The 187,025-nt window shown below is 49.3% G+C and carries 161 protein-coding genes, 1 rRNA gene and 2 pseudogenes (1 of these 164 only partly in view); 58 read left to right on the forward strand and 106 right to left on the reverse strand.

Annotation, left to right across the window (positions count from 1 at the left end):
* Positions 1–75, forward strand: partial view of a hypothetical protein gene (locus tag B8880_RS02075; protein WP_084255758.1) — the 3' end only. The gene continues 1,482 nt to the left of window position 1, outside the view; 75 of the gene's 1,557 nt are visible here — the last part of the coding sequence; its start codon lies beyond the left edge, outside the window; the stop codon is at positions 73–75.
* A gap of 14 nt (positions 76–89) precedes the next feature.
* Here B8880_RS02075 and B8880_RS02080 read toward each other — a convergent pair whose 3' ends face one another.
* The 10 genes from B8880_RS02080 to B8880_RS02125 form a co-directional block, all read right to left on the reverse strand.
* Entirely contained in the window at positions 90–581 is a 492-nt protein-coding gene (locus B8880_RS02080; RefSeq protein WP_084255759.1) for a YbaK/prolyl-tRNA synthetase associated domain-containing protein, read from the reverse strand.
* Between the two features lie 56 nt (positions 582–637).
* Entirely contained in the window at positions 638–1,573 is a 936-nt protein-coding gene (gene ftsX / locus B8880_RS02085) for a permease-like cell division protein FtsX (RefSeq protein WP_084255760.1), read from the reverse strand.
* A gap of 12 nt (positions 1,574–1,585) precedes the next feature.
* Positions 1,586–2,245 carry a cell division ATP-binding protein FtsE gene (gene ftsE, locus B8880_RS02090; protein WP_084255761.1) on the reverse strand — a complete coding sequence of 220 codons (660 nt, stop codon included), beginning with the start codon at positions 2,243–2,245 and terminating at the stop codon, positions 1,586–1,588.
* A gap of 19 nt (positions 2,246–2,264) precedes the next feature.
* Complete coding sequence (gene ftsY, locus B8880_RS02095; protein ID WP_084255762.1) at positions 2,265–3,851, reverse strand: signal recognition particle-docking protein FtsY; 1,587 nt, start codon at positions 3,849–3,851, stop codon at positions 2,265–2,267.
* A gap of 201 nt (positions 3,852–4,052) precedes the next feature.
* Positions 4,053–5,276: a peptidase T gene (gene pepT / locus B8880_RS02100; RefSeq protein ID WP_084255763.1), complete on the reverse strand. Its 1,224-nt coding sequence runs from the start codon at positions 5,274–5,276 to the stop codon at positions 4,053–4,055.
* 9 nt (positions 5,277–5,285) lie between these two features.
* Positions 5,286–6,842 carry an AbgT family transporter gene (locus B8880_RS02105; RefSeq protein ID WP_084255764.1) on the reverse strand — a complete coding sequence of 519 codons (1,557 nt, stop codon included), beginning with the start codon at positions 6,840–6,842 and terminating at the stop codon, positions 5,286–5,288.
* 130 nt (positions 6,843–6,972) lie between these two features.
* Positions 6,973–10,077: an efflux RND transporter permease subunit gene (locus tag B8880_RS02110; RefSeq protein WP_084255765.1), complete on the reverse strand. Its 3,105-nt coding sequence runs from the start codon at positions 10,075–10,077 to the stop codon at positions 6,973–6,975.
* 30 nt (positions 10,078–10,107) lie between these two features.
* Complete coding sequence (locus B8880_RS02115; RefSeq protein WP_084255766.1) at positions 10,108–11,301, reverse strand: efflux RND transporter periplasmic adaptor subunit; 1,194 nt, start codon at positions 11,299–11,301, stop codon at positions 10,108–10,110.
* A 42-nt stretch (positions 11,302–11,343) separates the two neighbouring features.
* The gene (locus B8880_RS02120; RefSeq protein WP_084255767.1) at positions 11,344–11,913 is read right to left on the reverse strand and encodes a TetR/AcrR family transcriptional regulator; all 570 of its coding nucleotides are present in this window, start codon (positions 11,911–11,913) and stop codon (positions 11,344–11,346) included.
* Between the two features lie 131 nt (positions 11,914–12,044).
* Positions 12,045–12,503: a DUF441 domain-containing protein gene (locus B8880_RS02125; RefSeq protein ID WP_084255768.1), complete on the reverse strand. Its 459-nt coding sequence runs from the start codon at positions 12,501–12,503 to the stop codon at positions 12,045–12,047.
* Positions 12,504–12,789: 286 nt separating this feature from the next.
* Here B8880_RS02125 and B8880_RS02130 point away from each other — a divergent pair, with 286 nt between their 5' ends.
* From B8880_RS02130 to B8880_RS02160, 7 genes are all read left to right on the forward strand, one after another.
* Positions 12,790–13,104, forward strand: coding sequence for a chaperone NapD (locus tag B8880_RS02130; protein WP_084255769.1), 315 nt, complete (start codon positions 12,790–12,792; stop codon positions 13,102–13,104).
* A gap of 43 nt (positions 13,105–13,147) precedes the next feature.
* Positions 13,148–15,628, forward strand: coding sequence for a nitrate reductase catalytic subunit NapA (gene napA / locus B8880_RS02135; protein ID WP_084255770.1), 2,481 nt, complete (start codon positions 13,148–13,150; stop codon positions 15,626–15,628).
* A 15-nt stretch (positions 15,629–15,643) separates the two neighbouring features.
* Positions 15,644–16,411, forward strand: a complete 768-nt coding sequence (gene napG / locus B8880_RS02140) for a ferredoxin-type protein NapG (protein WP_084255771.1) — start codon at positions 15,644–15,646, stop codon at positions 16,409–16,411.
* Positions 16,411–17,292: a quinol dehydrogenase ferredoxin subunit NapH gene (napH, locus tag B8880_RS02145; RefSeq protein ID WP_084255772.1), complete on the forward strand. Its 882-nt coding sequence runs from the start codon at positions 16,411–16,413 to the stop codon at positions 17,290–17,292. The genes napG and napH overlap by 1 nt, the downstream gene beginning before the upstream one ends.
* 47 nt (positions 17,293–17,339) lie before the next feature.
* Positions 17,340–17,738, forward strand: a complete 399-nt coding sequence (locus tag B8880_RS02150; RefSeq protein ID WP_115306449.1) for a nitrate reductase cytochrome c-type subunit — start codon at positions 17,340–17,342, stop codon at positions 17,736–17,738.
* A gap of 12 nt (positions 17,739–17,750) precedes the next feature.
* On the forward strand, positions 17,751–18,338 hold the full coding sequence (locus B8880_RS02155; protein ID WP_084255774.1) for a cytochrome c3 family protein: 588 nt from the start codon (positions 17,751–17,753) through the stop codon (positions 18,336–18,338).
* A 100-nt stretch (positions 18,339–18,438) separates the two neighbouring features.
* Positions 18,439–19,191, forward strand: coding sequence for a tetratricopeptide repeat protein (locus tag B8880_RS02160; RefSeq protein ID WP_159460706.1), 753 nt, complete (start codon positions 18,439–18,441; stop codon positions 19,189–19,191).
* Positions 19,192–19,264: 73 nt separating this feature from the next.
* Here the strand turns inward: B8880_RS02160 and B8880_RS02165 are convergent, their stop codons facing one another.
* The 4 genes from B8880_RS02165 to B8880_RS02180 all read right to left on the reverse strand — a co-directional run bounded on the left by B8880_RS02165 (position 19,265) and on the right by B8880_RS02180 (position 22,751).
* Complete coding sequence (locus B8880_RS02165) at positions 19,265–20,044, reverse strand: ABC transporter permease (protein ID WP_084255776.1); 780 nt, start codon at positions 20,042–20,044, stop codon at positions 19,265–19,267.
* Positions 20,045–20,047: 3 nt separating this feature from the next.
* On the reverse strand, positions 20,048–20,677 hold the full coding sequence (locus tag B8880_RS02170) for an ABC transporter ATP-binding protein (protein ID WP_143933385.1): 630 nt from the start codon (positions 20,675–20,677) through the stop codon (positions 20,048–20,050).
* 114 nt (positions 20,678–20,791) lie between these two features.
* Positions 20,792–21,739 carry a type I pantothenate kinase gene (gene coaA / locus B8880_RS02175; RefSeq protein WP_084255778.1) on the reverse strand — a complete coding sequence of 316 codons (948 nt, stop codon included), beginning with the start codon at positions 21,737–21,739 and terminating at the stop codon, positions 20,792–20,794.
* Positions 21,740–21,944: 205 nt separating this feature from the next.
* Positions 21,945–22,751 carry a Cof-type HAD-IIB family hydrolase gene (locus B8880_RS02180; RefSeq protein ID WP_084255779.1) on the reverse strand — a complete coding sequence of 269 codons (807 nt, stop codon included), beginning with the start codon at positions 22,749–22,751 and terminating at the stop codon, positions 21,945–21,947.
* 183 nt (positions 22,752–22,934) lie between these two features.
* On the opposite strand from B8880_RS02180, the gene B8880_RS02185 reads away from it, so the two are divergent.
* Positions 22,935–23,624, forward strand: a complete 690-nt coding sequence (locus tag B8880_RS02185; RefSeq protein ID WP_084255780.1) for a phosphoribosyltransferase family protein — start codon at positions 22,935–22,937, stop codon at positions 23,622–23,624.
* A 2-nt stretch (positions 23,625–23,626) separates the two neighbouring features.
* On the opposite strand, the gene B8880_RS02190 is transcribed toward B8880_RS02185, so the two are convergent.
* On the reverse strand, positions 23,627–23,977 hold the full coding sequence (locus tag B8880_RS02190) for a RidA family protein (protein ID WP_084255781.1): 351 nt from the start codon (positions 23,975–23,977) through the stop codon (positions 23,627–23,629).
* A gap of 157 nt (positions 23,978–24,134) precedes the next feature.
* Between B8880_RS02190 and nfuA the strand changes: the two genes are divergently transcribed.
* The 4 genes and pseudogenes from nfuA to glpQ all read left to right on the forward strand — a co-directional run bounded on the left by nfuA (position 24,135) and on the right by glpQ (position 30,120).
* Positions 24,135–24,716 carry a Fe-S biogenesis protein NfuA gene (gene nfuA, locus B8880_RS02195; protein WP_084255782.1) on the forward strand — a complete coding sequence of 194 codons (582 nt, stop codon included), beginning with the start codon at positions 24,135–24,137 and terminating at the stop codon, positions 24,714–24,716.
* Positions 24,717–24,937: 221 nt separating this feature from the next.
* Positions 24,938–27,110: pseudogene (locus tag B8880_RS02200) on the forward strand (Tex family protein); the annotation flags it as partial.
* A gap of 382 nt (positions 27,111–27,492) precedes the next feature.
* A complete protein-coding gene (gene glpT / locus B8880_RS02205) occupies positions 27,493–28,950 on the forward strand; it encodes a glycerol-3-phosphate transporter (RefSeq protein WP_084255784.1) in 1,458 nt (485 codons plus the stop codon).
* Positions 28,951–29,028: 78 nt separating this feature from the next.
* The gene (gene glpQ / locus B8880_RS02210; RefSeq protein ID WP_084255785.1) at positions 29,029–30,120 is read left to right on the forward strand and encodes a glycerophosphodiester phosphodiesterase; all 1,092 of its coding nucleotides are present in this window, start codon (positions 29,029–29,031) and stop codon (positions 30,118–30,120) included.
* A 472-nt stretch (positions 30,121–30,592) separates the two neighbouring features.
* Here glpQ and B8880_RS02215 read toward each other — a convergent pair whose 3' ends face one another.
* The 5 genes from B8880_RS02215 to asnA all read right to left on the reverse strand — a co-directional run bounded on the left by B8880_RS02215 (position 30,593) and on the right by asnA (position 36,404).
* On the reverse strand, positions 30,593–31,726 hold the full coding sequence (locus tag B8880_RS02215; RefSeq protein WP_084255786.1) for an N-acetylneuraminate epimerase: 1,134 nt from the start codon (positions 31,724–31,726) through the stop codon (positions 30,593–30,595).
* 233 nt (positions 31,727–31,959) lie between these two features.
* Complete coding sequence (gene glmU / locus B8880_RS02220) at positions 31,960–33,330, reverse strand: bifunctional UDP-N-acetylglucosamine diphosphorylase/glucosamine-1-phosphate N-acetyltransferase GlmU (RefSeq protein WP_084255787.1); 1,371 nt, start codon at positions 33,328–33,330, stop codon at positions 31,960–31,962.
* 111 nt (positions 33,331–33,441) lie between these two features.
* Positions 33,442–34,749, reverse strand: a complete 1,308-nt coding sequence (locus B8880_RS02225) for an ammonium transporter (RefSeq protein ID WP_084255788.1) — start codon at positions 34,747–34,749, stop codon at positions 33,442–33,444.
* A 174-nt stretch (positions 34,750–34,923) separates the two neighbouring features.
* A complete protein-coding gene (locus B8880_RS02230) occupies positions 34,924–35,262 on the reverse strand; it encodes a P-II family nitrogen regulator (protein ID WP_084255789.1) in 339 nt (112 codons plus the stop codon).
* A 149-nt stretch (positions 35,263–35,411) separates the two neighbouring features.
* Complete coding sequence (asnA, locus tag B8880_RS02235; RefSeq protein ID WP_084255790.1) at positions 35,412–36,404, reverse strand: aspartate--ammonia ligase; 993 nt, start codon at positions 36,402–36,404, stop codon at positions 35,412–35,414.
* A gap of 195 nt (positions 36,405–36,599) precedes the next feature.
* On the opposite strand from asnA, the gene asnC reads away from it, so the two are divergent.
* Together asnC and udp are read left to right on the forward strand one after the other, a co-directional pair.
* The gene (asnC, locus tag B8880_RS02240) at positions 36,600–37,061 is read left to right on the forward strand and encodes a transcriptional regulator AsnC (RefSeq protein ID WP_084255791.1); all 462 of its coding nucleotides are present in this window, start codon (positions 36,600–36,602) and stop codon (positions 37,059–37,061) included.
* 60 nt (positions 37,062–37,121) lie between these two features.
* On the forward strand, positions 37,122–37,877 hold the full coding sequence (udp, locus tag B8880_RS02245; RefSeq protein ID WP_084255792.1) for a uridine phosphorylase: 756 nt from the start codon (positions 37,122–37,124) through the stop codon (positions 37,875–37,877).
* 67 nt (positions 37,878–37,944) lie between these two features.
* On the opposite strand, the gene B8880_RS02250 is transcribed toward udp, so the two are convergent.
* From B8880_RS02250 to B8880_RS02305, 12 genes are all read right to left on the reverse strand, one after another.
* Complete coding sequence (locus tag B8880_RS02250) at positions 37,945–38,166, reverse strand: HP1242/YdcH family protein (protein WP_084255793.1); 222 nt, start codon at positions 38,164–38,166, stop codon at positions 37,945–37,947.
* 100 nt (positions 38,167–38,266) lie between these two features.
* Positions 38,267–38,725, reverse strand: coding sequence for a low molecular weight protein-tyrosine-phosphatase (locus B8880_RS02255; RefSeq protein WP_084255794.1), 459 nt, complete (start codon positions 38,723–38,725; stop codon positions 38,267–38,269).
* Between the two features lie 173 nt (positions 38,726–38,898).
* A complete protein-coding gene (locus tag B8880_RS02260) occupies positions 38,899–39,546 on the reverse strand; it encodes a bifunctional 4-hydroxy-2-oxoglutarate aldolase/2-dehydro-3-deoxy-phosphogluconate aldolase (RefSeq protein WP_084255795.1) in 648 nt (215 codons plus the stop codon).
* Between the two features lie 229 nt (positions 39,547–39,775).
* On the reverse strand, positions 39,776–41,044 hold the full coding sequence (gene nlpD, locus B8880_RS02265; protein WP_084255796.1) for a murein hydrolase activator NlpD: 1,269 nt from the start codon (positions 41,042–41,044) through the stop codon (positions 39,776–39,778).
* Positions 41,045–41,058: 14 nt separating this feature from the next.
* The gene (locus tag B8880_RS02270) at positions 41,059–41,634 is read right to left on the reverse strand and encodes a YqaA family protein (protein ID WP_084255797.1); all 576 of its coding nucleotides are present in this window, start codon (positions 41,632–41,634) and stop codon (positions 41,059–41,061) included.
* Positions 41,631–42,257, reverse strand: a complete 627-nt coding sequence (locus B8880_RS02275; RefSeq protein WP_084255798.1) for a protein-L-isoaspartate(D-aspartate) O-methyltransferase — start codon at positions 42,255–42,257, stop codon at positions 41,631–41,633. Before B8880_RS02275 ends, B8880_RS02270 begins: the two co-directional genes overlap by 4 nt.
* Positions 42,258–42,998 (reverse strand): 5'/3'-nucleotidase SurE, encoded by a 741-nt coding sequence (gene surE, locus B8880_RS02280; protein WP_084255799.1) that lies wholly within the window; start codon positions 42,996–42,998, stop codon positions 42,258–42,260.
* 33 nt (positions 42,999–43,031) lie between these two features.
* Positions 43,032–44,054 carry a tRNA pseudouridine(13) synthase TruD gene (truD, locus tag B8880_RS02285; RefSeq protein WP_084255800.1) on the reverse strand — a complete coding sequence of 341 codons (1,023 nt, stop codon included), beginning with the start codon at positions 44,052–44,054 and terminating at the stop codon, positions 43,032–43,034.
* Positions 44,051–44,530 (reverse strand): 2-C-methyl-D-erythritol 2,4-cyclodiphosphate synthase, encoded by a 480-nt coding sequence (gene ispF, locus B8880_RS02290; RefSeq protein WP_084255801.1) that lies wholly within the window; start codon positions 44,528–44,530, stop codon positions 44,051–44,053. The genes truD and ispF overlap by 4 nt, the downstream gene beginning before the upstream one ends.
* On the reverse strand, positions 44,527–45,210 hold the full coding sequence (ispD, locus tag B8880_RS02295) for a 2-C-methyl-D-erythritol 4-phosphate cytidylyltransferase (protein WP_084255802.1): 684 nt from the start codon (positions 45,208–45,210) through the stop codon (positions 44,527–44,529). The genes ispF and ispD overlap by 4 nt, the downstream gene beginning before the upstream one ends.
* The gene (gene ftsB / locus B8880_RS02300) at positions 45,210–45,494 is read right to left on the reverse strand and encodes a cell division protein FtsB (protein ID WP_084255803.1); all 285 of its coding nucleotides are present in this window, start codon (positions 45,492–45,494) and stop codon (positions 45,210–45,212) included. The genes ispD and ftsB overlap by 1 nt, the downstream gene beginning before the upstream one ends.
* 147 nt (positions 45,495–45,641) lie before the next feature.
* The gene (locus B8880_RS02305; RefSeq protein ID WP_084255804.1) at positions 45,642–46,463 is read right to left on the reverse strand and encodes a carbon-nitrogen hydrolase family protein; all 822 of its coding nucleotides are present in this window, start codon (positions 46,461–46,463) and stop codon (positions 45,642–45,644) included.
* A 287-nt stretch (positions 46,464–46,750) separates the two neighbouring features.
* Here B8880_RS02305 and aqpZ point away from each other — a divergent pair, with 287 nt between their 5' ends.
* From aqpZ to greB, 3 genes are all read left to right on the forward strand, one after another.
* Entirely contained in the window at positions 46,751–47,443 is a 693-nt protein-coding gene (gene aqpZ, locus B8880_RS02310; RefSeq protein WP_084255805.1) for an aquaporin Z, read from the forward strand.
* A gap of 124 nt (positions 47,444–47,567) precedes the next feature.
* Positions 47,568–47,948: a hypothetical protein gene (locus B8880_RS02315; protein WP_084255806.1), complete on the forward strand. Its 381-nt coding sequence runs from the start codon at positions 47,568–47,570 to the stop codon at positions 47,946–47,948.
* A gap of 59 nt (positions 47,949–48,007) precedes the next feature.
* On the forward strand, positions 48,008–48,493 hold the full coding sequence (greB, locus tag B8880_RS02320) for a transcription elongation factor GreB (protein WP_084255807.1): 486 nt from the start codon (positions 48,008–48,010) through the stop codon (positions 48,491–48,493).
* A 58-nt stretch (positions 48,494–48,551) separates the two neighbouring features.
* On the opposite strand, the gene B8880_RS02325 is transcribed toward greB, so the two are convergent.
* The 8 genes from B8880_RS02325 to radC all read right to left on the reverse strand — a co-directional run bounded on the left by B8880_RS02325 (position 48,552) and on the right by radC (position 53,126).
* Positions 48,552–48,989, reverse strand: a complete 438-nt coding sequence (locus B8880_RS02325) for a SoxR reducing system RseC family protein (protein ID WP_084255808.1) — start codon at positions 48,987–48,989, stop codon at positions 48,552–48,554.
* 2 nt (positions 48,990–48,991) lie between these two features.
* On the reverse strand, positions 48,992–50,017 hold the full coding sequence (locus B8880_RS02330) for a MucB/RseB C-terminal domain-containing protein (protein ID WP_159460707.1): 1,026 nt from the start codon (positions 50,015–50,017) through the stop codon (positions 48,992–48,994).
* A 72-nt stretch (positions 50,018–50,089) separates the two neighbouring features.
* Positions 50,090–50,665 (reverse strand): sigma-E factor negative regulatory protein, encoded by a 576-nt coding sequence (locus tag B8880_RS02335; protein WP_084255810.1) that lies wholly within the window; start codon positions 50,663–50,665, stop codon positions 50,090–50,092.
* A gap of 69 nt (positions 50,666–50,734) precedes the next feature.
* Positions 50,735–51,316 carry an RNA polymerase sigma factor RpoE gene (gene rpoE, locus B8880_RS02340; RefSeq protein ID WP_084255811.1) on the reverse strand — a complete coding sequence of 194 codons (582 nt, stop codon included), beginning with the start codon at positions 51,314–51,316 and terminating at the stop codon, positions 50,735–50,737.
* Between the two features lie 122 nt (positions 51,317–51,438).
* Positions 51,439–51,690, reverse strand: a complete 252-nt coding sequence (locus B8880_RS02345; protein WP_084255812.1) for an FAD assembly factor SdhE — start codon at positions 51,688–51,690, stop codon at positions 51,439–51,441.
* Positions 51,691–51,812: 122 nt separating this feature from the next.
* Complete coding sequence (rpmG, locus tag B8880_RS02350) at positions 51,813–51,983, reverse strand: 50S ribosomal protein L33 (RefSeq protein ID WP_034615495.1); 171 nt, start codon at positions 51,981–51,983, stop codon at positions 51,813–51,815.
* Positions 51,984–51,994: 11 nt separating this feature from the next.
* A complete protein-coding gene (gene rpmB, locus B8880_RS02355) occupies positions 51,995–52,231 on the reverse strand; it encodes a 50S ribosomal protein L28 (RefSeq protein WP_034615498.1) in 237 nt (78 codons plus the stop codon).
* A gap of 223 nt (positions 52,232–52,454) precedes the next feature.
* Positions 52,455–53,126 (reverse strand): RadC family protein, encoded by a 672-nt coding sequence (gene radC, locus B8880_RS02360; RefSeq protein WP_115306331.1) that lies wholly within the window; start codon positions 53,124–53,126, stop codon positions 52,455–52,457.
* Between the two features lie 202 nt (positions 53,127–53,328).
* Here radC and coaBC point away from each other — a divergent pair, with 202 nt between their 5' ends.
* The 6 genes from coaBC (at position 53,329) to B8880_RS02390 (ending at position 57,524) form a co-directional block, all read left to right on the forward strand.
* A complete protein-coding gene (coaBC, locus tag B8880_RS02365) occupies positions 53,329–54,549 on the forward strand; it encodes a bifunctional phosphopantothenoylcysteine decarboxylase/phosphopantothenate--cysteine ligase CoaBC (protein ID WP_084255813.1) in 1,221 nt (406 codons plus the stop codon).
* Positions 54,550–54,592: 43 nt separating this feature from the next.
* Entirely contained in the window at positions 54,593–55,048 is a 456-nt protein-coding gene (gene dut, locus B8880_RS02370) for a dUTP diphosphatase (RefSeq protein WP_084255814.1), read from the forward strand.
* Between the two features lie 5 nt (positions 55,049–55,053).
* On the forward strand, positions 55,054–55,677 hold the full coding sequence (gene slmA, locus B8880_RS02375; protein WP_084255815.1) for a nucleoid occlusion factor SlmA: 624 nt from the start codon (positions 55,054–55,056) through the stop codon (positions 55,675–55,677).
* A 7-nt stretch (positions 55,678–55,684) separates the two neighbouring features.
* The gene (locus B8880_RS02380) at positions 55,685–55,909 is read left to right on the forward strand and encodes a YheU family protein (RefSeq protein ID WP_084255816.1); all 225 of its coding nucleotides are present in this window, start codon (positions 55,685–55,687) and stop codon (positions 55,907–55,909) included.
* 42 nt (positions 55,910–55,951) lie between these two features.
* Positions 55,952–56,596, forward strand: coding sequence for a cAMP-activated global transcriptional regulator CRP (gene crp / locus B8880_RS02385; RefSeq protein WP_084255817.1), 645 nt, complete (start codon positions 55,952–55,954; stop codon positions 56,594–56,596).
* A gap of 166 nt (positions 56,597–56,762) precedes the next feature.
* Positions 56,763–57,524 carry a class I SAM-dependent methyltransferase gene (locus B8880_RS02390; RefSeq protein ID WP_084255818.1) on the forward strand — a complete coding sequence of 254 codons (762 nt, stop codon included), beginning with the start codon at positions 56,763–56,765 and terminating at the stop codon, positions 57,522–57,524.
* A 44-nt stretch (positions 57,525–57,568) separates the two neighbouring features.
* Here B8880_RS02390 and B8880_RS02395 read toward each other — a convergent pair whose 3' ends face one another.
* The 3 genes from B8880_RS02395 to tsaA all read right to left on the reverse strand — a co-directional run bounded on the left by B8880_RS02395 (position 57,569) and on the right by tsaA (position 59,171).
* Positions 57,569–57,937 carry a helix-turn-helix domain-containing protein gene (locus tag B8880_RS02395; protein WP_084255819.1) on the reverse strand — a complete coding sequence of 123 codons (369 nt, stop codon included), beginning with the start codon at positions 57,935–57,937 and terminating at the stop codon, positions 57,569–57,571.
* A gap of 22 nt (positions 57,938–57,959) precedes the next feature.
* Positions 57,960–58,262: a type II toxin-antitoxin system HigB family toxin gene (locus B8880_RS02400; RefSeq protein ID WP_084255820.1), complete on the reverse strand. Its 303-nt coding sequence runs from the start codon at positions 58,260–58,262 to the stop codon at positions 57,960–57,962.
* A 177-nt stretch (positions 58,263–58,439) separates the two neighbouring features.
* Positions 58,440–59,171 carry a tRNA (N6-threonylcarbamoyladenosine(37)-N6)-methyltransferase TrmO gene (gene tsaA, locus B8880_RS02405; protein ID WP_084255821.1) on the reverse strand — a complete coding sequence of 244 codons (732 nt, stop codon included), beginning with the start codon at positions 59,169–59,171 and terminating at the stop codon, positions 58,440–58,442.
* Positions 59,172–59,307: 136 nt separating this feature from the next.
* Here tsaA and B8880_RS02410 point away from each other — a divergent pair, with 136 nt between their 5' ends.
* The 3 genes from B8880_RS02410 (at position 59,308) to B8880_RS02420 (ending at position 62,480) form a co-directional block, all read left to right on the forward strand.
* The gene (locus B8880_RS02410; protein ID WP_084255822.1) at positions 59,308–60,240 is read left to right on the forward strand and encodes a 1,4-dihydroxy-2-naphthoate polyprenyltransferase; all 933 of its coding nucleotides are present in this window, start codon (positions 59,308–59,310) and stop codon (positions 60,238–60,240) included.
* Between the two features lie 60 nt (positions 60,241–60,300).
* The gene (gene rraA / locus B8880_RS02415; protein ID WP_084255823.1) at positions 60,301–60,810 is read left to right on the forward strand and encodes a ribonuclease E activity regulator RraA; all 510 of its coding nucleotides are present in this window, start codon (positions 60,301–60,303) and stop codon (positions 60,808–60,810) included.
* Positions 60,811–61,061: 251 nt separating this feature from the next.
* Positions 61,062–62,480: a DASS family sodium-coupled anion symporter gene (locus B8880_RS02420; protein ID WP_084255824.1), complete on the forward strand. Its 1,419-nt coding sequence runs from the start codon at positions 61,062–61,064 to the stop codon at positions 62,478–62,480.
* 51 nt (positions 62,481–62,531) lie between these two features.
* Here B8880_RS02420 and B8880_RS02425 read toward each other — a convergent pair whose 3' ends face one another.
* The 3 genes from B8880_RS02425 to B8880_RS02435 are packed head-to-tail and all read right to left on the reverse strand — an operon-like array spanning position 62,532 to position 64,708.
* A complete protein-coding gene (locus B8880_RS02425) occupies positions 62,532–63,095 on the reverse strand; it encodes an aminotransferase class IV family protein (RefSeq protein ID WP_084255825.1) in 564 nt (187 codons plus the stop codon).
* A gap of 15 nt (positions 63,096–63,110) precedes the next feature.
* A complete protein-coding gene (locus B8880_RS02430; protein WP_084255826.1) occupies positions 63,111–64,103 on the reverse strand; it encodes an aminodeoxychorismate synthase component I in 993 nt (330 codons plus the stop codon).
* Positions 64,100–64,708, reverse strand: a complete 609-nt coding sequence (locus B8880_RS02435; protein WP_084255827.1) for a Maf family protein — start codon at positions 64,706–64,708, stop codon at positions 64,100–64,102. The genes B8880_RS02430 and B8880_RS02435 overlap by 4 nt, the downstream gene beginning before the upstream one ends.
* Positions 64,709–64,786: 78 nt before the next feature.
* Here B8880_RS02435 and B8880_RS02440 point away from each other — a divergent pair, with 78 nt between their 5' ends.
* On the forward strand, positions 64,787–66,424 hold the full coding sequence (locus B8880_RS02440; RefSeq protein WP_167370571.1) for a DNA recombination protein RmuC: 1,638 nt from the start codon (positions 64,787–64,789) through the stop codon (positions 66,422–66,424).
* Positions 66,425–66,462: 38 nt separating this feature from the next.
* Here the strand turns inward: B8880_RS02440 and miaE are convergent, their stop codons facing one another.
* Positions 66,463–67,221, reverse strand: a complete 759-nt coding sequence (gene miaE, locus B8880_RS02445) for a tRNA isopentenyl-2-thiomethyl-A-37 hydroxylase MiaE (RefSeq protein WP_084255828.1) — start codon at positions 67,219–67,221, stop codon at positions 66,463–66,465.
* 73 nt (positions 67,222–67,294) lie between these two features.
* A complete protein-coding gene (locus B8880_RS02450) occupies positions 67,295–68,341 on the reverse strand; it encodes an extracellular solute-binding protein (RefSeq protein ID WP_084255829.1) in 1,047 nt (348 codons plus the stop codon).
* Between the two features lie 256 nt (positions 68,342–68,597).
* Between B8880_RS02450 and brnQ the strand changes: the two genes are divergently transcribed.
* Entirely contained in the window at positions 68,598–69,896 is a 1,299-nt protein-coding gene (gene brnQ / locus B8880_RS02455) for a branched-chain amino acid transport system II carrier protein (RefSeq protein WP_084255830.1), read from the forward strand.
* A 65-nt stretch (positions 69,897–69,961) separates the two neighbouring features.
* Here the strand turns inward: brnQ and B8880_RS14565 are convergent, their stop codons facing one another.
* The 4 genes from B8880_RS14565 to ilvC form a co-directional block, all read right to left on the reverse strand.
* Positions 69,962–70,141, reverse strand: coding sequence for a PIN domain-containing protein (locus B8880_RS14565; protein WP_208610875.1), 180 nt, complete (start codon positions 70,139–70,141; stop codon positions 69,962–69,964).
* Positions 70,126–70,380, reverse strand: a complete 255-nt coding sequence (locus B8880_RS14570) for a PIN domain-containing protein (protein ID WP_208610876.1) — start codon at positions 70,378–70,380, stop codon at positions 70,126–70,128. Before B8880_RS14570 ends, B8880_RS14565 begins: the two co-directional genes overlap by 16 nt.
* Positions 70,380–70,637, reverse strand: a complete 258-nt coding sequence (locus B8880_RS02465; RefSeq protein ID WP_084255831.1) for a hypothetical protein — start codon at positions 70,635–70,637, stop codon at positions 70,380–70,382. Before B8880_RS02465 ends, B8880_RS14570 begins: the two co-directional genes overlap by 1 nt.
* 136 nt (positions 70,638–70,773) lie before the next feature.
* Entirely contained in the window at positions 70,774–72,255 is a 1,482-nt protein-coding gene (gene ilvC / locus B8880_RS02470; RefSeq protein WP_084255832.1) for a ketol-acid reductoisomerase, read from the reverse strand.
* Between the two features lie 297 nt (positions 72,256–72,552).
* Between ilvC and ilvY the strand changes: the two genes are divergently transcribed.
* The 3 genes from ilvY to B8880_RS02485 all read left to right on the forward strand — a co-directional run bounded on the left by ilvY (position 72,553) and on the right by B8880_RS02485 (position 75,727).
* Entirely contained in the window at positions 72,553–73,428 is an 876-nt protein-coding gene (gene ilvY, locus B8880_RS02475; RefSeq protein ID WP_084255833.1) for an HTH-type transcriptional activator IlvY, read from the forward strand.
* A 59-nt stretch (positions 73,429–73,487) separates the two neighbouring features.
* Entirely contained in the window at positions 73,488–74,159 is a 672-nt protein-coding gene (gene hxpB, locus B8880_RS02480; protein ID WP_084255834.1) for a hexitol phosphatase HxpB, read from the forward strand.
* A 65-nt stretch (positions 74,160–74,224) separates the two neighbouring features.
* The gene (locus tag B8880_RS02485) at positions 74,225–75,727 is read left to right on the forward strand and encodes a helicase HerA-like domain-containing protein (RefSeq protein ID WP_084255835.1); all 1,503 of its coding nucleotides are present in this window, start codon (positions 74,225–74,227) and stop codon (positions 75,725–75,727) included.
* Between the two features lie 54 nt (positions 75,728–75,781).
* Here B8880_RS02485 and B8880_RS02490 read toward each other — a convergent pair whose 3' ends face one another.
* The 7 genes from B8880_RS02490 to B8880_RS02520 all read right to left on the reverse strand — a co-directional run bounded on the left by B8880_RS02490 (position 75,782) and on the right by B8880_RS02520 (position 84,536).
* Positions 75,782–76,981 carry an anaerobic sulfatase maturase gene (locus B8880_RS02490; protein WP_208610877.1) on the reverse strand — a complete coding sequence of 400 codons (1,200 nt, stop codon included), beginning with the start codon at positions 76,979–76,981 and terminating at the stop codon, positions 75,782–75,784.
* 65 nt (positions 76,982–77,046) lie between these two features.
* Complete coding sequence (locus B8880_RS02495) at positions 77,047–78,705, reverse strand: sulfatase family protein (protein ID WP_084255836.1); 1,659 nt, start codon at positions 78,703–78,705, stop codon at positions 77,047–77,049.
* A 465-nt stretch (positions 78,706–79,170) separates the two neighbouring features.
* Positions 79,171–80,238: an endonuclease/exonuclease/phosphatase family protein gene (locus B8880_RS02500; protein WP_084255837.1), complete on the reverse strand. Its 1,068-nt coding sequence runs from the start codon at positions 80,236–80,238 to the stop codon at positions 79,171–79,173.
* A 25-nt stretch (positions 80,239–80,263) separates the two neighbouring features.
* Positions 80,264–81,367 (reverse strand): ABC transporter ATP-binding protein, encoded by a 1,104-nt coding sequence (locus B8880_RS02505; protein ID WP_084255838.1) that lies wholly within the window; start codon positions 81,365–81,367, stop codon positions 80,264–80,266.
* 14 nt (positions 81,368–81,381) lie between these two features.
* Positions 81,382–82,245, reverse strand: a complete 864-nt coding sequence (locus B8880_RS02510; protein WP_084255839.1) for an ABC transporter permease subunit — start codon at positions 82,243–82,245, stop codon at positions 81,382–81,384.
* Between the two features lie 32 nt (positions 82,246–82,277).
* Positions 82,278–83,153: an ABC transporter permease subunit gene (locus tag B8880_RS02515; RefSeq protein ID WP_084255840.1), complete on the reverse strand. Its 876-nt coding sequence runs from the start codon at positions 83,151–83,153 to the stop codon at positions 82,278–82,280.
* Positions 83,154–83,228: 75 nt separating this feature from the next.
* A complete protein-coding gene (locus tag B8880_RS02520) occupies positions 83,229–84,536 on the reverse strand; it encodes an extracellular solute-binding protein (protein WP_084255841.1) in 1,308 nt (435 codons plus the stop codon).
* Between the two features lie 192 nt (positions 84,537–84,728).
* Between B8880_RS02520 and tamA the strand changes: the two genes are divergently transcribed.
* The 5 genes from tamA (at position 84,729) to B8880_RS02545 (ending at position 95,321) form a co-directional block, all read left to right on the forward strand.
* Complete coding sequence (tamA, locus tag B8880_RS02525) at positions 84,729–86,543, forward strand: autotransporter assembly complex protein TamA (protein ID WP_084255842.1); 1,815 nt, start codon at positions 84,729–84,731, stop codon at positions 86,541–86,543.
* Positions 86,543–90,466, forward strand: coding sequence for an autotransporter assembly complex protein TamB (gene tamB / locus B8880_RS02530; RefSeq protein ID WP_084255843.1), 3,924 nt, complete (start codon positions 86,543–86,545; stop codon positions 90,464–90,466). The genes tamA and tamB overlap by 1 nt, the downstream gene beginning before the upstream one ends.
* A gap of 62 nt (positions 90,467–90,528) precedes the next feature.
* A complete protein-coding gene (gene ppk1 / locus B8880_RS02535; protein ID WP_084255844.1) occupies positions 90,529–92,613 on the forward strand; it encodes a polyphosphate kinase 1 in 2,085 nt (694 codons plus the stop codon).
* A gap of 12 nt (positions 92,614–92,625) precedes the next feature.
* Complete coding sequence (gene ppx / locus B8880_RS02540) at positions 92,626–94,149, forward strand: exopolyphosphatase (RefSeq protein WP_084255845.1); 1,524 nt, start codon at positions 92,626–92,628, stop codon at positions 94,147–94,149.
* Positions 94,150–94,364: 215 nt separating this feature from the next.
* Positions 94,365–95,321 (forward strand): IS110 family transposase, encoded by a 957-nt coding sequence (locus B8880_RS02545; protein WP_425272992.1) that lies wholly within the window; start codon positions 94,365–94,367, stop codon positions 95,319–95,321.
* 259 nt (positions 95,322–95,580) lie between these two features.
* Here the strand turns inward: B8880_RS02545 and B8880_RS02550 are convergent, their stop codons facing one another.
* From B8880_RS02550 to B8880_RS02595, 11 genes and pseudogenes are all read right to left on the reverse strand, one after another.
* Positions 95,581–95,859: a barstar family protein gene (locus B8880_RS02550; protein ID WP_084255847.1), complete on the reverse strand. Its 279-nt coding sequence runs from the start codon at positions 95,857–95,859 to the stop codon at positions 95,581–95,583.
* Complete coding sequence (locus B8880_RS02555) at positions 95,850–97,892, reverse strand: ribonuclease domain-containing protein (RefSeq protein WP_084255848.1); 2,043 nt, start codon at positions 97,890–97,892, stop codon at positions 95,850–95,852. Before B8880_RS02555 ends, B8880_RS02550 begins: the two co-directional genes overlap by 10 nt.
* Positions 97,893–98,047: 155 nt before the next feature.
* Complete coding sequence (locus B8880_RS02560) at positions 98,048–98,281, reverse strand: hypothetical protein (RefSeq protein ID WP_084255849.1); 234 nt, start codon at positions 98,279–98,281, stop codon at positions 98,048–98,050.
* On the reverse strand, positions 98,278–108,009 hold the full coding sequence (locus tag B8880_RS02565) for a hemagglutinin repeat-containing protein (protein ID WP_482811874.1): 9,732 nt from the start codon (positions 108,007–108,009) through the stop codon (positions 98,278–98,280). Before B8880_RS02565 ends, B8880_RS02560 begins: the two co-directional genes overlap by 4 nt.
* Positions 107,995–109,221, reverse strand: a pseudogene (locus tag B8880_RS14820) (two-partner secretion domain-containing protein); the annotation flags it as partial. The gene B8880_RS02565 and the pseudogene B8880_RS14820, both read right to left, overlap by 15 nt.
* Positions 109,222–109,291: 70 nt before the next feature.
* Positions 109,292–111,106, reverse strand: coding sequence for a ShlB/FhaC/HecB family hemolysin secretion/activation protein (locus tag B8880_RS02570; RefSeq protein ID WP_084255851.1), 1,815 nt, complete (start codon positions 111,104–111,106; stop codon positions 109,292–109,294).
* Positions 111,107–111,455: 349 nt separating this feature from the next.
* Complete coding sequence (locus tag B8880_RS02575) at positions 111,456–113,477, reverse strand: dipeptide ABC transporter ATP-binding protein (protein ID WP_084255852.1); 2,022 nt, start codon at positions 113,475–113,477, stop codon at positions 111,456–111,458.
* The gene (locus B8880_RS02580) at positions 113,474–114,328 is read right to left on the reverse strand and encodes an ABC transporter permease (RefSeq protein ID WP_084255853.1); all 855 of its coding nucleotides are present in this window, start codon (positions 114,326–114,328) and stop codon (positions 113,474–113,476) included. Before B8880_RS02580 ends, B8880_RS02575 begins: the two co-directional genes overlap by 4 nt.
* A gap of 11 nt (positions 114,329–114,339) precedes the next feature.
* Positions 114,340–115,296 carry an ABC transporter permease gene (locus tag B8880_RS02585; RefSeq protein ID WP_084255915.1) on the reverse strand — a complete coding sequence of 319 codons (957 nt, stop codon included), beginning with the start codon at positions 115,294–115,296 and terminating at the stop codon, positions 114,340–114,342.
* A 52-nt stretch (positions 115,297–115,348) separates the two neighbouring features.
* Entirely contained in the window at positions 115,349–116,836 is a 1,488-nt protein-coding gene (locus B8880_RS02590) for an ABC transporter substrate-binding protein (RefSeq protein ID WP_084255854.1), read from the reverse strand.
* A 118-nt stretch (positions 116,837–116,954) separates the two neighbouring features.
* On the reverse strand, positions 116,955–117,836 hold the full coding sequence (locus B8880_RS02595) for a homocysteine S-methyltransferase family protein (RefSeq protein ID WP_084255855.1): 882 nt from the start codon (positions 117,834–117,836) through the stop codon (positions 116,955–116,957).
* Between the two features lie 149 nt (positions 117,837–117,985).
* Here B8880_RS02595 and B8880_RS02600 point away from each other — a divergent pair, with 149 nt between their 5' ends.
* Positions 117,986–118,867, forward strand: coding sequence for a DUF808 domain-containing protein (locus B8880_RS02600; protein WP_084255856.1), 882 nt, complete (start codon positions 117,986–117,988; stop codon positions 118,865–118,867).
* Between the two features lie 93 nt (positions 118,868–118,960).
* Here B8880_RS02600 and B8880_RS02605 read toward each other — a convergent pair whose 3' ends face one another.
* Genes B8880_RS02605 through B8880_RS02615 form a run of 3 tightly spaced genes read right to left on the reverse strand, consistent with a single transcriptional unit; the run spans position 118,961 to position 120,626 of the window.
* Positions 118,961–119,248, reverse strand: a complete 288-nt coding sequence (locus tag B8880_RS02605; RefSeq protein ID WP_084255857.1) for a YciI family protein — start codon at positions 119,246–119,248, stop codon at positions 118,961–118,963.
* A 19-nt stretch (positions 119,249–119,267) separates the two neighbouring features.
* On the reverse strand, positions 119,268–120,041 hold the full coding sequence (locus tag B8880_RS02610; RefSeq protein WP_159460708.1) for a putative quinol monooxygenase: 774 nt from the start codon (positions 120,039–120,041) through the stop codon (positions 119,268–119,270).
* Positions 120,042–120,062: 21 nt separating this feature from the next.
* The gene (locus tag B8880_RS02615; RefSeq protein ID WP_084255859.1) at positions 120,063–120,626 is read right to left on the reverse strand and encodes an NAD(P)H-dependent oxidoreductase; all 564 of its coding nucleotides are present in this window, start codon (positions 120,624–120,626) and stop codon (positions 120,063–120,065) included.
* 119 nt (positions 120,627–120,745) lie between these two features.
* Here B8880_RS02615 and B8880_RS02620 point away from each other — a divergent pair, with 119 nt between their 5' ends.
* Positions 120,746–121,642 carry a LysR family transcriptional regulator gene (locus B8880_RS02620; RefSeq protein ID WP_084255860.1) on the forward strand — a complete coding sequence of 299 codons (897 nt, stop codon included), beginning with the start codon at positions 120,746–120,748 and terminating at the stop codon, positions 121,640–121,642.
* A gap of 75 nt (positions 121,643–121,717) precedes the next feature.
* Entirely contained in the window at positions 121,718–122,647 is a 930-nt protein-coding gene (locus tag B8880_RS02625; protein ID WP_084255861.1) for a site-specific integrase, read from the forward strand.
* 35 nt (positions 122,648–122,682) lie between these two features.
* On the opposite strand, the gene B8880_RS02630 is transcribed toward B8880_RS02625, so the two are convergent.
* Positions 122,683–123,216 (reverse strand): restriction endonuclease subunit S, encoded by a 534-nt coding sequence (locus B8880_RS02630; RefSeq protein ID WP_084255862.1) that lies wholly within the window; start codon positions 123,214–123,216, stop codon positions 122,683–122,685.
* Here B8880_RS02630 and B8880_RS02635 point away from each other — a divergent pair.
* Positions 123,215–123,784, forward strand: a complete 570-nt coding sequence (locus B8880_RS02635) for a restriction endonuclease subunit S (protein WP_279626857.1) — start codon at positions 123,215–123,217, stop codon at positions 123,782–123,784. The two genes, B8880_RS02630 and B8880_RS02635, sit on opposite strands and share 2 nt — an antisense overlap.
* Here the strand turns inward: B8880_RS02635 and B8880_RS02640 are convergent.
* From B8880_RS02640 to B8880_RS02695, 12 genes are all read right to left on the reverse strand, one after another.
* Positions 123,781–125,379: a type I restriction-modification system subunit M gene (locus B8880_RS02640; protein ID WP_084255864.1), complete on the reverse strand. Its 1,599-nt coding sequence runs from the start codon at positions 125,377–125,379 to the stop codon at positions 123,781–123,783. The two genes, B8880_RS02635 and B8880_RS02640, sit on opposite strands and share 4 nt — an antisense overlap.
* Before the next feature lie 28 nt (positions 125,380–125,407).
* Complete coding sequence (locus tag B8880_RS02645) at positions 125,408–126,595, reverse strand: restriction endonuclease subunit S (protein ID WP_084255865.1); 1,188 nt, start codon at positions 126,593–126,595, stop codon at positions 125,408–125,410.
* Positions 126,596–126,724: 129 nt separating this feature from the next.
* The gene (gene rhuM, locus B8880_RS02650) at positions 126,725–127,324 is read right to left on the reverse strand and encodes a RhuM family protein (protein WP_208610878.1); all 600 of its coding nucleotides are present in this window, start codon (positions 127,322–127,324) and stop codon (positions 126,725–126,727) included.
* Entirely contained in the window at positions 127,321–128,352 is a 1,032-nt protein-coding gene (locus B8880_RS02655) for a virulence RhuM family protein (protein WP_084255916.1), read from the reverse strand. The genes rhuM and B8880_RS02655 overlap by 4 nt, the downstream gene beginning before the upstream one ends.
* A gap of 18 nt (positions 128,353–128,370) precedes the next feature.
* Positions 128,371–131,571, reverse strand: coding sequence for a type I restriction endonuclease subunit R (locus tag B8880_RS02660; protein WP_084255866.1), 3,201 nt, complete (start codon positions 131,569–131,571; stop codon positions 128,371–128,373).
* The gene (locus B8880_RS02665; RefSeq protein ID WP_084255867.1) at positions 131,564–132,142 is read right to left on the reverse strand and encodes a restriction endonuclease subunit S; all 579 of its coding nucleotides are present in this window, start codon (positions 132,140–132,142) and stop codon (positions 131,564–131,566) included. The genes B8880_RS02660 and B8880_RS02665 overlap by 8 nt, the downstream gene beginning before the upstream one ends.
* A gap of 281 nt (positions 132,143–132,423) precedes the next feature.
* Positions 132,424–133,605 (reverse strand): formate-dependent phosphoribosylglycinamide formyltransferase, encoded by a 1,182-nt coding sequence (gene purT / locus B8880_RS02670; RefSeq protein WP_084255868.1) that lies wholly within the window; start codon positions 133,603–133,605, stop codon positions 132,424–132,426.
* Between the two features lie 73 nt (positions 133,606–133,678).
* Positions 133,679–134,185, reverse strand: coding sequence for an S-ribosylhomocysteine lyase (gene luxS, locus B8880_RS02675; protein WP_084255869.1), 507 nt, complete (start codon positions 134,183–134,185; stop codon positions 133,679–133,681).
* Between the two features lie 162 nt (positions 134,186–134,347).
* Positions 134,348–135,937, reverse strand: coding sequence for a glutamate--cysteine ligase (gene gshA / locus B8880_RS02680; protein ID WP_084255870.1), 1,590 nt, complete (start codon positions 135,935–135,937; stop codon positions 134,348–134,350).
* Positions 135,938–135,961: 24 nt separating this feature from the next.
* Entirely contained in the window at positions 135,962–136,441 is a 480-nt protein-coding gene (locus tag B8880_RS02685) for a YqaA family protein (RefSeq protein ID WP_084255871.1), read from the reverse strand.
* On the reverse strand, positions 136,434–137,051 hold the full coding sequence (locus tag B8880_RS02690; RefSeq protein ID WP_084255917.1) for a beta-phosphoglucomutase family hydrolase: 618 nt from the start codon (positions 137,049–137,051) through the stop codon (positions 136,434–136,436). The genes B8880_RS02685 and B8880_RS02690 overlap by 8 nt, the downstream gene beginning before the upstream one ends.
* A gap of 8 nt (positions 137,052–137,059) precedes the next feature.
* Positions 137,060–138,070, reverse strand: a complete 1,011-nt coding sequence (locus B8880_RS02695) for an NADP-dependent oxidoreductase (RefSeq protein WP_084255872.1) — start codon at positions 138,068–138,070, stop codon at positions 137,060–137,062.
* A gap of 248 nt (positions 138,071–138,318) precedes the next feature.
* On the opposite strand from B8880_RS02695, the gene B8880_RS02700 reads away from it, so the two are divergent.
* From B8880_RS02700 to B8880_RS02730, 7 genes are all read left to right on the forward strand, one after another.
* Complete coding sequence (locus B8880_RS02700) at positions 138,319–138,708, forward strand: PRD domain-containing protein (RefSeq protein ID WP_084255873.1); 390 nt, start codon at positions 138,319–138,321, stop codon at positions 138,706–138,708.
* Between the two features lie 2 nt (positions 138,709–138,710).
* Positions 138,711–139,862, forward strand: coding sequence for a YhfX family PLP-dependent enzyme (locus tag B8880_RS02705; RefSeq protein WP_084255874.1), 1,152 nt, complete (start codon positions 138,711–138,713; stop codon positions 139,860–139,862).
* Entirely contained in the window at positions 139,855–141,084 is a 1,230-nt protein-coding gene (locus B8880_RS02710; protein ID WP_084255875.1) for a phosphopentomutase, read from the forward strand. Before B8880_RS02705 ends, B8880_RS02710 begins: the two co-directional genes overlap by 8 nt.
* A 9-nt stretch (positions 141,085–141,093) precedes the next feature.
* Positions 141,094–141,474 carry a DUF2620 domain-containing protein gene (locus B8880_RS02715; RefSeq protein ID WP_084255876.1) on the forward strand — a complete coding sequence of 127 codons (381 nt, stop codon included), beginning with the start codon at positions 141,094–141,096 and terminating at the stop codon, positions 141,472–141,474.
* 117 nt (positions 141,475–141,591) lie between these two features.
* Positions 141,592–142,935 carry a YhfT family protein gene (locus B8880_RS02720; protein ID WP_084255877.1) on the forward strand — a complete coding sequence of 448 codons (1,344 nt, stop codon included), beginning with the start codon at positions 141,592–141,594 and terminating at the stop codon, positions 142,933–142,935.
* Positions 142,936–142,947: 12 nt separating this feature from the next.
* Positions 142,948–143,835, forward strand: a complete 888-nt coding sequence (locus B8880_RS02725) for a phosphotriesterase family protein (RefSeq protein ID WP_084255878.1) — start codon at positions 142,948–142,950, stop codon at positions 143,833–143,835.
* Positions 143,817–144,911: an aminotransferase class V-fold PLP-dependent enzyme gene (locus B8880_RS02730; protein ID WP_084255879.1), complete on the forward strand. Its 1,095-nt coding sequence runs from the start codon at positions 143,817–143,819 to the stop codon at positions 144,909–144,911. The genes B8880_RS02725 and B8880_RS02730 overlap by 19 nt, the downstream gene beginning before the upstream one ends.
* A gap of 8 nt (positions 144,912–144,919) precedes the next feature.
* Here the strand turns inward: B8880_RS02730 and B8880_RS02735 are convergent, their stop codons facing one another.
* The 5 genes from B8880_RS02735 to B8880_RS02755 all read right to left on the reverse strand — a co-directional run bounded on the left by B8880_RS02735 (position 144,920) and on the right by B8880_RS02755 (position 152,169).
* Entirely contained in the window at positions 144,920–145,549 is a 630-nt protein-coding gene (locus B8880_RS02735) for a response regulator (RefSeq protein ID WP_084255880.1), read from the reverse strand.
* Between the two features lie 32 nt (positions 145,550–145,581).
* Entirely contained in the window at positions 145,582–148,122 is a 2,541-nt protein-coding gene (locus B8880_RS02740; RefSeq protein ID WP_084255881.1) for a class I adenylate cyclase, read from the reverse strand.
* A 176-nt stretch (positions 148,123–148,298) separates the two neighbouring features.
* The gene (locus B8880_RS02745; RefSeq protein ID WP_084255882.1) at positions 148,299–149,333 is read right to left on the reverse strand and encodes an ABC transporter ATP-binding protein; all 1,035 of its coding nucleotides are present in this window, start codon (positions 149,331–149,333) and stop codon (positions 148,299–148,301) included.
* Between the two features lie 16 nt (positions 149,334–149,349).
* Positions 149,350–151,020 carry an ABC transporter permease gene (locus B8880_RS02750; protein WP_084255883.1) on the reverse strand — a complete coding sequence of 557 codons (1,671 nt, stop codon included), beginning with the start codon at positions 151,018–151,020 and terminating at the stop codon, positions 149,350–149,352.
* A 135-nt stretch (positions 151,021–151,155) separates the two neighbouring features.
* The gene (locus B8880_RS02755) at positions 151,156–152,169 is read right to left on the reverse strand and encodes a Fe(3+) ABC transporter substrate-binding protein (protein ID WP_084255884.1); all 1,014 of its coding nucleotides are present in this window, start codon (positions 152,167–152,169) and stop codon (positions 151,156–151,158) included.
* A 243-nt stretch (positions 152,170–152,412) separates the two neighbouring features.
* Here B8880_RS02755 and argF point away from each other — a divergent pair, with 243 nt between their 5' ends.
* Together argF and B8880_RS02765 are read left to right on the forward strand one after the other, a co-directional pair.
* Positions 152,413–153,417 (forward strand): ornithine carbamoyltransferase, encoded by a 1,005-nt coding sequence (gene argF / locus B8880_RS02760; RefSeq protein ID WP_084255885.1) that lies wholly within the window; start codon positions 152,413–152,415, stop codon positions 153,415–153,417.
* A 63-nt stretch (positions 153,418–153,480) separates the two neighbouring features.
* Positions 153,481–153,870: a RidA family protein gene (locus B8880_RS02765; protein WP_084255886.1), complete on the forward strand. Its 390-nt coding sequence runs from the start codon at positions 153,481–153,483 to the stop codon at positions 153,868–153,870.
* Here B8880_RS02765 and B8880_RS14355 read toward each other — a convergent pair.
* Entirely contained in the window at positions 153,860–154,006 is a 147-nt protein-coding gene (locus tag B8880_RS14355; RefSeq protein WP_159460709.1) for a hypothetical protein, read from the reverse strand. The genes B8880_RS02765 and B8880_RS14355 overlap by 11 nt on opposite strands.
* A 215-nt stretch (positions 154,007–154,221) precedes the next feature.
* Between B8880_RS14355 and B8880_RS02770 the strand changes: the two genes are divergently transcribed.
* Both B8880_RS02770 and B8880_RS02775 read left to right on the forward strand, forming a co-directional pair.
* Positions 154,222–155,556 carry an NAD(P)/FAD-dependent oxidoreductase gene (locus B8880_RS02770; RefSeq protein WP_084255887.1) on the forward strand — a complete coding sequence of 445 codons (1,335 nt, stop codon included), beginning with the start codon at positions 154,222–154,224 and terminating at the stop codon, positions 155,554–155,556.
* A 133-nt stretch (positions 155,557–155,689) separates the two neighbouring features.
* Positions 155,690–156,601 (forward strand): glycerophosphodiester phosphodiesterase family protein, encoded by a 912-nt coding sequence (locus tag B8880_RS02775; RefSeq protein WP_084255888.1) that lies wholly within the window; start codon positions 155,690–155,692, stop codon positions 156,599–156,601.
* A gap of 64 nt (positions 156,602–156,665) precedes the next feature.
* On the opposite strand, the gene B8880_RS02780 is transcribed toward B8880_RS02775, so the two are convergent.
* From B8880_RS02780 to B8880_RS02810, 7 genes are all read right to left on the reverse strand, one after another.
* Positions 156,666–158,915 carry an esterase-like activity of phytase family protein gene (locus B8880_RS02780; RefSeq protein ID WP_084255889.1) on the reverse strand — a complete coding sequence of 750 codons (2,250 nt, stop codon included), beginning with the start codon at positions 158,913–158,915 and terminating at the stop codon, positions 156,666–156,668.
* Between the two features lie 136 nt (positions 158,916–159,051).
* A complete protein-coding gene (locus tag B8880_RS02785) occupies positions 159,052–160,746 on the reverse strand; it encodes a DUF4153 domain-containing protein (RefSeq protein ID WP_084255890.1) in 1,695 nt (564 codons plus the stop codon).
* Between the two features lie 32 nt (positions 160,747–160,778).
* On the reverse strand, positions 160,779–161,150 hold the full coding sequence (locus B8880_RS02790) for a DUF488 domain-containing protein (protein ID WP_084255891.1): 372 nt from the start codon (positions 161,148–161,150) through the stop codon (positions 160,779–160,781).
* Between the two features lie 141 nt (positions 161,151–161,291).
* Entirely contained in the window at positions 161,292–162,149 is an 858-nt protein-coding gene (locus B8880_RS02795; protein ID WP_084255892.1) for a DmsC/YnfH family molybdoenzyme membrane anchor subunit, read from the reverse strand.
* Between the two features lies 1 nt (position 162,150).
* Positions 162,151–162,768 carry a DMSO/selenate family reductase complex B subunit gene (locus B8880_RS02800; protein WP_084255893.1) on the reverse strand — a complete coding sequence of 206 codons (618 nt, stop codon included), beginning with the start codon at positions 162,766–162,768 and terminating at the stop codon, positions 162,151–162,153.
* 13 nt (positions 162,769–162,781) lie between these two features.
* Positions 162,782–165,190, reverse strand: coding sequence for a DMSO/selenate family reductase complex A subunit (locus B8880_RS02805; protein WP_115306330.1), 2,409 nt, complete (start codon positions 165,188–165,190; stop codon positions 162,782–162,784).
* A 183-nt stretch (positions 165,191–165,373) separates the two neighbouring features.
* Complete coding sequence (locus B8880_RS02810; RefSeq protein WP_084255895.1) at positions 165,374–167,803, reverse strand: DmsA/YnfE/YnfF family dimethyl sulfoxide reductase; 2,430 nt, start codon at positions 167,801–167,803, stop codon at positions 165,374–165,376.
* Between the two features lie 263 nt (positions 167,804–168,066).
* Here B8880_RS02810 and dmsD point away from each other — a divergent pair, with 263 nt between their 5' ends.
* Positions 168,067–168,684, forward strand: a complete 618-nt coding sequence (gene dmsD / locus B8880_RS02815) for a Tat proofreading chaperone DmsD (protein ID WP_084255896.1) — start codon at positions 168,067–168,069, stop codon at positions 168,682–168,684.
* Between the two features lie 16 nt (positions 168,685–168,700).
* The gene (gene napF / locus B8880_RS02820; protein ID WP_084255897.1) at positions 168,701–169,276 is read left to right on the forward strand and encodes a ferredoxin-type protein NapF; all 576 of its coding nucleotides are present in this window, start codon (positions 168,701–168,703) and stop codon (positions 169,274–169,276) included.
* Between the two features lie 18 nt (positions 169,277–169,294).
* Here the strand turns inward: napF and malQ are convergent, their stop codons facing one another.
* The gene (gene malQ, locus B8880_RS02825; protein ID WP_084255898.1) at positions 169,295–171,388 is read right to left on the reverse strand and encodes a 4-alpha-glucanotransferase; all 2,094 of its coding nucleotides are present in this window, start codon (positions 171,386–171,388) and stop codon (positions 169,295–169,297) included.
* Positions 171,389–171,419: 31 nt separating this feature from the next.
* Positions 171,420–173,816, reverse strand: coding sequence for a maltodextrin phosphorylase (gene malP / locus B8880_RS02830; RefSeq protein ID WP_084255899.1), 2,397 nt, complete (start codon positions 173,814–173,816; stop codon positions 171,420–171,422).
* Between the two features lie 196 nt (positions 173,817–174,012).
* Here malP and malT point away from each other — a divergent pair, with 196 nt between their 5' ends.
* Complete coding sequence (gene malT / locus B8880_RS02835) at positions 174,013–176,715, forward strand: HTH-type transcriptional regulator MalT (protein ID WP_084255900.1); 2,703 nt, start codon at positions 174,013–174,015, stop codon at positions 176,713–176,715.
* Between the two features lie 57 nt (positions 176,716–176,772).
* On the opposite strand, the gene B8880_RS02840 is transcribed toward malT, so the two are convergent.
* From B8880_RS02840 to malE, 4 genes are all read right to left on the reverse strand, one after another.
* Positions 176,773–178,821 (reverse strand): alpha-amylase, encoded by a 2,049-nt coding sequence (locus tag B8880_RS02840; RefSeq protein ID WP_418889019.1) that lies wholly within the window; start codon positions 178,819–178,821, stop codon positions 176,773–176,775.
* Positions 178,822–178,920: 99 nt separating this feature from the next.
* On the reverse strand, positions 178,921–179,811 hold the full coding sequence (malG, locus tag B8880_RS02845; protein ID WP_084255902.1) for a maltose ABC transporter permease MalG: 891 nt from the start codon (positions 179,809–179,811) through the stop codon (positions 178,921–178,923).
* Positions 179,812–179,821: 10 nt separating this feature from the next.
* Positions 179,822–181,387 carry a maltose ABC transporter permease MalF gene (gene malF, locus B8880_RS02850; RefSeq protein WP_084255903.1) on the reverse strand — a complete coding sequence of 522 codons (1,566 nt, stop codon included), beginning with the start codon at positions 181,385–181,387 and terminating at the stop codon, positions 179,822–179,824.
* Between the two features lie 81 nt (positions 181,388–181,468).
* Positions 181,469–182,656 (reverse strand): maltose/maltodextrin ABC transporter substrate-binding protein MalE, encoded by a 1,188-nt coding sequence (gene malE / locus B8880_RS02855; RefSeq protein ID WP_084255904.1) that lies wholly within the window; start codon positions 182,654–182,656, stop codon positions 181,469–181,471.
* A 390-nt stretch (positions 182,657–183,046) separates the two neighbouring features.
* On the opposite strand from malE, the gene malK reads away from it, so the two are divergent.
* The 3 genes from malK (at position 183,047) to malM (ending at position 186,548) form a co-directional block, all read left to right on the forward strand.
* Positions 183,047–184,165 carry a maltose/maltodextrin ABC transporter ATP-binding protein MalK gene (gene malK, locus B8880_RS02860; protein WP_084255905.1) on the forward strand — a complete coding sequence of 373 codons (1,119 nt, stop codon included), beginning with the start codon at positions 183,047–183,049 and terminating at the stop codon, positions 184,163–184,165.
* A gap of 169 nt (positions 184,166–184,334) precedes the next feature.
* Positions 184,335–185,603: a maltoporin gene (locus B8880_RS02865; RefSeq protein ID WP_084255906.1), complete on the forward strand. Its 1,269-nt coding sequence runs from the start codon at positions 184,335–184,337 to the stop codon at positions 185,601–185,603.
* An 87-nt stretch (positions 185,604–185,690) separates the two neighbouring features.
* Positions 185,691–186,548, forward strand: coding sequence for a maltose operon protein MalM (malM, locus tag B8880_RS02870; protein WP_084255907.1), 858 nt, complete (start codon positions 185,691–185,693; stop codon positions 186,546–186,548).
* A 259-nt stretch (positions 186,549–186,807) separates the two neighbouring features.
* Here malM and rrf read toward each other — a convergent pair.
* Positions 186,808–186,923 (reverse strand): 5S ribosomal RNA (rrf, locus tag B8880_RS02875).
* Between the last annotated feature and the right edge of the window lie 102 nt (positions 186,924–187,025).

A 187,025-nucleotide genomic window follows, 5' to 3' on the forward strand; every position in this document is an offset into this window, starting at 1 on the left:
TTTCTTGAGGCGGTGTCACAAGGCAACAGCGCACCATTGCCGCCGTTCGGCAGTGGTTTTTATCACAAATTATGAATGGTTGATTGTTTTTAGACGGCAGTGCAGATAAAACCAATTTGTTTTGGTTGGGCAATACGGAAATAATCTTGGGTGTTCAAAATAATCGAACGTTCCAAAGTGCCGGCGTTGAATGCCAATTCGGAATAACGTTCGGCAAGGCTGGGATCAGCGATTAATACTAACTGCGGATGAAAACTGAACGGCGGAATGGCACCGAATACGCAGTCGGTTAAGGCCATCACTTCCGCCGGGCTGGATAACGAAGCTTTATGCGCGCCGAACGCCGCGGCAATTTTTGCCAGATCCGCTTGCCGATCCGCCGGCAAGATTGCCAATACCATCTGTTTCACCCCGTTACCCTTCAGGGTACATACCAACGCTTTCGCCCCCTGTCCGAGCTCGGTGCCGCGCAGCTTCGCCACGTCCTCTGATTTTCCGGCGGAGAGGTGTTCAACCACGCGGTAACGGGCTTGGTTTTGCTCAAGCAATGCAACGACTTGTTGGAACGTATCTTGCGACATCATTTTTCCTGCGACGGGCTAAAGTGCGGTTTGAACAAGATAAAAGGAACAAATCATTATTGCCCTTCATCCAAACGGTTGATATGTTTCTTCGCCGCAATCCAAGCGCCGCACCAGCCGGTGAACGCCGCCAGCATGATGATAAACAGGGTTTCAATCAAATTGATCCCGTTCAATTCATATTTGACCGCGAAAATATCGGCGACATAGGCAATCGCCGTAGAAAAATAGGCTATCGTCACCGCACTTAACAGCGCCGCCAAGATGCCGCCGATAATGCCGTAGATTAAGCCGGTGTATAAAAACGGACGCAGAATAAAATGTTCGGTTGCGCCGAGCAGTTTCATCACTTCGATATTGGCACGGCTGCTGTACACATCGGAACGGATACTATTGCCGATAACCAAAATCACCGCCAACAACATTAACAGCGTGCACACCACCGCAATCCGCCCTGCCAGCCAAGTGATTGCGCCCAGCTTTTCCAGCCAGTCGCTGTCTAACCGCACTTCGTCAACGCCTTTGACTTTGGCAAGGCTCATGCGCAGATCCGCCAGCTTATTTGCCTGCTGATATTCCTCCTCCGGCGTGACCATCACCACCGCCGGCAACGGGTTATCGTCCAATAGCTCCAATTCACTACCGAAACCCGACCACGCACGGAACTCCTCCAAACTCTGTTGGCGTGAAATATAACTCAACGAAGCAACGCCGTTTTGTTGACGCAATTTGTCCGCCACCAGATTGGCATCGGCTTCGCTTAGGGTTTTATCCAAATACACGCTGATTTGCGACTCCGGATAGAATTCGGTTGCGGCTTGCTTGGTATTTTTCCATAACAAATAGCTAATGGTCGGAATGGTCAGCGAAACCGCAATCACCAACACGGTCAACAGCGTGCCGACCCGTTTTAACCATAAATCGGCAAACACCGATTTCAACACATACTGGGTTTGCATCCAAAAAGGCGCTTGTAAACGACGTGAATTCATCTGTTGCCACTCCTATTGAAACGCACGCAAATGCCCTTGTTCCAAAACAAGGGTCGGTTTCGGTTTTTGTTGAATAATTGCGTGATCATGGGTGGCGATTAACACCGTCACGCCGATGCGGTTGAATTCTTCAAACAGACGGAAAATTTCCTGCGACAGTGCCTTATCTAAGTTTCCGGTCGGCTCGTCCGCCAGCAGCAGTTGCGGACGATTCACCACCGCGCGCGCAATATCCACCCGTTGCTGTTCGCCGCCGGACAGATGTAACGGCAAATGGTTGGCACGGTGTAATAAACCGACTTTATCCAAGGCTGCCGACGCACGGCGTTTGATTTCGTTCGGATGCATACCGCTGATAATCAGCGGCAGCGACACGTTTTCCAATACCGAGCGGTCGGTCAGCAGACGGTAATCCTGATGCACCATACCGATTTGACGGCGCAAAAACGGAATTTGCTCCGGACCGATTCGGGTAATATCATGACCGTTGAAAAACACGTTGCCGCCGTTGGCACGTTCGATCCCCATTATCAGTTTTAACAGCGTGCTTTTGCCGGCGCCGGAATGTCCGGTCAGATAGCTCATGCTGCCCACCGGCAGATGAAAGGTCAACCCTTGCAACGCCTGTTTGCCGCCTAAATAGGCTTTGCTTACATTCACAAAACGGATCATGTTTTCTCTCTTTTATGCGTTATTCATTCTCATGACTAAACAGCGCGTCGATAAACTGCTGCGCTTCGAACGGGCGCAAGTCATCGATTTTTTCACCTACGCCGATATAGCGGATCGGCACTTTAAATTGATCGGCAATGGCAAAAATCACGCCGCCTTTTGCCGTGCCGTCCAGTTTGGTCAAGGTGATACCGGTCAAGCCGACCGCTTCATTAAACAGTTTTGCCTGACTGATGGCATTTTGTCCGGTACCGGCGTCCAACGTCAGCATAATTTCGTGCGGCGCTTGCGGATCGAGCTTCTGCATCACACGCACGATTTTTTTCAATTCGTCCATCAGGTTGCTTTTATTTTGCAAACGTCCGGCGGTATCTGCCAACAGCACATCGATATTCTTTGACTTCGCCGATTCCAACGCATCATACAGCACCGAAGCCGAGTCAGAACCGCTGCTTTGCGCCACCACCGGAATGTGATTGCGCTCGCCCCAAACCTGCAACTGCTCGACCGCCGCCGCGCGGAATGTGTCGCCTGCCGCCAACATCACCGATTTGCCTTCCGATTGGAACTGGCGCGCCAACTTGCCGATGGTGGTGGTTTTGCCGACCCCATTGACCCCGACCATTAAAATCACATACGGTTTTTTATCCGTAATCACCAACGGTTGCGCCACCGGCTGCAAAATCGCCGCCATTTCCTCTTTCAATTTTTGATACAGCTGTTCGGCATCACGCAGCTCTTTTTTCGAGGCGTGCAGGGTTAGATTATTAATAATTTTCGTGGTGGTCGGCATGCCGATGTCCGCAATCAACAACTGCTCTTCCAGCTCTTCAAACAGTTCATCGTCAATTTTTTTGCCGACAAACAGATTACGGAAACCCGAACCCAGATTCTGTTTGGTTTTGACCAAGCCTTTTAATAAACGGCTGAAAAAACCGCCTTCACTCGGTTTTTCCTGTTCTTTTGGCTGTCGTGCTGCTTGCTCCGCTTGCGCTGCCGCTTCCCGTGCTGCTTGTTCCTGCGCTAACCGCTCTTGTTCCGCTTGCGCTGCCGCTTCGCGTTCCGCCTGTTCTTGTGCCAACCGCACTTGCTCGGCTTGCGCTGCCGCTTCCCGTTCCGCCTGTTCTTGTGCCAACCGCACTTTTTCCGCTTGCGCTGCCGCTTCCCGTTCCGCTTGCTCTTGTGCTAACCGCTCTTGCTCGGCTTGCGCCGCCGCTTCCCGTGCTGCCTGTTCTTGTGTTAACCGCTCTTGTTCCGCTTGCGCTGCTGCTTCCCGTACTGCCTGTTCCTGCGCCAACCGCACTTGCTCCGCTTGCGCCGCCGCTTCCCGTTCCGCCTGCTCTTGTGCTAACCGCTCTTGCTCGGCTTGCGCTGCCGCTTCCCGTTCCGCTTGCTCTTGCGCCAACCGCTCTTGCTCGGCTTGCGCTGTCGCTTCCCGTTCTGCCTGTTCCTGCGCCAACCGCACTTTTTCCGCTTGCGCTGCCGCTTCCCGTGCTGCCTGTTCCTGCACCAACCGCTCTTGCTCGGCTTGCTGCTGTTCTTGTTGCTCTTTTTTGCCCAAGCCCAACCAAGACCAAAAGCCGCCCTTTTTCTTGTTATCCGTCATTGCTGTTCTCTCACTACTGCTGTGTCGATTCGGTTATGAATTCAAGTCTGTTCAAAGATAATTCAAATTGAGCGTTAGTTTATCACCGAACCGCTTTTTTTGTGAAATTTTCTCGACCAATCAGCCCATTCTCACGACAAAAGAAAACGGAATAACGTCCCACCATTATTCCGTTTTTGCGACCGCACTTTTAACGACGTCTTATCCGCCCGCCGCCTGTTTGATCAATTGCAAGGTCAATTCGCAGGATTTGACAAACGACGGCAACGGTAGAAATTCGAATTTGGAATGGAAATTATGCGCACCGGTAAAATAGTTCGGGGTGGTGATGCCTTTGACCGACAAAGCTGCGCCGTCGGTGCCGCCGCGCATCGGGGTGACTTTGGCGGCAATGTCGAGTTGCTGCATGGCGCTGAACAACAAATCGATCGAGCGGCGATCATCGCTTAAGGTGTTGGCGATATTGCCGTAAATATCGTTGATGGTGCATGCGATCGTAATTTGCGGATATTGCCGTTTGATCTTTTCCACCGCTTGCACAATAAACGCCTTGCGCTGTTCAAAAGCGCGTTGATCAAAATCTCGGATCGCGATTTGTAACTCGGCGCGGCTTTGATTGGCTTCAAATTGATTAAACCACCAATAACCCTCTTTCTGTTCGGTGCATTCCGGTGTTTGTTGGCGATCAAATTGACTGATTAAATCATGGGCGACCAAAATCGGGTTGACCATCACCCCTTTGGCGGACATCGGGTGGGCACTGATACCGTTAATCACAATCTTGGCTGCGGCGGCGTTGAAGTTTTCATACACCACTTCGCCCAATTCGCAACAATCGATTGTGTAGGCAAAATCCGGTTTGAAGCGGCTTAAATCCAGTAATTTCGCGCCACGCAAGCCGATCTCCTCGTCAGGCACAAAAGCAATGTAGATATCGCCGGTAGCGATATTGTGTTGCCGGATAAGCGAAAGTGCGGTCATGATGTTGGCGATCGCCGCTTTATTGTCCGCGCCCAGCACGCTGGTGCCGTCGCTGAAAATAATCTCTTGCCCTAAATAGGCTTGGATTTCAGGGTGTTCCGCGACTTTCAGCCAAATATTCTGGCGTTCGTTTAACAGAATATCTGCGCCGTCGAAGGTGCGTATTTGCGGATAAATCTCCGGCGAAAGCGCCACATCGACGGTGTCCATATGCGCCACAAAACCGATCGGCGTGGCATTCGGCACACTGCCGGGCAAAAGTACGGTCACGTTGGCGTGTTGGTCGATTTCCACCTTGCTTAAACCGAGCTGTTTCAGCTCTTCGGCAAGTAATTGCGCCATTTTCCACTGCCCGTCCGAACTGGGCACGTCGGCAACGGCGGCATTGCTTTGGCTGCTGATCGCCAAATAACGGAAAAAACGTTCGACTAATTGCTGTTGCATACTCTCCTCCTATACTTTCGGGTAGCTGTAGCCGCTGTCAAAGCCGAGCGGAATGCCCAGCCACCAATAGAGATACAGCACCAGTGTCAAGACGATAAATAAACCGATGGTATAAGGAATCATCATCGAACACAGTGTGCCGACACCGGTATTTTTACAATAACGTTGGCAATATGAAATTAACAACGGATAAAACGCAAACATCGGCGTTGAAACATTGACCACCGAATCACTGATGCGGAAAGCCGCCTGCGTCAGTTCGGGCGAGATATTGACCGACATCAACATCGGCACCAGAATCGAAGATAAAATCGCCCATTTCGAGGTGGCGGAGGTGATGATGATATTTAAAAGTGCGGTCAGGATTAATACGCCGAAAATCGTAATCGCCGACGGCATTTGCAGCGACTTCAAAAATTCCGCGCCCGACAAGGCGATCAACGTGCCGATTCCCGAACGGTTGAAAGAGTAGAGAAACTGTGCGCAAAAAAAGGAAAAGACGATAAACGGCACCAGCGTATAGGTGATTTTTTCCATTGATTTGGTGACGGTGCGCGTGTCGCTGAAGGTTTTTGCGATCACGCCGTGAATCAACGACGGCACGGCAAAAAACAGCAGTAACAGCGGCACGATCATCTGCATAATCGGAGCACTCGGGCTGGTCAGCGAACCTTCAGGCGAACGCAACAACGAATCCTGCGGTGCGGCGGCAAAGAACAGACCGGCCGCAAGCAACACAAAAACCGCACTTGCCCAGCGGAACGCTTTCAGATCCAACGGCGACGGCGGTTGAATTTCGGTGTGCTGATGGTCTAAATCGTTATCCAGCGGCATCGTTCTTTTCAAACGGGGATCGATAATGTTATCGGTGATATACCAACAAACGCCGATCACAAAAAAGGTGCTGCCGAAACTTAAAAAATAGTTGGCTAAGATATTCACTTCATAAGTCGGATCGATAATCCGTGCGGCATTTTGCGTAAAACTCTGCATAATCGGATCGATAATCGACGGGGTAAAACTGGCGGAAAAGCCACCGGCTAATCCGGCAAAAGAGGCGGCAATACCGGACAGTGGGTGTTTACCGACCAAATAAAACACCAATGCCGCGACCGGCATTAAAATCACATACGCCGAATCCGCTACGATATGGGCGAACACGGCCACGGTAATCACCGCCGGTGTCACAATTTTTTGCGGAATGATATTTAAGGCACGGCTCAAGCCGACATTGATAAAACCGCTTGCTTCGGCAATCCCGATCCCGATGGTCGCCACAATCGTAATCCCCAACGGTGGGAAATTGACGAAATTTTTGGTTAGCGCCGTAAAGAAAGCCAGAATTTCCGTCGGTTGGAACAAATTGACGATAACCAACGGTTGTTTGGTCACCGGATTGATATAATCAAAATCCAAGTAGGACAATCCCCAGGACAACAACCAGCAAATAACCAAAGCATAGATAAACAGCATGGTAATATCCGGCAGTTTGTTGCCGATATATTCGATTTTTTGCAGCCAATCCCGTTTTATTGCGTCTTCCGTCGTATTGCTTGTTTGCGGCATAATACTCTTCCCTTTTATCGGTTAAATCAGACAGTACTATTTGTAGCAGGCGGATCGATTTAGTCAAGCGCAATTCTTCAAACCAACAAAAAAGGAGCCGCAATTGCAGCCCCTTTTTGTTGTTCAAGCATTAATATTGTTGGTCCAATTGTCCGTGATCTTCGATAACCGGTTGGTTTTCGTCAAATTCCGGCAACGGTTTGTGTTCGCTGGCGATAAAGCTGTAGATCACCGGCAAGACAAACAGGGTGAACAGCGTACCGATGGCAAGACCGGAGATAATCACCACCCCGATACTGAAACGGGAAACCGCACCGGCTCCGGAAGCGTACAGCAACGGGATCAGACCGGCGATCATCGCGGCGGTGGTCATCAGAATCGGACGCAAACGAATACGCGCCGCTTCGGAAATCGCGTCAATCCGGTTTTTACCATGTAGCAATTGTTCCTCTTTCGCTACTTCACACATCAAAATCCCGTGCTTGGTGATCAAGCCGACCAAAGTAATCAAGCCTACTTCCGAGTAGATATTCAATGTTGTGCCGACAGCGCCCAAGAAACTGAGCAGATTTAACATCAGCAGAGCACCACTGATTGCCAGCGGCACTGACACCATAATCACCAGCGGATCGCGGATTGACTCAAACTGAATCGCCAACACCAGAAAGATGATGACAACCGCCAAACCGAAGGTTAGCGCCAGCGTATTTCCTTCTTGTACCAACTGCCGCGATTCGCCGCGGAAATCATAAGTATAGCCTTGCGGTAACATTTCCGATGCGGTGGTTTGGAACCAGCTGACCGCATCGCCGATCGAACCGGTCGGCACACCGCTGATCACCGCCGAATTCAACTGGTTAAAGCGTGGTAGGGTTAGCGGCTGGGTTTTTAACTCCAAGCTGATCAAACTGCTGAGCGGCACCGAGCGGCCGTCGGACGCGGTTAAGAAATAGTTGTTCATCGATTCCGGATTTAAGCGTTTCTTACGTTCCACACCGGAGATAATCCGATAGGCACGCCCGTCGATGTCAACCCGGGTAATGGTTGCGCCGGACAAGAAACTGCCTAACGTGGTACTGATTTGGCTCATGGTAATGCCGTAAGAGTTGGCTTTATCCATGTCGATACTCATGTTCATTTCGGCAGTATCGAAGTTCAAATCCAGATTGGTGACGATAAATTGTCCGGAACGTTGTGCCGCCTCCCACACCGATTGCGCAATCAAGACCAGATCAGTGTAGTTGTTCGGCGTAGTAATTACGAAAGAAACCGGCATACCCTGCTCGCCGGTATCAATTTCCGGAAACGGGAAACCGGTGACGGTTATTTCAGGAATGTTTTTGGCGCGGTTGTTCAGATCCGCCATAATTTCGGCCTGGCTGCGGCTACGATCATTCCAATCAATCAGGGTTGCAATGGCGATGGCATTGTTCGAGCTCGGCACGCCGGAAATCACTTGCGAGAATTGAACCTCCGGCGTCTCTTTCAGCAACTGCTCATAAGCCTTCATCGAATCCTGAATATAATCGACATTTTTATTGGCAGAGGTGGTGCCGATCGCCATCATCGCCCCTTTATCTTCGTTCGGTGTCAATTCGCTGGATAATGAAGTAAACAGAATCGGCAACGTAGCAAAAATCACTGCGGCAAAACCCAATACCCACATTCTGTTGGCCATCGTCAACGCCAGCAAAGTGCGGTAGCTTTCGGTCAATTTATGCAGGAAACCTTCGACACATTTCTCCAATCGGCTCGGGTTGGTGTGCGCTTTCAACAAATGTGCGCACATCATCGGTGACAAGGTGAGGGCAATCACGCCCGAAATCAGTACCGCACCCGCCAGAGTCAGGGCAAATTCCTTAAACAAAGTACCGGTGATACCGTCCATCAGTGCCATTGGCGAGTAAACCGCACACAGGGCGATCGTCATCGAAATAACCGGCACGGCAATTTCACGAGTACCGATAATCGCCGCTCGGAAAGGGGTTTCCCCCAGTTTGATATGTCGGTCAACATTTTCCAACACCACGATAGCGTCATCCACCACCAGCCCGATGGCGAGAATCATCGCCAGCAAGGTCATCAGGTTAATCGAGAAATCAAACGCCTGTAACAGCATGATTACCCCAATCAAAGAAATCGGAATAGTAACCACCGGCACGATCATCGCACGGAAAGAACCAAGGAACATGGTGATCACCACCAATACGATCAAGGTCGCTTCCAAAATGGTTTTTACCACTTCTTCAATCGAGCTGTTAATCGCAATGGTGCGGTCATACAACACCTTCAATTCAATACTTGGCGGCAAGTTATTTTCAATGGTTGTTAACAACGGATAAATATTTTCAATCACGGTCAACGGGTTGGCACTGGACGCCGGTTCGATCGACAATACCACCGCATTTTCGCCATTCGCGGCGGCACGGGCATTATCACTCTCTTTGTCTAATTCCACCGTGGCAATATCGCTCAGATGAACCAACTTATCACCATTGCCCGTAACCACCAGATTTCTCAACTGTTCAACGTCTGTGGTTGTCGTATTCACCTTGTTTTTCACAATGGTGTACCAACCGTTGGTACTTCCGGCGGCAGTCTGCACGTTATTACTGGAAAGCGCATTCATCACTTGCGGCGCGGATAATCCCAGCGCAGCCATTTTTTCCGGATCCAGCCAAATCCGCATTGCATACGGCGTACCGCCGAATACGTCCACTTTCGCCACCCCGGGCACGGTAAAGAACTGCGGCTTGACTACCCGCTGGATATAGTCGGTCACCTGACTCGGATCGAGTTGCTGTGAAGTAAAACTGACGTACATCATGCCCGATCCGCCGGTAGATGAGGTAATCGACGGGTCGTCAATACCGCTCGGCAAGGCAGAACGCACCGAGTTAACCTTTGCCAAAATATCGGCCAAAGCCGCATTCGGATCGGTATTCAGCTTCATTTTCACCGTAATCGTGGACGAGCTTTGGCTGCTGGAAGAGGACATATAATCAATATTGTCCGCTTGCGCAATCGCCTCTTCCAATTGCGAGGTGACAAACGCCTGAATCAAACTGGCATCGGCACCGGCATAAGTGGTGCTGACATTGATTACCGTGGTCGTCATTTTCGGGTACTCCCGCACTGTCAGCTTAGAAACGGCTTGCAACCCTAAGATAACAATCAGGATACTGATCGCCGCGGCTAAAACCGGACGGCGAATAAAAATATCAGTAAAACGCATATATTTTCCTATATTCCTGTTTGGTGCTGCTTATAACTTAGGCGTGCTCGCAGGTTGCTCGGTGCCGACACCGGCTTTATCCGAAACAACAACCAAACTACCGTTACTTAAACGTTGTTGTCCGCCGGTGACAATAATATCGCCGAACTGTAGTGAACCGCTCTTTAAGTGGGCGTAAATACCGCTACGCTCAAGGGTATTGACCGTCACCAGATTCGCGCGATACATTTTGTCCAGATTCTGATTGTCGGCATATTTTTCTTTGTCCTCATCGGAAAGTGCGGTTAAACGGTAAACACTTTCGCCATACATGTTGTAGGCAATCGCCACTTGCGGCAATACGATTTGATCGTATTCGGTGGTCAAGGCAACACGCACGCGGGCAAACATACCGGACAATAGTTTTTCACGGCTGTCTTCCACTGTAGCTTGCAAATCAACCAAACCGCTGGTCGAGGTGACCGCCGGTTCAATCGCCGAAATCTTGGCGGCAAAGGTTTCTCCGGCAAACGCATCAACCACTGCGGTGACTTTTTGTCCGATAAACAGATTTTCCAGATTGTTTTGCCCGATAGAGAAATCAATTTTGGTGGTGCTAATGTCTTCAACCCGAATCATCGCCTGACCGACCGTCACATATTCGCCGGTATTGACCTGAATAATTCCAGTTACACCGTCAAACGGCGCATAGATTTGACGACGGGCAATCGTGGCTTTGGCAGATTCGATATTGGCGACCAACGCTTTATAGCTGGACTCGGCATTGTCCAAATCACTTTTTGAAACGCTTTTACTACGGAACAAGGTGACATAACGCTGATAATTGGCCTGCACCGAAGTCAATTGGGCTTGGTAAGCCGCAAGATTGGCCTTTTCTACGTCAGAATCCAGTTCGATCAGCAAATCCCCTTTTTTAACCTGCTGTCCGGCTTGGACAAAAATGGATTTCACCGTCCCTGCCGCTTGCGAACTCAACATTGCCCCTTGATTCGGACGAATGATACCGGTGGCTTCAATCGCCGGTGTCCATTGTTGGGTTTGTACGGTTGTAACGGTAACCGGATTAATCGGTTCGGGCATATTGGCAAAATAAGCCGCCATTCCGCGCGCCTTTAACATTTGCAGCCCGATAACCGCTGCGAAAGCCAGAATAACAATGAGAAGAACCAATTTCATCACGAAAGAGCGTGATTTCTTAGGCTTGTTATTTTGAATGTCTGACATAAAAAACTCCATAGTAATAAGAGATAAGGGTTGATTCTATAGTTAGTTACAAATACTTTGCCAAGTTTTGCCAATCACGGTTTCCAGCACCTCGTCAGCATAACTTTCATCGTAATGCGCTTGGCGGAAAGCCAGTTTGGCCGCACTTCCCAGGCTCAAGGCAAATAAAACATCGTTCGGTAAGTTACATAAAATACGCTGCTTCTGCCCTTGCTTGACAAAGGTATTCCAAGGATCTTGCCGTTTATGACAACTTTTCACCAATTCGCTGAAGCCGGGCAAGCTGTCATATTGATAAAAATTCTTCAACACATGTGGATTTTGGTTAAAGAAATCCCAAAAGTTGCGCCACATTTGACGATATTGGTCAAATAAGGGCGCATCAGGATCATGATTGATACTCAATTGCGCATCAACACGGGCAAACAGGTATTTCGCCAAATTACTTAATAATTCATCTTTATTTTTGAAATAGATGTAAATCGTGCCGACCGAAATGCCGGCGGCTTTGGCAATTTTCTGCATGGATAAGGTATGCAAGCCTTGCTCGGCCATCAACTTTTCCGTCGCCAGCAGAATTTGCTGTGCCGTTTCAATCTCAGAATGTCGCATTAGTTTCTCAAGGCTCTCGAAATGAATGAACGTTCATTTTAGTGATTTTTGTGACGCAGTTCAAGAAATAAAACGGTTGTGCTCGGCTTTTTCTTGCCCTGCGCGATGAAAGGAAATGAAGGGAAGTGCGGTTACAGTTTACTGACGATAAGCGACAACATACCCGCAGCAATCAACGGCCCGACCGGAACTCCTTTGAAAAATGCCACACCGGCAATAGTGCCGATTAACAAGCCGGTGATAATCGACGGGCTTGCCGTCATCAGGGTCAATCCCCGACCACCGAGCCAAGCAACGAAAATCCCGACCACAATCGCCAAAATCATCTTCCAATTCAACAGCAGAATCGCCGGATTATCCAATTTGATTTTGCCGGAAACCAACGGACTGAGCACGCCGATGGTTAAAATGGTGATCCCGATGTGCAGACCGTATTTTTCCAGCCATGGGATATAGCTTTCCAGCGGACTCTGCTGCATCACCAATAACACCGCAGCAGAAAAGATAATCGAATTATTGTGGCTGAAATAGCCGAGAATAATCAGGAAAACCAAGATTAGCGCGGCAGTATTAAAATGAAAGAAAGACATGGGAACCCGAATTTAAACAGAATAGGACAGATAACCTCAATCTACTGACGGCAAGGGGAAAAAGCAAGTATTATGTATGAATATTCGCTATATAAAAAATAATACAACTATATTTTGAGCGAATTTAATTTGATATAGGTCAACAATCGATGAACTAAATCGCAAAATACCTCTTTATAGGCATTAAGACTATACAAAAAGCATGGATAATTTCAAATTGAATCTATGTCAATTGCTTTGCGTCTTATTTAAATGTCGCAGAAGCTGAATTTTCCGGGAATGAAACATGAATACTGCGGTGCATACAAAAGAAGTCACCTCAAAAGAAACAGCGGCTAACACAAATATCGACAATGCCAGCGAGTGGCATGTTTGCGGTGTGGTGGTGCAATGTCGTCCGGACGATATCAGTGCGGTCAAAACCGCTTTGCAACAAATGGAATATACCGATATCACTGCGGTTGACCAAAGTGCGGGTAAGCTGGTGGTAGTGATGGAATCACACCATCAGGGTGTTTTATTGGATCGTATGGAAGCTGCGCGCAATATTAAAGGCGTGTTGGCACTTTCTTTGGTGTATCACCAACAAGCTCAAGATTAATCCATCGGTGAAAACCGATGTTTGAAAAACAGTGGGGGAACAGATGAATCTAAGTCGTCGTGAATTTATGAAAGCCAATGCCGCAACCGCCGCAACTATGGCCGCCGGATTGAGCATTCCGGTAGTCAATATTGCCGCTGCGGATAACACAATCAAATGGGATAAAGCCGTGTGCCGCTTCTGCGGAACCGGATGTAGCGTTTTGGTCGGTACGCAAAACGGACGTGTGGTTGCCTCGCAAGGCGATCCGGATTCGGAAGTGAATCGCGGCCTGAACTGTATCAAAGGTTACTTCCTGCCGAAAATCATGTACGGTAAAGACCGTCTGACCCAACCGATGTTGCGTATGAGCAACGGGCAATACGACAAGCACGGCGAATTTACGCCGGTCAGCTGGGACGTTGCCTTCAACACAATGGCGGATAAATTCAAAGCCGCAATCGCCAAAAACGGACGCAATGCGGTCGGTTGTTTCACCTCCGGTCAATCCACCATTTGGGAAGGTTATGCGCTGAATAAATTGTTCAAAGCCGGTTTGCGCTCCAACAACGTTGATCCGAACGCCCGTCACTGTATGGCATCTGCCGCAGTGGCTTTCCTGCGCACCTTCGGTATTGATGAACCGATGGGTTGCTACGACGATATCGAACATGCCGACGCATTCGTGCTGTGGGGTTCGAATATGGCGGAAATGCACCCGATTTTGTGGTCGCGGATTACTGATCGCCGTTTATCCAAACAAGACAGCCAAGTATTCGTGTTATCCACTTTCGAGCACCGCTCTTTTGAACTGGCGGACTACGGACTGGTTTTCACCCCGCAAAGCGATCTGGCGATCCTAAACTATATCATCAACTATTTGATTCAAAATAACGCGGTTAACTGGGATTTCGTCAATAAGCATACCAAATTCAAGAAAGGCGATACCGATATCGGTTATGGCCTGCGTCCTGAAAATCCATTGGAACAAAAAGCGCAAAATGCCGGCAGCGGCAAAATGCATGACAGCAACTTTGAAGAGCTGAAAGCACTGGTTGCAGAATATACCTTAGACAAAGCGCACGAAATCAGCGGCGTGCCGAAAGATCAGCTGGAAGCGCTGGCAAAACTGTATGCCGATCCGAACAAAAAAATCGTCTCTTTCTGGACGATGGGCTTTAACCAGCATACCCGTGGCGTCTGGGTCAACCACTTAATGTACAACGTCCACTTATTGACCGGTAAAATTTCTCTGCCGGGTTGCGGGCCGTTCTCTTTGACCGGTCAACCGTCCGCTTGCGGCACGGCGCGTGAAGTCGGTACATTTGCCCACCGTCTACCTGCCGATATGGTGGTGACTAACGAGAAGCACCGTGACATCTGTGAAAAAGCATGGAAATTGCCGAAAGGCACGATTTCTGACAAAGTCGGCTACCATGCCATCGCCCAAGACCGCGCCTTAAAAGACCGCAAAATGAATGTGCTGTGGGTGATGTGTAACAACAATATGCAAGCGGGTCCGAATATTAACGAAGACCGTCTGCCCGGTTGGCGCGATCCGGAAAACTTTATCATCGTTTCCGATCCGTATCCGACCGCCAGTGCGCTGTCTGCCGACTTGATTCTGCCGACCTCAATGTGGGTGGAAAAAGAGGGAGCTTACGGTAATGCCGAACGCCGCACCCAATTCTGGCACCAACTGGTGCCGAAAACCGGCGATTCCCGTTCTGACTTATGGCAATTGGTCGAGTTCGCCAAATATTTCAAAGTAGAAGAAGTCTGGGAAGAAGAACTATTGGCGCAAATGCCGGAATATCGCGGCAAAACCTTGTATGACATTCTGTTCACCAACGGCCAAGTGGATAAATTCCCGATCAGCGATTGGGACGACAGCGTACTGAATGACGAATCACGTCATTTCGGTTATTACCTGCAAAAAGGCTTATTTGAAGAATATGCGGCATTTGGCCGCGGTCACGCGCATGATTTGGCAGACTTCGATGTCTATCATAAAGCGCGCGGTTTGCGTTGGCCGGTAGTGGATAACAAAGAAACCTTGTGGCGTTACCGTGAAGGTTACGATCCATATGTCAAAGCCGGCGAAGAGGTGAATTTCTATGGTCAGCCGGACGGTCGTGCCATTATTCTTGCCGTACCGTACGAGCCGCCTGCGGAAGCGCCGGATCAAGAATACGATTTGTGGTTATCCACCGGTCGTGTGCTGGAGCACTGGCATACCGGCACCATGACCCGTCGCGTGCCCGAACTGCACCGCTCTTTCCCTAACAACCTGCTGTACATGCACCCGTTAGATGCCAAAGAACGCGGCATGCGTCACGGTGACAAAGTCAAAGTGGTTTCTCGCCGCGGCGAAATGGAAACGTTCTTGGATACCCGTGGACGGAATAAAGTGCCGCAAGGTTTGGTGTATACCACCTTCTTTGATGCCGGTCAGTTAGCGAACGTGTTAACTCTCGACGCTACCGATCCGATTTCGAAAGAAACCGATTTCAAAAAATGTGCGGTTAAAGTGGTTAAAGCCTAATCGGCAGGTAAGGCAATGAGCAAGCTGTCCGTTAATCCGAACCGTCGCCGTTTTTTAAAAGATGCCACCCGTACCGCAGGTGGTCTGGCGGGAATCGGACTGCTGCTCGGCTTACAGCAACAACAAAGTTTGGCTCGTGAAGGCGTGGCTTTGCGTCCGCCTTTTGCCTTAGAAAACGAAAAAGATTTTGCCGCCGCCTGTATCCGTTGCGGACAATGCGTACAAGCCTGTCCGTACGACATGTTGCATTTGGCGTCGTTATTATCACCATTGGAAGCAGGAACGCCTTACTTTATCGCACGCGATAAACCGTGCGAAATGTGCGAGGACATTCCCTGTGCCAAAGCCTGTCCGAGCGGCGCGCTGGATTCAACCCAAGATAATATCGACGATTCCCGCATGGGCTTGTCGGTGTTGCTGGATCAGGAAACCTGCCTGAACTGGCAAGGGTTGCGCTGCGATGTTTGCTATCGGGTTTGTCCGTTAATCGACAAGGCGATCACGCTGGAAATGCAACACAATAACCGCAGTGACCGTCATGCCAAGTTTATTCCGACGGTACATTCGGACGCTTGTACCGGTTGCGGCAAATGCGAACAGGCTTGCGTGCTGGAAGAAGCCGCAATTAAGGTGCTGCCGCTCTCTCTTGCCAAAGGCGTGTTGGGCTACCACTACCGCTTGGGCTGGGAAGAGAAAGAAAAAGCCGGACAGTCGTTATTGCCGGACGACATGATTAAATTGCCGACCCGCTTGCCGGAACGCATTGCAACGGAGAATCCGTAATGGCGAATCCGATTAATCAGGCAGGGCGTGAAGCACGGCAAAAATTGGGTTGGTGGCACGCAAACCGTTTTCTGTTTTGGCGCCGCTTAAGCCAGCTGAGTATTTTGGCGATGTTTTTATCCGGTCCGTGGTTTGGTGTCTGGATTTTGCGCGGTAATTATAGCAGCAGTGTGTTACTGGATACCATTCCGTTATCCGACCCGCTGATGATGGCGGAAAGTATTGCAGCCGGCCACTGGCCGCATCTGACCGCACTTTTGGGTGGTTTGGTTATTATCGCGGTTTATGCCGTATTAGGCAGTAAAGTCTTTTGCGCTTGGTGCTGTCCGCTAAATGTTGTCACCGACAGTGCAGCATGGCTGCGACGGAAACTGAATATCCGGCAGAGTGCCAAACTGGACCGCTCTTTGCGTTACGCCATTCTGCTGATGATCCTGATCGGCAGTGCGGTCAGCGGCATGTTGTTGTGGGAATGGATTAATCCGGTTGCGGCATTCGGACGCGCCTTGATTTACGGTTTCGGCGCAACCGTTTGGTTACTCTTGGCGATCTTCCTGTTCGACCTACTGATCGTCGAACACGGTTGGTGCGGACATCTCTGCCCGATTGGCGCTGCGTACGGCGTAATCGGCGCCAAGGGCATTATGCGGGTCAAAGTGATTGATCGTAAACGTTGTGATCGCTGCATGGACTGCTTCAATGTCTGTCCGGAACCACAAGTATTAAGGAATCCGCTCTTCGGTAGTAAAGAAGAGGGAGAACAACAAAATTTATTAGTGTTATCAAAAGATTGTATCAGTTGCGGACGTTGTATTGACGTTTGCCCTGAATCCGTTTTTAAATTTACCACAAGATTTGATCATGCGAGGAGTGAGCGATGATTAAAAATACAAAAGTATTGGCATTGGCAGGTTTATTGTTAAGTGGAATGTGCAGTTCCGCATTGGCACAAGATATTCATCCGGTGGGGAAAGATATTGCCAGCTCCCCGGAAAGCACGGCACCGGCGTTTCACAACCAACCGAAAGAGAGTGAGCTCGCGGCATTGAGCTATGTCAACCAACCGCCGATGGTGCCGCACAGCACGAAAAATTATCAGGTCACCAAAAACACTAACCAATGCTTGAACTGCCACAGCGTGCAAGCTTCTCGCACTACCGGCGCAACCCGAATCAGCCCGACCCACTTCGCCAGCCGTGACGGCGTGATCAGCGGAGAAGTTTCCCCGCGCCGCTATTTTTGTGTTCAGTGCCATGTTTCGCAATCCGATGTTGAACCGATCATTGAGAATGAGTTTAAGCCATTACCGGGCTACGGCGACAAATAAGGAGCGAGTATCATGATAAAAAACCTGATTAAACGTTTTTGGCACTGGTTCCGCTCGCCGAGTAAAATTGCGGTCGGTACGCTGCTCGTGGTCGCTTTTATCGCCGGTATCGTCTCTTGGGTCGGCTTTAACTACGGCATGGAACAAACCAATACCGAAGAGTTTTGCGTAAGCTGTCACAGTAACGATGTTTACCCGGAATATTTGCACACCGCACACTATCAAAACCGCAGCGGCGTCAAAGCCACCTGCCCTGACTGTCATGTGCCGCACGAATTCGTGCCGAAAATGATTCGTAAACTGCAAGCCAGCCGCGAAGTCTATGCACATGTGATGGGCTACACCGACACGATTGAAAAATTCAACGCCCGTCGGTTACATATGGCAGAACGCGAATGGGAACGCCTGAAAGCCAACGATTCGCAAGAGTGCCGCAATTGCCACAACTTTGACAACATGGATTTCAGCCAGCAAAAGACCGTCGCCGCCAAAATGCATGAAAAAGCAATCAAAGACGGCAACACCTGTATCGACTGCCACAAAGGCATCGCCCACCAATTGCCGGATATGCGCGACGTGAAAAACCCGACGGCATATTAATTTTCGAATACTAATTTAAAAACCCAAGTTATTTTTTGACTTGGGTTTTTAGTTATTCAAAGATATGATAGAAATATCTCAACTTATTTTAGAAATGACAGTGTTTAAAAAGTTTATCATAAGTGTAATTACAATTCTTTCGATTATGAATGTTAATGCAAGAACAATTAGTGACCTATCTGTCGAAGAAAAATTAGAACTTAATACAGCATTGGTAGCCTATGAAAATAAACAATTTGATACTGCAATACCAATATTTAAGAAATATCATGACGTATTAGAGGCTCAAGAAAAATTAGGTAATATGTATCACTATGGTTACGGTGTTGATAAAAATTTAAGCTTAGCTGTTATTTTGCATGCTCAAGCTGGAATGCAAGGAGGACTTGGATCACAATTATATGTTGGCATGGCTTTTATGGTTGGAGAGGGTGTTCGACAAGATTATCAAGAAGCAATGAAATGGTATGAGAAAGCTGCATTACAGAATGACGATTCAGCACAATACTTTTTAGGAAGCATGAACTATTCTACCAAAAACTATATCGAAGCAGTAAAATGGTATAAAAAATCCGCTGAAAACAACTGTTCTAATGCTCAATTTGACTTAGCTAATTTGTATTTAGAAGGCAAAGGTGTTGAACAAAATTATCAATCGGCCATATTTTGGCTAGAAAAAGCTTCAAATCAAAATCATTATGACGCAATACGTTTATTAGCAAACTTATATGAACATGGCGACACAACGATAATAAATAAACAAAAAGCAAAAAGTTGGTATAAGAAAGCTTGTGAAATCGGCGACTATATAGGATGTGAAGGAGAAAAAAGAATGGAAAAATCCGGCTACTAAAATTGAATGAGTAAATAACAACAATATTGTGAAAACTATTTATAGTATATTGTTGTTATTTTATATCTTTAGATTAAATCATTCTTAAATCAATTTGATTACGTTGATTATACAACGTGCGGTGTCCAAAATAGAGTGCCATAAACAGTGCCAGACTGACGGCGGTGCAGATGGCGATCATAATCGCAATTTGATATAACACCGCGGTGCTGGGCAACGTGCCGGAGAGAATCTGTCCGGTCATCATGCCCGGCAGGGCGATAATTCCCATTCCCAGCATGGAGTTGAGCGTCGGTAAAAGTGCGGTTTCGACCGCTTGGTTGACATACGGCATTAAGATTTTTTCCGGCGTCGCACCGAAGTTTAACAGCGTGTTGATTTTATCCCGTTCCGTCGTCAGGCTTTCACGAAACGTTTTAATCCCTAAATTCAGTGCGGTCATTGAATTTCCCATAATCATGCCGCCGAGCGGAATCACATATTGCGGATTAAACAGAGGCTGATTGGTCACCACCACCACAAAAAACGCAATCACGCTCAGTCCGGCAAAGGTAATCGACAACGCGATCGCCGATTTAAAGCGGCGGTTCAAATTCAGATTTTTCGACAACACCCGATGAATGGCGAAAATCACCATCGCCGCCACATATAACACGGTGAAAATCGGGCTGGGGTGGCCGAAAATATAGGTCAGCACCCAACCGGCGATAATCAGCTGCACCGTCATGCGGATACTGGCAAGCAGTAATAAACGTGACTGCTGAATATGATTTTTCTTCATCACATACAACACGACCAACAACAAAAGATACACCAAACTGAAATTCAGTAGGTTCATACTGACATCGTTCATGTTCTAATCCTTACTGATGTGAATAATTTGATCGGCGTGTCGCTGCACCAGCGCGTGATCATGGCTGATCGCCAGCACGCTGATCCGTTGGCGACGGCAATAAAGCAAAATATCGTTCAGCACGTTTTCCGCCAAATCGGCGTCCAACGCCGAAGTCGGTTCGTCCAACATCAACAGCTTAGGTTGTAAACTCAGCGCCAGTGCCAAGAAAACCCGCTGTTGTTCGCCGCCGGACAGCGTGGCGCAAGACGTTTGCAGTGCAAAATCCGCATGGCACAATTGCAAGAAAGTGCGGATTTGCGCTTGTTCGGGCAGCGGTTTGTCCAAATAACGATAAAACTGTTCGAAATTTTGCAGAATGGTTTGCGGAAACAAAAACAGCCGTTGGTTAACCAGCAACAGCTCACGCCGCAGCTGCACCGTATCCAGTTGCGCAATATCGCGCCCCTGATACAGAATCCGTCCGCCGTTTGGGCTTGCCGTGCCGTTAATCAGCCTTAACAGCGTGCTTTTGCCGCTGCCGCTGGCGCCTTGTAAAAAAGTCACTTGTTCGGCGGTGATTTGCACATCGGGATACTGCAACAGCTGCTGCGCCTGAAAGGTCACGTTTTGTAATTCGAGAAGTGCGGTCATAACGATATCAAATGGAGAAATAATCGCCAAGTATAGCGGATAAATCGCAATTTTTCTATCGCATGCCTGACTCGATTTGTTCGGCGTTGCCGCAGCATTGCCGTGAGAGAAAGGCTATTTTCTCAATTTAACCCGTTCGATTGCGTGATTCGCCCCTTTGACCAGAATCAAATTGGCGCGCTCACTGCTCGGCAAAATATTTTGTTTTAAATTCAAGCCGTTAATCGTATCCCAAATATGGTGAGCGGTGGCGATCGCCTCTTGTTCCGACAAGGTGGAATAGTGATGGAAATAGGAGTTCGGATCGCTGAACGCCCCTTGACGGAAGGTTAAAAAGCGCTTGGTATACCACGTTTTCAGCAGTGATTCTTTGGCATCGACAAAAATGGAAAAATCGACGAAATCGGACACAAACAGCCGATCCGGATTATTGCTGTGATTGGCGCTGGTTTGCAGCACATTCAGCCCTTCCAAAATCAGAATATCCGGTTGATCAATCACATTGTATTGATCCGGCACGATATCGTAGGTCAAATGCGAATAAATCGGCGCTTTGACAGCGCTCTTGCCCGATTTGATATCGGAAATAAAGCGGATCAAACGCTGGGTATCGTAAGACACCGGAAAGCCTTTTTTCTGCAACAGATTCTGCTGTTGCAGCGTTGCCAGCGGATAGAGAAAACCGTCAGTGGTGAGCAAATCCACCTTGCGCTTTTTCGGCCAGTGGCTCAACAACGACTGTAAAATCCGCGCCGAGGTGCTTTTGCCGACGGCGACGCTGCCGGCAATGCTGATAATATACGGTACTTTCGGCGTTTCAATGCCCAAAAAGCGGTGTAATACGGTTTGCCGACGCAAATTTTCTTCGATGTAATAATTCACCAGACGTGTCAACGGCAGGTAAATGGTACTGACTTCTTCTAAGGAAAGTTCTTCGTTAAAACCGAGTAACGGCTCCAAATCCTGTTGGGTTAAGGTCAGCGGCACAGATTTACGCAATGCCGCCCATTGTTGGCGGTCAAATTCTAAAAACGGCGTAAATTTTTTCTGTTCGGATCCCATGCTTTGCTTTTTTCCTCACCTGACGGCTGGCTGTTGACAATGGGCGATATATTGCACGCATTAGCGCCGAGAAGCAATCGCCAATGCAGAAATAATCGCGCATTTTCGGCGATATGGGGTGAAACAACGGAAGCTTGCGCAACTTTTGAACAGTTGCGCTTTCGCTTGCCTTGTCATCACCCCGCCCAACCGCACTTCCATTCGGCTAATCGATCAAGCCCAATTGCTGCAAGCCTTTGTATAAACCGTCTTCGGCAATATCGGCGGTAACGTAATCCGCCAGCGCCTTCAATTCGGAATGGCCGTTGCCCATCGCCACCCCGAAGCCGACTTCGCGCAACATTTCCAAATCATTCAACCCGTCGCCAAACGCCACCGCGTTGTCCGGCGTGAGATTAAAATGCTGCAATACCGCTTGAATGCCGCGCGCCTTCGAGCCTTCCGCCGCCAGCAAATCCACCGAATAATCATGCCAGCGCACCACCCGCAAGTTCTCGCCTAAAACCCCTGAATCGGCGAGCAATTGATCCTGACTTTGCGTATAAAACGGCAACATTTGGTAAACCGCATGCGTCAAATAATAATCCGGATCAACGATATAGGTTTTCGTGATCGGATCCAGCGCGTCGGCGATTTCAGGGGTGATGCGGTTCACTGCCACGTCGGTTTCCGAGACAAAGGCATAATCAATCTCATGCTGCTTGAAAAAAGCAACCAAACGCTCGATATCCGCTTGCGCCAACGGATAGGTCTGCAACGGCTGCCCGCGATAGCTGTTGTATTGCCCGTTAATGGTGACGAACAACTCAATCGGCAACGCACCGATTAACTGTTTGATCTCCAACGGCAGAGAGCATAACGAACGTCCGGTGGCAATGGCAGGAATAATGCCCTTCTGCTGCAATTTCGCCAGCGCAACCGGCACTGACGGCGGCAGATACTGCTGATGTTTCATATACAGGGTTTCATCGATATCAAAAAATACGATTTTAATTTGTTGCGGATCTAACATACTGATTCCTAATTTAGCGGACGAATTTAAAAAATAGCGCTTAGTATAATATTTTTTCGATCCGGATCGAAGAAATAGTCTGCCGTTGCGGCATTAAAGTGCGGTTTGGTGGTATTTTGCCGCTTATCTTTCCTTTCTACTTACCTTTACTTTCTACTTATCTTTACTTTCTACGGAGCCATCATGCGCTGGTTGGAAGCCAAACTCGATGCGAGTTGTGTCTGTTGTAAAACGAAATTGGCGGTTGCGCAGCACGGATTATGCAGCCGCTGCGATCGCGAGATTCCGCGTTTTGCCTATTGCGGCCGTTGCGGTAACGAACTCACTGCTGATTTCGTACATTGCGGCAAGTGTTTAACTGATCCGCCGGCGTGGCAGCGCTTGGTGACGGTCAGCACTTTCCGCCCGCCGTTATCGGATTTGATCCACGCCTTTAAATTCCACCGCCGCTTCGAGCTTGACCGCACTTTGGCACGGTTGTTGCTGCTGGCGGTCAAACAGGCACGGCGCACCCACGCCTTGCCCTTGCCCGAAGCGCTGCTGCCGGTGCCGCTGCACCCTGTGCGCCAATGGCAACGCGGTTATAACCAATCGCTGCTGCTGGCGAAATGGTTATCCAAATGGCTGGAAATCCCGTGTGACAACCAACTGCTGCAACGGGTGCGTTATACTGCTGCGCAACGGCAACTCAGCGGCAAACAACGGCATAAAAATCTGCGCCGTGCCTTTGCCTTATCCCAAACGCCGAGCTATCGATCGGTGGCGATTATCGATGATGTCATCACCACCGGCACCACCATGCAAGAAATCAGCCGACTGCTGCAAAAGAGCGGTGTGCAAGATATTCAGGTGTGGAGTTTATGCCGCACCTAACGTCAGCACTGTAGCGCCGATACTTTGATTTCCACTTTCCATTCCGCTTTTGCCAGTTTGGCTTCGACACAGGCACGCGCCGGACTGTGTTGCGGATTGACCCATTCGTCCCAAGCGCGGTTCATGCCGGCATAATCCGCCATATCGGTGAGGAAAATCGTGGCTTCAAGCAGATGGTTTTTATCCGAACCGCACTTTGCCAGCCAAGCGTCGATTTGCGCCAACACATCGCAAGTTTGTTGATAAATATCCGCCTCGCTGTTTTCCGGCACCATGCCGGCAAGAAAGACAAAGCCGTTGGCAACGGTGGCTTCTGAAAAACGTGGGGTTTGTCCGAAATATTGGATTGTCATGTCATTTTCTCCTGATAAAAAACGGCGTTTATGTTAGCACAGCCGCCGTGCCGCGATGCGGAAAAACTGGAAAAAGATCGGATTAAAGCGTATTATTTTGCTCACTGTATTCCGACAAGATAAGTCGGATATTACCCCTATAAAAGCAAGGTGAACTATGTATATTCAAATTTCTGATAGCGCACAAGCCCATTTTCGTAAACTGTTGGATCAGCAGGAAGAAGGCACGCAGATTCGTATTTTCGTGGTCAATCCCGGCACGCCGAACGCCGAGTGCGGCGTTTCCTACTGTCCGCCGAATGCGGTGGAAGCCAACGACAGCGAATTGACCTACGCCAGTTTTTCCGCTTTTGTCGATGAAGTCAGCTATCCGTTTTTAGAGGGCGCGGAACTGGATTTCGTCACCGACGACATGGGCTCGCAACTGACCCTGAAAGCGCCGAATGCCAAAATGAAGAAAGTGGCGGACGACGCACCGTTAATCGAGCGGGTCGATTATGTGATTCAAACCCAAATCAATCCGCAACTGGCAAGCCACGGCGGTCGGATCACGCTCATCGAACTGACCGACGACGGCTATGCGATTTTGCAATTCGGCGGCGGCTGCAACGGCTGTTCGATGGTAGACGTGACCCTGAAAGACGGCATCGAAAAACAGTTGTTGGAGCAATTCAGCGGCGAACTGAACGGCGTGCGTGACATCACCGAACACCAACGCGGCGAACATTCGTATTATTAGATTATCGCTACTACGCTCAAATGATTGGCAAAGGTAGTTTATGAAACAAAGTAGGGGCGGATTAACTATCCGTCCGTTTACGAAGTACGATATAAACAATTAACCAATAAAAGAGAAATGCAAAGTGCGGTTCGGGCGGATAGTTAATCCGCCCCTACTTTTACATTTCACCTTTACCAGCAATTTGAGCTCTTTTGCATTTTTACCCAAGAGATTTCACTATGCTAAACCAACACATCAGCCAAACCATTGCGCAAGAACTGAATGTGCAAGCCAAACAAATTTTAGCCGCCATCGGTTTGGTGGACGAGGGCAACACCATTCCGTTTATCGCCCGTTACCGCAAAGAAGTGACCGGCGGCTTGGACGACACCCAACTGCGCCATTTTGAAACCCGTCTGCTCTACCTACGAGAACTGGACGACCGCCGCCAAACCATTTTGAAATCAATCGGCGAGCAGGGCAAACTCAGCGCCGAGCTGCAAGCCAAAATCGAAACCTGCCAAAGCAAAACCGAATTGGAAGATCTCTATCTGCCATACAAGCCGAAACGCCGCACCAAAGGGCAAATTGCAATTGAAGCCGGTTTGGAACCGTTGGCGGATCTATTATGGCAAACACCGGCAACCGTGCCGGAAACGGCGGCAGAAAGCTATATCGACAGCGAAAAAGGCGTTGCCGACACGAAAGCGGCACTGGACGGCGCACGGTATATTTTAATGGAACGCTTTGCCGAAGATGCGGAATTATTGGCAAAAGTGCGCGCCTATTTGCTGAAAAGTGCGGTATTGGTGTCGAAAGTGATCAGCGGCAAAGAAGCCGAAGGGGCGAAATTCCAAGACTATTTTGCCCATCAGGAACCGCTGAGCAAAGTGCCGTCGCACCGTGCGCTGGCAATGTTGCGCGGACGCAACGAAGGCATTTTGCAGTTAAGCCTGAATGCCGATCCGGATCAAGACGAAAGCGTGCGCCAAAGCTACTGCGAAGAGATTATCCGCCAACATTTAGGCGTAAATTTCAATCAACAGCCTGCCGATAGTTGGCGGCAGCAGGTGATCAGTTGGACATGGCGAATTAAGATTTCACTACATTTAGAAACCGAACTGATGGCAAGTCTGCGTGAAAAAGCGGAAAACGAAGCAATTGATGTCTTTGCGCGCAATCTGACCGCACTTTTGATGGCGGCACCGGCAGGGGCGAAAAACACCATGGGGCTGGATCCCGGTTTGCGCACCGGCGTGAAAGTGGCGGTGGTGGATAACACCGGCAAATTACTCGCTACCGATACTATTTATCCACATACCGGACAAATGGATAAAGCGATGGCGAGCGTTTACCAGTTGGGTAAAAAATACAACGTCGGCTTAATTGCGATAGGTAACGGCACGGCTTCGCGCGAAACCGAACGCTTTGTGGCGGAGATTCTGCAAAAATCCCATGATTGGCAGGCGCAGAAAGTGGTGGTGAGCGAAGCCGGTGCGTCGGTTTATTCCGCTTCCGAGCTGGCGGCGCAGGAATTTCCGCAGTTGGACGTCTCGCTGCGCGGGGCGGTTTCGATTGCGCGCCGTCTGCAAGATCCGTTGGCGGAACTGGTGAAAATCGATCCGAAAGCGATTGGCGTGGGGCAATATCAGCACGATGTCAACCAAAGCCAACTGGCACGCAAACTGGACGCGGTGGTCGAGGATTGCGTGAATGCGGTCGGCGTGGACTTGAACACCGCTTCTGCACCGCTCTTGGCACGGGTGGCGGGCATGAGCGCCACGCTGGCGCAAAATATCGTCCATTACCGCGATGAAAACGGACGCTTTGACGACCGTAACCAACTGAAAAAAGTCACCCGTCTGGGGCCGAAAGCCTTTGAGCAGTGCGCCGGATTTATGCGGATTAACAACGGTAAAAATCCGCTCGATGCCTCCAGCGTGCATCCGGAAGCCTATCCGGTGGTGGAAAAAATCCTGCAAGCCACCTCGCAAACCATCGGCGATCTGATGGGCAATGCCAGTGCGGTGCGCCAACTGAACGCCGCACAGTTCACCGACGAGCGCTTCGGGCTGCCGACGGTGCGCGATATTTTAAGCGAACTGGAAAAACCGGGACGCGATCCGCGCGGTGAATTCAAAACCGCCACCTTTATGGACGGCGTGGAAGAGATCACCGATTTGCAAGTCGGTATGATTTTAGAGGGCACGGTCACTAACGTCACCAATTTCGGCGCGTTTGTCGATATCGGCGTACATCAAGACGGTTTGGTGCATATTTCTTCGCTGTCGAATAAATTTGTACAAGATCCGCACGAAGTGGTGAAAACCGGTGATGTGGTGAAAGTGAAAGTGATGGACGTGGACATCGCACGCAAACGCATCGCCTTAAGCTGCCGTCTGGACGAACAACCGCAAGATAAAAGTGCGGTCAACGCCACAGACAAAAAACATACCGCCGCTAACCGTTCCAATTTGAACAACACGACACGCCAATCCCGATCCAATTCCAACATCGGCAACAATGCTTTCGCCGATGCCCTGAAGAACTGGAAGAAATAATTTTCATTAATTCATCATGTTAAGGCACTCATCATCTCAGATGAGTGCTTTTTTATTACAGAATTATGACTGTTTTGCAAAATCATTTCTAAAATGAATGTGATACCGATCCCAATTTTCATATTCGAACATAGATAACCTTAATAAAACTGATATTATTGCAACCCTAAATATGGATCACTGTATTTTAAACACACTAATTTACTTATAACTCTAATAAAAAGAGGCATTTTATGTTTGGAATTTTTAAACCGGCGGCACATAAGCCGTTACTACCGCAGGACAAAATCGATCCGACCTATAACCGCTTGCGCTGGCAGGTTTTTATGGGCATCTTCTTCGGCTATGCCGCTTACTACTTCACCCGCAGTAATTTCGATTTGGCGCAAAAAGGGCTGATTGAAGCCGGACTTTATACCAAAACCGAATTGGGGATTATCGGCATCGCGCCGGGCTTGGCATACGGCTTGTCCAAATTCTTTATGGCGTCGATTTCCGACCGTTCCAATCCGAAAATGTTTATGCCGTTCGGTCTGGCACTGTCCGGTTTGTGTATGACCCTGATGGGCATTATGCCGTGGGCGACGTCCGGCATTTTGATCATGTTCGTACTGCTGTTTATCAACGGCTGGTTTCAAGGCATGGGTTGGCCGCCAAGCGGACGCACCATGGTGCACTGGTGGTCGAAAAGCGAACGCGGAACCATCGTTTCGATTTGGAATACCGCACACAATCTGGGCGGCATGATGCCGGCGGTGTTGGTCGGTTTGGCCAGCATGATTTATGCCGCCAACCACCCCGAAGTCACCAAGGTCACGTTTGGTCATGTGTGGCAGGAAGCGCTGTATTATCCGGGAATTGCTTCCATGGTTGCGTCGGTGATCATCTATTTTGCGCTGAAAGACACGCCGCAATCCTGTGGTTTGCCGCCAATCGAAGAGTATAAAAACGACTATCCGGACGATTACAACGAAGAAACCTACGAGCACGAATTGAGTGCGCGCGATATTTTTATCACTTATGTGTTGAAAAACCGTTTGTTATGGTACATCGCCGTCGCCAACGTGTTCGTCTATCTGATCCGGTACGGCATTCTGAAATGGTCGCCGGTCTATTTGGGCGAAGTCAAACATTTCGATATCAAAGCCACCGCCTCCGCCTATGCGATTTATGAATTCGCCGCTATTCCGGGTACGCTGTTGTGCGGTTGGATGTCAGATAAAGTGTTCAAAGGCAAACGCGGCTTGACCGGTTTCGTGTTTATGGTGATGGTGACCATTGCCGTGGTCGTCTTTTGGATGAATCCGGCAACGCCGGAAGCCGAATTGGCGCACTATGCGGCGCTGCCTTGGTATAACAACCCGTATCAATTAACCGACTTTATCATGATGACCATCATCGGCTTCCTGATTTACGGCCCTGTGATGTTAATCGGCTTGCACGCACTGGAATTGGCGCCGAAAAAAGCCGCCGGTACTTCCGCAGGCTTCACCGGTCTGTTCGGTTACCTCGGCGGAACCGTGGCGGCAAGTGCGGTTATCGGTTGGGCAGCCGACACTTACGGCTGGGACGGCGGTTTCTACATTATGATCGGCGGCGCCGTGTTAGCTTGTGTCTTAATGTTGATCACCATGGTGGAAGAGGGCAAACATAAAGCCCGAATCGCCGAAGAAGAGCGTTTAATTAAATAATTAGCCACATAAGCGTAGAAAGACGAACCGAGTTTCGTCTTTCTTTTTATCCGCAGCAGACTCAATCAGGAGCTTTTGATGAAACTTAAAACATTAATCGTGGTATTAGCCGCCTCAACCGCACTTTTCGGTTGTGTCAACGCAACCGGAACAAACAAAGTCGGCGGCCAAGACAAACTGGTGATCGCCCATCGCGGCGCCAGCGGCTATCTGCCGGAACATACTCTGGAATCCAAAGCCTTGGCATTCGGGCAAAAAGCCGATTATCTGGAACAAGATCTAGCGATGACCAAAGACAACCGCCTGGTCGTGATCCATGATCATTTTCTCGACGGTTTAACCGATGTGGCGAAAAAATTCCCGCAGCGCGCGCGCAAAGACGGGCGTTATTATGTGGCGGATTTCACTTTGAAAGAGATCCAAACGTTGGAAATGACGGAAAACTTTAACGTTGAAAACGGCAAACAAGTGCAGGTCTATCCCGACCGTTTCCCACTCTGGAAATCCCATTTTAAAATCCACACCTTTGAAGAGGAGATCGAATTTATTCAGGGTTTGGAAAAGTCCAGCGGTAAAAAAATCGGGATTTATCCGGAAATCAAAGCGCCTTGGCTGCACCACCAAGAAGGCAAGGATATTGCCTTGGAAACCTTAAAAGTGCTGAAAAAATACGGCTATACCGGCAAAGATTCCGCCGTTTATCTGCAAACTTTCGATTTTAACGAGTTAAAACGGATTAAAACCGAGTTGCTGCCGCAGCTGGGCATGGACATCAAACTGGTGCAACTGATTGCCTACACCGATTGGCACGAAACCGAAGAGAAGAATGCCGCCGGTAAATGGGTCAATTACGACTACGATTGGATGTTTAAACCCAGCGCAATGGCGGAAGTGGCAAAATATGCCGACGGCGTTGGTCCCGGTTGGTATATGTTAATTGACGATAAAGCCTCCGGCGCAGGCGATATTCGTTATACGCCGTTAGTCGGCGAAATTGCGGCGCAGCAGCTGGAATTACACCCGTACACTGTGCGCAAAGACGCGTTACCGCCGTTTTTCAGCGACATCGATCAAATGTTTGATGCGCTGTTGAATCAAGCCGGCGCCAGCGGCGTCTTTACCGACTTTCCGGATTTAGCGGTAAAATTCTTAGGCAAGGATAAAGAGTAACACAACGCCTCAAGTGCGGTTGCCGAACCGCACTTGAAACTGTTGACAAACCTTGTTTACGAGGGGCAAAGCCCCTCAACTATCCTTAACCGTGTACGATGAAATCGTGCACGGAAAAAGCGTTAAGCCTTGCACATTAAGCCTCACTCAGCCGCTTTGCAGCGATAAGATTCAAACACCTATATGAAGTGCGGTTGCCGAACCGCACTTGAGACTGTTGACAACCCTTGTTTACGAGGGGCAAAGCCCCTCAACTATCCTTAACCGTGTACGATGAAATCGTGCACGGAAAAAGCGTTAAGCCTTGCACATTAAGCCTCGCTCAGCCGCTTTGCAGCGGTAAGATTCAAACACCTATATGAAGTGCGGTTGCCGAACCGCACTTTTAGCGCAAATTCTCCCTCATACAAATAAAAAAATCCCCTTAACCTGACGGTTAAGGGGCAAATACAAACTAAATAGAGGAAGTTTGTTATTCGATAATTAATTTGCTGCCGTCATAGCTGAGAACCTGCACCGCACTTAGCGCTTTGCCGCCATGACTTTCGCCGCCGATTAATAAAACCTTGTTGTCATACGACACCGCAACCGCATGGCTGCTCGCCGCATTTAATTCGCCAATCATTTTCCAACGCCCGTTTTTCAGGGTATAAATTTCGTCATGCCATGCTTGGCTCAACCCTTCGTGGGCAAACAGCTTACCCTGTTGGAATTGTTGCTGCGCGCCAGGGAAATTGGTGCCGCCCGCCACCAGATAGTAACCGTGGCTGTAGCCGCCGCCCGCGCCGCTCAAGCCTTCTTGGGTTTTCTCACCGACTGCCGGCAAATCGGGCAACTTTTTCCACTCGGTGCGCGGCTTACCAAGCCGTCCTTGCTGAGTGTTTGCGGTATTCAAGCCCGGTTTTACCGCACCATTAACCACCAACACCGTTTCCCCCTGTCCGATCACGGTGGCGCAGGTTCTGGCGCTGAACGGGAATTTGCCTTCATTGCGCCAACGGTTTTCAGCGGCTTGATAGCTCAATAACTCTGCGGTAAAAAAATAATCTTGCGGGCGTTGCTCAAAATAGGCCTGTTTCACCGCCTCTTGTGCCGTTTGATCCGCCGCACCGGCATAAGCCTGTAGATAACCGCCCAAAACCTCCGGATTATTGCCGCCCAGCAGATAAATTTTATCCTGATAAACAACCGCGCCGGCGCCGACAATGCCGCGCGGCGCACGGGTATCCAGTGCAATCCAGCGATCCTCCTGCGGCACATAACGATAGGCATCATTCACAATATGCAACCCGTCTTCCGTCTGTTGTAAGCCGCCGAAGATATACAATTCGCCGTTCAACGCCGCAGCAACGGCATATAAACGGTTGCCGCCGGGAAATTCCGCAATCGCTTGCCATTCGGCTTTTTTCCGTCCGAGATCCAGACGATAAAAACGATCGCCTGCACTCCCCAAACCAACATAAACCGTTTCACCGAGCAAGGCGCCACTGCCGAACTTAATTGGTTCGGGCAAATCGGGATAAGTACCTGCCTGTGCCACACCGGCACTCGCCAACAACGCAAAAGCCAGACAGCTGCGGAAGGCAGTTTTGGGAAACCGTGTCATCAAATATTATTCCAATGTGTTGAATTTTTATTCTCGGATTTTCTTGGAAGATAATAATCATTTCAATATTGCTGAATGATATCTTTACTCCATAAAGAAAAGCAATACAAAGTGCGGTTTTCTTGCCGAAACTCTAGGTAAGATCACAGTTTTATGCGGATTATGCAGAATTTTTAATCATCGGCAAACGCACAATGGTTTACCGATGACTAAAAGGGAAGGTTATTGTTCGATCATTTTTTCTTGACGGGGCGCTGCCAATTGGCGATATGCCGTTGCGGCACACGGCTAATCACCAGTTCGTTTTCAGCCACATCTTTGGTCACGGTAGCACCGGCGCCGATTGTCGCACCGTCGGCAATCGTAACCGGCGCCACCAGCTGGCTGTCGGAGCCGACAAAGACGTTATCGCCGATTACGGTTTTGAATTTATTGGCACCGTCATAGTTACAAGTGATCACGCCGGCACCGATATTGCAGTTGCTGCCGATTTCCGCATCGCCGACATAGGTCAGATGATTGACTTTCGAACCTTTGCCGACCCGCGCTTTTTTGATCTCGACGAAGTTGCCGACATGCGTTTCCGCCGCCAGTTCGGCGCCCGGACGTAAGCGGGAGAACGGTCCGATCACCGCACTTTCGCCGATTACCGCATCTTCGATCACCGAATACGGTTTCACCTCGACATCGGCGGCAATCCGGCAGTTTTTCAACACGCAACCGGCGCCGATCCGCACGCGATCGCCCAATTCGACCTTGCCCTCGACAACCACGTTAACATCGATTTCCACATCTTTGCCGTGCAGCAATTCGCCGCGCAGATCAAAGCGTGCCGGATCGATCAACATCACCCCTGCCAGCAATAGCCGTTTGGCTTGCTGCTGTTGGTAATAACGTTCCAACTGCGCCAGTTGCAGACGGTTGTTCGCGCCTTCCACTTCCATAGGGTCTGCCGCCGAAACGGCACACACTTGGCAGCCGTCTTGGTTGGCAAAACCAATCACGTCGGTAATATAATATTCGCCTTGCGCGTTGTTGTTGTTCAAACGGGACAGCCAGTTTTTAAAGCCGGCGCCGCTGGCAACCATCACACCGGTATTGACTTCCTGAATTTGCAATTGCTCGGCGTCAGCATCCTTCTGCTCGACAATCGCCACCACGTTGCCGTCTTGGCGGATAATCCGGCCGTAACCGGTCGGATCGTCTAAGTTAACCGTCAACAGGGCAATGCCGTTTTGCGGTTTGGCGGCGATTAGTTTTTCTAAAGTTTCAGGCGTAATCAGAGGACCATCGCCGTACAGCATCAGAATATTTTCATCGTCGGCAAAGTGCGGTGCGGCTTGCTGCATGGCGTGTCCTGTACCCAGTTGTTCGACTTGCAGCACCCAATTCACCGGCTCGCCTTGCAAGCGCTGCTGCATGACTTCGCCGCCGTGTCCGTAAATCAGGTGGATATTTGCCGCCCCCAGTTTTTTCACGGTATCAATCACATGTTTCACCATCGGTTTACCGGCGATTTTATGCAATACTTTCGGCAAATCGGAGTACATTCGCGTGCCTTTGCCGGCGGCTAAGATCACTACGCTGAGTTTTTGTGTCGTCATAACAGGTTCTCTTGTTAACAAAATTACGCTGATTTTACCCTAAATCGGACAGTTTATAAACGCAAAAAACCGCACTTGCCACCAGTGCGGTTGAATACCATTGCCACAATATTACTCGACCCGTTCGCCGTGCAGCACCACGTCCAGACCTTGCCGCTCTTGATCGCGTTCCACGCGTAAACCGGTGACTTTGCTAACGATCCACAACAGCACCGCACTGCCGACGGCACTGTAAGCGATGGTGATCAGCACGCTTTCAATCTGTACCCACAAACTGGCGCCGCCGCCGGTGATGTCAGTGGAGACAAACACGCCGGTTAAGACTGCGCCGACAATGCCGCCGATACCGTGAATGCCGAAAGCGTCCAGCGAGTCGTCATAACCCAGCCAATATTTCAGTTTGGTCGCGCCCCAGAAGCAGACCACGCCGGAAATCAAGCCGATAAAGACCGCACTTTGCACGCTGACGAAACCGGCTGCCGGCGTAATCGCCACCAAGCCTGCCACCGCACCGGAAGCCAGCCCCAGCGCAGACGGTTTGTGTCCCATAATGCGTTCGGTCAACATCCAAGCAATCGCCGCCGCCGCGGTGGCGATTTGCGTGGTCGCCATCGCCATGCCGGCACGACCGTCCGCCGCCAGCGCCGAACCGGCGTTGAAGCCGAACCAGCCGATCCACAACATCGCCATACCGATTAAGGTTAACACCAAGTTGTGCGGTGGCATCGCCTCTTTGCCGTAGCCGATCCGTTTGCCGAGCATGATTGCGCCGACCAAGCCGGCAATACCGGCATTGATATGAATTACCGTGCCGCCGGCATAATCCAACACGCCGTCTGCCGCCAACCAGCCGTCCGGCCCCCACACCCAATGTGCGGTCGGCACATAAATCAGCAGTGACCACAAGGCGCTGAACAATAACATGCCGGAGAATTTAATCCGTTCGGCAAACGCACCGGTGATAATCGCCGCCGCAATCACTGCAAACGCCATTTGGAAGATCATAAACACCGGTTCCGGAATCGTAGCCGCACCCGGAAAGACGGTCAGTTGTTCCGCTTCGGTGAACACATTCATGCCGCTGAGGAAAAAGCGTTCCGTGCCGCCGATAAACCCGTTGTTGGAGGTGAACGCCAAACTATAACCGAAACACATCCACAATAATGAGATCAAACAGGCAATCGCAATGCTTTGCACCATGGTTGCCAACACGTTTTTCTTGCGCACCATGCCGGCATAAAACAGCGCCAAGCCGGGCAAGGTCATAAATAACACCAGAATCGCCGCCACCATCACCCATGCGGTGTCACCGGCGCTGATTTCCGACATCGGACGAATCCAATCCGCCGTTTCCGACGCCGAAACGGCGGTCGGCAATAGGGCTGCCGCCAATCCCCCTAAAAGAAGTTGTCTTTTCATGTTGTCACCTATATTTGTTTTCCGAGTTTAATTTAATGTTGAAGAAAAAATCAAAATGATCTATTACCGTCAGCATCGCGCGATAAAATTGGGTTCCGTCAAGGCGCACGCAGGCAGGTGGCACCGAATCGGCACAACACAGGGAACAAAAAATTATCGTTGCGATGAATCGGATTAAATCGCGTTTTCGTCCGTTTCGCCGGTGCGGATACGGATCACCTTATCCACCGGTTTGACAAAAATTTTGCCATCACCGATTTTTCCGGTGCGCGCGGTTTGGCAAATAACCTCGATCGCTTGTTGCGCCAGTTCGTCGGTCAGCACAATATCGAGGGCGATTTTAGGCAGGAAATCGACGGCATATTCGGCACCGCGATACAGCTCGGTGTGTCCTTTTTGCCGCCCGAAACCTTTTACTTCGGTGACCGTGATGCCTTGAATCCCGATGTCGGACAAGGCTTCGCGGATGTCGTCCAGTCTGAAGGGTTGCACAATGGCAGTGATTTGTTTCATAAGTTTCTCCTTAGTAAGTGATATCAACTAAAACTTAAAATGAGGAGCAAACCTGATGTGTCATATGACATAAAAAGGCTGCTTTCCGAGTTGTTACAAATAAAAAAATAAAAAATAAAAAAGTACAGCAATAGAATCAAAAATTAAGGTTATAAAATGTTTTCGTACTGATCGCTAATCCGCTTCGGCCAAACACTGGACTGAACTTGTCCGATATGCTCTTTGTGCAGCAGCAACATCGCCAGACGAGACTGCCCGATTCCGCCACCGATCGATTGCGGCAATTTGCCGTTCAACAGATCCTGATGCCATGGGAATTCAGCCCGCTCTTCGTTACCGGCAATCGCCAGCTGACGGCGTAGGGCGGCTTCGTCCACCCGAATGCCCATTGAGGACAATTCAAATGCCGACTGCAACACCGGATTCCACACCAGAATATCGCCGTTCAAACCTTTATATTCACCCTCGCTCGGCGTTGTCCAGTCATCGTAGTCTGGCGCACGTCCGTCATGCGGTTTGCCGTCGGACAATTTGCCGCCGATGCCGATTAAAAACACCGCGCCGAACTCTTTGCAGACCGCACTTTCGCGCTCTTTGCCGCTCAAGTCAGGATAGCGGCGCACCAAATCTTCGCTGTGGATAAAGGTAATCTCAGGCGGTAAAAAACCTTTGATGCCGAATTGCACTTCCACCATTTGCTCGGTCTCTTTAATCGCAGTATAAATCGAGCGGACGGTGTCTTTTAAATACGCCAAATTGCGCGAACCTGCCGGAATCACCCGCTCCCAGTCCCACTGATCAACAAACACCGAGTGGGTTTGATCGAGGCTGTCTTCGTCCGGACGCAGCGCGATCATATGCACGAACAATCCTTCGTTCGGCTGAAAATCAAACCGCCCTAACGTATGGCGCTTCCATTTTGCCAACGAATGCACCACTTCGAAACGCACGCCGTGAATTTCACGGATATTGACCTGCACCGCATTTTCCACCCCGGACAGGTTATCCTGCATGCCGTTGCCGACCTGACTGAGCAAAGGTCCCTGCACTTCGACGATTTTCAAATGCTCTTTCAGCATTTGGGTAAAGGTGTTTTTCACGAAACTGATTTCTTGTTGTTGTAAAATAAATGAGTTTTTCATAATGTTGTTTTTCTGGGTTTATTAAATGATAAGTTTTAAACGTATTAAACAAGCAAGGGCTCGCCCTCGTTTTTGTGCATTATTCAACAAATAAACAAAAATTTCCAATACTTTTTTAATTTTTTTTGCTAATATGTAGTCATTAATCAATATATACAGATTTTTTTTGAAAAAAAACTAAAGTTGGAGAAGCGTATGCAACAAGTCAGCCATATTGATGCCCTTGATCAACAAATTCTGCGAGTGCTTACCAAAGATGCACGCACCCCTTATGCCGAAATGGCGAAAAAATTCGGTGTCAGCCCGGGCACAATCCATGTGCGGGTGGAAAAAATGCGCCAGTCCGGCGTGATTGAAGGCACCAAAGTGCGGATCAACGAACGTAAACTGGGCTATGATGTCTGCTGTTTTATCGGCATTATCCTGAAAAGCGCCAAAGACTACGACGCCGTCATCAAAAAACTGCAAACCTTTGACGAAGTGGTTGAGGCCTATTACACCACAGGTAACTATTCCATCTTTATCAAAGTGATGACCCACACTATTGAAGAGCTGCATTCAGTGTTGGCAAGCAAAATTCAGCTCATAGATGAGATCCAGTCCACAGAAACATTAATTTCCATGCAAAACCCGATACTACGCGATATAAATCCGTAAGTGTTTAGCGTAAAATACATTTTTTGTAGCATGATAAACAATAATAATTAGGAGATGTTTATGGCAGATGTATTTCATTTGGGTTTAACCAAAGCGGATTTGGAAGGTGCAACGGTTGCTATTGTTCCCGGTGATCCGGCGCGTGTCGAGCGCATTGCCAAATTGATGGATAAGCCGAAGTTTTTGGTGTCAACCCGGGAGTTTACCTCATGGTTGGGTTATGTCGGCGGCAAACCGGTTATGGTCTGCTCCACCGGTATCGGCGGCCCGTCGGTTTCGATTGCCGTTGAAGAGTTGGCGCAATTGGGCGTGCGCACTTTCCTGCGTATCGGCACCACCGGTGCGATTCAGCCGCATATCAATGTCGGCGATATTTTAGTCACCACCGGTGCAGTGCGCTTAGACGGCGCCAGCCAGCATTTTGCGCCGTTGGAATATCCGGCGGTGGCAAATTTTGATTGCACCTCAACCTTGGTCAAGGTCGCGCAAGAGAGCGGCGAAACCACCTATGTCGGCATCACTGCCTCGTCCGATACGTTCTATCCGGGACAAGAGCGCTACGACACCTACAGCGGAAAAATCTGCCGTCGTTTTAAAGATTCACTGAAAGAGTGGCAACAGCTGAACGTGATGAACTTTGAAATGGAATCGGCGACGTTGTTTACCATGTGTTCGGCGCTGGGATTGAGAGCCGGTATGATTTCCGCAGTGATCGTCAACCGTACCCAACAAGAAATTCCGAACGAAAATACGATTAAAGCCGCAGAAGGAAAAGCGGTTGCCTTAGTGGTGAAAGCGGCCGGACTGCTTGCCTGACCGCGCTTTTAATCTGAGCCGTTCAGCTAAAACAAATCCCGTTGCTCTTATAGGGCAGACGGGATTTCTAGCTTTTGGCCTCCGCGTTTTTCAGAATCACATACAACTGATCTTTCAGACGCAATTTCTCTTTTTTCAAATTTTCGACTTCCTCATGCGTACCTAACTCTACATTGGTTTCAATGGCGATAATTTTATGATCCAACTCATTATGCTTATCAAACAAGCGGGCAAAATGCGCATCTTCCAATTTCAAACGGCTGATTAAATCACGATATTCCGGAAACATAGCAAACTCCTGTCGGGTTATAAAAAGGGGGGAGATTCCGCTTTACTGTAGCATTAAACGGGAAATATAACTTGGCGACAGTTCACAAATTTGATTTAAATTAAGCGTAATGCCGTTTGATTTTATCCAGTAATTGATCACAACAGCGATCCAGCAATTGATAAGTCTGGTCAAAATTGTTGCTGTACCAAGGATCGGGAATATGATCGATCCCCAAATCCGGCACCAGATCGGTAATGTTAAAGATTTTTTCCGTTTGGCCGAACATATTGCGCAAATCCGCCAGATTGCTATTGTCCATTGCAATCAGATAATCAAACGTATTCAAATCGTTTTTGCGTACCTTGCGGCTGATAAAACCGCACTTGTCGATTCCGTGTTGCAGCAGCATTTGCGCCGTGCCGCGGTGCATATCTGCGCCGTCATGATAGCCGGCCGTACCGGCGCTATCGACCGTCACCCAATCTTGCAAACCGGCTTGCACCAGCTTATGCCGTAAAATATATTCCGCCATCGGCGAACGGCAAATATTCCCCAGACAGACAAACAGAATCTTCATGCTTTTCCTTCCCCAATAAAAAACAGGACACAACCCTTTTGTATCCTGTCGATAGCTGCAGAAATTAATTTTTCATACAAAGCGCAAGCCGCAGACCGTACAAGCAGTACGGTATGGCGCAGCAACGCTGTATGAAGAATTAAATTTTGTAGCTATAGTCCAAATGCGATGCTTTATTTGCGTAAACCACCGACAAAATCAACCGCTTCTTGGGTTAAACGGGTCACTTCCGCCCAATTGCCCGCCGCAATCGCCTCATTCGGGATCATCCACGAGCCGCCGACCGTTGCCACGCAATCCAGCGCCAGATAGTTCGCTACATTTTTCGGGCTGATTCCGCCGGTCGGACAGAACGTCAGTTGCGGTAACGGTGCGGAAATCGCCTTCAGCGCCGGTGCGCCGCCGTTGGCTTCCGCCGGAAAGAACTTCAAATGATCGTAGCCCAGCTCAAGTGCGGTCATCATTTCCGACGGCGTTGACGTGCCCGGCATCAATGGCACGCTGCCTTGTACGGCATGTTTTAATAATGCCACCGTCGCCCCCGGCGAGATAATGAATTTCGCGCCGGCTGCTACCGCCGCATCATATTGCTGCGGCGAGATCACCGTGCCGGCACCGACCAGCGCCTGCGGCATGGCTTCACTGATGATTTTAATCGCGTCCAGCGCCACCGCGCTGCGCAAGGTGATCTCAAAAACGTTAATCCCGCCTGCCGATAACGCCTGTGCCATCGGTAATACGTCGTCCAAATTTTTAATCACCATCACCGGCACCACCGGAGAAGCGGCAAAAACCGCACTGGGTTGTAAACTCCAATTCATAGCAAAAAATCCTTGTTAATTAAAAAGAAAGGTTGTCCTTCGGCTTATGGTACACCTTCGGAACAGCTTCCTTGAAGATAGCAAAAAATCGGCAAGCTGTCGCATAGCAGAACAGGAAAAGTGCGGTTTAACCCATAGTTTGTGATCGAGATCACTTAACTTTTACTGAGCAAAACGGGCAGAAAATCCTGCCCGTGGTTTGTGCCTGGTTTTGGAAAAAGCGCGATGCTTAACGTGACGGTAAATAACGTGCCGGATCGACGGATTTCCCTTTATAGCGGATCTCAAAGTGCAGTTTAACCGAGTTGGTGCCGGAGCTGCCCATTTTGGCAATCTGCTGTCCTGCGCTGACTTCCTGCTGATCTTTCACCGAAATGCTTTCGTTGTGCGCATAGGCGCTGAGGAAATCATCGTTGTGTTTGATGATGATCAGATTACCGTAACCGCGCAGCGCATTACCGGCATACACCACCCGACCGGCGGCAGCCGCATTGACCGCCTGTCCGCGCGAACCGGAAATATCCAAGCCTTTATTGCCGCCGTCTGAAGACGAAAACCCTTGGATCACTTTGCCGTTGGTCGGCCAACGCCAGCTGATATTGGAATTGACCGCACTTGGCGGCGGAGTATTGTTTGCGGTGGCTGCCGTTGCGGCAACCGTACCGGCTGTTGCCTTCACGCCCTGTTGCGCCTGTTGTGCCATCGTTGCAGCGCTACCCGCCGAGGCTTTGACCGGGCCGGTGATCGTGCCGTCGGAACCGTACTGTGTATTATTCGGCCCCGGAGTATAAGTCACCGACGGCTGTGCCGGTGCAGCGCTCGCCGCTGGCGCAGCAGCCGTTGTTGTTGCGGTTGTGGCTGCCGTTGCCGCCGCACTGCGGCCGGAACCGACCTGCAACACCTGTCCCACACGCAAATTATACGGCTCGCTCATACTGTTTTTTGCCGCCAGTTCCGTAACGTCCATACCGGAAATATAGGCGATCAAAAACATAGTATCGCCCTTGCGCACGGTGTAGGTATCGCCTTTGTAAAACCCTTTGTCGATTTGGTTATAGATCGGCGCATTGGTGGCGGTATCGCGCGGAATGGTGAAATCCTGCGACACACTGCTGTTTTGAGTACTATTCGTGCGGGTTTGGCTGTTCACCGCCGTGCTGACATGTTGTGCCGTCTGCTGCGCTTGGCCGATAGGCTGCTGCACCGCACTTTGTACATTTTGCTGTACTTGTTGCGCCTGTTGTTGCGCCTGTTGTTGCGTTTGCCCGATCGGTTGCTGAATCGCCTGCTGCACGCTCATACTTTCCGGCATACTCTGCTGTTGAATTTCCGGCTGCCAACTGCCGCTGCTCGCCCCACTGGCTTCAACCGGCTGCATAATGCCCGGCGACAAATTGCCGTCGGCACTTTGTACCGGCGCGCCGCCGCTGCTTGAACAACCGGCCAGCACAGCAATTGCCAAGGCCGTCACCGGAAAAAAGAACAGTTTCGTTTTCATGTTTAAATCCTTTACTAACGTAGTATTAAATAGGCAATAACGGCTAAGACTACCACGCCCCAGCCGATCACTTCAATAGAGCGGCGCAACTTGGCTTCAATTTTCGGTCCGCCCCACGCCGATAATTTCGCGACCAGAAGAAATCTCGCCGCGCGTGAAATAAATGCGGTTACGGCAAACGGCAGCAGCGCCATATGCAACAGCCCGCCGGCAATGGTGAACACTTTATACGGAACCGGTGAAAAACCGGCAACGAACAGCACCAAAATGCCCCACTGGTTAAACCAGTCGATGACCTGATCCATCTTTGCCTGATAGCCGAATTGAATAATATAGTGCTGTACGAAATCATAAGCGTAATAGCCGATGGCATAACCGAGCAGCCCGCCCAACATGGAGGCAAGTGCGGTATAAAGCGCATACCGCCACGCTTTTTTCGGATTATTCATCGACATTGGAATCAACATCACATCAGGCGGAATCGGGAAAAAAACCGCTTCGATAAAGCTGACAAAACATAGCCAATAAACGGCGAAACGGTGACGCGACCATTTCATCATTTGGTCGTACATGTTTCCAAAAATTTTCACTGTAGCTCTCCTGCCACCAAAGGAACAAATTTAACATCTTCAATATTTTCCACCCGATATTTATCGCCGACGCGGGTGATTAATTGTAAAACCTGCTTATCGACGCCAATCGGGATCACCATTCTGCCGCCGTCTTGCAATTGCTGTAACAGCGCAATCGGCATATTTTCCGCGGCTGCGGTCACGATAATCGCATCAAACGGCGCTTTCGCCGTCCAGCCCGCCCAACCGTCGGCATGGCGCAACTGAACATTATGCAGCTCCAGCTTTTTCAAACGGTGGATCGCCTGCCATTGCAGTTTTTTAATCCGTTCAATGCTATACACCTGACGGCAAAGCTTGGCTAAAAGTGCGGTCTGGTAACCGCTGCCGGTACCGATTTCTAAGACCTTATCTTGCGCCGTAAGTTGCAATAATTCGGTCATTTTCGCCACAATATAGGGTTGTGACAACGTTTGTCCCTCCCCAATCGGAATCGCCATATTTTCATAACAACGGCGGGTAAAAGCCTCCTCGACAAAAAACGCGCGCGGAATTTCATAGATCGCCTGCAAGATAGCTTGATTTTTGATTCCTTGTGAGTGAAGCCGTTGTACCAAACGGCGTTGTTCTATCTTGGACATCTACTCCGTTTCCACCCAGTCATGCAGCCGTTGTAGCGACTGGTGTGCCGTCATATCGGTTTGAATCGGGGTCAGCGAAACATAGCCGTTGGCAACCGCATGAAAATCGGTGCCTTCTCCGCTATGTTCCGGCAAGCCGCTGGCACCGACCCAATAGACGGACTCGCCGCGCGGATCGGTTTGTTTCACCATTTCACTGGCGGATTCGCGATAGCCTAACTTGGTCACTTGCAAGCCTTTTAACTCGGCATAAGGCAGATCCGGCACGTTGATATTGATAATCTCACGCTTGCTCAACACATTGTCGTGGAGTTTCGGGATCAGATCGCATACCACCTGCGCCGCCGTTTCAAAATAAATTCGTCCGTCAAGGGAAACCGCAATCGACGGCAAGCCCAAATGCCGCCCTTCCAGCGCGGCGGCTACCGTACCGGAATAGATCACATCATCGCCCAAATTGGCGCCGGCATTAATTCCGGATACCACCAAATCAATCTGACCGGACAAAAACCCGTTCAACGCCAAGTGGACGCAATCCGCCGGCGTGCCGTTGATACAGTAATCGCCGTTCGGCAGTTTTAACGGGCGCAGCGGCTCGACCAACGTCAGCGAACTGGAGGCCGCACTGCGGTTACGATCCGGTGCGACAATGGTGACCGTGGCGAATTTACGCAGTGCCGCCGCCATGGCTTGAATGCCTTCGGCGTGAATGCCGTCGTCGTTGCTTAACAGAATATGCATACCGTTTCCTTTTCTTGGTTTTTGTTCGGGTTATTATTCAGCGCCGCCCACCTGTACCAGCTCCCGCACCAGCGCAGTGGCATAACTGCCGCTGTCGAGATAAAAACGCAAGCGCAAGCCGTCTTGTTCAAACTGCCAGCTTAAATCTTGCGCTCGCGCCAGCATTAAACGGCGGGCGTTCTGCAACCGCTCTTTGTGCATTAACGCAAGCAATTCCGGATAACGATCCGCCACCGCCTGTTCACGTTCGGCGGCTTCGGCTTGGGTCGCCAACGGCTGCGACCCGATTAATGCCGCTGTCAGCCCGACATCATGCCGTTGCAGGCGTGATTGCAAATCGCCCAGTTGATCGGCGGTCGCCACAAACCAGCTGTGCGACCCCTGCAATTGCAGCACATCGCCGTTCAGCACCGTATCATGCAGTTGATCTTCAATCCGTTGCGCCACGATTAAATTGAACAGCTCGCTGCGGGCGGCGGAGAGGTAAAAGCTGCGTTTTTTGCGGTCTTTCACCTGAATTTCGCCTTTTGCCCAGCGCAGCGCTTGGGTTAAATTATTACCGTCGCGCCCGAAGCGCTGTTCGGTAAAATAGTTCGGAAAACCGCACTTTGCAATGTGTTGCAGCCGTTGTTGCAGATCCGCACTTTCATGCAGATCGCGTAATAAAATCTCAAAATGGTTGCCTTGCAAACTGCCGATACGAATTTTACGGTTATGACGGGTAATCTCCAAGATTTCAACCCCGTCCAGCGCAAATTGTGAAAAATCCGGCGTTGCTTTGCCCGGCAGGTGTAAACAGAGCCACTGCTCGGTCACCGCATGACGATCTTTCAGACCGGCATAGCCCATGTTTTTCGCCGAAATGCCGGCAAACGCCGCCAGTTTTTCGCCGACAAACAGGGTGTTGGCATCGGTTTTGCGGACTTTCAAAGCAACAAATTCACCGTCGCCGCTCATCTCATAGCCCAGTTCTTCTTTGACGATAAAGTCACTGAATTCGGCTTTCAAGCGCGCTTGCTGCTGCGGTTTGCCGTGTAAATAAGCCAGTTCCGTCATGCTGTTTTCACCAGTAGCGCCACCGCTTCGCAAGCGATCCCTTCTCCCCGTCCGGTGAAGCCCAATTTTTCCGTGGTGGTGGCTTTCACATTCACCTGCGTCATCTCGCAGCCCAAATCCTGCGCAATGCAGGCTCGCATATCATCGATGTGCGGACGCATTTTCGGCGCTTGCGCAATAATGGTGACATCGACATTACCGACCCGATAGCCTTGCAACCGCACTTGACGGTAGGCTTCGCGCAGCAAGCCGCGGCTGTCGGCGCCTTTGTACGCCATATCGGTGTCGGGAAACAGTTTGCCGATGTCACCGAGCGCAACCGCGCCCAATAACGCGTCGGTCAAGGCGTGCAGCGCAACATCACCGTCGGAATGGGCAAGCAAACCCTGCGAATAAGGAACGGCAACACCGCCGATGATAATCGGGCCGTCACCGCCAAAGGCGTGCACGTCAAAGCCGTGTCCTATGCGTATCATTTATGCGTTCTCCGTTGTAAGTAAAATTCCGCCAATGCCAAATCTTCGGGGCGGGTGACTTTCAAATTGTCCGAGCGGCCGTGCACCAAGTGCGGTCGGTAACCCGCCAGCTCCATTGCCGACGCTTCGTCGGTCAGGATTAGATGATTGGCAAATGCCGCCGCATATGCCTCGCGCAAGACAACCGTCGGGAAAAATTGCGGGGTCAGGGCGTGCCATAATTGGCTGCGATCTTCCGTTGTCTGAATTTGTTGTCCGCTATCTGCCCGCTTAATCGTGTCTGTCACCGGATACGCCAAAATCGCGCCGTGTTGATCTTCAACCTGCAACAGCTTATCCAAATCCTGATGAGTCAGGCAGGGGCGCGCCGCATCATGCACCAGCACCCAGCTATCGTCCGCTGCGTGCCGCAAGCCGGCAAACACCGAATCCGCCCGTGTTTCCCCACCGGTGACCAACTCGATATTCGCCCGGTTTTGCAGCGCAAGCCGTGCGATATAAGGATCGTCTTGCGCCACGACCAAAATCACTTTTTCGATCAAAGGATAGCTTAACAGCACGTCAAGCGTGTGCTGCAAAATGGTTTTGCCGTTCAGCAACAGATATTGTTTCGGTTTATCCTGTAACATGCGGCTGCCGCTACCCGCCGCCGGTACAATGGCAATGATTTTCCGTTGCATTATTGATATTCGTCCGCTTTCATCAAACGGTAAAACACTTCGTTGGATTTCACCATATCATGTTCCAAGCGGGCGCGTTCTTCTACCGCAGCAACGCCTTCTTTCAGATCTTTAATCTCCGCCATAATCAACTGATTGCGTTGTGCCAATTGGGTGTTTTCCGCCGTCCGCTGTTCTATTTCCTGTTGTACCGTCTGGTAATCACTGTATCCGTTCTTACCGAACCAGAAGCTGTATTGAAACAGCAGTAGTAATCCGCCGAGGATAATAAGCAATACTCGCATAATTGTCCGTTCTCGCCTGCATTTGAAAATGCGGATAGTTTACCTTGAAATGGGTTAAAAATGGAATTTTAAACACGCAACGTGAGAAAGATTTATACTCAACCGCACTTTTGCACGCAAATCATCATAAAGTGCGGTTGAGGAAAATCAGGAACGAATGAAGAGCTGGCGGTGGCTTAATGCCGGTAACTGACGGCGCACGTCAGCCAAACGCCGGAAATTGATTTCGGCGACGGCAAAGCCTTCCCCCTCGCCGACACCGCAGATAATTTCGCCCCAAGGATCGATAATCATGCTTTGCCCAAACGTGGTGCGTCCGTTTTGATGGCGTCCGCCTTGCGCCGCCGCAATCACATAACACTGGTTCTCGACCGCTCTTGCGCGCAACAACAATTCCCAATGCGCCTTGCCGGTGGTGTAAGTAAACGCGGCCGGTAAAACCAGCACGTCGTAAGGCGTTTGTGCGCGGAACAGTTCGGGAAAACGCAAATCATAACAAATTCCTTGTCCGACCTTGATGCCGTCAATCTCCAAGTGCGGTACTTGGTAGCCCGCCTGAATGCTGTCGGCTTCACAATATTGCTCGCCGACACCGCTATAACTGAAAAGGTGGATTTTATCGTAACGGGAAAGCAGTTCGCCCTGCTCGCCATACACCAGCATACTGTTCAACACTTTATTTTCATCATTACCACGCAACGGAATCGAACCGCCGAACAACGTAATATGCAAGGCTTTGGCTAACTGCTGCAACGCATTCTGTAACGGCCCTTGCCCGAATTCTTCGGCAATTGCGAGCTTATCGCGATCACTACTCCCCATCAACGGCCAATATTCCGGCAATACAATCCATTTTGCGCCGGCCTGCGCCGCCTTATGCACTAAGGTCTGCATATCGTCGATATTGGTGCTGACATCAATTCCGGAAACCATCTGGATAGTCGCCACTTTCATCTTTTTCCCTGTCATATCCGCTCCTTACTAAGGTCTTGATTCTGCAGTCAGTATCCCTTGCTTTTATAAGGAAAACAAGTTGTGATATACATTTTTACGCTTAAAAAACAACAAATTGACAAATCATTCCCTCCGTCTGAATGGCTTGTATCTAATCGCAAAGAATATAACACAAGGTTACTATCTATATGCAATATAAAATGATGATAATGTAAACATCATATGAAGTGTAAAGATGATTGTAGTCTGGAAACTAAACAGGTAATATGCGCGCGTTTGTAAACTACATTAAAGGAAAGAGTATGAACAAATATTTTGCTGAATTTTTCGGTACATTCTGGTTGGTATTCGGCGGTTGCGGAAGTGCGGTCTTGGCTGCGGCTTACCCTGAACTGGGCATTGGTTTTGCCGGTGTTGCTTTAGCGTTCGGTTTAACCGTATTGACGATGGCGTATGCCGTAGGCCACATTTCCGGCGGTCACTTCAATCCGGCGGTTTCGCTCGGTTTATTGGTCGGCGGACGTTTCAGTGCCAAAGAATTGCTGCCATACATTATTTCTCAAGTCTTGGGCGCAACCGCCGCCGCTGCGGTGTTGTACTTTGTGGCTACCGGTAAAGCGGGCTTCGACGCCGCCGCCAGCGGTTTTGCCAGCAACGGTTATGCCGAACACTCGCCGCACCAATACAGCTTGGGTGCAGCATTAATCATTGAAATCGTATTGACCGCATTCTTCCTGATCATCATCATGGGTGCGACTGATGAGCGTGCGCCGAAAGGCTTTGCCCCAATCGCAATCGGTCTGGGCTTAACTCTAATCCACTTGATCAGTATTCCGGTCACCAACACCTCCGTTAACCCAGCGCGTAGTACCGGTGTTGCCTTATTCCAAGGCGGCTGGGCAATTGAACAATTATGGTTGTTCTGGTTAGCTCCGTTGGTCGGCGCTGCAATCGGTGGTTTCATCTACCGCACTTTGCTGTCCGGTCAAAAATAACCTCGACTCTGAATTAAAACGGCGGCTTTCTTTGCACAGAAAGCCGCTTTTTTTATGTGCTATAATCCGAATATGAATTTCTTATTTAAAATAAAATCAAACTGATATAGGGAAAATAACTATTATGGGAAAAATAGGTCCGCATGAGGGCAAAGAATTGGAGTTAATGCTTAATCATCAGAAAAAGCTCGCGCTTTTTTATACTGATTCCGATATTCCGCACGAGTTTTTACCTTATATCGAGAATAATACGTTCTCAGTCAACGAGATTTCACTCAAGAATAAAAATAACGGCATGAATATGACTTACTTTATCATTTTTAGAGCCGAATCATCGACGGAAGCCGAATATCTGGCATCACTACTCGCACAGAGTTTTGAGCGGTTTATACCGAGCTTGGAAAGAGAAATCGGATTAGCACTAGGTTACACCGAAGAAGATACTGCACTGTATATCCAAAATGCTCAATCTGTATTGCAAGTAAATCCGCCATTTTCTTGCTAAAAGAAGACCGCTTTTTATATGCTATAATCCGAATATGAATTTCTTATTTTAAAACCATAATGGCAAAATCAAATTACATTACCCGTCACGGCTGGAACCAGCTGGATCAGGAATTAAAATTTCTCTGGCGTGAAGAGCGGCCAAAAGTCACGCAAGCGGTGTCCGAAGCGGCGGCGTTGGGTGATCGCAGTGAAAATGCCGAATATATCTACGGCAAACGCCGCCTGCGTGAAATCGACCGCAGAGTGCGGTTTTTAAGCAAACGCTTGGAAGTGTTGCAAATCGTTGATTATCACCCGAAACAAGAGGGCAAAATCTTTTTCGGCGCCTGGGTGGAATTGGAAGATTTGGACGGACAATGCAAGCAGTATCGGATTGTCGGCTGTGATGAATTCGAGCCGCAGAAAAACTGGATTTCGATTGATTCGCCGGTTGCCAGAGCCTTAATCGGTAAAACGGTTGACGATGAAATCAAGGTTAACACCCCGTCCGGCGTGGTGGTGTGGTATATCAATAAAATCTGGTATCAGCCGGATTCCATTTAACGCGGCAGATGTGCTTTTGGCGCCAAAAAGATGATGATAAATGAATTGTCAGCAAGCCCTAAAGCTTACGCAAAAAAACCGGTTGATATAATTGTCGGCGGCTCAGTTTGGCAGCCACTTTTTTTATCGCGACAAAAGCCGCCGCCGTCATCAGGAAAATAAAAGCCGCCAACAGCAATTCGTTGTCGAGATATAACGAACCGATGAGGGTCGAAAGCAAAAGTGCGGTCAGAGGCACAATATACAGCAACAATGCCGAGAGAATCATCGACTTCTCCTGCAGTCCGATTTCAATCAGTTGTCCGGTCTGCAACGGCTGCTCAACCGCAATATCAAACAGCAGCGCCCCTTGATTACGGCTGCCGTTGAGTTCGGATAAAGCCGCAGCGCCGCAACTCGCTTGGGCGGCACAACCGCCACAGCCTTTTTTCGTTTCGCACCGCACTTTGGCAATACCGTTATGGTATTGCGTCACCACCGCCGTTTCAATCAACATGGTTACTGCCCGTTTGCATTAAAGATTACATCTTTCACAATCCGTTTTGCCGTCGCCAACGGAATCTGCCCAATCAGCGTAATTTCACGATTATTCAAGGTTTCGCTATAAATCGTATTACCGGCTTGTTGCCAATAATGCTCTCCCAAATTTTCTTCAATATTCTCATTGATATACAAGCTGAAAGAGAATAGTCCGTCACTGAACATCACGCTTTCCAATGCCCCGATTTCAGTCTGGTAGCGTTCATGTTTAACCGACTTGAAACCGGGCGGCAGCCAAGCCAGCCGCCACGTTGTTTCCGCTGCAACCTCATCGCCCTGCACGTTGATCAACGGCGGTAAGTTAAGTTGATCGAGCAGTGTCGTCAATTTCTGCGTTTCTTGCTGCAGCGCAGTGTCCTGCTGCACGGCGATTACTCTAAATTGTTCCAACAATTCGCTGTTGCGATCCAGCATATCGCTACGCAACAGCAAATGGGTTTGTTCGTCCAGCCATAACACATATTGATAACGGAAATCATCTTTCGGCAGCAGCCGAATAACCTGTGCGATCCGATCGGCAATCCGCGCTTTGCCGGCATCAATAAAGTCATAATGATGCTGTAATTGCTGATAATCGGCATACACGACGCCGGGAATATTATCCAGAATGTACGCCCCTTTGATACTGAACGGCTGATAGCTGTTGCTGTAATAACTGATGACATTATCACGCTGCACAATTTCCTGCTGCCCTCCGTCCAAGGTAGAAAGCTGCGCATAATGGCGTTGATTGGCGAAAACATGGCGATATTGGTAACTGTTGACCTGGGTCGGCAAGATTTGGATAAACGCGATGTCGTAATTATCATCACGCCATGCTTGCGCCATTTGTTGCAAGGTATTGAGCAACGTATCTGGCAACGCCGGATTCTGCTGTAGCTCACCGGACTGCAAAGGGGAGGTTTGGTCATGTTGTTGCGCATTCGCCGCTGCGGAAAATACCAAAGCAGCGCCCGCAACCAACATCGTTTTCAATAGCTTCATAAACATCTCAAAATAAACCGACTAAAACAAATTCACCACCGTACGGTGGTGAATCATTATTGCATTATCCGCTTACTCATGATTAGCCGTGGTTTCGTTTAATTGCTGAGTATTAGTACGGCGCTGTAACTCGTAATTTTGCAACATCATATTAATCCGTTTGCTCTGTTGCTCTAATTGAGCCTGTGTCGGCACATCCTGACTTGGCGCATTATAGCTGACTTGCTGAACGTTGTTGGTAAACGGTAATGTCTGCAATACCGGATTATCGGCGACCTGTACGCCGTTATCGGTCTGTAAATAAGATTGAACCCCGAACACCGCCACCAAACAGACGCTGGCCGCCACTGCCACCTGGGAAAGCGGCGCAAGCCAACCTTTTAATTTTTGCATAAACGGCTGTTTTCCCACTTCGATCGGCGTTGGTTGGGCAACCAAGTGCGGTGTCGGTTCAGACTCAATCAACTCCGCCATTTTTGCCGTAAAATCCGTGCCGAGCAAAACGGGGGTTTCCTTACGCATCACGGTACGAACCAAATGGTAGCGATTCCATGCTTGTTGAAGTTCTTCATCTTGGCACAGAGAATCAAGCAGATAATCATTCTGATACTCTCCGTCCAGATAAGCTGAAAGTAACTCTTTTTGCATTTTAATCTACTCCGCTATTTTTTTAGCTGTTTTTTAACCAAATTCTAATCAACCAAGTTTGGTAAGTTGTTAAATCTCGTTATTGATCAGAGGCGAAATCTTGCTGTCGATAATTTCCCTTGCCCTGAAAATCCGTGAACGTACCGTTCCGACCGGGCAATTCATAATGTCAGCAATCTCTTCGTAACTCAATCCTTCTAGTTCCCTCAACGTGATTGAGGTTTTTAATTCTTCCGGTAGAGCGGCTATCGTTTCAAATACGACTTTTTTCAATTCCGACGATAAAATCAAATTTTCCGGCGTATCCACATTTCGCAAACTGTCACCGGAATCATAGGTCTCGGCGTCTTCCGCCTGAATATCTTCGCTCGGCGGACGGCGTCCCTGTGCCGTGATATAGTTCTTTGCCGTATTGACGGCAATCCGATAAAGCCATGTATAAAATGCGCTGTCGCCGCGAAACAGTTCCAAAGAGCGGTACGCTTTGATAAAGGTTTCCTGCACCACGTCCGGAATATCATTTGCTGAAATATAACGGGTCAGCAAACCAGCCACTTTGTTCTGATGGCGTGCGACCAACAAATTAAATGCTTTTTTATCACCTTGCTGTGCCTTTTCTACCAGAGCCTGATCTGTTAGTTGTTCACTCATCAGAAGTGAATCTCCTTACCTCATATTACGCTAACAATCCAATTGCAATGACAGCAGGTCGGTATGTTGAATTAGAGCGTGTGATTTGTTAAAAGTTCAATTTTTTATAAAATTTAATAAATTTATTTGCCGGAAAGGTGATCTTGGATCAATTTTACCATGTCAGCTAGCGCTACGGTCGGTGCCGTTTGCTGATTCATCAGCCAGCGGAACAGTTCGGGATCGGTATAAGATAACAATTCAATAAAGGTGTCTTTCTGTGCAGCGGAAAGTTGCTCAAAGCGTTCCTGATAGAACGGCATAATCATGAAATCCAGCTCCAACATACCGCGCCGGCACGCCCAAGCGATTTTTAATTTATTGTATTGACTCATTTTCCCTTCCTTTTCGGCTTAAGCCGTTCAGCATAAGAATGGCGGGAATCATAACACAATTCTCCAAGTCACAGGCATAAAAAAACCCGATATCAAATCGGGTTTTTTCCTAGAGACAAAAATTACTTAATTTTTGCTTCTTTATAGATAACGTGCTTGCGAACAACAGGATCGTATTTTTTGATCTCCATTTTCTCAGGCATATTACGTTTGTTTTTCGTTGTTGTGTAGAAATGACCTGTTTCAGCAGTAGAAACCAGTTTGATTTTCTCACGCGCACCTTTACTTGCCATAATTCAGATCCTTAAAATTTTTCGCCTTTGGCACGCAAGTCAGCTAACACTGAATCAATGCCTTTTTTATCAATAATACGCATACCTTTCGCAGAAACGCGCAAGGTCACAAAACGTTTTTCACTTTCAACCCAAAAACGGTGAGAGTGCAGGTTTGGTAAGAAACGACGTTTAGTCGCATTCATTGCGTGCGAACGGTTGTTACCAACTGCCGGACGCTTGCCTGTTACTTGACAGACTCTAGACATGGTTAATTCTCCAATAAAACTTAATTAGCTCGAGCTTCGTGGTTCGGATCCCGCCTCGCGGTAACCTCGTCAGGTATGCAACCCGACCCACGCCAATATTAAAGGTGGGGGATTATACCATTTTTTCGCCATGACTCAAGTACAAAAACAGATTAAATCCAATTTTCAGCGATTTGAAGATCTTTTTGTTTAACCTAAAGATCTTATATGACATTTTGCCCTATCACGACAACCAGCCCAGCTCGGAAAATGCCCGATAACAGCCTTGTCCGATAATGAAATGATCCAACAATCGCACTTCGATCAGATCACACGCCTGCCGGATCTTTTCTGTAATATCGCGATCGGCTTCGCTCGGTTCGGCAACGCCCGACGGATGGTTATGCGCCAAAATCAACGCCGCCGCATTATATTCCAGCGCAGTTTTCACAATTTCGCGCGGATGCACATTCGCGCTGTTAATGCTGCCGAGAAACATCTCTTCTTTTCTAATCAAACGGTGCTGATTATCCAAAAACAGTACCAAAAACACCTCGCGCTGCCGCCCTTCCAGCTCGCTCTGCAGATACAGCCGCACCGTTTCCGGATTGGAAAAACTGACTTCGCGTTGCAACTCCTGCCGCAAATAGCGCTTGGTCATCTCTTTGCTCGCCTGCAGCTGAATATATTGGGTCACGCCCAACCCTTTCATTTGGCAAAACTGCGGTTGCGCCACGTTCAACAACGCACGCAAAGAACCGAAATGTTGCAGCACCTGCGCGGCAAGCTCCATCACCGGACAACCTTTTATGCCGGTGCGCAAAAAAATCGCCAGCAACTCCTGATCACTTAAATGCGCCGCCCCGTAGCGCAGCAATTTTTCGCGCGGCATCAACTCATTATCACGATTAATCAAGCTATTACTCTTCAAATTCAATTTGCCCTGCCCCGATTTTGCGTAGGCAGACAAAACAAGAAAACCGCCAGCGATAAATTTTGCGATCCGGCACGCAAAATCACAAATAAATAGCGGATCTTTTAATTAGATCAATGGATAAAATTACAGTAAAATAGCGCAAATTCATTTACAGCGAACGGAAAACAAGGTGGCGGAAAAGATGACAACACTGAACGGAAAACGGATCGTAGTCGGTATCAGCGGCGGCATCGCCGCCTATAAAAGTATTGAACTGATTCGCTTGCTACGCAAGAGTGATGCCGAAGTGCGGGTGGTTCTGACCGCTGCGGCAGCCCATTTTGTCACGCCGTTGACCTTGCAGGCGATTTCCGGCAATCCGGTGGCGGAATCGCTGCTCGATCCGCAAGCCGAACTGGCAATGGGGCATATCGAACTAGCGAAATGGGCGGATTTAATCGTTATCGCGCCGGCGACCGCCGATTTGGCGGCACGACTGGCGGTCGGCATGGCAAATGATCTGCTGAGCACAATCTGTTTAGCAACCACAGCCCCGATTTTACTGGCGCCGGCAATGAATCAGCAGATGTTTCGCCAAGCAGTGGTACAGCAAAATTTAGCCGTTTTGCAACAACGCGGCATGCGCTTAATCGGCCCCAATTCCGGCGAGCAAGCCTGCGGCGATGTCGGTGCCGGACGCATGTCCGAGCCGAACGAAATTTTCAGCGCCATTCAAACCGCACTTTCAACCGCACAGCAGTTTAAAGGCTTAAAAGTCGCCATCACTGCCGGTCCGACCCGAGAAGCGATTGATCCGGTGCGTTTCATCAGCAATCACAGCTCCGGTAAAATGGGCTTTGCCCTTGCCCGTGCTTTTGCCGAACAAGGCGCCGAAGTCAGCCTGATCGCCGGTCCGGTCAATTTAACCACGCCGCCAAACGTGCAGCGCTACGATGTGGAATCGGCACAACAGATGCACGGGCTGACCCTTTCCCTTGCGCCTCGGCAAGATATTGTGATCGGCTGCGCGGCAGTCGCCGATTACCGCATGGAAACCATTGCCGATCAAAAACTTAAAAAACAAGACGGCAGCGACCAATTGATCTTAAAATTAGTTAAAAATCCCGATATTATCGCCGACGTCGCCGCTCTGTCGGCAAACCGCCCTTTTGTGGTCGGATTCGCCGCCGAAACCCAAGATGTGCTGGAGTATGCAGCGAAAAAATTACAGGCGAAAAATTTGGATATGATCTGCGCCAACGATGTCGCCGTGCAAGGGCAAGGCTTTAACAGCGAACAAAATGCACTGACGGTGTTGTGGAAAAACGGGCAACAACAGTTGCCGCTCAGTGATAAATTTAGCCTGAGTCAAAAACTGGCGGCTCTAATTGTGCAACAATACCAAACCGCTCAAATTATTTAAAATACGTTATTCAAAAAATCATCTAAAACGAGAACAAAGTTACATGAAAAAAATTGATATTAAAATTTTAGATCAACGGATCGGCAGCCAATTTCCGCTGCCAAGCTATGCCACGCCGGGTTCCGCCGGTTTGGATCTGCGAGCGCTGCTCGATGAAAAAATCACCTTGCAAGCCGGTGAAACCAAACTGATTCCGACCGGCTTATCGATCTATGTCGCCGATCCGAATTTGGCGGCGGTCATTTTGCCCCGCTCCGGTTTAGGGCATAAAAACGGTATTGTGTTGGGCAATTTAGTGGGTTTAATCGACTCCGATTACCAAGGGCCGTTGATGGTTTCGCTGTGGAACCGTGGCACAGAGCCGTTCACGGTGGAAGTCGGCGACCGCATCGCGCAATTGGTTTTCGTGCCGGTGGTGCAGGCACAATTCAATATTGTAGCGGAATTTGACCAAAGCGAACGCGGTGAAGGCGGCTTCGGGCATTCCGGAAAACATTAATCCGTATGAATACCTCTGTTGTAAAACCGCCGGCCGGTAGTGAAAAACGTTCGATAAAAGAACGGCGTAAGCAAGTGCTTACCGTATTGTCGCACCTGCTGCACTCGGAAAAAGGCATGGAGCGGATCACCACCGCCCGTTTGGCAGCGGAAGTCGGCGTATCCGAAGCCGCACTTTACCGCTACTATCCGAGCAAAACCAAAATGTTCGAAGCGCTGATCGACCTGATTGAAGAAAATTTACTGCACCGCATCAAACAATCGATCAAAAGCGATACCGACACCGTGACGCGCATTCACAACATTATGCAGATGATTTTGGATTTTGCGCGCAAGAATCCGGGCATGACCCGAGTGCTCAGCGGCCATGCACTGATGTTTGAAGATCCGGCGCTCAAAGTGCGGATCGTCAAATTTTTCGACGGGCTGGAACTCCAGTTTAACAATATTCTGCAAATGCAGCGCCTGCGCGGCGGTAAAGCCTTTGCCATTGACGAAAAAGTGATTGCCGCCCATTTGGTTACCTTCTGCGAAGGGCAGTTTTTGCGCTATGTGCGCACCAACTTCCGCCGCAGCAATCATGCGGAATTCGCACAACAATGGCCGCTATTTGCGTCGCTGTTAAAATAAGGTTACTATGCTGATTCCTTGGCAAGAATTAAATGCGCAGACCCTTGAGAATATTCTTGAGTCTTTTATTTTGCGCGAAGGCACCGATTACGGTGTTACCGAGCTCACTCTGGCGCAAAAAAAAGAGCGGCTGAGGCGCCAATTAGAAACAGGAAATGTGGTACTGGTGTGGTCTGAATTGCACCAGTCAATTGATATAAAAGATAAAAGAGTATTTTTACAAGGCAAATAAACCGCCTAAAAATTACGGTCGCCATAGTTAAAAGAGGTATCTATGCAAGAGCAATTCACAACAAAACCAACGTCTCCGGATCCAACTCTGGAGTGGTTTCTTTCTCATTGCCATATCCACAAATATCCGTCAAAAAGCACCCTGATTCATGCCGGCGAAAAAGCAGAAACCTTATATTATCTGATCAAAGGCACGGTTTCGGTTTCAATTAAAGACGAAGACGGTAAAGAGATGATCCTGTCCTACCTCAATCAAGGGGATTTTGTCGGGGAAATCGGTTTATTCGAAGAAGACAGCGAACGTACCGCCTGGGTGCGCGCCAAAACTACCTGCGAAGTGGCGGAAATTTCCTATAAAAAATTCCGCCAACTGATTCAGATTAATCCGGAAGTGCTGATGTATCTGTCCGAACAACTGGCAAGACGTTTGCAGCACACCTCGAAACAAGTCAGCAATCTGGCGTTTCTCGACGTGACCGGCCGCATTGCGCAAACCCTGCTCAACCTCGCCAAAATGCCGGAAGCGATGACCCACCCCGACGGTATGCAAATTAAGATCACCCGTCAGGAAATCGGGCAAATCGTCGGCTGCTCACGCGAAACCGTCGGCAGAATCCTCAAAATGCTGGAAGATCAAAATCTGATCTCGGCACACGGCAAAACCATTGTGGTTTACGGCACACGTTAACGCTTATTTTCGCTCGTAACAATTTTCTCTCATAACAATGCCTCGCTTGCGGGGCATTTTTTATAGCGCAAAGATAATAATAATTTCCATTTGTAAAACAGAGCGCACTTCATTATGATAAGTGTTATTTAAAATATATCTTTAAGCAGAACAAAAGGTGCGTAAAATGAAAAAAGACGAAGTCGGACACAATTTCCTCGCCCGTTTAGGCAAAACCCGTTTACGCCCCGGCGGACGGCGTGCCACCGAATGGCTGATAGAACACGGCAAGTTCACCAGCGAAAGCAAAGTGCTGGAAGTGGCGTGCAACATGGCAACCACCGCCATCGGACTGGCAAAGCAGTATGGTTGCCACATTACCGGCATTGACTTGGACGAACAGGCGCTAATCAAGGCCGAAGCCAATATCCGACGCCATAACCTGCAAGATAAAATCAACGTCAGCCGAGCCAACGCCACCAAACTGCCGTTTGCCGACAATAGCTTTGACGTGGTAATCAACGAAGCCATGCTCACCATGTTGCCGCTGGAAGCCAAACGCAAAGCCATCGGCGAATATTTCCGCGTGCTGAAACCGGGCGGCGTGCTGCTGACCCATGATGTGATGCTGACCCGTGACGAAGATCCTGAGATGTTAGAGCGACTGCGCCATGCAATTAATATCAGCGTTACGCCCTTAAGCCAACATAATTGGTTGGATTTATTCCGTGAGTGCGGTTTTGCCCGCTGTGAATCGATTCATGACCGTATGACCCTGCTGTCGCCAAAAGGCATGATTTATGACGAAGGCGTTTCAGGCACGCTGAAAATCGTACGCAACGCCCTGAAAAAACAGAATTTTCCAACCTTTAAGAAAATGTTCAAGCTGTTTAACGATCCGCAACAGCGGCTGAATTTTATCGCGGTGGCCAGTTACAAATCGGAATAATGGTTGTCAGACCGCACTTTACCTACTGAACGGTAAAAGTGCGGTTACAATTCATACGCCGCAATCAAATTTTCCAGCGGGAAGCCAAACTGCTTATGCAGTTTACGGATCATGGTCAGGGTTAATTTGCGTTTTTTATTCAACACCTCATACACCCGATTCAACTGTCCGATTGCCGGCACTAAATCTTTGGCAGTCAATCCCTGTTGCTCCATTCTGAATTTGATCGCCTCAATCGGATCAGGCGGATCGATTGGGTAGTGCTTGGCTTCATAGGCTTCAATCAGCAGCAGCATCACTTCCAAAAAATCGCCTTCCGGCGTACCCCATTCAGGTTCATCATCAAAATAAGGGCTTACGATTTTTAAGGCTTCGCGATAGTCATCTTCGGTTTTTATCGGTTTAATATTCATACCTGTTCCAACATAGTTATACTTAAAATAACTCCACATTATCGGCATCAATCAGATCATATTGTTGATGTATGCCGATAAACTTAACGTAGATTGCTTTACGCAAATAAATCACTTTCACAATCAAGCGATAATGGTTGCCTTTAATATTAAACACCACCCGATTATTTTTTAAAATACTCGCGTTTCTAAAGGTAGTTTTAATATCAGACGGATTATTCCAAGATAATTTTTTTATCATGGCAATCCATGCCTTTAACGGTTGTTCTGCATCGGGATATATCTGCCAAAACTGTTTTAGCGTAGCAACGGTAATAATTCTCATCGTATTACAATCTCTGTTAACTAGTTTAATCCCATTATGGGACAAAAACAAGGGGGACAAAAACAAGGGTGACAAAAATAAGAGAGACATAAATCTATGTCACAACAGAGAATACAAAAACCGCACTTTTGTGCTATTCAGTGCAATAAAATTTGGATTATAGATCGCAAAATGAGGTTATTGATCCAATAACTGAATCTCCACCACCTCCGCCACGCCCAGCCGTGGGAAGCGGAAACGGATATTGAACTGCCAAATGCTCATACCGTAAATCCGTTCGCCGCTCTGCCGCTGTTGATAGGCAGGACGCGGGTCTTGTTCGATCAGCTGACGAATAAAGCGTTGCAGGTTCGGGTAGTCCGTTTGTTGGCGGAAAAACGACAAAACGTCAGGAGCAAACCGCACTTCGATCACGCTTGTCGGTTTGTGTTGGGCAAAACCGCTGTGCGCCGTCGGTTCGCTGTCGGCATAGGCAAGGTAGGGTTTGATGTCGAAAATCGGTGTGCGGTTGACCAAATCAATACTGCCGACCTGCAACCGCACTTTGCCGTCGGCGCACACAACGTCGTGCAACCGCACTTTGGACAAACCGAGCGGATTGGGGCGGTGGGTGGCGCGCGAGGCAAACACGCCAACCCGTTGATTGCCGCCCAAACGCGGCGGACGTACGGTGGGGTGCCATTTGTCGGCGGCAATGCGGTCAAATTGGAAAATCAGCCACAAATGGCTGAACTGTTCCAAGCCGCGCACGCTTTCGGGCTGATCATAGGACGGCAGCAATTCGATAACGCCCGTGCCGTCCTGCACCAAATCGGGCTGGCGCGGCACGGAAAATTTTTCGTTGTAGGGAGTCAACGCAACGGCGACCGGTTGCAGCTGTAATGCGGGAAAGACAAAATCTGCCGACATTCTGGATTTTTCCTCTTAAAAAACGTGAAATACCCGCCTAAATCAAAACAAGGGCGGAATTTTGGCATATAATACCACTCAAATTGTGTGCGTGCGGCGAAGAACCGCACTTTTTATTTTTGATTAATTGAAGAATATGAATAAAACCGCGTTAAAAATGTGGCTGGAAACCGCCCGCCCGAAAACCTTACCGTTGGCGCTGGCGTCGATTGTCAGCGGCTCGGCGCTTGCCGGTTTGAGTGGCATTTTCAGTTGGCCGATCATGGCCTTATCCATTCTGACCGCACTTTTATTACAAGTCGTTTCCAATTTCGCCAACGACTACGGCGATCACCTTAAAGGCTCCGACACCGCCGAGCGGATCGGACCGCTGCGCGGCATTCAGCACGGCGTGATTAGTGCCAAACAGCTTAAAACCGGACTGATCGTGATGATCTGCGCCACTTTATGTGCCGGTTTGGCACTGATTTTAGTCGCGACCGAAAGTTGGCAGGATTTAATCGCGTTTGCGGTGCTGGGTGCAGTGGCGATTTTAGCCTCAATCACCTACACCGTCGGGCGCAAGCCTTACGGTTATTTGGGCTTAGGCGATATTTCGGTGCTGATTTTCTTCGGCTGGCTCGGCGTCGGCGGCACTTATTACCTGCAAACCCACAGCATTCGCTTTCCGGTGCTGATGGTGGCGACCGCCTGCGGTTTATTGGCAACAGCCGTGTTAAATATCAATAACTTGCGTGATATAGAACAGGATCGCAAAGCCGGTAAAAACACGCTGGCGGTGCGGCTGGGCGACAAGCCCGCCAAGATCTACCACTGCTGGCTGATTGCGGCGGCAATCCTGTTGTATCTCGCCTTCACCTTGCTCTATTTTCCCTACTGGTCGGGCTTGTTGGTGGTTTTCGCCTTTCCGTTGCTGATCAAACACGCCTGGACGGTGTTTCACGCCGAAGAGCCGCAGCAACTTCGTCCGATGTTGGCGCAGATGTCGCTGTTGGCGCTGTTGGTCAATCTGTTGTTTAGTGTCGGATTATTACTCTTCAGCGGCTTTTACGACGGGTTTAATTGGTAATTTTTCTGTTTACTGTTTATACTAACCGCTGCTGATTTATCATAGATTAAGGATACTGCTATGCGTATTGACACCTCAGAACTATGTGACATTTATCAAGATCAAATCGACGTGGTCGAACCGATTTTTTCCAGCTTCGGCGGCAGAACCTCGTTCAGCGGCAAAGTGACCACCGTAAAATGCTTCGAAAGCAACGGCCTGATTGAAGAAGTGCTGGAAGAAGACGGCTTGGGACGGGTGTTGTTAATTGATGGTGGCGGTTCGGTGCGCAGGGCGTTGATTGATTCCGATTTGGCGCAGCTGGCGGTTGAGAACGACTGGGAAGGGATCATTGTGTACGGGGCGGTGCGCCAGCTGGATATCTTGGAAAATCTGGATATCGGCATTCATGCGTTGGCGCCGATCCCGGTTTCCGCCGACGATAAAACCATTGGCGAAAGCGATGTACCGGTCAATTTCGGCGGCGTATCCTTCCTGCCGGAAGATTATGTTTATGCCGATCTCACCGGCATTATCCTGTCGCCGGAACCGTTGGAGTTAGGCGGCGACAGACAAGATGACGAAGATTAAAACGCTGCACTCTCTTCTCCTCTTCCAAACCTCTGCAAACCCTTTGCAGAGGTTTTTTTATCTTGATTAACCCCTTGATTTTTTTGTCCATAACCAAGCTACAATGGCCGATTTAGTTGCTCAAGTTCACATTTTTGACAATTATTTATTTCATTTAGTTAATAAAATCGCAACCTCCTGCTATATTAATAACATTGCACTACATAAGTGTATTCTCCTTCGAGCCGTACTCAAGTATTAAGGAAATCACCATGACAGACAAAAAAGCAAACAAACCGGAGCCGTTACAAAGCGGAATAGAAGAACATGAATTGAGACGCGGAGGTATTATCTTCCTGGTCAATATTATCCTGTTTTTCCTGCTGCTCTATTTCCTGCCGTTCACTGCCAATGAAAACAAAGGCTTGGCACTGCTGGTATTTATCGGAATTTTATGGCTGACCGAAGCCGTCCATGTCACCGTGACCGCACTTTTGGTGCCGATCATGGCGATTGCCCTCGGACTGGTCGGCACCAGCGCGGCATTGGCCAGCTTTGCCAACCCGACCATTTTTCTGTTCTTTGGGGGATTCGCCTTAGCTACCGCACTGCACATTCAGGGGCTGGACAAGATCATCGCCAATAAAATCATGAATTTGGCAAAAGGAAAGCTGTTCCTAGCCGTGATTTACCTGTTCAGCACCACTGCATTTTTATCCATGTGGATGAGCAACACCGCCACCGCCGCAATGATGTTGCCGTTGGCAATGGGGATTCTGAGCAAAATGGACAAAAGCTCGGATCACAACACCTATGTGTTCGTGTTATTGGGGATCGCCTACAGCGCCAGTATCGGCGGCATGGGAACCGTAGTCGGCAGTCCGCCGAATGCGATTGTCGCTTCACAATTAAAAATCAGTTTCGCCCAGTGGATGACATACGGTTTACCGGTCATGATTCTGATGATGCCATTGATGATCGGCGCTTTATACCTCACTTTCAAACCGAAGCTGGATACCACTTTTGAAAAAACCTTTACCGAACAAAGTTTGCACAAAAAACAGTACGTCGCCTTGGCTATTTTTGTGGTTATTGCCTTGTGCTGGGTCTTTAGCGGGCAACTCAATCCGCTGCTGTCCTCGCTGTTCGGCTTAGAAAAAAACATGGCCAGCTTCGACAGTATCGTTGCCTTAGTTGCTGCCGTCGCTATTTGTATCAGCCGTGTCGCCGCTTGGGACGACATTCAGAAAAACACCGACTGGGGCGTGCTAATGCTGTTCGGCGGTGGTTTGACCCTAAGTGCGGTACTGCGTGATTCCGGTGCCAGCAAAGTGTTGGCGGATCAAGTGGTCGATATTATCCAAGGCGGGCATTTCTACATCATCGGTTTGGTGGTTGCCGCCTTTATCATCTTCTTGACCGAATTCACCTCCAACACCGCCAGTGCGGCGTTATTGGTGCCGATCTTTATCTCGATTGCCGAAACCCTCGGTATGCCACCGCTGGGCTTGTCGTTAATCATCGGGTTAGGGGCGTCTTGTGCCTTTATGCTGCCGGTTGCCACACCGCCGAATGCGATTGTGTTCGGCACCGGACAAATCAAGCAGAGTGAAATGGTCCGCGCCGGTATCCGTCTGAATATCGTGTCGGTATTCCTGATCGGAACCGTCGCCTACCTGCTGTGGTTCTAATCTGCGCCTAGCGCCGAAAAATACCGGTATTTGCCGGTATTTTTTATTACGCTACAACGGATTCATCGCATTAATCACCCGCACTTCGCCATACTCGGCTAATTCGGCAAACGGAATCGAGCGCAGTTGAATTTTATGTTGCGCCAACAGCTTTGCCCGTTGCGTACCGGCTAACAACGGCGTGTCGGGAGTGTACCAAATGCCGTTTTGGCGCAAAACCACGTTGCCGATTGAACAATCCGTTACCATGCCGTGCTTGATAATCAAAATTTCATCACAATCACCACGCTGGGCATACAGTTGATCGAGCAAAGTGCGGTCGCTGAATTTAAGTGCATAATCAATCTGATCGCAAATGATCGGCTTAAACCGGCGAAATTCACGCCGTTGATAGGCAAAAAAGCGCACTTGCTGCTCGATCGCATTATAATCCATACGGCAACGGACTAGGCCTTGTCGAAATTCACACGGCACTGCAATGCTGCTTAAATCCAAGCAATCCGTTTTTTGATCCGAATAGTAACGCGCCAGCGCCTGTTGATAACGCTGTTGATGATACGCCACATTTTGCAGCACGCCGTCTTGCACGGCGATGGTTTCGATTAACGGCAACATGGATTTCTCCCTCTATTATTCAGGATTGATAATCGGAATATACACCTTTTGCAGCAGCTCTTGATATTCATCTTCTAGGCAGCTTTGCGTGGTGATCCCGCCGCCGCTGCGGAACAGCAAGCCGTTTTCCGTCTGTTCAAGGTAGCGGATCAACACCGCACTTTGCAGATTTTCCCCGTCAAACACGCCGAAAACACCGGTGTAATAGCCGCGTTCGCCCAATTCGGCTTGGCGGATAATCTCGACGGTTTTCGCTTTCGGCGCGCCACTGATCGAACCGGCAGGCAGCAATGTTGCCAGCATGTCGCCCACCGTATCTTGCCAGTTTGGCGCTAAGTTGCCGCAAATTTCCGAGCTGGTTTGCAAAATCGTGCCGCGCTCGGTGTGCAGCTTTTCCACATAACGGAAACGGCTGACCTCAATCCGCTCCGCCACCAGCGCCAGATCATTGCGGATCAAATCGACAATCGTGTTGTGTTCCCACTGCTCTTTCTCGGAAGCCAGCAATTGCTGTTCGGCATCGGGCAACTCGGCGTCAATCGTGCCTTTCATCGGGTACGAATAAATCTTATTCTGCGCGGTACTGACAAACGATTCCGGCGAAAAACAGACAAAGTGCGGTTCCGGCGGCGGCGGCTCAAACAGCAATTTAAAGCGTGCACGGCTAAACTGGAAAATCTGCCGTAGGCTGTAATTACACGCAAGTGCGGTCGGATAGGTTAAGTTCAGCAAGTAAGTATTGCCTGCCTGTAATTGCTGCTGCACGAAATCGAACCCCTGTTGATAGCGAGCCAACGGAATCGGGTTTGTCTGAATCCTTAGCGGCTGTTGCGGCGCAAGTACCTGCCAATCGCAATTACTCTGCCCCTCAATCTCAAAATAGAGACCGTGCCGCGCGGCGTCGGCTAACGGCACAAGCAACGGTTTTTGTTGTTCAAAATCGATCAGAAACAGAAACGGCTGGCGCTGTTTGCCGAAGGCGTTGGCTTGCGCAATCCAATTTTTCACGACGCTTTTCCGACTTGCGCCAACAGCAAATGCGGCAGACCGCACTTTAACAATAACTGTGCGGTTTCATAAACCGGCAAACCCATAATGCCGCTGAAACTGCCACTGATATGGCGGATAAACAGGCTGCCGAAACCTTGAATCGCAAATGCGCCGGCTTTGTCCATCGGCTCGCCGCTGGCAATATAGGCTTGAATTTCCGCTTCGCTCAGATCGGCAAAGGTCACATCATTGGTTTGCAGCACGCTGTGGCTTTCGCCTCGAAAATAGACGCATACCGCGGTCAGCACTTGATGGGTTGTGCCGGACAACAGGCGTAAAATCTCTGCCGCGTGGGCGGCGGATTCCGGTTTGCCTAAAATATGGTGCTTCAAGGCAACGGTGGTGTCAGCGGTCAGCAGCGGAAATTCCGGCTCTCGCGCCAACACTTGCCGTGCCCGCTGGTTTTTCTGCTGCGCCATACGCACGGCATACACTTCCGCACTTTCGTCAGGCAACGGCGTTTCGTCGATTTCCGCCTCGACTTTGATTAAGTTTAATCCCAATTCTTGCAACAACTGCCAACGGCGCGGGCTGCCGGAAGCGAGATAAAGTGTCTTGTCCATACGATTTTCGCCTGCTCTGTTTAGGTAAGTGGGCTATTTTGCTTTATAATCTGTCGAAATAAAAGAGGAAGTTAAGCTATGACCGAATTCGCACCGCACTTGATCACGCAGTTGAGCCCAAACCAATGGCTGCTGCTGTGTCTGGCGCTGACCGCACTTTGCCTGCTGCTGTTTTTTGTCGGTGCGCGCCGCAAACGTGACCGGGAAGAATTGCAACAGGATTTGAATAAAACCATTACCGATTTCAATCAATTATTAGCCAAATACGAAAACGTGCAGCAGCTGCGCGAAACCCTGCAACAACAAGCGGTTCAGGCGCAAACCCGTGCCGAAGGGTTGCAAGAGCGCTTGGGCGAGCGCGATGAAAAAATCGGCTATCTGCAAAAAGAGCTGGACGAAGCCCAACTGCGCCATGAGGTCGTCAATCGCAATATTACCGAACTGAAAGAGCGGTTCGGCAGCGCCTCGGCACAGGCAAACAGTTTGCAACAACAGTTGCAGCAAAGCCAAAGTGCGGTCGAACAGCGCGAGCAACAACTGCAACAAAACCGTGCGCAATTGACCGAATTAATTCAGGAATTCACCGAATTAAAAACCACCTTGTCGGAAAAAGAAAAAAACTTTGCCGAACAGCAACGCAATTTTGAGCAGAGCAAACAACAGCTGTCCGTTGAATTTCAAAACCTTGCCAACCGGATTTTGGAAGAGAAAAGCCAAGCGTTCCGCCAAAGCAACCAAAGCTCGCTCGACAGCTTGCTGAAGCCGTTCCGCGAGCAGATCGAAGGCTTCCAAAAGCGGGTCAACGAGGTGCATTCCGAAGCGATTAAGGGCAACACCGCCTTGGAAAGCGAAATCAAAAAAGTGTTGGAAATCGGTTTGTCGATGTCGCAGGAAGCGAATAACCTGACCTCTGCGCTGAAAGGCAGCAAAAAAACCGCCGGCAACTGGGGCGAAATGCAGCTGGAACGCAGCTTGCAACTGGCGGGCTTAATCGCGGGCGATCACTACAGCACGCAGGAATCGTACCAAGACAGCGACGGCAAACGCAAACAGCCGGATTTTGTGGTCAAACTGCCCGATGACAAGCACCTGATCATTGATAGCAAAGTCTCGTTGGTGGATTACGAAAGTGCGGTCAGCAGTGACGACGATGTGCAGCAACAGCACTATTTAAGCGAACACGTTAAGGCAATTCGCAACCATATCAGTGAGTTATCCAATAAAGATTACAGCAACCTGATTGGCATGCGCAGCCCGAATTTCGTGCTGATGTTTATCCCGATTGAACCGGCGTATATCGAGGCGATGAAACTCGACCGCACGTTGTTTAACGATGCCTATAATAAAAATGTGATTTTGGTGTCGCACACCACCTTAATGCCGATTTTGCGCACCGTCTCGAATCTATGGCGGATTGAACGCGGCAACAGCGAAGCGCGCGAAATCAGCGAACGCGCCGGCGAATTGTACAATCAAGTCAGTCTGCTGGCGGAGCGCCTGCAAAAACTGGGCGGCTCACTCACCGCCGCCAATAACCATTACAACAACACCGTCACCGCGCTGGTCGGCAACCAAGGCTTATACGGCAAAGTGGAACGCTTCAAAACCCTGTCGGCAAAAGTCACCAAAACCTTGCCGGAAATGGAAACGCTGCAAAGCAATATTGAAACCGACCGCTTGGTCGTTTTAGTTGATGAGCAAGTGACAACGGAGTAAGCCGATCACTAAAGTGCGGTCAAACCGCACTTCAATTGCTATACGATCGGCACACCGGAATGGAACTTAAATTCGTCGTCAGGCGCGCGGATTAATTCCGCTTCCACTTGCGCGAAATGCGCCACCCGTGCGCTGATGTCTTGTCCGGCAATCTGTTCGGCTAATGTCAGGTAATCTTCGTAATGGCGCGCTTCCGAACGCAGTAGCGAAATATAAAATTTCTCTAATTTCTCATCTAAATAGGGCGCGAGTTTGGCGAAACGTTCGCAGGAACGGGCTTCGATAAACGCGCCGATAATCAGTTTGTCCACCAGCGTATACGGCTCATGATTAATCACCTCACGCATCAAGCCTTTGGCATAACGTCCGGCGCTGATGTTTTCCAGTGCAATGCCGCGCTGTTCGATAATTTCCAACACTTGATAAAAATGGTGCAGTTCTTCTTTAATCAGCAACACCATTTTGTCGATAATCTCCGCCACATACGGCTGATCGCTGCGCGGCTCGATTTTTTTCGTGATTTGACTTTTGCCTTTCAAGCTGTTGAGATCGCCGATTTTACGGTAGGCAAAATCTTCGTAAGGCTTCATCCATTGCAACAGGTTTTGATTGCTTTCGCTGTCGGCGGCATATTTACGCAAGAGAAACATCGCCGATTGTGCCGCTTTCAGCTCGCACATCATATGATCTTGCAGAATTATACTGAGATTTTGCGGTTTTTTGGCTTCGTTGATCCAGGCGTCAGGGGTTTCGCATTGGAGAAACCGGTGAATCGGGGCTAGCAGTTGTTGATACATGATAGATTTCATCTTATAAATTGATGCAACAATAAAGTGCGGTCTATGATTTGACCGCACTTCAATTAAACCATTAATGGGTTTTCAGTAGATTCCAATATTTTTCATAAATATCAATTGCTTCGCCTACATCCGCTTGCAATACACCGTTTTCGATCTCTTTGCTCGGTGGGAACAGGGTCGGGTTGTTGGCATCAGCTTCATCCAATAAGGCTTTCACGCCGTTGTTCGGCATCGAGAAGCCCATGGTTTCAATCACCACTTTGGCACTTTCCGGACGCAACATAAAATCAATAAAGCGGTAGGCAGCATCGCTGTTTTTCGCACCTTTGGGAATGGCGTAATTATCCATCCAGAAAATCGCGCCCTCTTTTGGATAAACAAAGCGGATATCGGGATTTTCATGCTGCGCGCGGAATGCCGAACCGTTCCAAATCATGCCGATCTCGACTTCTCCCTGCAAATACGGTACTTCCGGCGAATCGGAATTAAACGCCACTACATTCGGCATCAGACTTTTCAGCAACTCATACGCCTGTTTGATTTCGTTCTCATCGCTGGTATTCGGCGAATAACCGAGCAACAATAACGCAAAATGGAACACTTCGCGCGAATCGGCGGTCAGCAACACTTTGCCTTTATATTGCGCATTCCACAAATCTTGCCAACTGCTGACCGCACTTGGATCGATTTCCGCTGCATTCAGCCCGATTCCGGTCAAACCATAGACATACGGTAGCGAATAGCGATTATTCGGATCAAAAGGCTTGTCCAGCAATTCGGTGCTGATATTCCCCAAATTGCTCAACTTGCTTTTATCCAGCGGCTGCAACATATTTTCCTGCGCCATTTTGCCGATATAGTAGCTTGACGGAAACACCAAATCATAACCGCTCTGCTGGGTCAGCTTCATTTTGGAATACATCTCTTCGTTGCTTTCAAAGGTCGAATAAATCACTTCGATCCCCGTCTCTTTGGTAAAGTCGGCCAGCAACTTCGAGGGAATATATTCGGTCCAGTTGTACACATATAACTTTTGTGCCAATGCCACACTGCTAAACAGGCTCAATGCCGCGATAAAACCCGATTTCAATAAGCGGCGGGCGGATAATGCTTTCATAGGTCAACTCCTCTTGCGCCCGACAACATCGGGCAAGTGGTGGGCTTTGTCAATAATCAGCGCAAAGTATAACAACTTAGCTCCGGCTTTTCTAACGCTGTTTTTAGCCCGCTCCATTTGATATTTTTTACTTAAAATAAGCAAAACCGCACAATAAAATCGTAACAAAGTGCGGTTAATACCATTTTATTCTCTAAGAAATGCAAATTTTATAGTATCATCGTCCGATTTAAAAAATACTAAAAGGTGATACTGAATGACACTATCCCGCAAAGAAATTGCCGTACTCGGCATGATGATTTTTTCGCTGTTTTTAGGCGCCGGCAATATTATTTTTCCGCCGATGGAAGGCTTCCAAGCCGGCACGAACTGGCTGTGGGCAGCACTCGGTTTTATTCTCACCGGCGTGATTATGCCGTTTATCACACTGCTGACCGTGTCGGTTAAAGGGCGCGGCGAAGAGTTGTCGCGCGATCTGCCGCAATGGTTGGAAGTGGCGTTTTGGTCGATCTTATATCTGGTGATCGGCTCAACCTTTGCCATGCCGCGGATTACCAACGTCGCCTATGAAATGGCGTGGCAGCCGCTCAATCTGTTTAACGGCGACTATTCACACATTGTGTTTGCAATTGCCTTTAACCTGATTGCGCTGCTTTTTATGCTTGGGCGCAGCACCATGATTTCCAGTATCGGCAAATTTATGGCGCCGTTATTATTGCTGTTGCTGGCGGCAGTCGGCTTTGCGGTGATGACCAATCCTCTGTCGGAAATCATACCGCCCAGCCATGCCTATGCCGACAACTCTGCGGTAGCAACCGGCTTGGTCAGCGGTTATCAAACCATGGACGTGCTGTCGGCGATGGCATTCGGCGGCATTGTGGCGCGCGCCTTGGCGGTGAAAGGGGTGGCGCACAAAAGTGCGGTCTTAAAATATGCCCTCAGTGCCGGCGTTGTGTCGGTGGTACTGCTGGCGGCACTGTATCTGTGCCTGTTCTATTTGGGCGCCACCAGCGCGCCGGTGGCGCAAAACGCCAGCAACGGCGGACAAATTTTCTCCGCCTATGTCAACCAACTGTTCGGTAAAAGCGGCTTGCTGATGATGAGCGCCATTGTGTTATTGGCAAGTTTGACCACCTTGGTCGGCGTCACCAGCGCTTGTGCCGACTATTTTTCCCAATTCCACCACCGTTTAAATTATAAATTTTTCGTCATTCTGTTCAGTGTCGCGACCACCGTCATCGCCGAAACCGGCTTGACCACTCTGTTACGCGTGACCATTCCGGCATTACTGTTGATCTACCCGATGGCGATTATCTTGGTGGTGCTGCAATTCCTGCGACCGCACTTGCCGAATGTCCGTTTCAGCTACCGCCTGACGATTGCTGTGGTATTGCTGTTCAGCTTGTGCGACAGCCTGAATAACCTCGGTTGGCTGCCGCCACAAATCGATCGCTTGTTAAACTATGTGCCGTTTTATCACTTAGGCTTAAGCTGGGCTGTACCGGCGTTAATCGCGTTGGGGTTGAGTGTGGTGCTGGGGAAAAGCAAGGCGTAAATTTTCAAGCAATGGGCTAATTTCACTTCAGCCCATTATTTGTCTTCTTATTTACTTTCCCATATTTATTTTTCCCATGGATTAAGCAAACTCACATTGCTCAGTTGAAAATCTTTGGTGTTGCGGGTGACCACCAACATACCATGTGCAAGTGCGGTTGCCGCAATCAACGCATCGCTTGCTGGTTTGGGATCAGGAATATGTAATCTTGCGCATAGCTTCACAATCGCTAAATCAACTGGCAAAATGCGCCCTGAAAAAAACTGCGGACTTGGTTTTCCAACCAAGTCCGCAGTTTTTGCCCCTGAGCCGTATCTTTGCGTTCAATTCGCATGATTCCTTCTTCCAACTCTAATACCGTAATCACCGATAAATAGAGGTGCTCCGCTTTTACTGACGCAAACCAGTTCACCACATTCAAATCCGCTTTGCCATCGCCGATTTTTCGCAATTCTGAAATCACATTGGTATCCAGTAAGTACATCAGAAAACCTCTCGGCTATCGTCAAACAGTACGCTACGCTCGGTTTCAAGCTCAATTTCTGACAGTCCCGGCATTGCAAGTGCGGTTAAAATATCCGTCGGCTGCCGCTGCAAATGTCGATAGGCTTCAATCGAAACTAACACATGGGTCGTAGCGCCCCTGTCTGTAATAAACACCGCACCGGCATCTTGCGCATAGCGTTTCGCTTTGCCGACTTCATGATTAAATTCTCGGCTAGTCATTGTTATTACTGTCATGTACTTACCTCGTCTGTTTTTTATCCACTTTGTACTGACATTATACTATTTTCTTCTTTTTAGCCAACAAAAAATCCCTTTAGCGCTCACTAAAGGGATTCATTCTTTAACCGAAAAATGTCAAAGTGCGGTTCGATTAACCGGCAACAGCGATTTTTTTCATGTCGGTCATATAACCGCGCAGTTCCTGACCGATATATTCAATCGGGTGGTTGCGAATGGCGTCATTGACATCACGCAGGGTGACGTTATCGATTTCAACCGTAGGGGTGGCTTCGCCTAAATCGCCGCGTTGCAGCGTCGGAATGATTTTTTCGCGTAGAATCGGGGTGGCGACGTTGGCGAACAGGTAGTTACCGTATTCGGCGGTGTCGGAAATCACCACGTTCATTTCATACAGACGTTTGCGCGCGATGGTGTTGGCGATCAACGGCAATTCGTGCAACGATTCGTAGTAAGCGGATTCTTCATAGATACCGCTGGCGACCATAGTGTCAAACGCCAATTCCACACCGGCTTTGACCATCGCCACCATCACCACGCCGTTATCAAAAAATTCTTGTTCGGAGATTTTGATACCGTCGGCTTTCGGTGCGTTTTCAAACGCGGTTTTACCGGTTTCTTCGCGCCAGGTCAGCAAGTTTACGTCGTTGTTCGCCCAGTCTGCCATCATAGTTGCGGAAAATTCGCCGCTGATGATGTCGTCCATGTGTTTTTCAAACAGGAACGCCAATTCGTCTTTGATTTGTTCGGACAACTCGAACGCACGCAGTTTGGCGGAGTTGGATAAACGATCCATCATCAGCGTGATCCCGCCTTGTTTTAAGGCTTCGGTGATGGTTTCCCAACCGTATTGGATTAATTTGCCTGCATACGCCGGATCTTTGCCGTCGGCGATCAATTTGTCGTAGCACACGATGGAACCGGCTTGCAACATACCGCACAGAATGGTTTGTTCACCCATCAAGTCGGATTTCACTTCCGCGACGAAAGAGGACGCCAAACAGCCGGCACGATGACCACCGGTCGCCGCCGCCCACGCTTTGGCAATCGCCCAACCTTCGTCTTGCGGGTCGTTTTCAGGGTGTACCGCGATCAGGGTCGGTACGCCGAATCCACGTTTGTACTCTTCACGCACTTCCGTACCCGGACATTTCGGCGCCACCATCACCACCGTGATGTCTTTACGGATTTGCTCGCCCACTTCCACGATATTCAAACCGTGCGAATAGCCCAGCGCCGCGCCTTGTTTCATCAACGGCATCACCGCTTGCACCACCGCCGAGTGTTGTTTGTCCGGAGTCAGGTTAATCACTAAATCGGCGCTCGGGATCAGCTCTTCATAAGTGCCGACTTTAAAGCCGTTTTCGCTGGCACGGGTGAACGAGGCACGTTTTTCCGCAATCGCCTCTTTACGCAACGCATAGCTTACGTCCAAGCCGGAATCACGCATATTCAAACCTTGGTTCAAACCTTGCGCGCCGCAACCGACGATCACCACTTTTTTGCCTTTCAGATAATTCGCTTCATCGGCAAACTCTTCGCGTGCCATAAAACGGCATTGCCCTAATTGTGCTAACTGCTGACGCAGGTTCAAGGTATTAAAATAGTTCGACATGGTGCTTCCTTATTTATCAGATTAAACGGTGTCCTCATGGACAAGTGAGGGCAGTATAGACTAAAATCCTGATTGCGAAAATTGATATTATTACAATCTATAATTGCATTTTGTGCAATAAATAAGGTACATAATGATCATTGATAAAGCAAAGTAGGGGCGGATTGCATATCCGCCCGAACCGCACTTTGCATTTCTTTATATTAATTCTGTACTTATATCGTATTTCGCAAACGGACGAATATAAAATGTTCCTCTACGATTATCACAAATAACAACCCATAAAAGTGCGGTCAGATGAATTTTCAAGAGATAAAACTGTTTTTGGATTTGGTGGAAAAGCGCAATTTCAACCAAACTGCCATGCAAAACCATATGAGCCCGTCCACGCTGTCGCGTCAGATTCAAAAAATGGAGGCGGAGCTGAAACAACCGCTGTTTTTGCGCGATAACCGCCAAGTCAGTTTGACCGAAGCCGGCGAATTATTTTTGCCGTATGCGCTCTCGACATGGCAGCGCTGGCAGCAGATCAAAAACCAGCTGCAACCGAAACAGCAGGCGCTGAGCGGCGAACTGAAACTGTTCTGCTCGGTCACCGCCGCCTACAGCCACCTGCCGCCGATTTTGGAAGCCTTTCGCCGCCACTATCCGAAAGTGGAAATCAAACTCACCACCGGCGATCCGGCGAATGCGTTGGAGCAAGTGCGGTCGCAGCAGGCGGATTTGGCACTGGTCGGTAAGCCGCTGAAACTGCCCGATAATATTGATTTCCATTTTATCGATCATATCCAACTGTCGCTGATTGCGCCGCGTGTGGCGTGCGCGTCCACCCGTTTATTGCAACAACAGCCGGTTGAATGGGAGCAGATCCCGTTTATCCTGCCGGTCGCCGGACCAGTGCGCGAACGCATCGATCTATGGTTTAAACAGATGAATTTCAAACAACCGAAAATTTACGCCTCGGTCAGCGGACACGAGGGCATTGTGCCGATGGTGGCGCTCGGTTGCGGCGTGGCGTTGCTGCCCGATATCGTAATCAAGAACAGCCCGATGAGCGGTCAAGTGTCTTATCTGGATCTGCCGTTAGCGGTCAAGGCGTTCGAGTTAGGCGTGTGCGTGCAGAAAAAACGGCTGCAACAACCGTTAATCAACGCATTTTGGGGCGTGTTATAACGCGTTAATTCGGTTATAGTAATCACGGTAAAATTTCAATAAAAACATGGGGACAAAAAATGCTGAAAGCGATTATTTTTGATATGGACGGAATCCTGATCGACTCCGAACCGGCTTGGGAAGCAGCCAAATTTGAGGTGATGCAGCGTTTATGCGGCATTAAGATCACCAAAGCCGATGCCGACGCCACTGTCGGTAAACGGGTGGAGGACATCGCCTATATTTGGTGCAAGCAATTCAACCTCGCGCCGGAAAAAGCGGCTGATATTGCGGCGGCAATGAATAAAGCCGTGATCTATTGGATTCAGCAACACGGCGAAGCACTGCCGGGCGTGCAAGGCGCTTTGCAATGGCTGCAAGCCAACGGTTTCAAAGTAGCGCTGGCGTCCTCCTCCAATATGCAGGTGATTGATACCGTGATCGATACCCTGCAATTACGCCGCTATTTTATTTCGCTCAACTCCGCCAACGAACTGCCCTATGGCAAACCGCACCCGATGGTTTACCTGAATACCGCCGAAAAACTGGGGTTGTCGCCACTGGAGTGTCTGGCGATCGAAGACTCGGTCAACGGCGTGATCGCCGCCAAAGCCGCACAAATGGAAGTCATTGCCATTCCGCCGCAAGAGCTGCAACACGATCCGCGTTACCGCATTGCCGATCGCCAACTGGATTCCTTGCTGGAACTGCCGGCGCTGTTACACGGCAGATTAGCGCAAAGTGCGGTTTAGGCTTTCGTCAACAGTGTAAATCCGTTATCATCAGCCCGATTATGATCATCTATTAAGGATATATTATGACCCAATATGCGCTCGCCCAAAGTAAAAACGGCAAAACCCTATCTTTAACCGCCAAAATGGCAAACCGCCACGGTTTGATTGCCGGCGCCACCGGCACCGGAAAAACCATCAGCCTGCGCAAACTGGCGGAAGCCTTCAGTGACGACGGCGTGCCGGTATTTTTAGTGGACGTAAAAGGCGATATTTCAGGGTTGGTGAAAGCCGGCGAGCTGCAAGGCAAAGTCGCCGAGCGGATCGAGCAGTTCGGCTTGGGCGGCGAGAACTATCTCAGCGGCTATCCGGTCTCGTTTTGGGACGTGTTCGGCGAAAGCGGCATTCCGCTGCGCACCACCATTTCCGAAATGGGGCCATTGTTATTATCTCGTTTACTCAATCTCAACGCCACTCAAGAAGGTTTATTGAATCTGGTGTTCCGTGTGGCGGATGATAAAGGCTTGCTGCTGATCGATTTGAAAGACTTACGCGCTATGTTAAAACACGTTGCCGACAACGCCGCCGCTTATCGGGTCGAATACGGCAATGTCTCCGCCGCCAGCGTCGGCGCGATTCAACGTTCGTTGCTGACCTTGGAAAACGAAGGCGCCGCCAAGCTATTCGGCGAACCGGCGCTGAATTTGGAAGACTGGCTGCAAACCCGTGACGGCAAAGGCGTGATCAATATTCTTAACTCGGAAAAATTGATTAATTCCAACCGCATGTACGGCGCATTTTTACTGTGGCTGATGTCGGAACTGTTTGAAAACCTGCCGGAAGTGGGCGATCCGGACAAGCCGACTTTTGTGATGTTCTTCGACGAGGCGCATTTGCTATTTGACGGTGCGCCGACCGCACTGGTCGAAAAAGTCGAGCAAGTGGTGCGCCTAATCCGTTCCAAAGGGGTAGGGGTGTATTTTGTTACACAAAACCCACTCGACTTGCCGGACAGCGTGCTGGGGCAACTGGGCAACCGCATTCAACATGCACTGCGCGCCTTTACCCCACGCGATCAAAAAGCGGTCAAATCCGCCGCCGAAACGTTCCGCAGCAATCCCGAAGTCAACGTAGTGGAAGCGATTACCGCACTTGGCGTGGGCGAGGCGCTGGTTTCTTTCCTCGATGAAAAAGGCATGCCGACGCCGGTCGAAATCGCCTACATTTATCCGCCGAAAAGCCAGCTAAAACCGATCACCGTCGAGCAGCGCAGCGCATGGGTGAAAGATGATGAGCTCTACCCGTTCTATCGTGATGATGTGGATAACGAATCGGCATTTGAAGTGCTGACCGCCGAACAACAAAATTTAGAAGCAGTGGCACAGAAACAGGCTGAACAAGCGCAAGAAGAAAGCGACGGTTTGGTCGGCAGCCTCAGCCGCCTGATTTTCGGCACGAAAAAGCGCGGCGAACAGCTCACCATGACCGAACAGGTGGTCAGCAGCGTCAGCAAAAGCGTCGGCCGCAATATCCGCAACCAAATCGCCCGTCAAATCGTACGCGGTGTTTTGGGGGCGTTGAAGAAATAATCCGTTTTCTTAGCAAGCCAAAGCCTTATGGGATTGCCCATAAGGCTTATTTTTTTAATGGTAAATCTGCTCTCGATACTGCTTCACCAGCGCCAACGGCACATTTTGTTCTTTTAACGTCACCATAAAATTCATCGCCGGCGTGAGATGTTGGAAAATTTGCCGATATGCCGAGCAAAAATAGTTGTGTTTTTCACCGTCCTGATTCGTCACAAAACGGTGTTTCGGACAGCCGCCGTAGCATAATGCCTGCCATTCGCATGCTTGGCAAGTACGGTTGAGATCAGCTTTTTTCTGCGATAGTGTACTTGATTGCCGTTGAATCTCGACTTGTGACAAACTGTCGATGTTGCCCAGTTTATATTCCGGATAAACAAAATGATCGCAAGCATAGACATCTCCGTTCGCTTCCAGCGCCAAATTTTCACCTCCGCACCGTTGACGATAAATACACATTAACGCCTCAACGCCGCAAAAGCGGGCAAAAATCGATTCGAATAATTGCACTGAAATCTTGCCGACGTCTTTTGCCAACCATTCGTCAAACAAGGTATTGATAAAATAGGCATATTGATCGGCGCTAACGGAAAAATGGCTGGTGACCGGAAGAATACTGTCACCGCTCAACCAATTCGGCTTAAAATTAGCGTCCACCCCCATGGTTTCCACCACCGGAATAAACTGCATATAACGGCTGCCCAGCTGTTTTAAAAACTGATAGACCCGTAGCGGATAAGCGGCGTTGATATTGTTGATAACCGTTAAGGTATTAAATTCTACGGCATGTTGCTGCAACAGTTCAATCGCCTGTTTCACCTGCCGGAACGTGCCTTTGCCGCTGCTGCTGACCCGATAACGGTTGTGCAGCTCTTCATCGCCGTCAATCGAAATTCCGATTAAGATCTTGTTTTGTTTAAAAAAGTCCGCCCATTGCGGATTGATCAACAGTCCGTTGGTTTGAATCGCATTATGAATGGTTTTGTTATATTGCGCGGCAAAACGCTGCTGAATACGGATCACCTCGGCAAAAAATGCCAGCCCCGCCATTAACGGTTCTCCGCCCTGCCAGGTAAAATAAACATCTTGATCCGCACTTTGACTGATATGCTGGTGAATAAAATGCTCTGCGGTTTCCAATGACATCATTGCCGATTGCTTATCGCCCGACATAAACTGCTCTTTTTCCAAATAGAAGCAGTAATCGCATTTGATATTGCACTTAAAACTGGTGGGTTTGAGCATAAAACTTAACATTGCAATCCCTCTTCAAAACAGGAAGAAAGGTCACCCTTTCTTCCTTTTACCCTTTACTTTGCCGCTTATTCAGAGGCTTTCAGCAAATTTTGGTATTTCGGTAAATTATTCTCGGTATTTGGTTTTTTCGCCGCCAGCAAATATTCGTTCATTTTGCCTTTCAAGCGTTTCACCACTTCAGGATTATCTTTCGACAACTCTTTGGTTTCCCCCACATCGGAAGTTTTGAACAATTCCAGTTTTTCATCGCCGATATAGTAATGCAAGGTCCATTCGTTATCGCGTACCGTCCAAGTAAACTTGGATAATTTTTCCATGTACGGATTTTTCGGATAATCATCGGATTTTCCGGTGACATATTTATCATAATTATGCCAGAACGGAATATTGATCGGATCCCAGTGGAACGCTTTCGGCTGTGCCCAGAACAGATATTGGTGCGGTTCGCTGCTATCCTTGCCGTCGAGGAACGGCAGCAGGTTTTTTCCGTCCAGCGTTTTTTCCAATTTTTCCGGAATCGGAATACCGGCGGCGCCAAGTGCGGTCGGCATAAAGTCGGTTGCGGACACCATTTTGTCATACACTTTGCCGTCGAAGCGATCCGGCCAGTTCAAAAACATAGCGGTGTGCACGCCACCTTGTTGGGTTTCACCTTTATAGCCTTTGAAAATCCCATTCATCGGTTGCGGCGAATCGATTACCGCGCCGTTATCCGAGGTGAAGAAAATCAGGGTATTTTTGTCTTTGCCCTGTGCTTTCAACTCGTCCAGAATACGCTTAATGCCTTGATCAACGGCATAAACCGAAGCATAGTAGTTATCCACTTCATGGTTGCCGGTGTTGAAAATTTGATATTTTTGCGGCGCATCTTGTTCCAACGGAATGTGCGGGGCGTTGTAAGCCAGATAAATAAACGCCGGTTTGTCGCCTGCTGCACGCAACCGTTGAATGGTTTTATCCGTCAATTCATCGGTAATATAACCTGTTGCGGCGATCCGTTCGCGGTTTTCAAACAAAGACGGTGAATTATAGTAGGACGCACCGGAACCGTGGAAGCCATAGAAGTAATCAAAGCCTCGATTTTGCGGTTGGAACGGCTCATCGCAGTAAGTGGTGAAATTATCATGATAGTCACGGGTTTGCTGCTCTTTCGGAATCGGTACGTTTGTGATACGGCACAAATGCCATTTACCGATAGCGGAGGTTTCATAGCCGTGATTTTGCAGCAGTTCCGCCAAGAAGGTTTCATCGGTAGAAATACCGTCCTGTGCATCGTCATTACTGTAAATGCCGTAACGCGCCGGAAAGCGTGAGGTCATCATCGACGCGCGTGAAGGGCCGCTCACGCCATGGGCGACAAATCCTTGGGTCAGCTTGACCCCGTTATCCTGCAACTGTTTCAAGGTCGGCGTAGAACTTTTTGCCGCCTCGATTGCTTTGTCTAATGCCACCTGATAACGTTCCGGAATGGCATTATCCTTTAGAATTTCCCGGTTAAATGCCGCTTCATCATAATTCAACTGTCCATACCCCAGATCATCAACCGACACCAAAATGATGGTCGGCTTATCTTTGAGGGTATATTCCGTCGGGGTAAAAGCTTGGTTAAACGCCACATTGGTTGCCGTTCCCTTATCTTTTACATCGGCCGCCTGTACCGCACCGGTTATGCTTGTTGCCAACGTCGCTGCAATCATAACAGAAAGTTTACTTCGCTTAAGCATGTGTACTCTCCCTAATATTGTTACTTGTTTGTATGAGATATTTTGTATGACTCTATTGACTGCTTATTATTTCTCGACTAAAAATAAGTCAAGGCAAAGACTACGCTCAAGCCAACCGGATAGCAACCGTCAAAGCTAGCAAATTAGACCTTCATCACGAATAATCGCAAAAATACGCTAAATTGAATCCGATACTCCGTCATTATTCCAAATAAGATAATTATTTGATTAAATATAATTATTGAGAGTTCATAAACGGAAGGAGTATTACACCTTATTTATTGATGTAAAATAATGCGGGTTTTATTATTATCCTATTGATTATCTTATTCTTTAAACATCACATCTGATGCGTTCTTTTACGCTTATTTCCCGCAACAAATCTGACAGATAAAGTAAAAACCGCACTTTTAAGCCGATTACAACAAATTGCAACAAAAAGTGCGGTTATGCGAATATATTTGTTTAGGTTTCACGCTTCGGATAAACCCAATCCGCCAGAATCGGTTCGTGATCCGACAACGGCGTACCGTCCGGTGCAAAGGCGGAGAGGATTTCGCTGTGCGAGCAGCGGATCTGTTTGGCGCAAAACCAATCCAGTTTTTGTTGGCGTTGTTGGCGCAGGGTGATGCGTGAATGGTGGGTGGTGACGCCGTCGGGATTGGCTTGCCAATGGTAACCAAGCTGTTCCATCGAGGCAAAGAGCGGTTCGGCACGATGATCCAAGCCGTCGGCAAGATTGTTGCCGGTGTTCAGATCGCCGCCGATAATCACCGGCAGATCCGGTTTAAACTGCCGGCAGGCTTGTGCCAAAGTCAGCATTTGCCGTTCACGATACGCCGTATCCTGATTGACGTTACTTTCCAAATGCGTGCTGACCAACAGCAAATTACCTTGTGCAGTCGCCACTTCCGCTAACAACGCCATACGCCCGCCGATACGGGCTTCGCCGAAATGCTCGCCGACTTTTTGTCCGCCAAACCAGTGCCCGTGATCATCAAAACGCAACATTGCTGCCGATTTGAACGGCACTTTGCTCAAAATCGCATTGCCGTGCCAACCTTGGCGGTTGAAGTTATCCGTTGCCAGTTTACGCTCGATTTCACTGCCCAGATCCAGCTCCAAAAACTCGACGCCGTACAGATAATACATGCCCAATTCCTGCGCCAACGCCTGTGTGGTATGGCGTTGTTGGGTGCGCGCCATGCCGTTGTCCATTTCCGACAGCAACACAATATCCGGATTGTATTGGCGCAGCAAAACCGCACTTGCACTCACGTCCAGACAACGTTCCAAATTCCAGGCTATCACCCGAAAGTGGCGGGACAGCTGCCGTCCCACGCCGCGATGACCGCACTCGATGCTTTGCATGCAAGGCAGCTGCATATAACGGCGGTGCACTGCGCTACTGCGCGCTGCTTGCCGGATCTCCGTCAAAAGCGGCTTCGGTACGGCTTCCAATTCCGAACAAAGCCGTGTAATTAACGGAATTTCCGCTTGTTGTTCAAACGGTTGTAAAGATGTCAACACCATAAGCCGCCTCCTTTGCTGAAAAATATTAATCCGTTATCGGGTGTAAATCCGTCTGATAAAGCGCTTGTCCGCTTTGTGCGTCAAACAGGTAGATATCAGCGCTGGCAACGCTGAAATACAGCGTATCTTCCACCGCAATATTGCTCATTTCGCTGACCGCCAACAGTGGCTGCGAACCTAATTTGCCATGAATCACCCGTTGCGCCCCCAAATCTTCTACGATCTCGACCGACAGCAAAAACGGATTTTCCACTGCCAGTTGCTGATGGGATAATTGGATTTTCTCCGGACGAATGCCGATTTTAATCGCCTTGCCCTGCCAACTGTGCGGTAACGGAAAATCCGGTTTGAAATAGTGACCGCTCGGCAGGCGCAGCACATCGTGCTGCACCGTCGCCTCAAGAATATTCATCGCCGGCGATCCCATAAAAGTAGCGACAAACAGATTTGCCGGATAGTGGTAAATCGCATTCGGCGTGCCGATTTGCTTGACCCTGCCGCCGTTCAGAATCACGATTTTATCCGCCATCGTCATCGCTTCCACCTGATCATGGGTCACATACACTGCCGTGATTTTCAAACGCTGCTGCAATGCCTTGATCTCCAGCCGCATAGTGTTGCGCAGTTTGGCATCGAGATTGGAGAGCGGTTCGTCAAACAGGAACAGTTTCGGTTCGCGCACAATCGCCCGTCCCATCGCCACCCGCTGCCGCTGTCCGCCGGACAGCTCTTTCGGTTTGCTGTGCAGATATTCGCTCAGCTGCAACAGTTTCGCCGTCGCTTCCACCCGTTTTTGAATTTCGGCTTTCGGATATTTACGGTTAATCAAGCCGTACGCCAAATTTTTAAACACCGTCATATGCGGATACAAGGCATAGTTTTGAAACACCATCGCAATATTGCGATCCGCCGGCTCAAGATCATTAATCCGTTCATCGGCAAGATATATATCGCCTTCGCTAATCGACTCCAAACCGGCAATCATGCGCAACAGCGTGGATTTGCCGCAACCGGACGGGCCGACGAACACTACAAATTCGCCGGTTTCAATGCTGATATTGGCATTTTGGGTCGCCGCCTTGCCGTTGGGATAAATTTTACTGACATTTTTAATTTCTAATGCTGACATCTTCTTTTTCTCGCTTATTTGTCGGAATCAACCAAACCTTTGATAAACCATTTTTGGAACAGCACCACCACCAACACCGGCGGCGCAATCGACAGCACCGCTAGCGCAAAAGCGCGGTTGTAGGCAGGGATTTTGCCGTCGTCCAACACGTTGATAATATCTTTAATCCCCAACAGCAGGGTTTTGAAACTGTCGTCGGTGGTCATCAAAATCGGCCATAGATACTGATTCCAACCGACCACAAACATAATGATGAAAATCGCCGCAATCATCGCTTTCGACAACGGCAGCAGAATATCTATGAAAAAGCGCCAAGGGCCCGCATTATCCATTTTCGCCGCTTCGATCAGTTCGTCCGGAATCGACAGGAAAAACTGACGGAAGAAAAAGGTCGCGGTCGCCGACGCAATCAGCGGCAGGATCAAGCCGGTGTAGCTGTTGACCATGCCTAACTGCGCCACGATTTCGTAAGACGGAATGATCCGCACTTCCAGCGGCAACAGCAGCGAACTGAAAATAATCCAAAACAGCAACGTGCCCAGCGGAAAGCGGAAATAGACAATCGCATACGCCGCCAACATCGAAATCATGATTTTGCCGATCGCAAAGCCGAAGCCCAAAATCAGTGAGTTTTTCAACATTACCAAACCGCTTGCGCCCTTGATTTGCAGCGAGGCATCATTTAAAAATACGCTGGACGTGCCGAACAGCAGATCGCGGTAGGTGCTGATAAACTCATCACCAAACCAAAACTGTATGCCGTTGCGCGCCAAATATTCGGCGCTGTGGGTAGATGACGTCAGCGCCAGCCAAACCGGCAGCATTAAAAAAATCACGCCGCTGATTAAGATCACATGGTCAAAAATTTTACTTCTCATTTTTTATCCTTATCCGTTATGCCGTACCGCACTTAATAGTGGATTTTCTTTTCCAGAAAACGGAACTGCACCACCGTCAGCAACATCACGAAGATCATCAGAATCACCGATTGCGCCGAGCTGCCGCCCAAATCTGCCCCCAAAAAACCGTCTTGATAAATTTTGTACACCAGTGTCGAGGTTTCGCCGCTCGGACGACCGCGCGTCAAGGTGTCGATAATGCCGAAAGTTTCGAAGAAGGCGTAGGTGATATTGATCACCAACAGGAAAAAAGTGGTCGGTGCCAGCAGCGGAAAGGTGATCGTCCAAAAGCGTTTGCTGCGGCTTTTGCAGTCAATCGCCGCCGCTTCCTTGACCGAGTGCGGTATGCCCTGCAAACCGGCGATAAAATAGACGAAATTGACACTCACCTGCTTCCACACCGAAATCAGCACCAAGGCAAGAGTGGCATCAACGCCGTCCAGTTTATGGTCGAACGCCCACATTTGGTTAAACAGTTTGTACAGCGGTCCGACATGGGAATCGAACAAAAACACCGCCAGCAACCCCGCCACCGCAGGCGCCACCGCATAAGGCCAAATGATTAAGGTTTTATAGCTGTTTTTGGCACGGATCACATGGTCGGCTTTCACCGCCAACAGCAGGGAAATCGCCAACGAGAAGAAGGTCACCAACACCGAAAAAATCAGGGTGAAACGAAACGAGGTGAAATAGTTCGGGTTGCTCAACACATCGATGTAATTTTGCAAACCGACAAACGTGGAGCTGAAACCGAACGGGTCTTCCAGATAAAAACTCATATTGACCGATTGCAGCGCCGGCCAAACAAAAAAAACGGCAATAATCAATAATTGCGGCGCAATAAAAAGATAGGGCAAAGCCGAGTGTTTAAAGGTTCTTTTATTCATAGCTTGTCCAAAATAAACGGAAGAGCCGAGACAGCTTATCGCTGCCTCGGGTTTGAGGCTAAAACCGCACTTTGCTTATTTTACGGTTTGTGCAAAACGGGACAGCAGCTGGTTGCCGTCTTTTTCAATCACGCTTAACGCTTGATCAACCGTGGTCGCACCGGTGAACAGCTTGGTCACTTCGCTGCGAATGACTTCGCGCGTTTGCGGATAGAACCCCAAGCGATAACCTTTGGTCCACTCGCCGCCCGGCAAATTCAACTGTAAAATACCGGTTTCCGCCGCCGGCTCCTGCTGGTAGTAACCTTCGGCTTTCACTTTCTCATAAGCCGCGGTGGTGATCGGCACATAACCGGTCTCTTTATGCCAATTGCCCTGCACCTCGGCACTGCTCAAGAATTTGAAGAAATCGGTCGAACAGGCATTTTGCTCTTTGCTCTTGCCGGCAAAAGCGAACAACGCCGCACCGCCGATAAAGGTGTTGTACTCTTTGCCTTTGGTGAGCGAATCCCAATACGGCAGATAAGTGGTGCCAAACTCAAAATCGGCTTGCGCCTTAATGCCCCCGAAAGAGCCGCTTGAACCTAACCACATCGCCACTTCGCCCTTCTCAAACGGGGTTTGGTTGTCGCCCCAGCCTTCGCCGTAGTAGCCGTAATAACCTTTATCTTTCCACTCTTTGAATTTGCCTAAGTGCATTTTCAGATCGTCATTGTTGTAGTACAGTTTGCTTGCCGGCGCATCGAAGCCGTTGTTTTGATCGGCTAATTGCAAGTTGTGGCGTGAATGGAAGTTCTCAAACAAAATCCATGGCGAATGGGATTGTGACAGGGCGATATAACCGGCTTGTTTTAATTTTTCCGCCACGTCTTCAAACGCTTCCCAGGTTTTCGGCGGCTGCACGCCGGCTTTTTCCAGCGCCGCTTTGTTGAAATAGAGAATCACGGTGGACGAGTTGAACGGCATACCGATCATTTTGCCTTGGCTGTCGGCATAGAAGTTACGGATACCCGGCAGATAATCGTTTTTGTCAAACGCCACGCCGCTCTCGGCAAACAGATCCGCCACCGGAATCAAAGCGCCTTTAGCATTGATAATCGTGGCCGAACCCGCCTCGTACACCTGAATAATGTTCGGCGCTTGTTTGGCTCGGAAAGCGGCAATGCCGGCGGTTAATAATTCTTCGTAACTGCCTTTATAAATCGGATCAATCTTACATTGTTGTTGTGAAGCGTTATAAGTCGCGGCGATTTTGTTAACAGTTTCCCCCAACTGCCCACCCATGGCGTGCCACCAAGTAATATCCGTTGCTGCTGCGGCCGAAGCGGAGAAAGAAACGGTTGCTGTTGCCAGTGCGCTAATCAAAAATGATTTCTTAAACATAAACAGTCCTTTAATGAATGGTATGCGAAAATAACGATCGCTCGACATTGAGCCGAATCACTGTAGCAAAGAAGTGTTACATTTTGATGACAACGTCATCTTTTGCAAAATGAGTAAAACCATTGGCATAACCGACTGTTAACGGTAAACTTAATGCCAATCTTGTAGTCTAAGACCCGATCTCAACGAATAATGACACACGGAGTCGATGTGAAACTGTTTCAATGGAATTTGCCTACATGGAAAATAGGTAGGTATTTGCTGAATTTTTTCTTTTGGTCGCTAACGGTTGTTCCGCTGACCGCACTTGCCGATACGCAAACACAACAACAGCGGCAAACGGTATTATTACGCGTACAGGGAATTGACAATCCGGAGCTAAGCAATAACGTGCGGATTCACTTATCGCAGTTGAGCAACGATGAAGCGGACGGCTCCGAGCGCTACCAATATCTGGTCAGCCAAACCATTGAAAATGCGCTGCGCGCGTTGGGCTATTTTAATAATCAAATCACCTTCCGTTTGCAACAACGCCCTGCACCGGCGAAAGATTTGCTGTTTGCCAATGTGGTGTTGGCACAGCCGGTCAAAAACGCCGAACCTGAAATTCAGATTTTGGGCGATGCCAATCTGGATCCCGAATTTATCGCCTTGAAGAAAACCCTGCCCCCCGTCGGCAGCGTGTTAAACCAAGGGGAATACGACAGTTACAAATCCGCATTGCAAAGCCTGGCGGCCAAGCGTGGTTATTTTGACGCCGATTTCGTCTTGTCACAGTTGCTGGTCACACCGGACGAACATGAAGCGGTGTGGCATATCGTGTTTAACAGCGGTCAGCGTTATCACTACGGCAGCGTCAATTTTAAACATTCGCAAATCCGCGAAGACTACCTGCGCAACATGCTGCCGCTTGAAGCCGGTGAACCTTATCTGATCAACGATTTGTCAACCTTGACCTCCAATTACACCTCCAGCAACTGGTTCAGTTCGGTGCTGCTGGAACCGCACTTGGACGCCGAAGCCAAACGGGTCGATCTCGACGTGTTATTGCGCCCGAAAAAGAAAAACAGCATGGAGTTGGGGATCGGCTATTCGACCGATGTCGGCCCGCGCCTGCAAGTCGGCTGGACGCGCCCGTGGATTAACAGCCGTGGCCACAGTTTCCGTAGCAATCTGTATCTGTCGGCGCCGCAACAAACGCTGGAAGCAACTTACCGTATGCCGTTGCTCGCCAATCCGATGAATTACTACTACGAATTTTCCGGCGGTATGGAGCGGGAAGATAACAACGACACCAAATCCAGCACCATTACCCTCGCCGGTCTGCGCTACTGGAACCACAGCAGCGGCTGGCAATATTTTGCCGGTGTGCGTGCCCGCTACGATGACTTTACCCAAGCGAATATTTCGCACAAGACCTTTTTGCTCTACCCGACCATCGGTTTCAACCGCACTCGGATGCGCGGCGGCATGTTCCCGACGTGGGGCGATGCGCAAAACGTGACGTTTAATATCGGTCGCAAAATCTGGGGTTCCGATGTGGATTTCTTCAGTATCCGCGCCTCCTCCGCTTGGATCCGCACCTATTACACCAACCACCGTTTCCTAACCCGTTTCGAAGTCGGTTATCTGAACACCAAGGAACTGCAACGCATTCCGCCGGCATTGCGCTACTTTGCCGGCGGCGATCGCAGCATTCGCGGCTACGGCTATAAAAAAATCTCGCCGAAAGACAAAGACGGCAAGCTGGTCGGCGCCTCACGCATGGCGATTGCCAATTTTGAATACCAGTATCAGGTGTATCAAGACTGGTGGGCGGCAGTGTTTTACGACACCGGTTTGGCGGCGAATAACTTTTCCAGCGCCGAATTGCGCTCCGGCGCCGGAATCGGCGTGCGTTGGGCGTCGCCAATCGGTGCGGTCAAATTGGATATTGCCACGCCAATTCGTGACAAAGACAACAGCAAAAATATTCAATTTTATATCGGGCTAGGGGCGGAACTGTAATGAACGACACACCGACGACACCAACAGAACAAACTACCGACGCCACGCCGCAAACTAATGCGGCAACGGGCAAAAACAAACACAAGTGCGGTTGGCGCAAATGGCTGTGCGGCTTCGCATTGCTGTTATTACTGGTGTTGACGCTACTGGCGGTTTTGCTCGGTACGGGCTGGGGACAGCGCAAGCTGTTGACACTGACGGACAACCTGTTGGACGAATTGCAAATCGAACAGGTCAGCGGCAGTTTGAGTGACGGTTTAGTTTTGCACAATGTCGAATACCACAGCGAGGGGATCGGCGTTGCGGTCGGCGAAGCGCGTCTGCAATTGCGATTTGCCTGCTTATGGCAAGCCAAACTGTGCATTGATGACGTCTCATTAACGCAAGCCACGATCGGCGTGGATACCGCACTTTTGCCACCGTCGGAACCGAGAGAACCGTCATCAGGGGAAATGCAACGCATCACTTTACCGCTGGACATTGAAGTCAACAATGTCAGTCTGCAAGAAATCAATGCCAAAGTTGATAATATGCAATTCGCTTTAAGTCGCTTCCAAACCGCACTTTCGCTGGACAATCAGCAAGGCTTGACCATTCAACCGACTCAAATTGAAAAATTCAGCGTAACGATGGCAGAAAATCCGGCACCAGCGAAAGAAGAAGATAAAACCGCTGAAACGGAGCAAACCACAGCGACGGACTGGGACGCATTGCAACAGCGGCTGGCAAAACCGTTGTTGGCGGATTTGCAGCAGGTCACCTTGCCGTTTGACATTCATCTGTTGGGTTTGCACGGGCGCGACTGGCACTACCGCGAGCAATGTGAAAACGGGCTGAATATCGCGATTCCGACGGTCGATTTGGTCGCCGATGCCACCGATTACCAAGTGCGGTTACAGCAACTTAAGATCAACAGCGATTTGCTGGATCTGCACGGACAAGGCGAGATGACGCTGGCACAGGATTTTCCATTGAATTTCGCCGTCAATGCCGATATTTATCCGCTGTTACAAGGCGAAACACTGCTGTTGCCGCAAAGTGCGGTCAAGCTCAATCTCAGCGGTGCACTGAAACAAAGCGCACAATTGCAGCTCAATACCCAAGGCGCGGTTGATGCCGATTTAACTGCCGAATTTCAGCTGAATCAAGCGCATAATCCGTTGCAACTGACGCTGAAAAGCCCGCAATTCCAGTACCCGTTTGGCGAACAGTTCCAAGAGAAACCGGACGTGCGCTTGCAGGATCTCGATCTGCAACTGAGCGGCAATTTATCGCAGTATCACATCGCCCTGAACAGCCAAGCCAGCGGCGTGGATATTCCGCCGGCGAAGATCAGTTTGAATGCCGACGGCACGATTACCGATTTGGATATTCAACGCTTGCTGATCGAAGCCTTAAACGGCAACGCCGAACTGAACGGCAAACTGGCGTGGCGTGACGGCGTGAGCTGGCAAAGTGCGGTCACGCTGGATCAGATCGACACCCGTAGTTATCTGCCGCAGTGGGCGGCGTTGCTGAACGGCGGTTTACACACTCAGGGCAGCGTCAATGGCGGAAACTGGCAAGTGGACATTACCAATCTGGCGCTGAACGGACGTTTAAACAATCAGACGCTGCAACTGGACGGCAAGCTGCAAAGCAACAATCAACGGGTGCTGAATGCCGAACAGGTCAAACTGGTTTACGGCAACAACACCATTTTACTCAACGGGCATTTGGATCAGGAATCCGATTTACAAGCACAAATTAATGCGCCGAATCTAGCCGGTCTGCTACCGCACTTGTCCGCGTCGTTAAACGGTAATATCAATATTCAGGGCAGCCTGCAAAAACCGTTTGCCGATTTGGATCTGGTGAGCCGGAACATCGACTATCAGGACTTCCGCCTGCGCAATTTCAGTGCCAAAGGGCGGCTGCAAATGGACGAGATAATCGCCGGTGCACTCTATCTGAATTTGGACTCGTTCAAATACGCTGATATCGAACTGCAACAAACCAAACTCATCGCCGAGGGCAACGAGAAAAATCACAAACTCAACTTGCGCACCCTCGGCGAACCGGTATCCGGCACCTTGAATATTTACGGCGGCTTTGATCGTGCCAGTGAACAGTGGCAAGGCACGCTCAGCCAAATCCGCCTCAACTCGCCGGTCGGCGACTGGCGTAATAATCAGAATATGCAAGTCAGCTTCAATGCCGCCAACAGCGAAGCCGAAGTCTCCGCCCATTGCTGGCTCAACCAGCAGGCGCAGCTCTGTTTTCCGCAACCGTTCAAAGCCGGCAACGACGGCGAAATTCCGTTTGAGCTGAAACAGATCAATCTGGCGATGGTGAATGACTTTTTAGACAAAAACAGCCAAGCCTCCGGCATTATCGACGGCAACGGTCGGGTTGCGTGGTACAGCGATAAGCCGTTCGAGCTGGCACTGGATCTGAGCAGCAACCAACTAGGCTTCAAACAGCGCATTGATTACCGCACTTTCCAGCTTGCATTGAACAAATTGCAAATCAACAGCCGGATCGAAAACAATAATCTGACCCTGAAAGCCGATACCGACATCAATCAAAAAGGCCGGCTGACAACCGATCTCACCCTGTCCGATTTGGCGGCGGCACGCAACCTGTCCGGCGAAATCAGCTTACAAGGTTTTAATCTGGATCTGCTCAACCAGCTACTGGCAAAAGGCGAAAAACTGAACGGCGAGATCAACAGCCGCCTGCAACTGGGCGGCAATTTGCAAGCCCCTTTGTTGAACGGCAACTTCACACTGCAAAATTTGAATGCCAAGATGTATTCGCTGCCGTTTCAAGTGTCCGACGGCGACATTGACATTGCCTTTAACGGCACTTCCTCCACCCTGCGCGGCACGCTGAAAACGCCGGACAGCCAGCTGAACTTGAACGGCGACGCCTCATGGCGCACGCTGGAACAGTGGCAGGCACGGATCGCAGCGCAAGCCAATCGCTTCAAACTGGATATGCCGGGTATCGCGCAAATTGAAGTCAGCCCCGACGTCGAGGCCAATATCAATCCGCAACTCTTGAGCCTGACCGGCAATGTCGATGTGCCTTGGGCGAGAATCGAAATCGAAGCGCTGCCGGAAAGTGCGGTCGGCGTCAGCAGCGATTTGGTGATTCTGGACAGCAAAAACAAGACCTCGATTCGCAAAGCGCTGCAAGAGCAGGCTCTGGCGCGTCAGGCAGGCATGGCGGTCTCGTCCAATATCACGCTGAACATCGGCGATGACGTGCTGCTGAATGCGTACGGTTTGCGTGCCAATCTGAACGGTACGCTGGCGGTGCGGCAAGAACGCACGTTGGGACTATACGGACAGGTGAATATTCAAAACGGGCGTTATGCGTCGTTCGGTCAGGATCTATTGATTCGGCGCGGACAGATCAGTTTTTCCGGTTTGGCGTCGCAACCGTTCCTCAATATCGAAGCGATCCGTAATCCGGAAGCAATGGAAAACAGCAAAATCGTGGCTGGAATCAAAGTCACCGGTATTGCCGAACAACCCGACGTGGCGGTCTTTTCCGAACCGGGCATGTCGCAGGACGAAGCGCTTTCTTACCTGTTGACCGGACGTGGCTTGGACAACAGCGGCGATTCCGCCTCCAGCGCCTCAATCGGTGCCGCGATGTTGGGGCTGGGCTTGTCCAAGAGCGGTAAACTGGTCGGCGGCATCGGCGAGGCTTTCGGTATCAGTGACTTATCATTGGATACCGCCGGTATCGGCGACAGTTCGCAAGTGGTGGTCAGCGGTAATATCACGCCACGGCTGCAAGTCAAATACGGCGTCGGACTATTTCAACCGTTGGCAGAACTCACTTTACGATATAAAATAATGCCGCAACTATTTTTACAATCGGTTTCGGGGATAAGCCAAGCGGTCGATTTGTTGTACCAATTTGAATTCTAAAATTAAGACGTAACCATACGTCACATTATAAAAAAAGCGCTTTATTTAAAAGGAGAAATCAAATGTTAACATTGGAAATAGATGAAAGCAGTTACACCTCGAAAGAGCTGAGCTGGCTGGCTTTTAACGAACGGGTGCTGCAAGAGGCCTATGACGAAAACAATCCGCTGTTGGAGCGGATTCGCTTCTTGGGGATTTTTGCCTCCAATCTGGACGAATTTTACCAAGTGCGGTTTGCCAATTTGAAACACAAGTTGTTGATTATCCGCGAACAGGAGTCGCTGCCCGCCAAACAGATCCGTTCGCAGCTGGAAGTGATTCAGCAGCGAACGGAACAGTTAAATCAGAAATTCGATGAAATCTACAGCCGCCTGATGTTACGACTGGCAAAACACAAAATCTTCCTGCTAAACGAAACCCAACTCTCCCCTTTCCACCAAAACTGGCTCAAAGAACACTTTAAACGCGAAATCAAACAGCATATTTTCCCGATTATTCTGAATGAAGATATTGATCTGCTGCAATCGCTGAGCGCGCACAACTCGAACCTAATTATCGAGCTGAAGAAGCATAAAAAAATCCAGACGCTGGCCATTCTGCCGATTCCGTCCGATGCGATCTCACGCTTTATCGTATTGCCGAAAGAGCGCTACAAGCGCCATCAGGGCATTATCTTGCTGGATAACGTGCTGCGCTTCTGTTTGGCCGAGATTTTTGCCGACGCGATTTTCGATTACGATGAAATCACTGCTTATTCGATTAAAATGACCCGTGATGCCGAATACGACCTGATTACCGAAGTGGAATACAGCCTGCTGGAGTTGATGTCAAGCAGCCTGAAACAGCGGGTGACCGCACAGCCGGTGCGTTTTCTGTATGAAAAATCCATGCCGAAAAACCTGCTGAAAATGCTGAAACAACGCCTGAATATCAGCAGTCTGGATTCGGTCGAAACCGGCGGGCGCTATTTGAGTTTCAAACATTTGCTGCAATTTCCCGATTTGGGCAATAAAGAGCTGGTCAATGCGCCGCTGTCGATTATTCCGCACCCGCAGCTGAAAAACGAGCGGATTATTCTAGACGCAATCAGCAAAAAAGACATTCTGCTGTACTACCCGTATCACAGCTTTAATGTGATTTGCGAATTGCTACGCCAAGCCTCGTTCGATCCGAATGTCACCGCGATTAAAATCAACCTGTATCGGGTGGCGAAAAAATCACGTATTATCGAAGCACTGATGAACGCCGCCAACAACGGCAAACAGGTCACTGTGATTATCGAATTGCAAGCCCGCTTCGATGAAGAGGCCAACATCAACTGGGCCAAACGCCTGACCGACAGCAATATCAAAGTGGTCTTTTCTTCGCCGGGCTTCAAGATCCACTCGAAACTCTTCCTGATCACCCGCCGCGAAAACAACCAACTGGTAGATTACGCCCATGTCGGCACCGGCAACTTCCACGAAAGCACGGCTCGAATTTATACCGACTTCGCCTTGCTAACGAAAAACATCAAGCTCACCGAAGAGGTCAAACGGGTGTTCCGCTTTATCGAAATGCCGTTCAGTCCGACCAAATTCACCCACTTGCTGGTGTCGCCGATTAACGTCAGAAAACGTTTGTCTTATCTGGTCAACCGCGAAATCAAAAATGCCCAAGCGGGTAAAAAGTGCGGTATGATTATTAAAATCAATAATCTGGTCGATCCGGAAATGGTGAATTTACTCTACAGCGCCAGCCAAGCCGGGGTTAAAATCCGCATGATCCTGCGCGGCATGTGTTCGCTGAAAGCCGGTGTGCCGGGACTTAGCGACAATATTGAAATCATCAGCGTGATTGACCGCTTCCTCGAACACCCGCGCGTCTACTATTTTGAAAACGGCGGTAATCCGGAGGTCTATATCTCGTCTGCCGACTGGATGACCCGCAATTTGGATCGCCGCATCGAAGTGGGCGCACCGCTGCTCGATCCCGATGCCAAACAGTGCGTGATCTATATTTTGAATATTCAGTTATCAGATAACGTAAAAGCGCGTATCATTGACGCGGAAGAGAAAAATGAGTATCTGCGCAACGATCTGCCGCCTTGTCGCTCTCAATTGGCGATTCACGACTACTTATCCACCAAAACATCACCTGTAAAATAAAGAGTAATTATTATGAATGACCAAACCACTTCCGCCGAATCGACAGCAAAAGAATTTGCGGCAATCGATCTGGGTTCCAACAGTTTTCACATGATCATTGTCCGCATTGTCAACGGCTCGATTCAGGTGCTGTCGCGCTTGAAACAGCGGGTGCAACTGGCGCAGGGTTTGGACGACAAGCAACATTTAAGTCAGGAAGCGATTGAACGCGGCGTGGCGTGTCTGGCGTTGTTTGCCGAACGGTTGCAGGGCTTTTCCCCTGAAAATGTGCGCGCCGTGGGAACCTACACCCTGCGCCGCGCGGTGAATAACGAAGACTTTTTACAACAAGCCGCCACGGTTTTCCCGTTTCCGATCCGGATTATCTCCGGCACGGAAGAAGCCAAATTAATCTATTCCGGCGTGTCGCATACCCAACCGGAAAGCGGTCGCAAACTGGTGGTGGACATCGGCGGCGGCTCGACCGAAATGATTATCGGCGAAGGCTTCACCCCGCTGATTGCCGAAAGTCGCCATATGGGCTGCGTCAGCTTCGGCAAAACCTACTTTGCCGACGGTAAAATCAGTAATAAAAACTTTCAGGCAGCCAAACAGGCGGCTTTGGAAAAAATCGACGATCTCTCGTGGGAATACCGCCATCTGGGCTGGCAGTCAGTGCTCGGTTCGTCCGGCACGATTAAAACCGTCAGCCAGATTATCAGCGAGAATTTCAACGAAGACGGCGTGATTACCGCCGAAAACCTACAGCAACTGATCGACAAAGTGCTCAAATTCGACAGCTTCGATAAGCTCAAAATCAACGGTCTGAACGATGATCGGGTCAGCGTCTTCGTGCCGGGGTTGGCAATCCTAAGTGCGGTTTTTGAAAACTATCGTATTGAGCAAATGCGCTATTCCGACGGCGCCTTGCGCGAAGGAGTGATGTACGGCTTGGAAAGCAGCTTCCAAGTGGACGATATCCGCGAGCGTACCGTCAACAGTCTGATGGAGCATTACAGTGTTGATCAGGAGCAGGCGTTGCGGGTCGCAGATACCGCAGTATTGTTAGGACAAAAATACCAGCGCTGGAAAAGCACGGATTTAACCGCAGATATGCAAAATATCTTGCTGTCTGCGGCGCTGGTGCATGAAGTAGGGATTGCCATCAACCACAGCGGCGTGCAAAAACATTCCGCTTATATCGTCCAAAACAGCGAATTGCCGGGCTTCGACCGCAGCCAACAGCGCCTGCTTGCCAACTTGGTGCGTTTCCAAATCAAATCGTTCAAACCGACCGATATCCAAAACGACAGCCGCTATGACTTACAAGATACGTTGGCATTGATTATCCTGCTGCGTTTGGCGCTGATCATCAACCGCTCGCGCCGCGCCAGCGAACTGACCGACAAATTCACCCTCGATGTCAGCAGCAATTTCAACCTGTGGGAACTGGAATTCGAACAAGGCTATTTGGATCGCAACCCGTTGACCCAAAGCGAACTGGGCGAAGAACAGGCATTTTTAAACGGGCTGGGAATTAATTTGCAGTTCAAGTAATCGTTTGCCCAGCACCTCACATTTCCCCCCCTCCGCATGCGGAGGGAGTACTATTTTGCCTTGTATATCCCAACTCACTTATAATAATGAAGCATATTATTTACAGCTCGATTTTGTCTAGGCCACAAACCGAATAGTAGCAAGGAGCGTAAATAATTCAGCATCAATAAAACCGAACAGTTGCCTGACAATAAACCCGAATGCAAGACAGGTTAATGATGAATACACCCATTTACTGCGGCATTGATGTCGCTAAAAAACAGATGGTCATCGGTTTCACGCATAAAGCTAAGACCAAGACCTTTACCCAAAATACCACAGACATTCAACATGCGGTTGCTTATCTTTTGGCGGCAGCACCTGAGCTTATTGTCATGGAAAGTACAGGTGGTCTGGAAATTCCTCTCGCTAAAGCCCTATATCATGCAGGTTTGCGCGTGATTATTGCCAATCCTCGCCAAACGAATCAATTTGCACTGTCGCAATCACTAGCGAAAACCGATGTAAAAGATGCCAAAATGCTGGCATGTTATGCTCAAATGATGGCAATACGTGATAATGTTGAAGTATCACTTTATATTCCGCCTTCCGAAGAACAACAGAAATTGGAGGCTACCGTTAAGCAACGTTTACATTTTGTCGAATTACGAACCGCAGAGAAAAATCGCTTGCAGCAAATAGATGAAAGCCAGCGTGTCAATACTGAAGCCTTTATTGGTTATCTGGATAATTTGATTGCTAAACTGGACAAAGACATTAATGAGCAGCATCAGCATTTTAGTGATAAAATTGAATTAATCAAAGATATCAAAGGGGTAGGGCAAAATTTAACAGCCGTTTTAATGTCAATGTTGCCAGAGCTCGGCACACTGACCGGTAAACAAATTGCTTCACTGGTGGGCGTTGCTCCCCATCCAAAAGAGAGTGGTTCGATGAAGTTTCACCGTCGCTGTTGGGGTGGAAGAAAAGCAGTTCGCAATGCGCTATATATGTCTGCATTAGTTGCCAGTCGATATGAGCCGGCGATTACCCTTTTTTACCAACGCCTATTGGCAAGAGGAAAACCATTTAAAGTCGCCATTAATGCCTGTATGCGTAAACTGCTAACCATTATTAATGCCTTAGTAAAACAGGGGGAAAAATGGGATAGTTTGCGTTATTTAGCGGCATAGTTTTTATATTCGTTTATTAGAAGAATACAGTTGCTACTATGCATAAATTTGCCATTATCGAATGCTAAAGCATTACTCTCAACCGCACTTTCCGCTATCCTCTGCCGTATTAGCGTTGGTTGTAATAATCATTATTAAACGATCCCCATTTCATCTATTCTTCCCTTATACAAGATTATTGAGTTAATGACACAAGTTGCAAACTTGCGCCATCATGGGGGCTAAATATTATTTTATGGGCATTTCGTATAATATTATTTCACCTTAAATATAATTTAATTTTTTTATCTTCAGTTGATATATTCTTATTCCAATCATTAAAGAGCGAAATAATTTTATAAAAATCATCACCCAGTCTATCTCTAGATAATTCCGAGTTATTCCAAACAATACTGTCCCCTTCTAGCAAACCAATGTAATCCCATAATGCATGGATATTAAAACCAAAATAAGGACCGAATTCAGGTTCTTGCTTCCATAATTCAAAATAAACGTCATACTCATTTGAAATATCAATTCCCTCTAATACTATTTCCATTTTCCCACCTCTTTAAAACTATTGTAATGATCAGTTGTAATAAATAACATACCATCATTTGAATAGATTAATCTAGTTCCTGGTTGTTTAGCTCTACTAACATTAGGATCAATCCCTATATCCGCTTCAAACCATATTCGCCCTTTACTATTTGGCAATAAATTATTTTTATTTTTAAATATATCACCACCAATTTGACCATTTTTAACCGGTTTACCTTCGAGCCAGCCATATTTTTCCTTAGCAACCTCTTTACTCATATATCCGTCTGGTAATTTCCCCGTATTCTTTAAGCTATCAATCAAATGATTAGCCGCTTGCTGAGTTTTTAGATCTAATTTCAATGCTTCATATATTGCTGCATTATGTGCTTGATGATTAAATTCGGTTATAGGATAACCTACTGTTTTATCTACAACAGGCAGCTTCTCGTTTGCACTAACTCCTTTAGGCAAATTCTTAATCGGTATTGCAATCCCGGTTAAAATACCGGATAAATTTTCAAGCGCGGTCTGATCTCCATAATAAGCATTATTTGCCATTGACTTTATTGCATTCCAGCTATCACCATTCATCAGGCTATTTAACGCATCTACTGCCCCCTGATTTTTTGAAGCTAAATCTTTTTTAGCCTGCCCACAATAACTGTCGCCAATCGCACAAGTTATTAAAGCAGCACTTGCATCAAAAGCCCCATCTAATGCAAGTACACCAAAATCACCTGTTTCGGCAATAACATTGATAACACCGTTAATCAATTGCGATGCTGTATTATTACCGAGTTCATCCCTCACCTTTTGTTTATAACGTTCTTTATCTTCCTCTAATTTTCGCCTAAATTCATCACCTGATAATGAATTATTCTCAACCGCACTTTCCGCTATCGCTTTTCCTGTTGCAGCATTAACAAGTGTAGTTGTGCTATCCGTGGCGGTTCCATCTGCCTGTGCCGTCACCGTTGCCGCCAATGCGCCAGTCAGGCTGCTGAGGCTTGAGATATTAGCACGCTCCCGTTCGTCCAGCTGGTCTGCCGTTTTGTTGTAAATCGCTTTCGCCAATAAGTCCGCTGTCGCTTCCCCCGTCATCGCTGCTGCTGCACCGCCCAACGCACTGCCGCCGTTAACTTGCGCTTCTACCGCACCCAAAATACCGTGCAGGATAAGATTGGTGGTTTTGTCCACCTTGCCGTTTTCATCCGTCGTCGCATCCTTAATCGCTTGGTTTGCCAGTGGGGAAAGTGCGGTAGCCGTCAATTGTGCACTGTTGCCGTTGGCTATCGCCAAGGTGATAACCTTGGTTGCCGTGTCAACCGCCCGCTGATAACTGCCGCCCGTACCCCACGCTTTTGCCTCACTGTCGGCTTGTGCATAGGCGACAACCGCTTGCTCATAAGCCGCTTGATTACCGCTTTGCTGCGCATTTGCCATGGCTTGTGCGGCATCGGCCTTTTTGACTTCCGCCGTTTTTCTTTGTTGGTCACTATAAGCGCTCACGCCTGCACTGATGTCCGCAACCGCACTTTGCATGGCTTTTTGCGTGGCAAGTGTTGTGTTGATGTCTTTTGGTTTTTCAGTCTGTGCGTTGCCTTTGCCGCTGTCGGTGTTAATCCCCAACGCTGCCGCCGTCGTCTTCATCGGACTGCTGTCTTTGTTTAAGATTATCGTCCCTTCGCTCAGCGTGGCTTGCGTTGTGCTGTTATCTTGGGTTCTGCTGAACATCGGCAAGCCGCCCGTCGGGCTGACGTCCGTCACTCGTTCCGGCTCGCCTTTATCGTTTTTGATTACCTTGCCGTTTTCGTCCTTGTTCAAGTCCGAACTCGCGCTCACCCCAATGCTCGCACTCACCGCCTTGCTCTCACTACGGTTTTCAATATCCGTAAAGGTGAATTGGTTGGTCGCCAGTCGGTTCTTATCGCGTTGTGTGCTGGTGATGGCACCGCCAATCTTGGTGGCAGTAATTCGAGTACCATCACTAAAATGAACGCAATCCCCTACCTCACTTCTACGCTCAGAAGACGTTTTTGATTTTGCCAACTCCAAAACAACAATAAATTATTGTTGGAATTGACATAATATTAGGCGGTTGGTATTTTGTTCATTTATATATCCATTAAATTATATGGAATATTACCCATTTCTAAAAATATAGAGAACACTTTTATTACAAAATAATTGGCTTGATATTATCCTCACCTACTTACATTTTTCCACTCACCAGGAAAAGGTGGATCAGGTTCAGTTAAGCACCATAACTCCTCAGTTTCTTTATTAATATACCATGATTTAACAAAGCCAAAACTCACCACACCAATAGGTGCTTTCGTTAATTCAAACAAACCACATTCACTTAATTTCTTTTCAAATTTAAAAAAATCTTCCCAGTTATTAAATTTTTCTCTTGGAGCATAATAAAATTCACTCATTTTAATTTTTCCTCTTTTATTTTCCATGATGGGCTAGCCCCATTATTAATTAAAAACTGGCTTTTACCACCAACCCAAGCACCTCCTTGAGAACCAACCTCACCGATATGAATCACCACTCCTTTAGGAATTATAATTTCAGTATATCTATCTGCTTGCGAATAAAAGTTAGTACCTCGTACATTACCCCATTCAGGCTTTAAGGCTGAATCGATCCTAGTTTGGAGTGAACCTAATGGTTTATCTAATGTCCAAAACGCACCAAATTCTCTTGATTGTCCAGGACTCCAGGCTCTATACGCACGTAAATCCTTATCTATAATAATAGTAGCATATCTACCACCAGAGAATGTCTCAGCAATGCTATTATCTAAAGAACCTATATTTGTAATGTCATATTTATCAATTATCCGTCCAGGGACTTTATTTATTATTTCGTTAAATGTTTCGCCAGATTTAATGATACTTATTTGATTATCATAATCCGCTGTTTTCCCAACAACAGGCAACTTTTCATTCGCATCAACACCTTTCGCTAAAGGTGATAGCATATTATCAACTGATTTAACCGCAACTGACCCGGCTTTTACCACCGGCAGCACTTCCGCCACCACCGTTCCCCCCCTCACCAACGGCACAAGTGCGGTTTCAGCACGCATATCTTTGCCGTATAGGGCATTAACATCAGTTTGGTTGTAGTGCGTTCTCAGTAAGTCGCCCGAAGATGTATCAAAGGTCGCCCATTTCCCTGTTGCGCAAGCCGTCGGATTTTTTAAACAGTCCGATAGGGTATGTTCAACTGTTTTCACCACATTTTTGGTGGTCTCTATCGGTGAATCTAACACTGTTCTTGCAACATCAGTCACCGCACTTGCGCCGTCTTTTATACTTTCAAAAATAAGGTTGTTTTTGATGTTGGGGATTAACGCCTCTGTCAGCACATGCTGATTGGCTTTATCATAACCTGCCGCCAAGCCGGAATACTTACCTATTGAGTAATATTCATCGCCTGAGGCACTAAACAGGTTTTGTGATTTGCCGTCGCTGTTGATAAAGCTTACCGCACTTGAGGACGGCACATCGCCTTTCATACCCGAAGCCGAGGACAGGAAACTATCCGCCGCCGCATCTTGGCTGTCTATCATCTTCGACCAGGCATAATCCACCCGTTGTGCCGCTCGCTCAATCAAGCGCTGTTCCGCTTCTGCCACGCTAATGCCCTGTTCTTTGGCAAAGGTCTCCGCATTATTCCGAATCCAATCCAACTCACTCGGATGCAACTGCCGGTTATACCAATCGGTATTGCCGCCTGCACTCAACGCAGCCGTGCCGCCGCCGGTTGCTGCCCCTATCGCCATACCGGCGCCGATATCCAATACCGCCTTGCCCACATCACCCAATTCTTGACCTAACGCATTCAAGTGCGGGGCGGCTGCCGAGGTTGTGCCACTCGCCACGGCACCGCTGACATTGCCGGTTAACATACCGCCTGCGAGCGCATGAAGTGCGGTGCGCCCTGCGCCGCCCTCTTTCCATAAGGCGTAATTCGCTTGGTTCTGTTCCAGATAGGCATCTGCCTGTGCAATCTTATCTTCCAACGTTGCTCGTTTGCTCGGGTCAGTTTCGTGTTTGAGCGCTTGCTCTGCTTGCGCTTTAACCCCTTCCGTCAGTTCATAGGCGTTGACATCACCCAGTTTTTCGGCGGTATAAGCCACGCCCTGTGCCGCCGTTTTACCAAAACCTTCCGTCGTCGCCCGTTGAATATCCAGCTCTTTTTGCAAGGCGTCTTTATCAAATTGATTGCTCACCCTGCCTGAGCGTGCTAACGCACTTTCCGTGGTGATATCCGTCTGCAGACCGCTCAATACCGTTTCTGCACTTTTGCCCGTACGGGCTTGCTGTGCAACACTGTCTATTATCTCAATATTGCGGGTGTTGATACCACTTCGAGTGACACCGCTGGCACTGCTGCTGTCTGAACCAAAACCGATTCCCATACTGACTTCGGTTTTGCCTTTACCGCTATTCGGATCGCCCTCTTTCTGAGCATAATTTTGACCCTGCGACGCTAACGTCATACCGCCTATTTCTTGCGCACTCTCGCCGCCACCAACACTGAAACCGCCACTCACCCCAAGCGTACTTCCGCTGTAATTGGCATGGTTTTCAATATCTCGATAATCTATTGTGCCTGTACGGAAACGGTTTTTGCCCTCTGACTCTGCCTGTGCCGTTGAAGTCAGTAAGCCACCGCTTAACTCAGTATGTCCTTTCACTGTCACTTGGTAGCCGTCATCACCGGCAAACAGTCCGGATTGTTCTTGCACGCTGGCATAATCCGCATTCATCTTCGATTGGTTATAACTCGCCGAACCTGATACACCGTAGCCTACCGTGATTTGACCGCCGATATTTTGTTGCTTGCCTGTATACTGCAAGCTGTCTTGTACACTGGCAATCGTTAAATCGCCGCCAATGTCAGTATGTATCCCTTTGCCACGCACCACACCACCGACAATATGCGTATCACCGCCGCTGATTATCGTCGTGTTGCTCTCTTGCAAACCAACATGGCTGTTGATCCACGTGCGCTCATCGCCATTGCCGTAACCTCTGCCTAAGTTGCCTCCGGCTGTCACGCCAAAAGCAAAGCCATCACTACCATAGCTGACGGCAACGCCCGCATTCCAACCTTGCGAACTGTTTTTGCTCCGTTCTTGATGATTTTGCTCAGCAGCCGTTATAGCAATTTTACCAGCCGTTTGCAGCGCCGTTCCCTTAAGTCCGGCGACATCCGAGCCTTTGATGTTAATATGCGAGGTGTCTTTTTCTCCCGTTGTCATCAGCAACGCTTTGCCGCCGGCATGCAGCTTACTGCTATTGGCGGTATTGCCTTCTGTATGGGTTTGATTAATATTTTTCTGTTCGCCATAGGTGATGGAGACACTGACATTTTGTGCTGACATATCACCATTTGCCAGCCCTTCCCCTAATGCTTTCAAATCCTTACCGGCTTTATAACTGTCCCAAGCCGCATTGGCAGCCCCCATTGCATTAATACGATCATTCTTGCTGCTGCCGATATTTTTCACCGTTTCTACCGCACTTTGTACGGCTTGTAACGCCGGCACATTCACGGCCACTGTCAAGCCTTTTTGTTCAAAGGTATATTTTTGATCGGTTTCATATCGATCATCAGCGGCGGTAATATCAATCCGTTTGGCTTGAACCTGAGTGTCACCAGCAAGCGAGGTCACGGCACTGCCGCGTTGCAAGTAGTCCTTTTCGGCAACCACCAACATATCGCCATTCAAACTGCCGACCTGGCTACCGCGAGAATAATATTTACGGTTATCCGTTTCTAAGGTGGTTTGGCGCGAACCAATCGTAAAGCCAAATCCTCCGCTGCTCATGATTCCTTTTTTCGTCGTTCGGCTGAAATTCTCCTCCTTCATTCGATTTTCCGCTTCGACAATCGACACATTTTTCCCCTGAATCAACATCGTCTCTTCAGCAACAACATCACTGCCAATAATCCTGACATCACCTTGTTGGGACTGAACCAATATCTCTTTCGCATCAATTTGTGAGCCGACTGCCAAATCATAATCGTGATCGTGTTTTCTGATTTCAGTGGTTTTACTCAACAACCCCTTGCTGCTGGTTTTAGACGCAGAGGAGAGTTGCTCGGTTTGGCGAGCTTCCTCAACACGGATATTACCCTTTGAAGTAACAAGCAGTTTTCCGTCGCCGTGAATCTGATTACCACGAATAACAACCTCATTTTCCCCGGTCAATATAGTGTCACCATTAAAATTCAACTGATTACCGACTTCTGCCGTTTGATGCAGGCGATAGTAATTATCATTATTAAAATTATATTGTTCCTTATTCTCGGTAGTTAGCGTCCCTAAATTCAGTTGATTGCCGGCATTAATCATCGTTTTACCGGCAATATCAAAGGTTGCGCCTTTAATGGTAATATCATCTTGGCTGCGGAAAATCAGTTCGCCGTCACGGTTGTTCAACCGCACTTTGGCGAGTTGATTCAAGCCTTTTTTATAAAACTCGCCGGTGTCTTCGGTTTCAGACAACGTGCTTTCAATCCGGATACTTTTTGCCTGTGCCGACAGTTTTTTATCCGCCAACCAACTGCCACCGAGGTTTGTCAGCTCCTGCTGTGCCTCCAGCAGTAACTGCTCACTTTGTAATGTACCGCCTAGATTGCGAATATTCTCCCCGGAAAGTGCAGTCAACTGGCGTCCGGCAATAACACCGCTGTTTTCAATATCACCGCTGGTATTGGCAATAATCCGGTTGGCTGAAATCACTGCCCCGCGTGCAGTCACATCGCTATCCCGCGCCACAATATATACCTGCGGTGCCAATACCGTGGTCACACTGCCATCCGCCAAGCGCACTTCACGATTGACCAACCAAACCATATCGGTTGTCAGCTCTTTCATTTGCGCTTCACTCAGCGCTACGCCCGGAATCAAGCCAAATTGTGCCGCATATTTAACACCGTTATCCATCAAGGCTTTGTATTGCTCATAATCTGATTGGTAATTGTCTAAGAAACGGCGTCCGGTCAATTGATTAATCTGTTCATTAATCAAACGTTGCTCATAAAAACCATCCCCCAAACGTTTATGCATGCTGTTATGATCACTGCGCAAGGCATCAAACATATAATCAGAACTGAGCCATTGACGACGGTTGGCAAATTGCGGATCGGTTTCAACCAAAACATGGCTGTTTGTGGCCGGATTGATTTTATATAAACTCGCCTGTGGTAACATGAGAATTGGAGAGTAGGTTTTAATCGTTAATGTTGAAGTACTTCCCATTTGGTTGGGTGATACTCCGACAATATCCGGAGTGCGATTTTGCACTGATATGACACTGGTTTCGGCTCCATTTAATTCTTTCACTGCATTAGCATTAAAAGTATTGAGAGCGGCAACCACAGTTTCATTATTGGCATTGGCCGCCTGCACTGTTGATAGCGATAATCCAACATTGACACCGGTTAACGTTGCTTTTTCATTTTCTGGAGCCGAAGTAATCTGTTGATTACTGCTATTGGCGGTCACAACTTGTAAGTTGCCGATACTGTTATCTGTAATATTAAAACGCAATTCTTGGGTGTCATGACTAAACATATAATCTTTATGATGTACATCGCGATGACCGTGTTTCCCCCTCCAATTTTTATAATGTTGCCAAAACAGAGATTGCCCTTTATCTGTGATATTAATGAATTTTTTTAAATCTTCATTATTTAAAAATGTATTTCCTGATGAAAGGGATACATTTTCTTCATTTTTTGTAAATACCTGCTCATCTAGCGTTAATACACCGCCAATCAATAACTTACTAAATTGATTATGTAGCTCGTTACCTTGTAATGATAAATTACCACCAAATAAAATCTTGCCAGGATCCTGATGATCTAATCGAGTAGTTTCGGTTTTCCGATTATAACGCCAACCATACCATTCCTTTTGGTAAATGGTTGGTTGGCTTCCATCATAAAATCTAAACCAAGCATTTTCACCACTCCAATTAAACTCACCTTCGACATAGCGGCGATATCGGTGGCTGGATTTTGCTAATGCAACCTCTTCAATCTGTTCATTCGTTTCATCAATACCTGTACTCAAATGCAAATCATGATTCCACAATCTTGCCGTATTGATCGCTCCGTTCCCCAAAGCTTCGATCGTGGCACTGCCGTTGTCGATAAAATTGGCTCTGCCCGTTGCATGGTTGTCAGCATCAAGCTGACCGCCAATGGCTAAATCACCCAAGCTGAAAATCAAGGCATGATCATGGTTGGTCAATGTTCCAACCCCCAAATCCAACCGTTCCCGTGCGGCAATCGTTGCGGATTTGGTTTCGCCGTTGACGGTTTCCTGATCGTTGCGCAGGTTATCCGCCTGAATCGCCAGATGGTCGCCGTAGATACGCCCTGTGCCGAGGTTTTCCAGCTGACCGGTTTTGATCACATTGCGAGTGCCGTCAATCAAACCACGGTTAGTCAGACTGCTGGCATTGATTTGCGTGTTTTGCGAACTTAGTTCACTACCAAACGGGTTGTCGATGTGCTGTGCCTGTACACTCAAGCCATTGCCTGTGATCAACTGAGTGCGGTTGTAGAAATTGCCTTGGGTGCTTAGGTTAAGGCTGCCGTCCACCTGAAAGGCTTTTGTTAAGGTTAAATCCTGTTTCAGACTGATGTCGGCATCACCTTGGGTTTTAATACTGCCTTCGTCGAGAAAACGATCCAAATCCAGCTTCAACTGACGACCGCTTTCCAGTTTGCCGTCCTGATTATTCAGTGCCAGTTCGGCGCCTTGTAGTGCCAATCTACCCAGTGACAGTATTTCCCCCTGACGGTTGTCCAACGTTTGTCGGATTTGGCCGTCGAGTTCGGCAGTGGTGTAAATACCGCCTGATTGGTTATTCACACTATCACTCTTAAGGCGGAGAGTATTTGCCACTAAACCTTGCGTCGGTTCACTCGTCGGCGCTTTGGTTTGGCTATTGTCCAAGGCGGAAGTGGTCATTTGCAGTTCGCCACCGGATTGAATCAGCGAGCCGTTGTCGCTGTTTTTACTGTTATTGATAGTCGCCGTCGCCACGATAACCGCATGTCGTATCGTTTGGATCACGCCGCTACGGTTATCCAATGTATTACTATCAATATGTAAATTATCCACCCCTAACAACAAGCCATCATCACGGTTATCAATCTGTTGCGCATGCAATTGCAGTGCCTTACCGGCGGTTAAATCGCCTTGCCGGTTATCCAGATTCGACAGGTTTCGCAAGCTCACATCGCCGCTACTCACAATACCGCGACCTTTGCTGTCACGGTTATCTAGCGCTTGACCTTGGGTATCAATACTGACCGCACGTTGTCCGCTGATCAGACCATTTTGATTAAACAGTTCACCGCTTAGCAACGCTACACTTTGACCCGCTACGATTTTGCCTTGTTGGTTGCTCAAGGTCTGTTGCCGGGTGTCAATTTGAATATTCGCCAAACTGTTAATCGAACCTTGACGGTTATCCAGTTGTTGTGAGGTGAGCACGGCATCCCGGTTCGCCATCACATGACCTTGCTGATTATTGAGTTCGCCATGAACGGTGAGGGTGACACCGGCATTTTGCGAACCGATAGTGCCTTGCCGGTTATTCAGCTTATCGGCTTGTATGTGGTTTTCTTCACCGCTGACCAACTGCCCGGTAACGTTGAGCAATGCGTCATTTACCTTGATAGTCAATTGTTGGTTGGCGGACACTCTGCCGGCATTGTTGTCCAAGGTTTGTGCGTGAATATCGCTTTTTGCCGCGCGAATTTGCCCTTGTCGGTTATCCAACTCACCGCTAACGGTGAGTTTCTGTGCGGCATTTGCCTGAACCAAGCCTTGCTCATTTTGTAAGTCTGTCGCACGAATCTGCTGCTGTGCGCTGATAATAGCACCTTGTTGATTGAGTAATTTGGCGGTGTTCAGGCTTAATTCACCCAATGTTACGAGACCTTGGCTCAACTCACTGTTAAGGGTTTGGCTGTTGTCGAGGTTACGGCTTTGGGTGTCGATTGTCAGCTGTTGCTTGCCTTGCAGCAAGCCACTACGGTTATTCAATTCCCCGCTTTGCACCGTCAATGCCCGCTCGCTTAGCATACGTCCGACGGCATTATTCACTTGCCCGTTAACATTGAGTTGCAGGTTATCATTTGTCTGAATGACACCTTGTTGATTAGCCAACTCGCCGGCATTGATCCTCTGTGCATTTTGGCTGGCAATATAACCGCGTTGATTGCTCAATACCGTACTTTCGATCGCCAGTCCGCCAAAAGCGATAATCCCTTTCGAACCCGCTGTATTCAGGGTGTCGTCATTGATCAACGCTTGGTTTTGGGTATCCAACCTAACATTTTGCCGGCTGCGAATCAGACCGGCTGTGTTATCCAGCCCCAGGCTGTGCAACTGTAAGTTTTGTCCTGCCTGTAAACGGCCGGCGGTATTGATGAAACCACCGCTTAATTGCGTGCGTTGACTGCCGTCACTGCGAATCACACCCTCGGTATTATTCAATTGGTTTGCTTGAAGGGTTTGCTCGTCAACACTGGCAATAAAACCGGCTTGGTTGCCCAGATCGGCGCTGCGGATGGTCAGTTTTCCTAGGCTGATAATACCGCCGGTTGCCTCATTTGTCAGAGTATTGCTATTGTTCAATCGTTGATTATCGGTTTCAATCCGCATATCGGAACCGCTTTGGATTAAGCCTTGTTGGTTATGCAAAAGACCGGTTTGTAACGAAATCGTCTTTTTAGCCTGAACTTGCCCGCGCTGATTATTCAGTTGCTGCCGTTGCGTATTCAGTGTCATGTCGCCTTGCAATGAAGCAATCACCCCTTGCGTGTTGTTTAGTGCCAAGCTGGCAATGTTCAGTGCCTGTTCCGCCAATAGACGGCTTTGCTCATTATCTACCTCGCCGTCGATACGGATTGCCAGTTGTTGACCACTGATTTCACTATTTTCAGTCGAACTCAGTGATTGGGCATTCAATTGCAACGTGCGGTTGCTGTGCAGCAGCGATTGGTTGCTTTGCCGAACAGTTTTCGCGCTGAGGGTGAGATCCTGCTGTGCAGTGATCCGGCTGTTTTCTCCGCGCAAATCAGCGCTGAGATTAACGGTTAATGCGCCATTGCTGCCCAACTTACCATGACTGTTTTCCCAGTTTTTCGCCTGCAATGTCACATCACCCAACGCAATGATTTCACCTTGGCGGTTATCCAAGTCACCGAGCAAATTGAGTTGCTGCGAACCTTGCGCAGCCAAATAACCTTGTCGGTTGTCGAATGAACCCGACCAAATCTCAAGGGTAGCAAGGCTGACAATACCTTGATTACGTTCGTTGTTGAGAGTGTTACGGTTATCCAGTTGTTGCCCGTGGGTGTTGATCACCGCACTTGCACCGCTTTGGATCAAGCCGCCTTGATTATCCAACACGCCGCTGTCAAGTTGCAGTTGACGGTTGGCGCCAATGCGTCCGTCGCGATTATTCAACTCGCCTTGACGGGTATTGATGCTCAAGTTGCCACTGCCACTCAATACCCCTTGTCGATTATCCAGCCGTGAAGTATTCAGTATGATGTCGCCGACACTGCCGATTTGTCCGGCTTGATTGTTTAATCCGCCGTCAAAATTCAGGCTCAGGGCTTGTTCGCTACGCTGGTTCCAGACGCCGCCGCGATTATCGGCACGGTCAGCCGTCAACAATAACGTTTGTGCATTCAGGTTCGCCCCTTGGGTGGAAAGTGCGGTCGGGGTGCGGAATTCGGCGCTGGTTTCACTACGGATAACGCTGTTGTCCGCAGTAATCGCCCCACTGCGCGCCTCGACTTGTAACCGGTTGGCGCTGGTTTGGCTATTATTTAAATCAATCTTTTCGGCTTGTACGCTAATCTGTCCCGACGCCAAATTCTGCCCCTGCACCACCGCACTTTGCTCGGCGGTTAAGCTCAGGTTTTTACCGTTTTCACTCGCGGCATTCAGAATTTTTCGTTCACCGTTTTCGGTTTGCTCGAAACGCACGCCGGCGGCAAGCACAGCGGTTTTTTCAGTTTCAATCTGTTTTGCTTGGTAGGTGATATCACTTTCGGCTAAGGTTTCGCCTTGCTGGGCTATCTTGCCTTTTGCCTGCAACCGCACTTTGCCCTTACCTTGTGAATCGCCTTTGGCAATCACGCTGCCATGTTGTTTGATACCTTGGGTTTGGCTTTGTAATTGTACATCGCCCTGCTGCGCATAAACCGTGCTGTGGTTTTCAAGCGCTTGTTTTGCGGTGACTTTGACGTCTTGCTGTGCGCCGACAAAACCGCTATTGACAATCTGCCCCTTCGAGTCAATCTGCACATGGCCTTGGGTAGCACCGATATGCCCGGCATTGCGAACCCCTAAGCCGTCTTCGGTACCGACCAGATGAATTTTACCGGCATACATCCCACCCAATTCCGATACGTCCACCGCGTAGCGCACGTCTTGTGTTGGCTGTTCCGTGCCGTTTTGTTTGCTTTTATGGATCACTTGTACCGCTTGATTGTCCGCCGACACCGTGTTTTTGCCGGTGGTAACTTTCAGTTCTTTCGCCCAGATCCCGGCATTGATTTCGGTTTCACGCGCAATGATATCGGTGTAATCGGAACGGCTGGTGTCCATGCCACGCCCGGAGACGGTCACTTTGCCCTGTTCGACGTGATAGCCTTTCACCATTCCGTTTTCCAGTTCCACTTTGCCCGTGGTCAAGGTAGTACGTCCGGCGTTAATCGTGCCGCAACCTTCGCAGTGAATGCCGGACGGGTTGGCGATAATCACCTCGGCACGTTTGCCCGCCACTTCGACATAGCCTTTCAGTTGGCTGGGGTTGTTGGAATTGACTTCATTCAAAATCACTTTGGCTTCGCCGCGCGCCAGATAGGGATTGCCCTGCACCCACCCGCCTTGCTCGGTTTGCACCTCGGTACGGCTGTTGTTGAGAATCACGCCTTTGCTATCGACATCGAACTGTTGGTATTTATTGTGCGACAAGCCTTTATCATTCGGGGTTTGGATATTGACTTGCGGCAAACCGTTCGCCGTTTGCAAAATAATCGCCTGCTGGTTTTTCGCAGCACTTTGATCGGCGTGGATTTGCAGTTCATTGGCCGCAGCGGTAGTCACCAACAAAAAGCCCAAGGCAGTAACCAAACCAAGATTGACCGCACTTAGCTGCCAACCTTTGCCTAACGTAAAACGGCTCATCCCCTCCGCAACGCTCTGTCCGCCCTCGCCTTTGGCTTTGCCCTCGCGGGTTGCTATTTCAGAGACCACAACCAAACGTTGTTGGCTTTTGCTGAAAATCAGGCGGTAAAGATGCTTGTTCATCGGGTGTTCCTTTTACGTTTACTGTTTTCTTCTTTTACTACTGTCTTCTTTTTTACTCTGGCTACTCGGATTAAAACTGATAACTCAGACTAAATCCGGTGGTTACATGGCTGGTACGGAAACCTTGCGGCTTATGAATAGGCGTACCGATAAAATACGCATAATCCAAGCCCCACAGATTGCCGCGCAAACCGACCGCCCCGCCGACCAGATGACGACCGAGAAGCTTTGCCGTACTGCGCCCGCGCACCACACCTTTGTCGATGGCAAGGTACAGCTCATGTCCGCTTGCCATCACATTCCACGCCAATTCGTTGCGCCATAACCAGCCGCGATCACCGCTTAAGGTCAATTCGCCGTCAAAACCGCGCACCGTGTAACGCCCGCCGATACTCAAGCGGTCTTGCGGAACAAGCGGGGTTTTGTTCCATTGTCCGCGCCAACTGGTACTCCATTGCCACGGCTGCTCGCCCAGTTTGAACGGTTGCTTGAAGCTGACCTCGGCATTAATCATTTTCGGGCGCGAGGTGCCTTCGCCATACGCCTCTTCCGGCGCCGATAACGAACGGTTGGCGCCGGTACCGCGTTTATAGTTGAAGGAGAAATCTAAGGTCGCACTGCCGAGATATTCGCGATGATTCAAGCCGATTTGCCAGCCTGCCATGCGGCGGCGTTGCGAATCAATTTCCGACCGATCAAAAAAGTTCGCCGTGCGGCGATGCCACACCCCAACGGTTGCGCTCGTTTTGCGGCTGCCGTCGCGATATAACGTCCGGGCAAGGTTGGCATTCAGATTGGTGCTTTTGCCGGCATATTCATAATTGGTGAACGGGCCAAACACCGTTTGGTGATAATCATATTGCGAACCGGACAGACTCAACAGCCAATTTTTCCACGGCACACCGTAATACAGGCTGGTATTTTTGCTGCCGCGCGCACCGTCATCATCGCTACCACGTTTGAAACTGTGTGTAAGGGAGGCGTAAAACAGGTCGTTTAACGACAACATATTTTCAATCGACACCGTCGCCGTGCCTTGCAACCGTCCGGTCACTTTACTGCCGCTATCGTCCAACGATAAAGACAAGCGGTAAGGAAAGCGCTGTTGAAAATCAAGCTGCAAATCACTTTCACCCGGCTGGGCGCCATCCCCTTGCGCCGGTACGATTTGGATATTGGCATCGGCATGCGGCGGGCGCTTCAGGTTTTCCAAGCCCTGTTCGATATCGCGGATATTCAATAACGCCCCGCTTTTCGTCGGCAACGCAAACCACACCGTGGCCAACGTCGCCTTAGGGGAGTCGCTATTATCCCGTAATTGAATTTGCCCGACCTTGCCGGGAATAACGGTGAGAATCAGCTTCCCGCTCCGCAAATCCTGCGGCTGTACCAACACCCGCGTGGTGACAAAGCCTTTTGCGATAATCGCATTCTGAATCCGTTTAATCAAAATGCCGATGCCTTCACCGCCGACACAATGCGGCAGGGAAAAATCCCGTGCTTGATACACCGCATCCAGCGCCCAATCAAATTGGCTTCTCGGCGGTCGCACACCTTTTGAAGCGTATGCAGTCATGTCAGTTTGGGTAAGATCGAGGTCAGTCAGGTAAAGTTCGGAAATGGTGAGGCATTGGGCTTCGGGAATTAATAGAGGACGTTCTTGAGAGGTTTCGATATCGGTTTGGAATCGCACATCCGGATGATTGATTTGTTGCCGCTGAACCGCTTGCGTTTGCTCCTGTTGACGCTGTAACTGCTGGGCATCAAACGCCAGATCATCTGCGCTGGGTGCAGCGGGGGTTGCTGCATTTACTGTAACCAGTATATTGGTTATTGATAAAATTAGATTAAATCCAATAAAAGATAACTTAGAAGAGAATGACATGATATTCCTAACCAGGCAATAAAAAAATCTTATGGAGTATAACGTTATTTGACGTATTTTCCTAGATGTAAAACTCAGTAAGTGCTCATGCCAGGGCTTCCTGACAATTTGTTTATGAGGGGATTTTTGTTCCTGAAAATGTAAATGCAAGGCAAAAAACGCAGTAAGATTGCACATCTTGCGAGGCTTTTTAACACAGCAGATGCGTTTTCAGGGACGAAAAGCAACCGTAAATCGAATTGTCAGGAAGCCCTAGCGTCCCTACTTCTCAGGCTAGGAATAAGATAACAATCCACTCTTGCCTTCTGCTAAACACAATATGGTAAAAAATATTCCCTGATCGCCAAAATCAATTGGCAAAGACCGGCTCTTTCAAACCACATTCAGTTTGATGGCAAAAAATCCGATGTCCGTCGGCAAAAGTGCGGTTTGGCGGGGGTTGGGTTTCGCATACGCCGGCGATTTTTTTCGGGCAGCGTTGTTGGAACGGGCAGCCGTGCGCCGGTGGAGTGTGGGCGATGGCGTCATCACGCAGCAGTTGCGGTGCGCTGTTCGGTTGCGGTTCTAAAATCGCGCCCAATAGCACTTCGGTATAAGGGTGGAACGGCGGGCGGAAAATTTGTTCGCTGCTGCCGATTTCGCAGATTCTGCCTTGATATAACACCGCAATCTGATCGGCAAAAGCACGCACCACGGCCAAATCATGGGAGACAAAAATATACGCCGTGTTCTTTTCCGCCTGCAACTGTTTGAGTAAGGTTAAAATCGCCGCCTGAATCGATACGTCTAGGGCGGAGGTCACTTCGTCGCACAGAATCAGTTGCGGTTCGGCGGCAAAAGCACGGGCAATGCCGATACGCTGTTTTTCACCGCCGGACAATTGCGCCGGCAAGCGTTGCAGATAACTTTTCGGCAAACGTACCGCTTCGATTAGCTGTTCACAACGCCGTTGAAGTGCGCTGCCGCTGAGTTGGAAATAACGTTTTAACGGCGCCGACAAAATTTCCGCAATCGTATGCCGCGGATTCAAGGCGCTGTCGGCATTTTGAAAAATCATCTGCAAGGCTTGTAATTGTTGCACGCTGCGCTGTTTAACCGTTGCCGCCAAAGTGGTTTGTCCGACTTGCACCTTGCCTTGAATAGGGGCGAGCAAACCGGCAATCGCACGCAATATCGTCGATTTTCCCGAACCGGATTCGCCGACTAACGCCAATGTTTGCCCTTGCCGCAAGCTAAAGTTAATCTCGGCAACGGTCGGCAGCTGCGGGCGTTTGTGCGGGTATTGCCGCAACCGATCCAACCAGCTGTGGCGTTGATAGCTGATTGCCAAATCGCTCACGCTCAATATGGTTGCCGCAGAATCTGTCGTAAGTGCGGTTGTTTGAATCTGCGGCGGCAGCGCCGGCGCGGCGATATCAAAATGACAGCGCACTTCGCCTTGGTCGGTTTGACGCAGCAACGGCGCCGTTTGACGGCATAAATCGGAGGCATAAGCGCAACGCGGCGCAAAAGCGCAGCCTGACCGCACTTCGCCCACCGGTGGCGGAAAGCCGTGCAACGCCGACGGAATACGCTTGGTCTGCATGCGCGGAATCGCCTGCAGCAAGGCTTGGGTATAAGGGTGCTGCGGTTTGGTCAGCAAATTGCCGCTGTCGCCCTGTTCCACAATTTCTCCGGCATACATCACCACCACACGCTGGCAAACGCGGGCAATCACGCCTAAATCGTGGCTGACATAAACCATTGCCACTTGGGTTTGGCGCGCCAGATCGCGTAAAAATTCCAAGATATGCGCCTGCGTGGTCACGTCCAAGCCTGTGGTCGGTTCGTCGAGCAGCAAGGCTTTTGCGCCACACGCCAACGCCATCGCAATCGCCACCCTTTGCTGTTGTCCGCCGGAAAGCTGGTGCGGATAACGCTTCGCCAAACGTTGCGCCGACGGCAAACGCACCAAATTCAGCAGTTCAATCACTCTCTGTCGCCGCTGGCGCTGATCCAGACGGGTATGCAGTTTCAGGCTCTCGCCGATTTGTGCGCCGATGGTCAGGGTTGGCGTTAACGCCTGCCCGGCATTTTGCGGAATCAGGGCAATCTGCCCGCCTCGCAGACGGTTTAATTGCTTGGTTTTCAAGCTGAATAACGGCTGTTTGGCGAAGTAAACCTCGCCCTCGAATACGCTTAATCCCGCTTTGAGATAACCCATTAACGCAAGGGCTAAGGTTGATTTGCCCGAGCCGGACTCGCCGACAATACCGATACATTCGCCGGCTTTGATACTTAACGAAACCGCACGCAAAATCGGTTGTCGGCGGTTGTCGTTGATAAATCCCAAACTCAAGTTATCGACTTTGATCAATTCTGCGCTCATCATGCCACCTGCGCTTTCGCCCGATCAACGCCTAGTCCCTTGCCCAGCGCATCGGCCAGCAAATTGATGCCGATAATCAAACCGGACAGCGCAATGCAGGGATATACCACCGCCCACGGTGTGATCGCCATAAAACCGCGTTCATTGGCAATCATCAAGCCCCAATCCGGTGTCGGCGGCGTGGCGCCGAAACCGAGAAACGACAGCGAGGAAAACGCCAATAACATCCAGCTCCAACGCATCGCGCCTTCAACCAATAAAATATCCGCCACATTCGGCAACACTTCACGCCGAATCAGGGTGCTCAAGCGTTCGCCGCGTGCTTTGGCGGCGGTGATAAAATCGCGTGACACCACTTGTAAGGTAGCGGCACGCGATACCCGAATCACCGCCACGCCGTAAAAGAACCCGAGAATCGGCACGACCGTCCATGCGCCGCCTTGTGTGACCGAGGCCACCAGCAATAAAAACAACAGCCAAGGAATCGACAGAAAGGCATCGACCAAACGCATGCTGATCTCATCGGCTTTTCCGCCGACCACACCAAGCAAAATGCCGACCAGTCCCCCCCATAGCACCGCAATCGCTGCGGCACAAGCGGTAACGATCAATGCCAAACGGCCACCGTACAACACGCGGCTAAACATATCACGCCCCAAACTGTCGGTACCCATTAAGTGCGCCCACGACGGCGCCTGCTGAATCAAATCGGCGTGCTGTGCGGTCGGGTCGTAAGGCGCCAACAGCGGTGCCAACAGCGATAACAAAATATACGCCGCCGTCAGGCTCAGTCCGATCAGCCCTGACGGACGGGCGGCGATATGACGGAAAGTAGATTTAAAGGAGGAGAACATAGCGGCAAATCCTAAAGTGCGGTTTGAGCGTGACGCAGGCGCGGATCGAGCAGCAAAATCAGCAAGTCCGCCAGCAGGTTGACCACAATATAGACGGCGGCAAAAATCAGTGCAATTGCCTGTACCAACGGCAGATCGCGATCATAAATCGCCTGCAACATCAGCGTGCCCATGCCCGGATAGTTAAACACCTGTTCAATCACCACCACTCCGCCCAGCAGCCAGGCAATCGTCAGCGCCACCACGTTAATCGCCGGAATCAGCGCAGACGGAGCCAAGTGCTTAACGATAATTTGCCGCGCCGGCACGCCTTTCAGCTTCGCCATTTGGATAAAATCCGATGCCATCACCTCGATCACCGCCGCCCTTGTCATGCGCAAAATATGCGCAGTCATCACAAATGCCAGCACCATCACCGGCAACACCAGATTTGGCAGTAGATCGGCTATCGGCGCATTCGGCGGCACGGTGGTAATTGCCGGAAACCAGTTGAGCCACACGGCAAACACAAAAATCAGTAGCGCCGCACTGACAAATTCGGGAATGGTCATCGCCAGCATCGCGACGGTGGAAATCACCAAATCCGCCGGTTTATCACGCCGAATTCCCGCCCAAAAGCCGAGCAGCAATGCCAGCGGAATGCCGATCGCCGCCGCTGCGCCGGATAAAAGTGCGGTATTGCGAAACCGCTCTTGCACCAGTTCGCTGATCGGTTTGCGCCGTTTCAGCGATGTGCCGAAATCCCCTTCGGCAATGCCGCCGACCCACTGTTGATAACGCACCAGCGCCGGTTTGTCCAGCCCTTGCTGTTTAATACACTGTTCCAAACGCGGGCCTTGCGCCGCCCGTTGCAGATAGGCGGTGCAAACGTTGCCCGGCAACATTTCGACCACGCTGAACACCAACCCTGATACGAAAATCAGGGTGAACAGGGCGAAAAACAGGCGTTGCAAAATCGTTTTAATCATAAGTGCGGTTTTACCGTCGCAACCTTGCAGCTGCAACGGCTTAGTTTAAGGCTTAGTTTTTCTCAAGATCCTGAAAGCGGATTGCCATCTCTTCTGTATCCGCCGCCAAGCCGGACAGTTTGGCAGAAATCACGCGCACCGCATTTTGGTGGAACGGAATAAATGCGCCGCCCTCGGCAAACAATTGTTGTTGCAGCTCGCGGTAAATCGCTTTGCGTTTAATAAAATCCAGCTCTTGCCGTGCCGCATCGAGGTTTTGATCAAACTTGGCGTTGTTCCAATGGCTTTCGTTCCACTTAGCGCCGCCGCGATAAATTTCATTGAACACCTGATCCGCCTGACGCTGGAACCACGACGTGACGAAAAACGGCTCAACCATCCAAGTGTCGGTCCAGTAGCCGTCTGCCGGCGTCAGCGCCAGTTTAACATTGATACCGGCGGTTTTGGCTTGCTGTTGGTACACTTCCGCCAAACGCAACGTGCCGTAATCGACATCGGAATAGTGCAGGGTGACATCAATCCCGTTCGGATAACCGGCTTCCGCCAACAGTTTTTTCGCACCGTCGATATCCGCCGCACATGCCATCTCCGTCGCATACTGATCACCCGACCACACCGGCGTATCACAACTGACGATATAGCCGTTTTCCCCCATCACCAGTTTACCGAATGCATCACGATCAGCAAAAATCCGCAGCGCTTGGCGCACTTTCGGATTGTCAAACGGCGCGGTGTCGGTACGCATAATCAAGCCCGCCCAGCGACCGGTCGGGACATTTTGAATGGTGTAGCGGCTGTTGTCGGCAAACAACGCCTGCTGCTGCGAAGTGACCGACGGCAATAAATCAATCTGCCCTGCCTGCATGGCGGAAACGCGCGCCTGCTGATCGGGAATGGCGATAATATCCAGATTTTCAATTTTTGCCGGCCCTTCCCAATAGCCGTCAAAACGGGTTAATTGCGTCGTTCCGAGCGGATCCAGCTGCACCACTTTATACGGTCCGGTGCCGTTGTCGCTTTCACACAATTTGCTCATCTCATTGTTGCAACTGGCTTTATTCATGATACGCACGCGGTAATCCATCAACAAAATCGGGAAATCGGCATGGGCGGATTTCAGTTGAATTTGCACTGTCTGCGGGTCAAGTGCGGTCACGGATTCAACAATTTCCAATACCGCTCTTGCCGGGCTGTCGATGGTCTCCGATTGAATTCGTGTGAGGGAATAAACCACATCATCTGCGCTGAAATCCGCACCGTTATGGAATTTCACGCCCTCGCGCAATTTAAATGTCCAGGTTTTGGCATCGGCACTTGCCGTCCATTCGGTTGCCAAATCCGGCACGGCTTGATCCTGCTCGCCTTGACGCACCAAACGGCTGAACACCGTTTGCGACAGTTGCGAAAATGGCGTCGGCGAAATCGGATCCAGCGATTCGGCACCGCCGTAGCCCAATTCGTGAGAGATACGCAAAGTTTCCGCTTGCACCGGAGCAGAAAGTGCGGTCAGCGCCAATGCGGCGGCAACAAAAGATTTCATAAGCAATAAACCTGTATTCGAAATGTAAATTTAGGCAAGAAGAATAGCATATAGCATTCTATACGGCTATACCAAAGTGCGGTTTGTCGCCTATCTTGCCATAACTTTTGGCTATATCTTATTGCCGCAGCTGATTCAGCCGTGCGATATGTTGCGGGGTGATGCCACAACAACCGCCGATAATCTCCGCGCCGGCTTGCCGCCACGTTTCGGCATAAGTGCGGTATTCGTCTTCCGACAAGTCGCGCAATTCGCTCAAGCCCTCATTGGCTGCGCCTTTGTTGGCTTGCGGCGAAAAGCCGTTGGCATACACGCCGATTTTGATTGTCAGCGATTGCGCTTCCAGCCACTGTTTTAAGGTCTGAACCGCACTTTGCATCACTTCCGGAATCGAACAGTTGAATAAAATCGCTTCCACTTGCTTCAGGTTTAATTGCTCTAACGCTTCGGTCAATTTTTCGCCCGAACGCAAAGTCGGCGTATCCAATGCACTATCGTCCAAGGTAAATGAAATCCAAATTGGCTTCGTTTGGTTTGCCAATAGTTGCAACAATAATGCCGCTTCCGCTGATGAGGACATGGTTTCGCCCAGCCACAGATCGGCATAAGCCTGCTGTTGTTCGATAAACATCTGCCACACCGCACTTGCCTGCTGTACGTTGAACAGATCCGGACGATAGCTGCCTGCCACCGGCGGCATGCTGGCGGCAACACGGCGGTTTGGATAAGCTGCGGCGGCTTCATGCGCCAAGCGTGCCGCTAATGCAACCAGCTCTGCCCCCTGTTTCACAAAGCGTTCTTCCCCCAAGTGAAACGGCACACAGGCGTAGCTGTTGCTGGTGATAATATCCGCGCCTGCCTCAAGAAAATTGCGGTGCGCCTGTGTCACCCAATGCGGCGCCTCAATCAACGCCAACGCCGACCATTCCGGCTGTTTAAACGGCGCACCGATACGCAACAATTCGCGCCCCATGCCACCGTCGAGTAGTGTAAAATTCATCTTCTGCCTCACTGTTTCATTTGCTTTAAAATAGTAGAGGAGCACTCCGCAAATAGCAACCACCCTTGATAATTTCTTTATTGATTTCTGACAACGGTTTGTTATAGTGCATTCGATTTTTACACCTGTTTACAACCAAAGAGATCACTATGGCATTTGCTTCCCTATTTACCCTGTTAGATGATATTACCGCCGTACTGGACGATGTGGCGCTGATGACCAAAGTCGCCGCCAAAAAAACCGCCGGTGTGGTCGGGGACGATTTGGCGTTGAACGCCAATCAGGTTGCCGGCGTGCGTGCCGAGCGCGAGCTGCCGGTGGTGTGGGCGGTGGCGAAAGGCTCGTTTTGGAACAAAGTGATTTTGGTGCCGCTGGCGCTGCTGATTTCCTCATTTTTTCCGGTGGCGATTCCATATTTGCTGATGATCGGCGGCGCGTACCTCTGTTTTGAAGGGGTGGAGAAGATTTTTCACAAGCTGCTGCATAAACACGAGGACGATGCGCAAAGTGCGGTCGGCACAGATCTGTCGCCCGAACAGGAACAAGCCAAAATCAAAGGCGCGATTCGCACCGATTTTATTTTATCCGCCGAAATCGTCACCATTGCGCTGGGCATGGTGAGCGACTACAACCTGCTGACCCAAACGCTGGTGCTGTCGGCGATTGCGCTCGGCATGACGGTGTTGGTGTACGGTTTGGTGGGCGGCATCGTCAAACTGGACGATTTAGGCTTTTGGTTAATGCGCAAGTCAAGTGCGGTCAGCCAAGCCATCGGGCGCGGCATTATTTTTGTGATGCCGCACTTTATGCGCTTGTTGAGCGTGGTCGGCACCTTGGCGATGTTCTTAGTCGGCGGCGGTATCATCGCCCACAACTTCGGCTTAATTCATCACTGGCTGGAACAAATGCAGTGGCTGGACGGCTGGGCGTTCAATTTTGCCAGCTTGATTATCGGCGTGGTTTGCGGCGCAATCGTGCTGGCAGTGGTTGCCTCTGTCAGCTCGGTGTTCAAACGCAAAGCGGCGCATTGATTCAAGCGGTTCAATCACAATTCGAATCGACTAAATTACGGTTGAACGAAAAGTGCGGTACGGAAAAAAAATCCGACCGCACTTTTTTGTCAATCAAACTTGGTAATCGGCGATATTCGCCGCAATTTTTGCCGCACTGAATTCTTGCACCCGATAGTCAGCGGCTTGGTGAATAAAATACGGATCTTGCGCCAATACCGCGTCCAGTGCCTCACGGCTGGCGGCGTGCGCCAAGATCAGCCCACCGCCGTTGCGCGGTTCGTAAGGTCCGAACAACAGAAAATTCCCCTGCTCGAATTGCGCCAGTAAATATTCGCGGTGTGCCGCCAAATGGGTTTGCGCTGCCGTCGACGGCGGCACACTGACATGGATTAAATACATTCTTTTTCCTTATTTTCGGTTATTTTATCAATAGGTTCGGATCAAACTGCAAATTGCCTTTGTTAAGCAAAATCAAATTATCCGGCTCTAACAATTGTTTGCTGACCACCAAATCGGCGGTTTGCTGTAAATATTGCTGAAAGTGCGCGGTGTTGCGGTGCGCTTGATACGCGACTTCATCGGCATACACTTCCAAAAAGCGCCATTGGGTCGGCTGATCTTTGACATTGAAAGCATACATCGCCAACACGCCGTCCTCTTTTGCCATCGCCGTGCGCATTTCCGCCAAAACCGCCGCTTTGAATGCCGCTACGCCGTCGGCTTTCAGTTCAAGCAGCGCCAAACGCACCTGTGGCGTGGCTTGCGGCTCCAAGATTGCCAGCGCATTCGGTTTTTCGCTGATAAACTGCACGTCGGCATCGATAAGATCGCGCCCGACAATCATCTCCTTTGCCGCCGCAACATACTGCTGAAAGTGCGGTGCGGCGACATGGGTTTCATACGCCGCCTGATCACGATAAATTTCAAATACATAGTGTAAATCCGGCTGCTGCTTGTCGCGCAAAGCAAACATCGTCAACGTACCGGCTTCGCTTTTCATCGACGTACCCATATTATGCCGTCCGGTTTGATAAAACAGCGCCTGTTTGTCGGGCGCGGTTTGCAGCGCAAATAAACGCACGATCGGCGCAGTCTGCCCGACCGCCTCGCTCGGCAACGTTTGCGCCGACGGGCTAATCAGCGGATTACTCACCAAAGAAAGCGCCATCAGCCATTTTCTCCATAATGCCATCACCTGTTTCCTCTTTTCCATTTAAGCCGATTGCAAGGCCTTAATCTGTCGAATCAGCGCCTGCGCATGTTGTTTGGCATGCGTTTGCAGCGCCTGCAATGCTTGCTCGCCGCTGACACCGGCAATATACATCATGCCGTTGGAATAACACGGCGGCTGCCATTCCATGCCGCACAAAAGTGCGGTTTGCTGCAACGGTGGTAAAAAAGCGTCCAACGGAAAATTCATCGCGCCGCCGCTCCGATACTCTTGCGCCGCCGCACCGGTGGTGAACGATAAAATCAATTTTTTGCCCTGTAATTTATTCCCAGTCGAACCGTGCGCAAACCCGTATACGAAAACCTCGTCCAGCCATTTTTTCATCAGCGCAGGCAAAGTGTACCAATGCAGCGGAAATTGCCACACGATAATATCCGCCGCCAGCAACGCCGCTTGCTCGGCGGCAACATCAATCTGAAAATCCGGATAGAGGCGGTCTAAATACCGCACTTTGATTTGCGCCTGTTCCAACTCTTGCAGAATCGTTTGGTTGGCAACCGATTGCGCTAAATTCGGGTGCCCCGAAATCACCAATACGTTGTTCATAAAATAATCCTCTTATGGTTATGTGTTTCACGGCGCAAAGTATAGACGAAGCGAATAATAACTTTTAGACTGTCTACGGTTTAAAGATAGTTAGCCAAAAGTTAATAATCGGAGGCAACATGAACAGTGCGATTTACGGGCAACTTATGGTATTTCAGGCGATTGCCAACGAAGGCAGCGTTTCCGCCGCCGCTCGCAAACTGGGCGTAACCACGCCGTCCGCCAGCAAAGCATTGAAACTGTTGGAAGCGCACATCGGCTTACCGCTGTTTAACCGCACGACCCGACGGGTGGAATTAACCGAAGCCGGCTCGCTGTTGCTGCAACGCACCGGCAATGCGGTGCAATCGCTGCAATATGCGGTGGAAAGCGTGCAGGATCTGGGCGACACGCCGATCGGCAAAGTGCGGATCACCGTGCCGCGTTTTGCTTTCCAAACCGTTTTACAGCCGTTTTATGCGGAATTTTGCCAACGCTATCCGCATATTCAACTGGAAATCTCGGTTTACGACGGCACGATCGACCTTCTCAACGAAGGCTTTGATTTAGGGATTCGTTTCGGCAATACCATTGAAGAGGACATGGTGGCAAGCCGCCTGCTGGCGCCGTTTCAAGAGGGATTGTTCGTCTCGGCGGACTACGCCGCCCGATACGGCATTCCGCAAACACCGGACGAGCTGCACCGCCACCGCCTGATCGGCTACCGTTTTATCACCGCACGCCGGATTTTACCGCTGATTCTGAACGACAACGGCAATGAAGTCACGGTTGAGATGCCGTCGTCACTGATGTGCAACGATATCGAAGTGATGAATAACGCCGTACGCAAAGGCTTGGGCATCGGGCGGATTTTCACGCCGATTTACCAATGGCAAACGGATAAACACGATTTGATTCCGGTGCTACAAGACTACTGGCGCACTTACCCCGCCGTTTATCTCTATTTCCCGAAAAACAGCCAAAAAGCCAAACGGATTCGAGTGCTGATTGATTTTTTGCGTGAGAAGTTTGTTTAATAGAGCATCAACAAGAAAAATTCTTTTATAATTTATTGCCTTAATGGAAGGCTTAAATCTAAAGAGAGTTTTGCTATGAATACACCGCAACGAAATTCGCAGCTTTTTTCCGATTATTTTACCGACTGGGTAGCCACTTATAAAGAGGGAGCGATTCGGTTGGTAACCATGAAAAAATACCAATCAACGCTACACTGGATCAAAATATTGGCACCCACCTTGCAGATTGGAGAAATCAGCCGTATCAACTATCAAAAACTGCTGAACGATTATGCCCAAACACACGAAAGGCAAACCACACTGGACTTTCATCATCAGCTGAAAGGCGCCATTTTAGATGCCGTTGATGACGGTTTGCTGGATAGCGATCCAAGCCGCAAGGCGATTATCAAAGGTAAAGCGCCGAAAGGGAAAAAAATCAAATTTCTCAACCAATTTGAACTGCAAGCCTTGCTCAACAGCCTGAATCTCGCACCGAAACTAAATTGGGATTGGTTTATTTTGCTGATTGCCAAAACCGGCATGCGCTTTTCCGAAGCATTGGCGGTTACACCGGCGGATTTTGACTTTGCGCACCAAACTTTGCAGGTGAATAAGACATGGAATTATAAAGAAAACGGTGGTTTTTCCCCCACCAAAAACCGCTCCTCAGTGCGAAAAATCCAGATTGATTGGCAGACGGTGATTCAATTTTCTCAATTGGTAAAAAACATACCGTCGGAACAACCGATTTTTCACTGTCAGACGGCCATTTACAATTCAACCATTAATGGCATCCTCACCCGTTTGTGCAAAAAAGTCCATGTGTCCCCCATTACCATACACGGCTTGCGTCACACCCATGCTTCATTATTGCTGTTTGCCGGTGTTTCAATCGCCAGTGTTGCCAGACGCTTGGGACACTCCAGCATGACCACCACCCAGCATACCTATATCCATATTATTCAAGAACTTGAAAATCAGGATACCGATATTGTGATGCGCCATTTGGCTGGACTTTGCTAGTTAATTCCGGCGGGTATAGGCCCGCCCTATTCTAATTATTTCCCAGTCTTAATATAGAATGACTGACGTTGATGAGAAGCGATAGCCTCGTCCAGCTGTTTGAAAAAGTTGCCGATGGTGGTTTGTTCGGCAAGATTAGGCACTTTGATTTTAATGTTTGAAACGGTCTTCCAGTCAGCTCTAGGCATTTTTGTACCAGAAGTAACATTAACTTCATCTAGAAAAATATTGGATTGAATCACAGCATAGATGAATCTATTAGAATAGCTTTCATAAGATGAAAAAGCCCAAATCTCACCGCTTTTCACACCTTCCTTATCCGCAATCCACCACTTGTTAAGATATGGTCGTAATTTCCCGAAAAGAATATCTCCCCTCTTGAATAAGGTATTGGACATTGTTCTTATAGAAGTATCACCAATAATCCTACCAGTATTGCTTTCAAGATTTTCTAATTCAATATCTATTGAATAATTTCTTTGTTCTACACTTTCATGTCTAAGAAGAACCAAATCTTTAAACTTTCGCTGTTCCCAAGCGTGTGTGAAATGGTTCTGAAAATCTATCATTAAAAATACACACGCTTGGGAACAGCGAAAGTTAGGGGATGTGGTTGATATAATTATGGGTCAATCACCTGACTCTAAAAATTACACTGATAATCCTAATGACCATATTCTTGTTCAAGGAAATGCTGATATAAAAAATGGTAGAGTTTCCCCTAGAGTTTGGACTACACAAATTACAAAACAAGCTAAAAAAAATGACTTGATTTTAAGTGTTAGAGCACCTGTCGGAGATATTGCAAAATCTGATTTTGATGTCGTTTTAGGACGTGGAGTTGCTGCAATTAGAGGGAGTGAATTTATTTTTCAAACATTAAATAAATTAAACAATGATGGGTACTGGAACAGGTTAAGTTCAGGATCTACTTTTGACTCAGTAACTTCCAATCAAGTAAGAAATGCGGAAATTCTATTTCCAAACCTCGCTGAACAAACCGCCATCGGCAACTTTTTCAAGCAGCTGGACGAGGCTATCGCTTCTCATCAACGTCAGTCTCCATCGCTCTTAGCCATTAAAAAGGCCATTGCCGCAACCGCACCGGCAATGGCTTTCAAAGCATTTTCAAACTAGATATTCACACCCAGCAATCTCAGCTGTTCATGGATTTTCTGCTCTAATTCCGCAATTTCGCGGTTATCTTCCGCCAATTGCCGCAACACCTCGTCCAAGTCGATTTGCTCTTCTTCCTCAAAGGTATCCACATAGCGCGGGATATTCAGGTTGAAGTCGTTTGCCTTGATTTCGTCCAATGTGGCGAGATGGGCGTATTTGTCGATGCTTTGCCGTGCCTGATAAGCATTTACGATTTTGTCGATATGCTCATCGCTTAATTTGTTTTGGTTTTTGCCTTTTTCAAACTCGTTGCTGGCATCGATAAATAAAATATCCTTGGTTTGGCGTTTTTTCTTGAATACCAAAATGGCGGTCGGAATGCTGGTGCCGTAAAACAGATTGGCGGGCAGGCCGATCACCGCATCGAGCTGGTTTTTTTCAATAATGGTTTGGCGGATATGCGCTTCTGCCGCACCACGGAACAGCACACCGTGCGGCAGCACAATCGCCATCGTGCCGTTGTCGTTCAAGTGATAAAGGCTGTGTTGGATAAAGGCATAGTCGGCTTTGGAAGCCGGTGCGAGCTTGCCGTAAGGTGCAAAGCGCGGATCTTTCAGCTTGGTGTCGCTATTGTCCCATTTCGCTGAATAGGGCGGATTGGCAACCACGGCATCGAAAGCGCGCGGCTGATCCACGCCTTTGTCGTCGGGGCCGTCCGGCCAGTCGCCCTCCAGCGTGTCGGCATTGTGCAGGGTCATATTGTAATAACCGACGTTGTGCATCATCAGATTCATACGCGCCAAGTTGTAGGTGGTGGTGTTCAGCTCCTGCCCGTAAAAACGGATTGCCCCCTCTTTTTCACCACCGGGCAATTCTGCCCGTACGGTCAACAGTAGCGAGCCCGAACCCATGGTCGGATCATACACCGAAAAGGCTTCTTTCGATTCGACTGCATTTTGCGTCACCAGCTTGGCCAAAATTTTGCTGACTTGGTGCGGTGTGTAGAATTCGCCGCCTTTTTTGCCTGCCGATGCCGCAAACTGACCGATCAGGTATTCGTAGATTTCGCCCAGAATATCTTTGCCGTCATCGCTTTTGTATTGCACGCTGTCCACCAGTTTGACAATACCGTTCAATGCCTTGGCGCGTGCGGTGGTGGAATTGCCCAAACGCGAATCACCCAAATTGATGTCGTTGAACAAGCCGCTAAAATCGGCATAGGCTTCTTTGTTGAGTTCGGAATTTTTGTTAAAGCTATCGAACAAGGCTTGGTAATCGCTAGGAATCACTTCGCTGTTGTTAATTTTATCCATCAGCGAACCCCACGTATTTTCCGGATTGATGGCATAGCCCAATGATGCCGAAATATCTTGCAGATAGTCGTCCAATTCATCGTCGGTTGCTTGTGCCCGATACAAATCGTTGATTGATTTTCCGGCTTCCAATTCCAATACTTCATTGACGGACAAATATTCTTCCTGTCGCTCGGACAAATAGCGGTAAAACATAAATGCCAAGATATAGTTTTTGTATTCCGATGCGTCCATATTACCGCGAAGTTCATTTGCCATTGCCCAAAGTTTGGAAGTGATGTCTTGCAGATTGTTACTCATTTTTTAATACTCCGTTTTATCTTATTGTTTATACGAACATTTGTTGTAACAAGCCCTTTTTCAGGGTCTGCATATGTTCCAGTTTACGTTGATGAGAAGCGATAGCCTCGTCCAGCTGTTTGAAAAAGTTGCCGATGGCGTTTTGTTCTTCGTGATTAGGAAATGGGATAGGCATTTGGGCAAATAATTTATCTTTGATGGCAAAACGATCTGCTCGTGCACCGGTATCGCCATTTTCTTCCATAAACCTATGCCAATGATTACTACTAAAATAGGTTTCTAAAAACTCATGCACAATACCGTCTGTTCTGAAAACATAATAAAGTGGTGACATTACGCCAGTTCTACCTAGTTTATTCCGTTTTATTGGTCCAACAGGTGCTGAATTCGATATTCTTGGGTTGTAGACAAAATCATTATGCTTTACTACATAGTAGCCATTAAGATTACTTGAATTGGAAATATCTTTATCAAAGAAATCTCTTTGACTGACTATTCCAAATTCTGCTGAATTGGTAAATGTTTCAATATATACGCCATCTGTATTTTTTTGAGTTACCTTGCTGGAGATTTGATTTAACTTTCGCTGTTCCCAAGCGTCCGTAAAATTCGGGAATCTAAGCTCCGGAAATGCCTCTCCGTCTCTCGGAAACATTTTTTGCAGCATACTTTGCTTGAGTTCTTTCATTCGCTCATACTTACGCTGATGAGAAGCGATAGCCTCGTCCAGTTGTTTGAAAAAGTTGCCGATGGCGGTTTGTTCGGCTGAAATAGGGATAGCTACTTTAAAATCTGAAAATTTTGAAATCCAATGCCTTTCATGACTTTGAGGAATGTAATTTATATTTTTCAAGATATTAAAAATAAAATTATAATTATCATCACGTTCCTTTAAACTAAGTAGCTTTATTGCCGAACTTTTGATTTTAAAAGGAAAATCGACATAATGTGAACTTGTTGTAAAATCATCAAAAATGATAATGGGATCTAGCTTACTTGCTTGTTTAATTCCACTTAATTCTGACGTGTATCCTAAAATAAAACTTTTTCCTGCGGTTAAAACAGGTGTTTTGAAACTATCACCATAATCTGTAGATTCTACAAGATAATTTGTCGGTTGTTCATATTGCAATAAATCCCCAAGCTTTCGCTGTTCCCAAGCGTCAGTGAAGCCGGGGAAGCGTAGTTTTGGCACAGCATTGTTTTTTGCGTTCATTGTTGCTCCGTCATGTCATGAATTGCCAAGCCGAGTGAGTGCCGGCAATGCGATTTGTTTTTTGAACTATCAACTTATCGTTGACAATTGGTTGTTTAAGCGTTTTTCTAGCGAGAAGTGGTTGTCAACTTACGGTTTACAACCACTTATAGCGTAGTGAAATTTATTTTGCACATTGGTGTAAAACTGGCGGGTAATTTCCGAATTTTTATCATAATCATAGGAGATTTCGGCAAAAATATCGGTCAGTTGTTTCCAAATCCTCTGTTCGCTGGCACGGATGGAACGGACGGTTTCCAATAATTCACGGAAATAATCTTTGCCAAAGGCGTTTTCACCTTGCTTTAGGCGTTCGACATCAATAGCAAAGCCTTTTTGGATATAGGCTTTTAAAATCTCGCTCGCCCAAATGCGGAATTTGGTGGCTTTTTGGGAATTGACACGGTAGCCGACGGAGATAATGGCATCAAGATTGTAATATTTGGTCGATTTAGTTTGGGTTTTGCCTGCAATAGCACCGTGCTGAGTGGTATGTGCAATTTCCGCACACACCACTTTTTCATCTAATTCATTGGTTTCAAATATATTTTTTAAATGCCGTGAAATGGATGTGCGATCTACACCAAATAACTGGGCAATGCTTTTTTGCGTCGCCCACAGGGTTTCATCTTGCACCAAAACTTCGGTATGCTCGCCGTGGTCGTAAATCAAAAATTGGATTTCGTTCATTTTTCACCACCTTTATTACGACCGCTCAATTGACGGCTTTTCAACTCGCTATGCACTTCGTCCAGCAATATGACATCTTCCGCTTCGGCTTGTGCTGCCTGCCATTGTTTACGGGCGGTATCGAATAGTTCGTATTGGGCGGCTGCCAGTGATTTCATTTGTTCTCGATTGCGTGAGCCTTTGCCTGCCAGTATCTCAAAGCCGTTGAATGCCAATAATTGCTCTACATTATCACGCCAATAGGCAAGAGTTAAATCACGACGGTTTTTCACCTGCAATTCTGCAGATTCCAAAAAGATGGTGCTCAAGCGGTTTAGGGTGTCGATTTCATCGGCATCGAGGTAGTTTTTAGCAATGATGATGTCGCCTTTACGAACCACTTTGCCCTTCCATGCCTGCAAACCCATATTGGGCTGACTGGCATCGGCACGGCTGCATACCAACTCTGCCGCTGTTTTGCCTGTGGCAGCATACAGCAGTTTGTTTTGAGTTTCGGCAAAAAACATCTCGGTGGCTTTGTCACTCGGGTCGTAATCTGACGATAATTTAAGTAAATCACGGATTTTTTGATAAAACCGCATTTCACTGGCTCGAATATCACGAATCTGCTCAAGCAGTTCGTCAAAATAATCAAACCTGCCGTTTGGATTTTTCAGGCGTTCGCTGTCAATTAAAAAACCTTTTTGCAAATAGCTTTGCAAATGCTGATTTGCCCAACGGCGGAACTGCACCCCTCTAGGACTACGCACACGGAATCCGACTGCCAGAATCATCTCCAAGGCATAGTGTTTGACCTTGTATTGCTTGCCATCGGCGGCAGTTATTAAATAATCCTTAATAACTGAAATTTCATCTAACTCTTTGTCTTCCAATATATTTTTGATATGAGTTGCGATATTGGGTACTGAGGTGTCAAAAAGTTCAGCAAGCTGGGATTGGCTCAGCCAAATGCTGTCGCCCTGTACAAATAGGGCAACGTTGCTTTTGCCGTCGTCGGTATTGTAGATGATGAGATTGTCCGGTTGCATTTCGTTCATAATTTTCCCCTAATGCTTTTCCGCCATGCGGTCTGCCAATTCGTAAATCGCGGCACGCAAATCGTTGCCGTAACGGATTTTGCTTAATTGCTGCACTGCTTGGTCGTGTGCCAAAGTGCGGTAGTCTTTGCGGGCTTCGGCGATCAGGTCGCGGATTTGACCGTTACTGTCGAGGTCTTGCACGCCGTATTGGTGTTTGGAAAACAGTTCGCGTATTTGTGCGCTGCTGATGATGTCGGTGATGCCCCATTTCACGCGGAAATCGAGGAAAGTGCGGTCGAGGCTGACATTGCTGGCCGCTTGAATAATCTGTTCGCTCGATTGCAGATTACGCACGGGATAGGAGATATTGTCGGCTTCGGTCGGGTAACTGCCGTTGAAAATGGCGGTGGCAGCGTTAATGATGGTGCCGGCATAGCTGCGGTCTTCCAAGCCGTTGGCAAAGCGGGTGATTTCGGCGCGGGTTTGCTCGGCTTCTGCCATTTTTTGCTCGTGCACTTCATTGAGCAGCCGCTCGACCAGCTCGGTGAGGTAGTCGTAATCGATTTTGACGTCTTTCACATGGGTCATACGCAATTCGATTTGGTGCAGCGGGATTTTTTTGCTCTCTGCCAAGTACTGTTTCAATTCGTTGGCGAGCACGGTGGTGAGCATTTTTTCCTGCTCTGCGGTGATGCCCAAGGCATCCAGCAACACATCAGGATTATCATAATCAAAGCCAATTTCACCATCTTGCGTATTGTATTGCTTGAGCTTGGTCATGCCGTTGTTGTAGTCGCGCAGCAAATCGACCATTTGCTCTTTGGCTTTTTCAGACGGCGGCAGGTGGTTGAAATCATCGGTCATTGCGCCGATTTTTTGCACGGTGGCTTTCACTTCGGCCAATACTTCATGAAAGGGCTTTGCCAGCAGGCCGTCTTGTTGGTTGCTTTGGCGCTGCTCGTCGGGCGAGAGAATGGCAGAATCTTTGTTGGCATAGATGGCGAGCGCATCGTTCATCAGCTTTTCGTTGTGCGCCGGCCAGCGGTAATTGACGATGCGCCCCCACGGTTTTTCTTTCATGTCGGCAATGCGGTTGGTGCGCGAATAGGCCTGAATCAAGCCCGCGCCTTTCAAAGTGCGGTCAACATAAAGGGTGTTTAACTCAGGCGCATCAAAGCCGGTGAGCAACTGATCGACCACAATCACCAAATCGAGAAATTGCTTGTCGGCGGCGGTTTTGTTCAGACGGCTGGTGACATCTTGGGTGTAGCCTGCCACATCATCCATTTTAAATTTTGTACCGAATTGGTCGTTATACACTTCCATCGCTTCATATAAGCCACGGTTGCTTTCAAGCATACTGTCGTTGTTGCTGGTATTGAGGCTGAACGTGACCGCCACTTTCAGGGTCGGCAATCCGGCGGCTTGTTTTTTTGTATTGACCTCTTGGAACTCGCGGAAATACATCATTGCCATCGGAGTACTGGCTTTGCCGCCGCCAACGTGGGTGGTGAAAAGGGCGTTGTATTTGCCGTCGTTGGAGCGGTTGCGCCAGTTTTTGAAAATATCCGCCACCACCAGCTTCACATGGTCGGCGTTTTCGTCGTAAAAGCTGGGCTCGACCGCATCGTCCATGTCTTCTTGGCTTAAGTTGGCGATTTTGTCGGCGATTTGTTGTTCGCTCCATTTCGGATACCGCTCTTTATAAAATTCGGGTAGGTATTTACTTTTCATCTGTGCTTCGTCGATGGTGGTTTCAAAATCGACTTTGAAACCGAGCACATTGCGGTCGGCAATGGCTTCGCGAATGGTGTAGGCATGCAGCAAGGGGCCGAAAATATCTTCGGTGCGCAAGCCTTTGGTGGTGTCGTCAAACATCGGTGTGCCGGTGTAGCCTACCCAGGCAGAGCGTTTGAAGGCCGTCTGAATCGCTTTGAAGCTGTCGCCGCCGGTGGAACGGTGTGCTTCATCGACGATAAAGACGATGTTTTTATCGGGTGCGACAAAGCTCTTGCGTTTGATCAGGGTATCGAGTTTTTGCACTGAAGTGACGATGATGTCGTTGCCCTTACTTTTGAGCTTGCGGCTCAAATCGTTGGTGCTGTTGGTGTCTTTGACCACGCCGCTTTTCACCAATTCGCCAACCTCGCCGTCGGGATCGTAGGCTTGGTAGTTTTCGCTGGTCTGGCGGGTGAGCGCGATGCGGTCGACCACAAACACCACTTTGTCCACGCGCGGCATCCGGCTGGCCAGCCAGGCGGTTTTGAAGCTGGTGATGGTTTTGCCTGAGCCGGTGGTGTGCCAGATATAGCCGACTTTGTTGTTGCCGAATTCGAAATCCACTTGTTTCAGACGGCTGATGATGTTTTGGGTGGCATACACCTGATACGGGCGCATCACTTTGAGCATCTGCTTGTTTTTGGTGCCGTCCAAAATCATATAATTGGTTGCCATTTGGTGCGCCATCGGAATACTGAGCATGGCATCGGCAAAGGCGCGCCAATCGCGCACAATGGCATTGCTGTCGCGGTGTTGCCAGTTGAAGGCGAAATCTTTGTTGAATTTGTCGGCGGTGGTGTTGGCCATGTATTTGGCATTGTTGGGCGTGATGGCGACCAGAATTTGCAGGGTGGAAAAAATATCGCGGTATTGGTTTTCGTCGATGTATTGGTGCATTTGATTCAACGCATCGTTCACATCGAGGGTGTCGCGCTTTTCTTCGATTTGGATAATCGGCAGGCCGTTGATCAGCAAGGTGGTGTCGAACACGCGGTTTTGCTTGCCGTTGATGCGAGCGGGGCGTTGGATTTGATTCACCACTTGGTATACGGTGTCGCCCGCACCCACTTGTTTCTGGTCAAATACGGTCAGAAAAACATGGCGACCGTCGTCCAAATCAATTTCGATTTGCGAAACGCCGTTTAAGCCGTAGAGGAATCGCCCAGCTTCATAAGGCGTGCGGCATAGCTCCTCGATGACTTTTTTTACCTGATTGAATTCCACCACACTCAACGGGTGTTCCAACGTATTTTGGTTGTGTTGCTCAAGGATTTTTTTGAAGTTCTGCCACAAATCTTCGGTGGTTTTGATTTCAGGGTGATAGCGCCAACGCTTGGTGGTAAAGTATTCCGCCTGCGGCTCGGCAACGGTATTGGCATTTTCAGGATGGCGGATCACGCCGTGGCTTAAGTATTGGATCAGCTCGGTTTCAAATTGGCGTTCATTCATGATTGGCGGCTCCTGCCAGTAAGGTGTTGATCAGTCGGGTTTCCCGTTCGGCTGCCTGTTGTTTCAATGCTTGCACACGCTGCTGCATCAAGTAAATATTGCCGATGATTTTTTGCTGCTCTATGGGTGGAAGTGCGGTAATGGTTAAGGCTTTGAGCTGCGCCAAAGTGTATTTCAACACACTCGACCCCTGCAAAGCTGCCGCCCATTGCTTTTTTATGTGGCGGTTTTCATTCAGCAGGTACACCAAAAATGCAGCATCCAGCCCTTGCTTGGGCAGCAGCTTGATGTAGTTTTGCGTTTGAATCATGCCCTCGTGCTGCTCGCCAACTATCGCCGCCTTACCGGACAGCAGGCTAAAAACCACATCACCGGCAGCTAGCAAACACACCTTATCAAAGGTGGTAACACTTTTGCTTTCAGACGGCATAGTTGCCATGTCGGACAAATCCGCAGCAAGGTGGTGCTGAGCGTACCAAATATAAACCGGAGCGCTGTTGTCTGTTGATTCAGTGATCCTGAATTGGGGCGAACCGCTGATAAAGCGAACCAAGCAATTTAAATTTTTCACACCAACCTCCATTTGTGATTTATAAAAATCACATTAACATGAAAATATCATAATACCTTTTCTCACATCATGCAATTTATTTTTGTGATTTTTTAAAATTACTTTTTACAAAAAGAGAGCTGCACAAGATCGCTAAATTAGCAACAATTTTGTCTACCATGCCGAAAACCGATTTCGATGCCATTCCGAATACCAGTTAATAGTCCAATCACAAATTTTGTGTTTAGACCCTTTTCATATACATTACACCAACCGCACTTTTAGTTCCCCGCTGCCTAAAATCACAGCTCAATCACCAATTTGTCGTAAGCGCTTTTGGCTTTTGCCAGTGCGCTTTCAACGCTTGTGTCGCGGGCGAGAATCACGCCCAAGCGGCGGTGGCCGTTGACTTCGCCTTTGCCGAACAGGCGCAGGTCGGTATTCGGTTGCGCCAAGACTTGCTGCAAATTGCCGAACCGCACTTGGTTGGATTTGCCTTCTACGACAATCGCTTTCGAGGCGGACGGGCTGATCAGATTAATTTGCGGAATCGGTAAACCGAGAATGGCACGGGCGTGCAGGGCGAATTCGGACAGCTCTTGTGAAATCAGGGTGACCATGCCGGTATCATGTGGTCGCGGCGATACTTCGTTGAAAATCACCTCGTCGCCACAGATAAACATTTCCACGCCGAAAATACCGTGTCCGCCCAGCCCTTCGGTAATTTTTCCTGCGATCGCCTGCGCTTTGGCAAGTGCGGTTGCCGACATCGCTTGCGGCTGCCACGATTCGCGGTAGTCCCCGTCGACTTGGCTGTGGCCGATCGGCGGCAGGAAAGTTGTGCCGTTGATGTGGCGCACGGTCAACAGGGTAATTTCATAATCAAAGGTAACAAAACCTTCGACAATCGCCCGTCCGCCGGCGGCACGCCCGCCCTGTTGCGCGTATTGCCACGCTTGTGCGAGCTGCTGCTCGGATTTAATCACGCTCTGCCCGTGACCGGACGAACTCATAATCGGTTTAATCACGCAAGGCAGCCCGATTTCCGCCACCGCACTTTGCAGCTCGGCGAAGTTATCCACAAAGCGGTAATTCGAGGTCGGCAAACCCAGCGCTTCGGCGGCAAGGCGGCGAATACCCTCACGGTTCATGGTCAGGTTGACGGCTTTGGCGCTTGGGATCACATTAAAGCCCTGCTGTTCCAGCTCCAGCAAGGTTGCGGTGGCGATCGCTTCCACTTCCGGCACGATATAATCCGGCTGCTCTTTTTCCACCAAGGCTTTCAGCGCTGCACCGTCCAACATGGAAATGGTGTAGGCACGGTGCGCCACCTGTTGCGCCGGTGCGTTTGCATAGCGGTCGACCGCGATCACTTCCACCCCCAAGCGCTGCAATTCGATCACCACTTCCTTGCCCAGTTCGCCTGAACCCAACATCATCACTTTGGTCGCTGCCGCCGTCAACGGCGTGCCGATTGTCGTCATTGTCTTTTCCTTTTGCGTTTACCGATTAAATAGAGACAAAAAAACCGAGTGCGCTCACTCGGTTTGTTCGGGATTAAATGTTGATCAAATTCGGATCAAGGCTCAACTCATCATTTTTGTTGACGCCGATTTTGCGCGCCAAAATGTGACGGGCAATGTCCTGCGCTTCCTGCAACGAGTGGTCGGTGTAGGTGCCGCACTGATATTTGTTCAATTCGGGAATATCGTTTTGGTCGGCGACATTCAGCACGTCCTGCATTGACTTTTCCCATGCCTCGGCAACCTGTTTTTCGCTCGGCGTGCCGATCAGGCTCATGTAAAATCCGGTGCGGCAGCCCATCGGCGAAATGTCGATGATCTCTACGCTTTCGCCGTTGAGATGATCACGCATAAAGCCGGCGAACAGATGTTCCAGCGTATGCACGCCTTTCATCGGCATAATTTCAAGGTTAGGGCGACAAAAACGCAAATCAAACACGGTGATGTCGTCGCCTTTCGGAGTGCGCATATTTTTCGCGACACGCACCGCCGGCGCATTCATTTTAGTGTGATCAACGGTAAAGCTGTCCAGTAACGGCATAATTTTTCCTCGATAATAAAAATTTTAAATAATTTTGAACTTTCTAAGGGTTGCTCAGTCTTATTATACAAGCAACTTGCAGTTGTTTTCTAATAATTAAGTTGGTTCCTTAGGTTATTTCGCGCTCTCTTGCAGAGCGCTTTTTTTGCCTGAGATTTAACACTACAAGCTGTTCTGCAACGCCAAATATTGATCGAAACTCAGAGTATCCGCCTGTTCAATCGCTTGTTGCCGCAAAACGGAATCCTGTGCGACTTGGCGCAACTGCTGTTGGTTTAAAGTGCGGTAAGGCTGCGACAAAAACGCCTGTTTGAAGCTCTCCGCCTGCTTATAGCCGAAAGCGCCGATGCCGTCGCGGTGGCAATCCGCCAAAACGCGCGCCGACAAGGTTAAATCCGGATCAGCAAAGGCTTGACGCAATTCACGGCAAATTTCACCGTAGCGCTGCTCTTGCGCCTGCTCCGGCGACTGCTGCACGCAATCCACCACCGCCGCCAATTGCAGCAGATCATCGAAAATCGCTTCACCCACCGCTTGCAGCGAATATTCGTTTTCATCACAGCCGACCCCGATGGTTTGCTGCGGTTTGCGCCCTGCCAGAATCACTTTATTCCAGTTTTTACGGCAACACTGCTGCTCGCTGTCGCCCAACCGCGGCGCTTCCGCCAGTTCGCACCATAACATAAACAGATCGAGAAAATAGATCTGCTGTTCGCTGATGCCGACGGCAGAATACGGATTCACGTCCAACGACCGCACTTCCACATATTGAATACCGGCACGTTCCAACGCCGCAACCGCTCTTTCGCCGTCTTTGACCACTCGTTTCGGGCGGATTTGCGCATAAAATTCGGCTTCGCTTTGCAGCACATTGGCATTCAGTTGATGATACGCCTTGCCGTCTTGCCCGTTGCGTTGATCAATGTGGGCGAACAACGCTTCGGGGCGACGGGTCGCGGCACGCAAAGACGAGGTATATTGCTGCAACTCGTTATAATTTATGCCCAAATTCGATTGGGTATCGGTGGTATAACCCAAATCGCTCAGGCGCAGCGAAGTGGCGTACGGCAGATACAAAAAGCCGTGCGGCGAGCGTTCAAATTCAATTTTGTTGTTGCGCCCTTGCAGGAAGCAGCTGCAAATCGCCGGCGAAGCACCGAACAGATAAGGAATCACCCAGCCGTAACGCAGATAGTTGCGAATCAGATTGAAATAGCGTGCCGACAACTGCGCTTTTTGCTGGTTTTCGCTTAGGTCGGGAAAACGCGCCTGCCAATACGGTTCATCAAATGAAAAGTTGTAATGAATGCCGGCGATGGTCTGCATTAATGCGCCGTAGCGGTTTTTCAAGCCTTCGCGGTACAGGGTTTTGTAACGTCCCAAATTGGACGCGCCGTACTGCGCCAGCACGATGTCGCTTTCGTCGTCGATAAAACACGGCATACTCATCGGCCAAAACCGCTCTTTGCCCATTTTTTCCAGGCTGAAACGGTGTAGATCCCATAAGAAATCGGTTAAATCAGCGGCGTTTTCCCGTACCGGCGTGACAAATTCCAGCAGGCTTTCGGAAAAATCGGTGGTGATCCACGGATTGCACAACGCCGATCCCAAATGCGGCGGATGCGGTGTCAACGCCAAATGGTTATTCGGCAAGAAACGCAAGGTTTCCCGTTCCAAGCCGCGTTTAAAATGCCGCACCGCTTGCGGGTGCTGTTTTAACCACGCCAGTGCGCTGTCCAAGTTCGGTAACACAACAATATCCTTCCCATAAATCCGTTATAAAATTGAATTCAGCATGACCAGCAAACCGTAACGCAGCCCTTTGCCGAGCGTGATAAACAGCAGACTGGGCAGCCAGTGCAAGCGCAGCCAACCGCCTGCCACACACAGCAGATCGCCGATAATCGGCAGCCAACTGAACAATAATGCCACACTGCCATAACGGTGAACCAGTGCAAAACCGTTTTGCTGTCGGCGGCTGAGCCGCCGCCATTCGGGCACAACCACCATTCGTCCGATGGCGTAACTGGTCATACTGCCCAAACTGTTGCCGACGGTCGCCACCAGCCATAGATTAAATACCGCCAAACCGCGCGGCGTAAACGGCAGATTATCAAGCCATAAAAAGCTGCTGAAAACCACTTCCGAATTGCCGGGCAGCAAGGTTGCACTTAAAAAAGCACTGCAAAACATCACGATTAAGCGGTTTTGCAACACCCAATCGGGCAAAATACCGCTCAGCCAGTCGCTAAGCATTGGCTGCCGGATCGGCTTTTAACAAACGGTTATCACGCACGTCAAACACGTCCATACCGCCGGCGTGCGCGGCTTCAATGCCAAAATCGCCGTCTTCAAACACCAGGCAGGCGGCAGGGGCTGTGCCGATCAATTCGGCGCAACGCAAAAACGTATCCGCCGCCGGTTTGTGGTGGATCACATCGTCGGAGGTGACGATTGCGCTAAAATAGCGCGCCAGATCAAATTTTTCGACTAAAATATCGGTCATTGCCCGATGTGCGCCCGTGCCCAACGCCAGCGGGATTTCGCCGTGAAAGCGGCGCACAATCTCAAACGCCGGCAGCAGAACCGCACTTTCCAGCACCAGTTGCGTGCCCAATTCGCGTTTTTTCTGCACTACCTCTTCCAAGCGGTGCAACGGCATACCGCCGTCACGCATAATCGCTTCGGCAATCACATAAGTGGTCGAGCCGCTGAGTTGATACATCAGCTCGCCGCGCAACGGATAGCCGAAATATTCGCCGGTTTGCAGCCAAGCCCGTTCATGGGCGGGCATGGTGTCGATCAACGTGCCGTCCATGTCGAAAATCAAGCCTTGATAAGCGGCGATAATACTTGGTTCGAGAATCAATCGGCTCATACGCCTCGCCCTGTCTTTTCGTTCAGATCCAAAATAATTTTGCCCTGCGTGCGCCCTTGTTCTAAAGTGCGGTGCGCCGCCTGAATTTGGCTCAACGGGTAGCTGTCGGCAATCTCAATTTGCAGTTGTTGCCGTGCCAAGAGCGCCAAGAGCGCGCTGAGATCGGCGGCGTTCGGCTGCGCCAGTATTTTTTCCACTTGCAAGCCGCGGCTTTCGCCGGCTTGTTGCAGCAGCGGCACATGAATCGTCGGCACGCAAATCACCCGTCCGCCGTCTTTGACCGCACTCAGCGCTTTCACGCCGGCTTCGCCGCCGACCAGATCGAGAAAAATATCCGCAGCCAACGGTGGATAGGATTGCAGGGCGGTGTAATCCAAAAATCGGCTCACGCCCAGCGTTTGCAGATAAGCCTGCTTGGCAGGAGAGCAAATCGCGATAATTTCAAGCGGCAACCGGCGCAACAACTGTATCAGCAAATGTCCGACACCGCCTGCCGCTGCGGAAACCAGCACTTTTTGTCCGGCTTGCAGATCGGCTTGTTTCACCAGCTGATAAGCCGTCACGCCCGCCGTCGGCAGTGCCGCCGCCTGCTGCAAAGACACGCCGTCCGGCACTCTGGCGACCAAATCGGCATTCACCGCAAAATAGCGGCTGTAAGCGCCACCGTCAAAAGTCAACACCGCCACCCGTTCGCCGACTTGAAAACCGCTGTTGCTGCCGGCTTGGGCGATGACACCGGCGGCATCAAAGCCCAACACCGCCGGAAACTGCGCTTTAAATTTCTCCGCGCCCCAGCCCAAACCCAGACGGGTTTTGTAATCGACCGGATTAACCGCCGCATAATGGGTTTCAATCAACACCTGATTGTCGTTGATCTGCGGCAGCGGCAAGTGCGCTTGCAACGTCAACACTTCGGGCGCACCGAATTCGGAAATGGTCACGCCATAATTGGTTAAATCGTGATTGGTAACGCCGTTGGCCGGCTCATTCGGCTGCTTATCGGACATGAAATCTCCTTTTAAGTGGCGGATTGTTGTGACAAACCCGTTTTGCCGCATGCAAGCGCAAATCATGGCTGCTCAGGCAGATTTTAAGGTAATCGCAAAATATAATGGCTAAGAATAACATTTAAAAAACGGCCGATAATAATTTTTTTGTTATATCACATGCAAAAATTTTTTAAAAAATTGCTAACTTGACCAATTTATACTATTGTCATTAATACTGGTTCATTGGGATTAGCTTGAGGTAAACCATGAATATCAAACAGAAAATCGGGCTTTTGGCCGATGCCGCCGTCATCTCCGCCAACGTGCGCCAAGCGGTGTTTCAGGTGATCGAAAAACTGCAGCAATGGCAACTGGATCTGCAACGCGAACAGCTGCAAATGCTGCTGACCCATTTGGCAATGGCGTTGCAACGTGCCGAACGGCAACAGCAGCTGGATAACGGGTTGGAACCCGCCTTGTTCCAAGAAGTGCAGCAAAGCGCAAACTATCACTCTCTTCTCGCGCGCCACCGTCAACTGTTGGCATTAACCGGACAAACGCTCAACGCCGCCGAACAAAGTTTCCTCATCGCCAATCTCCATGCCTTAAGTCTGGATCAACCGCACTTGTTGTCAATTCCGGACACGGAGAAATAAAGATGTTTTTATCTGCCCTGCAACGCCAAAACCCCCGACTAATCCAAACCGCACTGGCCCTTTGGCAACAAGGCGCGATTTTGCCCGACAGCTATGTGATCGATCTGCCGCAAGTGTTGCAAAACGGACGGCAACTGGTTAATTGCGCCCGACGGCAAGGATTAAAACTGTATCTGATGGGCAAGCAGTTCGGGCGCAATCCGTTGTTGTGCCGTGAATTATTAAAGTGCGGTTTCGACGGGATCGTAGCTGTCGATTTTAAAGAAGCACGCCACTATTTCCGCCACCACTTGCCGGTGGCGCATATCGGGCATTTGGTACAGCCGCCCACCGCACTTTTAACTCAGATTCTGGCTCAGAAACCGCAAGTGATCACGCTCTACTCCCTTGAAAAAGCACAACAAATCAATCAAGTCGCAGCGCGATTGGGTATCCGCCAAGCGGTGTTAATCAAAATTTGTCAAGACGGCGACATTGTTTATCCGGGTCAAGAGAGCGGGATCGGTTTGGCGCAATTGCCTGCTTTTGTGGCGGCGTTGCAGCAGATGACGCATTTAACCTTGGTCGGCGTGACCCATTTTCCCTGCTGCCTGTTCGATCAGCAACAAAAGCGCATTAGCGCAACCCCTAATTTATCTTCGTTGATTCAGGCTGCACAGCAACTGCGCCAATCCGGTATCGATGTCCGTCAAATCAATGCCCCGTCCCTGACTTGCAGCGAATCCATTCCGTTGTTGGCACAAGCCGGCGCTACGCACGGCGAACCCGGCCACGCCTTGACCGGCACGATTCCGTCCAATCAGCATGGCGATCAAGCCGAAAAGATTGCCATGCTGTATCTTTCTGAAATTTCACATACCGTGGGTAACTACAGTTACTGTTTCGGCGGCGGATACTACCGCCGTGGCCACCTGACCCATGCTTTGGTCGGGCGGCAATTGATCAAAACCGAAGTGCTTGCTGCGGACAGCGACAGTATTGACTACACCCTGCGTCTGCAAGGCCGTTTTGCGGTCGGCGAAGCGGTGATTATGTGTTTTCGAACCCAAATCTTCACCACCCGCAGCGATGTCGCACTGGTTGAGCCGCTGCAAAACCGCCTGACCGCACTTTACGACAGCTTGGGCAATCCGCTGGGAGAACAATATGCGTGAGAATGAAAGAAAAAAATTTATTGTCGTGGTGATCGACAGTTTTGGCGTCGGCGCCATGCCCGATGTGCCGCAAGTGCGCCCGCAGGATATTGGCGCGAATACCTGCCTGCATATTTTACAGCAATTACCGCAGTTGCAATTGCCAACACTGGCCGAGCTAGGCTTGATGAATGTGTTGGGGCAAAGCCATAACGGCATGCCGCTGTCGCAAACCGCCATTTACGGCAGCGCACTTTTACAGCACGAGGGAGGAGACACCTTTATCGGCCATCAGGAGATCATGGGAACCTTGCCGCAATCGCCGTTGGTCATGCCGTTTGCACATGTCATTGATCAGGTGCAAACCGCACTTCAGGACGCCGGATTTAACGTAGCGCGGGTGTCGCAAAACGGCCTGTCTGTATTGTGGGTCAATGATCATATTGCCATCGGCGATAATCTGGAAGCTGATTTAGGTCAGGTTTACAACGTCACCGCCAATTTGAATGCCGTCAGCTTCGAACAAGTCTGCCGAATCGGGCAAATCGTGCGCCGGCACGTCAAGGTCGGACGGGTGATTGCCTTTGGCGGACGGACTTCCGATGATAATATTCTCGCTGCCATCGAAGTCAGACAATCGCAATTTATCGGCGTCAATGCGCCAAAATCAGGCGCTTATGCCGATGGATTTCAGGTGGTGCACCTCGGATATGGCGTGGACGCCGCCACGCAAGCTCCGCAGTTGTTGCAGCAACAAGGCATAGCGACGGTATTGATTGGCAAAGTAGCGGATATTGTAGCCAATCCGCACGGCATCAATTATCAGAAACGGGTGGATTCGCAACACATTCTGCAACTGACCTTGCAGCATGTGCACGATCCGCACCCATTGTTTATCTGCAGCAACATTCAAGAAACCGATTTGGCCGGTCACGCCCAAGATGTAGTGCGTTATGCCGATCGCTTGCAGATAGTTGATCAAGGACTGGCAGCTATTATCGCCGCCATGCAGCCGCAGGATTGTCTGCTGGTATTGGCCGATCACGGTAACGATCCGACGATTGGACACAGCAAACACACCCGTGAGAAAGTCCCGTTGCTGGTCTATCGGAAAAACCGCACTTTGACCGCTCTGGGAGAACGGACAACCCTGTCTGATGTCGGCGCTACCGTCTGTGATTTTTTTGCGGCAAAAGCACCGCAAAACGGCACATCGTTTTTACACTTAATTTATCCCGAATAAGGAGCTTTTATGCGTATCGTCGTAGGTGGACAAATTGAAAAAGCCTTAGTGGCAAAAACCTTGCAGCAACAATTCGAACAACACAATATCGAAGCGGATATCCATATCACCAGCGATATCGAAGCCGCCATGGCGATCAAAAGCGGCAATGCCGATTACTATTTCGGCGCCTGCAATACCGGTGGCGGCGGGGCGCTGGCAATGGCAATCGCCCTGCTCGGTGCCGACAAATGCGCCACGCTCGGCATGCCGGGCAAGGTTTTGTCCGATGCTGAAATTATTCAACAAATTCAAGCCGGAAAAATCGCTTTCGGTTTTACCGGACAAGATACCGAAAAAATCGTGCCGCTGGTGGTCAAACAGCTGATCGACCATAGCGACAACGCTTAATTCTTCATACCACGTTGCCGTGCTGCTTTTCATGTTGCGGCTTGCGTCCCGTATGAAAAATGAATTTCCGTAACTATAACGCACTGACAACGATCTGGATAAAAACGGAGGTGGAAGATGGACACTGGTTTTTGGAGTAACTTACTCGCGATTCCGTTGGATAAACTGCTGTTGATGGCGGTCATCGGCGCAATTTCCGCCATGATGGCAAACCGTGGCATTGCGGTATTTCATGACGGTTTGCGGCCGCTGATTCCGGAATATCTGGAAGGGCGAATGAATCGCAAAGCACTGGCGGCCAGCAGTTTCGCCCTCAGTTTCGGGCTGGTGATCGGCTTCGGCATTCCGTTTTCCCTGACCGCACCGATTATTTTAGTGCATAGTCTGCTGCTCGGCACCGATGTCATCGGCACCTGGACGGCAGACAGCAAAAGAGGATTTATCCTTTCCGGCATCATCGGGGCATTGTACGGGGTTGCGCTGCTCGCCGGTCTAAAAGGCATTGTCGAGCTGTTCGCCATGATGCCGGTGGATTTCATGAACCAACTGAGCAAAGTCGGCGATCCGATTATCGCCTGTTTCGCCATTTTTCCGGCAGTGGTAATCGGTTATCAATACGGTTACAAAAAAGGTGTCTGGGTATTAATCGCCACCTTAATCGGTTATCTGTTAACCAAATCCGTCGGCGCCATTCGGTTTGACGCCGACAGTGCGCCGGTCAAACTTGATCCGAACGGGGTCGCGCTGCTATTCGCCATGATTGCGATGTTCTATTTCGCCATGCGAGAGAAAGCCAAACCGCTCAATCAAGGGGAAAAAGGCGCCAATGAAATGTTGGTCGGTCTGTTTTCCGCTCGGATTCAGCGGATCCAAAAACATAAATGGCTGCTGGCACTGAGCGGCGGTTTAACCGCCATTGCCGCCAGCATGCCTTACAGTCTGCTGGCGGAAGGGCCGGTTTCACTGCAATTGATGGCTCAGGATCAGCAAACGTCGGCTTTATTGGTTGCCTTGGCACGCGCCGTCAGTTTCATTCCCTTAGTCGGCACAACGGCCATTGCTACCGGCGTTTATTCTCCGGACGGCATGAAATTTATCTTCGTCGCCGGTTTGGCGATCGATAACCCGATTCTGGCATTTATCGCCGGTTGTATCATTATGCTGTTGGAAGTCAAACTGCTTGCCAGCGTAGCGATTTGGCTGGACAAATACCCCGGAGTCAAAGCCTGCGGCGATCACATTCGTACCGCAATCACCAAAATGTTGGAAGTCGCCCTGCTCGTCGGCGGTATGATCGCCTCCAATGCGATTTTGCCGGGAATGGGCTTTATGATTGTCGCCGGAATTTACTTGCTGAACCGCACTTCCAAACGGCCGTTGGTCGAGATGGCAATCGGCCCGATCGCCACCATCATTGTCGGTATCGTGGCCAATATTTTGGCATTGGTCGGCATGGCATAAAAGGAAACGGATATGGCCTATACGTTAATGCATGAACATATTTATCTCGACCTGTCCAAAGTCAAAAATGACGACGACTGCCTGCTGGACTGCTTCGAATTGATGGTCGCCGAATTCCGGCAGTTAGCAGCGCTCGGCGTGCAACGGATTGTCGATGTCACCAATATCGGCATGGGGCGTAATATCGACTATGCGGCGCAAATTCAGCAAACCAGCGGCATCGAAATCGTTTCCGCCACCGGTTGCTACAAAGAGCCTTTTTTGCCGGACTGGTTTTATCAACAAAGTGCGGAACAAATCGCACAACGCTTTATTGATGAAATCGAAACCGGTATCGAAAACAGCGGTCGCAAAGCGGCGATTATCGGAGAGGTCGGTAGCGGATTTGACGGAATCAGTGCCGTCGAGCAAAAATTATTGCACGCCGCCGCCCTTGCCGCCAACGCCACCGGCAAATATATCACCACGCACACCTCGCTGGGACGCTTCGGCGAACAGCAGTTGGATCTATTGGCGCAACATGGCGTCAGTGCGGAAAAGGTGATTATCGGCCATACCGATTTGGCCGGTGATTATGATTATCTGATGCGCCTGCTCGATCGCGGCGCAATCGTCGAATTCGATACCATCGGCAAATTGGGCTACCAACCGGACGAATTACGCGCCGATCTGTTTAGCCGGGCAGTCAAGTGCGGTTTCCGGCAGCAATTGCTGTTGTCGTTGGACATCACCCGCAAATCACACTTGCACGCCAACGGCGGAATCGGCTACCGCTATCTGTTCGATACCTTTTTACCGATGTTATTTCAGCGTGGTGTCAGCCAACATGACATCGACATCATCTTAAGCCACAACCCTAACCGTATTTTGGGAGCCGCCGCATGCCAGTCTATCCGTTAACCAGTTTAAGTCTGGAACAGGCGAAACAGAAACAGTTCGCGCTGGTCGAGGCAATCACCCGTCGATTTCAGGGGGCGGAATTTTTGCAGTCGGATCTGGGATTAAAGTGCGGTCTGAACCAACCGCAAACCACCCGTCAGGTGGAACAGGTGCTGGCTGATTTTTTTCAGGCGCAAAGTGCGGTTTTGCTACAGGGTGCCGGCACTGGTGCCTTGCGTGCCGGTTTGACGGCATTGCTGCGGCACGGCGAAAAAATCGTACTGCACCGCGCCCCGATTTACCCGACCAGCAAGACCAGTATCGAACTGCTTGGATTGCAAGTGATTGAAGCCGATTTCAACCACTTGGATCAATTGGCGCAAGTGCTGGCAAGCACCCGACCGGCAGCGGTGTTGATTCAACACAGCCGCCAACAGCCGCAAGACCGCTATCATCTGGCGGAGGTGATTGCGGTCTGCCGCCAAGCCGGCGTGGCCACGTTGATTGATGACAATTATGCGGTGATGAAAGTCGATAAGATTGGCTGCGAGCTGGGGGCGACACTCTCCACCTTTTCCAGCTTTAAGCTGTTCGGACCGGAAGGAGTCGGTGTGGCGGTCGGTGAGCAAAGTGCGGTCGATAAAATCCGCCGCAGTCAATATTCCGGCGGCTGTCAGATTCAGGGCTGGCAAGCGCAGGCAGTATTGCGCGGACTGGTTTTTGCACCGGTGATGCACGCCATTCAAGCCGAGCAAGGCGAATTGTTGGTCGCACGCTTGAACAGTGACGAATTCCCAATGGTAACACGGGCGTTTTTGGTCAATGCCCAATCCAAGGTAGTGATTGTCGAACTGGATCAACCGATTGCCGAACAAGTGATTGCGCAGGCGCAACAATTGGGGGCGTTGCCGCATCCGGTCGGCGCCGAGTCAAAATACGAAATTCCGCCGCTGTTTTATCGGGTTTCAGCCACCTTTTTACAGGCCGATCCGCACGCGGCCAAACGCTCGATTCGGATTAATCCGAACCGCAGCGGCTGTGAAACCGTACTGCGGATTTTGCAACAAAGCTACCGACGGGCGCTCACGGCAACATAAGATGGCGGTTACACGCCTTTATACTGCAGATACAGCACCGTCGCCGCCACCCGTGAATTGACGTTGAGTTTGCGCAGCATATTGCGAATATGCACTTTCACGGTTTCTTCCGAAATAAACAGGGTTTCGGCAATCTGCTTGTTGGACATGCCTTTGGCAACCAGTTCTAAAACCGCACTTTCGCGATCGGTCAGCGATAACAGCGGTTCCGGCGAGATTTGGCGCTGCTGCAACTGATGCTGCACTTCACGGCTGTAAATCACCTCGCCGTGCGCCAATTGCTTAATTTGTTGTAACAGCAGATCCGGCTCGCTGTCTTTCAACAAATAACCATCGGCACCGGCATCGACCAAAGCAAAAATATCCGCCTTGGCATCCGACACGGTCAAAATCACAATCCGCGCCGTCACGCCTTTTTGTCTGAGCTGTTGCAATGTTTCCAGCCCGCTCAGCCCTTTCATGTTCAGATCCAAAATAATCAGATCCGGCTCCAGCTGTAATGCCAAACGCACCCCTTCCATGCCGTTGCTGGCTTCACCGATCACTTGCAGCTCTTGTTCCAGCTCCAGCAATTGGCTGATTCCGCGGCGCATTAGCGGATGATCGTCAATAATAAGAATACGATATGATTGCGACATAAATTTCCCACATTTGCCAGTAAATTTGTCTATTATACCGCTTTTTTTATCGGATTAACTTTACCTTGATCATAATATTGCAAATGTTGTTGGCTGTGGAACGGCACAACTTTGTTTGTGCCGACATCGGTAGTAATTAATTGATAAAACTGCGGATAATTGAAACTATAACCTTCAAACCGCTCTTTGCCGTCAAAGCGGCTCATAGTGTAGATTTTATTTATCTCTCTGATTTTATTCTGCTTTTCATCATGACAGCGATAATAGACTTCCGGATTATTATATTCGTCCAAAATATACACGTTAAAGCTGCCGTCGCTGTTGTCTTCAAAGAAAAATTGCAGGAAGCCTTCGCTGGCAAACTCGCCGATTTCTAACGGGAAATGGTATTTGTGATGCTTGATTTCGGTATCCGCTTCGCTCAGTGCGGTCACATGCTCATTCAGGCATTTTTCACAGCGCACAATGCCGCCCTCTTCGATTTTCAAGCCGCGCGTTTCGTAGGAAAAATTCCAAATTTTGCCGGCAACTTGCAAACGGTTGATCGAACGCTTGTTTAAAATCGTACCGACTTGGGTGTTGATACATTTTTTTATCAGTTTCTCGGTAGCCGCCAACATTTCGGCACGATAACGCTTGCTGTAACAGAACACTTGCACCGATTCCAACGGATTGGCGCCGCGGTGAACCTTGTGCGCCAGCACTTTCAGACAGTTTAAAATCGCATGTTCACCGGCAAAATGCAAAGTGCGGATCTCATTCCAACGGTTACGGTAAATCAAATCAATGCTGCCGACCAAACTTTGCTGCTTCGGTCCGAAATTGAACAGATCGTTGGACAACACTTCGCGCCGCTGATTACCGACAATCAATTCGGTCGGATCATGGCTGAGATTGATTGCCACAAACAAATTACGCAACTCGCACGGATGGCTGAGATCATCATTGCTCGGCGGCGCGACCTGCTGGGTAAATGACAGGCGCAAATCGGTGACAAACTGCTGGATTTTGCTCAAGCCGATCGTTTGGCTGCGCACATACAGGTGGGTTTTCGCGCCTAATAAACCGTTAAAATACGCCCAAGCCACCAACTGGCTCAAATTCGGTGCATATTCCACATAGCGCTCGCTGGAGGTCGAAACCTGTTGCAGGCAGCAATTGATCAAATGCCAGCCGTCCTGCACCGCACTTGAGTTTCTGACCTCGACAAACATCAGCTCTTTTTCGGTGATATTCTCGGCGATTTCACGGTTAAACAAGGTCACTTTTTCCGGCAACACTTCAAATGCGGTGTACAATTTGCGTGTCAGAATGCTGATGTCTTCCGGCATCAAATCCGCCGAAATTTTTTGCTTGCGCGCAAAGGTAATCAAGTTGCGGTAGCCCTGCATTAAAATGCCGACCAGGCTGTGATAAAATGTTTTTACCTGCTTGATTTTCCAGTCGGCATGACTGTTCAACTGGCTGATATCCTGTTTCGACCAATGCCAGTCGGCGATCAGTTGCTGCAATTGTTGATAACGCCAGTTATCGCTGTCAGCCGCACCGGCAAAATCACGATTGGCTTTGATGTAGAAACAACGCCGCAGCAAATCCAGACGGTGAAAATCATTAATCCGTTGTAAATAAGCACTCACTTGCTGTAACATCGCCAGATACGGATCAAAATGGTGATTGGCTTCCGTTCCGGCCAAAAGCTGTTGTTTGAATTGTTTGGAAATCAGTTGCGGTTGCGGATATTCCGCCATCAGCGCTTCCAACAGCAGCACTTTGATCGCCGATTTATGCGGCGAGTCAATTGCCTTGAACAAATGCCACAAGGTCGCACCAAAATATTCATCAGCGGACAGCTTACCCAAACCGCCGAAATCCACCCATTCCTGACGGCGGATTTTGCCTTCCCGCACCCATTTTTCAACGACCTTATCATAATGTTCTTCGTTATTGACCGGCAAATGCAACCATAGCAGCGGCTTGCCAGCCAAACGGATCACCGAACGGTAAAATTCGTCCAACAACAGCATATATTGACTGCTGCCGCAATGTTCGGTGCTCAGGGTTTCGGAATAGGTGATATTGCGGAAATGATTTTCGTCCAACAGATAAAAGTTGACTTCGATCTTCAGCCCGAGCGCCCATTTATGAATCAATAAGGTTTTTTGTAACAATTTGTTACGCTGGCTACTGCTCAAGTGCGGTTGGTGGCACACCCAAATATCCAAATCCGATTGGCTGTTTTGCGTAATCGAACCGGTACTGCCCATGGCGTACACCCCGCGAATCGGCGGCTGCTCGGCGCTGTGCGAATCCGGTTGTAAAACCGTTTGCCAATGCTGTTCGATAAAAAGCTGTTTGAGGTATTTAAGCTGGTAGCGAGACGGTTTGAAGTCAACGATTCCGGCCGGCGCCTCGCTGACAAAGCCCGGCAATGACGGATTATTGAAATTTAGCAGCAAGGTCAGTAACTGAAAGACGTGTTGAAACTCATCTGAGGTGTTCGCCAGAGATTTCTGATAACGGGCCTTGTCCAATGCTGCAACTAACTGTTTAGCAGATTTAAGATAACTACTCAAAAAAACGATCTCACTACAATCAAAACATTTAGTAATTGTGACCAATATCACATTATAAATTCTAAACGCTAAGCCTAGCACTTAAATATGACAAGGTAAAGCTGTGCAAAATTTTTTAGTGAACTAATTAATTATCATGAAAATCCGTCTGCCTGAGACTTATTTCAGCCAATAAATTAATGGAACAAATTGATGTTGTCCGGTTTGGCGCACAACCGCACTTTGTCGCCGATCATAAAGGCGTGCTGCGCATACACCGACAACAGACTGTCGCCAATTTTCAGTTGATATTCAAAGGTATGCCCTAAAAAACGGCGTGCCGTCACTTCCGCATTCGGGCTGCCGTCCAGAGCCAACGCCAACTCTTGCGGACGCAGCAGGCAAAAGAGCGGTTTGCCGGCTTCGATCGCTTGCCCGTTTGCCAAACGTAGCGGCATATCCGCTTGCAGCCGCCCCAATGCGCAATCCAGCGTATCCGAGCCTGTCAGGCGGCAAGGCAGGTAGTTGCTGCTGCCGAGAAAATCCGCGACAAAACGGCTGTGCGGACGTTGGTACAGCTCGACCGATTCGCCGAACTGCACGATTTTACCCTGCTCCATCAACGCCAGTTTATCGGCAAACACAAACGCCTCTTCTTTGCTGTGGGTAACGAACACCGCTGACACGCTCTGCTGTTTTAAAATTCCTTTCATTTCCTCAATCAATTGATAGCGCACTTGGCTGTCGATATTGGAAAACGGTTCGTCGAGCAGCAGTAAATCCGGTTTGCACGCCAAAGAGCGGGCGATTGCCACCCGTTGCTGCTGTCCGCCGGACAGTTCGTGCGGATAGCGGTTTAAAAACGCCGCAAGCCGTACCAGCTCCGCCATTTCCGCCACACTCTGCCGTTGGGCGTTTTTACTCAGCTTGCCCAAACCGAAGGCGATATTTTCCGCCACCGTTAAATGCGGAAACAGCGCATAATCTTGAAAAATCATGCCGATTCGACGCTGTTCCACCGGAATTTGCGATAAATCCTGTTGATTGAGCACAATTTGCCCCTGAGTCAGCGGCACCAGACCGGCAATCGCTTTTAACAGCGTGGTCTTGCCGCAGCCGCTGGCGCCGAGCAAACACAGAATATCATCATCTTGAATCTGCAAATTAAGATTATGCAAAATCGTCTGCTCTGCATAGCAAACTTGAAGGTTATTGATTTGTAACGATTTCATTCAGTTTATTTCTCTTTTATCGGCTTGTTTTGCCGGCCAGCAATGAACGGGTCAGAATGATCACCGGCACCAGCCCGACCAATACCAAAAATACCGCCGACAGCGATGCCTGTTCCAACTGTTCGTCGGAAGTCAAGGTGAAAACATGGGTGGCAAGGGTGTCGAAATTAAACGGCCGCAACAGCAGCGAAGCGTTCAGCTCTTTCATGCTTTCCAAAAAAACCAGCATAAGTGCGGTCAGCAGCCCTTTACGCAATAACGGGAAATGCACCCTGAACAGCATTTTTAAGCCGTTGTAGCCCAGCGTGCGCGACGCCATATCCAACGACGGCGCAATTTTATTCAATGACGTGCCGACGCTGCCGATACTCATCGCCGAAAAACGAATGATATATGCCGACACCAATGCAAACATCGAACCGCTGAACACCAGCCCGACCAGCGGTTGGTTCAGCCAACGCATTAAATCGTTCAGCAGATGATCGGCGGTGGTGAGCGGAATCATTAAGCCGATCGCCAGCACCGTGCCCGGTACGGCATAGCCCAACGACGACAGCGGCAAACCGTAACGCGCCAAATATTGCCCGCTGCGGTTTTGCCGGTGATTGAGGCGTTGTTGGTTCAGCCGGCGGAAAAACAGCAATAACAGCGCCAGCAACACGCTGATCACCGCCGCCGTAATCGAAACCGACAGGCTGTTGTAAGCGTAACGCCAAAAGCGATCGTCCCACGACTGTTCAAAATAGTGATACGACCAATACAGCAGTTTTGCCAACGGCACAAAAAAGGCAAATCCGACCAAGCCCCAGCAATACGCCTGCGCCAACCACAATTTCCAACCGCTTAATGGTCGCAGCGGCTGATGGCGTTCGTAACCGCGTTGATAAAGTTTTTGTTTGCGCCGCCCGTGCCGCTCAACACTCAACAGCAGGAAAATCAGCAGCAACATCAACAGCGAAATGCGTGACGCCGTGCCCAGATCGCCCAACCCGAACCAAGTATCATAAACGGCGGTGGTCAAAGTCGGTACGGCGAAATAGGAAACCGTGCCGAAGTCCCCCAGCGTTTCCATCGCCACCAACGCAGCGCCGATTGCAATCGCCGGACGAGCCAGCGGAAAGGTGACTTTTTTGATTAATTGCCAACCGTTGACGCCTAACAGCTTAGCGCCGTTATTCAGGTTTTCCGATTGTTCCAGCAGTGCAATCCGAGTGAGTAAAAAGATGTAGGGATACAGCACCAGCGCCAGCACCACGCAAGCACCGCCTAAAGTGCGGATTGGCGGAAACCAGTAATCCAGCGCACTGTTCCAGCCGAAAAGCTGGCGCAGCAAGCCTTGCACCGGACCGGCATAATCCAATAAATCGGTGTAAAGATAACCGACCAGATAAGGCGGCATCGCCAACGGCAGACACATCACCCATTGCAGCACGCCCTGACCTTTAAAACGGTAGGTAGAGACAATCCAACTGCAAGGCAAAGCGAAAATCAGGCTCAGCACTACCGTACCCAACACCAGCAGCAGCGAATTTTTAAGATAGTCGAACAGCACGGTATTCCACAGGTGCGACACGCTGTCGTCGTTGGAAAACGTCGATTGATACAGAATTGCGATAATCGGCAACAGGAAAAAGGCGATGATCAATACCGCACTGAGAAACCAACTGGCACGCCAAAATTTATTCATGATGATTATTAGGGTCTGCTGATGTTTGTTTATAATTTGAGCTATAGATTATTTTTTGCTGCTACAAGCGCAAAAGAGCGGTTCGCACCGCTCTTTTTATACCATTAAAAATAGTACCGTTAAAAATGTTGTCGATTATAAATCAAATTTCACTTCATCGATCAATTTTAATGCTTTATCGTAATTTTCCGCAATAGTTTCCAACGGTAGGGTATCGGCTTTAAACGTGCCCCAAGATTGTACTTGCGCGGAGAACGGTACGCCCGCCTTGACCGGATATTCGTGGTTCAGTTCCGCATAGGCTTGCTGTGCGCTGTTGCCGCTTAAATACTCGACCAATTTCACCGCATTGGCTTTGTTCGGCGCGTGTTTTGCCACTACAACGCCGCTGATATTGACGTGCGTGCCGTAGGTGTCTTGGTTCGGGAAGTTCAGATAGGCCGCTTCCGCCCAGCTGCGTTGTTTGTCGTCGTCCAGCATTTTGCCGTAGTAGTAGCTGTTGCCGATGGCATAATCGCACACGCCTTCTTTGATCGCTTTCACTTGATCACGGTCGCCGCCTTGCGGTTTTTGCGCTAAGTTGGCTTTTAAACCTTGCAACCACGCTTTGGCAGTCGCTTCGCCGTCATGGGCGATCATCGAGGCGACTAAGGAAACGTTATAGGCATTTTTACCGGAACGCACGCACACTTTGCCTTTGTATTCCGGTTTTGCCAAATCGTAGTATGTGAAGCTGCCCGGCAGTTTGCCGACACGGTCTTTGGAAGAATAAATGACGCGCGCACGGGTGGTCAGCGCAAACCACTCTTCTTTGGAATCGCGATATTGTGCCGGAATGTTTTCTTCCAGCGTGTGGCTGTGAATCGGTTGCGCCAGACCGGCTTTCACCACGTCCATCACGCGTTTGATATCGACGGTCAACACCACATCGGCAGGGCTGAGTTCGCCTTCGCGTTTGATACGTTCCACCAAGCCTTTATCATCAAAAATCAGATTGACTTTGATGCCGCTGTCTTTTTCGAAGTTTTTCAGGATCGGCTCGATTAAATACGGTTGACGATAAGAATAGACATTCACTTCGGACGCGATTGCAGAAGTCGCCATCACCGCAGAAAATCCCAGCGCAATCGCTACATGACTTTTTTTCATTATTTCTCTCCCTAATTTATTTATTGGTTTGAATAGCCGCGCCAGTATAGGCTAAGTCAGCCCTATTCAAAAGAGAATTATTATCATTAGCCATAAATTTAGATCTGGATCACACTTTCCCACTAACCTTGCTAAAACTGAATGGGCTTTACTTTTTTCTCAGTGTGGGACTGCACTTTCACGCTAATTAAGGTAGAATCAAAAAATCCGAATTTTTGCTTTCATCAACTATTGAGGTCAACTATGCCGTTCAATTTGCGCAACCGCCATTTTCTGCGTTTAATGGATTTCACGCCGAACGAAATCCAATTCCTGCTCGATCTGTCCGCCGATCTGAAAAAAGCCAAATACAGCGGCACCGAACAGCCTCGCCTCAAGGGTAAAAATATCGCACTGATTTTTGAGAAAACCTCGACCCGCACTCGCTGCGCATTCGAAGTAGCGGCGTTCGATCAAGGCGCAAATGTCTCTTATATTGGACCGAACGGCTCACAAATCGGGCATAAAGAATCGATGAAAGACACCGCTCGCGTGTTAGGCAGAATGTATGACGGCATTCAATACCGCGGTTACGGACAGCAACTGGTGGAAACGCTGGCGGCATATTCCGGCGTACCGGTCTGGAACGGACTGACCGACGAATTCCACCCGACCCAAATTCTGGCGGATTTTCTCACCATGTTGGAGCATGGCAACGGCAAACGCTTGAATCAGATGAAATTAGCCTATTTAGGCGATGCGCGTAACAATATGGGCAACTCGTTTGTCGAGGGTGCGGCGTTGATGGGCTTGGATCTGCGTTTGGTCGCGCCGAAACAGTTTTGGCCGCAGCAGTCTTTATTAGATGAAGTGGCGGAAACCGCCGCCAAAAGCGGAGCGAAAATCACCTGCACCGAAAACGTCAACGACGGCGTAAAAGGGGTTGATTTCCTCTACACCGATGTCTGGGTGTCGATGGGCGAAGCGGCGGAAGCGTGGCAACAGCGGATCGAGTTGATGAAACCGTACCAAGTCAACCGCCGGCTGCTGGAGCTGACCGCCAATCCGCAGGTCAAATTCCTGCACTGTCTGCCGGCCTTCCACGACGATCAAACCACGATCGGACAAGAGATGTTAGCAAAGTACGGTATGAACGGTTTGGAAGTCACTGACGAGGTGTTCGAATCGGACGCCTCCATTGTCTTCGACGAAGCTGAAAACCGTATGCACACGATTAAAGCGGTGATGGTCGCCACCTTAGGCAGTTAATATTAATTGGTCAGGCGTATTGTCTGACCGCACTTTGATAATTTTGATAATAATGAGGACATTATGACAAACATCATTCACACCGAAAAAGCCCCGGCCGCTATCGGGCCTTATGTACAAGCCGTTGATTTAGGCAATCTGGTCTTGACCTCCGGTCAGATTCCGGTCAACCCAAGCAACGGCGAAGTGCCGCAAGCAATCAAAGCGCAAGCCCGCCAATCGTTGGAAAATGTGAAAGCGATTATCGAACAAGCCGGTTTGCAAGTGAAAGACATCGTCAAAACCACCGTCTTCGTGAAAGATTTAAACGACTTCGCCGACGTCAACGCCGAGTACGAAGCCTTTTTCAAAGAAAACAACCACCCGAATTTCCCGGCGCGTTCATGCGTGGAAGTCGCCCGCCTGCCGAAAGACGTCGGGGTGGAAATCGAAGCGATAGCGGTCAGAAAATAAATTTTTCTGTTGCCAAACCAGATGGCAAAACCATCGTAAAACCAGCAAAGTGCAGTCGGCTCGCCTGATTCCGACCGCACTTTGCCGCTTCTGCCCCTGCAACTGTCAAACGTAGCTGCAAAACGTAATTTTTCATATAGCCTTGCTGCGCGATCATGCGCTATCTGCATTCGCTGTCCCCGATAGTTCAATTTTTGGATTTGGTATAACTTTTGTTGCTTTAAAACCGCTTTCTTAGAATAAATATTCTTATTGAAATTAAATTAATTGAAAAAAATATAACAAAAGCGCAAAATCCCATTCATGACTTTTTAACTTTAGAGAGTGTTTTTTATGCAAAAAACAATAACCATGCCCAAAGTCGTGATTGTCGGCGGCGGCGCAGGCGGCTTGGAACTCGCCACCTTTTTAGGGCACAAATTAGGACGCAAACAAAAAGCCAGCGTCACCTTAATCGACCGCAACCAGACCCATTTATGGAAACCGTTGCTGCACGAAGTGGCGACCGGCTCGTTGGACGACGGCGTGGACGCACTCAGCTATCGCGCCCATGCCAAAAATCACGGTTTTGCGTTCCAACAAGGCAGCATAACCGCACTTTCGCGCCAAAACCGTAACGTCACCTTGGCGCCGATCAGTGACGACAACGGCGAATTGCTGGTGTCCGAACGCAAGATTCCGTATGACATTTTAGTGCTGGCAATCGGCAGCAAATCCAATGATTTCAACACCAAAGGCGTTGCCGAACACTGTATTTTCCTCGATAGTCCGGAGCAGGCACACCGCTTCCAACACAAAATGCTGGGCTTGTTTTTGAAATTTTCCGAAAACCGCACTTCGCCGGACACCGTCCAATTGGAGCAAAAACTGCCGCTGGTTGATCCGAACAACGTTAATATTGCGATTGTCGGCGCCGGCGCAACCGGCGTGGAGCTGTCGGCAGAACTGTACAACACCGCCAAATACCTCTCCTCTTACGGGTTCGGCAAAATCGATAACACCTGCCTGAAAGTGACGTTGGTGGAAGCCGGCAATAAAATTCTGCCGGCATTGCCGGAGCGGATCTCCGCCGCCGCCCATTACGAGTTGCAAAAACTGGGCGTCGACGTGCGCACCAACACCATGATCACCGAAGCCACCGCCACAGGGCTGCAAACCAAAGACGGCGAAACCATTCCGGCGGATTTAATGGTGTGGGCGGCAGGCATTCGCGCTTCCGACGTCACCCAACAATTCGACGGTTTGGAAGTGAACCGCATCAACCAACTGACGGTGAAGGACACGCTGCAAACCAGCTTGGACGATCAGATTTTCGCCATCGGCGACTGCGCTTTCCTGCTACAAAAAGACGGCAAACCGGTACCGCCGCGCGCACAAGCCGCACACCAAATGGCTACCACCTGCGGCAAAAACATCTTGGCGCTGTTAGAAAACAAACCGCTGAAAGCATTCACTTACTACGATCACGGCTCGCTGGTCTCGCTGTCGAAATTCAGCACCGTCGGCAGCTTGATGGGGAATTTAATGAAAGGCTCGATGACCATCGAAGGCCGCATCGCCCGTTTTGTCTACGTTTCGCTCTACCGCATGCACCAAGTCGCCCTGCACGGCTGCTTTAAAACCGGCCTAATCATGCTGGTCGGGCGCATCAACCGCTTTATTCGCCCGTCGATGAAGTTGCATTAATATAAAAGTGCGGTTTTAAACGATAAAAACGTTATTACGCTCAGTCTTAACGTTTTTTATTTTCTGCCGCACTGTCATCAAACCGTCATCTTTGTTGTTTAAGATAGGGCTGCTGAACCAAAAGGAGAGCCTTATGTCAAACCAATACAAAAAATATTATCTGCCTGCCCTGCTGACTGCACTTTTACTGCCGCCAACCGCTTTCGCCGCTGCGGCTGAGCGTGCGCCAAACAAACCGCAACTTATCGCCCACCGTGGCGGCACTGCCGACGCACCGGAAAATACGCTTTATGCGATTGAGCAAGCGTTGAGAAATGGTGCCGATGCGATTTGGGTCACGGTGCAGTTATCACAAGACAACATTCCGGTGCTGTATCGCCCGAGTGATTTATCCGCCCGTACCAATCTGAACGGTGCGGTTTCATCTTATACCGCAGCGCAGTTACAACAAGCGGATGCCGCCTGGCTGTTTGATAAAGACAACAACTACCCGTTGCGCCGACAAGCAATCGGCGTGCCCAGCCTCAGTGCGGTCTTGGCACAATTTCCGCAAACGTTTTTCTATCTGGATTTGAAATCGCCCGATGCCGAGCCGCAAGCGTTTGCCGACGCGGTGCGCAAAACCGTGCACGACGCAAACGCGCAACAACGCATTCGGATTTATTCCACCGAACAAGCGTTTACCGCCGCGATCGGCGACAGCCTGCCGACCTTTGCCAGCCGCGATACCACCCGTAATTTTCTGGCGCAAACCGCACTTGCCGGTGATCGTTGCCCGAATGAAGCGTTAACACAAACCTTGTGGCACGGCTTTGAATTGAACCGCAAAGTGAAAGTGGTGGAAACCTTTACCTTGGGCGAAGGCGTAAGTGAAGGCGTACTCACTTGGTCGCCGCATGAGGTGAATTGTTTTAACCAAACGGCGGCGCAACACATTATTTTATTCGGCATCAACAACGCCGCAGACTACCAAAGAGCAGTCGAATTAAACGTGGACGGCGTAATGGTCGATTCGCCGAAGCAAGCGGCTGAATTCGCCAAATAACGAAAACCCCTTACCGCACTTTGATTTCTTCAAACTGCGCTAAGGGGCTTATTTTGCTTACGGGTTACTGCTGCATAACTTCAAGCAACTGGGTTTCGCCGCTGTTGTCGTCCACGCCGTCGTTGTCATTGACGATAAACACGCGTCCGTTTTTACTGACGGTCAGCCCTTCGATTTTTTCAGAGACTAAACCGTTGGCGGCTTTGAGGTCGTCCATCAAATCGCGGACTAAGGTTTTGCTCACGGTGTCGCCGGCGTTGACCACACTTAAATCAATTTGGTAAATGCGTTTAATCGCGGCGTCCGGACCGCCTTGATCGTCACGTTCCAGCACCCAGAAAATGCCGTTGCCGCGAGCAGTGAGATCAGAAATGCCGACCCAGCCGCCGTTTTGCGACGCGACGTTTTCCAACGGATAGAACACGAACGACCATTGCTTGTCGGTTAAATCATAGATGCCGATGCGCGGTTGTTGCTCTTTGCCCCATGCGCGCTGGAACGCCACATAGACTTTGCCCTGATCGACGGCAACCCCTTCAAAGCCGAAACGCAGTTGTATGCCATTCACCTCCGGCGGCAGTTGTACCACCTCGCTGATTTCGCCTTGCGCAGTTAATTTTAATAACAAGTTCGGCGATTTGAGCGGCCGTTTTTCATCGCCGACCGTACCTGCACCTTCGGAGGCAAGCCAGAAATTACCGTCTTGATCCACCGCAATGCCTTCCGGATCAAGATTGACGCTCAAATCATCATTCACTAGTGTTGCTTCGGCACCGAATACTTGGCTCAGCAGTTTATGGCTGTCTTTAATCCGGATTGCGTCCACGATTTGCGCCGGTTTCTGTGCCACGTCCAACACAAAAATCCGATTGCTGCCGAAAAAGCTGTCTTCAATGCTGTACAGTTTATTCTCATCGCGTGGATCCGCCGCCAAACCGGACAACGCCGCCCACGGAATCGGGCTGCCGTCTTTCACCACCGATTGCAGGGTCGGGTAATTGGCAGTCGTTGCGCCATATTCATAAATTGAAATGCTGGAACGAATTTTATCTTTGCGGCTATCCGCCTCGCTTGCTACCACCAATGCGTTGCGGCTCGCAATCGCGTAAGCCCCTTCCGGCGCCACGCCAACCGGCAGTGCCTGCTTGAATTTCGGTTCGGCAGGATTATCGACGTTATACACAAACACTAAACTGGCACGCTCAGAGTTGACAAACAGCAAGCGTTCGCCGTTAAACACGCCGACTTCGACGTTTTCCGGTTCGTTGCCTTTGTTTTCCGAACGTTTATCCGGATAATGTCCGAATTGCACCGCCAAATGATCAAGCGCATTGCCCGAATCCCACACCAGCTCGCCTTGGGTATTGAAAATGCTGAAACCACGGCTGCCGCCTTTCCAGTCGCCCTCGTTGGCAGTGGCAAAATGCTGATTATCGATCCACGCCACGCCGTCCGGCTCGCGCGCCACGTCATTTAGCGATTCGGTTAGTTTGATTTGCAGTGGTTTTTCTTCGGTTGCGTCCACTTGCGTCAGGTTCACGCTGCCGGCGGAAAAATGGTTAATCACTTCGCCTTTCGCCAAGTCAACCAACACAATGGCGTTATTTTCCTGCAGGGTCAGCACCGCAATATTGTCTTGGTTAATATCGACATATTCCGGTTCCGGATCTTCAGGAAATAAGGCGTTATCCAAGCCGGTCAATTCGACCTTGCGTACCGTCCAATTCGCCGGATTGGCGTCGGCGGTATCAATCACGCTGAGATAGCCGGCAGGCAGTTGTGGTAAAGCGCCTTTATTTTTGTCTTCATCACGCTCGTTTTCAATCGCGACGGCGGCAAAGTTGCCGTCCGGACTAATCGCCACCGAATCCGGTTGCCCGCCCAACGGCAGGGTCGCCAGCAATTCATAACTGTCCAGATTAAATACCTGTAGTTCACCAGAAGTATCGACATAATCTTTTGAGGTATTGACCGCCACTAAGGCAAACCGCGCTTTGACCGCAACCGAAGTCGGTTCGCCGTTCAGCTTAACGATTTTTTTCGCTTTCGGTTGCGCTAAATCGCTAATATCGACAAAACCAAGCTGTTTCGCCGGGCTGTCGCTATACACCACGGTTTTGCCCTCTTTGTCGGCATACAGAATTTCCGCTGAGGTTTCACGGTCATCGTTGCACTCGGCTTGCAGTTGCGAACACACCGCAAACGTGGCGACACGGTTGAAATATTGGCTTTCGGCTGCGTTGGCTGAATTGATGGAAAGTGCGGTGGTGACGGCTAACGAGAGGGTTTTTAATTGGAATAATTTGAATGACATACAGGCTCCTTTTGCATTAATCAGTATAATAAGAGCCTTATTTTTGCATAACTTTATGACAGCTTGATGACAACGGCCACAGCAAACAAAATAAACCGCACTTGCTTGTTTTTAAACAAAAAGTGCGGTTTAAGCACTACTGCAACACCGTTTTTAAACGGGCACCGGCAAAGACATAGCCCAACTCCTCATCATAACGCAGGGAAAAATGGGAAAATAACAGCAAGAAATTCTCGCCCTGTAACACCAAAAACTGATCGCTGAGCGCTTGCAATTCTTGTTCGCTATATCGGGTTTTCAAGACAAAGCCGTTTTTCAGCAAAATCTGATTAATGGCTTGGTTGAAGTCCAGTTCAAAATTGACACCATGTTCTGCAAATCGGTAGCGATATTGCATCTCCTCCACTGTTCTGGCATTGAGATAGTAACTGCCCCTCAGCATCGTTTGATATGGCTGTTTTAGCGCAATCGCCCTGACATCGGCATAATCAGAATAGTGCATTTGTTGCGCCGGTTGGGACTTGATCCCCTCGCTCGTACCGGCTAATTCGGCAAAATGTTGCCCATAACGTGCATTTATCTGCCCACGCTGTGCATAGTTCCAGTTCAAATTGCGCGCCTGAGCGGATAAATGATGATAATCCTGTCGTTGCTGCTTGGAAAAACCGGCTTGTGCGACGCTATCGGGCAGCGCTTTGATTTTGCCCTGTTCATCTAATAAATCAAGTTGTTGTAACTGCCGATCAAATCTTGCCAATTGGTTGTCGAAGGCGATTTGTGCCGGATTCAACACCCAGCCGAGCAAGATAACCGTCAACGCAATCAGCCCGGCAAAAGTGCGGTATTGCCCGTTGAATGTCCGCAGGGATAACACGATAAACAGCGTGGTTAATGCCACCAACGCCAACAGATAGATCCGCACTTCGGTCAGCCCGTAAGCACTCAGCCGTTGATACACCGCAAACCACAGCAGCGCCAACGGCAGCAAGGCGATCAAGGCAAAAATGCGGTAAAAACCCTGCCATTTCGGCGAAATTTGTAACAGTTGCACGCTTTTTAAGGCAAGACCACACAACAAATACGGCAACACAATATAGCTGATTTGCCCCTGCGGCATCTCGCCAAGCAAGATAATGCGTGCGCTGTAGCAATACAACAGCAGACTGTAAATGATCAGTGCCGGAGAAAGGACGAAATCGAGCAACAGTCGCCCGAAATGCCCTAGATCAAATGGTTTCGCACCCTTGTTTTGTTCAAACAGCAGAAAGAACAGGGGGAAGACACTGAAATAAGTAAACGGCAGTATTCGCTGCATAATACGGCCAAACGGCAACTCCAAATTAAACAGCAGTTCGATACTGCCCAGTAACGCCAAAAACAGCAGCCATACGATAGCCTTAATCAGCAAGGCTTTGGCAATATTCCATGTCGTTTGCAGAAAATGGGTGATAAAAGTGCGGTTTTCCTGCGCCCAGCCACGCGCCAACAAACACAGCAGCAACAGCAGCTGCAACGCCCAAAAACGGCGATCTTGCAGATAATCCTCCGGCATCAATCCGTTATTTAGCTGCCAGAACAGCACCAACGGCACCAGCAAAGCGGAAAACCAATAGGCGGGTTTATACCGGTTGAGTAAATAACTCAGGACAAAAAATGCCGGCGCAAACAGCCAATAGCGCAATAAATCGCCGCCTTTAAAGTCAACAAGATCAAAAAACAGAAACGGCAGGGAAAACAGCATAATCCACAGCATTTCGAGCGGATATTGCTTCGCCAGCGGTCGTATTTGCACCAACAAATCGGTCAAACGGGTTTTAAATTGTAATATCATCTGTTAATCCAATCGCTTAATTATAGGAGTTGTTATTTCAGTCCGCCTTGCAGCACTGCCTGCAACACCGGCAAATGGCTGTGTTCAATCGCTTTGGCGGCGGTTAATAACGTCAGGCGGTTGTGTTGCGCGTGCAGCCGGCGCAACTGCTGTAAATCCGCCTGTACTGCCTCGGCACTCAATTCATGGCGATAGCGCAGGCAAAATTCGTCATAGTGCGCAAGCGGATCTTGGTGCAACCATTGCCGCAGTTCGTCGGACGGCGTGACCGATTTCAGCCACAGCACGCCCTCCAACCGCACTTTGGCAATCCCGCGCGGCCACAGCCGATCTGCCAGCACCGCTGGAAAACGCGGCTGATCGGAGTCGTTTACAAAATCATAGACCCGTTTGAGTTGATACATATTATCCTCCGGTTATTCATCTATTCAGCGGCACAAGATTTGATTTTTCAACTCAACTGATAATAACACGGGCATCTGAATATAAAAAAGCAACTTACTTCACAAAAGGCAAGTTGCTTTTTATCGCGGAAAACCGATTTATCAGCTACCGATTGCCGTTCCTGCGGTCATATGCAATCCGTAAAATAGGGTTCGCCCAATCAGTTCGGCAAATAAAATACAGAGTACGCACAAACAAAGTGACAGTCGGGCACCTGATTGGATACTGCGACTGTAAAACAGCAAACCGATACCGACAAACAGTAATGCGATCCGAACCATCATCATGTTGCCGTAATCCGCCACCAACGTGCTGGCTTTTTGGACGGAAGTCTGAATATCGGACAATGAAAAAGCTTGGGAAACCGTCAACAGTATTGCCGCAACCAGCGCCAATAATAAAATCGGCGGCACAAAACGCAGCTGAACCGGCGTTACATCAGCGAAACGCAGCAACGCATAACCCAGTGCAAAACCGGATAAGATCGCCGTCAGGAGAAAGGCGCTCGGCGTGTAAGGGTTATCCCAAGTCGGCACGGTACTGATCAGATATACCGAACTCATGATAAACATAAACAGACAGCCGTAGGCAATCACCAACACTAACCAGAGTTTATCCAGTGCCGATGGCATTTTTTTGATGAAATGCAGCAACCAATAGAGTCCGGCTACTGCAAAAAAGAGCATGCCGCCGGCAATTTCATTGCTCAATGCCGATTCCCCGATTCGATTTAGCGAATTAAAGGCACGCAACGGCGAGCCTAAGTGCATAATTGAAGCGACAAAAGCAAGCCCTAACAAAATTAACGGCAGTAACAAAAACAGTATGACTTTGCGTTGCCGTGGCGGATTATCCGTCGGCAACAACAAATATACCGCCATCAGCATTATGGCGCCGACCGCACTTTGCGCCAGCACGGTGAACAGTACCAGCGGTAATTCATGTAATCCGGCATTCATGTTACACCTCCCTCGGGTTAGCTAAAAATCCACTGGTATCGCCACTCGGACGGGCGTTTTTATTCGGTTTGATCACTAAATTCGGGTGGGTATATTGCGCCGCTGGCAATGGCGCCAATGCAGCCAATTCACCGTATTTCCGGCGCAATTCGGCGATCGGGGCGAAATCCAGCGCCCGCAACGGGCAAGAATCGACACAGATCGGTTTTTGTCCCGCTTTGACCCGTGAATAGCAACCGTCGCATTTTGTCATATGTCCCTTGGCTTCGCTGTATTGCGGTGCATCGTATGGACACGCCATATGGCAATAGCGGCAACCGATACAGGTTTCTTCGTTGACGATCACAAAACCGTCCGCGTTTTTATGCATCGCTCCGCTCGGACACACTTTGACACAAGCGGGATCGTCGCAGTGGTTACACGAAATCGACAGGTAATAAGAGAAAACATTCTGCTGCCAGCAGTTGCCGCTTGCCAGCCAATCGCCGCCGGCATACTCGTAAATCCGGCGATAATTCACATCTACCGGCAAATCTTTATAATCCTTGCAAGCCAATTCGCAGGTTTTGCAACCGGTACAGCGATCCGAATCAATGTAAAAACCATATTGCTCACTCATAATTCACTCTCCCTTACACTTTCTCAATCTGCACTAGGTTAGAATGCTGCGGATTGCCCTTCGCCAATGGCGACGGGCGCTGGGTGGTGAGGACGTTAATGCAGCCACTGTGATCGATTTTATCAGCACCCGCCATATACCATGCCCCTTCACTCAATGCCACAACACCGGGAATAATCCGCGGCGTCACTTTAGCGTTAATCCGCACTTCCCCTCGGTCATTGAAAATCCGCACGATATCGCCATTACTGATCTTACGCGGCGCGGCATCTAACGGGTTAATCCAAATTTCTTGCGGGCAAGCCGCTTTGATCAATTCGACATTGCCATAAGTGGAATGGGTTCTGGCTTTGTAATGAAAACCGCTCAGTTGCAATGGAAATTTTTCCATCAACGGATCGCCGTAATGTTCAAAGCTGTCAACGTGTATCGGTAACGGATCAATCACTTCATCTTTTTGCAAAATCCATGTTTGCGCAATGTCGGCCAGTTGCTCGGAATAAATTTCGATTTTGCCTGACGGCGTGCTTAACGGATTGTTGTACGGATCTTGCCTAAATTGCCGGTAGGCGACATGGAATCCTTGCGGATCGTGTTTTTTATAAATCCCCATTTGCCGAAAATCTTCAAAGTGCGGTAATTCGGGGAGGTTTTCTCTTGATTGTTGATATAGATGGCGCAGCCACTCCTCTTGACTGCGCCCCTCCGTAAACTGCTGTTCAACCCCCATATGTTTGGCTAAATCACTCAACATATCGTAGATATTACGGCATTCGAATTGAGGCTGGATAACTTGATCGGCAAAAATAACATAATTCATATTGCCGGCAGAAGCGTCCATACAAAAATCCATCTGCTCTGATGCCGTACAATCCGGCAGTAAAATATCAGCATATTTTGCGCTGGAGGTCATATGGTTATCAATGACCACGATCATTTCACATTGTTTGTCATCCTGCAGGATTTCATGGGTGCGGTTTATCTCGGAATGCTGATTCACCAAGCAGTTACTCGCATAATTCCAAACAAACTTGATCGGTACAGTTAATTTTTCCACACCGCGAATGCCGTCTTTAGTCGCCGTCATTTCGGCACCGCGAATAATGGCGTCGGTCCAAAGAAACATCGGGATACTGGCTTGCACCGGATTGGTCAATGTCGGCATTCTGACGAACGGAATTCGGTATCCGCCTTCCCTAGCGCCGCTATTCCCGCCATTGATACCGACGTTACCGGTCAAAATCGGTAACATCGCAATCGCGCGTGAAATCAGCTCTCCGTTACTGCGTCGTTGCGGCCCCCAGCCTTGGCTGATGTAGCAAGGTTTGGTGCTGCCGATTTCGCGTGCCAGTTTGATAATTTTGTCTGCCGGAATACCGGTAATTTGTGCCGCCCAGTCCGGCGTTTTGGCAATGCCGTCATTGCCTTCACCCAAAATATACGCTTTATAATGACCGTTTTTAGGCGCATTATCCGGCAATGTTTTTTCATCATAACCAACGCAGTATTTATCTAAAAACGGCTGGTCAACCCTATCTTCAGTAATCAATACATAAGCTATCGCCGCAACTAAAGCGGCATCGGTGCCGGGACGAATCGGAATCCATTCGTCCTCCCGTCCGGCGCCGGTATCGGTATAACGCGGATCAATCACAATTAATTTCGCATTGGAGCGTTCTCTTGCCTGCTCCAAGTGGTAAGTGATCCCGCCGCCGCTCATGCGGGTTTCCGCCGGATTATTACCGAACAAGACCACCAATTTGCTATTGGCAATATCTGCCGTATCGTTGCCGTCTGCCCAGCCGCCATAGGTATAATTTAGCCCTACGGCAATTTGCGCGGTACTATAATCGCCATAATGATTCAAATATCCGCCGCAACAATTCATCAAGCGGGCAACCAAGGTACCGCCCGGCGGCCAAGATTTAGTTATGGTGCCGCCGAGCGTTCCTGTACCGTAATTCAAATAAACGGCTTCGTTACCATAATCCCGAATAATCCGTTTCAACGAACCGGCTATTTCCGTCAGCGCTTCGTCCCAGCTGATTTTCTTGAATTTCCCTTCGCCGCGTTTTCCTACGCGTTTCATTGGGTATTTCAACCGATCCGGATTATAAACACGTTGCCGCATGGAACGGCCGCGCAAACAAGCGCGTATCTGGTTATCAACGCCGTAAGTATCGGTGCCGGTATTATCACTTTCCACATAGGTGATCTGCCCGTCAACCACATGCATTCTTAACGGACAACGGCTTCCGCAGTTTACGGTACAGGCACTCCAAATTACTTTTTCGCCGTCCGTATCCGGCACGATACTTTTTTCTTCCGCTTTCGGCGAAAACGGCAGCGATATCCCAGCCGCTATCGTGGCCAACCCGGTATTTTTCAATAATGTCCTTCGCTTGATATCATAATCGATCATGTTCTTTATTCTGTTTTTCATCGAAAACCTCCAATAGCACAATTCATTTGATTAAAACAAAAAACCATAATAAAAATATGATTAATATCAATCATACGGTGTCTAGCTCTCAAAATACGGTCTAAAATTGATCGGTATCAACTTGAAATAATGAGAATTATTTTAAATTCAATTGTGATCGCCTTACACTTTTTCTATCTGTACCAAATTCGAATGCTGCGGATTTCCCTTCGCCAACGGCGACGGGCGCTGGGTGGTGAGGACGTTGATACTGCCGTTATGGTCTATTTTATCCCCCCACATATTTGCCCTGTGCCAAGCACCTTGTCCCATACCCAGTACGCCGGGCATAATTCTTGGGGTGACTTTCGCTTCAATGCGGGTTTCTCCGATTTCATTGAAAATACGCACCAAATCTCCGCTTTGAATATTGCGCGATTTGGCATCAAGCGGATTAATCCATACTTCTTGCGGACAAGCGCTTTCCAACACATCAATATTGCCATAGCTGGAATGGGTGCGTGATTTATAGTGGAAGCCGACAAGTTGCAATGGAAACTGTCCGGTTTTCGCCTCTTCGTGGCTATAAAAACCGGAATGGTAAATCGGCAAAGGATGAATCACCTCATCTGCTTTCAGCTCCCACGTCGCAGCAATTTCGGCCAGTCTGGAGGAGTAAATTTCGATTTTTCCAGAAGGGGTTGCCAACGGATTCGCCTCTGGGTCATCTCTGAAAGCCTTATAGGCAATCAGATGGCCTTTCGGATCTTTTTTCTTGAAGATTCCCATTTTCTTCAATTCGTCATAGCTAGGTAAATCGGCGTCCATAATGCGCATTTCACGATACAAATGCTGTAGCCACTGCTCCTGAGTACGCCCTTCGGAGAATTGATGATAAACATCATCTCCAAGGCGCTTGGCAATATCACACAGAATTTGATAAATCGGTCGCCGCTCAAATTTTGCACTGGTCGCCGGTTGCCCGAAAATCAGATAGCCCATATTGCCGGCATAATCATTCGGTATAATATCTTCCTGCTCGGTGGTCATTAAATCAGGCAATAAAATATCCGCATATTTAGCCGACGCGGTCATAAAATTTTCAATGACGACAATCATTTCACACTTGCTTTCGTCCTGTAAAACTTCATGGGTTTTATTAATATCGGAATGCTGATTGATAATGGTATTGCCGGCATAATTCCACAGGAATTTAATCGGCACGTCCAATTTGTCTTTTCCCTGAATCCCATCTTTTAATGCCGTCATTTCGGCGCCGCGCTCAATTGCGTCCGTCCACATAAATACCGGGATTTTGGTTTGCACCGGATTAGTCAAAACAGGGAAGCGTTTTATGGTGATCGTGTATGTACTTTCTCTGGCGCCGGAGTTGCCGCCGCTGATGCCGACATTGCCGGTCAGAATAGGCAACATTGCAATTGCCCGCGCGGTCAGCTCGCCGTTTGATTGCCGTTGCGGCCCCCAGCCTTGACTGATATAGCAAGGTTTGGTGCTGCCGATTTCGCGCGCCAGTTTGATGATTTTGTCTGCCGGAATACCGGTAATTTGTGCCGCCCAGTCCGGCGTTTTGGCAATGCCGTCATCGCCTTGCCCTAAAATATACGCCTTATAGTGACCGTTTGCCGGTGCATCGGCAGGCAGTGTTTTTTCATCATAGCCGATACAGTATTTATCTAAAAAATCTTGATCAATCAGATTTTCAGTAATCAATACATAAGCTATCGCCGAAACTAAAGCAGCATCGGTGCCGGGGCGAATCGGAATCCATTCGTCCTCCCGTCCGCCTGCCGTATCGGTGTAGCGCGGATCAATCACGATTAACTTGGCATTGGAGCGTTCTCTTGCCTGCTCCAAATAGTAAGTGATTCCAGCGCCGCTCATACGGGTTTCCGCCGGATTATTGCCGAAATAAACGACTAATTTCGAATTCACGATATCCGAAGTGCTGTTGCCGACATTGGAGCCGTAAGTAAACGGCATTGCCCGGGCTATCTGTGCCGTGCTGTAAGTGCCGTATTGGTTCAGAAAACCGCCGTAGCAGTTCATTAGGCGCGCCATTGCCGATGCGTAAGCGGAAGAACGGGTGATATTGCCGCCGACAATACCGGAGCAATAATTGAGATAAACCGCCTCATTGCCATACTCTTTGACAATCCGTTTTAAGTTGTCGGCAATCGTATCCAATGCTTCGTCCCAGCTGATCCGTTTGAATTTCCCTTCTCCGCGCTTACCTACCCTTTTCATCGGGTAATTTAATCTGTCAGGGTGATTCATTCGCCGGCGGATTGAGCGCCCCCGCAAACAGGCTCGCACCTGATGGTCACCATATTCGTCATTGCCGGTATTATCCGTTTCCACCCAAAGAGCCTCGTCCTGCTTTACATGCATGCGCAATGCGCAGCGGCTGCCGCAATTAACCGAACACATGCTCCACACAATCTTCTCGTCTTGGGGGACTGAAACACCATTCTCTCCGGCTTTCGCGGAAAAGGGCAGCGTCACCCCCGCCGCAATACCGGCTAAGCCCGCCTTTTTTAATAACGCTCTTCTGCCGATATCGCAAGTCGGGATAGCTTCAAATATACTCTCCATTAAATATTCCTCCGAATGATCGCACTGTTTTTATTAGAGCAAAAAACCAGCTAAACATTATGATTCATATCAATCGGAGTAAGTAAAAAACCGAATTCCCTACCTAAAATTGATTAGCGTCAAACCAGAATAATGAGAATGATTTTAATTTATTGAAAAATCAGCTTTTTCTTTGCTTTTGCGGTCTGGTTTGACCTAGAGCAACCGCACTTTGGCAAATTGTGTTAGAGTGAAGTTCCAATTCACTTAACATGATAAGCACGATGGATTCGATACAAACTTCTATCTCCCAATTCGGCCGTATTTTAGGCTCGTTGTTTTATACCGCACCGGAACAGGCGCAAAACCGGCCGCTGCTGGAACTGTTTCGGCAGGACGAATGGCAGGCCGGTTGCGATTTTTTGACAGCGGCACAACGCGAACAGATTCAGCATTGCCTGACACAAGGCATCGCGCAGGGACAGGCACAGTTAAGCGAAGATTTTCAAGCGCTGTTTATCGGGCCGAACGCCTTGCCGGCGCCGCCGTGGGGATCGGTTTATCTGGATAAAGAAGCGGTGATTTTCGGCAGTTCGTTGTTGGAACTACGCGATTTTATGCAGCGGCACGGCATCAGCCTGAGCTTGGCGCAAAACGAACCGGAAGATCATTTCGGTTTGATGTTGATGATGGCGGCGTGGCTGGCGGAAAACCAACCGCAGCAGTTGGGCGAATTTTTACAGCAACACCTGCTTCCTTGGTCGGGACGCTTTTTAGAACTGCTGACCGCCGAACAGCACCGCACTTTTTACTGCGGTTTGGGGTTGCTCAGCCAAGCCCTGTTGGCGGACTGGCAACAACGGCTGCGACTTGACGTACCGAAAGTGCGGTTATATCGTTAATCGGGGCATAACCACCATGAGTAGCAAAACGAGCGGCAAAAACGAACGTTACTACCACGCGTTTATGCAACACAACCACATCTCGCGGCGTGGTCTGTTGCGCGGGGTTTTTAATGCCGGTCAAAAAGCGCAGCAGCAAATCGAGACTGAAATCTACCAACGCCAAGCGCCCCGTCCGCCGCAAGCCGTTGCCGAACCGCTGTTTTTAAAGCACTGCAACGGCTGCGGCGATTGTGTGTCCGCCTGTCCATACGGTTTAATCAGCATTCAGGCGCAAAAAGCGGTGCTGGAAATTGATTTTTGCAGCTGCGATTTATGCGGCAAGTGCACCGACGCCTGCCAAACCGGCGCCTTAACGCCGCAAGTGCGCGCCGATAGCGAACTGCGACCGCACTTTGGCCATCTTTGCCTGCGTCAAAAGGGAAGAAGCTGCTCGCTGTGCGAAACCGGCTGCCCAGTCAACGCCATTACTTTCGACAGTAGCCACCGAAAAATGCAAGTCGATCCGCAGCGCTGCAACGGCTGCGGCGAATGCAAAATCCGTTGTCCTTCCCATTATATCGAGCTGAAGCTGCATACCCGTGCCGGTTGAACCGCACTTTTCCGCGGCTCAACCCGCTTGCCCTTTGCGTCCTTGCTTGACTGCCTGCAACAGTTGCAAAATCTGCGGATCGGCAAAAATATCGCTGATATTGCGGCTCAGGCGGCGGCGCCAATTTTTGTATTGGGTACTGGTGCCGGGGATATTGACCGGCTCGCTCATGCCGAGCCAATCTTCCGGCTGCAAGCCGAACAGGGCGCTGTTAACCGCCGCCACATAGCGTTGCAGATCGTGGTTGAAACCCAGCGGGCAGGCGGAGTGCAAACTTTCGTCCACCCCGTCCGGAATCTCAATCTCCGCCTCGCGCAGCCGCTGTAAAATCTTGGCTTTGGCATTGACCCGATCCCGTTGCAATATGGCTAAAATGTTCGGATCGGGATAGACGTCATACTGCTGCCCCAACTCAAAATCGTGACCGCGCCAGTAACCGTTGACGGTCGGCAGATCGTGGGTGCTCAAGGTGGTCATCGCCTGATACGGATACTCCGCCAACGCACGGCTCTGCCCTTTTTGATCAAATTCAAAATAGAAAATTTTATAGGAAAAAATACCGGCGTTTTTCAGCTTGCTGATAATCGCTTTCGGCACCGTACCCAAATCTTCACCGATAATCATGCATTGTTGGCGTTGGCTTTCCAGCGCCAAAATCGCAATCAAATCGTCCACCGGATACGCCACATAAGCACCGTTTTTGGCGCTGTCACCGCACTTCACCCACCACAGGCGCAACAGGCACATGATATGGTCAATGCGTAGCGCGCCGCAGCTTTGCATATTGGCACGGATCATCTCGATAAACGGGCGGTACGCCTGTTGTTGCAACACATGCGGATTCATCGGCGCCAAGCCCCAGTTTTGTCCCTGCGGCCCTAAAATATCCGGCGGTGCGCCGATCGAGGCAGTTAAACAGAACAGCGATTTATCCAGCCACGTTTCTGCGCCGTTCGGGGTCACGCCCACTGCCAAATCACGATACAAACCGATCGGCATCTTTTGTTGGCGGCAAAATTGATAGCAAGCCTCAAGCTGTTCGGCGGCGCACCATTGCAGCCAAGCGTAAAACCGCACTTCGTCGCCGTGTTCGCGTTGGAAATCGGCGACTGCGCCGGCGTGATAATCCTGATACTCCGCCGCCCAACAATCCCAACCCCATTGATCGGCAAAACGGGCGCTCAAATCGGCGTGCAACGCGTCAAAGGTGGCCTGCACCCGCAGACTTTCGCCGCCGGCTTGCAAAAACCGTTCGAATTGCGCTTGGCGCGGCTGATCGCCGTCCGCCTGTTGAAACTGCGCGAACGCCAGTTTTAAGCCGTGCAATTTCAGCGCCAGCACTGCGCTGTAATCAATCCAATCGGCAGCACGCAACTGCGCCAGTTGCCGCTGTATTTCTAGCGATTGATACCATTGCTGCGCAACCGCACTTTGCTGAAATTCAGGCAGACTCGCCACGTCGATATAGATAATATTCAACCATTTGCGTGACGACGGGCTGTAAGGGCTGGCACCTTCCGGATTCGCCGGAAACAGCGCATGAATCGGATTCAAGCCGATAAAATCGCCGCCGTTTTGCTGAAACTCAGCTAAAAATTGCCGTAAATCGCCGAAGTCGCCGACGCCCCAGTTGCTTTCCGATTTCAGGGTGTAAAGCTGCACGCAGCTGCCCCACAACTTTTTTTCGGCTTGAATTTCAGGCAGTTGGTAGCATTGGCGCGGCGCAACGATAATCGTCGTCGCCGCAGCGTGCTGACCGCACTTTAAGGTTAATTGATGATAACCGAGCGGCAAATCACGCGGAAAATTAAGTACGTTATTTTTGATTTTGCCTTGAACGCACTCGCCGTTTTCCAATTGCAACCGCCATTCGCCGTGATAACGCCGTCCGGTATGCTGGTTTAAGCGCAAATACGCCGGACTGTTGTGGTAAAACACCTTTACCGGTGGCAGTAAACCCGACGCAAAATTTCGCGGCGTATTGCCGCCAAAACTGGCTAAAATCTGTTTTTTGACCGCACTTGGCGCATAGTTGCGCAAACCGCGCTCATCAAAAAAATAGCGCTGAATGCCAGCATCGGCAAATTCCCGTTCTAATCGACTTTTTGTCATGCTACACGTCCTATTTTTTCTGCTAAATTCGTTACTGCCAAATCCGTTTCTGATAGTCACGAATCGAGCGATCGGAACTGAACGCGCCCAAACGGGCGGTATTCAAAATCGCACTGCTCAACCAGCTTTCTTGATCCAAATAACGCAAACCGACCGCCTGCTGCGCCGCAACGTAGCTGTCGAAATCGGCAAATACCAAGAACGGATCGCGCGCTAACAAACTGTTTAACATTAACTCGAACATCGCTTTATCGCCGCCGCACACTTTGCCTTTGCGCAGGAAATCAACCGCACTTTTCAGCGCTTTATTGCGTTTGTAGTAACTTTTCGGATTGTAACCGCCTTGCAGCAAGGCGCGCACGCTCTCCACCGTATGCCCGAAAATAAAGATATTCTCCGCGCCGACCATCTCGGCAATCTCCACATTGGCGCCGTCCAGCGTGCCCAAGGTCAATGCGCCGTTGAGCGCAAGTTTCATATTGCCGGTGCCGGACGCCTCTTTGCCCGCCATCGAAATCTGCTCGGAAATATCCGCCGCCGGAATGATTTTTTCCGCCAGACTGACACGGTAATCCGGCAAAAACGCCACTTGCAGCTTATCTTTCACGCTTTTGTCGTTGTTGATCACCTGCGCCACGTTGTTGATGGCGTGGATAATATTTTTCGCCAAATAGTAACCCGGCGCCGCTTTGCCTGCGAACACGAACAGCCGCGGGGTGTAGTCCATATTCGGGTTGTCTTTCAACTGCTGATAGCTGTGAATGATGTTTAACAGATTCAGGTGCTGGCGTTTGTATTCATGAAAACGTTTGATTTGAACATCAAAAATCGCCTCGCAGTTAACCCGCAAACCCAAGCTGCGCTCGATCTCTTCCGCCAAAACCTGCTTGTTGCCCTGTTTGATTCGGCGGTACTCTTCACGGAAACCGCTGTCGTTGACCTGTTTTTCCACGCCGCCAATCAAAGCCAGATCCCGTGTCCAGTCACCGTCTAAAGTGCGGTCTAACAGATTCGCCAGATTCGGGTTGGCTAAACGAATCCAGCGGCGCGGCGTGATGCCGTTGGTGACGTTGCGGAATTTGTTCGGGAACAGTTGGTGATATTCGGGGAACAGATCGCTGACGATTAAATTGGAATGGATTTGCGCCACGCCGTTAACCGCAAAACAGGCGACTACGCACAAATTCGCCATTCTGACGCGGTAATCGTACAAAATCGCCACTTTCTGCCAGATTTCGGCATCTTCGCCGAATTGTTCAATCACCTGCTGTTGGAAAATACCGTTGATTTTATCCACGATTTGGAAATGGCGCGGCAACAGGCGTTTAAACAGGCGCTGATCCCACTGCTCCAACGCTTCCGGCAGCAAAGTATGGTTGGTGTAGGCAAAAGTGCGGTTGCAAATGTCCCACGCCTCGTCCCACGCCACGTTATATTTGTCCAGCAACAGGCGCAGCAACTCCGGAATCGCCAATGTCGGGTGGGTGTCGTTCAACTGAATCAGCTGTTTTTGCGGCAGCTGTTGCAGGTTGTAGCCGTCGCTGAAATGACGATCCAGAATATCCGCCACCGAACAGGCGCAATGGAAATATTGCTGCATTAAGCGTAGTTTTTGTCCGTTTTGATGGTTATCGTTCGGATACAACACTTTGGTTAAGCTGGCGGCATCGACCACCTGTTTTTCCGATTTCAGGTATTTTCCGTCGTTAAACAGCGCCAAATCAAACACTTGCTCGTTATCCGCCTGCCACAAGCGCAGCGGTTGCACCACACCGTTTTTGTAACCGAACACCGGCAAATCATAGGCTTTGCCCTCAATCAACAGCGCCGGTGTCCACTGGTATTTATCGCCGTCCAGTTTTTTACTTTTGCCGCCGAAGCCGATTTGACGGGTTCTGCCGCTGCTGTAAGCCTGCCACGGATATTGATTGCGCGACCACGCATCGCCGCTTTCGACTTGGCGACCGTCGGCAAACGACTGTTTAAACAAGCCGTATTGGTAATGCAAGCCGTAGCCGGTTGCCGGTTGCCCGATCGCCGCCATCGAATCCAGATAACACGCCGCCAAACGCCCCAAACCGCCGTTGCCCAATGCCGGATCGCGCTCCTCTTCCAACAGATCGCTCAGCTCGATTTGGTATTGTTGCAGGTATGACCGCACTTGCTCATACCAGCCCAGATTCAGCAGGTTATTGCCGCTCAGCCGCCCGATTAAAAACTCCATCGACAGATAATTGACATGGCGCAGCCCGGACACCGGCGGTTTGCTGTCGGCATAGGATAAATCCAGCACCGCCTGCGATACCGCTTGGTACCACTGTTGCAGGGTGAGTTGCTGCGGATTTTCAACGTTTAAATAACGACATTGTTTTTTAATCGCCGAATCAAATTGTTGACTGTCGAACGGAAGGGTTTGTGTCGCTGACATGAAATTGTCTCCTGATATTTGAATAAATAAATGTAACCGAATGATTTGCCACCATTATGCAATAACCCGATGATTTTTACTCCTCCTTGTTGCAATCTTTATGGGAGGATAATCGGGGCGTAAACGGTTAGCGCTTGTATGCCTCGCCAATAGCTCTTATCATTAGCCTATTCTTATCATATTTGCAGGAAAAATCATGCTTATTCCGTCAAAACTCAGCCATTCGTCACGTTTACAGCATATCGTTGTCCGCTCCCGTTTGCTGACGCTCTTGGAAAAAGCCTGCCACTATCCGTTAGTGTTGATTAACGCGCCGGCCGGTTACGGCAAAACCACGCTGCTATCGCAATGGGCGGAAACCCAACAGAATATCGGCTGGTATGCGTTGGACGAAAGCGACAATGAGAGCGAACGCTTTATCGCCTATTTCCGCGCGGCATTGGCACGGGCGACCCATCAGGAAAGCAGTACCGCCGCCAATCAGGCGCAAACCAACTTTTTGGCGGCGTTGAGCCAATTATTGGTCGAAAGCAACCAGTTCAAACCGCACTTTTTTGTGGTGATTGATGATTATCACTTGATTGATAATAATGAAATTCACGAAGGGCTGAAATTTTGGATTAAGCACCAACCGCAAAATATGACCCTGATTCTGATTTCACGCGCCATGCCGCCGCTGAATATCGCCAATCTGCGCGTGCAGGAGCTGCTGTTGGAATTGGACATCACCCAGTTGCCGTTCACCCACGAAGAGAGCCGCCAGTTTTTTCTTGACCGAGGTGAGGAATCACTGTCGCAACATGAAGTTAACCAACTTTGCGATCAAGTCGAAGGCTGGCCGACCGCACTTCAGCTGGTCAATTTATACGCCCGCCAGCATAATACCTCGTTGCACGAAGCGGCAAAATCGATCACCAAAATCAACAGCAACCATATCAGCGAATACCTGAACGACGAGGTGTTTCACAATCTCGATGCCGACACCCGTCTGTTTTTATTGCGCTGTTCGCTGCTGCGCTCGATGAACGAATTTCTGGTCGAGAAAATCACCGGTCTGTCCGACAGCCGTCAGCGCTTGGATCAGCTTGTAAAACAGGGCTTATTCGTCTATCCGATCAATATCGATCAGCAAGAACAATGGTGGCGTTTTCACCCGTTGTTCGCCTCTTTTTTAGAGCATTTCCGCGAACTGGAGTTGCAAAACGAATTACAGCATTTACATCAACAGGCCGCCGATGCTTGGCTGGAAATCGGCTATTCTACCGAAGCGCTGTATCACGCCATGCAGTTGCAGCAGCAGGACACGCTGCTGGCAATGCTGCAACAAATCGGCTGGCAGCTCTATCATCAAGGCGAGCTGAAATTGCTGGAAGAGAGCCTAAGTGCGGTTCAGTTGCAACAACTGGCGACCTATCCGCGCTTGGTGTTGCTCAAGGCTTGGCTGCTGCAAAGCCAGCACAAACACCATGAAGTCGGCGGTTTGCTGAAAAAATTCGCCGTCGCGGTACAACAACAGCAAATTGCAGTCGATCTGCCGCTACAGGCGGAATTTGACGCCCTGCGCGCGCAAGTGGCGATTAACGCCGGTGATGATCACACCGCACTTCAGCTTGCCACCACCGCATTACAGCACCTGCCGCAAGAAAAACAGTACGCCCATATCGTCGCCACCGCCGTGATCGGCGAAGCGCAACACTGTCGCGGCCAGCTGAACCAAGCCTTGAAAATGATGCGCGAGGCGGAAAAACTGGCGCAGCAGAATCAGGCGTACCACCACATTTTATGGTCGTTGTTGCAGCAGGCGGAAATTCTGCTGGCGCAAGGCTTTCTGCAAACCGCCTATGATATTTTGGACAAAGCCACGCTATTGGTGAAAAAACAGCACCTGCAAAAACTACCGATGTATGAATTTTTACTGCGCCTGAAAGGGCATATTTTATGGGAGTGGTATTCGCTGGATAAAGCCGAAGCGATGGCGGAAGCCGGCTTGCAGGTGTTGGCGGACGAAGCGGATAAATTACAGTGCCTATCCTTACTGGCGAAAATTTCGATTACGCGCGGCAATCTGGACAACGCCGAGCGGATTTTACGCCGTCAACGCAGCCTGTTGCAAACCCACCATTATCACAACGACTGGCTGTCGCACCATAACGAAGCGGAATTGTTGTATTGGCAGATGAAAGACGAGGTGCAGCAAACCCGCTCTTGGCTGCTGCAAAGCGATAAACCGGCGCAGGACACCAACCACTTTTCCCACCGCCAATGGCGCAATATCGTGCGTGCCAACATTATCTTGCAGCAATACCAAGATGCGTTGCTCCTCAGTGAAAAACTGATCAGCACCGCCAGAACCTATAATTTTATCAGTGAGTTAAATAAAGATTTGGTGCTGCATAACCGCATCTGTTTTCTACAAGGCAACTTCGCCGAGGCGCAAAAAAGTTTGTTGGAAGCGTTGGAAATCAGTAAACAGACCAACTTTATCAGTATTTTTGTGATCGAGGGCGAGATCATGGCGCAACAGCTGCGCCAACTGTTGCAACTGAATATTCTCGATGAACTGCTGACCCACAAAGCGCAATTTATCCTGCGCAGTATCAACCAGCACTACCGGCATAAATTCGCCCATTTTGACGAAACCTTTGTCGAAAAACTGCTGCAAAATCCGCAAGTGCCGGAGTTGTTGCGTATCAGCCCGTTGACCCAACGGGAGTGGCAGGTGCTGGGGTTAATCTATTCCGGCTACAGCAACGAGCAGATTTCCACCGAGCTGCAAGTCGCCCCGACCACCATCAAAACCCATATTCGCAACCTGTATCAAAAAATCGGCGTCAACAACCGCGCCGAATCGATTGAATATACCCGCCACTTATTGACTTTGATGGGTTATTCCAATTGATCTTGACCGCACTTTCATGATTGAACAGAGCATAAAAGTGCGGTTATTTGCCCAGTATTAATCCGCACGCCGACCCGCCCAGACCACCATCACCTTATCATCAGCCAAGCGGCGCTCAAATGCATAATACGCGGTAGCGGACAAATCCGTCTGTTTGCCGCCTCCAACCGCCGGATGCCGCTGCCGGAATTGCGCCAGTTTTTGCCAGTGTTGTAATAACTGCCGGTGCGCACTGCTTTGCGCCAATTGTTGCCAATTCATATCAGAGCGCGTGCCCTGTGCCGGATCTGAACCGCTCGGCCCAAATTCACGGCCGCTTTCATCGCCATAATAAATTTGCACCGCGCCCGGTGTCAGCAACAATAATGCCGCTGCGGTTTTTTGTTTTGCCAAATCATTCAGCGCATCGCTGTGCAGAAACAGACGGGTATCATGTGACGACAGATAGCTTAACAGATTAAAATCCGTCAATTTTTCACTCATCTGCCGATAAACGGGCGCAATTTTGGCAAAACAATCCAAACTGTTTTTTGCCTGATCCTGCAAGTCAAAATTCAACATGGCATCAAATCCATGTCGGAAGTAGTCACTTTTTACCAGGCTGTGTCCCCACGCTTCTCCCACCATCCAGAAATCGGCAGAGTCAAGCGCGCGTTGCGGATGTTGCTGCTTCCATTCCCGCAACGCCGCAACCGCCGCCGTTTTCAACTGTAACCAGGTACTTTGCTCCACATGCTTGGCGGTATCAACCCGAAAACCGTCAATCCCGTAATCCCGCACCCATCGGGTCAGCCAGTCAATCAAATAATCTCGTGGTACTGCTCCGGCAAGCTCAACTGCGTGAGTATCGCTTTTATGCCGATAAAAGTGCGGTAATCCGCTGACTTGATCGGTTTCGGTTTTAATGTCCGGCAGGGAAGCCAGCGACATGCGCAAATCATCAAAATGCGGGCGGTCGTAATCACCGATATCACTGCGAATCCAAGCCTTTCCCCACCAATTTTGCCAGCCCTGCTTATCGTTAAAATTAATATAATCGTTAAAACTATGCCAGTTCTGCCCTTGTCCCGGTCGCCAGTCACTCCAGTTTTTGCCTAGAACAGTTTCAATTTCACTGCCTTTTAAATACAGCGAGCCGAATTGATAACGTTGCATGTCCGCCAAGGTAGCGTAACCGGTATGGTTCATGACAACATCAAACAGAATACGGATACCGCGCAAATGTGCCTGTTCAACCAACCTGCGCAGTTCCGTTTCCGTTCCCATATTGGCATCTAGCCGAGTCCAATCCTGATGGTAGTACCCATGATAGGCATAATGCGGAAAATCACCTTTATCGCCCCCGCCGATCCAGCCGTGGATTTGTTCCAATGGCGAACTGATCCATAAGGCGTTAACCCCAAGCTGCTGTAAATAATCCAGTTTTTCCGTTAATCCCGCCAAATCGCCACCGTGAAACGTTGCAATTTCCTGCAGACCGTCATTTTTGCGGCCGTAACTGTGATCATTCGCAGGATTGCCGTTATAGAAACGATCGGTCATCACAAAATAAACGGTCGCATTTTTCCAGTCAAAGTGCGGTTTTTCCGATGTATTAACCGATTCCAGTAACAGTAACCCATCAGCATCGCTTGCCGGCTGCAATCGCACTTGTCCGTTATTGACGACTGCCGTTTGCCCGGAATAAAAATCACGCACGGTTTCGCCGTCCTGAAAGGTGGTCGCGACATTCAATGTCAGTGCCTTGCCGTCCCACTGCGGACATTGGTATGGCGTACCATTGTCTGCACCGGCACTTTTAAGCGTCAGTTTCAGAGTCGGGGTTCCGCTGCGTCCGTCAATTTCGGCATGATAATCACCGTCGCGGAATAAACGTAATGGCGCCGGCGTCTGCCCGTCACAAGGTTGCAAGCTGATTACCCGATTCAGTTTGACCGCACTTTCCGGCTGATAACACTGCTGGCGGAAAAAAAACTGAGCGGAATAACTGCCTTTTTGCGCCGCCACTTCCGCCTGATACAGTGCTTGTCCTGCGTCCTCGACAAAAAGCGGAAACAATTCGTTTTGCCAATCGCTACTCGCCGCAGACAATAAACCGGAAAACATTAACGTTAGCAAGCCCAAAGAAAATGTTTGTTTTTGCATATTGCTGACTCCTCGGATAAAAGGGCGCTTATCGCGCCCTTTCTCCTAAATGACGGCGTTTTACCCTTTCACCCCACCGGCCGTTAAACCGCCGACCAGCCAGCGCTGCGCCAGTAAAAATACGACTGTGATCGGGATTGCCGACAACACTGCCGCCGCCGCGAAATCGCCCCACAGGTAGTTTTGCGGATAGAGATATTGCTGCATTCCGACCGCCAGGGTGTAGCTGTTGACATCGCGCAATAATAGCGATGCCACTGGAAATTCAGTGATGGCGGCGATAAACGACAGAATAAACACCACCGCCAAAATCGGTACCGACAGCGGCAGCAATACCAAGCGGAATGCCTGCCACGGCGTCGCGCCGTCCAGCGCGGCAGCTTCTTCCAGCGAACCATCGATGGTTTCGAAATAACCTTTAATCGTCCACACATGCAGCGCAATGCCACCAAGATAGGCGAAAATCACGCCGCCGTGGGTGTTCAAGCCCAAAAACGGCACATACATTCCCAAGCGGTCAAACAAGGCATACAACGCCACCAGCGACAGCACCGCCGGAAACATTTGGAAAATCAACATACCTTGCAAAATGGTCTTTTTGCCCTTGAATTTCATGCGGGCGAAAGCGTAAGCGCAAGTGGTGGACAGCGCTACAATCCCGATTGCACTTATTCCGGCGATTTTGATCGAATTCCACAGCCACAACAGCACCGGAAACGGCGGCTTGGTGATTGAGCCGTCGGCATTGGTCACTTCCATGCCTAACGCCAACTGCCAATGCTCCCACGAGATTTGCTGCGGAATCAGATCGCCGATCGCCAAATTGCCCGGCCGCAGTGAAATGCCGATCACCATCAATAACGGAAACAGGATCAATGCCAAAAAGCCGATTAACAACAGATGGGTTGCCCACAAACGGTAACGCATTGATTTAGGTTGCACCATTGCCATATTTTTTCTCCTAATCCAGTTTTAACTTGGTGGCTTTCAAATTGAGCAGTGCCAGTCCGCCGACCAACAGGAAGATAATCGTCGCGATCGCCGCCGCCAAACCGAAATCTTGTGCGCCGCTGCCTTCAAAGGCGATACGGTAGGTGTAGCTGACTAATAAATCGGTGTGTCCTGCCGGCGTGGACGTGCCGATCATATCCGGACGACCGTTAGTCAACAGTTGAATCAACACAAAGTTATTGAAATTAAACGCAAACGAGGCAATCATCAGCGGCGTGAGCGGTTTGATCAGCAGCGGTACGGTGATTTTGCTGAAATTCTGCCAAGTGCTGGCGCCGTCCATTGCCGACGCTTCGTATAAATCCTGCGGAATCGCTTTCAGCAAGCCCATACACAAAATCATCATATACGGATAACCCAGCCAAGTATTGACGATAATAATCATCACTTTGGCTAGCGTCGGGCTGTTGAACCACTCCGGACGGATACCGAACAGCTGGTTTAAAATCAGGTTGATTTCGCCGAAACTTTGGTTAAACAACCCTTTGAAAATCAGAATGGAGATAAACGCCGGCACGGCATAAGGCAAAATCAGCAGCAGACGGTAAACGCCTTTGCCGCGCAGCGGTTCCCACTGCACCACGCACGCCAGCACCATGCCGATCACCACCGTAAACAGCACGGTCAGCAGTGAAAACAGCACCGTCCAGATAAAAATCTGGATAAAGGGTTTTTGAATGCCGTCATCGGTAAAGATTTTAACGAAGTTACTCCAGCCGGTGCTGACGGTATAACCCGGCTCCAGCGTTTCGCTTTGCCAATTGCCTTGCGTATCAATCAGTTGGAAAAAACCAATCTCGTTATTGGCTTTATAACGTTTGCCGTTTTCCAGATTAACCAGCTCTTCGCTTTCGTCGTTGTACTGATAGCGCTGGCTCTGTTGGGCAAACTGACGTAGCGAACTCATGCTCAATTCATTGCCGTCCGGCAGAATCAAACGGCTTTGTTGCAGCGCATTGCGATTTTCAATCACGGTTTTAAGCGGCACGGCAGGCTGTGCGCTGACCGCACTTGCAGCGTTTAACACGATTGTTTCCGCTCCCAACGCAAACTCATCGGACAGGTAGCTTGCGCCCTGCGGCGAAGTCACTTCGATTTGCCATTGGTTATCCGCTGGTGCAAACAGCTTAAAGTTGTATTTCTCGCCTGAAAAATAACGCTGTTGCGACAGCACGCTGACCGCTCTTTCAAAGGCGAGCTGGTTAGTGCCGCTGTAATTGGTAAACGCAATCACAATGGTGCAGACCAACGGAAACAGAATGAAAATCCCCATGCCCATAATGCCCGGATAAACATAGCGCCAAGCGTAAGTTTTCCGGTTGGCGAAAACATAGATGCCGGAGCTGATCACAATCAGGGTGAGAATGGCAAACAGGATCTCGCCCTGTAGATACATCACCGAAACCAGATAAAAATCGAGCAGCAGTACCAGTGCGATTAGTCCCCATTTAAGGTATTTGGCCGCCGCAGACGTATCCGTCAGCGAGGAAAGAGATTGTGTGGTCGTTTGTTGCATAAAACCGCCTATCCGAAAAAAGAGACCGCACTTTTACCTCACGGCTTTACCCGACAGGAGATAAAGTGCGGTTGAAACCGATTATTGCGCCTTGATACGGGCGGCGGCGTCATCAAGCGCTGCTTTCACGCTTTGGCGCTGATTCACCGCATTGATAATCGCACTACGCTCCGCATACCAGAATGCGGTCATTTGCGGAATATTCGGCATAATTTCGCCGTTTTCCGCATTTTGCATGGTGGCGGCAATGCGGCTGTCTTTTGCCAGTTGCTGCTGATAAGATTTCAGCGCCACCGCACCCAACGGCTTGTCTTTGTTAACCATATCCAAACCTTCGTCGGTCAGCAGGTAGTTTTCTAAAAATTCGACTGCCAAATCCTGATTCGGACTGGCAGCGTTGATACCGGCGCTCAACACCCCGACAAACGGTTTGGACGGCTGACCATTCAAAGTCGGCAACACGGCTACGCCGTAATTGATACCGCTCTTTTCAATGTTGCCCCATGACCACGGACCGTTAATCGTCAACGCAGTTTGCCCTTTATTGAATGAGGCTTCGGCGATCGCATAATCGGTATCGGCATTGATAATCTTATTTTTCACCATATCGACAACAAATTGCAAACCGCGCAGCGAACCTTCGTTATTGACACCGATATCATTCACATCATATTGATTATTGGTATATTTAAACGCATAACCGCCGTCCGCGGCGATAATCGGCCAAGTGAAATACGGTTCTGCCAGATTCCACATTACCGCATTTTTGCCCTCTTTTTTCAGCTTAGCATCCAGCTCGGCGACTTCTTCCCAGCTTTGCGGCGCTTGCGCCACTAAATCTTTGTTATAAATCAATGATAAGGCTTCAATCGCCACCGGATAACCGATGATTTTGCCGTTGTAGCTTTGCGCGTCCCAAGCGAAAGATACGAATTTATCTTTAAACTCCGGACTTGGGTGCAATTCGCTCAACAAACCGGATTGGGCATAGCCGCCGAAACGGTCATGCGCCCAAAAGACAATATCCGGACCGTCACCGGTCGAAGCCACTTGCGGATATTTCTCTTCCAGTTTATCCGGATGTTCGACCAACACCGGAATGCCGGTGTCCGCTTCAAATTTTTTACCGACCTCCGCCAGTCCGTCATAGCCTTTATCGCCGTTGATCCAAATGACCAGCTTGCCCGCTTCCAGTTTTGCCATACTGCCGCCGGAAACCACCAACGCCGCAACCGCACTTAGGGTGAGTGTTAAAAATTTATTTTTCATATCAACTGTCCTTAATTTGAGTAACAATAAAAGCATTGTGTTTGACATCTTAATTGTCGCCAATAATGCCCTTTTTACGGCTAAAATGACATCATCCCCCACGCTCCTCCCTGTGGCGGCAAACAGTGATCCCGATCACACAAACACCGATTTTTGCGATAATGATCACAAAAAATAACATGATAAACAAGATCTTGATCACAATATCAGGGTATAAAAAATATTTTACGATTTTGCTTCATTTTTCATCTCCCCCTTAAAAAAACGACTGAAGGAGGATTTTTTTCTTGCATTATCCGTGCATACTGGCGACCATAAAATTTTAATCATATCAAGTTATCAATAGATAAAAAGCGGTGAAAACGCCGTAAGGCTGTACAGGGGAAAATTATGTCGAGTCTTTCTTTACGCAAAATATACAAATCTTATGGCGATATCCATATCTCCAAAGATATTAATTTGGAAATTGAAGAAGGCGAATTCGTCGTATTCGTAGGCCCCTCCGGCTGTGGTAAATCCACCTTATTGCGCATGATTGCCGGCTTGGAAGACATTACCTCCGGCGAACTGTATATCGGCGACACGTTGATGAACGATGTGCCGCCGGCAAAACGCGGAATCGGCATGGTGTTCCAATCTTACGCCCTTTATCCGCACTTGGACGTGGCGGAAAATATGTCGTTCGGCTTAAAACTTGCCGGTGTCAAAAAAGAGGAACGCAACAAGCGGGTTAATCAAGTCGCTGAAATTTTGCAACTGGCGCATTTGTTGGATCGCAAACCGAAAGCCCTGTCCGGCGGCCAACGCCAACGGGTCGCCATCGGACGGACATTGGTCTCGCAGCCGCAAGTTTTTCTGTTGGACGAACCGCTCTCCAATCTCGATGCCGCATTACGCGTGCAAATGCGGGTGGAAATTTCAAAATTACACAAAAAACTCAACCGCACAATGATTTATGTCACCCATGATCAAATCGAAGCCATGACCTTGGCGGATAAAATTGTGGTGTTGAACGCCGGCGGAATCGCGCAAGTAGGCAAGCCGTTGGAGCTTTACCACTATCCGGCCAACCGCTTTGTCGCCGGTTTTATCGGCTCGCCGAAAATGAATTTTCTGCCGGTGAAAGCTACGGCGGTGGAGCAAGAGCGGGTACAAATCGAATTGCCGGACGCCAATCACCACCGTTTTTGGATTCCGGTCGCCGGTAACGGTGTGAAAGTGGGCGAAAACCTGTCGTTGGGCGTGCGTCCCGAACACTTGATTCCGGCGGCACAAGCCGAGGTTAAATTAAAAGGCATTGTCACCGTCGTCGAACTGCTGGGCAATGAAACCCAAATTCATCTGGAAATCCCCGAAATCAAGCAGCCGACACTGGTTTATCGGCAAAACGATGTGGTGCTAGCCGAAGAAGGGCAAGTGATGGATATCGGCATTGTACCCGAGCGCTGCCACCTGTTTAAAGAAGATGGCAACGCTTGCCGGCGGCTGCATCAAGAGATAGGCGTATAGCTTAACCAACCTATTGTTTTTATTAAAAATTTAAATATTCCGACTGTTTTATCAATAGTCGGACGGGATACTTTTGTCTGTAAAACCCGACTTATCACGCTGATACCGCTTCAGTGACGATAAGCAAATGAAAATGTAGTAACTTTAACCAATAAAAGAGGCCAACATTATGAACAGTAAAAAAACCCTTCTCGCGGTTGTTATCGGCAGCACCTTACTTGCCGGCACAGCAAGTGCGGTCGATTTCCACGGTTATGCCCGTTCCGGTATCGGCTGGACGGCAGGCGGCGGTGAACAAAGCGCATTTAAAGCCACCGGTGCTCCGGCCAAATACCGTTTGGGCAACGAAGCCGAGACCTATACCGAATTCAAATTGGGGCAAGAGTTATTCAATCAAGGGGAAAAAAGTATCTATTTGGATACCAACGTCGCCTATTCGGTGAATCAACAGGTAGACTGGGAATCAACCAGCCCGGCATTGCGCGAAGTCAACGTGCAGTTTAAAAACTTTGCCGATTCGTTACCCGGCGCGACGCTTTGGGCCGGTAAACGTTTCTACCAACGCCACGATGTGCATATGAATGACTTCTACTATTGGGATATTTCAGGCCCCGGTGCAGGGGTGGAAAATATCGATCTCGGCTTCGGGAAATTGTCTCTGGCGGTGACGCGTAATACCGAACCGGCCGGCGCCTATTCTTGGGAATATAACGAGATCAGCAAAAAGTGGGAAACCAATAAAGATAAGGACGTTTACAATGATGTCTTTGATGTCCGTTTAGCCGATTTAAATGTCAATAAAAACGGTAAATTGGAGTTCGGGGTCGATTTTGGTAATGCCCATACCAAAGACGGCGTGAAATTTGCCGACGGTGCGAGCAAACGCGGCTATATGCTGACCGCCGAACATACGCAAAATGAGTTCTTCGGCGGCTTTAACAAATTCACCGTGCAATATGCAACCGATTCAATGACCTCTTGGAATACCGGTCACTCACAAGGCGCTTCGGTGAATAACAACGGGCATATGTTACGCCTGATCAATCAAGGGGTGGTTAAACTCAGTGATCGTGTCGAAACCATGTACGCCTTGATCTATCAAAAAACCGATCTGGATAATAATCAAGGTAATACTTGGTACTCCGCCGGTATCCGCCCGATGTATAAATGGAATGATACCATGAGTACCTTGGTCGAGCTTGGTTATGATCGCGTCAAAGATCAAGCCAGCGGTAAAAAGAATGATCTGAAAAAAGTTACTCTAGCTCAACAATGGCAAGCCGGCGATAGCATTTGGGCGCGTCCGGCAATCCGAGTCTTCGGCACTTACGCAGACTGGAACGACAAATTTGGCGATCGGATCACAAACCCAAGCAAATACGGCAAAGCCAGCGATCATGAATTTGTATATGGCGTGCAATTCGAAGCCTGGTGGTAATCGTCAAACCGCACTTTGTCACGCTAATCCACAAGCCATCATGATAAAGTGCGGTCTTTTCACTTTTTGCTTTTATATGAGGTTAATATGAAAAAGCCAATTAAATCGATACTGCTGGCGCTTGGGCTGGTTTGCGCTTCTTTTGGTTACGGCGCACAATTGAATATCAACGCACAGGCAGCCGCTCAACTGCCATGGCAAGACATCGGCTTATCACAGCAAACCGACACCACTTTATCGGAAAATCAGCAGCCAATCGCGACAATTCACAGCCCGATTGCCGCTTACCGCCTGCCGGCAAATCAAGGCACATTAAATATTACCATTAGTAGTTTCGCCATCGACAATAAAGCGCTGTTCGTGCCGACAGTTGCGGTGTTAGATGCCAATTATAATTTAGCCGCCACCTACCCTTCATCCGTGTTTAAATTTCACCATGAGAGCGGTTTACAAGGAAATCGTTTGAGTACCGAACTCAACCTAACCCCGACACCGAATCAAGATTATATTTATCTGCTGGTTTATACCACAGCTGAAGATTTGCAAGGTAGTACTTTGATTCCACATCCGGCAAAACTTTACGCCAAAGCCAGAGGCAATCAGCCGCCGGCAATTGACGATTTACAAGCTAAACACAGCCGTAACGGTAAAATTCAGATCAGTGTCGACGGCAAACAAAGTGCGCAATTTATCGGTATGCAAATGCCGTCTTTCAAAGACAAGTCTACAACCTCTCAACCTATTGGTAACACGGCCAAAGCTGCGGCGGGTGCAGCATTAACTAAGCCGGTAGAAAAAGAAACCGAAAACTATTTCAATACAGCCATTCGCAATGCTTTAAAACAAAACGATATTGACAGGGCAATGAATCTGGTCAATGAAGCCGAAAAGCTCGGATTATCCTCTCCGCGCAAAACTTTTATTAACAATGTTTCTAAGAAGTAAGCCGTACCTGCCTTTTTATTTTCCCTTTCCACCTCTCTTCGAGGTGGTTTTTTATGCCTGTAAAAAAGAATAAGGAACATACTTTTCTTCAAAGGACTGTCAACCGCGCTTTGAAAATAATTTTCGATCTAAAGTGCGGTATGCCTGCAATTTAAAAGTTCAGTCAACCGCACTTTCTCTGACATGTTCTTAATCCGCACCCGCCAAATGCAAAAAACCCTTAGCATCACTACTAAGGGCTCTTGTTCTATTCAATAATATCCGGCGGTGTCCTACTCTCACATGGGGAGACCCCACACTACCATCGGCGTTACGGCATTTCACTTCTGAGTTCGGCATGGAATCAGGTGGGCCTACCGCACTATCGCCGCCGGAATAATTCGGCTTGATTGTCTTTGTTTCTTCTGTTCTTTATTTTTTATTCTTTCAGCTTTTCTTTTGCTGTTAGTCATATTCGGTCACAAGCTAATCTGATTC

Origin of the sequence: Pasteurella testudinis DSM 23072 (genome assembly GCF_900176075.1) — a bacterium.
In the GTDB taxonomy this organism is placed as follows: domain Bacteria; phylum Pseudomonadota; class Gammaproteobacteria; order Enterobacterales; family Pasteurellaceae; genus Chelonobacter; species Chelonobacter testudinis.

Bases quoted from the DNA above. Each gene is read 5' to 3' on its own strand.
- B8880_RS02080 (WP_084255759.1), bottom strand. From the start codon at position 581: ATGTCGCAAGATACGTTCCAACAAGTCGTTGCATTGCTTGAGCAAAAC.
- ftsX (WP_084255760.1), bottom strand. From the start codon at position 1,573: ATGAATTCACGTCGTTTACAAGCGCCTTTTTGGATGCAAACCCAGTAT.
- ftsE (WP_084255761.1), bottom strand. From the start codon at position 2,245: ATGATCCGTTTTGTGAATGTAAGCAAAGCCTATTTAGGCGGCAAACAG.
- ftsY (WP_084255762.1), bottom strand. From the start codon at position 3,851: ATGACGGATAACAAGAAAAAGGGCGGCTTTTGGTCTTGGTTGGGCTTG.
- pepT (WP_084255763.1), bottom strand. From the start codon at position 5,276: ATGCAACAGCAATTAGTCGAACGTTTTTTCCGTTATTTGGCGATCAGC.
- B8880_RS02105 (WP_084255764.1), bottom strand. From the start codon at position 6,842: ATGCCGCAAACAAGCAATACGACGGAAGACGCAATAAAACGGGATTGG.
- B8880_RS02110 (WP_084255765.1), bottom strand. From the start codon at position 10,077: ATGCGTTTTACTGATATTTTTATTCGCCGTCCGGTTTTAGCCGCGGCG.
- B8880_RS02115 (WP_084255766.1), bottom strand. From the start codon at position 11,301: ATGTCAGACATTCAAAATAACAAGCCTAAGAAATCACGCTCTTTCGTG.
- B8880_RS02120 (WP_084255767.1), bottom strand. From the start codon at position 11,913: ATGCGACATTCTGAGATTGAAACGGCACAGCAAATTCTGCTGGCGACG.
- B8880_RS02125 (WP_084255768.1), bottom strand. From the start codon at position 12,503: ATGTCTTTCTTTCATTTTAATACTGCCGCGCTAATCTTGGTTTTCCTG.
- B8880_RS02130 (WP_084255769.1), top strand. From the start codon at position 12,790: ATGAATACTGCGGTGCATACAAAAGAAGTCACCTCAAAAGAAACAGCG.
- napA (WP_084255770.1), top strand. From the start codon at position 13,148: ATGAATCTAAGTCGTCGTGAATTTATGAAAGCCAATGCCGCAACCGCC.
- napG (WP_084255771.1), top strand. From the start codon at position 15,644: ATGAGCAAGCTGTCCGTTAATCCGAACCGTCGCCGTTTTTTAAAAGAT.
- napH (WP_084255772.1), top strand. From the start codon at position 16,411: ATGGCGAATCCGATTAATCAGGCAGGGCGTGAAGCACGGCAAAAATTG.
- B8880_RS02150 (WP_115306449.1), top strand. From the start codon at position 17,340: ATGTGCAGTTCCGCATTGGCACAAGATATTCATCCGGTGGGGAAAGAT.
- B8880_RS02155 (WP_084255774.1), top strand. From the start codon at position 17,751: ATGATAAAAAACCTGATTAAACGTTTTTGGCACTGGTTCCGCTCGCCG.
- B8880_RS02165 (WP_084255776.1), bottom strand. From the start codon at position 20,044: ATGAACGATGTCAGTATGAACCTACTGAATTTCAGTTTGGTGTATCTT.
- B8880_RS02170 (WP_143933385.1), bottom strand. From the start codon at position 20,677: ATGACCGCACTTCTCGAATTACAAAACGTGACCTTTCAGGCGCAGCAG.
- coaA (WP_084255778.1), bottom strand. From the start codon at position 21,739: ATGGGATCCGAACAGAAAAAATTTACGCCGTTTTTAGAATTTGACCGC.
- B8880_RS02180 (WP_084255779.1), bottom strand. From the start codon at position 22,751: ATGTTAGATCCGCAACAAATTAAAATCGTATTTTTTGATATCGATGAA.
- B8880_RS02185 (WP_084255780.1), top strand. From the start codon at position 22,935: ATGCGCTGGTTGGAAGCCAAACTCGATGCGAGTTGTGTCTGTTGTAAA.
- B8880_RS02190 (WP_084255781.1), bottom strand. From the start codon at position 23,977: ATGACAATCCAATATTTCGGACAAACCCCACGTTTTTCAGAAGCCACC.
- nfuA (WP_084255782.1), top strand. From the start codon at position 24,135: ATGTATATTCAAATTTCTGATAGCGCACAAGCCCATTTTCGTAAACTG.
- glpT (WP_084255784.1), top strand. From the start codon at position 27,493: ATGTTTGGAATTTTTAAACCGGCGGCACATAAGCCGTTACTACCGCAG.
- glpQ (WP_084255785.1), top strand. From the start codon at position 29,029: ATGAAACTTAAAACATTAATCGTGGTATTAGCCGCCTCAACCGCACTT.
- B8880_RS02215 (WP_084255786.1), bottom strand. From the start codon at position 31,726: ATGACACGGTTTCCCAAAACTGCCTTCCGCAGCTGTCTGGCTTTTGCG.
- glmU (WP_084255787.1), bottom strand. From the start codon at position 33,330: ATGACGACACAAAAACTCAGCGTAGTGATCTTAGCCGCCGGCAAAGGC.
- B8880_RS02225 (WP_084255788.1), bottom strand. From the start codon at position 34,749: ATGAAAAGACAACTTCTTTTAGGGGGATTGGCGGCAGCCCTATTGCCG.
- B8880_RS02230 (WP_084255789.1), bottom strand. From the start codon at position 35,262: ATGAAACAAATCACTGCCATTGTGCAACCCTTCAGACTGGACGACATC.
- asnA (WP_084255790.1), bottom strand. From the start codon at position 36,404: ATGAAAAACTCATTTATTTTACAACAACAAGAAATCAGTTTCGTGAAA.
- asnC (WP_084255791.1), top strand. From the start codon at position 36,600: ATGCAACAAGTCAGCCATATTGATGCCCTTGATCAACAAATTCTGCGA.
- udp (WP_084255792.1), top strand. From the start codon at position 37,122: ATGGCAGATGTATTTCATTTGGGTTTAACCAAAGCGGATTTGGAAGGT.
- B8880_RS02250 (WP_084255793.1), bottom strand. From the start codon at position 38,166: ATGTTTCCGGAATATCGTGATTTAATCAGCCGTTTGAAATTGGAAGAT.
- B8880_RS02255 (WP_084255794.1), bottom strand. From the start codon at position 38,725: ATGAAGATTCTGTTTGTCTGTCTGGGGAATATTTGCCGTTCGCCGATG.
- B8880_RS02260 (WP_084255795.1), bottom strand. From the start codon at position 39,546: ATGAATTGGAGTTTACAACCCAGTGCGGTTTTTGCCGCTTCTCCGGTG.
- nlpD (WP_084255796.1), bottom strand. From the start codon at position 41,044: ATGAAAACGAAACTGTTCTTTTTTCCGGTGACGGCCTTGGCAATTGCT.
- B8880_RS02275 (WP_084255798.1), bottom strand. From the start codon at position 42,257: ATGTCCAAGATAGAACAACGCCGTTTGGTACAACGGCTTCACTCACAA.
- surE (WP_084255799.1), bottom strand. From the start codon at position 42,998: ATGCATATTCTGTTAAGCAACGACGACGGCATTCACGCCGAAGGCATT.
- truD (WP_084255800.1), bottom strand. From the start codon at position 44,054: ATGACGGAACTGGCTTATTTACACGGCAAACCGCAGCAGCAAGCGCGC.
- ispF (WP_084255801.1), bottom strand. From the start codon at position 44,530: ATGATACGCATAGGACACGGCTTTGACGTGCACGCCTTTGGCGGTGAC.
- ispD (WP_084255802.1), bottom strand. From the start codon at position 45,210: ATGCAACGGAAAATCATTGCCATTGTACCGGCGGCGGGTAGCGGCAGC.
- ftsB (WP_084255803.1), bottom strand. From the start codon at position 45,494: ATGCGAGTATTGCTTATTATCCTCGGCGGATTACTACTGCTGTTTCAA.
- B8880_RS02305 (WP_084255804.1), bottom strand. From the start codon at position 46,463: ATGACAGGGAAAAAGATGAAAGTGGCGACTATCCAGATGGTTTCCGGA.
- aqpZ (WP_084255805.1), top strand. From the start codon at position 46,751: ATGAACAAATATTTTGCTGAATTTTTCGGTACATTCTGGTTGGTATTC.
- B8880_RS02315 (WP_084255806.1), top strand. From the start codon at position 47,568: ATGGGAAAAATAGGTCCGCATGAGGGCAAAGAATTGGAGTTAATGCTT.
- greB (WP_084255807.1), top strand. From the start codon at position 48,008: ATGGCAAAATCAAATTACATTACCCGTCACGGCTGGAACCAGCTGGAT.
- B8880_RS02325 (WP_084255808.1), bottom strand. From the start codon at position 48,989: ATGTTGATTGAAACGGCGGTGGTGACGCAATACCATAACGGTATTGCC.
- B8880_RS02330 (WP_159460707.1), bottom strand. From the start codon at position 50,017: ATGAAGCTATTGAAAACGATGTTGGTTGCGGGCGCTGCTTTGGTATTT.
- B8880_RS02335 (WP_084255810.1), bottom strand. From the start codon at position 50,665: ATGCAAAAAGAGTTACTTTCAGCTTATCTGGACGGAGAGTATCAGAAT.
- rpoE (WP_084255811.1), bottom strand. From the start codon at position 51,316: ATGAGTGAACAACTAACAGATCAGGCTCTGGTAGAAAAGGCACAGCAA.
- B8880_RS02345 (WP_084255812.1), bottom strand. From the start codon at position 51,690: ATGAGTCAATACAATAAATTAAAAATCGCTTGGGCGTGCCGGCGCGGT.
- rpmG (WP_034615495.1), bottom strand. From the start codon at position 51,983: ATGGCAAGTAAAGGTGCGCGTGAGAAAATCAAACTGGTTTCTACTGCT.
- rpmB (WP_034615498.1), bottom strand. From the start codon at position 52,231: ATGTCTAGAGTCTGTCAAGTAACAGGCAAGCGTCCGGCAGTTGGTAAC.
- coaBC (WP_084255813.1), top strand. From the start codon at position 53,329: ATGACAACACTGAACGGAAAACGGATCGTAGTCGGTATCAGCGGCGGC.
- dut (WP_084255814.1), top strand. From the start codon at position 54,593: ATGAAAAAAATTGATATTAAAATTTTAGATCAACGGATCGGCAGCCAA.
- slmA (WP_084255815.1), top strand. From the start codon at position 55,054: ATGAATACCTCTGTTGTAAAACCGCCGGCCGGTAGTGAAAAACGTTCG.
- B8880_RS02380 (WP_084255816.1), top strand. From the start codon at position 55,685: ATGCTGATTCCTTGGCAAGAATTAAATGCGCAGACCCTTGAGAATATT.
- crp (WP_084255817.1), top strand. From the start codon at position 55,952: ATGCAAGAGCAATTCACAACAAAACCAACGTCTCCGGATCCAACTCTG.
- B8880_RS02390 (WP_084255818.1), top strand. From the start codon at position 56,763: ATGAAAAAAGACGAAGTCGGACACAATTTCCTCGCCCGTTTAGGCAAA.
- B8880_RS02395 (WP_084255819.1), bottom strand. From the start codon at position 57,937: ATGAATATTAAACCGATAAAAACCGAAGATGACTATCGCGAAGCCTTA.
- B8880_RS02400 (WP_084255820.1), bottom strand. From the start codon at position 58,262: ATGAGAATTATTACCGTTGCTACGCTAAAACAGTTTTGGCAGATATAT.
- tsaA (WP_084255821.1), bottom strand. From the start codon at position 59,171: ATGTCGGCAGATTTTGTCTTTCCCGCATTACAGCTGCAACCGGTCGCC.
- B8880_RS02410 (WP_084255822.1), top strand. From the start codon at position 59,308: ATGAATAAAACCGCGTTAAAAATGTGGCTGGAAACCGCCCGCCCGAAA.
- rraA (WP_084255823.1), top strand. From the start codon at position 60,301: ATGCGTATTGACACCTCAGAACTATGTGACATTTATCAAGATCAAATC.
- B8880_RS02420 (WP_084255824.1), top strand. From the start codon at position 61,062: ATGACAGACAAAAAAGCAAACAAACCGGAGCCGTTACAAAGCGGAATA.
- B8880_RS02425 (WP_084255825.1), bottom strand. From the start codon at position 63,095: ATGTTGCCGTTAATCGAAACCATCGCCGTGCAAGACGGCGTGCTGCAA.
- B8880_RS02435 (WP_084255827.1), bottom strand. From the start codon at position 64,708: ATGGACAAGACACTTTATCTCGCTTCCGGCAGCCCGCGCCGTTGGCAG.
- B8880_RS02440 (WP_167370571.1), top strand. From the start codon at position 64,787: ATGACCGAATTCGCACCGCACTTGATCACGCAGTTGAGCCCAAACCAA.
- miaE (WP_084255828.1), bottom strand. From the start codon at position 67,221: ATGTATCAACAACTGCTAGCCCCGATTCACCGGTTTCTCCAATGCGAA.
- B8880_RS02450 (WP_084255829.1), bottom strand. From the start codon at position 68,341: ATGAAAGCATTATCCGCCCGCCGCTTATTGAAATCGGGTTTTATCGCG.
- brnQ (WP_084255830.1), top strand. From the start codon at position 68,598: ATGACACTATCCCGCAAAGAAATTGCCGTACTCGGCATGATGATTTTT.
- B8880_RS14570 (WP_208610876.1), bottom strand. From the start codon at position 70,380: ATGTACTTACTGGATACCAATGTGATTTCAGAATTGCGAAAAATCGGC.
- B8880_RS02465 (WP_084255831.1), bottom strand. From the start codon at position 70,637: ATGACAGTAATAACAATGACTAGCCGAGAATTTAATCATGAAGTCGGC.
- ilvC (WP_084255832.1), bottom strand. From the start codon at position 72,255: ATGTCGAACTATTTTAATACCTTGAACCTGCGTCAGCAGTTAGCACAA.
- ilvY (WP_084255833.1), top strand. From the start codon at position 72,553: ATGAATTTTCAAGAGATAAAACTGTTTTTGGATTTGGTGGAAAAGCGC.
- hxpB (WP_084255834.1), top strand. From the start codon at position 73,488: ATGCTGAAAGCGATTATTTTTGATATGGACGGAATCCTGATCGACTCC.
- B8880_RS02485 (WP_084255835.1), top strand. From the start codon at position 74,225: ATGACCCAATATGCGCTCGCCCAAAGTAAAAACGGCAAAACCCTATCT.
- B8880_RS02490 (WP_208610877.1), bottom strand. From the start codon at position 76,981: ATGTTAAGTTTTATGCTCAAACCCACCAGTTTTAAGTGCAATATCAAA.
- B8880_RS02495 (WP_084255836.1), bottom strand. From the start codon at position 78,705: ATGCTTAAGCGAAGTAAACTTTCTGTTATGATTGCAGCGACGTTGGCA.
- B8880_RS02500 (WP_084255837.1), bottom strand. From the start codon at position 80,238: ATGGTGTTGACATCTTTACAACCGTTTGAACAACAAGCGGAAATTCCG.
- B8880_RS02505 (WP_084255838.1), bottom strand. From the start codon at position 81,367: ATGTCAGCATTAGAAATTAAAAATGTCAGTAAAATTTATCCCAACGGC.
- B8880_RS02510 (WP_084255839.1), bottom strand. From the start codon at position 82,245: ATGAGAAGTAAAATTTTTGACCATGTGATCTTAATCAGCGGCGTGATT.
- B8880_RS02515 (WP_084255840.1), bottom strand. From the start codon at position 83,153: ATGAATAAAAGAACCTTTAAACACTCGGCTTTGCCCTATCTTTTTATT.
- B8880_RS02520 (WP_084255841.1), bottom strand. From the start codon at position 84,536: ATGTTTAAGAAATCATTTTTGATTAGCGCACTGGCAACAGCAACCGTT.
- tamA (WP_084255842.1), top strand. From the start codon at position 84,729: ATGACACACGGAGTCGATGTGAAACTGTTTCAATGGAATTTGCCTACA.
- tamB (WP_084255843.1), top strand. From the start codon at position 86,543: ATGAACGACACACCGACGACACCAACAGAACAAACTACCGACGCCACG.
- ppk1 (WP_084255844.1), top strand. From the start codon at position 90,529: ATGTTAACATTGGAAATAGATGAAAGCAGTTACACCTCGAAAGAGCTG.
- ppx (WP_084255845.1), top strand. From the start codon at position 92,626: ATGAATGACCAAACCACTTCCGCCGAATCGACAGCAAAAGAATTTGCG.
- B8880_RS02545 (WP_425272992.1), top strand. From the start codon at position 94,365: ATGATGAATACACCCATTTACTGCGGCATTGATGTCGCTAAAAAACAG.
- B8880_RS02550 (WP_084255847.1), bottom strand. From the start codon at position 95,859: ATGGAAATAGTATTAGAGGGAATTGATATTTCAAATGAGTATGACGTT.
- B8880_RS02560 (WP_084255849.1), bottom strand. From the start codon at position 98,281: ATGAGTGAATTTTATTATGCTCCAAGAGAAAAATTTAATAACTGGGAA.
- B8880_RS02570 (WP_084255851.1), bottom strand. From the start codon at position 111,106: ATGTCATTCTCTTCTAAGTTATCTTTTATTGGATTTAATCTAATTTTA.
- B8880_RS02575 (WP_084255852.1), bottom strand. From the start codon at position 113,477: ATGATGAGCGCAGAATTGATCAAAGTCGATAACTTGAGTTTGGGATTT.
- B8880_RS02580 (WP_084255853.1), bottom strand. From the start codon at position 114,328: ATGTTCTCCTCCTTTAAATCTACTTTCCGTCATATCGCCGCCCGTCCG.
- B8880_RS02585 (WP_084255915.1), bottom strand. From the start codon at position 115,296: ATGATTAAAACGATTTTGCAACGCCTGTTTTTCGCCCTGTTCACCCTG.
- B8880_RS02590 (WP_084255854.1), bottom strand. From the start codon at position 116,836: ATGAAATCTTTTGTTGCCGCCGCATTGGCGCTGACCGCACTTTCTGCT.
- B8880_RS02595 (WP_084255855.1), bottom strand. From the start codon at position 117,836: ATGAATTTTACACTACTCGACGGTGGCATGGGGCGCGAATTGTTGCGT.
- B8880_RS02600 (WP_084255856.1), top strand. From the start codon at position 117,986: ATGGCATTTGCTTCCCTATTTACCCTGTTAGATGATATTACCGCCGTA.
- B8880_RS02605 (WP_084255857.1), bottom strand. From the start codon at position 119,248: ATGTATTTAATCCATGTCAGTGTGCCGCCGTCGACGGCAGCGCAAACC.
- B8880_RS02610 (WP_159460708.1), bottom strand. From the start codon at position 120,041: ATGGCATTATGGAGAAAATGGCTGATGGCGCTTTCTTTGGTGAGTAAT.
- B8880_RS02615 (WP_084255859.1), bottom strand. From the start codon at position 120,626: ATGAACAACGTATTGGTGATTTCGGGGCACCCGAATTTAGCGCAATCG.
- B8880_RS02620 (WP_084255860.1), top strand. From the start codon at position 120,746: ATGAACAGTGCGATTTACGGGCAACTTATGGTATTTCAGGCGATTGCC.
- B8880_RS02625 (WP_084255861.1), top strand. From the start codon at position 121,718: ATGAATACACCGCAACGAAATTCGCAGCTTTTTTCCGATTATTTTACC.
- B8880_RS02630 (WP_084255862.1), bottom strand. From the start codon at position 123,216: ATGATAGATTTTCAGAACCATTTCACACACGCTTGGGAACAGCGAAAG.
- B8880_RS02640 (WP_084255864.1), bottom strand. From the start codon at position 125,379: ATGAGTAACAATCTGCAAGACATCACTTCCAAACTTTGGGCAATGGCA.
- B8880_RS02645 (WP_084255865.1), bottom strand. From the start codon at position 126,595: ATGAACGCAAAAAACAATGCTGTGCCAAAACTACGCTTCCCCGGCTTC.
- rhuM (WP_208610878.1), bottom strand. From the start codon at position 127,324: ATGAACGAAATCCAATTTTTGATTTACGACCACGGCGAGCATACCGAA.
- B8880_RS02655 (WP_084255916.1), bottom strand. From the start codon at position 128,352: ATGCAACCGGACAATCTCATCATCTACAATACCGACGACGGCAAAAGC.
- B8880_RS02660 (WP_084255866.1), bottom strand. From the start codon at position 131,571: ATGAATGAACGCCAATTTGAAACCGAGCTGATCCAATACTTAAGCCAC.
- purT (WP_084255868.1), bottom strand. From the start codon at position 133,605: ATGACGACAATCGGCACGCCGTTGACGGCGGCAGCGACCAAAGTGATG.
- luxS (WP_084255869.1), bottom strand. From the start codon at position 134,185: ATGCCGTTACTGGACAGCTTTACCGTTGATCACACTAAAATGAATGCG.
- B8880_RS02685 (WP_084255871.1), bottom strand. From the start codon at position 136,441: ATGCTTAGCGACTGGCTGAGCGGTATTTTGCCCGATTGGGTGTTGCAA.
- B8880_RS02695 (WP_084255872.1), bottom strand. From the start codon at position 138,070: ATGTCCGATAAGCAGCCGAATGAGCCGGCCAACGGCGTTACCAATCAC.
- B8880_RS02700 (WP_084255873.1), top strand. From the start codon at position 138,319: ATGAATATCAAACAGAAAATCGGGCTTTTGGCCGATGCCGCCGTCATC.
- B8880_RS02705 (WP_084255874.1), top strand. From the start codon at position 138,711: ATGTTTTTATCTGCCCTGCAACGCCAAAACCCCCGACTAATCCAAACC.
- B8880_RS02710 (WP_084255875.1), top strand. From the start codon at position 139,855: ATGCGTGAGAATGAAAGAAAAAAATTTATTGTCGTGGTGATCGACAGT.
- B8880_RS02715 (WP_084255876.1), top strand. From the start codon at position 141,094: ATGCGTATCGTCGTAGGTGGACAAATTGAAAAAGCCTTAGTGGCAAAA.
- B8880_RS02720 (WP_084255877.1), top strand. From the start codon at position 141,592: ATGGACACTGGTTTTTGGAGTAACTTACTCGCGATTCCGTTGGATAAA.
- B8880_RS02725 (WP_084255878.1), top strand. From the start codon at position 142,948: ATGGCCTATACGTTAATGCATGAACATATTTATCTCGACCTGTCCAAA.
- B8880_RS02730 (WP_084255879.1), top strand. From the start codon at position 143,817: ATGCCAGTCTATCCGTTAACCAGTTTAAGTCTGGAACAGGCGAAACAG.
- B8880_RS02735 (WP_084255880.1), bottom strand. From the start codon at position 145,549: ATGTCGCAATCATATCGTATTCTTATTATTGACGATCATCCGCTAATG.
- B8880_RS02745 (WP_084255882.1), bottom strand. From the start codon at position 149,333: ATGAAATCGTTACAAATCAATAACCTTCAAGTTTGCTATGCAGAGCAG.
- B8880_RS02750 (WP_084255883.1), bottom strand. From the start codon at position 151,020: ATGAATAAATTTTGGCGTGCCAGTTGGTTTCTCAGTGCGGTATTGATC.
- B8880_RS02755 (WP_084255884.1), bottom strand. From the start codon at position 152,169: ATGAAAAAAAGTCATGTAGCGATTGCGCTGGGATTTTCTGCGGTGATG.
- argF (WP_084255885.1), top strand. From the start codon at position 152,413: ATGCCGTTCAATTTGCGCAACCGCCATTTTCTGCGTTTAATGGATTTC.
- B8880_RS02765 (WP_084255886.1), top strand. From the start codon at position 153,481: ATGACAAACATCATTCACACCGAAAAAGCCCCGGCCGCTATCGGGCCT.
- B8880_RS14355 (WP_159460709.1), bottom strand. From the start codon at position 154,006: ATGAAAAATTACGTTTTGCAGCTACGTTTGACAGTTGCAGGGGCAGAA.
- B8880_RS02770 (WP_084255887.1), top strand. From the start codon at position 154,222: ATGCCCAAAGTCGTGATTGTCGGCGGCGGCGCAGGCGGCTTGGAACTC.
- B8880_RS02775 (WP_084255888.1), top strand. From the start codon at position 155,690: ATGTCAAACCAATACAAAAAATATTATCTGCCTGCCCTGCTGACTGCA.
- B8880_RS02780 (WP_084255889.1), bottom strand. From the start codon at position 158,915: ATGTCATTCAAATTATTCCAATTAAAAACCCTCTCGTTAGCCGTCACC.
- B8880_RS02785 (WP_084255890.1), bottom strand. From the start codon at position 160,746: ATGATATTACAATTTAAAACCCGTTTGACCGATTTGTTGGTGCAAATA.
- B8880_RS02790 (WP_084255891.1), bottom strand. From the start codon at position 161,150: ATGTATCAACTCAAACGGGTCTATGATTTTGTAAACGACTCCGATCAG.
- B8880_RS02795 (WP_084255892.1), bottom strand. From the start codon at position 162,149: ATGAATGCCGGATTACATGAATTACCGCTGGTACTGTTCACCGTGCTG.
- B8880_RS02800 (WP_084255893.1), bottom strand. From the start codon at position 162,768: ATGAGTGAGCAATATGGTTTTTACATTGATTCGGATCGCTGTACCGGT.
- B8880_RS02805 (WP_115306330.1), bottom strand. From the start codon at position 165,190: ATGATCGATTATGATATCAAGCGAAGGACATTATTGAAAAATACCGGG.
- B8880_RS02810 (WP_084255895.1), bottom strand. From the start codon at position 167,803: ATGGAGAGTATATTTGAAGCTATCCCGACTTGCGATATCGGCAGAAGA.
- dmsD (WP_084255896.1), top strand. From the start codon at position 168,067: ATGGATTCGATACAAACTTCTATCTCCCAATTCGGCCGTATTTTAGGC.
- napF (WP_084255897.1), top strand. From the start codon at position 168,701: ATGAGTAGCAAAACGAGCGGCAAAAACGAACGTTACTACCACGCGTTT.
- malQ (WP_084255898.1), bottom strand. From the start codon at position 171,388: ATGACAAAAAGTCGATTAGAACGGGAATTTGCCGATGCTGGCATTCAG.
- malP (WP_084255899.1), bottom strand. From the start codon at position 173,816: ATGTCAGCGACACAAACCCTTCCGTTCGACAGTCAACAATTTGATTCG.
- malT (WP_084255900.1), top strand. From the start codon at position 174,013: ATGCTTATTCCGTCAAAACTCAGCCATTCGTCACGTTTACAGCATATC.
- B8880_RS02840 (WP_418889019.1), bottom strand. From the start codon at position 178,821: ATGTTTTCCGGTTTATTGTCTGCGGCGAGTAGCGATTGGCAAAACGAA.
- malG (WP_084255902.1), bottom strand. From the start codon at position 179,811: ATGGCAATGGTGCAACCTAAATCAATGCGTTACCGTTTGTGGGCAACC.
- malF (WP_084255903.1), bottom strand. From the start codon at position 181,387: ATGCAACAAACGACCACACAATCTCTTTCCTCGCTGACGGATACGTCT.
- malE (WP_084255904.1), bottom strand. From the start codon at position 182,656: ATGAAAAATAAATTTTTAACACTCACCCTAAGTGCGGTTGCGGCGTTG.
- malK (WP_084255905.1), top strand. From the start codon at position 183,047: ATGTCGAGTCTTTCTTTACGCAAAATATACAAATCTTATGGCGATATC.
- B8880_RS02865 (WP_084255906.1), top strand. From the start codon at position 184,335: ATGAACAGTAAAAAAACCCTTCTCGCGGTTGTTATCGGCAGCACCTTA.
- malM (WP_084255907.1), top strand. From the start codon at position 185,691: ATGAAAAAGCCAATTAAATCGATACTGCTGGCGCTTGGGCTGGTTTGC.